Below are 226,003 nucleotides of genomic sequence, written 5' to 3' on the forward strand. Positions count from 1 at the left end.
GACGGAGACCTGTTCAACGACACCGGTGACGGTGACGACTGCGTCGAGAAGTACGTCGACGAACTCGCGACCGCGATCAGCGTCACCGAGCCCGGCGGGCATCTGAGTTACAGCAACGCGGGTTTTGCCGTTGCCGGCCGCATCGTCGAGGTCCTTCGTGAGATGACGTGGGACGAGGCGTTGGTCGAATATCTCTGGAAGCCAATCGGATTGACGCACATCATCACCAAGGCCAAGGACGCGCCGCTGTTCCGCACGGCCGTCGGCCACGTGGCCAACCCGAATCGGACGTCGCCGGACAAGGTGATTCCGACCAAGCAGTGGCTGCTTCCGCGCGGTATCGGTCCGGCCGGGATCATCACCGGATCGGTCAGCTCGCTCCTGACCTTCGGTGCTGCACACATGCGTGACGGACTCGCATTGACGGGTGAACGCATTCTGTCCGAAGAATCCGCGCGCCTGATGCGCACTCCGCAATTCGACCTGACCGCGGTCTCGAGCGTCGATCAGGCCTGGGGTCTCGGCTGGATCCTGTCCGACTGGGGCGGCGTGACGTCCGCGCAGCACGGTGGTGCGACAATCGGCCAGATCACTCGTTTTCACACCTTCCCCGAGCTCGGTCTCGCCATGGCCGTGGTGACCAACTCGCGTGGCGGCGGCGCCCTGGCCCACGACATCGAGAAGGAGATCGCCCAGGAGCTCGATCTCGTTCTGCCGGAACCGAAGTCCGAGCCGAATGCGGAAGACATCGACCTGTCGCACATTCTCGGAACCTATGAATCGACAACCGTGCGAATCGAACTCACGCGCGGCGAGGACGGCGGATTCCAGGTGCAGAACTTCGCCAAGGTCGAGATCGACGGCGAGCCGCCGGCTCCGCCCACCAAGGTCGTACCTCTGTCCGCCTCCAGGTTCTTGATCAGTAACGAGAGCGCTTCGGGTGAGATGGCTCATCTCACGATCGATGGCGAGCAATATCTGTACATGACAAGGCTTTTCAAGAAGATTTCCGACTAGTCGCGGCGATTCTCTCCGCTGAATGAAATCTCGGGCAGGTCGAAGGCGATGAGGGCCCTCGACCTGCCCGCACTACTTTTCGAGGAAAACTCATGATGAAACCTCTCGCTCCTTTTCCGGACGTGAATCACCCCGCGGCACTCGATGCTTACGGCCTTGCGCCGGTCATCGACGGTCACAACGATCTGGCCTGGACGGCTCGCGAAACTGCCGCATACTCGGTGGAGAATCTCGAGAAGGATTCCATCTTCCAAACCGACATCGACAAACTCGGTCGCGGCGGCGTCGGTGCGCAGTTCTGGTCGGTCTACACCCCGTGTGACCGGACGGAGCCAGAGGCGGTTCAGTACACACTCGAACAGATCGACTACGTGTACCGGATGATCGAGCGATATCCGGATACTTTCGAATTCGCGCGTACAGGTGACGACGTGCGTCGCATCTGGAGAGAGGGCAAGGTCGCGTCCTTGTTGGGCGCGGAGGGCGGTCACAGCATCGGCAGCTCGCTCGGTGTCCTGAGAATGATGGCGCGCCTTGGTCTTCGGTACATGACGCTGACGCACAACGACAACACCGGGTGGGCGGACTCCGCGACGGACACTCGAGTACACGGCGGGCTGACCGACTTCGGTCGCGAGATCGTGCGCGAAATGAATCGGCTCGGCGTACTCGTCGACCTGTCGCACGTCTCGGTGGAAACGATGAGAGATGCCATCGAGACGTCTTCGGCGCCGGTGATTTTCAGCCATTCGTCGTGCTCTCAGCTATGCGGTCACCCCCGTAATGTTCCCGACGACGTCATGCGACTGCTCGCGGACAACGGCGGGGTCATCATGATCGCCTTTGTACCCATGTTCCTTTCTGCCGAGTACAACGAGTGGTTCAAAGGCGGGCGAGTCGGCCCACGACCGGCGATGACAGTGGACCATCTCGCCGACCACGTCGAGCATGCCCGAGACGTCGCGGGCATCGACCACATCGGTTTGGGCAGTGACTACGATGGGTTCGACGACTTTCCGGACGGTATGCAGGACGTATCCGGTTTCGCGGTGTTGATAGACCGTCTGGCGGAACGCGGTTGGTCCGCGGAGGACTTGGCAAAGCTGATGGGCAACAACGTGTTGCGTGTGCTCGACGAGACCAGTGCGGCCTCGATGTCGAGCCTTTCCTAGCCGTATCGACGCCCGAGAAGATGAGGATGAGAATGAAGAAGATTCGTACCGTTGCACTGAAGCTGGTTGCTTCGGTGTCCGTAGTTCTGGTTGTGCTGGTATCGATAGCGCTCGTATTCAATGTCGGCTCCAGCAAAGCGAGCGTTCCGGCCGGGGAGACGGGCAACCAGTTCGTGTCCGTCGACGGAAAGAACATGAGCTACTCGATCCGCGGCAACGGCGATCAGACCATAGTGCTGTTACCCGGGTTCGGAACGTCCGCACCGATTCTCGACTTCACACCGCTTGTCAACGAGCTCGCACCCGACTACCGCGTCGTCACGATCGAGCCCTTCGGTTACGGCTACAGTGACGGAACGGACAAGGACCGCACGACTGCGAACATCGTCGAAGAGATTCATACGGCAGTACAGTCGCTGGGAATTGACGAATACATCCTCATGGGGCACTCGATCACTGGTCTCTATGCGCTGGACTACACCGCGAAGTACCGTGACGAGGTCACCGCATTCGTGGGTATCGACAGCAGTGTTCCAGGGCAGCCGAACATGGATACCAAATTCCCGATCGACGCACTCCGAGTTGGAAGGCAATTGGGCTTGGCGGAATTGCTGTCCAAGGTCGTCGGTGGTGAAGCCTCGGACGAGTACCTCGATCCCGCCGCAAAGGACGAGATGCGACAGTTGACTGCGAAGAACAACTTCAGCGATACCTATCTCAACGAGATGGATCATCTTTCCAGTAACTTCGCTGAAGCAATCGGCAAGACGTTCCCAGCCGATCTTCCGATTCTGTTGTTCGCCGTGAACAATTCAGAAGTTCAGGGCTGGACAGAGCTGCACGAGGGGCAGGCAGCCTCCGTCGATCACGGAGAGGTGATCTTGCTGGACGGAGACCACTACCTGCACCACACCAGGTCGAAGGAAATCGCCGAGAACCTCGGAAGGTTCTTGGGTGAGCTGAACTGAATCCGGGAGGACGTTAAAGTTGGAGGCGGGGCCATCGAGTCGAGATGGTCCCGCTTCTTTCTTCTCCACTGATCGTTCGGAGGCATTGTGGCGCAGACCTGGTCACGCGAAGAACTGGTGAGCGAGCTGGACTCGGCGTATTCGAAACTCGAAGCGTTACTCGACGGCGTCGCCGAGGCCGATGCGTTCGACGCCGTTGCCGTCGACGCGTGGACGGTGCACGACGTACTCGCTGTGCGTGTCTGGTGGGCAGAGGCCGTCGCAGAGTGGATAGGTGCCGGGCTGCGAGACGAGGCTCCGCAGACGCCGGCGGCGGGTTACAAGTGGACGCAAACACCCGCACTGAACCAGTCGGTTGTCGACGCGAGCATAGACATTCCGGCTCAGGAGCTTCGTGACCGCTTGGGAGCTGCTGTTGCGATATTGCGCAACTACATCGAGACCCTTGACGACGATCAACTGCTGTCGGTCGGGGTTTTCTCGTGGACCCGGACGTGGCCGGTCTCGAGGTGGATCGCCGTCAACACGATCACCCAATACGCGTCGTTGTCGAAAATGATTCGGCGAGTGCTGAAGTCGAACAATCAGCCCTGAAGTCGATGCATCCGCCATACGTCCGGTCCGTCGGGGAGCGAGGTCTGGCCGACGATCGTGAAACCGAACCGTTGGTACAGCGGTAGATTTCGTTCGGTCGACGTATCGAGCCAGCAATTCTGTTCGGTTCGATCCAGTTCCGCCAAAGCATGTTTCAGTAGCGCAGAACCCAATCCGGTTCCGCGTGAGCGCGGCGTCGTACCGATCGTTGCCAACGACCACGCGTTGTCGGGGACGGGAAGCGCAGACAGTTGTTCGTCAGCCTGAAGAACGCGCTCGAACCGATCTCCGTGCAGTTCGACGATCTTCTCGACGGTCGCTTCATCAGGCTCTGGAGCGTCCGGCGGCAGGACTGCGATGACGCCGTTGCCGGAATCGTCTATGTAGGAACGCCCGAACGGTAGTGCCAGGTGTTCGAGGTAGATCCGTTGCAGAGTCGCGACGCGTTCCACGTGGGAGTCTTCGGCGACGCACCAGTTCGTCCAGGGGTAGTCGGCAAACGCCTCGCCGAGAACCTCGGCGGCACGGTCGAGGTCGTCGATGGACAGCGGTCGAACAGAATTCTGCATAGTGCCACTTCAGCACAGTGAGGTCTTCCGTCGCCACTCGATTTCGGCGGTGTAGCAGGTGCGCGGGCCGTGGTCACGTACTTGTGAGTTCATTCAAGAAAGTTGGACGAGGCTGTCGATCCTGCGTTGACTGGTAGTGATCGGGCAATCGCCGAGCTGTCAACTCCGGGCACGTGAGATCCGGGTACGGCGATTCTCCGCGAAAGGAACAGATATGAACAGGCTCGAAAGCAAGAGTGTAGTGATCACAGGCGCCGCCAGTGGAATCGGGCGTGCAGCAGCACAACTCATGGCGGCAGAGGGCGCCAAGGTGTTGGTCGCCGACCTCGATCCTGCGCGTGCAGAGGAAGCGGCGGTGGCGATTCGCGAGACCGGTGGCAATGCACTGGGTTTCGGCGTCGATGTCATGAACGAGGACTCTCTGGCAGCGATGATCGAAAAGGCGGTCGCCGAATTCGGCGGCATCAACGTCCTGTGTAATCACGTGGGCGGTAGTAACCCGCGCAAGGATCTCGACCTGCTCCGGATGGACTTGGACGAGTGGGATCGCGTGATGTCGCTCAACGTCCGCAGCACTGTCGTCGCTTCACGACTTGCCATTCCGCACATGAACAGTGCCGGTGGAGGATCGATCGTCAACACGGCCTCGGTAGGTGGATTGATCGGGGATTCCCTGCAGTCTGCCTACGGATCCGCCAAAGCGGCAGTCATTCGTCTGACGCAGTACATCGCAGTCCAGTACGGAGCAAACGGTGTTCGGTGCAATGCCGTAGCGCCGGGCGCGATCATGACACCCGCTCTCGTGGACAACATCCCCGCTGATGTCATCGACGGCATGAAGCAGGCAAACGCCCTGCCTTACCTCGGCGAACCCGAAGACATCGCGCATGCCATGGTCTACCTGGCTTCGGACGAATCTCGCTACATGACGGGGCAGACCCTGGTGGTCGACGGCGGACTCACCAGCAAGAGTCCGCTCGCGACCGGCCGTTCGTCGATGTTGAGCTGAATCAGCTCCGCCAACCGCTGGGGCCGGCGCCCAGAACCTCGATGGATCCCTGACTGGCGTGTGAATGCTTGGTGCGGTGCGTCATTCGCCACTTTCCGTCGATCCGCGCCCATGAGTCGTGGTAGTCGCCGAGGGTGAAGAAGTTCAGGTGAGCCTTGCTCCCGGTGCCCACATGCATGTCGCTGACATAGGAGCGGCTGGTGGCGAGATCGCCGACCACCTCGACCAGCACGTTACCGATCAGATGTTGGGTGGGACCGCACTCGTCGAGGAACGAGCGGATGGACGCCACTACCTCGGCGGGTCCGCGCAGAGTTCCGGTGCCCAATTCTGCCGTAGCGTCCGGCGTCATGATCCGGTGGAGTTCATCCCACTCTCGCGCATCCATAGCTCGGGCGAACTCGAAGATGGAGCGGGTGATCTCGCGTTCGTCGAGAAGAGTGGTGATGTCGATGCTCATGCTGTGCGCCTTTCTTAACGTCGGGGGGTTAATAAAGGCGCACAGCAGATGTCAGCGGTTGAGCAGCTTGCGCATCGCTTCGGCAGCACCCTTGACCATCTTGTCTCGGGGGAAGCCACTGCGCTTCTTGGCGCCTTCGTAGTTTCCTGCAGCCACCCAGATCGGGCCGTCGGCAAGGTGTTCGAGACCTTCACGTGCAACATCTTCGGGCTCTGCGACGTTCATGCCCGGGATGTCGAAGTTCAGTCCCGCGCGAATCATAGCGGGTGTGCGAGTGACACCGAGAATGAACTCGACGACGTGAACGCCGTACGGCTGGAGTTCGAGCCACAGGCTTTCGGCGAAGATGCGCCCGAATGCCTTGGACGCCGCGTAGATGCTCTGGTGCTCGGAGCCCATGAATCCGGCCAGCGAACCGAGCAGCATGATGCCGCCGCGTCCGCGATCCTTCATCAATCCGCCGAAGTGGTGCGAGAGTTCGAGCTGCTTGTTGATGTTCAGCTCGATGACTCCGGCAAATCCCGTCAGATCTCCGGTGACGAACTCGTGGCCGTAGCTGTTGGCGCCGGCGTTGAAAATGAGGAGACCAACCTCGACGTCGTCGGTGACAGCCTTGATCTGATCGAGCGCGTCCGGAACGAGCAGATCCAATGCGAGAGTGCGTACTTCGACGCCGTTGGCGCGTGCCTTGGCCGCGGTCTCCTCGAGCGGGCCCGGCTTGCGGGCGATGAGAACGAGGTTGATGCCGATCTTGCTGAGCTCGTCGGCGAACCCTGCGCCGACACCTTCTGAACCGCCGGCGATGACTGCCCACGGGCCGTAGTACTGAGGATCGATCATTACTACCTTCTTCGAAAGATGTTGGCTTGACTAGTGAAACGGAGTCGGTACGGGTTCGCTGTCGTCGACGATCGGCTGAGGCACCGGCTCGTCGTTGAGGATCTCGAGTTCGCCCGCTGTTGCAGCGTTCACGATGGACGCGATCAAGGCGCCGCACTGCTTGCGAGGGGCACCGGGTCGTCCCTCTCGCTGCCCGAATTCACGGTCGTCGGCGATTTCGAGGCACTGGGCGCGGGCCTGGTCACTCCACTGAACGGTGGTGTGTTCCCAACTGTTCTTCTGGACCAGGACCTGAGCCTTGCACTCAGCGCACTGAAGAGGCTGCATCTTCGTCTGCCTTCTTTGCAGCGAGGTTGTCTTCGACTTCCTTCTGCCAGGCTGCGACGGGTCGCGCGGTGTCGAGTTCGAATTCGAAGCGCTCGGTCATCTCGGGAGCGATGTCCGCGACATCGACGTAGAACTGTTCGTACCAGCGACGGAGCTGGTAGACCGGGCCGTCTTCTTCGCACAGGAGCGGGTTCTCGATGCGAGTCTTGTTCTTCCAGATCTCGACGTCCTGCTCGAAGCCCTTGGCGATGAACGTGCCGAAGTTCGCGGCCATCGCGTCGGCGGCTTCACCCTGGAAGCGATCCGACTTCTTGACGATGATGCCGTACTGGAGCACGAACTTGTCAGCGCTGACCGGGTAGTGGCAGTTGATGAGCACAGAGTCGACGTTGTAGTCCTCGTACTCGTAGGTCAGGTCGTCGACCATGAAGGAGGGGCCGAAGTACGTGGCAACCGAGTTGCTGCCGACCATCTTCGGGGTGCCTGCTGCGTGGGGACGCATGTCCGAGCGAGCGACGCCGCGCATGTACTGCGTTGCGGCGTGGCCTTCGAAGACGTTCTTGAAGTACGTCGGGAAGGAGTAGTGCACGTAGAAGAAGTGCGCCATGTCGACGATGTTGTCGACGATTTCGCGGCAGTTGGTGTCGACGGTCGTGGTGTACCAGACCCAGTCGCTCCACTCGTCGCTGAGCGCGCCTTCGATGCGGGGGATAGCCACGTCGTCGGTCGGCGGGTTGCCCTCGGGGTCGTGCCAGACGAAGAGCATGCCGTCCTGGTCGAGGGTTTGCCAGGCGCGCGTCTTGGCCAGCGGGGGGACGCGGCGTGCGTACGGAATCTTCTGGCACTTGCCGTTGCCGCCCCAGCGCCAATCGTGGAACGGACAGGCAATGGCGTCGCCCTTGATGGTGCCCTGGCTCAAGTCGCCACCCATGTGACGGCAGTACGCGTCGAGGATCTTGACGTTGCCTTCACTGTCGGCGAAGACGACCAGTTTGGTGCCGAACGCCTCGATGGAGTGCGGCTGGCCGTCCTTGAAGGACTCCGTGAGTCCAATGCAGTGCCATCCACGCGCAAAGCGTGTAGGCGCGGTTCCAGCTTGGATCTCGCGAACCTCGTCGTTGTCGGACTGAGTGATCGTCACGATGAGTCCCGTCCTTTCCAGGGGCAGTGTCGACGCCCGACGCTAGGGGAGCGTGAATTGCCTCTGGGGTCTCGTCTCACTGGCCGGGACCAGCGGCGAGCGCGAGGATCCGGCGGCTGATCCCGGCCTCCGGGACTTCCGATCACCGGAACGCGTGACCGACATATCGTGACGGGGCAGCCGTTATGTCTATCTGCCGATCCGCTCCCTCACGGTTCGGTGCGAGGAGTGTCTCCCATGGTCAACAAGGTTCTGAGTTCAGTCCGTGATCTGCTTCCGAAGATCGCGGCCCGCGCTCAGAAGGTCGACGATTCGCGCAAGATCTCCGAACGGACCATCCGGGAGCTGTCCGAAGCCGGCGTCTTCTCCATGCTGGCGCCGAAAAGATACGGAGGTGCCGAGAGCGACCCGGTTCAGTTCTACGAAGTGGTCAGGGCCATCTCGGCTGCCTGCGGCTCGACCGGTTGGGTCGCGTCGGTGGTGGGGGTGCACCCGTGGCATCTTGCACTTTTCGACGACCGAGCGCAGGCCGACGTGTGGGGAGAGGATCAGACGACGCTCATTTCGTCCGCCTATGCGCCGGTCGGTCGACTGACGGCGGTGGACGGAGGCTACGAGCTATCGGGCCAGTGGGGTTTCTCCTCCGGTTGCGACCACGCGAGTTGGGCGTTGCTGGGAGCGATGGTGGTCGGCATGGATGGTCGTCCCGTCGATTTCATGACGGTGTTGGTGCCGCGCACCGATTACGAAATCCGTGACGTGTGGGATGTCGTGGGTATGCGGGGCACCGCGAGCAACGAGATCGTGGTCGAGAAGGCCTTCGTTCCCGAGCACCGATTGAAGCGCAACTACGAGACCGCACAACTGCGTGGGCCTGGCCAAGCGGTCAATCCTGGCCCGCTGTACAAACTTCCGTTCGGGAGCATCTTCACCTCGACGGTTGCCGCTCCGTGTGTGGGCATCGTCGCCGGTTGTTACGAGGGGTACCTGGACGTGATGCGTGAGCGCGTCCGTCTGAGTTTGGGTGGTGGACGGTTCAGCGAGGATCAGTTCGCTCAGGTCGCCGTCGCACGTGCGTCGTCGGAGATCGATGCTGCGATTCTGCAGATGGATCGCAATATCCGGGAGATGTACGAACTTGCTGTGGCCGGTCAGGAGCTCCCACTCTCGATGAGGCTGCGTGCGCGTCGTGATCAGGTTCGTGCGACGGAACGCTCGGTGGAAGCGATCGACATGCTTTTCAAGACGGCAGGAGGGAACTCCCTCTCTCGCGGAAACCCGATCGAGCGTGCGTGGCGTGACGTTCATGCGGGCAGCGTTCACGTTGCCAACGAACCCGAGCGCGCGTTGGCGCTCTACGGCCGGGCGGCGTTCGGACTGCCGGTGGAGGACAACCTGATCTGACGGGTTGGCGCGTCACCGGGTGGGGTATTTGCCTTTGGATGAGGGAAGTACCGGCTCTGACCATCGGCTCGATCGTCGACATGGCGGGTGTCGCGCGCGCGAAGGTGATGCCGGCCGGCCGAACCGGTGTCTTCGAGAAAGCCGGTGCGGGAGTCTCACCGAGCTGGAACGTCTTCTGTAGCGACGATCGGATTGCCTTCACCGATTCCTTTTCCGTCGTGGGTGATCTCCGGTTGCGTATCGACCGCTCCGACCTCCGTGATCTCGGCGGGGGCGTGTCGTGGGCGCCGGCGACGTTGCACGAGCAAGACGGTGCGACGGCTGCCGTGTGTACTCGGTCCGCACTCACTGCCGTCGTGGCGCGGCTTGCCGCCGACGGACTGGAAGCTCGGGTGGGTCACGAGATCGAGTTCACTCTTTTCGGTGATGCGTGCAACGGAGCGTGGTCGGCGTACGGGTTAGGTGCAGTCCTGCTCCGCGAGGACTTCCTCAAGGACCTTCTGCGCAATGCCGAACGCGCACAACTTCATATCGAGCAAGTGCATGCAGAGTACGGACCGGATCAATTCGAGATCTCCATCGCTCCGGCAACTCCTGTTCAGGCTGCCGACCTGGTGATACTGGCCCGGATCTTGATCAGCCGCACTGCCAGAGCCCACGGATTGGCGGCCTCGTTTTCACCGATACCTACGGTCGGAGGTGCAGGGAACGGTGCACACCAGCACTTTTCGTTGAACTCAGGTGGGCGGCCCGTCTTCTCCGGTGGCGGGCAGGAGTACGGGATGACCGACAAAGGATCGTCAGCTTTGGGTGGAATCCTCTCTCACCTCGCGGAATTCACGGCCATCTTTGCGTCCTCACCGCTCTCCGGGGTCAGGCTGCGACCGGACAATTGGTCGGGGGCCTACGTCTGTTGGGGGCTCGAGAACCGGGAAGCGGCACTGAGGTTCTGCGCAGAGTCACCGTCGAATCCACACGGCGCCAACGCCGAAGTGAAAATCGTCGATCCATCGGCCAACCCGTATCTGGCGACCGCTGCGATACTTGGCCTTTCGCATATCGGTATCGGCAATGCCTCGCCATTGCCGCCGGAAATTGTGGTGAACCCGTCGACTCTCACGGAGGCGGAACGTGATGAGCGCGGGGTGACCCGAGTCCCCACCGATCTGCGCGAGATAGTGCAGAAGTTCAACTCCTCCTCGGTGGCGAAGGAAATCTTCGGGGAGTCGATCATCGAAGCGATGGTGTCAGTGAAGGGAGTTGAGCGCGAGACTTTCTCCCAGATGGACGAGGCGACAACCGTCGAGCGGCTTCGATATACCTGGAGCTGAAAGGGTTGACGCGCAAGATGTCGAGTCCTATGTTTAAGCTATTCCTTAATTAAGGAGTTGCTTACATGGACGAGCGAAGTGGCCGACTCGATGCAGTGTTCAGCGCATTGGCCGACCCGACGAGGCGTGAAATGCTCTCTCGCCTCACTGATGGTTCGATGACCGTCGGTGAGTTGGCCGAGCCGTTCGAAATGAGTCGACCCGCCATCTCTCAGCATCTGAAGGTGCTCGAGCGAGCCGGTCTCATCGAACGAACCGCCACCGCGCAATGGCGCACGTGCACCCTTCGCGCAGAGGGTCTCGACGACGCCAGCGCCTGGGTCGACGAACACCGGCGAGGCTGGAACGAACGCTTCGACCTCCTCGACGAGCGTCTACGTGAGCTGAAGCAACCTCGACCGAAGAAGGAGAAGGACAATGAGTGACCAGAACGTCGATGCCACTGCAGAATTCACCATCACCCGGATCTTCGATGCGCCGCGCGACCTTGTCTGGCAGGCGTGGACCGACCCCGACGAGGCGGCGCGCTGGTGGCATCCGAAGGGTGTCAGCAGTCCTCGGGAGTACGTCACGATCGACCCCCGGGTTGGCGGAACGTACCGCTACCTGATGATCAACGACGAGAACGGAGCCGAGTACCCCACCGGCGGAACCTATCTCGAGGTCGACGAGCCGAAGAGGCTGGTCTTCACCTGGGGAAATCCGAGTGATCCAGTGGATGCCGCACCTCGGATAACGGTCACGCTCGCAGAACGGGGTGACAAGACCGAAATGACCTTCCACCTGGTAGGAATTCCGGGATTCAAGGGTGACGGGAATGCGTACGACGGATGGGAATCCGCTTTCGACGTGTTGGACGAAGTTCGCGCCGGCGACTAGTCGGGAATCGGACACCGCGACAGCGGTGCCGGTGATTGAATGGGGCTGATAGTCCATTCGTCACCGACGCAGGAGAGCCTGATGGCACCAGAAGTTGCGGTAGTTCTCGAGGGATACACCTACTTCGAATGCCCGCGCTGGCACGAGAACCGGATCTGGGTATCGGACTTCTACACCTACCAGGTGATTTCGGCCTGCGAGGACGGGACAGACATACGCGTCGAGGCGGAGGTTCCAGGGCAGCCGTCCGGGCTGGGGTGGCTTCCGGACGGCAGATTACTGGTCGTCTCCATGCGGGACCAGAAGATTCTGCGGCGAGAATCCGATGGCGAGTTGGTGGTGCACGCAGACTTGTCCGGGTACGTCAGTGCCAACGTCAACGACATGCTGGTCGACGCACAGGGACGAGCGTACGTGGGCAACTTCGGGTTCGATCTGATGAACCTGGCCCCCGTCGAGACGGCAGATCTCCTCCGCGTCGACCCGGACGGATCGGTGCACGTCGTCGCGCGAGATCTCCACTTCCCCAACGGAATGGCTCTGACGTCGACCGGAGATCTGCTCGTGGACGAAACGCTGGGAAATCGAATCAGTGCGTTTGCCGTCCAGGCCGACGGCTCTCTGGGTGAACGCCGCGACTGGGCGTCGTTCGGGCCGGTGCCTGGTGGACCCGAGATGGAGACCACCCTCGCTCAGATCGTCGTTGCGGCGGACGGGTGTTGTATCGACGGAGACGATTCGATGTGGGTGGCCGATGCCCTCGGAAGCCGTGTTCTTCATGTGGGCGCCAGCGGGGAGATAGTCGACGAAATTGCCTTCGACAGCGGTGTCTTCGCTTGCGGACTCGGCGGTTCCGACGGTCGTACCCTGTTCGTTTGTGCCGCCCCGGATTTCAATGAACACGCTCGCAAGGTGGCTACCGAAGGAAAGCTGCTGTCGATTCGCCTGGAGCCTTTGATCTGATATGGAATTGGTGACCTCGCTACCTGCCGACACTCCGCTGCGGCAGGTAGCTCAGCACGTCCGACGCATCGAGAACCTTGGTTTCGACACGGTGCACATCTCCGAAACCATTCGTGATCCGTTTGCGGTGGCGGCCCTGGCCGTCGAGCACAGCAGTACTCTCACTGTCCGGACGTCGATGGTTGTCGCGTTTGCGCGCAGTCCCATGGTGACGGCTTTGGCTGCCTGGGATCTTGCGGGTTTCTCGGGTGGGCGATTTCAACTGGGGCTTGCGACGCAGGTGCGTGGGAACATCGTCGGGCGGTACTCGATGCCGTGGACGGATCCTGTTGCGCAACTGCGTGATTACGTCAGCGCTGTACGCGAGATCTTCCGAGTTTTTCAGGAGGGCGGTGAACTCGACCATGCCGGAACGCACTACACCTTCGACCGGCTGCAGCCCTACTTCAATCCGGGGCCGCTCGATGTTCCGGCTCCGGAGATCTGGACCGGGGGAGTGAACTTGCGCATGTGCTCACTGGCGGGAGCCGTCGCCGACGGTTTTGTTTCTCACCCCACCAGCTCCCATCCGAAGGTGCTCGCGGAGAGGATCATTCCATCGTTGACGGCAGGAGGAAGGAAGCCGCGACTGATTGCCGTTCCGAAGATGATCACCGGCAAAGATCCTGCCGCGATACTTGCTCAACGAGAAGCGGTGCGCAGTGAACTTGCCTTTCTCTACTCCACTCCGGCGTACCGAGTCGCGCTGGAGGTCCTCGGATTATCCGAGGTCGGGGAAGAACTGACAGTGATGGCGCGGGCAGGTGATTGGGCTCGACTACCTGCCGTCCTCACCGACGATGTTCTCGACAGGCTGGTCACGCAATGCACCTACGCCGAACTCCCCGAGGTGCTGAGTTCGAAATACGCGAGTCTCTGCGACGGCATTGCACTGGCGGTGCCGGCGAATCCCGCCGACGACCGCGTCTTCGCAGCGATGTGTGAGGAGATTCGAGCCGCCGCAGCGTCTGCCCCGTGACGTCCAGTCGGCGCGAACTACACTCTCGACATGGGGCGCGTCTACGAAGGCATCGATGAAAAGCTCACCACGTGGTTGCAGGCTCAACCGCTGTTCGTCGTTGCCACCGCACCGTTGTCTGCTGACGGGTTGGTCAATTGCTCACCCAAAGGGGGAGTCGGATCGTTTGTGGTGCTGACATCCAACCGGGTGGCGTACCTCGACCTCACCGGCAGCGGTGTGGAAACCATCGCGCACGTGCGCGAGAACTCCCGAATAACACTGATGTTCATGGCGTTTGACGGACCACCGAAGATCGTACGACTGCACGGTCACGGACACGTTCTGCTTGCAGGGTCGGAACCGTTCAACGAGCTTGTCGGTAGGTTCCCTGAGCACCCGGGGCTGCGGTCGATCGTCGTGGTCGATCTGACGCGCATTTCGGATTCGTGCGGATACGCAGTACCGCTGATGGACTACCAATCCGATCGTGACGTGCTCGACCGCGTAGCGGAGAAGAGGGGGCCGGAGCGGCTCATCGCCTATCGCGCCGAGAAGAACGCGAAGAGTGTGGACGGGTTGCCCGGTATCGACCTGGAGTGATACAAAATCGCGTCGCCGTGCGAAAGAGTGTGGGGCAGGTGATTCTGACATTGCCTGCCCCACGTCCTCGTTGTGCTGGTTACTTCGCCATGTCCTGGGCTGCTCGGTACGAGAAGACCATGGCCGTGCCGAGCGGAACGCCAGGACCGGGGTAGAAGCGGCCGCTCAGTGACGCGCTCGTATTGCCGGCGGCGTACAGGCCGTCGATGGCGCTGCCGTCGGCACGCAGGACTCGACCGTTGACGTCGGTGACCAATCCGCCCTTGGTGCCGAGGTCACTGAGGACGATGCGGGCCGCGTAGAACGGACCGTTCTCGATCGCCGTCAGTGCCGCATTCGCGCCGCCGTTGGGTGGGCAGAAGAATGCGTCGTACGGGTCTTCGCCGCGATGGAACTCTTCGTCGACTCCCAGCTTTGCGGCATCGTTGAACTTTTCGACAGTGCTGCGCAATGCGTCGGCCGGCAGTCCGGTCTTGGCGGCGAGTTCTTCGAGAGTGTCGGCGGCGACCCAGGTTCCGGCCTCGAGGTGCTTGGCGGGCGCCGTGTTCGGGATGCAGATGGCAGGTAGTCCGCCACCCTCGCGCGAGTCGAAGATCATGAACGACGGCACTGCAGAACCGTTGTCGTCGTGCGCATCCATGGCCCGGCCGAACTGGTCGTACGGGAGAGACTCGTTGAGGTAACGCTCGCCCGCGTTGTCGACGACGAGTCCGCCGCGAACGCCGACCATGAATGCGGCGCTGCCGTCCGGCTGCTCGACGCCGGGGCAGAACCACGCCTGATCGAGCAAAGCGGTTGCGCCACCGACAGCAATTCCGGCGGAGATCGCGTCACCGGTGTTGGCGCCGAAGGGACCCATACTCCAGATCGCTTTGCCGGGGGTGCCGGCCTGCTCACGCATCTCGGCGTTGCCTTCGATGCCGCCCGCTGCCATCAGCACACCGCGGTTCGCCTTGATTCGCTGGGTTTCGCCGCCGGATTCGACCTCGGCGCCGACAACCCGACCGTCTTCCACGATCAGGGAGGTGAGGATGGATTCGGTACGAAGTTCTGCGTTACCGGTGCTCTGGACTGCGGCCAGCAGTCGGCCGATCAGTGCGCGCCCACCGATCATCGGGCCGGGAGCATGATCCTGACCGGTGCGGTCTTGGTCGAGTTCCGGACGCACCTTGCCGGCGAGGTCACCGATGTCGGCGGGATCGAGATCGAGAGGGTTGATGGAGCGTCCCGTGTCCATCCGGCCTTCGGCCTTGTAGTAGTCGGGGAACGCACGGAACTCGAATTCGATGTGCGGGTTCTGCTCGAGTAGTGCGACGACATCGGGAGCGGTCTCGACATAGGCATCCTGGCGCTCGGACTCGGCGTCGCCGAGCAATGCGCGCAGATAGGTGCGTGCGTTCTCCGTTGAGTCGGGGAGTCCCGCACGTTCCTGTACTTGGGTTCCCGGCAGCCAGATGGATGCGCCCGAGTACGCGGAAGTTCCGCCGAAGCGATCGGTTTTCTCGAGGACGATCGTCGTCAATCCTCGAGCTGCCGCGGTGTATGCGCCGGTCAGCGCGCCGCCGCCGGAGCCGACTACCAACACGTCGCACTCGGTGGTCCAGTCCTGCATCATTGCGTCCTAACTCCAAGAGGGTGGGGTGTCCACGGAATACCGCACGGGGAGAGAAGGCCATGCCAGGTCCCACTGAGCGGGCAATATGCCGAGATGGGTGGTCGAGATGAGAGAATTGGCGAGGTCGTTCGCGACCGGGACACAGAATCGATGATGGGGGCGACGTTGCCGAGAATTGCCGAGGTCAGGGACGCTGCAGAGCCCAGTTCGGACGAGCAGCGGGCGCGCCATGTGCGGATGCTGGAAGCGGCAGCCGAATTGGGGACCGAGAAGGAACTCTCACGGGTACAGATGCACGAGGTCGCCAAGCGGGCGGGCGTGGCCATCGGCACTCTTTATCGCTATTTCCCCTCGAAGACGCACCTCTTCGTCGCTGTGATGGTCGAGCAGATCGACCAGATCGGTGCCAGCTTTGTCAGGCATCAGGTTCAGTCGGACAATCCGCAGGATGCGGTGTACGAGGTATTGGTTCGCGCGACTCGCGGGTTACTGCGTCGGCCGGCTCTCTCGACTGCGATGCTGCAGTCGTCCAGTACCGCCAACGTCGCGACGGTGCCGGACGTGGGAAAGATCGATCGCGGCTTCCGGCAGATCATTCTCGATGCGGCCGGGATCGAGAACCCCACCGAGGAAGACAACACCGGGTTGCGTCTGCTGATGCAGCTGTGGTTCGGGGTCATTCAATCGTGCCTCAACGGTCGAATCTCCATCCCCGATGCGGAGTACGACATCCGCAAGGGTTGCGACCTGCTTCTGGTGAATCTCTCACGGCACTGACGTGACTTCGCCCCTCTCTGGGGTGGGTTCGTCATGTTCGCAATATTGAAATCAATTCTATTTTTGAATCCGCATCAGTTGAGAGTTGATGTCAATCCGGACATTGCCCTGACATCATTAATAGAATAAATTACAGAAAATTAGACGGTGAGCCAGCTCACCGACCGAAAACTCCACGAAGGAGCGAACATCATGGGTCATGCAGTCATCGTCGAGGCCGCTCGGACACCGATCGGCCGTCGTCGCGGCGCCCTGGCGGGACTGCACCCCGCCGAGATTCTGGGAGCAGCGCAGCTCGGCGTTCTCGAACGGGCAGGCGTCGCACCGGAAGACATCGGACAGATCATCGGCGGCTGTGTCACCCAGGCAGGTGAGCAGTCCAACAACGTCACGCGGCAGGCGTGGCTGCACGCCGGATTGCCGTACAGCACCGCGGCAACCACTATCGACTGCGCCTGTGGATCCGCCCAGCAGGCAGTGCATTTGATTTCAGGCCTGATTTCGTCTGGTCAGATCTCGGCCGGTATCGGCTGCGGCGTCGAGGCTATGAGCCGTGTGTTCCTGGGTCAGGCAAACGCACCCGGAACGGGAAACCCGTACCCGGACGACTGGACCATCGACATGGGTGACCAGTTCACCTCCGCGCAGCGAATTGCCGAGAAGCGTGGGATCACGCGCGCCGACGTCGACGCGTTCGGTCTGGAATCGCAGCGCCGCGCAGCTCAGGCTTGGGCTGAAGGACGCTTCGACCGCGAGATCGTGCCCGTCAAGGCTCCCGTGGTGGACAAGGAAGGCGTGCCTACCGGTGAGATCGCCACTGTCACTCGCGACGGGGGACTGCGTGAGACGACGGCAGAAGCGCTGGCTGGGCTCAAGCCGGTCATCGAAGGCCATATCCACACCGCCGGCAACTCGTCGCAGATCAGTGATGGCGCGGCTGCGGTACTGCTGATGAGCGAAGAGCGCGCACAGGAACTGGGATTGAAGCCCCGCGCGCGGATCGTCGCGTCCGGCATGGTCGGATCCGATCCCTTCTATCACCTGGACGGACCGATCGAGTCCACCCAGATGGTGCTCGACAAGGCCAAAATGACCTTGGACGACATCGATCTCGTCGAAATCAACGAAGCCTTTGCCTCGGTCGTGCTCTCCTGGGCGCAGGTTCACGGCGCAGACCTGTCCAAGGTCAACGTCAACGGTGGTGCGATCGCGCTCGGACATCCCGTCGGTTCCACGGGCGCGCGTCTGATCACCACTGCGCTGCACGAACTCGAGCGCTCGAACAAGTCGACGGCTCTGGTCACGATGTGCGCCGGTGGCGCTCTCTCGACCGCCACCATTATCGAACGCATCTGACCCGTACTGACACTGTCGAATTGACGAGGTAGACATGACTATTGGATTGAGTGAAGAAGATCGTGACCTCCGCGACTCCGTACGGGGCTGGGCGGCGCGTCACGCAACACCCACCGTCGTCCGTGAAGCCGTCGAGGCGAAGGTCGAAACTCGCCCCCAACTCTGGAACGGGCTTGCCGAGCAGGGGCTTCTCGGACTACACGTAGCCGAGGAATTCGGCGGCGCAGGATACGGATTGGTCGAACTCGCCATCGTCGTCGAGGAACTTGGACGCTCGATGGTTCCCGGACCATTCCTGCCGACGGTAGTGGTCAGCGCTGTTCTCAGTGATGCCGGAGAAACGGACAGACTGCCGACGCTCGTGGATGGCAGCACGCTCGGAGCTGTTGCACTGCAGCCGGGGTCGCTGAAGATCACCCGCGACGGCGACAACACCACCCTCAGCGGAACGTCCAGCCAGATTCTCGGCGGCCATGTCGCTGACCTGTTCCTCCTCGCGACGGACAGCGGATTCGTTCTGCTCGGACGTGACCGCCTCGAGGTCACGGACTTGGCCAGCTACGACGTCGTGCGTCGTAACTCCGAGGTCACCGTCGACGGTTTGGTGCTCACCGATTCCGAGATCCTCACCATCGATACCCAGCGTGTACTCGACATTGCCGCAACACTGTTCGCGGCCGAGGCATCAGGCTTGGCCGACTGGGCAGTCACGACGTCGGCCGACTACGCGAAGGTGCGTCAGCAGTTCGGTCGCCCGATCGGCCAGTTCCAGGGTGTCAAGCACAAGGCTGCACGTATGCTCGCGCTTGCCGAACAGGCACGCGTCTGCGCTTGGGACGCTGCGCGTGCGCTGACTCCCGCCAACGGCGTCGGTGCCGAGGAGGCTTCTCTCGCAGCAGCCGTCGCCGGAGCCACGGCCCTCGAGGCTGGCTTCTCCGTCACGCGTGACTGCATCCAGGTGCTCGGCGGAATCGGCTACACGTGGGAGCACGACGCGCACCTGTACCTGCGCCGCGCGCAGTCCCTGCGAATTCTGCTGGGTTCCACGGCATCCTGGCGTCGTCGCGTTGCCGAGCTGACCATTGCCGGCACCCGTCGCGTGCTCAGCATCGAGTTGCCGCCCGAGGCCGAGGCGGTCCGCGCCGACGTTCGCGCCGAGCTCGGTCCTGCGCTCGAACTCGAAGGTGCCGCGCAGAAGACGTACCTCGCGGAAAAGGGCTACACCGCACCGCACTTCACGGCTCCGTGGGGCAAGTCCGCCGACGCCGTCAGCCAGCTGGTCATCGCCGAAGAACTGCGCGCTGCGAAGATCAAGCCGCACGACATGATCATCGGCAACTGGGTCATCCCGACGCTCATCGCGCACGGCAACGAAGAGCAGCTCGCCAAGTTCGTCCCGCCGTCACTGCGCGGCGACATCGTCTGGTGTCAGCTCTTCTCCGAGCCCGGCGCAGGTTCCGACCTCGCCGCGCTGAGTACAAAGGCCACCAAGGTCGACGGTGGCTGGAAGTTGCAGGGCCAGAAGGTGTGGACGTCGATGGCACGCGACGCGCACTGGGGAATCTGCCTCGCGCGCACCGACGCCGACGCACCCAAGCACAAGGGCCTGTCCTACTTCCTCATCGACATCAAGAACAGTGGCCTCGACATTCGTCCGCTGCGCGAGATCACCGGTGAAGCACTGTTCAACGAAGTCTTCTTCGACGACGTCTTCGTTCCCGACGAGTGCCTGGTCGGCGCGCCAGGCGACGGCTGGAAGCTCGCTCGCACCACGCTGGCCAACGAGCGTGTCTCGCTGTCCAACGACTCGTCGCTCGGATCGGGTGGCGAGGCTCTTCTGAGCCTGGTCGACGGACTGCCCGGTGGCATCGACGACGAGCAGCTGACCGTGCTCGGAAAGGTGCTGTGCGATGCGCAATCCGGTGGTCTGCTCGGTCTGCGCACCACGCTGCGCTCGCTCGCCGGCGCGCAGCCGGGTGCCGAATCCTCGGTGGCGAAGCTGATCGGTGTCGAGCACATCCAGCAGGTCTGGGACGTGGCAATGGAGTGGGCCGGACCGAGTTCACTTCTGGGCGAACAGCATCGGATGTCTGCAACCCAGATGTTCTTGAACTCGCAGTGCATGTCCATCGCGGGTGGTACAACCAATGTTCAGCTCAACATCATCGGTGAGCGAATCCTGGGTCTGCCTCGCGACCCTGAACCGGGAAAGTGACCTGCACATGAGCAATCGCACCTTCGTCATCGGCGTCGGCATGACCAAGTTCGAGAAGATCGAGACCCGCGACTGGGAATACCCGGACATGGTGACCGAAGCCGTCTCGAATGCCCTGACCGATGCCGGGATCGGCTACGGCCAGATTCAGCGTGCTGCGGTCGGTTACGTGTTCAACGCGTCGACAGCAGGACAGCGAGCTCTCTACGAGACCGGTCTGACCGGCATTCCGATCTTCAACGTCAACAACAACTGCGCGACCGGCTCGACGGCGCTGATGATGGCGCGCGAGTGGGTCCAGGCCGGACAAGCCGAGTGCGCCTTGGCCGTCGGCTTCGAGAAGATGACCAAAACGGCGTTGACCGGTAACGGTGAGATGCCCAAGGTCACGACCTTGGACTCTCAGCTGAAGATCATGGTCGAGGATTACGGGTTCGCCCGATCGCCGATGACAGCTCAGCTGTTCGGTAACGCTGCCGTCGAGCACATGAAGAAGTACGGCACCACGGTCGAGCAGATCGCAGCGGTGGCGGTCAAGAATCACAAGCATTCGGTGAACAATCCGTACGCACAGTTCCGTGACGAGTACACCCTCGAACAGGTACTCGGCGACAAGATGATTCACGAGCCGCTGACACGTTCGCAGTGCTCGCCGACCTCGGACGGCGCCGGAGCCGCGATCGTCGTGAGCGAGAAGTTCGTGCGTGAGCACGGCCTCGAAGACCGGGCGATCGAAATCGTCGCACAGGCGTTGACCACTGACACCGAGGCAGCGTTCGCCGAGAAGTCGATGATCGACGTGGTCGGCGCGCCGATGACGGCAGCTGCGGCAGAGCAGGTCTTCGCGCAGGCCGGGATCACCATCGATGACGTCGACGTCATCGAACTGCACGACTGCTTCGCGATCAACGAGATCATCACCTACGAGGGCCTGGGGATGTGCGCGGTCGGAGAAGGCGGAAAGCTCGTCGAATCCGGCGCGACCACGTACGGCGGCCAGTGGGTCGTCAACCCGTCGGGTGGTTTGATCTCGAAGGGACACCCGCTGGGCGCGACGGGCTTGGCGCAGTGCGCCGAACTCACGTGGCAGCTCCGGGGGACCGCGGATGCGCGGCAGGTCGAAGGCGCTCGTATTGGCTTGCAACACAACCTCGGATTGGGCGGCGCGTGCGTCGTGACGGTCTACCGAGCCGGAACTTTGGAGAACTGATGGCTATCGATCTCGAGGTGGCGTTGGCCGCCGAACCGACTGTGCGCGAGGCGTCGTGGACCGATCGCGACGTCATGCTCTACCAATTGGGACTCGGGGCAGGGGCGAATGCTCTCGATCCCGCTGAACTGACCTGGGTGTACGAAAAGGGGCTGAAGGTACTCCCGACGTTTGCAATGGTTGCAGGCCAGGGAGTTTCGGCGGGTGTACTGCCCGCACCGTCGATGAGTATGCCGGGAATCGACATCGATCTGCGAAAGATCCTGCACGGTGGGCAGTCGCTGGCACTTCACGCGCCCATCCCGTCGACGGGTGCTGCCCGTATTTCCTCTCGGGTCGCCGATGTCTGGGACAAGGGTAAGGCAGCTGTGATCGTTCTCGAGACGGCGGCCGAGGACCTGGACGGGAATCCGTTATGGACCACCGGAATGCAGATCTGGGCGCGCGGCGAAGGTGGATTCGGCGGCAACGCCGGACCCGAAGTTGTTGCCGGGGTGCCTGATCGAGCGCCCGACAAGGTACTGACGTCGAGCACGAGTCCCTCACAGGCGCTGGTGTACCGACTCAGTGGAGACATGAACCCGCTGCACGCTGATCCCTCCTTCGCGAAGATGGCGGGCTTCGATGCACCGATTCTGCACGGCCTCGCGTCGTACGGCATCGTCTGCAAGGCCGTGGTAGACGGGATTCTCGACGGAGATCCGACGCGGGTGAAGAACTACTCGGTGCGGTTTGCCGGTTCGCTCTTCCCCGGCGAATCCATCACCACCTCGGTATGGCAGGACGGCAACACACTGACGTTGGCGGCGACGTGCCCCGAACGCGAGAACTCCCCGGTTCTCACGCACGCAACAATGGAGATCAACTGATGGACCTCGGTTCGCACCCCACAGCAGCGACACATCCGGGCGGCACGATTCTGACGTCGCCGCCGCAGGACGCCCCGGTCGACCGGGCCACGGCAGCAGCGCGTCGCGTTGTCGACGCGATGCTGCGCACCGACCGCGGAAACGCCAATCTGGACCGGGTTGCGGAGGAGCTCAACAGCATTGCCGAGCACCTCGAGCAGCACTCACCCGAGGTGGCCGAGCGCTTGATCGACATGTGGAACGGTGAGGGCGTGACTCGTCACGACCCCGTGACCGGCCCCGAGAACGCCATTGCGCCGCCGCTCGTTCTGGAAGGGCTCGCTGACGGGTCGGTGCAGGGAGTGGTCACGTTGACGCTGCCGTACCAGGGCCCTCCCGGCCATGTGCACGGCGGTGTTTCGGCGCTGCTGCTCGATCACGTTCTCGGCGTCGCGAACGCCTGGGGTGGAACTTCCGGCATGACAGCACAATTGAGCACTCGGTACCATCGCCCGACTCCGCTGTTCGAGCCCCTCACGATCAGCGGCAAATTCCTGTCCAAGGACGGCCGCAAGATTCACACCGTCGGTGAGATCAAAACTGCGGACGGCGAATTGTGTGTGTCGGTAGAGGGACTGTTCATCGACAAGACCGTGCCGCGCCCCAGGTAGGGGCTTCGCCCCCGTGCGCCTTTTTTGTAGTGGGAACTACCAAAAAGGCGCACAGGGGTTCTGACGAAGGAGGGCCCAGTGGGCAAGCTCGACGGACGTGTAGCAGTGGTCACCGGTGCCGGTATGGGCATCGGGCGTGGAGTGGCGGGCGCGTTCGCGCGTGAAGGCGCGTCGGTATTGGTTGCCGAGATCGACGAGGCAGCGGGCCTCGAAACCACCCAGTGGTTGCGGGACGAATGGGGCGCGGAGGCGGAATTCGTCCGGACCGACGTCACTGACAAAGCTCAGGTTGTTGCCATGGTCGACAAGTCCGTCGAGCGGTTCGGACGCCTCGACATCCTGGTCAACAATGCTTGGCGGACTTTCGGTTTCGCTCGGCTCGAGAAGATAACCGACGAGCAATTGCGCGGCGGTTTCGACATGGCAGTGATGGCGGCATTCTGGGCGATGCAGGCTGCCCTGCCGGAACTGGAGCGTCACGGCACGGGCCGTGTGATCAACATGTGCAGCCTCAACGGCGTGAATGCTCACATGTACTCGGTGCAGTACAACGCGGCGAAGGAAGCATTGCGAACCCTGACTCGCACTGCTGCCCGCGAGTGGGCTCCAAAGCAGGTGAACTGCAACGTCATCTGTCCCGGTGCGCAGAGTGCGGCGTACAAGCGTGTCGCCGAAGCCAATCCGGAGAACGTGGCAGTGATGGCCGCACAGAACCCGATGGGGCGGATCGGCGATCCCCTCGACGACATCGGCCCCGTTGCGGCCTTCTTGGCAAGTGACGACAGCCGTTACGTCACCGGCAACACCCTCTTCGTTGACGGTGGTGGGCACATCAACGGCGTGCAGTGGGCGCCGACCGTCGACTGATCGACGGCGACTCGGCCGGTGTATCCGGCGTCTATTTGGCCGTGAACCCGGCGTCGACCGGCAACGCGATACCTGTGACGTATCGAGCCTGATCCGAAACCAGCCAGGCTATCGCGTTGCTGACGTCGGCAGCTTCGATCAACTCGACATTCAAGAGGTTGCCCACGTCGGCTCCGCTCGATGTCGGGGAGTCCGCAAACAGCTTCGCGACCGCGTCGTTGACGACCATCGGTGTATTCGCGCCAGTCGGGTGCACGGAGTTGACACGAATATTGTGGGGAGCAAGCCAGTGCGACCACGTGCGCCCAAGCCCCACGATGGCGTGTTTACTCGCGCAGTAGCCGTCGGATCCGCCGGTGCCGTCACCTCCACGACCGACAAGTCCCAGAGTTGATCCGGTAAGGACTATTGCGCCACCTGTACCTTGTTCGATCATCGCGGGCGCTGCGGCCTGGACGGTATTCCAGACGCCGAATAGATTGACCTCCATCTGGTCGCGGAAGGCGCGAGCATCGTCGATATCCGGGGACATCATGCCGATACCGGCGTTGGCCAGGACGATGTCGACGCTGCCCAGCTCCGCAATTCCTTCGGATACCGCAGTTCGCAGTGCGGACAGATCGCGAACATCCACTTCTCGCGCGACGATACTTCGTCCCAGGTTCTCGACCGCTGCTGTTGTCTGCCGCAAATCGTCGGCGGTTCCCATCGGGTAGGCCACCGATTCGATCTGACGGCAGATGTCGAGCGCAATGATGTTCGCGCCCTCCTGCGCCAATCGCACGGCGTGGCTCCTGCCCTGACCTCGGGCGGCCCCGGTGATCAGTGCGGTTTTGCCTTCCAACTGTCCGGGCATGCGTGCTCCGTCCGTCGTGAATCATGACTACTCGGTCATGAGTACTGACCCGAGGGGACGGCGAAATTCGTCGCCGGCGACGTAGTCTGAATTCAGTTACAGCGGGAACTCGCTTCGGAAGAGAAGAGGCTCGGGATGTCCGATTGGGTGAAGAAGGTCGAAGCTGAAGCCAAAGGGCTCCTCGCCGAGGCGGAAGAAGAGCTGACCGTCCTCGAAGGTGTCGACACCATAGATCCGCTTGCCGACGACGATCCGGCACCAGAAGACGGCACCAAGCCGACGTCAGACTGACCCTGCGACACGTCGGCGCGCCTCGACACCGCTCGGTATCTCAGAACGGTGGCGGGTCGTCTCCGAAATCGATGGGTTCTCGGTGAGCCGGCGGTGATTTCCACTGCCTACATTGAACGTATTTCTCTGCTCGTTTCTGTATCCGTCGGCGCTGGCGATTGCGTTCACTCTGGATACGGGCAGCTTTGTTCTCCGCCTGGGTCCGCCGATTTCGACCGCCCTGGGGCGGTGTCGGTTCGTGCGATCCAGCCATCAATCCTGCGGGTCGCGTTCGGTAACAATGCCCGGTCGGCGACGTCAGCGACATGGTCCGATCCACGTTCGACGTGAACCGCCACCGGTCGGAATGCTTGAGGCGATGATGGTTGCGGCAGAACGCACTCATATTCGACGCGACCGTTTTACCGCCGCATTCGGGGTCGCCGTGATGGAACGGTTCATTGTGGTCCAGATCGGAATTCCAGGCCGGGACATCACAATGCAGCCATTGGCAGCTGCCCGCGATGATCCGTAACCAGGTATCGAGAACGGCGCCCGGTCGGTAGACGCGCGCCGAAGCAGGCACCGGCTCTGCGACGTCATCAGCAGGTGCTCGGACGTTTCGAATTACGGCGTCACGGGCGATATCGCGAGCATGCTCAGCGCTGATCACCCCGTACCCGTCGAGGTGGGCGGGCTCGCCGCCACCGTGCAGAGTGGAATCAGTCATCACGACGTGAACCACGGGCCGACGAACGACAACACCACCGCTACGATCCTGCGGGCAATCAGCTCGGCCACAGATGCACGGCAAGAATTGTGATCCGTTGGTCAACTCGAAGAGCGCGTCGGCTCGTCGCTGCTCGTACGTTCGAGAGTCGTTTCGGCATACCGACATTGCCAACTCGCGTAGTCGGCCGTCGAATGCCCGAGCCTGTTCTGCCGGAACGCTTCCCAAGATCTTTGCCATCCCGTCCTCGGCAGCGCTGACCCCGACGAAGCGATCGGTGAGAGCACGGCGTCGGCGTTCTCGCATACCTTCCGGGTCCACCGTCGCCACGATCCGATCGATCGCCGCTGTCAGTCGCCTTCCCGTCAAGCCCGTTCCGCCTGCTACTGGTGGGTCGAGAACCTGCTCGAGCAGTAGTCGTTCCACCTCGTCGATCAATTCGTCTTTCACGTTCGCGGTCGCGGAATCGATCAAACCAACTCGGTACAGATCCAACTCGCCACGGGCCATCGCCGCTCGAGTGCGATGCAGACGAGTCCTTAACGAGAACCCCAACCCGATCAGCTTGCCGGCAGCCGCGCGACCCATCGTCAGTGACGCACCGACTTCCGACTCCGCCAACTCGTGTGCGGTCGACGACCACGCACCACTGGCGACATGCTCCGAGCTTCGCCGCGAAAAGAACTCGGCAATCACAGCGAGCTTGCGTTCGACCAGCATCGCCTCGCATGCGTGCAGATCGGTCATGAGATCAACCAGCGCACAATCAGTTTCGGTACCGGTCAGCTGTGCTGAGATACCGAAGAGCTCTGTTGTCGGGTTGAACATGCATCCATTCTATTCGAATGTGTGTTCGATGCGAACTGAATTCTCAAATCAGTCGGAATAGTCCGAATCAGCCGAAATGCTTATTGTGCTTGCGTTTTGGATCCTGTTCATTCGAAACTCGAACGTGATTGTCGTGCCACTGTGTAAGTATCGGCATGTGGCAGACAACGCGGTGAAACTCAGTGAACAGTCGCTTGTGCTCTTCATGGACTATGGACAGTTTTACATATACGGCGACGATGACGGTTTCGGGAGGGAAACGGACCTGCTCGAACTCGCGATGGCTTCGCGCCCTGCGTACAGTGACGGCACAGTTGTGATTGTCCTGAGCCCGCACCAGAACAACTTCAACATGCATACAACGGTCGAAGTCTGGTCCTCCCGACCCACATCCGATCGCGAGAAATGGCAGCAGGTCAGTGAGTCGTTTCTGACGGTTGGTCCGCAGGGGTCAATCAGCTTTGATTCACCTCCGGGTGGGGAGTTCATCGTCTGTGATGTACCCGAGGGGTCATATCTGGTCGAGATTGCCGGCCGCGGTTTTGTAAACTACGGCTGGCCCGGATCGACGGAACCCGGAGATGTTTGGCGGGTGCGTATGTGGCCTGCAGGTGGTGACGAGGTGCGGCCATCGCTGCAGTGGGACATGCCGGGATATGGCGTTCCTGTGGACGAACCGATACCTGAACCGATTCCTCGTCCACAACGGGACATCGAGTCGAAATGGATAACGATTTACGGCGAGAACGGCGAGCCGTCCAGGGTTGTGCAAATCAGTGACCTCCGCGCCGAAGCTGCTGAACGAGAGCGGCAGGAGTGGGGAGGAGATCCGATGCCTGAACTCGAACGATTCCAGTCCGGCAAAGAACTAGCTCGTATGGACCGACCACTTGTCGAAGCGGTCGTCCGCATGAACGTCGCGACTCTTCGTCGACTCGCGTTTTGGGCCGCTGTGCAGGCGTATGAGCATGCGGGATTAGCCGACAGGGATTGGGTTCGTCCGGCCCTCAACGCTATGCATGTGGGACAACAACTTCCGGAACCCTTCGGAAATCGCACAGCGGCATTCGAGCACCTACACGAGGAGGAATTCGGTGCGGGGACCGAGAATGTGGAGTTGGAAGTCAAGATCGAGATAGTGGACCATTCGCCGCAACCGGAGTCCAATCCGTTCGATCACGGGAATATTCATGTCCCGTCCTACGCTCTCAATGCGATTTTCGACGCGATCGAATCGGACCCGTTGACCGCAGCGGTCAATGCATTGGGAACGGCAGCAGTCACGTTCGGGAAGGATATCCGCATGTTGTTCGCGAGAGCGCGAGTTGAATTCGACCTCGAAGACTGAACCCCAAGTTATTCAAGGGACCTTCGTAGTGCGGTGAGCGGATCCGAGGCATCTCGACGCCCACGCGGACCAGGCCCTTCGGGGTTGACGAAGCGGCCCTCGTCCGAGCGAGTCCACTCGCGTACGGCCCATCTCTCCTTGATCGCCCAACGGCCGTCGCGCCGCTCCATGTGGTCGATGAACCGCGCACCACTGGTGAAGTTGATCATTCCGATGTCTTCGGGCCCGCCCCAGTGTGTGGACATCGAATATGCCTCGCTGATCGCGTGGTCGCCGTGCAGTTCGACCAGGTGGTTGCCGATGTGGTGCATCGTGCCGCCGATCGCGGAGAGTTTTGTTGTGGCCCAGGCGATGTACTCGTCGATGGTGCCGTCGAATCCGGTGTGATGGTCGATCGCGTCCGGGTGGTAGGCGCTGCGGACGAGATCGAAGTCGAGGCGATCGATGCCGCGGCAGTACGTCAGAACCACCTCACGAATTGCCTGCTTGTCGATGAGATCCTGCAGTGCCTGGTCCATGTCACGCCTCCTTGATGCTGGTCATCCAGTCGAGTAATTCCGGTAGTTCTTCGGCAGCGCAATCGAATACGGCAGGCCGAAGCACCACGGCAGACGCGCCGCGGTCGGACCAGTCCAGGACCTTGTCAGCGGTTGCCGAGAGGTCGACGGACCGATTGTCGCGCCGAACCGGCGCCGCAGACACTTGCACACGTGCGGTATCCGGCTCGCGGTCGTGGGCTTCGAACGTGTTGCGCAGCAATGTGACACTGTCGGTGAACGTTCCCAGGTCGGTCGGGTTCACGGTCCAACCGTCGGCGACGCGTGCGATGCGGTCGAAGTTCCGCCGGCTTGGTCCGAAACCGAAGAGCACCGGTATTCGGGGTTGGATCGGCAGCGGGAGGCTGTGGTAGTTCTCGAAGGCGAAGTCGCGTCCCTGGAAGGTGGCCGGAGCATTGGTCCACAGTTCGCGACACGCTGCGACAGCCTCCTCCATGCGCCCGAATCGCGCGTCGAAAGGCATGTTGGTAGCGGTGTATTCGGCTTCTTGCCAACCGACGCCGAAACCCATGACGGCTCGACCTTCGGACAATGAGTCGAGAGTTGCAACCTGTTTGGCGAGCAGAGCGGCTGGGCGAACAGTGGCGATCAGAACCGATACTCCGAGGCGAGCGCGTTCGGTCACCGCGGCGATGGAGGAAAGAAGTGAAATCGGTTCGTACCAAGGGTGATCCAACGGGAACAGGAAGTTGTGTTCGGCTACCCGCTGAGCGTGTGCTTCGGCATTGAACCCGAGATGATCGCCGGTGCAGATCAGATCGATCCCGGCACGGTCAGCACGCGCGGCGAAGTCCAGAACCGGGCGAATCTTGCCGTCGAACAGGGCCTCGAGGCCCAAGATGTTGACGCCGATTTCCACAGTCGTCGTTCCTCTACAGTGCCCGCTTGACATGCGCGGACATCTCGCCCATGTTGTCCAGACAGAAGAGTCTCGAGCTGAACTGCCACGACCCGTCGACGCAGGTGAAGCGATCGAAGTAGCGCCCCGCCAGAATGGGTTGCAGGGCAAGATCTTCGGTACCTTGGATGACCGTGACGTACGAGAGTGCCGTCGCTGATTCACCGTCGACTGCGATTCGCGTGTTGGTCAGCAGATGTTTGGTTCGTGGAACCGGCGGATCACCGTACATTCGAATGAAGCCGCTGCAGGCTGCGAACACTGCGTCGGCGTCGGACGAAATGAGCGTGGTGGCAACCCCGTCCGGCCCGCACTGCCCGTAGTCGGACGAAGCGAACAATGCAGCGACTTCACGCAATCGGCCCTGATCGATCAGATGCGTGTACTCGAAGAGCAGGTCACGGATCGCCGACTCGGCGACGATCCGTGACAGCTCCGCGGTCATACGGTGATCTCGCGCCGAACCATCTTGCCGGTTGCATTGCGAGGCAGCAGATCGCTGGTGATGCGCCACTTCGACGGCACCTTGAAATAGGACAGTCGCTCGGCAGCGTAATCACGCAGCTCCGCCTCCGTTGTGGCGGCTCCGGGACGCAGGACAACCACGGCGGACACTTCCTGGCCGAGGTCGGGGTGCGGCATGCCGATGACAGCGCACTCGATCACGTCGGGGTGTTCGTCGAGCGTCTGCTCGATCTCGGTGGGGTAGACGTTCTCGCCGCCGCGCAGGATCAGGTCGGAACGGCGACCGGTGAGACGGAGACGCCCGTTCTCGATGACGCCGAAATCGCCGGTGCGGAGCCAGCGTCCGGGGGCAATTGCCGACTCGGTCGCCTCGTCGTTCTCCCAGTATCCGAGCATGACGAAGGGGCTGCGTACGCACACTTCACCTTCGATGCCGTCCGGCAGCCATTCGCCGAAGGGATCGCGAATCTCCATCGAGACGGTGATGATCGGACGCCCGAGAGTGCCTGGGAATTCTTCGAGTTCGGCGCCGACGGCGACCGCAATGGCGGTGCTGCATTCGGTGAGGCCGTAGCTGTCGACCAGAGCATTGCGTGCGAACGGCACCTGCTCCTTGAGGCGTTCTTTGAACGCGGGCGACGACGGCGCGGATGCCAGCGAGAATGCAGTCAGCGAAGAGACGTCGTACTTGGCGATGTTGCCGTGCTCGAGTAGCCGCGATGCCATCGTGGGGACAGCACCCCAGTTGGTGACACGCTCGCGTTCGACCAACCCGAGCACCTTGTCGACGTCGAATCCGCCCTCGGTCAGGATGACGGCACTGCCCGTCGCGAGACGGGGAACCACCAGATTGTGAAGGCTGGCGATGTGGAAGAGCGGGGAGGTGAGTAGATAACGCAGTGGGCTCGGCTTGGAAGCGTCGTACTCACGGCCGGTGAATGCGGCGCCGATCGCGTCGCTGTACTTGTGGTAGTCGACGACGGCCATCACGTTGCGGTGCGAATGGAGTGCGCCCTTGGGGCGGCCGCTGGTACCACTGGTGAACAAGATGACGGCGGGGTCGTCCTCGTCGATGTCGGTGCTCGGCACGTCGGAGCCTGCATATTCCGCGATGAGCGCGGGCAGATCCTCTTCCATGGTGAGGACCGTGATGTCTGCCGGCAGTTCGGGGAGGGCGGCGCCGCGCTTGGCGTCCACGACCAGAACCTTCGGACGTGAGAGCTCGATCCCGTGGGTGACCTCGCGCGGAACCCACCAACCGTTGAGACCGACTGCGATCGCGCCGAGCGCCTGCGTCGCGAAGAACGTCATGACCCATTCGGGAGTGTTGGCAGCGAGGATGCCCACACGGTCGCCCTTGCGGACTCCGTACTTGTCCCGCAGAGCAGTTGCCAGCGCGGCAACGGAATCGGCATGCTCGGTGAACGAGATTCGACGATCGCTGGTGACGAGATAGTCGCCGTCGCCCCAGGCGCGAGATGCCGAGATCAGTTCACCGATGGCGTGACCGCGGTTCTTCATCACAGGCATGACGGTGCCGAGAACCTCTTCTTCGACGATCTCGAATGGCCCACCTGGACCGGTGAGGCGTGAGACCGCCTGGTCCAGAAGCAACTGCGGATCTGCGGGGGCAGTCATGGAATGGCCTTTCGTATTGTGGCGCTTTTCACGTCACAAAATCTCACGAGAAAATCATATCTGTGGCGGCGGTTACCACTGAGCGAGACTGGGACCGTTCCGGCTCTGAGGCGTCGATACGTTCGAGTCGTATCGCAGTTGGAGTAATCGACATTCCGATATCGACTAGGACACAGGACACGATGACGAACACCGCCACCGAAGCATCTTCGAATGCAGCTCTTGCAGCTCCTCAGCGCGAGGACGTCGCGCAGATGTTGATCGACCGTCTCGGTGATCAGCACCTGGGCCTGCGGACGCGGACGCAGGACTGGAGCTGGGACGAGGTGGTGCGCGAGAGCGCAGCGCGCGGCTCGCTGGCGAAGTCGCTTCGCGCGCCCGGACCGTTTCACATCGGAGTACTTCTCGAGAACGATCCGGAGTTCCTGTTCTGGCTCGGCGGCGCGGCCCTGATCGGGGCCACGATCGTCGGCATCAATCCGACCAGGCGTGGAGCTGAACTCGAGGCTGAGGTCCGGTACGTCGACTGCCAGCTGATCGTCACCGACAAAGCAGGCTACGAGAAGCTTGCCGGCCTGGACCTCGGGCTGACCGAAGATCGTTTCGTCCTCGTCGACGACGCGTCGTACCCGGACAAGATTGCAGCACATCACGTCGAGTCGCCTCAGATCGACCTCGGTGTCGACGCGTCGACGCTGTTCTTGCTTCTCTTCACCTCGGGCACCACCGGAATGTCCAAGGCAGTGCGGTGCAGCCAGGGGCGTCTGACGCGGTTGGCCTACGCGAACTGCGCCAAGTACGACATCGACCGCGACGACGTCTGCTACTGCTGCATGCCGCTCTTCCACGGCAACGCGTTGATGGCTCTGTGGGCGCCGGCCCTTTCGCAGGGAGCTACGGTCTGCCTCGTTCGTAAGTTCACGGCCTCGGGATTCATGCCGGACGTTCGGTTCTACGGCGCAACATATTTCACCTACGTCGGTAAGGCCTTGGGGTATCTCATGGCGACGCCGGAACTGCCCGACGACATCGAGAACACCCTCACCCACGGCTTCGGGACCGAGGCGTCGCCGGGGGACAAGGCAGAGTTCATCCGTCGTTTCGGTGCACAACTTTTCGAGGGATACGGTTCGAGTGAAGGTGCCGGTTCAGTAGTGCTCGATCCGAACCAACCTGCCGGAGCGCTGGGCCGTCCCGCGAGCGAGAACATCGTCATCGTCGATCCCGATACGCGCGAAGAGCGACCCCGCGCAATTCTCGACGAGCACGGTCACGTGCTGAACCCCGACGAATCCATCGGCGAGATGGTCGACAAGGCCGGATCGAAGAAGTTCGAGGGGTACTACAAGAACGAAGACGCGATCGCCGAGAAGATTCGCCACGGTTGGTACTGGACAGGCGATCTCGGCTACGTCGACGAGGCCGGCTTCATCTACTTCGCGGGACGCAAGGGCGACTGGATCCGCGTCGACGGTGAGAACACCTCGGCTTTGATGATCGAGCACATCCTGCGTCGGCACCCCAAAGTGATTGCCACGGGTGTCTTCGCGGTACCGGATCCGCGTTCGGGTGATCAGGTCATGGCTGCGATCGAGGTCGCCGATCTCGCCGATTTCGATCCGGTCGAGTTCGCCGACTACCTTGCCGCGCAGGCGGATCTGGGTACCAAGGCAGCGCCACGATTTGTTCGCGTTTCGACCGACCTGCCCGTCACGGGCTCCAACAAGGTACTCAAACGTGAACTTCAAGCCGATCGCTGGCGGACCGACGAACCAGTGTTCCACTGGGTGGGCCGAGGCACTCCCGAATACACGTTGATGACCGAAGCTGACGTGGTGAACCTGGAGAAGGAGTTCGAGACGCACGGCCGCACGCGGTTCCTGTGAGTGAAGTTGCGCTGGTGACCGGCGCTTCCCGGGGGATCGGCCGAGAGTGCGCGCTGGCATTCGCGCGCGCCGGATTCGACGTTGCAATCACTGCTCGCACCGTTCGTGAAGGAGAGGGGCGGGCAGCCCCGCGAACGAGGCAAGGCGAGCAAGTGATTCCGGTGCCCGGCAGCCTGGAGACGACGGTTGCCGAGATCGAGTCCTTCGGTGTGCGCGCATTGGCCGTTCCGATGAACCTGCTCGATCTGGCATCCGTCCGCGGCGCCGGTGAACGGGTGCTGGCCGAGTGGGGACGTGTCGACGTGCTGGTGAACAACGCCTATGCGCAGACTGTCGGAAACATGGACCGGGTGCTCGACATCGAGATCGACGACGCTCAGGCGATGGCGATCGGGAATTATCTGCACCAACTCGCTCTGGTCCAGGTGATACTCCCGTCGATGATCAAGAGCGGCAACGGCGTAGTGGTCAATCTGGCATCGGGCTCGGCGACCATGGATCCGCCTGCGCCTCCCGGCGAGGGTGGTTGGGGTCTGTCGTACGCCGCGTCGAAGGCGTCGTTCGGACGTATTGCCGGAGCGATCAACTCCGAGTACCGAGACGCCGGAATCAAAGTGTTCAACCTGAGTCCGGGATTTGTCATCACGGAATCAGGGAAAGCCCGTGGTGGCGCGGACGCAATCGTGGACGCCGGATTTGCGGCCACACCGGCATCCGTACCCGCTGCAGCGGCGGTGTGGCTTGCAACAGATCCCGATGCGGACCGGTACCTCGGTCGCGTCGTGGATGGTCCGAAATTGATGGCGACACTGGAGGAAACGGTATGAAGCTCGGCGTGGTCGTTCCGGTCGAACTGGGTCGAAGCGGAGACCCTGATTGGATTCTGCAATTCGCCCGTGCGGCGGAGTCGCTGGGTTTCGACGAGATCTCGGCAGTGGAGCACTCGGTGGTCATCGCCGACACCGCGAGCGAGTACCCCTATTCTCCGACCGGCAAATCGCATCTTCCCGATGACTGCGACATCCCGGATCCGCTCGAACTGCTTTCGTTCGTGGCGGGTGCCACAACCACCTTGGGCTTGTCCACTGGAGTTCTGGTGCTGCCCAATCACAATCCGGTAGTGCTCGCCAAAAGATTGGCGACGCTCGATCGCCTTTCCAGTGGGCGATTGCGCATCTGCCTCGGCCTGGGGTGGATGAAGGAAGAGATCGAGGCGTGCGGCGGTGACTTCGAGCGCCGCGGCAAGGTAGCCGATGAGGCCATCGCGGTGATGCGCTCACTCTGGGCGGGCAAGGAAGCGGTCGATTTCGGCGGCGATTACTTCTCGTTCAAGGGTGCATACAGCTGGCCGAAGCCGCACCGCGAGTCGGGAGTTCCGCTCTACATCGGTGGACACAGTCTCGCGGCCGCGAGGCGAGCAGGCCGATTGGGTGACGGTTTCCAGCCGCTGGGACTGGCCGGTGAGGATCTCGACAAGGCCGTAGCAGCGATGAAAGCTGCTGCGGTGAAGGCAGATCGAGATCCTGCTGACGTCTCGCTGGTGCTCGGTGCGACACTGCCCAGGCTCGACGAAGCGAAACTCGAGTGGGCACGCGGGTTGGGAGCCGATCGAATCGTGCTGTCCGCCAGTCGTCGTGGCACGTCGCTGGAACTGATCATCGACGAAATGGCCGAATGCTCGAAGCGGCTGGGGCTGAGTAACTAGGAGTGCGGGCGTGACCGGCAGCCATCGGAGCGGCTGCCGGTAATTGCTGTCGGAACGTCGATCAGTTATTGCTTGGTCAGCAATTTGCTCCGGAGCTTTGCGATCGTGTCGGCGTCAAGTTTCAGCACGTCCTGCGAAAACTTCTCCCACCCACCGAACTGGTCGCGAATCTTGTCGAGTACTGGCTGAATCTGGCTGGGACGCTGCTCCATCAACGGTTTCAACAGATCGACATCGATTCCTTTCGAAGACAGAAACGTGTAGGTCTGTTCGTTCTTGGCTTTGTTGTAGGTGTTCGACAGGACGAAGTCGTCGACGATGGTCTTGTCAGGAACACCCAGAATGCCGAGAAGTAGAGCTGTCATCAGTCCAGTGCGGTCTTTGCCTGCCGTGCAGTGGTAAGCGACTGCGGACTCGGAATCGGCGATGGTCCGTAGGGCTTGGGAATACCCGGCCATTCCGTCAGGCTTGGACAGTTGGTCGACGGCGCCGGTGTCGCTGATCCGGACGGCTTCACCGCCCCCGAGCACCTGCTCCACGATTGCAGGGTCACCAGATTTCAGGGCACTCGTAATCGCTGTGGCAAGAGCCTGAGTGCCGGCATCCAGGACTGCCGTGTTGATCACTTTCACGTTCGCGGGAACCTTGTCTGCTCCGTCCTTTGCGATCTCGCTGTCACCTCGGAAATCGACAACGGTCCGGATGCCTGCGTTCTCGATCGTTTGTTGATCGTCAGCAGTCAGATCGCTCAAGCGGTCGCCACGAAAAACCAGGCCCCACTTGACTGATCGGCCGTCGGCTGTCTCGTATCCGCCGACATCACGCACGTTGGCTGCGCCCTGCAGCGTCACGTGGCGGGTTGACGCGATGGTGGAATTGCCGTCCTCGTCGATCACCTCGAAGTACCAGCGTGACAGTGGGTCGAGGCCGTCGACCTCAGTGGAGAAGCCGTCGACCGTGCCAATTTCCTTTCCTTCTGCGGCTGGGTTTTTCGGGTCGGTGGCGGCGAATACACGCACCTTTTCCGAGCCGCCGTGTTCCCAGACCAGTGAGTAGTGTCCGGCGGACGCTGATGTCACGTCGAGGTCGGTCGGCGTTTTCGCCGACTCGGCCTTGCTGCATGCGCCGAGTACGAGCATGAGTCCTGCCGCCGACAGCGCAAGAACTCGAGTTTTGCAAGTAGCCATGGGTCCTCCGAATCCAATTGGAAATCGGAGGCTACGCACCAGTGATCACTGTGTCGTGACCGTGTTGTGCAGAGCGGGAAAACTGCAGGCTGGAGAGCCTGTCGCCGATGATGATCAGGGATGGGCCAGCCCGTTCAGGAGCATCGCGCCGACAAAGATGGCACTGCTTGCGCGGGCGCTGCAGGACGGGTTGATCGCAATCGACGAACTCTGATCGAAGCGCGAGCGATCGGGTGCGTCGATCCGGGAGTCAGTCGAGGGCGGTGGCGTCGGTTGTCGGCGTCTTGGTGCCGGGAGTCGCTTCGATGTCGAGAACGACCTGGCTGTCGGTGGCTTCTTCGGGGAAGACGTACCGACGCATGGCCCACCAGCGGAAGGCCGTCGCCAGCAGGGTCCCGATGATCGATCCGCTGATGAAGTCCGCGAAGTTTTCCATCAACACCGACACCTCGGGTTGACGCAGATGGAACACGTACCGGGAGGTCCAGAGTGGTACCTGGTTGATGGCCAAACCGATACCCGCGACGATGAAGAACAGAGCGGCCTCGTGATGGCGCTGTCGACCACCGCGCTGCGCAAACGACCATTCGCGGTTGAGGACGTAGGACAGAACCGTCGCGATCAGGACCGCAAGGATGTTGGCCGTCACCGGGTGCTGAGGCAGAACCGTCCACTTGATGCCGAAGAACAGCACCGTGGTGACGATGAAGGCGATGCCGCCGACCACCAGGAACTTGAGCATTTCTGCGTGCGGCAGGACGCGCACGAGAACCCGCTCAGGAAGCCTATTGACCATCTTTTCGACAAACGCCATTGTTCGAGGCTAACCCTGAATACGACCGAGGGCACAAATCGTCGATGCCCGTGTCGGCAAGATCATCAGAATCCGTACCCGAGAATTGCGGGCTTCTGCGCGTTGAAAGCGAAGTCGAAATTCAGGATCTCCTGCGGATCGGACGCGTGGAGTCGGTGCGCCGCCGCGAAGGTCTTGGCCTGGTGCTCGCCCAGGTACAAGCTGCTCAGGACATCAGAGGGCATCGTGATCGCAGGCACCGCGTCAGTGGCCGTACAGGTGGCCTTGCCGCCCTTGACCTGAAGTGCGAAGGTTCCGCCGGCCTTCAGGAACGGATCTTCGACCTTGACGACTGTGTCCAGGTCAGCAGCATATTCACGAGCCTCGAGAGCCGCGGGAACGTCCATGATGCGCAGCCACAGTCGATCGGAGCGCGTCGTCGTCCGGGCAAGACGGTAGTCCGTCAGCATCAGCCGGAGAGGATCGGCAGGATGCTGGCGTGTCTCGATCCGGGTGACGAGGTCGAGGCCGCAGATCGTGCGCCACAGCGCCGCGTGCGCATCTTCGGTGATCGTCACGAACTCGTCGATCCGGGCGATGCTGTCGCGGCCCTCGCTCGTGTGCCGGTAAGCGATGTATCCGTCCGCGTGTGTCAGAAAGAACAGTCCGGAGGCGCCGTCACGATCCTCCGACGGGTCGGCGAACATGTGGTCCCAGAGTGGTTGCGGACGGACCTGCGCGCCGGGAGTCTGCAGTCGCCAGCGGTCGTAGATCTCGGGAAGAAGCGTCGAGGCAGCTTTGATGTCGACGATGGACACGCCACCGTTGTCGGGCACCTCGGGGCGGAATCGCGCGAAGCGGCGATCGAGGGTGATGCCTTCGCTGAAGGTGGCCGGGCCGTATCCGAAGCGGTTGTAGATGCCGGCCTCGCTTGCCGTCAGGGCGGCAAGCGGTGCTCCGGTCGACTCGATGTGGGCATGAAGCGCAGTGAACATCGAGCGTAGGACGCCACGACGACGGTGAGTCGGGGCGACGGATACCCAGGTGATTCCGCGCGTGGGGAGTTGGCGTCCGCCGGGCACGGTGAATTCCATGTCGATTTCGATGGCCACGCCGACGGGTAGGTCACCGTCGACGGCGAGGATGATGTCCTCGGGCTTGTAGAGCGCCTTCGTCAGTTCGCTGACCGCGGGAGACGGGTGAAAACCGAACCCCACCGAGTCGAGTAGTTGGAGAGCCGGCCAGTCACTCTCGGTAGCGGTGCGGATGGTGATCTTGTTTTCGGGGCTCACGTGTATCGACTCTGGCATAGATTGCGTGAAGACGCACATGAATATCGGGGCTGACGTTTCCGCACCGGCTCCCAGGGGTACCGCCCGACGGACCAGTCCTGCGGCACGGAGAAAACCGATACGGAGAAACACTGTGGCGATCACCGACATCAAGGAATATGCCCATCTGACCGAGGAAGACGTCGAGGCACTCGGGCGCGAGCTGGATGCCATTCGGCTCGACATCGAGGAGAAGCGCGGCGCGCACGACGCTCGATACATCCAGCGGACGATCGCGTTTCAGCGCTCTCTGATGGTGGCCGGCCGCATCGTCTTGTTCGCCAGCAAGAAGAAGCCTGCCTGGATTCTGGGGACTGCGCTCCTGGGGGTCGGCAAGATCATCGAGAACATGGAACTCGGCCACAACATCATCCACGGCCAGTGGGACTGGATGAACGATCCCGAGATTCACTCGAGCAACTGGGAGTGGGACAACACCTGCCCGTCCTCGGGATGGAAGCACTCGCACAACTTCACCCATCACAAGTTCACCAACATCGTCGGACTGGACAACGACGTGGGCTACGGAATCATGCGCGTCACGCGCGATCAAAAGTGGCACGCCGACTACCTCTTTCAACCGATCACGAATTTTGTGCTCGCGACCCTCTTCGAGTGGGGAGTGGCACTGCATCACCTCGAAACGGACAAACTCCGCAAGGGTGAGGTGAAGTGGTCCGAGAAATCGGAGATGGCCAAGGACGTCGGTAAGAAGATCGCGCGTCAGGTGGCGAAGGATTACATCCTGTTCCCCGCCCTGACCGGCCCCGCGTGGAAGACCACGTTGACGGCGAACGTCGTTGCGAACCTCATCCGAAACTACTGGAGTTACGCCGTCATCTTCTGCGGGCACTTTCCCGACGGTGCCGAGAAGTTCACGCTCGAGGAATTCGAGAACGAATCGCGCGCTCAGTGGTACCTACGACAGATGCTGGGCTCTGCCAACTTTCATGCCGGTCCCGTCATGGCCTTCATGAGCGGCAACCTCTGCTACCAGATCGAGCATCACTGCTTCCCGGATCTGCCGAGCAATCGGTACTCGGAAATCGCGGTGCCGCTGCGGGACTTGTGTGACAAGTACGACCTCCCGTACACGACCGGGCCGCTGTGGAAGCAGTACGGATTGACTCTGCGCACCATCTGGAAGTTGTCGCTACCAAACAGGTTTCTCTCGGCTTCCAAGGACGACGCTCCGGAGACGCACTCGGAGTTGAAGTTCCGCATCCGAGGCGGAATCAAGGAAGTGTTCGGCGTCGATCCGCAGACGGGTAAGCGGCGCGGACTGCGAACAGCGATCGCGATGGTCTCGAGCTGATCAGTTACCGCTTGTGCGCCATTGAACGAACCACGAGATCGCCGGTCGACTGGATTGCCTGCACCAGCACGATCAAGATCACGACTGCGACGAACAGCACCGGTGTGTTGAATCGTTGGTAGCCGTACTTGATTGCGAAGTCGCCGAGTCCACCGGCGCCGATGGCACCTGCCATGGCCGAGAAGCCGATCAGCATCACCGCCGTCAGGGTTGCTCCTGCTACCAATCCCGGAACGGATTCGGGCAGTAGCACCTTGGTGATGATGTCTTTGTCGGTGGCGCCCATGGACCGCGCTGCCTCGACGCGTCCGGAATCGACTTCACGCAAGGCGTTCTCGACGACGCGCGCAAAGAAGGGCACCGAACCGATGGTCAGCGGGACGATCGCTGCCGTGGCGCCGAGCGCTGTTCCGACGATCGCCCTCGTTGCCGGGATGAGGAGCACCAACAAGATGACGAACGGCAGCGAACGGCCGACGTTCACCACGGTGCCCAGAACCGAATTGAGGACGCGGTTGGGACGGATTCCGTCGGGCGCGCTCGCGTGCAACAGAACACCGAGAGCGATTCCGATGATCACGGTGAGCACGAACGAGACACCGACCATGTAGAGCGTGTCGAGTAGGGCTTCCCATGCTTCGCCCAGGGAATCCTGCCAGGACGTCTTGTTCATGAGAACGTCACCTTCACTCCGCGCTGCGAAAGATGTTCTTCGACAGACTTTCTTGTCTCTTCGTTGCTGACGAGTCCCGTGTGTGAGGCGAACTCCACGCGAAGGCGACCGACCTGATGGGATCCGATGTCCTCGATACCGCCGGAGATCACGGTGACGTCGACGTCGAGATCTCGTGAGAGTTGGGAAATCACGGGTGAGGTGGACAGTGAATCGACAAAGGTGAGGAGCGCCGGAATTCCGGTCGTGGACGTTCGTACCGTTCCGGTCGGCAGTAGCGCCTCTCCGAGGGGTGAGTCCGGGTCTGCGACCAGTTCGGTGAGCGTTCCCTCGTCGACGATGCGGCCCTGATCGATCAGCGCAGCGCGATGGCAGATCCGTCGAACCACGTTGAGCTCGTGGGTGATCAGAACAATGGTCACACCGAGTCGTCGATTGAGATCGGCGAGCAGGTCGAGGATCGAATCGGTTGTGTCCGAGTCGAGGGCGCTGGTGGCCTCGTCGCACAGGAGGACGTCGGGTGAAGCCGCCAAGGCTCTCGCGATGCCGACGCGTTGTTTCTGGCCGCCGGACAGTTGCGAGGGGAAGGCGTCACGTCGGTCTTCCAAGCCCACCAACTCGATCAGCTCGTCGACGCGGGCACGTCGATCTGCCCGCGAGTATCCCGCCACTTCGAGAGGGAAGGCGATGTTGGCGGCGACCGAACGGGAATGCAGCAGGTTGAAATGCTGGAACACGACACCGATCCGCTTGCGTGTGTCGCGCAGTTGCGCTGGGCTCAACGCGGTCAGATCGGTGTCGCCCAACAGAATCCGGCCACTGGTCGGGCGTTCGAGCAGGTTGAGGCAGCGCAGCAAAGTCGACTTGCCGGCGCCGCTCTTGCCGATGATGCCGAAGATTTCGCCGTCTTCGATTTTCAGGGATACGGAATCGAGTGCATGCAGAACTTGTGTGCCGCTGCGGTATTTCTTGGAGACCGATTCGATCGAGAAGACCATGACGGGTCTCGATCAGGTAGCGCTGGCCGGAATGACCGAGCCCTGATAGGTCTGCTCGATGAACGTCGCGACGTCGGCGGACGTCAATGCCTCGGCCAACTTCTGTACTCGCGCATCGTTTTCGAGCGAGGTGCGTACGGTCAGGACATTGGCGTACGGGTTGCCCTCGGCCTTCTCGAGCACCAGGGCGTCCTTGGCCGGGTTGAGGCCACCTTCGATTGCGTAGTTGCCGTTGATGATTGCGAGATCGACATTTCCGTCGTCGAGCGTGCGCGGCAGCTGCGGGGGATCGACCTGGGTGAACGTGAGTCCCTTGGGGTTGTCGATGATGTTCTTCTCGCTGATCTGCGTGATGTCGGTGCCGGGGGCGCCCAACTGCTGATCGAGCTTGATCAAACCGGCCTGCTGCAGCAGGTACAGCCCACGGGCGAAGTTCGTCACGTTGTTGGATAAAGCGACCGTTGCGCCCTGGCGCAGGTCGGCCACGTTGGTGACCTTCTTGGAATATGCACCGAGGGGCTCGACGTGGACCTTCGCCACGGCGACCAGGTCGTCGACACCCTTTTCCTTCGACCACGATTCCTGGTACGGCACGTGCTGGAAGAAGTTGGCGTCGGTGTCTCCGGCTTCGAGCACCTCGTTGGCGTCGAGATCGCCGGTGATCTCGCTGACCTCGATCTTGGTGTCACCGAGCAGGCCCTTTTCTTCGACGAACTTCAGGATCTCGGCGTGCGGAACCGAAGAAGCGACGATGCGAAGAGGTGCGTTCTCGTCGGAGGAGTTGTCGCTCGAGCACGCGGCTACGGTTCCGACTGCGACGGCGGCCACTGCGAAGGCAGCGAGGAATCTTCTGGTGCGCGAGCGTGACATGTGAATCTCCAAGACATAGCCGAACGCACGCCGAGATGGCGTGACAGTTGCTGAACGCTAGCCCGGTAAACCTCCCGTGAGGAGATACAGAATCACCGCGATTTTTTCATGTACCTATTGTCCGAGCAGGATGACCGGAACGTCCTCGGCAAAATCGACTACCAGTTCGCGACGCGAGAACAGCCAGGTGCCGTCGATCTTTTCGAAGCTGTCCTGGTAACGAATCTCGATCCGGTTGTCCCGGTGGCCCTCGCCCCGCGGATAGATGTGGTGAGCGGAGCAGTAAGCCTCACCGTGTGCGGTGGTGGGGCCGTCGAGGTCGAGGATCTGCTGCTCGACGATGTGCCGGGTCGAGTGCAGATGTGAGACGGCATCGACCACCGAACTGCTGACGACGGAGTTCCCACGTATCTCCGTCGGCGCACCCGTTCCGTTCAGTGCCGGCGGCAAGACGAATGCCACGTCGTCAGTGAAGAGAGCCGCAAGTGCAGTGGTGTTTCGGCGGTCGACGGCCTGTGCGTACCTGGCGGCCAAGTCGGTGAGAGCGACGCGATCCGAGGAGTCCATGCGCATATCTCACCCTATGTGACGCCGCTCATGTTTCGGCTTCCCGCTCATCGAGACACTCACAGCGCCCACCTGGGCATCTGGTTAGCGTCCAGGCCAAGAGTTGCCAGCCATGAATGCCATAGGAGAAACAGCGATGGATCTGAGGGAATCGCCCGAGCAGCAGGAGCTCCGCAAGGAGTTGCGCGCGTACTTCGCGGCGCTGCTGCCGGAAGAGAAGCGTCGCGCGGCCGGCGAGCAAGGTGTGGGTGGCGAGTACTTCCGCGAGATCGTGAAGTTGCTGGGCAAGGACGGTTGGCTCGGTATCGGCTGGCCCAAGGAATTCGGTGGACAGGGACGCTCCATCGAAGAGCAGTTCGTGTTCTTCGACGAGGTTCAGCGCGCAGGTCTGCCGTTTCCCTTCGTGACGGTCAATACCGTCGGACCGACGTTGATGAAGTACGGCACCGAAGAACAGAAGGAACGTTTCCTGCCCGGCATCCTGGCCGGCGACATCGTCTTCGCAATCGGGTACACCGAGCCGGAGGCCGGAACGGACTTGGCTTCGCTCAAGACCCGCGCAGTCCTCGACGGTGACGAGTGGGTCGTCGACGGCAACAAGATCTTCACCAGTGGCGCCAACACTGCCGACTACGTGTGGCTGGCCTGCCGCACCGACGCGGATGCCCCCAAGCACGAGGGAATCTCGATCCTGATCGTCCCCACCGAGGATGCAGGCTTCGAGTGGTCACCGATCAACACCGTCGGCGGCTTGATGGTGACGTCCACGTACTACTCCGGCATTCGAGTTCCGTCGAAGGACGTTGTGGGCGAGGTCAACGGCGGCTGGCAGCTCATCACGGCTCAGCTCAACCACGAGCGAATCGGCCTGGCGGCCATCGGTGGTCGCACGTACGGTCTGTGGAACCTGGTCCTGGACTGGGCCAAGGAAAACGGCGCCATCGACATCCCGTGGGTGCAACAGGACTTCGCTCGCACACACGCCAAGCTCGAGGCCATGCGACTGCTGAACTGGAAGATGACGGCAGCCGTCGCACAGGACACGCTCTCCGGAGCCGACGCCGGTGCCACCAAGACGTACGGGACCGAGACTCACGTCGACGTCTACCGCACCCTGCTCGGAATTCTCGGCTCCGCCGGTCGCATCCGCCCCGAGTCTCCGGGCGCTCTGCTTGCCGGTCAGATCGAGCAGATCTCGCGTCAGGGTGTCGTGAATACCTTCGGCGGCGGCGTCAACGAAGTTCTGCGGGACATGGTCGGCACCATCGGGCTCGGCTTGGTTCGCGAAAAGAGGATCAAGTGAGCGACATTTCGGCGCAACTCGACGCTTTTGTCGGCCAGACGCTTGTTCCCACCACCTGGGGGCCAGACGAGGTCAACATCCCCATGATCCGGCATTGGGCCGAGACCATGGGCGATACCAACCCCGTCTACCTCGACGACGAAGCTGCCCGCGCCACCGGCCGTGACGGCGTCGTCGCTCCCGCTCAGATGCTTCAGGTCTGGATCATGCGGACCTTTACCGACAAGATGGCGGGCAACGACCCGTCGCAGGTGTGGACCGATCTGATCGCCACCCTCGACGCAGCCGGCTACAGCTCTGTCGTGGCCACCGATTCCGATCAGGAGTTCTTCGCCGAACTGCGCCCAGGCGATCGCGTTAACTACACCGAGGTCATCGAGTCGATTTCGCCGGAGAAGAAGACCGGCCTCGGTGTCGGACACTTCGTCACGACGCTCAAGACCTACCGCAACGGTGACGATCAGGTTGTCGGCACCCAGCGGTGGCGGACGCTGCGGTTCAAACCTCAGGAATCTGCTGCGCCCGAAGCTCCTCGTGCACTGCGTCCGCGTCCGGCTCTCAACGCGGACAACGCTTTCTGGTTCGAAGCAGCCAAGGAGCACCGTCTGGTGATCCAGCGCTGTACGTCCTGCAAGACGCTGCGTCATCCCACCGGCCCGATGTGCGGGGAGTGCCGGTCACTCGAGTGGGACACGATCGACGCGTCGGGTCGTGGCACGGTGTACAGCTTCGTGGTCAATCACCACCCCAAGATCGACGCGTTCGACTACCCGCTCATCGTTGCGGTAATCGAACTCGAAGAGGGAACCCGATTGATCGCCAACATGGTGGGTATCGCGCCCGAAGATGTCGTGGTCGACATGCCCGTGGAACTTGACTGGATCGACGCCGACCCGGATCTGACGCTTCCCGCGTTCCGGCCGGCCGTACGCGAGGAGCACTGATGGACTTCAATTTCAGCGAAGAGCAGGAAGCAATTCGCGCACTGGCCGACGAGGTCTTCACCAGCAAGGCAACGATCGAGCGCACCAAGGAGATCGAACTCTCCGCCGAGCGCGTCGACCGTGAACTGTGGCGCGAACTCGCGAGCACCGGCCTGCTCGGTATCGCCCTGCCGGAGGAGTTCGGCGGCGGTGGCCTCGGCTTGTCCGAGCTGTACGCACTGCTCGAACAGCAGGGACGTCACGTTGCGGCCGTGCCGATCTGGGAAACGACCCTTGCAGCATTGGCTGTCAACGAATTCGGCTCTGATTCCCTTCGCGCCGAACTCCTTCCGGGAGTTGCCGACGGCAGTCGATTCCTGACCGTCGGTCTCGAAGAGTTCGGTCCGTACACGGGCGGCGACCCACTGACCACGGCTGAGCAGGACGCCGACGGCAACTGGACTCTGACGGGTGAGAAGGCAGTAGTGCCGATGACTCACGTCGCGAACCTTGCTCTCGTTTCGGCAACCGCTTCCACTGGTACGGCACTGCTGCTGGTCGACCTGAGTGCCGAGGGAGTGACGCTCGAACAGACGCAGTCCACCAGTTGGGAGATCTGTGCCAACGTCACCTTTGCCGGTGCCCCCGCGCAGCTGATCGGTGCGGCTGACGGCACCACGGTTCCGTGGCTGATCGACCGCGTTCAGCTGGCATTGGCCGCAATCCAATGGGGCGTCGGGTCGGGTGCAGTCGCGCAGGCCGTCACGTACCTGAACGGCCGCAAGCAGTTCGGCCGTCCGCTGGCGACCTTCCAGGCCGTCAATCATCAACTCGCTGACTGCTACATCGATCTCGAAGCGATGCGCGTGACACTGTGGCAGGCCGCCTGGCGCATCTCCGAGGGACTGGATCTCGGCACCTCGGTACTGGTCGCCAAGTGGTGGGCTACCGACGGCGGACAGCGCGTCGTGCATCGCACCACGCATGTTCACGGCGGCATGGGCGTCGACACCGACTACCCGGTTCACCGTCACCTGTTGTGGGGCAAGCAGATTGCTGCCACCCTCGGTGGTTCCAGCTCCGATCTGGCGCGTCTGGGTGCGCAGCTCGCATCCGGTGTGGAGGTGCTCGCATGACCGTTCTTGCCGGTCGTAGCTACGCAGACGTCGTTGTCGGAGAGGCATTGCCCGAGTTGGCGATCCCGCTGACCCGCACGTTGATCGTCGCCACGGCAATCGCCACTCGCGATTTTCAGGACGTGCACCACGATCCGAGCCTGGCCCAGGAGCGTGGCTCGAAGGATGTCTTCATGAACATCCTCACGAGCAACGGTCTTGTCGGTCGATACGTCACGGACTGGGCCGGATCTGCATCGACCCTGCGCCGCATCGCCATTCGTCTCGGGGCGCCCAACTACCCGGGTGACACCATGACGATGACCGGTGAGGTCGTGTCCAAGGAAGACGGAGTGGTCGTGGTCAAGGTGCAGGGTGCAAACAGCCTCGGCAACCATGCATCCGGCACCGTCGCAGTCGCTTTCAAGGAAGAGGAGAGGCCCTGATGGCGATCAGCCCACTCTCGGGAGCCGCCGCCATCGTCGGCATCGGATCCACCGAGTTCTCCAAGAACTCCGGCCGTACCGAACTGCAGTTGGCGTGTGAGGCCATCGTCGCGGCACTCGCTGACGCCGGTATCGATCCGTCCGAGGTCGACGGTCTGTCCACCTACACGTCGGAGACGAACGGCGAAGCGATCGTGGCTCGCAACTGTGGTCTCGGCGAGCTGAAGTTCTTCTCGCGCATTCACTACGGCGGCGGCGCTGCGTGTGCCACCGTGCAGCAGGCAGCCATGGCAGTTGCGACGGGTGTTGCCGACGTCGTGGTCTGCTACCGCGCCTTCAACGAGCGCTCCGGTGTGCGCTACGGCCTGGGCCAACACGATCGACCGATGGACAGCACGGCTGACCGCGCCGCGTATGCGTGGATGACTCCTCAGGGATTGTCGACTCCCGCTCAGTGGGTCGCCATGTTCGCCCGCCGCTACATGCACCAGTACGGTGCGACGAGTGAGGACTTCGGACGAGTTGCAGTGGTGGCGCGCAAGCATGCCGCCAACAACCCGGCTGCTTGGTTCTACGAGCGTCCGATCACGCTCGAGGACCATCAGAACTCGCGCTGGATCGCCGAGCCGCTGCACCTGCTCGACTGCTGCCAGGAAACCGACGGCGGCCAGGCATTGGTCATCGTCTCTGCCGAGCGCGCAAAGGATCTGGCCAACAAGCCCGTCGTCATCAAGGGCGCCGCTCAGGGCAGTAGCAAGGATCAGCACATGATGACCAGCTACTACCGGCCCGACATCTCCGGTATCCCGGAGATGGGCCTGGTTGCTCGTCAGCTGTACGGCCAGAGCGGCCTGACACCGGACGACATCAACGCCGCGATCCTGTACGACCACTTCACTCCGTTGGTGCTTCCCCAGCTCGAAGAACTGGGCTTCTGCAAGCCAGGCGAAGCAAAGGACTTCATCCGCGAAGGCAACCTCGAGATCGGTGGACGCCTGCCGTCCAACACTCACGGTGGTCAGGTCGGCGAGGCGTACCTGCACGGTGTCAACGGAATTGCCGAAGGTGTGCGACTGGTGCGAGGCACGTCGACCAACCAGCCCGAGGGCGTCGAAAACGTATTGGTCACAGCCGGAACAGCAGTACCCACCAGCGGTCTCGTTCTCGGCGCTGTTTGAGAGAGGAAAAGACAGTGACAACTTCGGAAGCTGCGAAGACCGCCGGCGATTGGCGTGGAGCCGATCTCGGGACCCGCACCGTGTCGTACACCGAGCGCGACGCGATCCTGTACGCACTTGCCGTGGGCGCCAAGGCGACCGAGCTGGACCTCGTCTTCGAGGATCAGCTTCGGGTACTGCCGACCTTTGCTCTGACGCTGGCGCAGTGGGCTCCCGACGCTCTGGGTTCGGCGGGCGCCTTCGACACCTCGACGGCACTGCACGGCTCGCAAGAGCTGAAAGTGCTTGCTCCGCTTCCGCGTAGCGGTGACGTGACCTTGAAGGCTTCGGTCGGCGAGGTGTGGGACAAGGGCGCAGCGGCCGTGTTCGAAGTGAAGGTGGAGTGCGAATACTTCGTCGCGACCTGGTCACTTTTTGCCCCCGGTGCCGGTGGATTCGGCGGAGAACGTGGACCCTCACGTCCGGCGGAGCCGACCGGCGAGCCTTCGTTGACCGGTGTGCTGACCACAGCGGAGAACCAGACGGCGATGTACCGGCTCCTGGGCGACAAGCACCACATCCACATCGATCCCCAGGCTGCGGCGCGGATCAACCAGCCGCGTCCGATCATGCACGGCCTGTGCACGTTGGCCGCCAGCACACTCGAGCTTGCTCGGGTCGCCGGAGTGCATCCGGCTGATCTTGTCAGTCTCGAAGGTCGATTCGCTGCGGCGATCCATCCGGGTGAGGCGCCGTCCATCGTTGCGTGGGGAACTCCCGACGACCTGGCCTTCCAGGTCACCAAGGGTGATCAGGTAGCGATTTCCGGTGCACGAGTGAGCTTCTCCGCTCGCTAGTCCCTCCAGACTCAACTGCGGGGTGCTTGACCCCTCGTCGCGCCCCGCAGTTGTTCACACGAAGAAGCAGCCCCCGAGCGAATCCGCTCAGGGGCTGCTTCGTATTTGTTTCAATCCTGGTGGGTCGCCATGTAGCGAGCCGGGTACTCACCGCCGCCGTGAACGGCGATGTCGGCGCCGTTCACGTACGAGGAGAGCGGGCTCGCCAGGAACAGGCAGGAGTTGGCGATATCGGCCGGCACGGCCATGCGCTCCATCGGAATGGTCCTGGTGACCGCAACGCCGCCGTCGGCGCCGTAGACCTCGGCGGCAGCCTCGGTACGGATCAGGCCGGTGGTGATGTGGTTGATCCGGACCTTCGGCGCCCATTCGAGGGCCAATGCCTTGGTCAGAACGAGGAGGCCTGCCTTGGCTGCGCTGTACGCCGCGGTTCCGGGCTGCGGGTCGATCGCCGAGACACTGCCGATGTTGATGATGGCACCGCCGTCGTCCTGAGTCTGCATCACTGCATTTGCGGCCTGGGCAACGTTGAAGGGTGCCAACAGGTTCAGGGCCACGATCTTCTCGACGAAGCGGGGTGACACCGTCGCAGCATCGGCATCGGGGGAGCCGCCGGCGTTGTTGACCAGGACGTCCAGACGGCCGAAGCGCTCGACGGCATCCTGGACGAGGGCTGCGGCGTCGGCGGGATCGCGGACGTCAGTGGCGCGAAAGGCTGCGCTACGGCCGTCGGCGGTGGGTAGGTTTTCGGGCTCGTTACGGCCACAGACCAGCACGTTCGCACCCGCGGCGAGGAAGGTTTCGGCGATGACGTAGCCGATGCCTTTGGTGCCGCCGGTGACGATCACCGAGCGTCCGCTGAAATCGACGGGGTTGGGCAGTGTCACGGTGGAGCCTTCCTGGTGCGGTGCCGAGCTGAATTGCCGCCCAATGTGATTGACGCGACGTGGTCGCACACCTTAGGGTCAAGCAAGTGCTTGGTTGTTTTGTAGGTCGAGTGTAGACGACAAACGGCGGCAGTCACCAGAATCGACCGGTCCCTCCCGCAAAGGGACCTCTGCGTCGACGGACATTGGAGTAGTCACATGGGCAAGCTCGAAGGCAAAGTTGCACTCATCACGGGTGCGGGTCAGGGAATCGGGCAGGGGATTGCCCTGGCCTTGGCCAAAGAGGGCGCCGTGATCGCCGTTGCCGGCCGCACCGAATCCAAGTTGCACACCACGTGCGGACTACTGGCTGACATCGGTGCGCGCGGTGAGGCGGTGGTCTGCGACGTCAGCAAGAAGGACGACATCACCGACGCCGTGGACCGTACCGTCGAACTGTTCGGCGGAATCGACATCCTGGTCAACAACGCCAACGACTGCAAGCCCGGCCCACTCTCGAGCGTGCTCGACGAAGACTTCGAGCGTTCCTTCGCGACGGGGCCGCTCGCCACCCTGCGCATGATGCAGGCGTCGTACCCCCACATGAACAGTCGTGGCGGTGGCGTCATCATCAACATGGTCACCTCGGCGGCGGTGCGCTGGGATGCCAGTAACTACGGCGCTTACGGTTCCATCAAAGAAGGCATGCGCTCGTTGACCCGCGCTGCGGCCTGTGAATGGGGCAAGGACAACATTCGCGTTCTCAATGTTGCCCCGCACGCCAAGACTCCCGCGTTGCAGTGGTGGATGGACAAGAATCCCGAAGAGGCAGCGGCATTTGTCGCAGGTATTCCGCTGGGACGCGTCGGAGACCCCGAGACCGACATCGGTCGTGCCGTCGTCTTCCTCGTCAGCGAAGACGCCGGGTACCTCACGGGTGCCACGATCCCGCTCGACGGCGGCCAGTCGCGCTGGGGCTGACCGTCATCGACCCGATCAGGTCATCACGGCGCCGCCGTCGACGGCAATCGTCTGGCCGGTGACGTTGCGAGCCTTGTCACTGAGTAAGAAGGCGACCATCTCGGCGATGTCTCCGGGCGTCTGAGCTCGACCCATCGGAACCATCTGTGCGACAAAAGAATCGAAGACGTCAGCATCGGAAACATCTGTGAGCGAGGGATCGCGTCGACGCAGTTCCTTGATGGTTCGAAGCCACATGTCGGTGAGGATCAGGCCGGGCATGACCGTATTCGAGCGAAGTCCTCGAGTCGCACCGATCCGGGCGACGCTGTGACTCATCTCGATCACGGCGGCCTTCGACGGTCCGTAGTGCGCGAGCATGTCACCGCCCAAGCGGGCACCGATCGACGCGATGTTGACGATCGCTGCCGGACCCTCGGTTCTGCTCACGAATTCGCGGCACATCAGGAAGCTGCCCTTGGTGTTCACCGCAAAGGTGTTGTCCCACTGGTCTTCGGTGATCTCGAGGAACGGAGTGAAGACGCCGATTCCGGCGCCGTTGACGAGTGCAGTCGGGCTTCCGGCCGATGCAGCCACGTCGAAGGCGTTCTTGACGTCACCTTCACGTCGAACATCGCATCGTGCCGTGTGGACTGCTACGCCAAGGCTTTCCAGGCGTGCTGCGGTGTCGGCGAGTGCGGCCTCTTCGATGTCGAGGAGAAGCAGGGTGCCGAAGTCCTCCGCAAGGCGCTCGGCAATAGCGGCGCCCAACCCGGCAGCTGCGCCGGTGACAATGGCTACGGGCGCGCTCACGGCAGGTGCGTTTCGAGCAGTGGGGCAAGCAGTTCGGCTGCGCGCGCCGCCGTGATGACTTCGCTCGGGTCCACCTTGGTCACGACTTTCGAAGCAGAATCTTCGTAGACATGCTCACCGATGAGTCGCCCCTGCTCGTCGTACGGCCAGACAAATGCCAAGGTCCGACGCACGAGATACCAACCGTCGGGGTCGATGTCCGACGACTGTTCGGGGGCTGCGGGGGTGGATCCACCCGATTCGTGCACCGCGCCGAACACCCCGTCTCCCAGAATCGATCCTGGGACGAATTGACTGAAGAGAGTCTCACCCGAGAATCCGCTGTCGGAGACCGCGAAGTCGGACTGTCCGGTCCACATGACAAGGGTGTCCGTCTCGGCGAGTGACTGGTAGAAGTTGGTGACGGCGTCCATGCCGTCCAGAACAATCGACTGCCCGTCTTCGAACAACCGGTAGACGGGTTCTTCGACGGTCATGTCGGGCGAGAGGATTTCCTTGTAACGACCGGAGACCTCGAGCAATGCGTGGCGCCGGTAGTTTCGGAGGATCTTCTGGTGCCGCGGATTGTCGATGGTTTCCAATTGCTTTTCGACGCCATCCATCATGTGGACGAATTCGTGCTCGTACTTGCTCATCACATCTCCTGGTTTCGCGGATTCGGCGGGCTGTCCGGATCTGCGACAACTGTGACCTGACGTGGCATTCGCTGTACATGTAGAACTTCGTTCGACAATTGCCGGTTTGCTTAACTCCGCTGTTCAGATACCGTGATGGTCATCACTTTGCTGGCGAACGGCGGCCTAAGACAACCGAATGGACGGTAATGAAAAAGGCGAGAAGAGGTGAAGATCTGAATCTGCGGTTGGTGTCCTCGTTGCTCGTCGTCGTGGCGGAAGGGCACTTCGGACGAGCGGCAGACCGGTTGTTCGTCACGGCGCCTGCTCTCAGTCAGCAGATTCGTCGACTCGAGGAACAGGTGGGTGTCGAGTTGGTTGATCGCAGTTCGCACCCGGTGGTGCTCACCGCCGCGGGTGAGGTGTTCGTCGCGGATGCGCGGCCCGCTCTCGAGTTCGCCGTTCGCGCGATGAACGGGCTCGACGCACTCGAGCGTCGGCGGGCCAGGCGGTTGCGGATCGGATTCATCAACGGGGCGGCCGGAAGTTTGGGACGTGCGGTGATCGATTCGTTGCATGCGGAGGTGGAGCTGGTCCAATTGGACTGGTCCCAACAGGTTTCCGCGGTGGCGAGCGCGACCGTCGACGCGGCCTTCGTGCGACCGCCACTGCCGGTGCTCGACGGTGTGGTGCTCGAACGGATAGGCGTCGAACCGCGGGTGTTGGCTCTGCCTCGAGGGCACCGACTGGCGGGTCGCGCGAGCATCGAGATTTCTGAAATAGATGGGACTGTGCAGGTTTCGAGTGACGGCGCACCACCCGAATGGGTGAAATGGTGGTCGGTGGACCCGCGCCCGAGTGGTGTACCCGTCCGGTACGGTCCCTCTGTCCGCACGATGGACGAAGCGCTCGAGGTTGTCGCCAACGGTCGGGCGGTGGTGATAACGGCAGCAACCATTGCCGAGTACTACACCCGCTCGGATATCAGTTTCGTGCGCATTTCCGACATCGAGCAGTGTTCGATCGATCTGTGTACCCGCGAGGGCGACAGCAGTCCGGCAGTGATCGAGCTACGCAAAGCTGTTTCAGCCCTCGGTACCGCCAGGTGATTGCCGTGTCCTGATGTGATGCGCATGTACTCGGATGAAATACGCATTCTTGCCGTCTTCGTTTTAGTCGGATAGACTAAAACCATGAAAACGATCAGCACGGCACTTGAAATCGTCGAGGCAGCACGAGTTTCGGCCGATGTGTTCGGGGGAGGCTCCAGCGATCTCGACACCCGTCGCGCTGCGAAGCGTCGTTTTCATCGGCTCGCCTCCGCCATTCATCCGGACCGGGCGAAGCCCGAAGATCGGGTGCGATACTCGGCCGCAACATCTCGGTTGAACGAGCTATACCGCAGTTGGACAGCGGAGTTCGAGCCGGCAGATTCTCGGCCCGTTTATGTCGGCGAGCGGGGCGAGTACACGTTGGGTGGACTGGTAGCGCGCGGCTCGGTCGCTAACCTGTACCGGTCCGATGCCGGTGTCGTACTGAAGATTCCGCGAGACCCTCGGGCGAACTCGATGATCGAGGCCGAACGGAATGTGTTGACGGACATCGAGAATTCGTGCGAAGCCGGTTGGGCAGTCTCGTACTTCCCGCGATTGATCGATCAAATCACCCATGTGGGCAGCGGCACGAGACGTCAGATCGATGTGTTGGACGATCTGACCGAAGGTTTTGTGAGTCTCGCCGACGTCCGTGAGGCGTATCCAGGTGGCCTCGATCCACGGGACTGGGCGTGGATGCACCGACGGCTACTTCGGGCTCTGGCAGCAGCGCATGCGACTGGTTGGGTGCACACGGCGATTACCGCGGAGAACGTGCTGATCGAGCCTGATCGGCACGGGGTGGTGCTGGTCGGCTGGTCCTTTGCCACCCGTACGGGCAGCCGCCCGGTGGCGACGATCGGTTCCGATCGTGATTCGTACCCACCGGAACTCGGCGAAGGAGCGTCTCCGGCCTGGGACGTCTACATGGCTCATCATTTGATGCTCCGAATGCTGGGCGAGCAGACCCACGAACGGATGAAGGTGTTTGCCGACGGCTGCATGCAGGACAACCCGAGATTGCGTCCCGACGCGGTCGACCTACTGGGTGAGTTCGACGAACTCCTCGATCTTCTCTATGGCCAGCGGACATTTCGTCCGTTCGCCGTTCCATCCACGAAAGGACAGTGATTGTCATGGGCTACGGATACTGGGACGACAACACCTATTTGGCGGGCAAGACTTTTCGTGCCGCACGCGGTGTCGACGATTTCGGTTACACCGATTCGCTTCGGTCGCGTCCGCGAAGCAGTTGGAAAGCGGACCCGACCCTCGACCCCTTCGGCGTCGACAAGCGTGAATGCCGAGACTCGGCCGGGCACCCCGATTCTCTCCCGATAGCAGTGCTTTTCGATGTCACCGGCTCGATGGGCGCTGTTCCTCGAATCATGCAGGACAAGCTCGGAAAGCTGCACGGGCTGCTGCAACGCAAGGGATACGCGGATGATCCGCAGATTCTGTTCGGTGGTATCGGCGACGCCGATTCCGATCAGGTGCCACTACAAGTCGGCCAGTTCGAGTCGGGTAACGCGATGGACGAGCAGCTTCGGACCATCTTCCTCGAGGGCAACGGTGGTGGACAGAAGTCGGAAAGCTATGAATTGGCAGCATATTTCATGGCGCGCCACACCAGTACGGATGCCTGGGAGAAGCGTGGAAGGAAAGGCTACCTCTTCATCATCGGCGACGAGCTGAACAAGCCGCGACTCTCGGCTCGTCACATCCGTTCGGTGATCGGCGACAAGGTACGTCAGGACGTATCGGTCCCGTCGATCTACCGTGAACTCGAAGAAAGATGGAATGTCTACTTCGTTCTGCCAGATCAGTCGTCGTACTTCAACGATCCGGAAATCGCGGATCACTGGAAGAAGTTGCTCGGTGAACGCTTCGTCAAACTCGACGACCCCGCTGCGGTGTGCGAACTGATCGCGCTGACGGTCGGAATCGGCGAGGACCGCATCGACCTGCGTGACGGACTGGCGGATCTCCGCGACATCGGTTCAAGAGCTGAAGCCGAGACCGTCGGCAAGGCTCTCGCTCTAATTCCAGGGCGCAGCACCGCGACGGTGGCCGGGTTGCCCCACGATCTCGGAACCGATACGGACGATGTTGATTTCGCATAGAAGGAGAGCATGATGGAGCCGTTCGAAGACCGAGATATCGTCGTCGTAGACCTCGGGTTCGGAGATGCGGGGAAGGGAGCAACCGTCGATTGGCTTTGCTCCGACCAAGCCGATTTGGGTGTGGCCGCAGTGGTCCGGTTCAACGGTGGGGCACAGGCAGCGCACAACGTGACGGTCGGCGAGCGCCACCACACGTTTTCGCAGTTCGGTTCGGGAACGCTGTCCGGCGTCCCGACGTTTCTCTCGAGATTCGTGTTGGTCGAGCCCATCGCCCTCGCCCGGGAGGCGCGTGCTCTGGAAGCGCTCGGAGTTCGAAATCCGTTCGATCTGATACGGATCGACGCGCGCGCATTGTTGACGACGCCGATTCACGTGGCCGCCAACAGGGCCCGTGAGGATGCTCGCGGCGGTAACCGACACGGCTCGTGTGGCAAGGGGATCGGTGAGACCGCGGCGTATGCGCTCGAAGTTGCGAATGCGCCTACGGTGGGAGACTGCCGGCGACCTGATTCCTTGCGTCGTAAGTTGTCGGCGTTGGCCACATTCTACGGACCGTTGATCGCGGAGAGTCGCCACGGTTTTCCGCCGATCGACGACATGGTCGACATGTACGCGGAATTCGGTGCCGTCGTGGACATCGCCGACCCGGATGCGCTGGGCGCGTTGGGTGCCCGTGGTCGTCTGGTATTCGAGGGGGCACAAGGTGTCCTTCTCGACGAGTGGCGGGGGTTTCACCCACACACCACGTGGTCGACGGTCGAGCCGTCCAACGCGCGAGCGATGATCGACGAGTTGGGCCGGGACAGTTACGTACTCGGCGTCACCCGCACGTACATGACACGACACGGAGCTGGGCCCTTCCCGACGGAGGATCCGGAGCTGGCGAAGGTGTTGCCCGAGCTGCACAACGGGACGGGTGAGTATCAAGGCGGATTCCGGACGGGCCACCTCGACGAGTTGTTGTTGCACTACGCAATCGAGGTGAGCGGTGGCGTCGACGGTTTGGCGCTTACTCATCTCGACGCGATGGATCGCGCGCGGGCTGCAGGCGTCCCGATCCACGGGGTGCACGCGTACGAAGGATTGCCGTTCGTTCCCGTCGGAGAGTGGAAGGATCTCGATCACCAGCAGGCGCTGACAGATTCCCTGAAAGCCGTAGGGGTCGTGCCGAAGGAACTTCCGGCCGACCCGGAGGATTTCGCCCGGTATCTGAGCGAGGAAATGGGTGCGCCGGTAGTGCTGACCGCGAACGGTGCCGACCGGGTCGATCGTCAGATGCGATGCCCAGTGCCTGCATGATGGACGGTGTGGACCAGTCACTTGTCTCGATCGATGTCATCGCGCTCCGGTTCGGCAATCCGGAACCCGGGATGTTGCGATTTGCCGTCACTCCGCGGCAAGCGGAGCCGTACACCGGGCAGTTGGCGCTGCCCGGTGTACTGCTGGGCGCCGGTGAGCGGTTGCAGGACGCCGCCAGGCGAGCCGTGACCACCAAGCTCGGAATTCCCGACGAGAAGATCCTCGTCAGCGGTCAATTGACCGTGTTCGACGAACCCAATCGAGACCCCCGCGGTCCGACGCTCTCGGTGACGATGTGGGCAGTGATCTCGTCGGACGAGGTGCCGGGTTCGGCCGAATGGGTGAGCTGGGACAACCCGGGGGACCTTGCGTTCGACCACAATCGGATAGTCGCCGATACCCGCCCGATCCTTGCTGACACCCTGTTGTGGCGAGATCAGGCATTCACGCGGGCACTACTGGGTCCGTTGTTTCCGGCGTCGTACGCGCTGGCCGTGGCGGAGGAGCTTTCCGGTGTGCGTCCGGACCCGGGCAACTTGAACCGGACGCTCAAAGCGTTGCCAGGGCTGGAACGTACGGACGAACGAGTCCGGGTCAGTGCCACCGGGCGACCCGCGGTGGTCTGGGCGTGGACCGAAAACAGCTGACCTACCTCAGAAGTTGCCCCGCGCGGCCTGCTCACGCTCGATCGCTTCGAACAGGGCTTTGAAGTTTCCCAGTCCGAATCCCAGTGAGCCGTGGCGTTCGATGATCTCGAAGAACACGGTGGGACGATCTCCGATCGGCTTGGTGAAGATCTGAAGAAGATAGCCGTCCTCGTCGCGGTCGACGAGGATGCCTCGCTTCTGCAATTCCTCGATCGGAACTCGAACCTCTCCGATACGCGCGCGCAATTCGGGATCCTCGTAATACGAAGCCGGAGTAGAGAGAAACTCGATTCCTTCGTCGACCAGAGCATCGACTGCTCCGAGGATGTCGTTGGTCGCAAGTGCGAGATGCTGAGCGCCGGGACCTTGGTAGAACTCGAGGTACTCGTCGATCTGTGACCGCTTCTTCGCGATGGCAGGTTCGTTGAGTGGGAACTTGACTCGGTGATTGCCGCTCGAGACGACCTTGCTCATCAGCGCGGAGTAGTCGGTGGCTATGTCGCCGCCCACGAACTCGGCCATGTTGGTGAATCCCATGACCCGGTTGTAGAAGTCGACCCACTGGTCCATCTTGCCGAGTTCGACATTGCCGACGACGTGGTCGAGGGCCTGGAAGATTCGCTTGGGCGCGCCGTCACGCTTGCGGTACGACGACGTCCGTTCGGCGTATCCGGGAAGGTAAGGGCCGGTGTAGCGGGAACGGTCGACGAGGGTGTGCCGAGTCTCGCCGTACGTCGCGATGCTGGCCAGGCGAACGGTGCCGTGCTCGTCGGTGACGTCGTGCGGTTCGCTCAACACTGTCGCGCCTTGGGTGATGGCGTGTGCGATGCACTTGTCCACGTCGGGGACGCTGAGCGCGATGTCGCGGATACCGTCGCCGTGACGGCTGTGATGTTCGATCAGCGGACTTGCCGGATCCACAGCGCCCTTGACGACAAACCGCACGGCCCCACTTTTGAGTACAAACGCGTGGTGGTCGCGGTTTCCCGTCGACGGGCCTGAATAGGCCACCAATTCCATGCCGAATGCGGACTGGAAGAAATGTGAAGTCTGCGTGGCATTTCCGACGATCCATTCGAGGCCGTCCCAACCGCTCACGGGGAAGGGATCGTGATCGCTGTCGTACTCGACCAAGCCGACCAACTGGCGCAATTGCTCCAGATCCAGGCCGGCCAGCTGTTCGTCGTCGGTGAGAGTCTGTTCGACGGTCATGATGAGTCCCCTCTGAGTGCGATGTACACAGCGCGGTGCGCGAGTTATGTTCGGCACTGCCAGTACAAACAGATAAGTCCTTGAGAGGTTGGGTAGTCAACGGAGGTAGTTGAAAGTAGACACAGCGCCGGAATGCGAAGATGGTGGCACTGTTTTGTAGGCAATTTGCATAGTTGAACGACGAGTGGAGCAGACGTGAATCTCGACGCAGTGGATCTGGCTCTGTTGGACGCGATGAACAAGCACCCGAGAGCCGGTGCGTTGGAGCTGTCGCGTCAGGTCAAGGTTGCGCGGGCGACAGTGCAGGCGAGATTGAAAAGGATGGAAGATGCGGGCGTCATCGCCGGATACGCGCCGCACGTCAATTTAGCTGCAGCGGGTTTCGGAGTACAGGCATTCGTGACTTTGCAGATCGCCCAGGGGGCGCTCGACACCGTCACAGCGGAACTCGAGGCAATCCCCGGTGTGCTCGAAGCCTTTGCCACCACCGGCTCCGGCGACGTGCTGTGCCGGATTGCCGCTGCGTCGCACGAGGATTTGCAAGCGACGCTGCTCGAACTGAATCGGTCGGGGATAGCCACCCGGTCGACCAGCGTCATGGTTCTCTCGGTTGTGGTGCCGCTCCGGTCGATGCCCCTCCTGCAGACTCTGCAGTCGGAGCAGACGACCAAGGCCCCGGCGTACCGACGAGGCGGTCAGTCTCGCTGACGACCCGGAGCCCAGAATCCCAGAACGATCGCGGATACCCACATGATCGCAGCGAGCGTGAGTGCTCCTTGATCCATGCCTTTGATGAAGGCTTCACGGGCGAATTCGGCCAACTGGGCACCCTGCGGCCCGGCTGCTTCGGCGACGTGGAGAGCGGCGGCCAGAGAACCGGATACCGGCTCCTTGGCCGGTTCGGGTAGCAAGTCGACCGCGGGCTGGACGTGATTTCCGTAGCCGGCGGCGAGGATACTTCCCGCCAGTGCAACGCCGATGGCGGAGCCGATCTCACGGGTTGCGTCGTTGACTGCTGATGCAACACCCTGTTTGGAGTCCGGTGCGTTGGAGACGATGGCAGCAGTGGCGGGGGTTGTCGACAAACCCAATCCAATAGCGGCCACTACCAAGGGAACACAGACTTCGGCATAGGTCGAACTGGCGTCCAAGCGCGTCAAGAGCGCAATTCCGGTTCCGAGGAAGGCAACCCCGGTTGCGGTGAGGGCGCGAAGGCCGATACGCGGAATCAGTAGGGGAGCAACCACGGACAGCGCCATCACCGGCACAGCGATCGGCATGAGGGCGAGTGCCGATTGCAGGGGGGAGTAGTCGAGCACCAGTTGGAGATACTGCACGATCAGGAAGAACAGGCCGAAGGTCGCCAGAAATTGCAGGGTCAGTGACGCCGCGCCGCTGCCGAATGCACGATTGGCAAACAGTCTGACGTCCAGAAGTGGATGGCGAGTGGGTAATTCGACCCAGCTGAAGACTGCCGTCATGGCAATTCCGCCGATCAGCAACGCGAGAACCACCGGATCGAGCCAACCGCGGGCGGGTGCCTCGATCATGCCCAGGACAAACAGTCCGATCGAGCCGGCGATCAGCGCTGTACCAGGTAGATCGAGTGGAGTTGCCTCCGTGTCCTTCGACGTCACGATCGTGAACGACACCACGAGGATGAGAACTGAGACGACGGCCAGGCTGACGAAAATCGAATGCCAGGACCATTTTTCGAGGAGTAGCCCGGAGACGACGAGTCCGGCGATTGCACCGGATCCTGCGACGCCGGACCAGACTCCGACGGCGCGGGCACGCTGCGCCGGCGGGAAACCTGCAGTGAGTAGAGACAGCGTCGCCGGCATGACAAACGCGGCGCCGACGCCGGAGATCACGCGGGAGACGATGATCCACGACGGTTCGTCCGCGAAGACCGGAATCGACGAGCCGGCAGCAAAAACGAGTAGTCCGAACATGAGCAGTTCTCGTCGACCGTATCGATCGCCGAGTGCGCCCGCCGGCAACAAGAGACAAGCCAGCGTGAGCGTATACCCGTCCACGATCCACGTGAGCTGGCTCTGTGTTGCACCGGTATCGCGGGCCAAGTCGGGAAGGGCCGTGTTGAGCGCGGCCATCGCTGCGACGACCAGCGCGACGGCGCAGCACGCGACCGTCAGCATCCAGATCTGCCGGATGGTCCACGTGGACTGTTCGAGCGTCGTATCGCTACTCACGAAACCTCCCGATAGAAACAAGACCATCAGTATCGTTACAAGAACAGCAGTTCCACAACCCCCAAGTGGGTATAACTGAAGTTGTGACGGTGGGAATCGACAAGCAGGGAATCGAACAGCAGGGAAACGACGAGGACCCGCGCAAACAGCGTTCCAGATCCAGGTTGCTCGACGCAGCGACCACGCTGCTGGCAGAAGGCGGCGTCGACGCCGTGACGATCGATGCCGTCACCAAGTTGGCCAACGTCGCGCGTGCGACGCTGTATCGCCATTTCGACAGCGGCACGGAGCTACTCGCCGCGGCATTTGCTCGCCTCTTACCGCCGGTGCCCGAGATGTCCGGGGAGGGTGACCTCCGCGCGCAGTTGCTCGAGTTGTTGACCAGTCAGGCCAAAGCCATCGAAAGCGCACCGATCCAGGTGACGGCGATGTGCTGGCTCGGCTTGGGGCCGGAACTGAAGGGTTATTCGAGCGTCGATGCCCTGTCCACGGACAAGCCCGAATTGCGATCGCTGCGCCAGACGGTTTTCGAGCAGTACCGACACGCGTTCGATCGGATCCTGCGCTCGCCGGACGCGATCGACGCGTTGGGGGAGTACGACTACGACGTCGCACTTGCTCAGTTGGTCGGACCGTTGGTGCTCACCAAGCTGGCCACGCTGACGCCTCTCGGGGAGGCTGCGTGTGAGCAGATCGTGGACGACTTTCTGGCTGCACGCGGAGTGTCGAGCTGAGAGCTCACGGCTCCAGATTGCGGCGTAGCACGTACTGCTCGAGCCTGTCGATGCCGCGCACTCGTCGCGGACGAAGGTGCCGCAGTTTGAAATTGGCGTCCGAGCCGAGTTGGGTGGCCAACTCGGAGTCGATCAGCACGGTGCCGGGACGAGCAGAGCTGGTGAGACGCGCGGCCTTGTTGACCACCGAACCGTAGAGATCTCCGAAGCGAACCAACGTCGGCCCCATGGCCAGGCCCACCCGAAGCTGCGGATCGTCGTGATCGGCGAGGACCGCCTGCTGGATCTGCAAAGCGATCTCGGCTGCGTGATGAGGACTCTCGGCGGCAAACATGACCTCGTCACCGACGGTCTTGACCACCCAGCCGTAGTTGCGACCGATGATTTCGGTGGACGCGGACTCGAACCGCTCGAGCAGATCGTTGAGTTCGGCGGAGTCGAGGCCGCGGGTCAGCGAGGTGTACCCGACGATGTCGGCGAAACCCACGACCAGAACACGACTCGCTACTTCTTCGCCCGGGTTTCCCACGTTGCGGCCCGTCGACGACGCGACGTGACGCTTCCATACGTACGTCTGCAGAGATTCGACAGCGGGAATGATCTCGGCGCCGAGGCGCAGAACGATCTTCCGGATCGCTTCGGGCTCGTGATCTGCCGAGTCGGCGAGCTGGTCGATGATGTGTGTGCTGATCAGCGAGACCTGCCACTCAGCCAACCTCGACATCGACTGCCCCAGTGAACGGGCGGCAGCCACCTCACTGCTCTGCGAGATGACTCCTCGATTGACCATGTCGATGATCGTCTTGAGGGCGTTGGCGTCTTGCTGGGTGAACATGACGGCGTCGGGATCCTCGTCGACGGCAAAGCCCATCGCGACCCACAAACGATCGGCACGCTCGCGTGTCACACCGGCGAATTCCGCGATCTGCGATTGCGTGAAGCAGCGCGGTCCGCCGAGGAGGGACTCCTCGATGTCGGCTTGAATCCGGCTGAGCAGATGAGCATCGACGTCGACCGGATCAGCAGTGTGAGGTTCGGCAACGTGAGATTCAGCAGGGGCGGGTTCGGTGACCTCGTCGATCCACTCTGACTCCGAACTGCTCACCGTGCTCCTTATTGCCGCAACGAATTTCTGTCCACCATCTTCCACGCGGTGCCCCGAGAACAGTACTGAATTGGCCGAACCGTCTACGGATCCTCGGGCTCAGGCGGGCGGTGAGAGTCAACACGTCGGTGGCTTGTGCAAGAGTTGCCCCGAGAAAAGCACTGTCGATACCGAAACGCACGAGATACTTCTGAAAGGACCTGCGCATGCCACCCCGTAGACGTTCCGGCGCTGCCGCATCAACGCCGGATCACCTCACTGCGGACAATCTGGCAGCGCTCGCCACGGCTGTCGCCGAAGGCAAGCGCGCCACCGTCTATCTGCGCGAGGCGACCCCCAGCTTGGGGATCGAAGCCGGTACCTCGGCGAAAGTCGTGTCGGTGGACGGCAACACCGTGATGATCCGCCCCAAAGGCGTCAACGACGAATTGCCTTTCGAGGCAGAGGAATTGCGCATAAACCGCGTCTCCGCGGCACCGGCCAAACCGGCGCCACGGCCCAAACCAGTTGTGGAGTCCGAGCCCCTGATGGAGCCACTCGTAGAGCCTGTTCGACCGAAGCCGCGTGCGCAGCCTGCACCCGCTCCGGTACCGACTGCCACTGCTGCCCCTGCCGCGACACCTCGTCCGGCCGTCAAGCGTGCGAAGAAACTGCCGGCCGGTATCAGCGTCACCATCCATGCCGGCGCGGACAACGACTGGAGCGTGACGGTCACACAGGGCGCCAAGCGTCCGGGCAAAGCAGTTCCGGTCGCACCCGATGCGGTCGAGCGAGCTGTCCGCGAGTTGGGTGAGCCCACCGCAATCGAGGCTGTCGAGTCCATCATCGTCGCTGCACGGGACATGGCTGCAGCGCGAGTCGACGAGTTGAGTCGTCAGCTCGAGGAGGCACGCAAGATGCTCGAAGCGCTCGGAGCTACCGACTAGAAACGCTGCGTAGGTCCGCACTTTCCGGGGTATGCGTTTTTTGCAGCGGGGAGATTACCGGCGGAGAGATTGTGATGTTGCAGCGAATTGTTTCGGCTCTGGCAGCGTTGGTCTTGGCACTCGGACTCGGGTTCATCGTCAGCAGCAACGCCGTTGCTGCACCCACGCCCATGGGTGGTGGTTCGGGCATCATCATCGACAATCAGCTGGTCTGTACGTTGACCACTATCGGTCACGACAACGGCGGCAGACTCGTGGGTATCACCGCAGGTCACTGCGGTGGTCCTGGATCGTTCGTGATCCCGGAAAGCAACGAGGACGCAGGCGTGGTCGGCACGTTCGTCGAGTCGAATCCGGACCTGGACTACGGGGTCATCCAGTTCGATCCGGGCAAGGTCACACCAGTTCGAACGGTGGGCGCGGCAACCATCACCTCGATCGGCGCTCCGGCCAGCTTCCCGGCTACAGCCTGCAAGGAAGGCCGTACGACGGGCACGACCTGCGGCGTCGTCTGGGGAGACCTGAGCGCCGACGCATCCACCTGGACTCAGATCTGCGTCGACCACGGTGATTCGGGAGCCCCGGTCACGGTCGGGACGACGCTGGTCGCGATGGTCAACGCCTACCTCTGGGTGCCGTGCCTGGGGCCGGAACTCGGCACCAACATGACCTCCATCGTGGACACGATCAATGCCCACGGAGGTGTCGGCGCCGGGTACCGGCCGATCTAGCGGCGGGCTGGGATCAGCCGCACACTGCTCCACCCGAGGCTGATCCCACGAGCTTGGAGTACTTGGCCAACACACCACGTGTGTAGCGAGGCGGCAACGGCTCCCAGCCCTTCTTGCGGGCTTCCAATTCGGAGTCGTCGACCAACAATTCGAGTTGTCCGGTACCCACGTCGAGCCGGATCTGATCGCCGTCGCGAACGAACGCGATGGGACCGCCGTCGACGGCCTCGGGCGCAACGTGTCCGACACACAGGCCGGTGGTGCCGCCCGAGAATCGTCCGTCCGTCAGCAACAGGACGTCCTTGCCGAGACCCGCGCCCTTGATCGCGCCCGTGATGGCCAGCATCTCGCGCATGCCGGGACCACCCTTCGGGCCTTCGTAGCGGATGACGACAACGTCACCGCCGGTGATGGTGCCGTCCTCGAGAGCATCCATCGCGGCGCGCTCGCGTTCGAAAACCCGTGCAGTGCCGACGAATACATCAGACTCGAATCCTGCCGACTTGACCACCGCGCCGCCGGGCGCGAGTGACCCCTTCAAGATCGTGATGCCTCCGGTCGGGTGAATGGGCTTGTTCATCGCCCGCAGGACCTTGCCGTCCGGATCGGGCGGGGTGATGTGCGCGAGATTCTCCGCCACGGTCTTACCGGTGACGGTCAGGCAATCTCCGTGCATGAGTCCCGCGTCGAGTAGTGCCTTCATGATCACGGGGACGCCGCCGATACGGTCGACGTCCGTCATGACGTGCTTTCCGAAAGGCTTGACGTCGGCGAGGTGCGGGACCTTCGCGCCGACGCGAGCGAAGTCGTCGAGCGTCAGCGGGACGTACGCTTCGTGCGCGATCGCGAGGAGATGGAGCACCGCATTGGTGGATCCGCCGAATGCCATGACTACTGCAATGGCGTTCTCGAACGCTTCCTTGGTGAGGATGTCCCTCGCGGTGATACCTCGACGCAGGAGTTCGACAACGGCTTTGCCGCTCTCGCGGGCGAAGCCGTCGCGGCGACGATCCGGTGCGGGCGGTGAAGCGCTGCCGGGCAGCGACATTCCCATGGCCTCGGCGGCGCTGGCCATCGTGTTTGCCGTGTACATGCCGCCGCACGCGCCTTCGCCCGGGCAGATCGCCCGTTCGATGGTGTCGACGTCGGCGCGGCTCATCAGCCCACGCGAGCAGGCGCCAACCGCCTCGAACGCGTCGATGACGGTGACTTCCCGCTCACTGCCGTCGGAAAGTTTGGCGACGCCGGGGAGGGTGGAGCCGGCGTAGAGGAACACGCTGGCGAGGTCGAGGCGGGCCGCCGCCATCATCATGCCGGGCAACGACTTGTCGCAGCCGGCGAGAAGGACCGATCCGTCGAGACGCTCGGCCTGCATGACGGTCTCGACGCTGTCCGCGATCACTTCACGGGAGACGAGGGAGAAGTGCATGCCCTCGTGCCCCATCGAAATGCCGTCGGAGACGGAGATAGTGCCGAATTCGAGAGGGAACCCGCCGGCTTCCCGTACGCCCTCCTTGACGGCCTTGGCCAGGCGATCGAGGGACAGGTTGCATGGCGTGATTTCGTTCCAGGACGAGGCGACGCCGATCTGCGACTTGACCCAGTCGTCGTCGCCCATTCCTACTGCACGCAACATGCCGCGCGCTGCGGTCTTTTCGAGTCCGTCGGTGACGTCACGACTTCTGGGCTTGATGTCGGGTTCGGTCATTTTCCAAGCATAGGCGTCAGCGGGGTGTGTTTCCGGCAGACGAGCGACTCGACTTGCCGACAAACGCCGTCCGTCGTGAATAGACTCGTCGCATCGCAGTTGGGGCTGAGTGTGCAGGTGATTGACGTACAGGGGGATTCACGTGGAGTCGGAACTGACTTCGGCTTTCGGATTTGCAGTTCTGGCCGCCTTCTTGACCGGTAGTGGTGTCTTCCTGGTCGTTCTGACGGTTCTGCACGAGATTGCCCGGTGGAAGGGCCGCTTCGTATCGGTGTGGGTGACTTTCTTTGCCGCTCTGCTGATACTGCCCATCCTGTTCGGCGCGTTGATCGCAGGCTATTCCGCGTTCTCCGAGGTCGACGGGTCCGAGGCTCTGCTTCCGCCGGCGTTCTGGATCCTGATCGCGGCCGGGGGTGCACTCGGCGGTTACATCGGAGTCAAGGTCGGTGTGGTTCGAGGCTCGGCCCTCGATTACCGGTTGTGATCGGGATCGACTCGATCAAACTTCCAGAGAAGCGCAGGCGAAGCCTGGGTGAACATCCCGAAGCTCTCTTGAACGCCCGTTCAGGTGCGGGTTCACTCCTAGCGTGCACACGAATGCCTTCGATCGAATATCCAGACGTGGCCTGCTGCAGGGATCGGCGGCCCTTGCCGGCGCAGTAGGTCTCGGTGTCGCTTCGGCGAGCCACGCCGGTGCCGAGGTTCCGGGTGGCAGCCCGGGCTTCGCGCACGGCGTGGCATCCGGTGACCCGTTGCCGGATGCGGTGATCATCTGGACCCGCATCACCCCGACGGCAGACGCGACGCCCGGTTCCGGCGTCGGGCCGGCGGTGACTCTCAACTGGCAGGTCGCGACCGATGAGGGGTTCGCGAGCGTCGTTGCGTCCGGAAGTGTTGCTGCTTCGGCGGATTCCGATCACACCGCGAAGGTCGACGTCACCGGACTCGATTCGTCGACGACGTACTGGTACCGATTCACTGCGGGTTCGGCTGTTTCTCCGGTGGGCCGCACCCGCACGGCTCCGTCGAACTCGGCAGATCTCGATCGTCTCCGCTTCGGCGTGGTGTCCTGCTCCAATTGGGAGGCGGGGTATTTCGGTGCCTATCGTCACCTGGCATTCCGCGAAGACCTCGACGCGATCATCCACCTCGGTGACTACATCTACGAGTACGGGCAGGGGGAGTACGGCGCGAGAAACGGATCCGTTCGCCTTCACGAGCCGGCCCACGAGATCATTTCGCTGGCCGACTACCGAATTCGGCACGCGCAGTACAAGACAGACCCGGATCTGGCAGCTCTGCACCTGAAGCTCCCGTTCATCACCACGTGGGACGATCACGAATCGGCCGACAACGCGTACCGGGACGGCGCCGAAAACCACACTCCCGGTGTCGAAGGTGACTGGGCAGATCGAAAGGCCAACTCGGCCAAGGCATATTTCGAGTGGATGCCCGTCCGCCCGTCGGGTAGTGGTTCGAGCGTTCAGCTGTATCGTCGGTTCCGCTTCGGGAATCTGGCCGAGATCTCGATGCTCGATCTGCGTACTTACCGCGACGAGCAACCGACCATGAAGCAGGTCGACGATCCGTCGCGCACCATTACCGGACGCGCACAGATGGATTGGTTGACCAACGGAATCGTCACCTCCCCGACGCAGTGGAAGGTCGTCGGCAATCCGGTCATGATCACGCCCTGCGTGTTCCCGCCGCTGGAACCGGCGACCACCGCGGCGTTGACCGAACTGGTGGGTGTGCCGCAGGCCGGTGTCCCGTACAACACGGATCAGTGGGACGGGTACACCGCCGACCGCACCAGGCTTTTCGACGCGATCACCTCGAACGGTGTGGACAACACCGTCTTCATCACCGGTGACATCCACACGTCGTGGGCCTGCGACCTACCGACCAACGCCGCCAACTATCCGGGTGGGCCGACCGTCGGCGCCGAGTTCGTCGTCCCGTCGGTGACGTCGCCCAATATCGACGACATGCTGAAAGTGCCACCGCGCACGGTAACCGTTGCGGCAGAAGAAGCATTCAAGGCCGTGAACCGACACGTGCGGTACGTCGAACTGGATTCGCACGGCTACGGCGTATTCGAAATCGCCCGCGAAGGTACTCAGATGGACTGGTACTACGTCGACGATCTCACCAATCCGCAGAGCAATGCGCACTACGCCGTGAGCTACCGTCTTCCGGCAGGCGCGGGCAGTAGAGTCTCACCCACCTCGGCCGCCCTCGATCAGGCCTCGTACCGACCAGGAGTCGACCAGTGAGTATCGAAGTTTCGCGTCGTAGCGTTCTGATCGGTGGAAGTGTTGTCGCCGGAACGGCATTGCTCGGAACGCCCGCTCGCGCGAGTGTTCCCACCAGCGCCGGAATCCCAGACCTGGACGTGCATGTCATAGTCGTAGACGGCATGCGGCCGGACGAGCTGCGATCGGAGCTCACCCCGACGCTGACCGGGCTTGCGGCCGGCGGTATCCACTACCCGGACGCCAGTGCCATCACGATCGCAGAGACGCTGCCGAACCACACGGCGATGATGACGGGAGTGCTGCCGGCGCGTTCGGGTGTACCCGCCAACTCCGTCTACGATCCGGCCATCGACAAGAAGCGTGACCTCGATCGGCCTTCCGACCTGCAGGCATCGACGGTTCTGGATCGGGTGCGCACCGAACTCGGATTGACCACTGCGAGTGTGCTGTCGAAGCGCTACCTGCACGGGTTGTTCGGTGACCGCGCCTCACTGGTGTGGGATCCGCAGCCGCTCGTTCCCGGTACCGAGCATGCGCCGGACAACTTCACGATCGACGCCTTGATCCGTATCGTCGGCGGGAACTCGCCGCGGCTCTCGTTCACCAACCTCGGTGACGTCGATCGGGTCGGGCACCTGGATCTGTCCGGTCCGTCCGTCCGGATCGCTCGCACGGCTGCACTTCAGAACACCGACAACCAGGTTCGCCGCTTCGTCGACTTCCTTCATGACACGGGGCGCTGGAATCGGAGCATTCTGATCGTGTTGGCCGACCACTCGATGGACTGGTCGGAGCCCGCGCGGCTCATCGGCTTGGATCGACCGCTGAACGCGGACCCGTTGCTGGCAGGCAAGATTCGAATCGCCCAGAACGGTGGCGCAGACCTGATCTACTTCGTCGGACCCGATGGCGAACGGGCGGAAGCCGTCAGCCGGATTCAGCAGATCGTGGATGGTGTGGACGGCGTCGAATCCAGCCACCTCCCCGCCGAATTCGATCTCGGCACCAATGCCGGTGACGTCGTTGCGTTTTGCGCTCAGGGCTGGCGGTTCAGTGATCCGACTCCACTGTCCAACCCGATTCCCGGCAACCACGGTCATTTCGTGACACTGCCCATCCCGTTCTTCCTCAGCGGCGGGCATCCCGCTCTCGACGGTGGACGGAAGATCGACACGCAGGCTCGCACGATCGACGTCGCACCGACGGTTGCGGCTCTGCTCGGCCTCGGTGCACCTGCCGGCGGCTGGGACGGCGTCGCTCGCACGACGGGTGTGTCGCTGAACGTCTAACGAGGATCGCGACCGGTCAGGGCAATCAGCTTGTCCTGCAACGACGCATCGTCAGGAAGATCGACGGGAGCGGAAAACAGACCGCTCTCGGCGAGCATGTCGCGCTGCCCGTCGAGGTCGGACCAGACGGCCTCGACGAGGTCTGGATCGAGTCGCTCGTCTGCTCCGACCGCTCGCGCAAGGTCCCAGGTGTGGATGGTGACGTCCGAGGTCTGCTGGCGCAGATAGGGTTCCACCTTCACCGTGCCGTACGAGAGGTGAACGTGGGCACTGAGGTCCGTCGATTTCCACGCCTTGATGGCGGCATCGGAGTACTTCTGCCATTCGGTCCACAGGTCGTCCCCGACGGGAACGATGTCCGGTGTCGCCTCGCCGACCGTCAGTCCGGCCAGGAGCGGCGGTACCCACTGCTGCTCCTCGATGACGTGGCGGACGAGGTGTTCGACGTGCCAGTCGGAGTCGGGCGTGGGTGCGTTCCAGTCCTCGACCGCAGCGAGTCGTGAACCGAATTCGCGGTGGGCGGTGAGTACGAGTTCGAGCCAATCGAATGCCATCACTCGAGGGTAACCCGATCAGCGTGACGTTAATCGGTGCGTGAGGCTTCGATTCGGTGAAGACTGTCGGGGTTGTCGCTCAGTCGAATCGAGGAGTTTTCATGACCGTCCCCACCGTCACTCTGGCCGAAGGTCTCACTGTCAGCGCCCAGGGATACGGCGCGATGTCCGTCGCCCCGGTCTACGGCCCGGTGGATCCGGCCGAGGCGCTCGCCACGCTGCACCATGCGGTGGACATCGGGATCACGTTCATCGACACCGCCAACGTGTACGGCGAGGGCTCGAGCGAGCGTGCGGTGGGAGAGCTTCTCAAAGACCGCCGGGACGAAGTGCAGTTGGCGACCAAGTTCGGTCTGGTCGGCAACATCGCCAACGGTCAGCGCGGGATCAACGGAGACCCGGCTTACGTGCCGCGGGCACTCGACGAGTCTCTGGGACGACTCGGCGTCGATCATGTCGACCTCTACTACTTGCACCGGGTCGACCCGAACGTGCCGATCGAAGACACCGTCGGCGCGATCGCGGAGCAGGTGAAGGCGGGCAAGGTCCGCAACATCGGCCTGTCCGAGGCGACCGGCGATGAACTGCGTCGTGCGTACGGGGTGCATCCGATCGCGGCGATCCAGTCGGAATGGAGCATCTGGAGTCGGGACGTCGAGAACAAGGTAGTACCCACCGCCGCGGAACTCGGAGTCGGATTCGTGCCCTTCTCACCTGTGGGCCGAGGCTTCCTGGCGGGATCGTTCGATGCGGAGACGCTCGGTGACAACGACCTGCGCCGACGCTTCCCACGCTTCTCGGACTCCGCGCTCCCTGCTAATCAGAAGGTTCTCGACGTGGTCCGCGCCGTCGGTGAGGAGCTCGGCGCGACGCCTGCACAGGTTTCCCTGGCATGGCTCGATGCCAAGGGCCGTCAGCACGGGTTGCCTTCCGTTTCGATTCCCGGCACTCGGTTCGCTGCACGAGTCACGGAAAACGCCGGAGCGTTGGACATCGTTCTGAGCGAAGACCAGATCGCTCGCCTCGACTCCCTCGCCGCGATTACCGAAGGCTTCCGTTCGGCTGATTTGAATTGGGTCTCTCAGGGCCGCGAATAATCATGTCCTGAGCCTTGCGAAAGACAGGAGTAACATACAGACCCGATGAAAAAAGTGTGGTTGGTCTGGGGTGTCGGTGTTTTTGCCTACGTGATCGCCGTGCTTCACCGCACTTCGTTCGGTGTCTCGGGTCTGTCTGCTGCTGATCGGTTCTCGATCTCGCCCAGCGTTCTGTCGAGCTTCGTCGTGCTGCAGATCGTTGTGTACGCCGGCATGCAGATTCCGGCGGGAGTCCTCCTCGACCGCTACGGTTCGCGGATCATGATCGCAGTCGGTGCGTTCATCATGATGTCCGCGCAGTTGGCTCTCGCCTTCACCGAATCGCTGCCCGTCGCGATCGGTGCACGTATTGCCGTCGGTGCCGGGGATGCACTCACCTTCATCTCGGTGTTGCGGTTGGTACCGCAGTGGTTCCCGCCCCGGCAGGTGCCGTTGGTCTCGCAGTTCACGGGCATCCTCGGTCAGCTGGGCCAGGTGATGTCTGCGCTTCCGTTCATGTTGCTGTTGTCCGGACCGGGCTGGACTTTTGCCTACGGCAGCGCTGCCGCTGTCGGACTGTTGGCGTTTGCGCTGGCGTTGAGTGTCATCCGCGACGCGCCTCCCGGTGCCGACCTGGTCGCCGTGCCGGCGGGCGCCAAGGAGATCGGGCGACAGATCAAGACGGTGTGGATGCGGCCCGGCACCCGACTCGGGTTCTTCAGCCACATGGGGACTCAGTTCTCGATCACGACGTTCGCGCTGCTGTGGGGTGTGCCGTACCTGAAATCGGCTCAAGGCCTCGACTCCACGACGGTCGGCTCGCTGCTGACGCTGTCAGTCATCTCGGCAATCGTGGCCGGCCCGATCCTCGGTATTCTCACCGGTCGCTATCCCATGCGTCGATCGTGGTTGGTTCTCACCATCATGGTGGCCAGCGCGCTCATGTGGACGATCGTGCTTTCACGAAGCGAACCGTCTCCGCTCTGGTTGTTGACGATCCTGGTGGTCGTCATCTCGGTGGGTGGGCCGGGTTCGGTGATCGGCTTCGACTACGCGCGCACATCCAATCCGAGTTCGGCGATGGGCACCGCGCAGGGCATGGTCAACATCGGGGGATTCCTCGCTTCCCTCATCGTGATTCAAGTGATGGGCGTCATCCTCGGACACATGGGCGGGTACACGTTCGACGGATTCCGTGTCGCCTGGATGGTGCAATATCCAGTTTGGATTCTCGGTATCGTCGGTGTGCTCGTCACCCGAGGCAAAGCCCGGCGAGCCCTCGCAGCAGAAGGCGTACACGTACGGCCGATTCGCGAAGTCATTCGTCGCAACAAATAACTCGATCGCATCGGGTAATTCATCCCCTGCGGGTGAGGTTCCCAAGCGTCCGAGCCACCAGGCTTGATGGATGAACGACGCAATGAACATCGGACCGGTCGAGCTCGTGGTGCTGGCATTCCCAGGTTCAACTGTGGATCCTGAAGCTGTCGCCGCGCTGCAGAACGTGGTGGAACGAGGTTTTGTCACTCTGCTCGACCTCGTGTACATCGCCAAGGACGCGGACGGACAGGTGTCGCAGATCGATGTCGACGAAGATCTCACCGACATCGGACTGGCGATTCTGTCCATCGAAGCCAAGGCATTGATCAGTGACGAGGACCTGGACGTGGTCCGTGAGTCACTCGAACCAGGAACGTCCGCCGCAGTCATCGTCTACGAGCAGACGTGGGCGCGTGAGCTCGCGTCGACGGTTCGCGGTGGCGGCGGCGACGTAGTCCTTCACGTTCAGATACCGCGCGAGGTAGTCGTCGCAGCGGTCGAAGCAGCATTTCAGTAGCGACAATTACCCAAGGAGTTCGGCATGGTTTTTCGAGGTGGACGCAGAGGGCGGCCGGGGTTGCTCGGCACGGTGGCGCGCACGGCGGTAGTGGCTGGAACCGCAAAGGCGACGTCCAACGCCATGGATCGACGGAGTCAACGAAAGGCCAGCGAGCAGCAGCAGGAATATCAGCAGGAGTACCAGCAGCAACAGCCGCCGCCACAGCAGCAGGTCGCCCCCGTGCAGTCCGTTCCCCCTTCAGGCGCGGACGATCTGGTCTCCAAGCTGCAGGAGTTGGGACAGCTTCATCAGTCCGGCGTGTTGACCGATGCCGAGTTCGCGGCGGCAAAGGCGCAGTTGCTGAGCTAGCCCTGCTGTTCTCTTCAATTGCGGCAATGCGCATTGCCGCAATTCGGCGTGAAAGGCTGACTTATGATCGACCCACGTGCGGCATCGGCCGCAATCGAAGCCGCGAACGCCCGAGTCGCCGAGACTCTACCGTTCTCCGACGACGCCGACTTCACCGAGGCGAAGCGGGGTTTCGTCGCCGCACTCGATCCGGGGCTGGTTTCCGATTCGGACGGAAAAGTCCTGTGGAACAACGATTCCTACGCGTTCCTTGACGAGGACTGCCCGCCAACGGTCAATCCGAGCTTGTGGCGTCAGTCGAAGTTGGTCGCCAAGCAGGGACTCTTTGCGGTGACGGATTCGATCTATCAGATTCGCGGACTTGATCTGTCGAACATGACGTTGATCGAGGGAGATACCGGAATCATCGTCATCGATCCACTGATCTCCCGGGAAACCGCTGCCGCTGGTCTCGCGTTGTACCGGGAACACCGTGGTGATCGACCGGTTGTCGCGGTGATCTACACGCATTCGCACATCGACCACTTCGGCGGGGTCAAAGGAGTGACCACCGACGACGACGTCGCCGCCGGGCGATGCGTGATCGTCGCACCCACCGGGCTCGTGGAGCACGCGGTCGAGGAAAACGTCTATGCGGGAACGGCAATGGCTCGACGCGCGGCCTACATGTACGGAGCGGCCTTACCCCGAGGTCCCCGAGGTAGCGTCGGAGCCGGGTTGGGGCAGACCACCTCAACCGGCACACCGACGCTCATTTCGCCGACGGTGTCGATCTCGAAGACAGGTCACACGGAGACGATCGACGGCGTTCGGATCGAATTCCAGATGACGCCCGGAACCGAGGCCCCGTCCGAGATGAACTTCTACTTCCCGGATTTGCGCGCACTGTGTATGGCGGAGAACGCAACTCATACTCTCCACAACCTGCTCACGCTTCGCGGTGCCCTGGTACGAGATCCTCACGTCTGGTCTGCGTACCTGACGGAATCGATCAATCGTTACGCCTCACGATCCGACGTTCTGTTTGCGTCCCACCACTGGCCGACGTGGGGGACCGAACGGCTCACCGAGTTCCTGTCATTGCAGCGCGACCTCTACGGGTACCTTCACGATCAGACACTTCGTCGAATCAATCAGGGGTGGACCGGTCTCGAGATCGCCGAATCGATCGAGCTGCCAACTGCATTGGCGCAAGCGTGGCACACGCACGGGTACTACGGTTCCGTCAGTCACAACGTCAAAGCCATCTACCAGCGATACATGGGTTGGTTCGACGGTAACCCTGCGCATCTGTGGGAGCATCCACCCGTCGAATCGGCCAAGCGTCACGTGGAGTTCATGGGCGGATCAGCAGAAGTGTTACGGAAAGCTCGGGAATCATACGAGCGCGGCGACTTTCGCTGGGTTGCGCAGGTGGTGAACTACGTGGTCTTCGCTGAACCGGACAACGTCGAGGCCAAGAATCTGCAGGCCGATACCTTCGAGCAACTCGGGTACGGCGCCGAGAACGGCACCTGGCGGAACTTCTACCTCACCGGTGCATACGAACTGCGCAACGGCTCAGTGGGGACGCCCACGGTTGCCGCGGCGCCCGACATCACCGCAGCGCTGTCGGTAAGTCAAGTCTTCGATGCAGTATCGCTGCGCGTGGATGGAGTGCGCGCAGCGGGCTCGCACATCGTCGTCGATTGGAACATCACTGACGAAAACATCGTTCACCGAACGGAACTCAGCAACGGAGTTCTGATCCATTTCGACGTGGAAGGTGAGTCTGCAGATGCTGGGTCTGTGGATGCGATGTTCAGTTTGAGTCGGCGCGACTTACTCGGTGTGCTGCTCGGTGGTGTGGACTTGGGTGCCGAGATTGCGAATGGAACCATCTCGGTTTCCGGCGACCCGGCGAAGCTCGCAGAACTTGCCGGATACCTCGACGAGCCGGATCCGAACTTTGCGATAGTCACTCCGACCTAGCGCTGTATCAGTCGTGAACGAGCCTGTACTTCAACAGGTCTCGAGTCGCGCACCTTTTTGAAGTTGTCCGTTTTGTCTCTGGTTCTCGAAAGTATGTTCGATTAAACTTTCGGCATGGATAGTCGGGGAGCGTGGCAGCTGGATGGTGAGGACCTCAAGAGTGAGGTTCTGGATCTGGTGCGTGTCCGGCACGAGTTGCAGTCGCGGTTGGTGTTGTTGATCGTGGAGATGTTTTCCCGTGAGGTTCTCGGTGGGAAGGGTTTTCGGGCGATCGCGCTGTGGTTGCATGGTTCGACGAATTTGGAGATCGGTGAGTGCAGTCTGCTGGTCGGGTTGGCGCGGTTGTTGATGCTCGAACCTGTTGTGGCGGATGCGTTTCATCGTGGTGACGTGGATGCGTTGAAAGCCCGTCAGGTGGCGTCGTTTTGTCAGCATCCACCCAAGAACATGACGCCGGCGGATGTGGACAAGGCCCGCGGGATCCTGCTTGGCCTGGCGTCGCAGAACATCGCTGATTGTGATGCGGTGCGGGCGGCGATCCGGCGGATCGAGAAGCAGTACGGAAAACGCGAGGACGGCGTTCCGGTGGGTGAGGATTCGGAGCGTAACGAGTTCTACGCGTCGAAGGGCTTGTACGGGCGCGTGTCGGTGAAGGGTGATCTGGATGCGGTGAACGGGGCACGGTTGATCACGTTGTTGTCGAGTCTGTCGGCTCCGACGCCGGAGAAGGACGGTGTCAAAGACACCCGCACTCCGGCACTGCGGCGGGCGGACGGGTTCTGCGAATTGTTGCGCCGGTACGAGCGGGCGGGGTTGGGTCCGATCGAAGGCGGCGTGAAACCGCACGTCACGGTCACGGCCAGCGCGAAAGACCTGACGGATATGCAGGCGCTCAAGGATTTGTTGCCGTCGACCGAAGAACTGGGTTTCGCGTGGACGGATTGGGTGGGTCCGATCAGCATCGATACTGCGCGGATGTTGGCGTGCGACTGCACCGTGACGCGGATTTTGTTGGATGAGAATGGTGTTCCGCTCGACTGTGGCAAAGAAGCAAGGACCGCGACGGTACCCCAGCGGCGGGCGTTGGCGGTTCGTGATGGTGGGTGTGCGTTTCCAGGGTGCGGGACGCCGTCGGGGTGGTGCGATGCCCATCATATTGTTCACTGGGGTGATAGTGGCCCAACGGATCTCGATAATCTGGTCTTGTTGTGTGGTCATCATCATCGGACACTGCACCACACGGAGTGGCGGGTCGAGATCGGCCCCGACCGAAAAACAGTGTTCTATCCACCGATGTCGATTGATTCGTTCCAGCGGCGCATCGGCGGGAACAGTCCGCCCACCGCGGCGTGAATCGCGACAACTGAAGACGTGAGCACCGGGGCACAACCATGCCCCGGTGCTTGCTCAATCCAGTATTTACTCAAGACAACGTGATGTCGGCAATCAGGCCGTGGTGATCGGATCCCTCGATCTCGATCCGTTCCAAGGATGTCGCCACGGCGCCTTTCGTGATGATGTGGTCGATACCGACCACCGCCGGATACCGCTTGTCGGTCGGATAGGTCGGGATCAGGCCGGAACCCAATTGGTCGGCGGCGCTGGTGTATCCGTTCGTGAGAAGATTCCGGAACTGTTTGTTCGAGTACGACGCGTTGAAGTCGCCGCTCACTATCACGTTGTCCCGTCCGGCGACTTTGTCCATGTAAGACCCAAGCCTTCGCTGCTCGTCCGCCCACACCGAAGGCGGTGAGATGTACGCCGGTGCCGGATGCACGGCGAACAATGTGACTGGCTGCGCCAAGCCGACATTCAGTTCTGCGGACAGCGTTTCGGGTGAGAATCCGTCGAGGCTACGCGGATTGGAGAGTGGAAAGCGACTGTAGATTCCTGCCCCGCCACCACCGTCGGTGTACGGGACGAGGAATTGGTGGCTCAGAACCTCGTCAAGCCCGGCGGCTTTGAGCGCGTCGGCTTCCTGGTACGTCAACTCCTGGACCGTCACCACGTCGACCTCGCGTTCGCGGACCATCGCCACAAGCGACTCCGGATCCGCTGCACCGACCATCAAGTTGGCCTGCATGATTCGAATCGATGGACCGTTCGCAGACGTCGACTCCCCAGTTCCGCCGATGTACAGCGGGCTCACAGACCATCCGAACAACCCAAGGACGAGGATCGAGGCGGCGCACACGATCCACTGACGCCCGATACCCGAGACGACGGCACCGATCAGCGGAGCAATCATCAACAAGGGCGCCACTGACGCCAGAACGATCACGATGTTGTGATCGACGTCCAACTGAGTTGCGATCAAGGCAACCAAACCAGTCACGATGCCGGCCACACCGGCCACGGCCGAAAGGCGGCGAAGAACCAGTCGACGAGGGGTCACGGCATCGGGTTGCATGACGTCCATGGAAGCAGAAGAGCGTCATAGCTCCGGGAAACTGCAGGTGGAGTCGGTGCGCCCTATTGTTTGCGCCCTATTGTTGCGGATACGGAAGGTGGCTGCTGCTGTTCTCACTGACGGAGATCGAGCGGCCGAGTTGGGGGAAGGCGCGTTGAGAGCACGCTGGCCTGTCACAGACTTTGCACCCCGCGCCGATCGGCACGATGGTCGCGGGGTCGTCCGTCTGAATTCCGTGTGAGTAGACCATGCGATCGGCGTAGCCGATGTCGCAACCGAGTCCGACGGCGAAGTTGCGCTCGGGTGCGAGGTACCCGAGTCCGCCGCTGTGGGTAGTGCGCGCCACCCAGAGGTATGTCCGGCCGTCGGGCATCTTCGCGACCTGAGTGAGGATGCGACCTGGGCTCGCGAATGCCTCGTGGATGACCCACAGCGGGCAGCTGCCTCCGACTCTGGAGAAGTGAAAGGCGGTAGCAGACTGACGCTTCGAGATGTTTCCGGCGCGATCGGTTCGGACGAAGAAGAAAGGGATGCCGCGTTGGCCGTGTCGTTGGAGAGTGGACAACCGGTGGCAGACTGTCTCGAAGCCGACCTCGAACTTGAGGCTGAGCAGGTCGATGTCGTACCGCAAGGCCTCAGCGGATTGCAGGAATTGGGTGTACGGGAGTAGCAGTGCGCCGGCAAAGTAGTGTGCGAGTCCGACGCGAGCCAGCGCTGCGGACTCGGCGCTCAATGATTCATCCTCGGCGACAAGGGAATCGATCACGTCGGCCTGCGTGAAGAAGGCCAACTGCATTGCGATCTGGAACGCGCGTTGTCCTGCCGACAGACGACGGGCGAGTGTGAGGACCGACTTGTTCGGATCGTAGTAACGCTTGGGCCCGAGCTTGTCGGGTTCGTCGGTACGGATCGTCACGGTGACGCCGTGCTGATCGCGAAGTAGTCGTGCCAGTTGCAAATCCACTGCGCCCACGGACAATCCGTTGTCCAGAAACATCTGCTCGGCAGCGTCGTCCAGAACGGCGATGTGATTCTTTCGGTCGTAGAAGAAGTCCCGAACTTCCTCGTAGGGCATCGGTACGAGTGACACATCGGACGCTGGTTCGCCGGACAACTGCGTCGAGAACTGGTCCAACTGCTCTGTCGCGGCGTGAAGGCGGCGGTGCAACATCACGAGGGTGCGTCCGACCGCCGGCATGCGGGCCACCAATTCGTCCACCTCGGCCAGAGATACGTCTCCAGATTCCGAAGTTTCGGCCAAGGCGTGATGAACGTCCGCAACCAGGCGTGCGTCGGAATCGGAGGCGAAGAATTGCACGTCGAGATCGAACTCGGCGTTGAGCTTGAGAAGGACGGGCACCGTCAGCGGTCGTTGATCGTTCTCCAGTTGATTGACATAGCTGGGGGAGAGTTCGAGTGCCTTCGCCAGTGCGGACTGTGACAGGTTTCGTTCCTCCCGCAGCCGTCGCAGCCGCGCTCCCGCGTACATCTTCTTCATCGAATCTCCTCGGTGCCGATCGCGTTCACCCTACCGAGAAGCTATTCGCAACATTCGCAACATTGCAGCATTGTCATTGCACAAATAGGCAATTGCGAGGGCCTATCCCGAGGTGAATGAGCTGCGTAGCGTGCAAATAGATACCGAAGAACGTGAGAAGAGGACCGATGAAGACGCATCTCGTACGCACTCACCGCTCTGCCGAAGAGTTCCCCAAGGAAGACCACCTCGCGTGGAAGATCGCGGAAGTTGCGACGGATTCCGTCGACGTCACCGACGCCACATCCGACATGATCGTCAACCGGATCATCGACAACGCGGCAGTTGCCGCAGCTTCCCTGGTACGCCGTCCCGTGGTGAATGCGCGGGCGCAAGCACACTCGCATCCGTATACGCCGGGCTCCACCGTGTTCGGTATCCCCGGTACGTTCTCGCCTGAATGGGCCGCCTGGGCCAACGGTGTCGCGGTTCGTGAACTCGATTTCCACGACACGTTCCTCGCCGCCGAGTACTCGCACCCCGGAGACAACATCCCGCCGATCCTCGCCGTCGCTCAGCACACCAGCCGTGACGGTCGAGACCTGATTCGTGGTCTGGCGACCGGCTACGAGATCCAGATCGACCTGGTTCGGGCTATCTGCCTGCACGAGCACAAGATCGACCACGTCGCACACCTCGGCCCCTCGGCTGCGGCAGGTATCGGAACTTTGCTGGGCCTGGGCACCGAGACGGTCTACCAGGCAATCGGCCAGGCGCTGCACCTCACGACGGCGACACGTCAGTCCCGCAAGGGCGAGATCTCCAGTTGGAAGGCGTACGCGCCTGCGCTGGCAGGCAAGGTTGCCGTAGAGGCGGTCGACCGCGCGATGCGCGGTGAGGGCGCACCGTCACCGATCTGGGAAGGCGAAGACGGCGTCATCGCCTGGTTACTCGGTGGCCCGGACAAGGAGTACCACGTTCCGCTGCCCGGTTCGGGTGAGGCGAAGCGCGCCATCCTCGACTCGTACACCAAAGAACACTCCGCGGAGTACCAGAGCCAGGCGCCGATCGACCTCGCTCGCCGAATGCGTTCTCGTGTCGGTGATCTCGACCAGATCGCGTCGATCGTCCTGCATACCAGTCACCACACCCACGTCGTCATCGGCACCGGTTCCGGCGATCCGCAGAAGTTCGACCCGACCGCCTCGCGTGAAACCCTCGACCACTCGGTGATGTACATCTTTGCCGTTGCGCTACAGGACGGTACGTGGCACCACGAACATTCCTACGCGTCCGAGCGTGCACAGCGCGCGGACACGATCGAGCTGTGGAACAAGATCTCCACGCGCGAAGATCCCGAATGGACACGCCGTTACCACTCGACGGATCCGGACGAGAAGGCTTTCGGTGCTCGCGCCGAGATCACCTTGAAGAGCGGCGAAGTCATCGTCGACGAGCTTGCGGTGGCCGATGCGCACCCGCTCGGCGCACGTCCGTTCGCTCGCGATCAGTACGTCGCGAAATTCCGCACCCTCGCCGAGGGCGTCATCGAGCCGAGCGAACAGGACCGCTTCCTCGATGCGGCTCAGCGCACCGCCGAATTGAAGGCAGGCGAACTCGATCAGCTGACCTTCACCGTTTCCGAAGACGTTCTTGCTCGGGCTCCCAAGGTCGCCAAGGGACTTTTCTGATGTCGGGCCTCATCGCAGCAGCGACGTCTGCAGCCGACAAGCGGATTGCCTTCCGGGCGGGGCTGACGTCCGGAAAGATTCAACGACTCCCGGGTGCGATCAATCCGCTGACAGCCAGACTGATTCAGGAAATCGGGTTCGAGGGTGTCTACGTTTCAGGTGGTGCGTACTCCGCCGGATTGGCGCTTCCCGACATCGGACTGACCACCTTGACCGAGGTCGCCGGCCACAGCAAGCAGATCGCGCGCGTCACGGACCTCCCGACGCTCGTCGACGCCGACACCGGTTTCGGTGAACCTATGAGCGCGGCCCGCACGGTCACGATCTTCGAGGACGACGGAATAGCCGGTCTGCACCTCGAGGACCAGATCAACCCGAAGCGCTGCGGGCACCTCGACGGCAAAGCAATTGTGCCCACCGAAGACATGGTTCGCCGTGTTCGTGCTGCAGTGTCGGCGCGTCGTGACCCGAACTTCGTCATCTGCGCGCGCACCGATGCTGCCGGAATCGACGGTATCGACGCGGCGATCGAGCGAGCAAAGGCCTATGTGGATGCCGGTGCTGATTTGATCTTCACCGAAGCTCTTGCCACCGAAGCAGACTTCGAGAAGTTCCGCGCAGCAGTCGACACTCCGCTCCTCGCCAACATGACCGAGTTCGGGAAGTCGAACCTCATTTCGGCGAAGACATTGGAAGAGATCGGTTTCAACGCCGTCATCTACCCCGTGACCACCCTTCGGCTGGCGATGTTCGCTATCGAAAAGGGTCTGCGCGAGATTTTTGCGGAGGGCACGCAAGAAGGACTGCTCGGCGAAATGCAGCATCGCAGCAGGTTGTACGAGATTCTCGAGTACGAGCGCTACAACGAATTCGACAGTGGCATTTTCAATTTCAGCTTGGAGGGGAGTAGGACATGACCGAACAGATTCCGGCGATCTACAAGGGCTTGGCCGGAGTTGTCGTCGATACGACGGCTATCTCCAAGGTAGTGCCCGAGACGAATTCGTTGACGTATCGCGGTTACGCAGTGCAGGACCTTGCCGCGAACTGCAGCTTCGAAGAAGTTGCGCACCTGCTCTGGTACGGCGAACTGCCGACTCCCGAGCAGCTCGAATTACTCTGCCTGCGTGAGCGTGCGGCCCGTCGTGCCGACCGCTCACTGCTCTCACTCCTGACCAAGATGCCGGACAACTGCCACCCCATGGATGTTGTCCGCACGGCGATCAGCTACCTCGGCGCCGAGGATCCGGCGGAGGACGACAACTCGGAGAAGGCCAATCTGGCCAAGGCGCTGCGGATGACGGCTGTGCTGCCGACCATCGTCGCAGCCGATTTCCGCCGCCGGCGCGGTCAGGATCCCATCGCGCCGCAGTCGGACCTGGGTTTCGCCGAAAACTTCTTGAACATGTGTTTCGGTGCTGTTCCGGAGTCGGCGATCGTGAAGGCCTTCGAGGTCTCGCTGATCCTGTACGCGGAGCACTCCTTCAACGCCTCGACGTTCGCCGCTCGTGTTGTGACGTCCACACTTTCGGACATCTACAGCGCAGTGACCGCTGCTATCGGCACGCTCAAGGGCCCGTTGCACGGCGGTGCAAACGAAGCTGTCATGCACGACATGCTCGAGATCGACGACCCCGACCGCGCCGAAGCCTGGATGTCGGAGAAGTTGGCTGCCAAGGAGAAGGTCATGGGCTTCGGGCACCGCGTCTACAAGAACGGTGATTCGCGTGTTCCGACCATGAAGCAGGCCCTCCTCGACGTCGCGGCAGCGACCGACGGCGAGAAGTGGGTGCAGATGTACGAGATCCTCGAGAAGACCATGGTCAGTGCCACCGGAATCAAGCCGAATCTCGATTTCCCCACGGGCCCTGCATATTTCCTCATGGGCTTCGACGTCGAGATGTTCACGCCGATCTTCGTGATGAGCCGCATCACCGGATGGACGGCGCACATCATCGAGCAGGGGCAGTCGAATGCACTGATCAGGCCGCTGAGCCAGTATTCGGGCGTGCCACAGCGCACAGTCGTGGCATGACACTTTTTGCTGTCGTGGCATGACACCCCTTTGATACTGCGTCGGCGAGGTTCGGTTCTGGCATCACCGTCTCCTGGCCTCGTCGACGCTTCTCCGTTCGCACTATCTGCAACTTTGCATCGAGAATTCGCAAAGATATTCAAGTGCAATGTGTTTCGACTTTTCTCTAGCGGAAATAACGTGAGTGTCATGACTGAAACGCACGAAGAAATCTTGATCATCCGTCGTGGCGAGACCCTCGACGTCGTGTTCAACCGGCCGGAAAAGCGCAACGCATTGACCCCGCAGATGTACGACGCCATTGCCGGAGCCTGCCGGCGCGCCGACTCCGACCGCGAGATTCGGTTACTCACTCTCCGAGGTGCTGGGGGAGAGGCGTTCTCGGCGGGCTCCGACATTGGCCACTTTCAAACCTTCTCGAGCTTTCACGACGGGCTCGACTACGAAAGCCGGTTCGTCGGCGTACTGACCGAACTCGAGAAAGTGAGGGTTCCCACCCTCGCGGTCATCGACGGTGTGTGCGCGGGAGCAGGGCTGTTGCTGTCGGCAGCGTGCGATGTGCGGATCGCGACGCAGGGGTCACGCTTCTGCCTACCGATCGCGCGCACACTCGGAAACTCGTTGTCGATCCATTCCGTGGCTTTGCTGGCGGACAGGATCGGCAGTTCGCGTCTGATGTCGTTGATCGCTCGGGCTGGGGTGATGTCGAGTGGCGAGGCTCTGCGGAGCGGCTTCCTCAGCGACTGTGCAACAGAGTCCGAGTTCGCGACCCTGACTGCCCAGGTATCTCGCGATCTACTTGCCGCCGCCCCGATGACCGTCTGGACTATTCGGGAGTCCCTGCGACGCATCAGAACCCGAGTGATTGCCGACAACGATGATCTGATGAGCATGATCTACAGCAGTGACGACTTCAAAGCCGGCGTCGACGGTTTCCTTCGCGGGGAACGACCGGTGTGGGCCGGCGTGTAGTTCGGCGGTAGAACCACAGGCTTGCGTTGGAGCGCGCTCTAACCCCTAGCGTTGCCGACCATGACAACAAAGACCTGGATCATCACTGGAGTTTCTCAGGGTTTCGGCCGTGAACTCGCACTGTCTGCACTTCGATCGGGGGACGCGGTAGTCGCTGCAGTTCGTCGTCCCGAGTCCGTTGCAGATATTGCGTCGGCGAATCCGGATCGGTTCTCGGCGGTGACGTTCGACGTCAGAGATACCGCAGCGGCTCCGGGCGTCGTCGAATATGCGCTCGAGCGTTTTGGTCGCATCGACGTGCTGGTCAACAATGCCGGTCGTGGGATGGTCGGCGCGGCGGAGATGGTGGACGATTCGACCTTGCGGGATCTCATGGAACTGCACCTGATCGGACCCGCCGCGTTGGTGCGCGCCGTCCTCCCGTCGATGCGAGTGCAGGGCAGCGGGACGATCGTGCAGATGAGCAGTCAAGGCGGCCGTATGTCGTTTCCCGGCGTCGGGGCGTACTCGGCGTCGAAGTTCGCTCTCGAAGGTTGGTCGGAGGCTCTCGCCGGTGAGGTCGCGCAGTTCGGCGTTCGGGTGATGATCGTCGAGCCCAGCCGATTCCGTACAGCATTCAACACGCCTGGCGTTCTGAGCTTCGCCGAATCATCATCGGAATACCGTGATTTGCTGGATCCCGTTCTGCGGGACATGGCGGCCGCAGACGGTGTTCAGGAGGGTGATCCGGAGAAAGCAGCAGAGATCATCACCTCGCTTGTGCACAGCGAGAATGTGCCACTTCGTCTGCCACTCGGAAAGGAAGCCGTGGAGCGTGTCTCCGCGTCGTATCGGAAGAATCTCGCCGAGGTATGCGTCTGGGCCGACCTGGCTCGCAGTGCAGACTTCGCGGATGCTGCCGGCCCTGTCCGCCCGTTCTAGGCTGAGAGTCATGGCTACGGAAGACTTGATGCGTAAGGCACTCGAGGCACTTGGGGAAGTGGACGGGCCAATGTCGATCGAGGTGATTCACCGACTCGTCGATGCAGGGGACGTTCAGGAGCCGATGTCGATCGCCGAAGTCTCGGACCTGCTGGATGTCTCGGCACATACGCTGCGCTACTACGAGAAGATCGGTCTGGTCGAGGTCGATCGTGACTCGAGCGGACATCGTGTGTACGGTCCGGAATCTGTTCGCAGGCTGGTGTTTCTGACCCGCATGCGTATTTCAGGTATGGCGATTCGCGACCTGCAGCACTACGTCGAACTGGTCGACGCCGGTGAAGGGACAGTTCCGGAGAGGCTCGACATGCTGCTCGAGCACCGGGACACCGTTCGTCGGCAGATCAAGGAGCTCACGTTGTCTTTGGCTGCGACGGAGTACAAGATTGCGACTTACGGCGGGCGGACCGGAGAGCAGGAGTAACCCCGATTACTTGCCCGGCATTCGATTCAGCCCGCTTTCCATGGATACTGCCAGTCGCTCGAGTGCGGCAAGGACCTTCCCCCGGTCCCGGCCGAGTTGGGTGAACAATTCACCGTGAGCGGCGAGTTCGCGAGGAAAGACGTCGTCGACGACAGCGTTTCCCTGGACCGTCATCGTGATCAGTGCAGATCGCCTGTCTTCGGGATTGCTTGTGCGGGAGACGAGTCCTCGCTTCTCGAGTCGCGCGAGTGCCTTGCTGACCCCGGCCCGAGACATACCGAGGCGTTCGGCGAGACGAATCGCGGTGACCGGTTCCTCGGCGTATCGCAGTGGCACAAGCAGTTCCACTTCCGACACGGTGAGATCCGCGGTTTGGTATACCGGTTCGACTGCTAGTTCGAGAAGCGCCGTAATCCGTTTGAGTTGCGCGACTACTTCCATGGGCGAGGTGTCGAGGTCGGGATTGTTTTCGGCCCAGAGGTTGCAGGTACGGGAGCGGAGTGTTGGTTCGTTCACGATTCCTCAACTTTGTTAACCGGTAAACAAATTTGCTAGATTGCCAGAATAGCCACCGTCTCGGGTGGGACGATCTGCGGACTGGGGGAGCACATGAGGTTCGACGTGGTGATTGTCGGTGGCGGTGCGGCGGGGTTGAGTGCCGCGCTTGTTCTGGCTCGGGCTCGGCGGCGAGTGATGATCGTCGATGCAGGTAACCCGCGCAATGGTGTCTCCGAGCACCTGCACGGGTACCTGACGCGGGATGGTGAGAGTCCTACGCAATTACTTGCGGCCGGCCGCAAGGAGGTTCTCGAGTACGGCAGCGAAATGACGACTGGCACCGCAATCCGAATCGAGCGCACGGATGACGGTGGATTTCTTGTGCAAACCGATGCGACCGCGCAGCTGGAGGCACGGACTGTTCTGGTGGCCACGGGGTTACGTGACGAGCTGCCGAACATCGCTGGGCTGCACGATCGGTGGGGAGTCGATGTTCTGCATTGCCCCTATTGTCACGGATACGAGGTTCGAGATTCCCCGATCGGTGTGCTCGGTGGTGACAACAGGCCGTTCACCATTCATCAGGCGTCGTTGGTGCGCCAATGGTCGGAGGATGTCGTCTTCTTTCCCAATCGCATCGAGCTGACCGGAGCTGAACGGGAGCGGCTGACTGCCAGAGGGATTCGCATTGTCGAAGGCGATGTGGCTGGCGTGTCGGTTGGCGATGGTCGATTGGACGGCGTCGAACTGGCCTCCGGTCAGGTAATTCCGCGAAGCGTAGTGTTTGTCGGCCCACGGTTTGTTCCGCGAGGCGATCTGTTGACTGACCTGGGGTGTGAAGCCGACGAAAATGGTTGGGTGGTAACTGATCCTGCAGGCAGCACAAGTGTGCCTGGAGCCTGGGCCGCGGGGAATGTGTCGGATTCTCCGGCGCAGTTGATCACCGCCGCCGCTGCCGGATCAAAGGCTGCGATTGCACTGAATCACTATCTGCTCGAGCAGGATATCGTGCGAGCGGTTGCGATCGCAGCCGAACTTCAGCCGAGTGAAACCGGAAGCAACCCTCGCGGGGTCTCTTGAGCGATCTGGTTCAGCGCAGACTCCAACGTCGGAAATTGATACTGGAAGCCGCTGTCCGCGAGCACCCCTGGTGAAACCCAGCGACTCTTCGTTACCAGTTCAGCCTCGGTGCGGATGATTCGTGCGCCGAACTCGAGCATCCAGCCCGGCGTCGGAAACCCATATTGTCGGCCAAGTTTCGCTCGTACCATCCGCATCATGTCGGTGTTGGTTACCGGATACGGGGATGCGATATTGACCGGGCCTGAGATCTCCGGATTCTCGTAGACGTGGATGATCGCGCGAATGACGTCGGCGATGTGAATCCAGCTGAACATCTGTCGGCCGTCGCCCATTCGTCCGCCGAAGCCCATTCGGGCGAGGTTGACGAACGGATTGATCGCCCCACCGCCGGCTCCGAGGACGATCGACATCCGAAGTGCCACTTTGCGAACAGGCGTTGGGGCTGAGAACAATTCGTGTTCCCACGCTCGCGCGACCGCTACGGAGAATCCCTTTCCCAGCTCTCCGTTCTTCTCGTCCATCGGTCGATCTCGTGCGTCTCGGTAGATCGTGCCGGTACTGGCATTCGCCCAGAGTGAGGGTGGCTGCGGCGTGCGGGTCAGCGCACGACCCAACAGTGCAGTCGTTTCCACTCGGGAGGAGAAGATGTCGTCGGCATTGCGCTTGTTGTAGCGGCAGCTCACGGAGCGGCCGGCGAGGTTGACGAGCAGATCCGTGCCGCTGAGTACATCGGCGACGCCGTGCTCGTCGGACCACGTGGCATCGCTCGTTCCTCCCCGGCCGATCGTCCGAACGTCGACCCCGTTGGATTCGAGCGTTCGAAGAAGGTGTTGGCCTACGTAACCCGACGCACCACAGACAACAACGGCCTTCATGGTTTTGTGTTCCCCTCTGCAGAAACGACTTTTGTCATCAGGGCGGCGACATCGCCGACCAGACCTCGTGCCACTGGCAGCCGGGCGAGTGTGAGCGCTTTCGCGATGATCGGTACCAGGCCGTCGACCAGGGAACGGGTGCGCGCTTGCCCCGGAGACGCGTCGGTAACCCAGTGCAGCGTCACGCCCAGATAGCTGAGCCACAAGAGCGTGGGGAGCTGGGTCTCCAATGACGCCGGCGTCTTCTGCTTCGACGCCGCCAGTGCTTCACGCATCAGATCGACGGCCATCGATCTCGCATCGGTCGACTCGGCCGAGAACGGGCTGGACTGTGATGTGGTGGGCAGGGCAACGTGCAGAAACGTGCTGCCGAAGCCGTGATAGGGCCCCATGACATCGAGTCCGGTGTGCAGAACAATCCTGAGATTTTCTGTCAGTGACCCACCTTCGCGAAGGAGTGGAAGCGCCCGCGCGCGGTGATCGCGTTGGATGACGAGATACAGCTCGTGAACCAGTTCGTCTTTACTGGCGAAGTAGTAGTAGGCGTTCCCGAGCGAGACCTCTGCCTCATTTGCGATCTTGCGCATGGTCGTCGCTGCGAAGCCCTCGTCGCGGAAGAGCCGCAATGCTGTTTCCACCAGCTTTTCCCTGGTCTCGATCCCGCGACTACTCATCGACACTCCTTCTTTGAACATGTTCAAGTGCAGCGTACGCCCCAAAGTTGAACACGTTCAAGACTTGATCTGTTGCGAGCGAGATAATAAGCGCGCATACTAAATCCATGATTGAGATTGTGAGCGGTTCGCCAGGTGGTCGGCGATGAACGCATGGTTGGGAGTTGTGTCCGCCGAACATGTGCGTCGCGCAGTGGATCTCGGTATCGCACAGATCGGGCACGGAAAGAGAGCCGGATTGGCACGGATGAAAGCAGGTGACGTGCTGGTCTACTATTCGCCGGTCGAGTCCATTGGTGATCGAGATCCGTTGCGCGAGTTCACAGCTCTCGGTGTGATCGAAGAGGGTGAGATCTGGCAGGCGGACGAGGGGTGCTTCAAGCCGTTTCGGCGTCGAGTGCGATACGAGCAGTTCACGCCCGTTCCACTCGGCGATGTGCGGAGTCGATTGGCGCTGACCTCGGCACCGAATTGGGGGTATCAACTCCGGCGTGGCTTGATTCCGTTGGATGACAACGACGTCGAGGTTCTGCGTTCGACGACGAGCTGACACACTGGCGCTGTGGCGAAGAAACTGGAAACCGACTTCGAGGACGCGGACGAGAGTCCCGGTCTGATGTTGTGGCGTGTCACCAATGCTTGGCAAGCCTCGATTCGCGCGGCGCTGCGACCTTTCGACCTGACCCACGTGCAGTTCGTTCTGCTCGCAGCACTGACCTGGCTGGATGCAGAGACGCCGATAACTCAACGCGGTCTTGCCGAGTACGCGCGCACCGACGCGATGATGACGTCACAGGTGATTCGGACCCTCGAATCCAAGGGGTTTGTCGAACGACGTCCACATCCGACCGATGCTCGTGCTCGCTCGCTTGCCGTCACGCCGGTGGGTGCGGCCTTGGCCGGCAGGGCGAACCGCGCGGTGGAATCTTCGGACCGGGAATTCTTCGCCGCTCTGGGGGATCGTCAGGCGGCCTTCGTCGCGATGCTCGGCGCGCTTGATCGACGGTAACAACCCTCAGTTTCGAGGAGGTTGCTCTGTAGTTCTCTGCAGCAGTGCGTATTTGGCTTCCAGTCCGTCCAGTAGGGATTCCAGCGCGAGTTCGAAACTGGCACCGTCGATTTCCGCAGCACGCTCACGCAACAGATGTGCTCGCGTGAGGTGCGGGTAACGCTCGGCGTAGATCGCAGGATCGTCCACGAATCCGCCGGAGAACGTCGCCGTCGCAGCACCCATGACCACGTACTTGACGGAAGCGCCGATCAGTGTTGCCGTGCGCTGTGGCCATCCGGCGCGCACCAGTCCGCCATGGATGGCGTTCGCGCGATCGAGGGCGATGGGCCTGACGCTCGGACCGTAGGCCAAGTAGGGAACGATATTGGGATGCTTGCCCAGGGCGGCGTGGTAGGACCGCGCCCACGTGCGTAGCGCGCCGCGCCAATCGTCGGAGTCGAAGCCGCTCACGTCGACGGACTCCATGATGACGTTCGCGACGTCGTCGAGTAACTCGTCCTTGTTGGCGTAATGGCTGTACAGCGACGGTGCCTGTACGCCGAGAACAGTGGCGAGTTTGCGCATCGAGAAGTCGGTCAAACCGTGCTCGTCCACCAGTTTCAGGGCGGTGTCCCTGATGATCGGCTTGCTCAGTAGTGGAACCCGCGGTCGCGCCATCGCCCAGAACCCTTTCGTCTGAAAGTACTGGACAACCTTACACTGTGAGTTTATTATCCAATTAACCTAACAGTGTTCGGGAACGTGGAGGATCAGATGACACGGGTGTTCGAGAACAAGTCCGATCTCCTGGGGGCGGTCGGTGAAACGCTGGGCTCGAGCGAGTGGGTCGAGGTCACCCGCGAGATGGTCCATCAATTTGCCGACGCGACCGGTGACCATCAGTGGATTCATGTCGACGACGAAAGAGCCAGGCGCGAATCACCTTTCGGTGGACCAATTGCGCACGGGTATCTGACGCTCTCACTCCTGCCGCTTCTGTCGAAGTCCGTGTATCGCATCGACGGCGCGAAGATGGTCGTCAACTACGGGTCCGACAAGGTTCGATTCCCGAGTCCGGTGCCAGTCGGGGCCAAGGTTCGAAATACCGCAGTGCTCTCCGCAATCGAAGAATTGCCGAACGGTTCACTACAGAGTCAGATCACCAACACCGTCGAGATCGAAGGCGTGGGCAAACCTGCCGTCGTTGCGCAGACCGTCGCGCGAATCTTGTTCTGAAATCCTGCAAGAAGAAAGCAGACTCCACATGAATCTCGAACTGACCACTGAGGAAGTTGCGTTCCGCGAGGAGATGCGAAAGTTCTTCACCACCGAATTCTCGCCCGAACTTCGAGCACGTGCAGCCGGATTCGGAAAGCTGACTCGTGAGGACATCGTTGCGGGTCAACAGATTCTGAACGCACACGGGTTGGCGGTTCCACACTGGCCGGTCGAATGGGGTGGCAAGGACTGGACTCCGGTTCAGCGCCACATCTATTCCGAGGAAATGCAGTTGGCGTCGGTACCCAACCCGTTGCCGTTCAACGTGAGCATGGTTGGGCCCGTTATCGCTGCCTTCGGTTCGCAGGAGCAGAAGGAGAAATTTCTCCCCGCTACGGCCAACGCCGATATCTGGTGGTGCCAGGGTTTTTCGGAACCAGAAGCCGGTTCGGATCTCGCTTCACTCAAGACGGCCGCTGTCCGTGACGGCGCGGATTACATCGTCAACGGTCAGAAGACGTGGACTACTCTCGCTCAGCACGCCGAGTGGATCTTCTGTCTGGTTCGCACAGATGCCAGTGCCCAGAAGCGGCAGGCCGGAATTTCGTTCTTGCTCATCGATCTGGCAACTCCCGGCATCACGGTTCGCCCCATCAAACTGATCGACGGCAGCGTCGAGGTCAACGAGGTGTTCTTCGACAACGTCCGCGTACCTGCGGAGAATCTTGTCGGCGAGGAGAACAAGGGCTGGGACTACGCCAAGTTCCTGCTCGGCAACGAACGCACGGGGGTCACACGGGTCGGGTTCTCCAAAACCCTTGTCGCCACGGCAAAAGAGAAGGCGCGGGAGGTTCGCGTCGGAAAAGGCACACTCCTCGATGATCCGTTGTTCGCGGCTCGGTTGGCTGAGCTGGAAAACGATTTGCTTGCGCTGGATCTGACTCAACTGCGAGTTGTGGCGAGTTCGGCAGACGGCAAGCCGAATCCGGCATCGTCGCTGCTCAAGCTCCGTGGCTCCGAATTGCAGCAGGCGGCAACGGAATTGCTGATGGATGTTGCGGGTCCGGACTCGTCGCCGGTGAACACGGCCGAGATCGACTCGCCGGAGTGGGCGCAGCAGGCGGCGCCGCGCTACCTGAACTACCGGAAGGTTTCCATCTACAGCGGATCAAGTGAGGTGCAGCGCTCCATCATTGCCTCCTCGATCCTCGGATTGTGAGCATCTGAGATGAATTTCGAACTCGACGACGAGCAGACGATGCTTCGCGACACGACGCGTGAATTGCTCAACCGCAGCTACGACGCGGAGAAGCGCAACGCCACCTCGGCCACTGACGAGGGATGGAATGCCTCGGTGTGGAAGCAGTTCGCCGAGCTCGGGCTGCTCGGCCTGCCATTCGCGGAGGCCGATGGCGGGATGGGCGCTGGGCCGGTCGAGACCATGGTGGTGATGACCGAACTGGGCCGGGCGCTTGCACCCGAGCCGTACTTGGGTGGTGTTCTGATCCCCGGTGGGTTGATTGCTTCACTCGGTTCGGCAGGTCAACGGGCGCGACTCCTGCCGGCGCTCAGCGACGGGACCACATTGTCGGCCTTCGCCCATACGGAACCTGGCACGCGCTGGCCGGTCGCCACTGTCACGACCACTGCATCGCAGGAGGGATCGGGGTGGACGATCACCGGCGTCAAGAACCCGGTCCTGCAGGGCGACAGCGCGCACGTCGTGATCGTCAGCGCCGCACTTCCAGGCGGGGGTACCGGGCTTTTTCTGGTAGATGCGGAAAGCGCGGGTGTCTCACGGAGCACATACGCAACTCACGACGGCCGTCGCGGTGCGCAGTTCACGTTCACCGATGCCGCGGCCGAACAGCTTGGTGAGGGCGGCGATGTCACGGAGGCGATCGTCGAAGCAGAGGTTCGGGCGCAGGCAGCTCTGTGCGCCGAGGCGATCGGGATCATGACCGAAGCGCTGCGACTGACGACGGATTACCTGAAGCAGCGCAAGCAGTTCGGCGTTCCGCTCGCGAAGTTCCAGACTTTGACGCATCGGGCTGCCGACATGTACGTGGCGCTCGAACTGGCGAGCAGCATGAGTCTGTACGCCACCATGGCCATCGCCGACGGAGTGATCGATCCGACCATCGCGTCGCGAGCGAAGCTGTCTGTCGGTCGCGCCGCGCATCAGATCGGTCAGGAAGCAATTCAGATGCACGGTGGTATCGGAATGACAGCCGAGTATCCGGTCGGGCACTACGTCTCGCGGCTGGTGGCCATCGAACATGCTTTGGGCGCATCGGACGATCACCTCAGGGTGCTGGCCGCCGGCGTCTCGAACTATTCGATGGTGAACGTCACCGAGTAGATCGGTGGTGAAGATAACGGGAGGTCACGCGCAGGTCGCGTGGCCTCCCTTGTCTGTGCGGGGGGCGACCCGCGGTATTCGAGGTCAAGTAAAATTCCTGTGATCAGTCCGAGAAGAGAAAGGGATCGAAGTGACCGCGCATACCGAGCAGCTCGAGTTCCAAGCAGAAACACGTCAGCTGCTGGATCTGATGGTTCATTCAATCTATACGAACAAGGACAGCTTCCTTCGTGAGTTGATCTCCAACGCTTCGGACGCGCTGGACAAGCTCCGCCTCGAGTCGTACCAGGACAAAGACCTCAACGTCGACGTCTCCGATCTGCACATCGAGATCGACATCGACAAAGCGGCGCGCACCCTCACGATCCGCGACAACGGCATCGGCATGTCGCGTGACGAGGTCGTCGACCTGATCGGCACGCTCGCCAAGTCCGGCACCGCCGAGGTACGTCGTAAGCTCAAGGAAGCCAAGGATGCAGCGGCATCGGAAGAACTGATCGGTCAGTTCGGCATCGGCTTCTACTCCACGTTCATGGTCGCGGACAAGGTCACGCTGCTGACCCGCCGTGCCGGTGAAGATCACGCGACGCGCTGGGAGTCGACCGGCGAAGGCACGTACACGCTCGAGCATGTAAACGAGGCACCGCAGGGTAGCTCCGTGACCTTGCACCTGATGCCCGAGGATTCCGAGAACGGCCTGCACGACTACACGTCGGAATGGAAGATCAAGGAACTGGTCAAGAAGTACTCCGACTTCATCGCGTGGCCCATCCGCATGGATGTCGCTCGTACGTCGACGCCGGCCGAGGGCGAGGAGCCCGAGGTCACCATCGAGACCGAGACGATCAACTCGATGAAGGCGCTGTGGACTCGCGCCAAGGACGAGGTGTCCGAGGACGAGTACAAGGAGTTCTACAAGCACGTCAGCCACGCCTGGGACGAGCCTCTCGAGGTCATCCCGATGAAGGCCGAAGGTACTTTCGAATACCAAGCGCTGCTGTTCATTCCGTCGACGGCGCCGTTCGATCTGTTCATGCGTGAGCGCAAGGCCGGCATCCACCTCTACGTCAAGCGCGTCTTCATCATGGACGACTGCGAAGAGTTGGTGCCCGATTACCTGCGCTTCGTCAAGGGCGTGGTCGACGCACAAGACCTCTCGCTCAACGTCTCTCGTGAAATTCTGCAGCAGGACCGGCAGATCGCTGCCATCCGTCGTCGTCTGACCAAGAAGGTCCTCTCGACCATCAAGGACATGAAGGCGAACGAGCCCGAGAAGTACTCGACCTTCTGGACCGAGTTCGGACGCGCGCTCAAGGAAGGCCTGATGGCCGATGCCGACAACCGCAAGACGCTGCTCGACATCTCGTCGTTTGCCTCGACCAACAGCGAAGAGGGCGTGACCACTCTCGCCGAGTACGTGGAGCGCATGAAGGACGGTCAGGAACAGATCTACTTCATGACGGGCGAATCTCGTCACCTGATCGAAAGCTCTCCGCACATGGAGGCTTTCAAGGCCAAGGGCCTCGAGGTTCTGGTTCTCACCGACCCGGTGGACGAGATGTGGGTCGACGCTGTCTCGGACTTCGACGGCAAGACCTTCCAGTCGATCGCCAAGGGCGAGGTCGACCTCGACACCGAGGACGAGAAGAAGGCGGCCGAGGCCGAGCGCGAAGAGAAGGAGAAGGAATTCGGCGAGCTGCTGACGTGGCTGACCGAAACCCTGTCCGACGACATCAAGGAAACGCGTCTCTCGACGCGCCTGACCACGTCGGCTGCCTGCATCGTCGGCGACGCGTTCAGCATGTCTCCGACGCTCGAGAAGATGTACAAGGCTTCGGGTCAGCCTGTTCCACACAGCAAGCGCATTCTCGAGCTCAACCCGGAGCATCCGCTTGTCTCGGGTCTGCGGGAGGCGCAGGCCGCCAATGACAATGCAGAGAACCTGACGGAGACGGCTCAGTTGCTCTACGGCATGGCGTTGCTTGCCGAGGGCGGTGAACTGAGCGATCCGGCGCACTTCACGCGCCTGCTGGCCGATCGTTTGGCTCGCACAGTCTGATCTCGTCTAGCTCGCTCGAACTCCCGGCACTCACCTTCATCGGTGGGTGCCGGGAGTTTTTTCTTGATCGTTTTCTAATGAGGACCGTTTCTGTCCGCAATAACTTCTAACGTAGTTCTCACAGGGCACGAACCCACGAGCGAAGGAAAACATCATGAACGCACCGATCACCACCGTCACCGGCGAGCGCGCGGATCTCCTCCAGAGCCTGCGTCGGCATCGTGAATTCCTTCTCTTCACCGTCAAGGACCTCACCGACGAGCAGGCCGCTTCGAGGCCGACCGTGAGTGAACTGTGCCTCGGCGGATTGATCAAGCATGTGGGTCAGGCGGAAAAGGGATGGGTCGACTTCATTCTGGAAGGGCCGGCCGGACTTGGTGGGGACTTCGACCCGACCCAGTGGTCGGAAGAGATGCAACAGGAACGGGCGAACGAATTCGCCATGGTCGAGGGTGAAACCTTGGCAGGCATCGTTTCCGAGTACGAGGGGATCGCGGCCAGGACCGACGAGTTGGTGGCCTCGCTGGACAGCCTCGACATCTCGCATCCACTGCCGTCGGCGCCGTGGTTCGAAGCGGGAGCTCGCTGGTCAGCGCGGCGCGCATTGCTGCACATCATCGCCGAGACGGCCCAGCATGCGGGCCACGCGGACATGCTTCGCGAAGCCATCGACGGTTCCAAGACGATGGGTTGATGGATGGATTGATCCACCGGGATGTTTACACATCACACAAATATGTAACACTAGTGTCTATGAGCACCGAAAAGTCTGCCTTGCAACCGCCGATGCAGTGGGACGCCTGGGGCGATCCGGCCAAGAAGCGTGAACTGTCGGACGCAGTCACATCATTGTTGACCGGATTTCTCGGTGTCTCCGCACCGACTCGATCGCGTCTCGCCATCGAAGACGTCCAGGTGGCTCCGTCCGCTATGGCCCAGTCGCATGTCGAAGCGCTGTCCGGGCTGGTCGGGGCCGAGTACGTCAGTACCAAGGATTCCGATCGAATCCTTCGGGCCGGTGGCAAGAGCACCCCGGATCTGCTTCGCCGTCGTAGCGTCGAGCCGCAGGACGCACCGGACGCAGTCGTCACTCCAGGGACAGACGCAGAGGTCGAGCAGGTTCTCCGATACTGCTCTGCCAACCGGATCGCAGTGGTCCCGTTCGGTGGTGGCACCAGCGTCGTCGGCGGGCTCGATCCCATTCGTGACGGGTTCGACGCAGTTCTTTCTCTCGATCTGCGCAGGTTCGATCAGCTTGTCGGGTTGGACGAGGAATCGGGCATTGCGACGTTCGGCGGCGGAACTACCGGCCCACGGGCCGAGGAGCTTCTGCGTGAGCACGGTTTCTCGGTCGGGCACTTCCCGCAGAGCTTCCTGTTCGCCACTCTGGGCGGGTTTGCCGCAACCCGGTCTTCGGGGCAGGCGTCGGCTGGATACGGGCGCTTCGAGGACATGGTCCAGGGCCTCACTGTTGTCACTCCGAGTGGTGTGATCGAGACCGGGCGTGCGCCGGCATCTGCCGCAGGCCCCGATCTGGGTGAGCTCTTTGTCGGCTCCGAGGGCACCTTCGGCGTCATCACGCACGTGCGTGTGCGGGTTCACCGTCTGCCCGAGACCACAGTGCGCGAAGGGTGGAGCTTCCCCGACTTCGCCACCGGCGCAGCCGCATTGCGTGAGCTGGTCCAGGAAGGATCGGCTCCGACAGTATTGCGGTTGTCCGACGAGGCCGAGAGTGGCGTGAATCTGGCGACCACCGACAAGATCGGCGAGAACGCCTTCACCGGTGGTTGCCTCGGCATCACTACCTACGAGGGCACCGCTTCGCACACCGCTGAACGGATGGCGGAGGCCCGCGCAATTCTCACCGCTCACGGCGGCACGTCGCTCGGTGAGGAGCCCGGAAACAGCTGGGAACACGGGCGATTCGATGCGCCGTATCTGCGTGACGCTCTGCTCGACGTCGGCGCACTGTGCGAAACCCTCGAGACGGCAACCACCTGGGGTAACCTCGCGAACCTGCGCTCCTCGGTCACCGAGGCGCTGACCAAGGCTCTCGTCGAGCAGGGGACTCAGCCGCTCGTGATGTGCCACATTTCGCACACCTACAAGACCGGTGCTTCGCTGTACTTCACCGTTGTCAGCGCGCAGACCGAGGATCCGATCGCTCAGTGGCACAAGGCGAAAACTGCCGCTGGCGATGCGATCATCGCCGCCGGTGGCACGATCACCCATCACCACGCTGTCGGCGCCGATCACCGCCCATGGATGAAGGACGAGATCGGTGAATTGGGCGCGAACATCCTTCGCGCAGTGAAGAATGCAGTGGACCCTGCCGGCATTCTCAATCCTGGAAAGCTGATTCCGTGACCGAAACCCGCAGTCAGATCGAGAAGGTTACCGTCCTGATCAATCCGATGGCGGGACATGGTCACGCGCCTGCGGCAGGACGCAAAGGTGTTGCGCGACTGCGCGCTCGGGGAGTTGCCGTCACCGAGATCATCGGAACCGACGCCGACGACGCCAAGAAATTGGCCCGTCGTGCGATCGAGGAGGGTACCGACGCGCTGGTGGTGGTCGGCGGCGACGGTGCCATCAGCATCGGACTGCAGGCTGCCGCGTTGACGGATACGCCCATTGGGCTCATCCCGGCGGGCACCGGCAACGATCACGCCCGTGAGTTCGGTATTCCCACAGGCGATCCCGAGGCAGCAGCCGATGTCATCGCAGACGGTGTCGTGCAGCAGTCAGATCTGGCGAAGATCACGCTGGCCGACGGTTCCGTCGTCTGGTCGGGAACCATCATCGCCAGCGGCTTCGACTCGCTGGTCAGTGAGCGGGCCAATCGGATGTCCTGGCCCAAGGGGCCGATGCGCTACAACCTGGCGATGCTCGCCGAGTTGGCGAAGATGAAGCCGCTGCCGTACCGGATCGAACTCGACGACGAGGTCATCACGGTGGACGCGACGCTGGTCGCTGTTGGCAACGGGCGCTCGTACGGTGGCGGCATGCTCATCACGCCAGGAGCGTCGAAGTCGGACGGGTTGCTGGATCTGACCGTCGTCGGGCACGGTTCAAGGTTGCGTCTGGTGCGCCTGTTTCCGCGGGTGTACAAGGGAACTCACGTCTCGCTCGACGCCGTGCAAACGTACCGATCCAAGAAGGTCCGGCTGGTCTCCGAAGGCATCATCGCTTACGCGGACGGTGATCGGGTGGGACCGTTGCCCATCACGATCGAGGCAGTTCCCACGGCGCTCAACATCTTGACGCACACTCGGATCTGAGTCGGTTCTGCCGGGCACTAGGTAGCGGTGGTGTCAGACTTCTCGGATGAACGAATCGACGAAGTCGGCGCACCGCCGCACTGCGTGGACGTCGGAGAAATGGCAGCTAGCCACCGACATCCCGTTGACCGCTGCGGCCTGCCTTTTCTTGGTGGCGTACGCGTACCAAGTGCTGGCGCAACCGACGGGCCTTCCACATCGTCTGACCGAATGGACGATGTGGGCTGCGTGGGTCGTTTTTGCCGTCGACTACGCAGTTCGCCTGTGGTTGGCACCTGCCCGCGGTCGCTGGTTCGTCAGGCATCTCTTGGACTTGGCGATGGTGGTGTTGCCCATGCTGCGTCCGCTGCGCCTACTTCGGTTGGTCACACTGCTTGCGATAGTTCACCGCTCGAGCGGGCAAAGCTTGCGTGGACGGGTGGTTATTTACGCCACTGGTGCCACGGCCTTGCTGATCGGTGTCGCGGCGCGGGCCATGCTCGATGCCGAGCGTCACGCGCAGGGCGCTGCCATCACGTCGTACGGAACGGCATTGTGGTGGGCGATGGAGACGGTCACGACCGTCGGTTACGGAGACATGGCGCCCGTTACCACGACCGGGCGCATGATCGCCGGAGCATTGATGATCGGCGGAATTGCGTTGCTGGGCATCGTGACTGCCACACTCGCTTCCTGGTTGGTCGAGCGCGTGGCGGAACAGGACGAGGCATCCCAGGCCGCGACGCGTAAGCAGGTGGCGGACCTGTCCGAGGAAGTCCGAGCCTTGGCCACCCGCACGCACCGAGTCGATCTCGCGTCCGTCGATACCGATTCGCTGCGTCGCGAACTGGCGTCGAGGGGAGTCGTGGCGCAGCATGCACCTTCGGACAATTGACCCGCAGTACAGCAAACAATAGAACGATGGTCTGATAATCTTGCGTGATGGTGGCGACCCACGGATTTCAGCGCGCGCGCAGGCCTGAGCAGATCGAAGCGCGTCGGTGCGCGATTCTCGATGCGGCCCGCGCGATGCTCGGGTCCAGGCCCGTCGCCGACATCAGCCTGCGTGAGCTCAGTGAGAGCGTCGGACTGGCGAAGTCGAACGTGCTTCGCTACTTCGACAGTCGCGAAGCCATCTTTCTCGAAGTGCTCGACGAGAACTGGGTTGCGTGGTTGGACGGGTTGTCCGAGTCGTTGACCCCGACCGGTGACGACTCGCCGTTCGCCACTGAAATCCATGTGGCATCGACGGTTGCGGAATCGCTTGTCGCACAGCGTTTACTGTGTGAGTTGATGAGCGTAATGGCAGGTGTCCTCGAAAGAAACATCTCCGTCGACTTCGCCCGTGACTTCAAGAAGCGGGCAACGGTCAACTCGGGAAGGTTTGCGTCGCTGATTCATTCGCAATTGCCTCACCTCTCGGAGGGCGACGCGGCTCAATTCGCCAAGGTAACCCTGGTGATTGTTGCAGGCTTGTGGCCGACTGCCGAGCCTGCCGAATCCATGGTCGTCGTACTGAACGAGATGCAGGCGCCCCCTGCTGCCGACATGTTCGCAACCGGCCTACGTGAAGGTCTGATCAATCAGCTCGTCGGGCTGTCGGCGCGAGCGGCAACCCGAACGAGCTGAGCCCGTTCAGGCGCTGTGCAGCGTCAGGACGGTGATCTCGCTCGGTGCGAACACGCGGAATGGTGGACCCCAGAACCCGGTTCCGCGGCTTGTGTACAACTGCGTGCGGTCGCCGTGACGGGTGAGCCCGTGCACCGAAGGTTGATCGAGTTTGACCAGAAAGTTGAAGGGCCAGATCTGTCCGCCGTGGGTATGACCGGCGAGCTGCAGATCCACTCCCGCGGAAGCGGACTGAGTTACCTGCTTCGGTTGATGGGCGAGCATCAGGATCGGCAAATCGGGGTCGGTGCCGGCAAGGGCCATATCGAAGTTCGCGCCGTGACCGTCGAGCTTCGATCCCAGAGCGGTGGCGTCGTCGACTCCGGCGATGACCAGGTTGTCGCCGCCCTTGGTGACGACGAGGTGCCGGTTGTGCAGGGCATCCCAGCCGATCGAGGTCATGTAGTCGAGCCACTCCTGAGCCTCGTGGAAGTACTCGTGATTCCCGGTGACGTAGACACGAGCGAGTCTGGCTTCCACCGACGCGAGTGGGGTGGCTTGGCCGAGGCGCTGCTCCACTGTTCCGTCGGCAATGTCACCGACGTGGGCCACGATGTCGGCGTCGAGTTCGTTGACTGCCGCGATCACGCGCTCGGACCACTTCTCGCGATTGATCGGCCCGAAGTGAGTGTCGGTGATCGCGACTACCCGAAGTTTGTCCATCCCCGCACCAAGGCGGGGGATGGTGACGTCGACCTGCTTGATCCGTGGCAGTCTCATGGCTTCCCGGTAGCCCCAGATCAGCAGAACGGCCGAGATGATCAGTGCGGCAACGGCGACAATTCTCGATCGAAGCGGGTCATCCACGCCGCCGACGAGCAGTCCGAGCCTCAGAACTTCGCCGAGCAGGGTCCACACGAACACGACCCAGATGATTCCGAGGAGGGCGTCGCCGATCAGGCGAACTGGATCGCGGTCGGTGTGTCCGTGGCTGAGCACCAAACTGGCAGGCAGGGCGATCAAGAGGGTGGCAAACAGAACGGTGCCGAAAACTGCCACCGCCGTCGGCCAGTCCGGCCGGATGAACAAGCTCCACCACGGGTACACGAACAACAGGGCCAAGATCGACGCGACAATCGCGGATATGGCAACGATCCGCAACGGTCTGCGGCGCGGAACTCGAGCGACGTCGGTCGCCTGGGGTGTAGTCACCCCGTCCAGAGTAAAGGTCCACTGGTCTATTAACAAGGGGACGGTGGTCCGCTATCGGGATGTCGGTGTTCTCGGATAGGTTTCCGAACATTGAAACTCGGCCAGTGATCAGGTGGGTGGCGCATGGAGAAGTACGACGTCAAGAAGGCATACAAGGATCTCTATTCGCCCGGGCGCCGCGATTTTGCCCTCGTGACCGTCCCGCGCCTCGGCTACTTCGCCGTCGACGGTCACGGTGATCCCAACACTGCCACCGAGTACTCCGAGGCGCTCGAAGCGCTGTATTCGGTGTCCTACGCGACCAAATTCGCGAGCAAGAAGGAACTGGATCGCGACTTCGTCGTGGGCCCGCTGGAAGGGTTGTGGCGGGCAGATGACCCCGAGGTGTTCGTGACGCGGGACAAGTCGTCGTGGGATTGGACGATGATGATCTCGCAACCGGAGTGGATCACGGAGACGGAACTGTCTGCGTCGATTGACGCAGTCCGGGCCAAGGCAGTGCGGGCCAAGAAGGAGATTGCCGCTCTCGACAAGGTCAGGTTTCTCGAGTTGGAGGAAGGTCTGTCCGTCCAGATTCTTCACGTCGGCTCGTACGACGACGAAGCTCCCACCCTGGACCGGCTGCACAACACGTTCATCCCGTCGAACGGCCTGAGCTTCAACGGCGATCATCATGAGATCTATCTCAGCGACGCTCGCCGTACACCGCCCGAGAAACTGAAGACGGTTCTGCGTCAGCCTGTTTCGAGGTAGCGATTACGGCTCGAGGCCGCGCAGCTTCTCGAGGTCGCGTCGCTCGCGTTTGGTCGGTCTGCCGGCGCCACGATCACGTCGCGGAATGGACGCGATCAGTTCGGGCGGTGGTGGGGGCGGCGAATTGTCCTGCAGGCAATCGGCGGCCAGCACGGCGCTGACTCGCTTCGTGATCGGCTTGACCACGACGACGATGCGCTCGATGCCGGATACACGCACCCGCACCTCGTCGCCGGCTTTCACCTGCTGAGCCGCCTTTGCCGACGTTCCATTGACCCGAACGTGTCCCGATCGGCAGGCCGTCGCCGCCTGCGAGCGTGTCTTGAACAGCCGAACCGCCCACGTCCAGCTGTCCACACGAACACTGATCGCGTCGGAGGGGAGTTGGGCTGGCACGCACTCCAGCCTACCGACGAGTGCTCACAGACCCTGCGCGCGGATGCCCGAGTAGGCGCGCGGCGCATACCGCAGTCGTAGCGGCAGCAGATGCCAGAACCGATCTGTCAATGTCAGGAAGCGGGCGAACCAGAAGTACATCCGTTCGTCGCGCGGCGTCCATTCCCATTCAAGGGTCTTGCGTGCCTTCTCCGGCATCAGTGCCTTGCCGATCCAGTTCGCCACGGCCATCGTGGGGCGAGAGCTAAGACGCCACAGCCACGTCGGAACCTTCGGAGCCGGTGCGATGTCGTGCTCGGCGATGCGCGTCGACCATTTTGTGGTGTGGGTGTTGATCAGGTGGTTGTCGAGCATGTCTTCCCAATACGTGCGGAAGCTGACGTAGTCGTCGAAAGCCGGTCGATCGGTGAGTCCGTAACAGCGCCAACAAGTTACGGCCTCACGGACAAGTTGGTCCTTCTGCTCCGCCGTGAACTTCTTGTACGCGAATCGCTCGTTGAAATCGAGTATCACCTCGAAGAACGTGACGTGTGTCCACCAGAAAGTGTCAGGAGCGAGGGCGTGGTAGCGCCCGCCGGTTTCGTCGATTCCTTTGAGATCGGTGTGGAAGTTGCGAACGAGCGTGCCTGTGCCCTCTTCGGTCCGGTCGTACACGACGCCGTAGATGGGCGGCAGTGAGCGGAACAGGCGGTCGAGCGGGTTGTCGAAAAAATTCGAATGGTCCTGCAGCGCTCCACTTACCGCGGGATGCATGTTCTGCAGCGTGCCTGCGCGTCCGAGATACAGCAGACCGCGAACGTCGCCGAAGTGTGTCCACGTCAGGGAACCGGGGCCGATCGGATCTGCTCGCAGGGCCCGGGGCGCTGGCAGTTCCCGGGGCTTCGGCCGACGAGTACCTGTGTCCGCATCGCTGCTCATCTGGTTGACCCTCCGCCTGCGTTCATGTGACAACGGTTGTTGTCAAATGGTGACTTTTGCTGCGCCGCGCGAATTTGTCAATGGATTCGGCTAGATCTGCCCGAAAACAACTCCGGCCCCTCACCTGCAACAGGTGAGGGGCCGGAAGAGTGAAGCGGTCAGACTCAGGCGTATTCGTAGAAGCCGCGACCGGTCTTCTTGCCGAGGCGACCGGCGTCGACCATGCGGCGAAGCAGCGCCGGCGGAGCGTAGTGCGGTTCTGCGAATTCCGCGTACAGGGACTCTGCCGCTGCGAGGGCAATGTCGAGACCGACGGTGTCGAGCAGCGTCAGCGGGCCCATCGGGTAGCCGCAGCCGCCCTTCATGGCCTCGTCGATGTCTTCTGCTGTGGCGTAGCCGGATTCGAGCATCCGGACAGCCTGGCACAGGTACGGGATGAGCAGAGCGTTGACGATGAAGCCCGAACGGTCGCCCGCGCGAACCGTCTTCTTGCGCAAGGTGTTCTTGGCGTAGTCGGTGACGGCGAGAACGGTCTCTTCGGACGTCGTCAGGCTGACCACGATCTCCACGAGCGGCATGACCGGCACGGGGTTGAAGAAGTGAACGCCGACAACCTGGCCGGGGCGCGAGGTGGCCTTGGCGATCTTGATGACGGGGATCGACGAGGTGTTGGTCGCCAGAATGCCTGCAGGCTTGACGATCTTGTCGAGCTTGCCGAAGATCTCGTACTTGAGAGCTTCGATCTCGGGAGCAGCTTCGATCACCAGATCGCGATCGGCGAACTCTTCCATGTCCAAGGTGACGCGGACGCGTGCGATCGCGGCGTCGGCTTCTTCCTGGGTGATCTTGCCCTTGGCGACGCCGCGGTTGATCGACTTGGCGATCCGTTCGCGAGCAGCGGCGGCAAATTCTTCTTTGGTTTCGAGCACCAGTACCGAGCTACCGGCTTTTGCACAAACTTCGGCAATGCCGGCACCCATGGTGCCGCCGCCGATTACGCCTACGAGTTCCACAATTCTCCTCAAAATTAGGGGCAAGCCCCTGTGCGCCGTTCCGGTAGTCAGAACTACCAGAAAGGCGCACAGGGGCGCGAAGTGCCTTACTTCAACAGCGCACGCGACATCACGACGCGCTGAATCTGGTTGGTGCCTTCGTAGATCTGCGTGATCTTGGCGTCGCGCATCATGCGCTCGACCGGGAAGTCGGTGGTGTAGCCGGCGCCACCGAACAGCTGCACGGCGTCGGTGGTGACCTCCATGGCAACGTCCGAAGCGAAGCACTTCGCCGCAGCGGAGATGAAGCCGAGGTTCTTCTCGCCGCGCTCGGCGCGTGCTGCGGAGGTGTAAACCATCAGACGTGCGGCTTCGACCTTCATCGCCATGTCCGCGAGCATGAACTGAACAGCCTGGAAGTCGCTGATGGACTTGCCGAACTGCTTGCGATCCTTGGTGTATGCCAGAGCCGCGTCGAGTGCGCCCTGGGCCAGGCCGACAGCCTGAGCACCGATGGTGGGACGCGTGTGGTCGAGGGTCTCGAGTGCCGTCTTGAAGCCGGTGCCCGGTTCGCCGATGATGCGGTCGCCGGGGATGCGGCAGTTCTCGAAGTACAGCTCGGCGGTGGGGGAGCCCTTGATGCCGAGCTTCTTTTCCTTCGGTCCGACGACAAAGCCCTCGTCGTCCTTGTGGACCATGAAGGAGGAGATGCCGTTTGCGCCCTTGTCGGGATCGGTGACAGCCATGACGGTGTACCAGGTGGACTTGCCGCCGTTGGTGATCCAGCACTTGGAGCCGTTGAGGATCCAGTCGTCGCCGTCAGCCTTTGCGCGGGTACGCATCGAAGCGGCGTCGGATCCGGCTTCACGCTCGGACAGTGCGTACGACGCCATTCCGCCGTTGACGAGGTCTGGGAGCACCTTGGACTTGAGCTCTTCGGAACCCTTGAGGATCAGGCCCATGGTGCCGAGCTTGTTCACAGCGGGGATCAGCGAGGAGGAGCCACAGACGCGGGCGACTTCCTCGATGACGATGCAGGTGGCGACGGAATCGGCGCCCTGGCCGTCGTAAGCCTCGGGAACGTGGATGGCGTTGAAGCCCGACGCGTTGAGAGCGGTGAGCGCTTCCTCGGGGAAACGTGCGTTCTCGTCGACGTCCTTGGCGTACGGCGCGATTTCCTTCTCGGAGAGTCCGCGGATAGCAGCCCGCAGTTCGTCGTGCTCTTCGTTCAGTGCGAAGAGATTGAAATCCGGGTTTCCTGCCATGGGAACGCTCCTTGGTGAAGGTGGCTTGAAGGCGGTCGGTGCGGCTCCGGCGTTACCAGCGAGATTCGCGGACAGACCGGTGCCCATGACCCCAGTCAAACACGGCACTGAGTGCCAGGTCAAGGGATGGGTGTGTGAAGTTTCGGTGCACGAGCAGTGTCAGCCGAGTTGTTCGTGGATTTTTCTGCTGATCTCATCAGCGGACGTGCCCGGGGGAAAGGCTACTACCAGCACGGACTTCGATTCTGGCGTGCTGGTCTTGGACCCGGGTGCCACGCCGTACGTCCGCCGAACGTCGAGCAATGCCTGACTTAGTGCGTCAGCTGTGGCGTCCTCGTCGCCTTTGATCATGCTTCGCAAGAGGTAGTTGTGGCACGCGGTGACAGCTGCGGCAAAACCGACAACCTCGAGGACAGGTTCGCGGGGCACAGCGCTGCGCAGGTAGTCGACGAAGAGGCGCTCGTAGCGGAATCCGGTGACGAGTTCGCGGTCGCGAAGAGCCGGAACATGCTGTACGACGCGGTATCGCCGCATCGACAGGTCTCGGTTCCTGCGGAAGAAATCGAAGACCAGTCCCGCGGCCTCGCACACGGACGCCCAGGGGTCGGCGGAATCGGACGCGAGGAACTCTGCGACGTGTTCGAGGAGGGACTCGTGATCGGCGAAGATCACGTCTTCCTTGGAGCGGAACTGCCGGAAGAACGTCCGACGCGACACGCCGGCGGCAGCGGCGATCTGCTCGACGGTGGTGGCTTCGTACCCGTTCTCCGAGAACAACCGGATCGCTTGAGACGCGACGTGTACCCGAAACTGTGCGGGGTCAGTTCCGGGTACATCGGAGCGCTCGGTCATGGATGCAAGTATCCAGGTTTCGTCGGCGTCAGTTGTCGGCGCGTAGCTGGAACTTGAGAACCTTGCCGGTGGGGGTGCGAGGAAGGTCGAGCGGGAAGACGATGTCGCGGGGAACCTTGTACCCGGCCAGCAAAGTGCGGGTGTGCTCGACGATGTCTTCGGCGGATGCCTGTAATCCCTTGCCCAGCACCACGAATGCCTTCGGGCGCTCGCCCCACTTCTCGTCCGGAACGCCGACGACTGCCACGTCGATCACCGCGGGGTGACTCATGATCGCCTGCTCGACCTCGACGGTGGAGATGTTCTCGCCGCCTGAGATGATGATGTCCTTCGCGCGGTCCTTGAGCTGGATGTATCCGTCGGGATGCATGACGCCGAGGTCGCCGGAATGGAACCAACCACCGGCAAATGCTTCGGCTGTCGCGGCCTCGTCGCGGTAGTACCCGAGCATCACGTTGTTGCCGCGGAGCACGATCTCACCCATGGTCTGGCCGTCGGCGGGGACGTCGTTCATCTCGGCATCGACAACGCGAGCATTTTCGGCCTGCACCATGCCGACTCCCTGACGAGAGAGAAGTGCGGCGCGCTCGGACTGCGGCTTGTCGTCCCAGGCTTCCTGGTATTCGCAGATCGTGTAGGGGCCGTATACCTCGGTGAGGCCGTAGACGTGAACGACGGTGACACCGATGTCTTCGAGTTTTCCGATGATCGTCGGTGACGGGGGAGCGCCGGCGGTGGTGATGCGCAAGGCGTCGACCTTGTGGGCCTGGTCTGCGTCGGCGATGGTGGAGCAGACGGTAGGAGCGCCGCACAGATGTGTCACGCCCAGATTGTCGATGGCGTCCCAGATCGCATCGGCGCGGACCGCGCGCAGGCAGATGTGTGTGCCCGCGGCCTGAGTGACGGCCCACGGCGTGCACCACCCGTTGCAGTGGAACATCGGCAGTGTCCACAGATACTTCGTCGCTCCGTCGAAGCCGTTGTGGAATGTCTCGCCGAGCGAGTTCAGGTACGCCCCGCGGTGGGAGTACATGACGCCCTTGGGTTTTCCGGTGGTGCCCGAGGTGTAGTTGATGGCGATGCACTGCTGCTCGTCGTCGACGCCCCAGTGCAGTGGCTGATCGGAGAGAGCTTCGCCTTCGGCAATCAGATCGGCGTACTGCCCGGTGACGATTCCGGTGGGAACGTCCGGATAGGGGACGGTGGAGTCCGGGATCTCGACGATCTCACGCAGGCTCCCCACGTTTGCCTTGGACGAGGTGACCGAACCGACGAATTCGGAGTCCACGAACAGGATCGTGGTTCCCGAGTGATCGAGAATGTATTCGAGTTCGGGACCGGCGAGGCGTGAGTTCAGGGCGATCAGGACCCCGCCGGCGAGGGGAACGGCAAAATGCGCGAACAGCATCTCGGGTACGTTCGGCGCCAGGTATGCGACGCGGTCACCGGGCTGAATGCGTTCACGCAGGACGCGGGCCAGAGCCGCGACCTCGTCACCGAACTCTCGGTACGAGTAGGTCCGGTCGCCGTGAACGACGGCGGTGCGCTCGGGGAACACCGCGGCGCTGCGCTCGAGAAAACGCAGCGGACTGAGCGGGGTGTTGTTGGCTGCAACAGCTGTCGGGACAGACACGGTTCCTCCGAAGGCGACGTGGCACGGTTGGTGTCACGATAAGTGTGATCGGCACTACAAATGGCCTGGATGCACGCTATTGCCCAGCCAAAGGTGCCGCTACCCTCTGAATTGGGTACGTGGAGGTGAGAGTGAACAGGGTACTGAGACCGAGCGACGACGACGCGTTGCGCGCCGAACTGCGTCGGCTGCACCCCAAAACCGAGTTGCCGGTTCTGTTCGGCGGCTGCGTCAGCGACCGGTCGCTGACCATCACCGGTCACGTCGGCACGCGCAGCAACATCCTGCGAAACCTGCGGATCGACGCCGAATGCGGACTCGGCGGTCGGGCGATCGCAGAACAACGACCGGGCGCGGTCCAGGACTACGCGAACTCGTCGCACATCACTCACGACTACGACTACGAAGTGGGCACCGAAGCGATCGAATCCTTGATGGCAGTCCCCATCGTCGTACGCGGGGTTACTCGCGGAGCGATCTACGGAGGACTGCGTGCCAACCTGCCGATCGGCGACGTGATCGCAGAGACGATGATGCGATCGTCGTACGCGTTGGCCCGCGAATTCGAGATTCGCGACGAAGTGGATCGTCGGGTGGCGATGCTCGATACCGCTGCGGTGGAACATGGTTCGAACCGCGATGCCCAGATATCCGAAGGGTTGACCGAGAGCGTCCTGGCGCTCGGCGAGATCGCGGCGAACCTCGAGGACATGGCTCTCAGCGCGCAGGTCCTCGCGGTCGAGGCAAAGTTGCGGTCGTTGGCGTCGCCGAAACCTTCCGCGAACACTCCAGTCGCGAACACCGTTGTCCTGTCGCCACGCGAGCGGGAGGTGATGGGGTACGTCGCTCTCGGACTGCGCAATGCCGAGATCGCCGAGAGGTTGTCCCTGAGCGTCGAAACGATCAAGACGTACATGAGGAATCTGATGGGAAAACTCGACGTCCGCAGTCGTCACGAAGCGGTCGTGGAAGCGCGGCGGCAGGGTTTGATTCTGTGAGGGCTTGATTCTCTGATCGGTCCCGCCAAGCGGAATTTCGGAACTGCGTCGCCGCTCCGGTTGATATGACGGACCTCACTATCGGCAGAGTTCGACACGAGTGATGAGGGCATCGATGCAGGATTTGTTCGACAACAACGACATGACCGGCCTGGCCGAAGCGATCAAGAGCGGCGACGTCTCCGCCAAGGAAGTCCTCGAGTTCAGTCTGGACAGGCTCGACGAGCGCAACCCGGCAGTCAACGCGGTGATCAGTGAGCGTCGAGAGGAAGCGCGCAACGAGGTATCAGGCGGCCTGCCGGACGGCCCACTGCACGGCGTCCCGTTCGTGATCAAAGACCTCGGCATGGATGTGGCAGGATTGCCGAGCACCAATGGATCTCGATTGTTCGCCGACGCTGTGGCAGAAAATGATTCGACGCTCGTCGAGCGCTACCGCCAGGCTGGTCTGGTTGTCATCGGCAAGACGAACACCCCGGAGTTCGGCAAGAACGCGAGTACCGAACCTGCGCTGTTCGGACCCACCCGTAACCCTTACGCCCTTGATCGTTCGCCCGGCGGATCTTCGGGTGGCACGGCTGTAGCTGTTGCCGTCGGGATTGTGCCAGGCGGGCATGCCAGCGACGGTGGTGGATCGATCCGTATTCCCGCATCGGCCTGCGGCCTGGTAGGCCTCAAGCCGAGCCGAGGACGTACTCCGACGGCACCGGCGCGCACGCTCTTCTCGTCGCCGATGAGTGTTCATCACGCGCTCACCCGAAGTGTCCGCGACACTGCGCTGCTTCTCGATCTGTCCGCCGGGCCGACAGTGGGCGATCCTTACGTGATCCTGGCGCCGAAGCGGCCGTACATCGAGGAAGTGGGTGCCGATCCCGGACGGTTGCGGATCGGTCTGAGTAACGCTCTTCCTGACGGCACACCGGTGGACCCGGAGTGCTCGGCCGTCGCGACCGGTGTTGCCGGCCTGCTCGAAGAACTCGGTCACGATGTCACCGAGAGTGCCCCGAACTTTCCGCTCGATGCGCTCACTGCCGGGCTTTCGGTGTTGATGGGCATTCCGATGACGATCGAGGTCGACGAACGACTCGACGCCCTGAATCGCGCGATCCGCGACGACGACCTCGAGCCGATGGCGCGGATGATCTACGACCGCGCGAAGTCCGAAAGTGCGACGAACGTTGTCAAGGCATTGCAGGAACTCGAGCGGGCCGCCCAGGTGATCGGTGCGTTCTTTGTCGATCACGACCTGTTGCTGACTCCGACGATGGCTCGGCCGGCAGCTCCGCTCGGTCTGCTCGATACGGCGAATCCTATGTCGATCTGGGAGCATTCGGCCGGGTACAGCGGCTTGACCAGTCCGTTCAACAGTTCAGGTCAGCCGGCGATTTCCTTGCCGATGGGTCATGACTCGGCCGGCGTTCCGATCGGCGTGCAGTTGGTCGGCGCGTTCGGCCGTGAAGATCTGCTGATTCAGGTTGCGTCGCAGCTCGAAACAGCCCGTCCGTGGTCCATTGCGCCGGTGTGGCCGCCGGTCCCGGCGTAGCGCGCGGTCGTCCGAGCCGGGGAGGACGTCAGGCGATGATGCGAATCGGCCACTGGCCGTTCACATCTGCCACGTCCCTCCCTTGGCTGAGAAGGTACTCGGCGAAATCGCGTTGCCGCTCGGCGTGCCAATCGGCTTGATCGACCATGAGATCGAGCCCCAGGATGTCGGGGAACCGCACGGCCAACTCGCGGGCCAACGCTGCCGCAGCTTTGGCATCGGCCTCGGCTTCGTGCGCCGACTCCAATGAAATTCCGTAGTGCTCGCACACGGCCGCAAGCGTTCGCTTGCCCTTGCGGAACGTATCCATCGCCCGATCGATCACGTACGGATCGATCACCAACCCCGGAACGAATGCAGGCTTGCCGATGCGCAGACCCTCGGCATGCATGACCGTCAGATCATAGGAGGCATTGAACGCCACGACGGCGTGATCGCGCGCCCAGGAATTGTGCAGAGCCTCGCGAATCTCTTCGTAGCCCTCGGAATAATCCTGGCCGTGTTGCGCCGCGAACTCGGTGCTGATGCCGTGAACAGCCGAGGCGCCGGCGGGGATGTCGACGCCGGGATCGAGTAGCCACGTGCGTGTTTCGACACTCGAACCGTCGATCACCGCGACGCAGGCACTGACGATACGAGCGGTCGACGGATCCCGCCCCGTGGTCTCGAGGTCGAACGCGCAGATCGGGCGATCGGACCAGCTACTCATCGGGGGCCTTTCGGTGCAGAACGTCATGTCCGAATCACTATGCACCTCCCTACTGACACAAACGACGAACAGCCACCTCCGGGGTGAAGGTGGAGGTGGCTGCTGCGTGACTGTGTGACGGACCTACAGAATCTCGGTTCCGACCGTGAAGCGATCCATGACGTCTTCACGTGGAGTCACACCGAAGCCCGGTCCCTGCGGCACAGCGATGTGGCCGTCCTCGATGACAAACGGTTCGGTGATGTCCTCCTTGTAGAAGCGATCGGAAGCCGAGATGTCGCCGGGCAGCGTGAACCCGTCCAGCGCCGCGAGGGCCGCGTTGGCGGCGCGGCCGATTCCGGTCTCGAGCATTCCGCCGCACCACACCGCAATACCGTGTGCCGAGGCGAGATCGTGGATGCGCTTGGCTTCCAGATATCCACCGACACGGCTCGGCTTGATGTTGATGACCGAAGCGGCACCGAGCGTGATGGCATCCGCCGCATCCTTGGCCGACTCGACCGACTCGTCGAGGCAGATCGGAGTCGAGAGGGACTGGGCGAGCTTGGCGTGCTGCACCAAATCGTCCTCGGCCAGCGGCTGTTCGATGAGGAGCAATGCGAATTCGTCCAGGCGGCGCAGCAACTGCGCGTCGACGAGGGTGTACGCGGCATTCGCGTCGACCTGCAGAGGAACGTCGTAGCCGAACTCCTTGCGCACCGCAGCCACGGGAGCGATGTCCCAGCCCGGCTTGATCTTCAGCTTGATTCGCACGTAACCCTGCGACAGATAGTTGCCGACGGTTTCGAGTAGCTGCGGAATGCTGTCCTGGATGCCGACGGACACTCCCGAGGGCACCCGAGTGCGAGTGGCACCGAGGTACCGAGCGAAAGACTGTCCACGAGCCCGCAATTCAGCATCGAGGATTGCCATTTCGATAGCCGACTTCGACATCTGGTGACCCACGACGTGGTGAAGTACGCTGCCGACCGTCTCGGCCGAGAGCGGCTGATCCGACTGCGACTTACGCAGCGTCGGAACGAGATACTCGCGAAGCATCGCCCGCGCACCAGCGGTGTATTCGGAGTTGTAGTACGGATCGCTGAGCGAGCCGCACTCGCCCCAGCCGACGGTCTCCACCGGACCGTTGGGGCCGTCGGTGGTGCCGCTTACTTTCAGGACGAGGGTGTTGCGCTCGAGCTGGGTGCTGAATGACGTGGTGAAGGGGGAGACGAGAGGGATGCGCAGTTCGCGCAATTCGACGGACTCAATGTGCATGGACTTGCTCTTCTCCGGTTGTCTCGCAGATTTTCGTGAACATGTAATAGCCGCTGGGGTCGAAGCCGGTCGATTGCCATTCCTTCGAGGCGATCAGTGGTTCGAGGTACTCGCGAAGCGCGTGTCGCCAGGCAAAGGCAGAGGCGCGGTCGACTGTTCTCAGATGCTCGATGTCTCTGGGTATTCCGACTGCGATATCGACGCAGTCGGGTGGGATCGGGAGCATTCGAGGCGTACCGTCTTCGGTGGGTTGAAGCACCTTGAATGTATCATTCACGGCCACAGTAGAACTCGGAGATCCATCGACGTCGAGGTCCCAACTGACGAGCATACGATCGCTGGCGTCGCCTGCGTTGATTCCGTCTGCCATCGACCCGTAGAAATCCGGGTTGTATTCGGCCGGTTCGGCTCCGAGACGCTGAATGTTGAAATAGGCATTTCGTGCGACCAGTGGATCGAAGGTCCACCGGATCGTCCTGACGCCGCGCTCGATGCACCAGTCTCGCTGATGATGCTTGAGGGCGCGGCCGATTCCCTTGCCTGCGTGTCCCGGTAGTACTCCGGCGATGTGTGAGTGCAGAACCTCGCCGAGAGGCTCGACGAAGAATCCGACGCAACCACCGATCATTTCGCCTTCGGAAAAGGCTCCCACCACGTAGTGACCACCGTGGTGAAGCGCAACCAACATCGCAGTGCCGAAATGAGCCGGTCCGGGACTGGTAGCCCAGATCTCGTCGAAAACGGCGGATAGATCGGCTATTTCGCGGGTATCGACCAGTTCTCGAAACTCAACCGCTTTGCTTTTCGACACGAGGGCCCCCTTCAGACGTGATCGAACGAATAAGGCCCGCAACCAACGCCGTCCTCGGAGCGATTGCGGACACGAGCGCATGCTCGGTCTCGGCGTGTGCACCGCCGCCGACGCCACCGAGGCCGTCGAGGGTGGGGATACCGATACCGGCAGTGAAGTTTCCGTCCGAGGCTCCGCCGACGGCGAGGCCGACGAGCGGAGTCAGATCATGCTCGAGCGCAACGCGTTCCGCCAACGCCAGCAACGGTGCGGACATCGTCGCTTCGAGAGGTGGACGGTTGACACCACCCGAGACCGTGACTACGGCTTCGGGGTGGATTGCCTGCAGGGCTCGGATATTCGCATCGACGCGCTCCTGCTCGGCGGCGCTGGTTGCGCGCACGTCCACGTCGACGAAGGCTTCTGCCGGAACGGTGTTGGTTGTGGTTCCGGCTGAAATGACAGTCGGGGTGACGGTGGTTGCCTGTGCCGGCGAGGACAAGTCGTTGATCGCGATCACGAGACGAGCCAGTTCTACTGCAGCGTTGATGCCTTTTTCCGGCTCCAGCCCGGCGTGGGCGGCGCGACCGGCAACATGGATCCGATACAGCGACACCCCCTTGCGGACAGTCTTCAGTTCGCCACCGTCACCGCCGGCCTCGAGAACCAGTACCGCGCCTGCCGCAAGTTCCTCGATGAGGGACCGCGACGTGGGTGAACCGATTTCTTCGTCACCGGTCACGAGGAGTGTGATTCCGTCGAGTGCATCGTCGCCGTGCAGCTCCCGGACGATAGCGAGGGCGTGGATTGCCTGAACGACACCAAGTTTCATGTCGAGTCCGCCCGGACCTCGGAGCGCTCCGTCGGTGACGGCTGCGGGCAGGCGTGTCAGGGTGCCGATCGGCCACACGGTGTCATGATGACCGAGCAGCATCAACCGCGTCGGTGAGCTGCCGAAACGGGTCACCAGATGGGTTCGGCCTTCCGTCACTATCGACTCCGGTGTCACGCCGAGTCGTTCGTGGACAAGATCTGACGTCCACTTCGCGCTGCGGGCAACAGCTTCGAGATCGTGTGACGGCGACTCGACTTCGATGAGCGCGATGGCGTCCTCGAGGATCTGAGGAAGTTGGCGCTCGGCCAGATCGCGGAGAATGGTCATCGGTTGTTCACTCGCGGATACGCGCGGCTTCCGACGTGTAGCAATTGTGTACTCCCGTTGTCGGAGAAAGTGATCCGGATCCAACCTGCTGATTGAGGGAGTCGGGTCCCGAACACTCCAGGGTGAACTTCGATCAGGCTGAGAGAGACGGACTCTGCGCTTTCGGCGGTGACCGAAGGGTCGATGTGATCGGTGCGGCGGGCGGTCAGGGAACCGCCGGTCCTTTCCAAGACGAAATCGGCTGCGGCATCGCGGTACAGGCCGCACAGCGCATCGAGTTCTTCAGGTGAGGACGTGACGCGGGTGTGGGGGTCACCAGGCGAGAATGCCGGTGTCACACTGACGCCGCCTATGGAACCGATTACTTCAGCCAGAAGATCGCCGGAGAGAGCGTCCATTGCTCCACCGTTGGCCATCAGGACCACGGCTAGACCGCACGACGGCACCACTCGCAAGAACGACTGCTGGCCGAGAGTTCCGCCATTGTGGCCATGAGCCAGTACACCGCCCCAATTGTGCAGCAACCACGTGGTTCCCATGATGTCCGCTGACGACACGTCACCGATCTGGCGGCGCTCCTCGAGCATCGCCAGATGAGTGGAACGCCGAAGGAGAACCGGGTCCTCGCGCATCGAGTCCTGAGCGAACAGGAGTAGATCTTCGGCCGTGCTGTTGATGAGGCCGGCGGGGCCCATCGAGCGGGGGATGAGGAACTGTGGTGTCTGCTCGAGGTCGTCGGCACCGCCGACGTGCCCGACTGCAGCGCGGTGCAGTGCCGTCTCCTCAGGCAGGGTCGTGGTTTTGGTCAGGCCGAGCGGTTCGATGATCCGCTCGCGCAGAACCGCGTCCCAACTCTTACCTCGGAGAACCTCGATGATTCGTCCGGCGATCACGAAGCCGGTGTTGCAGTACGACCAATCGGTGCCGGGGGCGAAGAGCTGCACCGTTGATTTCAGTGATGCGACGTATCGCTCGACGCAGTCGTCGCCGCGCCCGCCGTCGATGAAAACGTCACCGTCGATGCCACTGGTGTGAGTCAACAGGTGGCGAGTCGTGACCGTTTCGGTGGCTACCGCGTCGGCAACTGCGAAGTCCGGCAGGATGTTCCGGACAGGTGAGTCGAGATCCAGCAATCCTTCTTCGACGAGCTGCATGATCAGGGTGGCCGTCCAGACCTTGCTGATCGAACCCATCTGGAACAGCGTGTCGGGCGTAGCCGCGACGCCGGTGCGGGTACTGACGACACCGGACGTGACCACGGTGCGGGAGAATCCGCTGCGGGTTGTGGTCAGAATTCCCAGTGAGGCGCCGGGCACCCCGTACTTCGCACTCAGGGTGTCGAGTCGGTACTGCCAGTAGTCGGGATCGACCGTGGTCAGTGCGGGCTTGGGGGAGAGGTGCCGTTCGATCCAGTCGACGAGACGAGTGCTGTACTCCAGTCGGTGGGACGGCCGACCCGTCAACACGAAGGCATGTGACGCGTCCGGGAAAACCACCAACTCGGTCGGGGTGCCGGCCAAACGCAGTCCACCGAACCACTGTTCGGCCTGGTTGACCGGGCAACGGACGTCGCTGCCGCCGTGAAGGATCAGCGTCGGTGTCGTCACCTGGGAGACTCGCCCCAGCGGCGAAAGTTCCCGTACCCGAGATGACTGCGGGTCGAATTCGACCGTCTGCAGCAAGATGCCCTCGTCCGAGGGGCCGGCTGTGTTCGCGATGTCGCAAACGAGACCACCGGCGACTGCGACGGCAAACCGATCGGTGACGGACGTCAGGGCGCACGTCATGAATCCGCCGTAGCTGTAGCCCGTGAGTACCAGTTGCTTCGGATCGGCCATCCCCTCGGCGACAAGGGTTTCGACCGGTTCGAGCAGGTCGGCACGATCCGCCTCACCCCAGCCGTCCCGCACACCGTCGAAGAAGTCGTTTCCGTAGCCGTCACTTCCGCGCGGATTGATCATCAAGACCGTGAATCCCAGCGCGACCAGTTCCGCGTGGTATGCGTGCATCACGGTCGGCGTTCCGGTCCAGGCATTGTGTGGTCCGCCGTGGACGTCCAGAACCAGCGGACCGGCGCCCGTGACGTTCGGGTCGCGCAGGATCCAACCCTGAACACGGGTGCCGTCGCTGATGTCGAACCAACGCTCGGAGGCGACTGGAAACGCGACGGAAGTTGTCAGTTCCGTGTTCAATTCGGTGACGGTTTCGACTGCACGAGTCTCGAGGTCGATGACGGCGACCTCGCCGAAGGATGTCGCCGTTGCCAGCGCGACGACGGCTCGCCCGGACGTCAGGGCAAGGCCTGAGACCACTGTCCGCTCGCCGGTGAGAAGTGGTGAGACGGAGCCTGATCCGAAATCGACCTTGTGCAGTTCGGTGGAGCCGTGGTTGCGGATGCAGAAGACGATGTCGCCGTCGGCGGTGAAACTCGGTGCGCCACCGGGATAACCGGTCCCGCCCGGCATGACGTTTCGGTCGAGTCCGGACGTCAGGCTGCGGTCTTCCACTCGCTGGTCGCGGTGCAGGACAAGAAGTTCGTTGTTGTGAATGATCGGTGTGTGCCAACCGACGGTTACGACCGCGTCGCCGGCAGGTGTCCATGCAAGTGGTCCTGCGATGCCGCGTGCTTGCCCCAACATCCGCGGAGCGGAGGCGAGATCAGTCAGCGATACGGTCCAGGCGGAACTCGCCCGCGTCAGATCGGCGTCGCCGTCCATCGCCGCGGTGAAAGCCAGTTCGGTGCCGTCGGGACTGTACGAGGGATGCGAAGCGTCCCAATCGCCGTCCGTCAGCTGCCGTAGTGAGCCGGCGGCCAGATCGAACTCGAACAGGTGCGCCCGAACGCTGCCCCGGACACCGGATCCGTCGACCTTGTAGTTGAGGCGCTTCGCCACCAAGAGGCATGACGATCCGGCGGCAGTGCGGTCGACGGGGGCGCTGAAGGCGATCCGAGCGCCGTCGGGAGAGAACACCGGTGCCCCCGCGCCGAGCGGGAGCTGCGCCGTGGTGGTCAGCTGTGTTGCCGGACCCCCGGTGGCGTCGACCTTCCACAGTTGTGGTGTGCCCGAGGAATCCGGCCGAACGAAGACCAACAGCGTCGAAACGGGATGCCAGGCCGGCGAGGTGTCGGCAGGTCCCGCGGTGAGCTGTAGTTGCGGGGAAGCCAACCAGATCGAGTGCTCGTTGGTATCCGCAGCCGGATTCGATTCGGTACGTACGTATGCAATGCGTCCCGACGCCGATACGGCGATGCTGGTCGGTGTAACCACGGACGCGTAATCCTGGATTCTCGCCGAACGACGTTCTTCGGCACGGGCTACGGCAGCGGGGGAGTCGAGAGTGGTCGGCGTTGTCATTGGAACATCGGCTCCCCGAATGTCGGGATCGCGGACAACAGCTTTGCCGTGTACGGCTCCTTCGGCGAATCGATCACGTCGAGAACCGGCCCGTGCTCGACGATCTCGCCGCCGAGCATGACTGCGACGTGGTCACAGACGTAACGGATCACCGCCAGGTTGTGACTGACGAACAGAACCGTCAGACCAAGCTGCTTCTGCAGATCCACCAACAGATTCAGAACCGCGCCCTGCACGGACACGTCCAGAGCGGAGGTGATTTCGTCGGCAAGCAGAACTGCCGGTGCGGCTGCCAAAGCCCGCGCGAGGGCAACGCGTTGGCGCTGACCACCCGACAACGACGATGGGTATTCGTGCGCCTTCTCCACCGGCAGTTGGACGGTGGTGAGGAGTCGAGCGACCTCGGCGGCGCGGTCGCCGCGGCTGCGCCGAGCTTTGTCACGACGCTCGGTGGACCGCAGCGCCTCGGCGAGTGACTGGCCGATGGTCATTCGCGGGTCGAGGCACGAGTACGGATCTTGGAAGACCATCTGGATCCGGTGGCGCAGACGAGCCGTCGCGCCGCGGGCGTGAGCGACGTCCACACCGTCGAGAAGGATCTGGCCGGAACTGGGCTCGGCCAGGCCGACAGTTGCTCGCGCCAGTGTCGACTTTCCGGAACCCGATTCACCGACGAGACCGACCACCGATCCGGAGGGGATGTCGAGATTGATGTTCTTGACGGCGTGGAATTTTTTCGAACCGCTACCGAGGTGGACGTTGACGTCACGGAATTCGAGTCTGCTCATCGGATCTCCTCTGCAACAGCCAACAGTTCTTCCAACTCGATGTCGGCGGTGCTCTCCTCGGCGTCGAGGCTCTCCACCTGCCAGGCTTCGTCGACGGTGGCAAGCGGCTTGTCGCGATCGGTGCTCATGGTGGGGACCGCGGCGATCAGCGCGCGGGTGTACGGATGCTTTGCACGGCCGGCAATCAGATCGTCGACTGCGATGTCTTCGACGATTTCGCCGGCAAACATGACGAGGACACGGGTGCACATGCCGGTGATGACGGCCATGTCGTGCGAGATGAGAAGGATTGCGGCGCCGGTTTCTTCGCGAACCTCGTGGAGCAGCCCGAGGACCTCACGCTGAACGGTCACGTCGAGCGCAGTGGTGGGTTCGTCCGCGATGATCAGAGCGGGCTTACCCATCAGACCCATGGCGATCATCGCGCGCTGACGCATACCGCCGGAGAACTCGTGGGGGTACTGCTTCGCACGCCTGGGCGCGTCGGGGATCTTGACGGCGTTCAGTCGCTCGACTGCCGCCTTCTTCGCGTCGGCCTTGCTCATACCTTCGTGGAGCCAACCGATCTCGGCGACCTGGTATCCGACCTTGAGAGACGGATTCATGGACGACATCGGATCCTGGAACACCATCGCCATACGTGTGCCGAGTTGGCGGGCAACCTTGCGCGAAGCCGCGTCGTCCGGCCGCTTGCCGTCCTTCATCAGCACGGTGCCGTCGAACTCGATGAGCCCGGCGTCGACCACGGTGGGGTGGTCGGTCAGCTGCGCGATTGCCATGCAACTCAGTGACTTTCCGGACCCGGATTCACCGACGATGCCCACGGTTTCGCCGCGGTGAACTGTAAAACTGATGTTGTCGACGGGGCGACGCCAGTCGTCACCCGCGGGGACTGCGACGGACATGTTGCGGACGGTCAGTACCGCGTCTTCGTCGGTGGGCGCCGAATCGGCCTGGGCAGTTTTCCGGTTGATCGGCTTCCACTTCGGCAGGCGACTGCTGATCGGGCTGCGAACTCCCGCGCCGCGAGCAATGGCCTCGCCGAGCAGCGTGAAGGTCAAGCCGGCGAGCACGACGGCGATGCCGGGGGCGAGTGCGGTGGCCGGGTTGACGAAGATCTTCGACAGACCTTCGTTGAGCATCCGGCCCCAGTCGAATGCAGGCGGCTGAATGCCCAAGCCGAGGAACGAGAGTCCGGCGAAGACCACGAGGCCGCTGCCGACAGCGATGCTGGCATTGACGATGAGTGGTTCACGGATATTGGGGAGAATGTGGCGGAACAGCAGCCCCGGCTTGGTAACCCCGAGGATGCGTGCTGCGTCGATGAAGTCGCGTCCGTTGACCGACGAAGCCAGTGCGTACGTCAACCTCGCGAACGGCGAGGCCAGGGCGAGACCGATGGCGATCACCGCGCTGCCAGCACCCTGTCCGAGAACGACCAACAGGAAGATCGCGAGGAGCAGTCCGGGGAATGCGATGGCGAAGTTGAGGAATGCCACGACCATTCGTCCGACCCAGCGGGGAGCGAGCGTCGGGAGCGTACCGAGTATCAGGCCAATTGTGACACCGAGTGCGACGGCTCCGAGAGCCATGAGCACCGACAGTCTCGCGGCGGTCATCGTGCGGGCGAAGACGTCACGCCCGCCGGCGTCGGTGCCGAAGATGTGCTCGGAACTCGGTCCCTGAGAGAGTGCCTTCGGGTTGGCTGCGACAGCGGCGTCACCCCAGATCATCGGTCCGAAGATGACGAGGGCGATCAGAGCGGTCAGGAAGGTGAGGGCCAGGATTCCCAATGGGGTGCGGAACGTTCCGACGATCCAGTGTCGTCGCGGGGGCGTCTTGGGGGCCGCAGTGGGGGCCGTAGGTGAGGTGCTCAACTCAGTTCTCCCGAATTGTGGATCGTGGGTCGATGAGAGCGAGCACCACGTCGACGATGAAATTGATGAGAAGGACGATGGCGCCGTAGATCACGACCAGTGTCTGGGCGAGCGGGTAGTCCTTCTCGGTGATGGACTTGACCAGCGCCATGCCCATGCCGGGCCAGGCGAAGATGCTCTCGATGAGCACGGTGCCGGCAATCAGACCACCCAGGAGGAGTCCGGCGAGCGTCAGCGTCGACGTCATGAGGTTGGGCATTGCATGACGGAAGTAGATTCGTGCCACGGGCATTCGCTTGGCGCGCGCCGTACGGATGTAGTCCATGTCCAACACGCCGAGCGCCTCTGCACGGACGATGCGCGACATCGAGGCGATGGCACCGATCGACATGGCCGCGACCGGGAGGATGTAGCTTTCCGGTCCACCTCGGCCGGCGACGGGCAGAACAGGGAACGTGACGGCAAAGAGGTAGACCAGCGCCGTACCGAACATGAACTCGGGGATCACGGCGATGGTGCCCGACGTTGCGGTGTAACCGATCTCGACTCCGCGTCGTCGACCGTTGCGGGTCAGTGCAGCGAAGATGAGGCCGATCGGAATGCCCACTAGCAGCACCGTGACGACTGTGAGTACAGCCAGTTCGAGTGTTGCCGGTAGGCGGGACGCGATCACCTCGAAGACCGGAGTCCTCAAGGTGATCGAGTCACCGGGATTCCCGCTCAGCAACCCGCCGACGAATCGGAAGTACTGCTGCCACAAGGGAAGGTCGTAACCGAGCTGAGACCTCGTTGTCTCGACCAGTTCGACCGGTGCGTTCATTCCCAGTGCCAACCGAACCGGGTCTCCCGGAATCAGTTGGAGCATCAGGAACGCCGCAGTCACCAGCGCCCAGAGTGAAATCACGAAGGTGCCGAAACGACGCAGAAGATATGCGGGCCAGCTGTCGGACTCGAGCCACTTTGCTCGAGCCTGAGGCGCCGCTTCTGGTTTCGCGGCTTCAATAGTTTGACTCATGGGCTGTCTTTCCGGAGGGCGGGATGCTGGGGCGGGAAGATATTTCAGAGTGGGCGGACGGCCTACTGGTAGAGACGCAGCGCAGAACCGTTGAGCGACTTGCCGAATGAGAGTCCGGCCTTGTTGAAGTACACGTTCATGACGGAGTCTGCGAAGGGCACGGCCGCGATCGTCTTGGTGAGCTCCGACTCGGCGTCGGCCCAGGCGTCACAAGCGTCGCTACCGGTCAGACCGGAAGCCTTGGTGGCTGCTGCTTCGTAGGCGGGGTTGCTGACCGATCCGAAGTTCTTGCCTGCTGCGGGAACCGGCCCGGCAAAGTACGCAGTGAAGGTGCTGGGCAGCGAGGAGTTGACCTGGACCCAGGCGATGTCCCAGGCAGAGTTGTCCTTGCCGCTCAGAATGACGTCGATGATCTTGTTCGAGTCGCCCCCGGTCACCTCGACGTTTGCGCCGAGTTCGGACCACGCCGACTGAGCAAGTTCGGCCGCCGCGTTGCGCGGATCGTCGGTGCCGTCGTACACGAGGCGGAGATTGAGCGGCTTGCCATCCTTGCTTCGCTTGCCGTCAGCGCCGGCGGTCCAACCAGCGCCGTCCAGTGTTGCCTTGGCGGCAGTGAGGTCGAAGTCCGGAATGTTGCCTGCGACAGAGTCGTAAACGCAGGCGCGCGGTTCGACAGCGACGAGGCTGGTTGCCCGGACCCCGTGTCCGGCGGTGATGACCTGAGTGAGGTCGTCGAGATCGACCGCTTGGATCAGGGCCTTGCGCACTGCGGGATCGCTGGTGGGATTACTCGCGATCTGGTTGAAGTACATCTGGCCTGCCGGCAGAGGCCGACCGACGGAGTCCAGATTGGCTGCCGCGACGCGGTCCTTGTCCGGACCGGCGATCGGAGCTGCGTTGAGTTCACCCGAGAGCAGCTGATTTGCGGCGGTGCTCACGTTCGGCGACATGGCGGCGACGACCGTCTTGGGGACGCCCGGGGTGTCGGAGGTCGTGCCGTCGGGGCCCCAGTTGTAGCCCTCGCGACGCTGGAACGTGTAGTGGTCGTTGGCGGCAACTTCGGTGACTTCGAACATGCCGGTGCCGAGCGACTTCTTGTTCGACGCTGTCGGATCTTTCAATCCGGCCTCGCACAGGATCGGCAGGCGACCGACGTTGAGAAGAAGGAACGGGCTCGGCGCCGGAGTGGTCACCGTGACAGTGTGCGTTGCAGGATCGGCAGTCGCAGTGGCGCCGGTCGGCACGGAGGACCCGCGCAACTGTGAACCGTTGTCCGGGTTGGCCACGAAGTTGATGTTGTCCGCGACGGTCTGCGGTGTCAGCGTCGATCCGTCGGTACAGGTCACCCCGTCACGGATGGTGAAGGACGCCGAGGTCGGGGTCTCCTCCCACTTCTCCGCCAACCACGGTCCGACTTCACTGGTATCGGGATCCTGGTAGATCAGGTAGTCGTACGCCAAACGAGACAACTCGGCGGTCGCCGAGGCGGCCGACATGATCGGGTTGAGTGCACCCGGATCGGCCTGCAGGGCGAAACGGAAGGTCCCGTCGGTGGCCGGTTCACCGCCACTGGCGCCCGAGGACGTGCCTCCCGAGCCACAAGCAGACAACACAAGCGTGAGCCCTGCGGCTGCCGCAAGTGTTGGATAGAAGCGGTGTTTCATGGTGCCTCCGTGATGGAGCAGGGGCCCGAGCGAAAAACGTGAGGGCGCGGTTGAGTGTTGACTGCTAAATCTTGGCGCATGACGTGACGCGCATCTCTGTCGATCCTCACGAAAATCGGGTCGATTTTCGTCCGCTCCCACGAAAACCGTCAGGATCAGTGAATACCTGTCCGTATACCGACAGCGACCGGCGAAACACGACGATTTCCCCGGTCGCTACCGGCGGTCTACTGGTACAGGCGCAGGGCCGAACCGATGAAATTGCGGCCGAATGCAAGACCCGCATTGTTGAAGTAGAGAGTCGTGATCTTGTCGGCAAAAGGTACCGCCGAGTTTGCTTTGATGATCTCGGACTCAGCGTCTGCCCAAGCGGCACAAGCGTCCTCGCACGTCAGCCCGGAAGCCTTGGTGACGGCTGCGTCGTAGGCCGGGTTGGAGATCGACGCAAAGTTCATTCCCGCAGCGGGCACCGGACCGGAGAGGAAGGGGACCAGCATGCTGGGCAGCGCGACGTTGATCGGCTCCCACGCGACATCCCACGCCGTGTTGTCCTTGCCGCTGAGTGCGACATCGAGAATCTTGTTCGAGTCTCCACTGGTGAGTTCAACGGTGGCGCCCAGGTCGTTCCACGCGTTGACTGCGACGTCGGCGGCAGCATCGGTCGCGTCGCCGAACGTCTCGTAGACCATCCGAATTCGGAGCGGTGTGCCGTCCTTGCTGCGTTTACCGTCCGCGCCGACCTTCCAGCCCGCAGACTCGAGAGTTGCTGCGGCCGCACTGGTATCGAAGTCCGGTAGGTTTCCGGCGACAGAGTCGTAGATGCAGGCCCGCGGTTCGATGGACACCATCGTGGTCGATCGGGTTCCGCGGCCGGCGGTGAAGATCTCGGCGAGGTCGTCGAGATTGAGAGCCTGGACCAGCGCCTTGCGTACGGCAGGATCGCTCGTCGGATTGCCGGGACTGTGGTTGAAGAACATCTCGCCCGCTGGAGCAGGCTGCTTGACGGTATCCAAGTTCGCGGCGTTCATGCGGTCCTGATCGGGGCCGGAGACGGCAGCGGCATTCAGATCACCGGACAACACCTGGTTGGCCGCTGTGCTGTTGTTCGTGATGATGGATGCGACGACATTCTTGGGTACACCGGCAGTGTCGGAGGTAGTGCCGTCCGGTCCCCAGTTGTATCCGTCGCGCCGAACGTAGGAGTAATGATCGTTGGCGACTGCCTCGGTCATCTGGAACATGCCCGACCCGAAGGTCGTCTTGTTTGCCGCCGTCGGATCCTTCAACCCGGCCTCGCACATGATCGGTATTCGCGCCAGGTTGAGAAGCAGGAACGGAGAGGGTTCCGGAGTTGTGACCGTTACGGTCCGGGTCGCCGGGTCGGCGGTGGCAGTTGCAGTTGCCGGTGCGTACACCCCGCGGAGAGCGGATTTGTTTGCTGCGTTGGTGATGAAATTGACGTTGTCGGCGACGGTCTGGGCAGTCAGAGCGGATCCGTCGTTACAGGTGACGCCGTCGCGAATGGTGAAGGACGCGGAAGTGGTTGTCTCTTCCCATTTCTCGGCGAGCCACGGCTTGGTTACGCCGGTATCGGGATCCGGATGGAGCAGATAGTCGTAGCTCAGACGCGCCAGTTGGTGCGCCGGCGAAGCGGCGGTCATCAGCGGATTCAGAGCGCCGGGGTCGGCCACGAGAGCCAATTTGAAGGTGCCGTCCGTGACGGGTTCACCCCCACCCGAACCCGATGAGCCACCCGTTGAGCACGCGGTCAGGGCAAGAACGGTGCCAGTTGCCGCAGCCAGTAGTGCGTAGGACCGTTGTTTCATGGTGCCTCCGGAAGGTGTGGTCCCGCCCGAGTGACGCGAGGTCTGTCGGGTCAGGAGCAAAAGACGATTGCTTGAATCTTCACCCAACAAAAGAACGAGAACATCGTCCGGATTTACGAATGTTTCGTGAGACTTGGTAGATCGCTACAACATTGTCGGATGGAAGAGACGAAGCTGGAGCATCAGGCTGAATCGAGTTTCCGGATCATCGAGATCGATGCCGGCAATCCCGGCAAGCTTCTTGAGGCGGTACCGGAACGTGTTGACGTGGATGTGAACCAAGGACGCAGCAGCCGGAATGTCGCCGAACGTGTCGAGCCAGGCGCGGAGCGTGTCGACAAGGTTGATGTCGTGACTGCGGTCGTACTCACGCAGTACCGCGAGCGGACCCGATGCGGTCTCGTTCTCGTCCGCCAGGGCGTCGGAGAGGCGCAGAAGTAGGGAATTGATCTGCACGTCGTCGGCGCACGCGACGGTCCGGCCCGAAGAATTCCACGTCGACCTCAGAACGCGAAGCGCTCGGTCGGCTTCGTCGCGTGACTTCTCCAGCGTCATCACGTCGGCCACTGTCGCACCGATTCCGATGACCACCGACTTTTCCGAACGGGAACGGTCTGCAAACTCCGACGCGATCCGACGCACGTAGTCGTCGTCGGTCTGATGCCGGGTGTGTGGGATGACGGCGTAGACGGTGCCGCCGATCGCTGCCGCCACCGACAACGGAAATACTTGGTCGAGATAGGTATTGAGTGTCAGGGCCAGTTGATCGACATCGGCTTCGGCCTCCAACGATGCACCGGCGCCGCTACGGAAGCCGGCCGCAAGTACGTTTGCCTTCGAGCGGCCGTAGCCCAGTCGCTCGGCCGCTTCCTTGGCCGAAGTGCCGCCACTCAGTAACGTGATCACCTCGCCCAACCTCAGCCGTCGTGCCGAATCCGCGGCCAGCTTGGCGCGAAGTAAACTCATCGCGGCCACGCCCGCCGCCTCGACGAGCGTTTTGACCTGCAATTCGTTCGGCTCCTCGTCCAAGATCACCCAGATCGAACCGAGGATCTGCGATGCCGCATGTATTCGCATGCCGACGCGGGGCCTGATGCCCGGCCCGATACCCGGTAGAAATACCGGCAGGGTAGAGCCGTAGATCTTGTTGAAATACCCCATTGACCTGAGCCGATCGGAATAGTGCTGCGGCACTTGATGTCCGAGGACACTCTGCTTACGTGCCTCGTCGCCGAAGGCTTGATCCGCCGAGAACGCGAGGATCCGGCTCGACTGATTCTCGATGGTGACCGGGCCGTTCAATACCTGAGCGATCGAGTTGGCAAGATCGAACAGGTCGGCGTCGGCGGCCGACGTGCGGTCCCCGTTGTTGCCGGATTCGAGGATCTCGTTGATCAACGACGCGCTTTGCAGCCAGCTTGCATCCTTGACCATTCCGAGGAGTGCGACGTCGGTGTCGGCCACCGCCTTCTCGACGAGGCCGTCGAAGTCCAGGGGCTCTTTGACGATCAGCGCTACCGCACCTGCCGAGCCGTATTCTCTTACCGCCGTTGCGATATCGGCCGAACCTGCGAGACCTGCGCCGAGTACGACGGCGCCCGCACTGTCCTGGGTAGCTTCGGACCCTTCGTGCAGGGTCACGCGGCTGACAGTGCGGGCGCCGTCGACGGTGTCGCCACCGCTGAGGAACGTCATTCCCAGTCTGTCGACGATGTCGACGATCGATACTCCCGTAGGTGTGGTCACCACCACACCTTAGGGGGAGCGGGGTCGATCAGTTGTCTGGTTGCCCTGCTCAGTTGCTGGGCTGCTCCGCCACGGCCTTCTCGACGAACCGGCGGGTCTGATCGAACGCCGCGGGCACCTGGACGGAATCGGTCATGTCACTGATCTCGGACCACCGTTCGGCGACGACCTCGGGGGAGAGTGCGCCTTCGGGGATGTAGACGCCCTGCGACTCCTCCATGCGAGCGATCGCGAAGACGCCGGCGCCGGCGCTGAGGATGGTCTTCGTCGGTGCGTCATCGGAGACCATGAACAGTGCGCCGGGTGAAATCGATTCGGGTGCAAGCAGAGCGAGAGTCTTCTCGTCGAGGAGGTCTTCGGTCATGCGGGTCGCGGCGGTCGGGGCCAGCGAGTTGACGCGGATGCCCTTGCGTTCGCCCTCGATGGCGAGAACGTTCATCAGGCCGACGACGCCGGACTTCGCGGCGCCGTAGTTCGCCTGGCCGAAGTTGCCGTAAATTCCCGATGCCGACGTAGTCATGAGGATGCGTCCGTAGTTCTGTTCGACCATGTGCGGCCAGACTGCCTTGGAACAGATGACGGAACCCATCAGATGCACGTCGATGACTTTGCGGAAGTCGTCGAGCTCGGCCTTGATGAACGACTTGTCGCGCAGGATTCCGGCGTTGTTGATCAGGATGTCCACGCGGCCCCACTTGTCCACGGCCGTCGCGACCATGGCGGCAACGGCGTCGACGTCGGTGATGTCGCAGTGGTCCGCGATGGCCTCGCCGCCCAGCTCGACGATTTCCGCCACTACTTTGGCGGCTGCGGTATCAGCGCCGCCACTGCCGTTGACCGAGCCACCCATGTCGTTGACGACGACGCGTGCGCCGCGTGCGGCGAGGGCCAATGCGTGTGAACGGCCGAGTCCGCCGCCTGCGCCCGTGATGATCGCTACCTTGCCGGAAAAATCCAACGACATGGGAAAACCTCTCTGATCTGGGATACTACTCAGTATTACTATGCGATGGCGTGGAAACAGTCAAGGGCCGGCAGGCAGTGTGAATGGGAGTGGAAGTCGAATGAGTAGTGATCTTCCGGACGTGCGATCCGCGATCATCACCAGCGCCGCCGACGCCTTTGCCGAAGACGGTTACGCAGCCACGACTGTAGATTTACTGGCCGATCGAATCGGCGCCACCAAAGGTCTTGTCTACTACCACTTTCGTTCGAAGTTCGACATCTACCTGGCAATCTACGAGCGCGGGATGAGCCTGCTCCGCGCTGAGGTCGAGTCTCGGATGGGCGGGGCAGAAAGCGGCCTCGCGCGTCTCGAAGCGATGTCGCACGCCCACCTGGTCAATCTCATGACACATCTCGGGTACCACCACACGATCCACCAAGGTGTCCGGGGTCAGATGAACTCCGCGCTCAAGCCGAGGCAACAGCAAGTCCTCGTGGAACTGAATTCGCTGCGACTCGACTACGAGAATCTGTTCGTCGACGTGATGACCGAAGGTGTCGCGGATGGTTCCATTCGTGCGGGCTCACCTCGAATGGCGGCAAAAGTCCTCCTCAGCAGTCTCAACGGCATCGACCTCTGGTACCGAAGGCGTGAAGGGCAGACGTTGGCGGAGACGGAGTCGTTGGCGGACCAGATCGTCGAACTGTTGATCGGCGGATTGCGCGCTGCGAACTGACTGAAAGCTGCATTCGTCGAGCGGGTTTTCTCCGACCGGTTCGTGCTGTCCTGCGGCTTGTCGTTCGGTTTGTCGTGCTCTGACAGTCGGGGTAGCATGTTGGCGTCGTGCGCGGACTTGCGTAGGAATTCAGGGAAGAGGAGGTGTGGCTGTAATGCGTGGCCAACCTCCGAGTACCAACTGAAGCTGTAGCCGCCCGGGTTGATCCGGTATTTTGCTGCAGCTTCATCGTGTGTTCATCGGCTTCGGCTTTGCTGTGAAGCAAGCGTCGTCGTTCACTCTTCCCTCGAAAGCTGTTCAGCATGCGCGAATTTCGTCGTTCACGTTCGGTACTGCCACGTCGTTCCGCGGGGCTCGGTGACTCACATCCCGGACACTCGCGTGCCGCACGCACCGTCGTCAAGGCTGCCCCGCCCGAGGCGGTGGCGCCCGTCGAATCGACCGTCGTCAACAGCGGCGTGTACCGCGACGGCGAGCGGATAGCGTCACCGTCCACGCTGGCGGAAGCACTGTCATGCCTTCCGGATTCGCAGTCGATGGCGTGGATCGGCATGTACCGGCCCGACGACGCCCAGTTGTATGCCGCTGCACAACATTTCGACCTCCACGAACTGGCGGTCGAGGATGCGATCGTCGCGCACCAGCGCCCCAAGCTCGAGCGCTACGGTAAGACGCTGTTCGTGGTGCTGCGTGCTGCGCGGTACCGCGACGAGACCGAGCGGGTCGAATTCGGCGAGTTGCACATCTTCTGTGGTCCGAACTTCATTCTGACCGTCCGTCACAGTGAATCGCCGGATCTGTCGGCGGTGCGGACTCGCATGGAGAACGATCCTGACCTGTTGCGGTTGGGTACCGAGGCCGTTCTCTATGCCATTCTCGACGCAGTCGTCGACGGGTACGCCCCGGTGGTGGCCGGCCTGCAGAACGACATCGACGAGATCGAAACCGAAGTATTCAGTGGCGATCCCGGAGTTTCGCGTCGCATCTACGAACTGACCCGTGAGGTGATCGAATTCCAGCGGGCGACGCGTCCGCTGCTGGGAATGCTGCGTGGGTTGTCGGCAGGGTTCGACAAGTACCACACGGACGAGGAACTCCAGCGATACCTGCGCGACGTCACCGACCATGCGACGACGGTGGTGGAGCGGGCCGACGGCTTTCGTCAGTTGCTCGGAAACATCCTCACGGTGAACGCAACTCTGGTGTCGCAGAACCAGAACGAGGAGATGCGCAATCTGACGCAGGCGAGCTACGCGCAGAACGAGGAGATCAAGAAGGTCTCGGCGTGGGCGGCAATTCTCTTCGCGCCGACGCTCATCGGAACCGTGTACGGAATGAACTTCGACGACATGCCGGAGCTGCACTGGCACTTGGGCTATCCGTTTGCACTCTCGATGATGTTCCTGACCTGTGGAAGTCTCTACACGATCTTCAAGCGTCGGGGCTGGCTGTAGAAAGCGCCGGCTGTAGAAAGCGCTGTGCGCCTTGCCAACCGAGATCGGTTGTCAAGGCGCACAGGTGTTTTTCGGGAGGGCGCTCGAATCAGAGCGTTGCGACGCAGACCGTGAACTTACGTTCCGGGTGCTCGAATCCCGAGTCTGCCCCCGAACCGCATTCGTCGATCGACGTGGAGTTCTGCAGGATTTCGACGACCTCGACTACATTGGTGCCGCTGGTATCCGAGCATTCGATGCGGGCGGGCTCGTCCATTCCGCTGCCGAGGTCCATGCATCCGCCGACTACCCAGTCGACGTCGAGACAGACAGCGCCCTGCTCGTCACCCGCGAGGGTCTCGTAGTAGTACGAGTCGACATCGGAGGCACACAGATCAGAGGTGGGAACCTTGGCGACCACCTTGTAGTTGGAATCCTTGCTACCGCAGTCCGCGTTGTCGATTTCCGCGGCCGTCGTGGTGCCTCCGAGCTTGACGCAATCACCGATCGACACGTCGATGTCGACGTCGCCGCCGTCGTCCGAGCCCTCCTGGCCGGTGATCTTCGAGGTGGTCGGGGCCGCGGAGGTAGTGGTCGAATCGGCAACCGAGGAAGATGATTCCGCAATGGCTTTCGGCTCGATGTCGGAACCGCAACCGACGGTGAAGGCGGCGATTGCAGAAGTTGCGATCACCGCAGTGCAAAGTCGCCGGACGATTCCGGACATAAGGACCCCTTTGTTGATTCTTGGATAATTCTGTTGGTTCGTGGATTGTTCGGGACCTATTCCAATACATCGGTAGTCGAATTGCCAACCGGACTGTCAGTATGGGTAGGTGGAGCTACCCCTGATGCCGCCGCTTGCCCCGATGCTCGCGAAGGCTGCGGCCACTGTGCCGCCTCAGCCCGAGTCCGGTGACCCGACGTGGTCGTACGAGCCGAAATGGGACGGATTTCGAGCAATCATCTTTCGTGACGGTGACGAAGTGGTGCTCGGATCGCGAGGAGGAAAGGACCTGGCGCGGTACTTTCCCGAAGCGGTGGAAGCCGTCAAGTCTGAATTGCCCGAAAAATGTGTGGTGGACGGAGAACTGGTGGTTCCCCGTGAGATCGACGGTGTGACGCGCCTGAGTTGGGAAGCGCTCTCCGAGCGGATTCACCCCGCCGCGAGCCGCGTCGCATTGTTGTCGGAACAGACGCCAGCGCAATTTGTCGGGTTCGATTTACTGGCGCTCGGGGATCGCGACGTCTCGATCGAGGACTTCGGGGTCCGACGTGCGCTGCTCCTAGATTCCGTCGGTGGCGGTCCGAGTTGCCACGTCACGGCAGCGACGGCCGACAGCGCCGAAGCAATGGCCTGGTTCGAAACCTTCGAAGGCGCGGGCCTCGACGGGGTTGTCGCCAAGAAGCTGGCGGGACCGTACCTGCCGAACAAACGCGAGATGATCAAGGTGAAACACGCCAGGACCGCGGATGTCGTACTGCTGGGCTACCGTCCCCACAAGAGTCAGCCAGGTATCGGGTCGATGCTTCTGGGTCTGTACGACGGTTCCGAATTGAAGATGATCGGTGGCGCTTCGGCTTTCACCGCGGCGCGGCGGATCGAGTTGTTGGCCGAACTCGAACCTTTGCGCCTCGGCGACGACGTTGTAGCCGAGGGAGAGGCCAGCCGGTGGAGATCGGCCGCAGACCGCTCCTGGATTCCGCTTCGTCCTGAGCGGGTGCTCGAAGTGGCGTACGACCAGATGGAAGGGGAACGCTTTCGGCACGCCGCACGATTCCTGCGCTGGCGTCCGGACAGGGTGCCCGACGAATGCACATTCGATCAGTTGGAGGTTCCGGTGCGATACGACTTCGCGGATGTTCTTGCAGGTGGTAAGTGATGGCGAGCCCGGCAGAGGAACTGGACGTCGACGGGATCGCGGTCCGATTGTCGAGCCCGGACAAGATCTACTATCCGCAGTTGGGTGAGGACGGCGGAACCAAACGGCATCTTGTCGAGTACTACCGAACGGTGGCGCTGCAGGGTGCAGCGTTGCGGGCGCTCCAAGATCGGCCCACGCATCTTCAGCGATTCCCCGACGGCATCGAGGGCGAAGAGGTTTACCAGAAGCGGCTGCCGGCAAAACGGCCCGAGCACGTCGAATCCTGCGAGGTCACGTTCCCGTCGGGTCGCAAGGCCGACGTCCTTCGAGTGCGAAGTGCTGCGAACATCGTGTGGGCCGCCAATCTCGGGACTGTCACGTTTCATCCCTGGGCCGTGCGGTGCCCGGACACCGACCACCCGGACGAACTGCGCATCGATCTCGATCCGCAACCGGGGACCGGGTTCGACGAGGCCGTTGCCATCGCGGACGAGGTCCTTCGCCCTCTGCTCGCCGAGTTGGGATTGGAAGGATTTCCCAAGACGTCCGGTGGCCGAGGCCTTCACGTCTACATCCCGCTCGAGGCGCGCTGGGATTTTGTCGAGGTCCGTCACGCGGGTATCGCCCTTGCTCGTGAAGTCGAGCGTCGTAGTGCCGATCGCGCCACAACCGCGTGGTGGAAGGAAGAGCGGGGTGAACGGATCTTCATCGACTTCAATCAGAATGCCCGTGACCGGACGATCGCGGCGGCGTATTCCGCTCGTAAGACGCCGATCGCAACTGTGTCGACGCCGGTGACCTGGGACGAACTGCGCGACGTGCATCCAGACGACTGCACCATCGCCACGGTTCCCGGCTTGCTCGCCGATCGTGGTGATCCGATGGAAGCCATGCACGACAAGGCCTTTGCCCTCGATGTTCTGTTGGAGATGTGGGAGAAGGATCTGGCGGCAGGACTGGGCGATCTGCCGTACCCGCCGAACTATCCCAAAATGCCCGGTGAACCCAAACGTGTTCAACCGAGCAAGGACCGCGATCGGAAGAACAAAGACGGGTAGCGTCAGAGGCGGACATATCGGGTAATTCGATCAGACGTCGAATGTACGGTCACGTCGAATGCACTGTGGGGGTTGGATATGGATCGCCGGAAAATGCGAGCAGCAAGCTTAGCGGCGGGCGGTGTGATTCTTGCCGCCTTCGGATTGTCACTCGGTAGCGGAACAGCGTCAGCCGCGACGTTGGATTGTTCGGCGCGCGGGCAAGATCAGACGATCGTCGACGGGTCATCCGCATGCCGAGCGGTGGCAGATCCCTCCAGTTACGCGATTTCACACGTCGAGGGCGACGGCGTCGGCGTCGCGGATTCTCGAGACGGCGGCAGGTCGGCAGGCCTCGGCCTCTTCGGCGGCGTTGCTGCGGCGGAGTCGCGCGGTGGGTTACTTGCCGCGGTCGCGTACGGCCCGGGTTCGCTCGCACTCGGTCGCACCGACTCCTCACCCTTTGCCGTGGTGCTCAGCGGACCTGGCGGCAGAGCGGCAGTGGGTGACGCGGACGTCGGGGCGATCTGCTCAGGTGGTCCCACCCTTGTTTTCAATATCGCCACAGGTCAGGGATGTTTCAGCGACGGCACTTCGACGTGGGTCACCCCGTGAGGGCACCCCGGCCCTGAGCCTCTTGCGTGACAGTGGTCACAATGGTGTCAAGCTCCTGCCACCGATCGGGTGACCGGGCAACTTGATCAGCGGGGATCGGAGGACGCGATGACTCCCAGTGCACGACGGGGTTCACTCGCCCGGGTGGAGGTGCCTTCGCGCACCGAGCTGTACGTGGACCGGCGATTCCTTCCCTTGGCCGACCGCTTCTTCGCGATGTATCGCCAACCGCAACAAGGCGGCGGCGCGCTGGTCGTGTACCTGGGAGGCGAGAAAGTTCTCGACATCTGGGCCGGCAATGCCGATCGTGATCGGCGCTGGGACCACGACACGGTGTCGCTGTCGTTCTCGACCGGCAAAGGCGTCGCCAGCACCGTCGTTCACCGACTCGCCGAACGTGGGTTGATCGACTACGACGCCCCGGTTGCTCGGTACTGGCCTGAATTCGCGGCGGCCGGCAAGGACAAGATCACCGTCCGCGAACTGATGTCACATCGCGCGGGCCTTCACCGAGTTCGCGGCTTGATGCCGCATCCTCTCGACCTGATGGACTACGACGCGGTCGTTGCCGCCCTGGCTGCCGAGAAACCGGATCCGCGTCGGCTTCGAGGCCCCGGCTATCACGCTGTGACCTACGGCTGGTTGGTAGCCGAACTTGTGGCCAGGGTGTCCGGTCAGCCGTTCATCGACGTCGTACAAGCGGAGATAGCGAAGCCCCTCGGAGTCGACGAATTCTGGTACCGCGTACCCGAAACCGAGCGTCCACGGATCGCGAAGCTGTTCCCACATATCAACCCTGCCGGCTTGAACTGGGCCTTCGCGTCGACCGTGCTCTCACACGTCGGTCCGACTCGCGGACTCGCGGAGGCCGCGATGCCGGACGGTTTCGACGTCATGGTGCGCAACCCGGCTGTCCACGACGCCGTCATGCCGGGCTGGAACGGAGTGTTCAGCGCGCGTGCTCTCGCGAAGATGTACGGCGCCATCGCGAACGGCGGCGTGATCGACGGGAAGCGGTTCCTGAAGGAATCGACCATCGACCAGATGTCGACCATCCAGACTCGCGATCGGGATTACGTGCTGGCGGTGCGGCCCAACTGGACTCTCGGTTACCACCCGCCAATCATTGCCGCGCGGCGGCAGCCGCGGAATGCGATAGGCCACTACGGAGTCGGCGGTTCAGGCGCGTATGCGGACCTGTCCAGCGGACTCTCGCTCGGTTTCACCACCAACAGGTTGGGTAGTGCTGTGACAGCTCTCGGTGATCTTCGCCTTGCGAGGCTCGGCGCCGAGGCGCAGGAGTTGGTTCGTCGAATCTGACACGAAGGGAATGCCATGAGCAGCAACGTGTACCGGGTGACCGAGATCGTCGGCTCGTCCACCGAGAGCAGTGACGCGGCAATTCGCACCGCCATCGCCCGGGCGAACGAGACGGTGCGCAACCTCGAATGGTTCGAGGTGGTGGAAACTCGCGGTCACATCGAGAACGGCGCCGTGGCGCATTTCCAGGTCACGTTGAAGGTCGGCTTCCGGCTCGACGGCGACGAATCTTGAGTCGTCGTTCATGAGTGTTGATCTCAGGGCGGCCGTCGGGTTTATGGCGGGACATGCCAGGACTCTCGATCGGCATCGGCTGAATTTGATTCTCGGACAGGGTGACCGGGCCGCGGTTTGTGCGGCCGTGGACGGTTATCGCAACCCGGACGGTGGGTACGGCTGGGGACTCGAACCGGATCTTCGCTCGGCAACCAGCCAACCTGGCGGAGCGCTGCATGCCTTCGAAGCCTTTGCCGACATCGGAACGCCGACGCCCAGAGCGGTCGAACTGTGCGACTGGTTGCAGACCAATTCGCTGGCAGGCGGCGGTTTACCCTTCGCCTTCCCGATTGCAGACCCAGCCGGGTGTGCGCCCTTCTGGGTGGATGCAGATCCGTTGGCGCCGTCGTTGCAGATCACCAGCATCGTGTGTGCTGCAGCGGCTCGCGTTGCCGAATTCGACGAGGCCGTCGCCGAACATCCGTGGTTCGCCTCTGCCGTTCGATATTGCCTCGACGCGATCGACGGGGCGGATTCTCTGCATGCCCTCGAGCTGGCCTTTGCCTTGCAGTTTCTCGACGCGGTTCACCGGAACAGTCCCGAAGCGTCGTCGTTGGTGAGCACTCTTGGTTCGCGTATCCCGGCTGACGGCTTGGTTCACGTGGACGGGGGAGCCGAGGGCGAATTCATGCGGCCCCTCGATTTCTCACCGCTTCCCGGCGGCCCGACCCGCGCGTTGTTCGACGCATCAGTGATCGAGTCCGAACTGTCTGCGCTCGCTGCGCGACAACATGGCGACGGCGGTTGGGCGGTGGATTTCGACAGCTATTCACCCGCCGCGGCGTTGGAATGGCGAGGTCACGCCACCGTGCAGGCGGTGTGGCTGCTGAAGCGCAATGGGGTGATCTGAAAACGATTCTCGCGCCAAATTGGAACACGTTATAGTCTGGGAACCAGTTCGAGCTTCGTGTTTCAGGGATAGGGGAATGTCATGGCGTATGTGATCACGCAGCCGTGCTGCAACGACGCCTCGTGTGTTGACGTGTGTCCGGTCAATTGCATTCACCCGACACCGGACGAAGCTCCGTTCGCGACCACCGAAATGCTCTACATCGATCCCGACACCTGCATCGATTGTGGTGCGTGTGTGGACGAGTGCCCGGTCGAGGCGATCTTCCCGGACAACGAACTCGACGAGGACGACGCGCCGTACCTGCAGATGAATGCGTCGTACTTCGAGAAGCATCCGATGGGCCCGGATTGGCCCGAGCCGATCACGATGGCCAAGATCGATCCCGAACTGGGAACGCTGAAAGTGGCGATCGTCGGCTCCGGCCCCGCAGCCTGCTATGCGGCGATGGAACTGACCGGCAAGCCTCGCGTCGAGGTCGACATGTTCGATCGGCTTCCCACTCCCTACGGATTGGTGCGCGCCGGCGTGGCGCCGGATCATCCCGGAACCAAGGGGGTCACCGATCAGTTCCGCGCCGTCGTCGCGAAGAAGACTGTGCGCTGCCACTTCAACGTCGAGGTGGGCACCCACATCTCGCATTCGGAACTCTTGGACCATCACCACGCAGTGATCTACGCGGTGGGCGCTGCCGGGGATCGCAAGCTCGAGATCCCGGGCGAGGATCTGCCGGGAAGTCACGCCGCCACCGAGTTCGTCGCCTGGTACAACGGCCACCCGGGATATGCCGATCGGACTTTCGATCTGTCCGGCGAGCGAGCGGTGATCGTCGGAAACGGCAACGTCGCACTCGACGTCGCACGCATCCTGGTGACCGACCCTGACCAGCTTGCGAAGACGGACCTCGCCGAGCATGCATTGGAAGCGCTGCGGAACAGCAAGATTCGTGAGGTGGTCATTCTCGGGCGTCGTGGGCCGGCGCAGGCCGCGTACACCAATCCCGAACTGTTGGCGCTCGGACAGATGGCGAACGTGGACGTAGTCGTCGACCCGATCGAAGCCGAACTCGACGAGGCCAGTCAGGCGTTCGTGGAAAGCGATGCCGCCGAGCCGTCCGTCCTGCTCAAGGTCAAGCAGGCGCAGGAATTTGCTTCGCGTACCGCAGATCCTTCTCGCAAGCGGATCGTTCTCCGGTTCCTCACCTCTCCCGTCGAGGTCCTCGGCGACGGTGCAGTCTCACAGGTGAGGATCGTGAAAAACCAATTGGTGGCAACGCCGACCGGTCAGCTCTCCGCCCGGCCTACCGAAACCGAGGAGACGATCGACACTTCACTGGTGCTTCGGTCGGTCGGATACCGCGGCACACCGATGGCCGACTTGCCCTTCGACGACGCTCGCGGCGTGATCCCCAACGAGAACGGCAGAGTAATCGACACCGAGACCGGCACGCCGATCCCGGGTGTCTACGTCGCGGGTTGGATCAAGCGCGGACCGACTGGCGTGATCGGCACCAACAAGTACTGCTCCGCCGAGACCGTGTCGATGATCTTCGACGACTTCGCTGGTGGGCGCCTCGCCACCCCGACCGAGGATGCCGACAAGTTGCAGGTTTTGTTGGCAGACCGGTCGCCGGATCAGGTGGACTATCAAGGTTGGCAGCGGATCGACAAGGCAGAACGCGCATCCGGTGCCGCAACCGGACGGCCGCGAACCAAACTCATCTCCATCGAATCCATGTTGGCGGCTGCCCGGAGCGAGGGATAGCAACGTTTGGGCGAACATCCGAATTGCTCGATTGCCGCTTTTGTGTGTTAATGACTATGGAAATGTGCGGTTTGCTCTCTTCGGCGTGCTCGGGTGTGTAGGTGTGCTCCGAGCGGGTGCGTCCGAATGGTGCATCGGCATCGGTACCAGGCGGGTATCGATGCCGGCCGCGCACGATCCACGTGAGTACGTGGTCAGTCGAGCGAAGGTAGTGACATGGGCAGCAAACAGGGTCGTCGGACGTCACGGGTTGCCGTGGCAATCGTCGGAGCAGTGGCCGCCGGCCTCGCTCTGGCCGGACCCTCCGCGGCTGTTCCGCTCTTTCCCGGTGGACCCGACATTCCGTTGCCCGTGATCCCCGGCGTTCCGTACCTCGACCCGGCAATTCCGGTTCCGGGCATCCCGGGTACGCCGATCCAGGCGCCCATCGGCGTCCCCAACTTCTCCGCGCCGTCGCTCAATCCGTCCGCGGGTGAGACAGTCGGCATCGCGCAGCCGATCATCATTCGTTTCAACGAGGCCGTCGGCGACCGTGCCACGGCCGAGCGCGCGATTCGCGTGACCACCGATCCGCCGGTCGAGGGCAGCTTCTACTGGATCAACGACAGCCAGGTCCGTTGGAAGCCGACACAGTTCTGGCCGGCGAACATCTCCGTGACCGTCGACGCCGGTGATTCGCACTCCACGTTCAACATCGGTGACGCACTCGTCACCGTCGCGGACGACAACACCAAGCAGGTCACCGTCACCCGCAACGGTGAGGTCGTGCGCACCATGCCGACGTCGTTCGGCAAGCCGGGTCACGAAACACCGAACGGCACGTACATCGTCGGCGAGCAGTTGCGCGACATGTACATGGATTCGTCCACGTACGGCGTCCCGATCGATTCTCCCGAGGGTTACCGCACCTACGTCGAGTACGCGACACGAATTTCCTACAGTGGCATCTTCGTCCATGCCGCTCCGTGGTCGGTTGCGCAACAAGGTTTCACCAACGTCAGCCACGGCTGCCTCAATGTCAGCACCGAGGACGCCAAGTGGTTCTTCGAGAACGCAGGCAAGGGTGACCCGGTGATCGTGCAGAACACCGCAGGTGGAGTCCTCAGCGGCGCCGACGGATTGGGCGACTGGAACCGCTAGACATCGACGAGGAAGGCCCTGCGCGAGAAGTATTCGCGCAGGGCCTTTTTCGTGTCGCGTTCAGCTCGAGTGTCTTGTACGTTCACCATTCATTCGTTGCGGGCGGTCAGACTGCCTCAGTGAGATCGAGTCCGGAAAGAACGCTGCCCACATCAGGCAAGCCAGGTCTGTGGGGCAGACCATGGCGTGATTACGCGCTGTTCGCGCTCTTGGTAGGTCCCAATCTCGCGTTGCTGATCTTGTTCACCTATCGCCCGCTGGTGGACAACATCCGACTTTCGTTCTTCGACTGGAACATTGCGGACCCGAAGGCGACGTTCATCGGGCTGAGCAATTACCGCGAGTGGTTCGGACGAAGCGACACCTGGCAGATCGTCACCAACACAGTGGTATTCACATTGGTCACAGTGGTGGGTTCGATGGTCATCGGTTTGGCGTTGGCCATGCTGCTCGATCGCAAGCTCGTCGGGCGAAACCTGGTCCGGTCGGCCATCTTCGCGCCGTTCGTGATCTCCGGTGCAGCGATCGGTGTCGCGTTTCAGTTCGTCTTCGACCCCAACTTCGGCCTGATCCAGGATCTCCTGCACCGTGTCGGACTCCAATCGCCCGACTTCTATCAGGATCCCCACTGGGCGCTGTTCATGGTGACGGTGACATACATGTGGAAGAACCTCGGGTACACGTTTGTCATCTATCTCGCTGCACTGCAAGGAGTTCGGCAGGAGCTGAACGAAGCTGCCGAAATCGACGGCGCCAAGCCGTGGACCAAGTTCCGCCGGGTTCTCCTACCTCAGTTGCGCCCGACGACGTTCTTCCTCTCCATCACCGTCATGCTCAACTCGCTCCAGGTCTTCGACATCATCAACGTCATGACCCGAGGTGGTCCGCTGGGTACAGGGACGACAACGATGGTCTACCAGGTGTACAACGAGACGTTCCGAAACTTCCGGGCGGGCTACGGTGCGACGGTTGCCACCATCATGTTCCTGATCCTGCTGATCATCACCGTCTACCAGGTTCGTGCCATGGATCGGGGAGAAGAGAAATGACAGCGGTAGAGGAAAAGAAAAGCGCTGCTCCGACTTCCGTCGTTAGGCCGGGGCCGGACCGCAAGAACGTGGACCGGCGTGAGGTCGGTGTGAAGATCCTCGGCTATGCGGCAATGGTGATCGCGTTGGTCATCATCGTCCTGCCGCTCTACTGGATCGTGATGACCTCGTTCAAGGAGCGCCCGGAGATCTACACGCAGCCGGCAACGTGGTGGCCGTCGTCGCTGCATCCCGAAAACTATTCGGAAGCAACCACATCGGTCCCGTTCTGGATGTTCTTGCGGAACTCGATAGTGATCACGACGATTCTGTCGGCGGCGAAGTTCGTTCTGGGGACTCTCAGCGCCTATGGGCTTGTTTTCCTGCGCTTCCCGGGGAAGAACTTCGTCTTTCTCGGAATCATCGCCGCATTGATGGTTCCGAACCAGATCACCGTGATCTCGAATTACGCGCTCGTGGCAGAGTGGGGCTGGCGTAACACGTTCCAGGGCATCATAGTTCCGCTCGCGGGTGTAGCCTTCGGTACGTTCCTCATGCGCAACCACTTCCTCTCGATCCCTTCGGAGATCGTCGAGGCGGCGCGGATGGACGGAGCCGGCCACTGGCGGTTGCTCTGGCGCGTGGTGCTCCCCGTTTCCGGACCCACGATGGTGGCGTTCGGCATCATCACGGTGGTCAACGAATGGAACGAGTACCTGTGGCCGTTCCTCATGTCCGACGATTCCTCGGTAGCACCGCTGCCGATCGGATTGACCCAACTGCAGAACAACGACGGACTTACCAACTGGGGTCCGGTCATGGCAGGAACGGTGCTGACGATGCTACCGATCCTGGTGATTTTCCTTCTGCTGCAACGACACATGATCAAGGGCCTCACCTCCGGTGCGGTCAAGGGCTGACAGCTTTCCCGTCACATTTCTTTCTCGAGGAGCAGTAATGGCAAACATGAACAGGCGCGGATTCTTGAGCCTCGGCGGTGCAATCGCCGCCGGCGCCGCACTGACCGCGTGCGCGGGATCCGGCGGGTCGAGCGCTGATGCTGCGGGAACATCCGGTGCGTCGGGTGATTCCAACACCATCACCTTCTGGTCGAACCATCCGGGTAAGTCCACCGACGTGGAGAAGGAACTGATCAACCGCTTCCAGACCAAGTACCCGGACCTGAAGGTCAACTTGGTGGACGGCGGCAAGAACTACGAAGAGGTGGCACAGAAGTTCAACGCTGCCCTCTCCGGTGGAGATGTGCCCGATGTGGTTGTGCTGTCGGATGTCTGGTGGTTCAACTATGCACTGGCCGGGGCAATCGAGCCGCTCGACGGACTCTTCTCCGAGGTGGGGGTCGACTCGGCCGACTACGTCGATTCACTGCTCGCCGACTACCTGTTCCAGGGCAAGCACTATGCGCTTCCCTACGCGCGGTCGACGCCGTTGTTCTACTACAACAAGGCGGTCTGGTCGCAGGCAGGTCTTCCCGACCGTGGGCCGGCGACATGGCAGGAGTTCGACGAGTGGGGACCCGAGCTGCAGAAGGTCGTGGGCAACGGCAAGTTGGCACACGGGTGGGGCAACGCGAAGGATTACCTCGGCTGGACCTACGAAGGCCCAATCTGGACGTTCGGCGGCTCGTACTCCGACCAGTGGAATCTGCAGCTCGACAACGAGAAGACCATTGCCGCAGGGCAGTTCCTCTCCAGCATGATTCACGACAAGAAGTACGCCGCGGTCTCCACTGACATCGCAAACGAATTCGGTACCGGCATTCTGGCGTCGACCATCGCGTCGACGGGCGATCTGTCCGGCATCAAGAAGACTGCCAACTTCGACTTCGGCACCGCTTTCCTCCCGGCAGTGGACGGAACTCCCGGTTGCCCCACCGGCGGTGCCGGGCTTGCCATCCCGTCCAAGATCTCCGATCAGCGTAAGAAGAACGCGCTCAAGTTCATCGACTTCATCACCAATGGTGAGAACACGGCGTACTTCTCGCAGAACGTCGGCTACATGCCGGTCCGCAAGTCGGCAACCTCGGAGCCGAGCATGAAGGCGTTCCTCGACGCGAACCCCAACTCCCGTACCGCTGTGGATCAGCTCTCGCGTACGCGCTCGCAGGACTACGCACGCGTGTTCGTCCCGGGTGGGGATCAGATCATCGGCACCGGACTCGAGCAGATCGCTCTCCAGAAGGCCGACGTCGCATCGACATTCGCCGGCGTTGCCACGCAGTTGCAGCAGATCATCGACCGGCAGATCACCCCCAAGCTGCCGAAGTAGTAGGAGAGAACACTCATGGCCAACGTGCAATTCGCGGGAGTCACGCACCGCTACGAAGGAACCGATCGACCGGCAGTCGACCGTCTCGACCTCGACATCGCCGATGGTGAGTTCCTGGTACTCGTAGGACCTTCCGGTTGCGGTAAGTCCACCAGCCTGCGAATGCTCGCCGGTCTCGAGTCCGCGTCGGACGGCCGGATCGAGATCGGCGGCACGGACGTCACGCACCTCGCTCCGCGAGCACGTGACGTCGCCATGGTGTTTCAGAGTTACGCGCTGTACCCGAACATGACCGTCGAGCAGAACATGGGTTTTGCGCTCCAGAACGCGGGAGTGGGAAAGGCCGAGCGACGGGAACGGGTACTCGAGGCCGCGCGGATGCTCGAACTCGAACCCTTGCTCGGACGGAAACCGGCAAAGCTGTCGGGCGGGCAACGTCAGCGAGTTGCCATGGGTAGAGCCATCGTTCGCCATCCCAAGGTGTTCTGCATGGACGAACCACTCAGTAATCTGGACGCCAAACTGCGCGTCAGCACACGGTCGCAGATCGCCGCCCTACAGCGTCGACTCGGCACCACGACGGTCTACGTCACCCACGATCAGGTCGAAGCGATGACGATGGGGGACCGAGTGGCGGTGATGCTGGACGGTCGCTTGCAGCAGGTGGCGAAGCCGCGCGAACTCTACGACAACCCCGTCAACACCTTTGTGGCCGCCTTCATCGGATCGCCCGGCATGAACCTGATCGAAGCGCCGGTCGAGGGAACCGTCGCAGTGCTCGGTGATCTGCGGATTCCGCTGCCCACCGGGGCGTCCGAGCGGGAGCGGGTCGTCGTGGGAGTGCGCCCGGAATCGTGGGATCTGGTGGGAGCGTGGCGAAAGGGCTCGCTGGCCGTGGATGCCGATCTGCTCGAAGAGTTGGGAGCCGAATCGTTCGTCTATGCAAAGGGTGCCCCGGATTCGCAGTGGCAGAGCCGATCCGGTCGAATCGTCATTCGCGTCGACCGGAAGATGTCGGTGGCACCGGGGGAGTCGCTTCATCTGCTGCCCAAGGCCGGCGAGGTGTACTTCTTTTCCGCGGAGACCGGAGTACGTCTGTAGCGATACTGTGTGCGGCATGACCGTCGCACGTTCGCTGTTGCTGTTCGTACTCGCCGCGCTGCTCGAAATCGGGGGCGCGTGGTTGGTGTGGCAGGGAATTCGCGAGCACAAGGGATGGATCTGGGTGGGGCTCGGCGTCATCTCGCTCGGCCTCTACGGTCTGGTCGCCACCATGCAACCCGATGCGAACTTCGGGCGCATCCTCGCCGCGTACGGCGGGATCTTCGTCGCAGGTTCACTGCTGTGGGCGGTGGTGATGGACGGATTCCGCCCGGATCGTTTCGACATCGCCGGTGCGCTGATCTGTCTGGTCGGCGTCGGGGTGATCATGTACGCCCGGTAGGCCTTCGGCCCCGTGCGCGCTCAGGGAGTCCAGGGGGTCCCTAAGCGCGCACAGGGGCTTGCCCCTGCTACCAGATCTTCACACGCTTCTCCGGCTCCAAATACAGTGCGTCACCGGGCTTGACGTCGAACTCCTCGTGGAACGTGTCGAGGTTGCGGACGACGCCGTTGCACCGGAACTCCGGCGGCGAGTGCGGGTCGACGGCCAGACGGCGAAGCGCTTCGGCCTCACGGGCCTTCGTGCGCCATACCTGCGCCCACCCGAAGAACACGCGCTGCAAGCCGGTGAGTCCGTCGATGACCGGAGGTTCGGTACCTTCGGTCGCGATCTTGTACGCCGCGATCGCGATCGACAGCCCGCCGAGGTCGCCGATGTTCTCGCCGATCGTGAACTCGCCGTTGACGTGGTGGCCCGGCAGTTCCTTGGGCTCGAACTCGTTGTACTGCTCGATGAGAGCCTTTGTGCGCTTGCCGAATTCGCTGCGGTCCTCGTCGGTCCACCAGTCGACCATGTTGCCGTCGCCGTCGTACTTGGCGCCCTGATCGTCGAACCCGTGACCGATCTCGTGGCCGATGACGGCGCCGATGCCGCCGTAGTTGGCAGCGTCGTCGGCTGCCGCGTCGAAGAACGGCGGCTGGAGAATGGCTGCGGGGAACACGATTTCGTTCATGCCCGGGTTGTAGTAGGCGTTGACGGTCTGCGGCGTCATGAACCACTCGTCACGGTCGACGGGGCCGCCCAGCTTGGCCAGGTCACGGTCGTACTCGGCGGCGTATCCGCGACGGTAGTTGCCCACCAGGTCGGTTGCCGAGATCTCGAGTCCGGCGTAGTCGCGCCACTTGTCGGGGTAACCGATCTTCGGGGTGAACTTCTCGAGCTTGGCCAATGCAGCCTCACGAGTCTGCGGGCTCATCCACTCGAGGTCGGAGATGTTGCGGCGGTACGCCTCCTGCAGGTTTGCGACCAGTTCCAGCATGCGGGTCTTCGCCTCTGCGGGGAAGTGTCGATCGACGTAGAGCTTGCCGACGGCCTCGCCGAGCAGATCCTGGACCAGGCTTACCCCGCGCTTCCAGCGCTCACGGTTCTCTTCGGTCCCGGACAGTGTGGTGCCGTAGAAAGCGAAAGTCTCGTCGACCAGGGCCGAATGCAGGTAAGGGGAGCGGGCATGAAGCACCTTCCACGCCGCCCATGCCTTCCAGTCGTCCAGTGACTCCGACGCCCAGAGTGCGGTGAAGGTGTGCAGGAAATCGGGCTGGCGGACCACGATCTCGGCGAACTTCTCCGAATCGGCGCCGAGACCGGACAGCCATGCCGCCCAGTCCAAACCGGGGTTCTGTTCGGTCAGTTCCTCGAAGCCCACCAGGTTGTAACTCAGATCTGCGTCACGACGCTTGACGACGTCCCAGTGCCCGGCCGCGATCTTCTTCTCGAGTTCGAACACACGCTGGGCGTCGTACCCGACGCCGGCCAGGGTGAACATCTTGTCGATGTGCGCGACGTACTTCTCGCGGATCTCCGCGTAGTTGTCCTCGCGGTAGTACGACTCGTCGGGGAGGCTGATTCCCGACTGGCTGAAGTGGATCAGGTACCGCTCGGAGTTCTTGGCATCGGTGTCGACGTAATGCGAGATGGCACCGCCGACGCCGACGCGCTGGTGGCGTCCGATCACGGTGGCCAGCGACGACCGGTCCGGCGCATCGGCGACGGCGTCGAGCTCGTCGTCGATGGGGCCGAGGCCTGCGGCCTCCACGGCGTCGGCGTCCATGAAGCTCGAGTACAGGTCGCCGATGCGCTGTGCATCGGTACCGGCGGCCGAGTTGGACTCCGCGGCTTCGGTGATGATGGTCTGTACGTCTTCTTCGGCCTTGTCGTAGAGCGTCCGGAAGGCCCCGTCGACTGCGCGGTCTGCCGGAATCTCGTATTCGGCGAGCCATTTTCCGTTGACGTGGACGAACAGATCGTCCTGCGCCCGTGTGTCGCCGTCGAGGTGGGTGAGGTCGATGCCTGAGCGATGAGCCGTGGTCATTTCTCCATCCTTACACGATCATGACGAACTGCTCGGTGTGTGCGCGATCGCTCCACGCCGAGTTCATCTCTTGTGCTGGGCAACGTCGGTATGGCATGGCACGATCGAATACGTGACCAGCAGACCTGCCGCAGATCCGCACCTGCAGGACCTCGCGCGACTACGACGTGTGCGAGACCGTATCGACCGGGAGTACGCGCGGCCTCTGGACGTGGAGGCGCTCGCGCGGGGAGTGAACATGTCTGCGGGGCATCTCAGTCGCCAATTCCGTCAGGCATACGGAGAACCGCCGTACGCCTACCTGATGACCAGGCGAATCGAGCGAGCGATGGCGTTACTGCGGCGCGGAGACCTCAGTGTCACGGACGTCTGCTTCGAGGTCGGTTGCAGCTCTCTCGGCACTTTCAGCAGCAAGTTCACCGAATTGGTGGGGGTTCCGCCCAGTGTCTATCGGCGCGAGGCCGAGCAGTCGACAGCAGGAATGCCGTCCTGCGTGTCCAAACAAGTCACCAGACCGATCAGGAATCGAGAAGCGCAGACCGCGCAGCCGCAATTAACGTGATCGCCATGGACATCACCATTCACTCGAGTTTCCTTCCGCAGGACGACCCTGAAGCCGCCCTGAACTTCTATCGCGACACGCTCGGCTTCGAGGTTCGCAACGACGTCGGCTACGACGGGATGCGTTGGATCACGGTGGGGCCGCCCGGCCAGCCCGGCACCTCCGTCGTGCTGCATCCGCCGGCCGTCGATCCCGGAATCACCGACGAGGAGCGCCGCACCATCATCGAGATGATGGCCAAGGGCACCTACGGCGGACTTCTCCTGGCCACCAAAGATCTGGACGACACGTTCGAGCGGCTTCAGGCCGGCGACATCGACGTCGTCCAGGAACCGACCGAGCAGCCGTACGGCGTTCGCGATTGCGCCGTCCGGGACCCAGCGGGAAACCTGATCCGTATTCAAGAACTGCGCTGAGCCCGTCAACTGCGCTGAGACCGTCGGCGATCGACTGACAGATGGAGACACGATGACTGCCTTGCACACCGCAGACAGCCACGATTTGATCCGCGTGCAAGGCGCGCGGGTGAACAACCTCGAAGACATCAGTGTCGAGATCCCGAAGCGGAGGCTGACGGTATTCACCGGCGTCTCCGGTTCGGGGAAGAGTTCGCTGGTGTTCAGTACGATCGCCGCGGAATCGCAGCGGATGATCAACGAGACCTACAGCGCTTTCGTTCAAGGATTCATGCCGACGCTCGCGCGGCCGGACGTCGATGTTCTCGACGGCCTGACCACCGCGATCATCGTCGATCAGCAGCGGATGGGAGTCGACCCGCGCTCGACCGTCGGAACCGCCACCGACGCCAACGCGATGCTCCGCATCCTGTTCAGCCGTCTCGGAAAGCCTCACATCGGTTCGCCTCAGGCGTTTTCGTTCAACGTGGCCTCGATCTCCGGAGCAGGCGCGGTCACGATGGAACGCGGCGGACGTCAGACGAAAGAGCGTCGCAGCTTCAAGATCACCGGCGGCATGTGTCCGCGGTGTGAGGGACGAGGGGCGGTCAACGATTTCGATCTGACCGCGTTGTACGACGACACCAAGTCGCTCAACGAGAGTGCGATCACGGTCCCCGGCTACAGCATGGAGGGTTGGTACGGCCGGATCTACCGCGGCTGCGGTTTCTTCGATCCCGACAAGCCGATCAAGAAGTACACCAAGAAGGAACTGAACGATCTGCTCTACAAAGAGCCGACCAAGATCAAGGTCGAAGGCATCAACCTGACGTACACGGGTCTGATTCCGCAGATTCAGAAGTCGTTCCTGGCCAAAGACGTCGACGCGATGCAGCCCCACATCAGGGCTTTCGTCGAGCGGGCGATCACCTTCACCACCTGCCCCGAATGCGACGGCACGCGACTGAGTGAGGGGGCGCGGTCGTCGAAGATCAAGGGCGTCAACATCGCCGACGCCTGCTCGATGCAGATCAGCGATCTCGCGGAATGGGTCAGCGGACTGAAGGAGCCTTCGGTCGCGCCGTTGCTCACGACGCTCGGTGAAACGCTCGACTCGTTCGTGGAGATCGGACTCGGCTACCTCAGTCTCGATCGGCCGTCGGGAACCCTCTCCGGCGGTGAAGCTCAGCGCACCAAGATGATTCGTCACCTGGGTTCCTCGCTCACCGACATCACGTATGTTTTCGACGAGCCCACTACCGGCCTGCATCCGCACGACATCGCGAGGATGAACGACCTACTGCTGCGCCTGCGCGACAAGGGCAACACCGTGCTCGTGGTCGAGCACAAGCCGGAGACGATCGTGATCGCCGACCACATCGTCGACCTCGGTCCGGGTGCGGGTAGCGCCGGCGGAAACGTCTGCTTCGAGGGCACCGTCGACGGTTTGCGTGCCAGCGACACCGTCACCGGCCGTCACTTCGACGACCGGGCCGCAATCAAAGAGACCGTGCGGGAGTCCACCGGAGCAATCGAGATTCGTGGAGCGAACGCACACAACCTGCAGGACGTCGACGTCGACGTACCGCTCGGCGTCCTGGTCGTGGTCACCGGTGTGGCAGGGTCGGGCAAGAGTTCGCTGATCCACGGCTCGCTCGCGAAACGCGAAGACGTGGTGTCGGTCGATCAGAGTGCGATCCGTGGCTCGCGCCGGAGCAACCCGGCAACGTACACCGGGCTGCTCGACCCGATCCGCAAGGCATTCGCGAAGGCCAACGGCGTGAAGCCGGCGCTGTTCAGTGCCAACTCCGAGGGCGCCTGCCCGACGTGCAACGGCAACGGCGTCATCTACAGCGACCTGGCGATGATGGCCGGAGTTGCCACTCTCTGCGAGGAGTGCGAGGGCAAGCGCTTCCAAGCCGAGGTGCTCGAATACAAATTCGGTGGCAAGGACATCAACGAGGTTCTCACGATGTCAGTGGCCGAGGCCGAGGAGTTCTTCGGCGACGGCGAGGCGAAGACCCTCGCTGCGCACAAGATCCTCGTTCGACTGGTCGACGTGGGGCTCGGCTACCTCACGATCGGCCAGCCACTGACGACGCTGTCGGGCGGTGAGCGCCAGCGAATCAAGCTGGCAACTCACCTGGGCGAGAAGGGCGGCGTGTACGTCCTCGACGAGCCGACCACCGGACTGCACCTGGCCGACGTCGAGCAGTTGCTCGGCCTGCTCGATCGACTGGTCGATTCCGGTAAGTCAGTCATCGTGATCGAGCACCACCAAGCGGTGATGGCACACGCAGACTGGATCATCGACCTCGGCCCTGGTGCCGGTCACGACGGCGGTCGGATCGTCTTCGAGGGCACTCCCGAGGAGCTCGTCGCCGACGGCTCCACACTCACCGGAAAGCACCTCGCGGCATACGTCGGCAGCTGACCGGGCTCCTACCTCAGGCGTCGATACCCAGGTTGATGACGGCGAGGTAGGACCCGTCCGACTGCTTTTCGACGGTCATGAGGCCGGTGTCGTCGTAGATGCCGTCACTGGCGTTGTTCGTGTTGTTCTCACGACCGGTGTGCTCGCTGTACGGGGACTGCGAGTACACCTCGTCGAGAAGGGTCTCGTCGAAGAAGGTCTGCGACGTGAGGACCGTCTTCTTGTCGATGTGAACCTTGACGTGGATGTGGGTGGTGCGGCCCATGTACCAGCCGGGAAAGATCGTGGTGAACTGCGCGATGCCGTTTGCATCGGTGGTCTGGGCGCCGCGCAGGTAGGTGCCGTCGTCGGTGGTGGTGGCTTCGGTGTCGCCGACGCTGTACGAACCGTCGGAGGTCTCACCGGACCCTCCCATGCCGCCGCCCATTCCGCCGGGGGCGCCTGACGGTGGTTCGCCCATTCCGCCTCCGGGTGCACCTGACGGAGGTTCACCCATCCCGCCGGCCGGGGGAGTTCCGCCACCGCCGCCGCCGTTGGCGCTCAGCGAACCGGATTCGAAGCCGGAGTACACGCCGCCGGCGTCGCAGTGCCAGATCTCGACGACGGCGTTACCGACCGCGCCGATGCTGCCGTCGACGTTGCACTGGCTGTTGTCCTGCACGCGCATCGCAACCTGCAGCGTGGTGCCCGGACGGTCCTCGCGGATGTCGCCGCGAATGGAGTCGACGTCGAACCAGTAGGGACCCTGCGTCTCTTCCTTGCTCATGACACACTGCGGTGCTTTGGCCAGAAGTGCGGTGACAGCGTCGCCGGACGTGGCCGCGGCGGAAGTGCCGGAAGTGGTTGTCGTCGACGCAGCCGCAGCCGAAGTCGTCGTGGCGGTGCCACTGTTGCCGGAGCACGCTGCGATGAGCCCGCCGAGACTGATGGTTCCGCCGAGGGCGAGAGCCCGCCGACGGCTCACGCGCAGCCTGCTCGCTTCGATGTCTTTGTTCACGCCGCTGTACCTCCATTGTGTGGGCTGTTGTCTCAATGGTGGACGGGCGACCTGGTGCGGAACTGGTTATCCGCTGTGAACTTGCTGGGAGAGCATCTGAATGCTCGAAGTGGCCCGCACATAGACCTGTCCGCCGGCGTCGACGATGCGAGTTTCGATCAGCGCGAGCCTGCGCCCGGCACGAATCACGGAGGCCTCGGCGCGCAAGACCGGCCCGCCGATGTCGGGTGAGCGCAGGAAGTCGATCTTGTGGTCGAGGACGCGATAGTCCTGGTCGACGCGGGTCAGGGTCTGGGCAGACAGGCCAGTGATGGCGTCGACTGCCGAGATGAGGACACCGCCCTGAACGGCGCCCAACGGGTTGGCCATCCAGGCCACGGGTGCGAACTCACCGACGACGGAACCCGGGGTCACGTCGACGACAGCAAGATCGAGGAGACCGGCGAGTGGACCGCGTTCGAGTTTGCCGTCGCGGATTCCTTCGACGACGTCGGACCCGGACAACCCGCTCAGGTTGCTTGTCTTCTCCGGCGTCGGGACGGGCAGCGGCTCGCCCTCCACGTAGTCGTCGATTCCCACGACGGGGGGACGCGAGACCACCATGGCGCGACCGGCCATCACTGCCAGAAGGGTGCCGTTCTCGTCGCGAAGTTGCCCGGATGCGAGTCCGACGCCGTCGTCGAGATGCACGAGTGTTCCGGTGGCACCGACGTCCGCGACGTCGGGGATGTCGGCGCCCGCACTGACCGTGACCTGCGCGAGCACGGACTGATGGCCCGAGGTCAGTCCCGAGTACACCGCGCCACCCATGGCACCGTCGATCATGACTCCGATGGAACCGAGCACGGTCTTGCCACGGTGATCGTGGAATCGCTCGCCGACGGCCTGCGCGAAGGCCAGGTCCCCGGGCTCGACCGAAACGGCGCGCACACCCATCAATGTGTTGAGTGGGTCAAGCTTCTTGACGGGCGCGGCGGAGTTGTCGATGCTCATCTGTCGAGTATCTCCAGCGCGCCGAGTCCTGCCGAGACCGGGTCTCAACCACCGATACGTGAATGCATCTCCCAGACGAGGACTTCGGCCCCGGCGTCGGAGGTCAGCTGCTGGCCACCCGAATCGCTCAACCGGACAGCATCGCCTTCGTACAGTGTGCCGACGCCCTCCATCTCGGCAGTGCCCTGCGCGACGAAGACGTGCAGGAACCGTGCGCCCGGAAGATTCACGGAGGTGCCCGGCAGAATGCGTGCGACATGCATGGCGGCGTTCTTGTTGTTGATGCGAATCGCCGAATGATCCTTGTAGCGCTCCATCCCGGAGGCAACCGGGATCAGACCGCCGCGCAGCAGTTCGTCGTCGATCTCGAGCTGTTCGTAACCGGGGGTCAGTCCACCTTCGTCCGGTACCACCCACATCTGAATGAAATGCACGGGGTCGGAATGCTGTTCGCCGCCGATACGCCACGAATCGTTCTTCTCACTGTGCATGATTCCGGTACCGGCGCTCATGCGCTGGGCGAGTCCCGGATAGATGACGCCGGTGTGGCCGATGGAATCCTGGTGCACGAGCGAACCGCGAAGCACCCAGGTCACGATTTCCATGTCCTTGTGCGGATGGGTGTCGAAACCGGTTCCCGCCAGTACGGTGTCGTCGTTGTTGACGAGCAGCAATCCGTGATGAGTGTTGTCCGGATCGTAGTGCTGTCCGAACGAGAACGAATGTTTCGAATCCAGCCAGGAGACGCGGGATTTCAAGCGATCGCCGGAGCGGTGCACATCGATGTGCGGTGTCGTCCGTGGGGCCTGTGCTCGACCAGATGCCATGGCTCCTCCTTCTGTACCACCGGGATCCACCACAATCGGGATCCGCCACTACCGGCATCCACCCTACGACGAACCTGCTGTGTAGTCCGAACATTGGGCGTACTCGGTGGTGTCGTCAGTTCGTCGACGCGTGCATCTCCCACACGAGTATCTCCGCATCGCCGATTCCCTCGACTCGTTGACCGCCAGTATCCTTGAGTCGCAACGAATCTCCCGGACCGAGCAATCCGACTCCCTCGACGTCGACAGTGCCCCCGGCGATGAAGCCGTGCACGTACGGCGCATCCGGGAGAGATACCGACCCACCGGTCTCGAGGCGAGCAACATGCAGTGCCGCATGTTTGTTGTGCAAGCTGATCGCGCTGTGGTCGCGATGCGCGGGCATCCCCGACGCCAGGGTGATCAGGCCACCGCCGTCGAGTTCGGAGTTGATGTCGAGTTCCTGATAGCTCGGAGTCACTCCGGATTCGTCCGGGGGTATCCACATCTGGACGAGGTGAACGGGCTCGGTGACACGTGAGCCGTCGGCCCGGAAGCGATCGTTGCGCTCGGAGTGCAGGATTCCGGTACCGGCGCTCATTCTCTGCGCGAGTCCGCGATGGATGACCCCGGAGTGCCCAGCGGAATCCTGGTGAACCAGAGATCCGCTGAGCACCCACGTCACGATCTCGGTGTCGCGGTGCTGATGAGTGTCGAAACCGTAGTCGGCTTCGATGATGTCGTCGTTGTTCACCAACAGAAGTCCGTGCGCGTACGCGGCGTGATCGAAGTTTCCAGCGAAGGGGAAACTGTGACGCGCCGTGAGCCAGCCGTAGTTGAGATGCGCACGTTCGTCAGCTCGCTGGACGACTACCGACGACATGTCAGCTCAGCGTCTCGTGTGCCGCCGGGATGGATCCCAGGCGTCCGGCCTGGAAGTCCTCGAAGGCCTGCATGACCTCGGACTTGGTGTTCATGACGAACGGCCCGGCCATTGCGATGGGCTCACGAATCGGTTTGCCGCCGAGGATGAATACCTCGAGAGATTCGGTCCGTGAATCCTGGCGATCGGAAGCGGCGACGGTGATGGAGTCACCGCGTCCGAAGACAGCTGTCTGTCCGACACGAATGGGCCGACGCTCGGCTCCGACCGTTCCTTCGCCGGCGAGCACGTAGACGATGGCGTTGAACTCGGGGTTCCAGGGCAGAGTCAGGCTCGCACCGGGGGCAATAGTGGTGTGGGAGAGCGCGATGGGTGTGTACGTCGATCCGGGTCCGGCGTGGCCGGCGATGTCTCCGGCGATGACGCGTACCAAGGCTCCGCCGTCCGGCGAGGAAAGCAGGGCCACCTTGTTACCGGTGATGTCCTGGTACCGCGGAGATGCCATCTTGTTGTCGCGAGGCAGGTTGACCCACAGTTGGACGCCGTGGAAAAGGCCGCCGCTGAGGACGAGGTGCTCCGGCGGAGTTTCGATGTGGAGGATGCCGCCACCCGCGGTCATCCACTGGGTGTCGCCGCCGCCGATAATGCCACCGCCACCGTTGGAGTCCTGGTGCTCCATGATGCCGTCGATCATGTAGGTCACGGTTTCGAAGCCGCGGTGCGGGTGCCACGGTGTGCCTTTGGGTTCGCCGGGTGCGTAGTTGACCTCGCCCATCTGGTCCATGTGGATGAAGGGATCGAGGGCGGAGAGGTCGATGCCGGCGAAGGCGCGGTGAACGGGAAAGCCTTCACCTTCGTATCCGACCGGTGCGGTGGTGATGCTCTTGACGGGGCGGTCGACTGCTGACTCTGCCGGCTCGTCGAGACGGGGCAGGGCCAAGATGTTCTCGACTGTCACAGCAGGCATGTCGTACTCCTTGTATCCGTGAAGCTGATGTCAGGTAGTTGATTGTTCAACTATCTCATTCGGAGTCAACAAAGTCGAGCCCCGGGTATTCCCGGGGCCCGACTGGTGTTCGGATCAGCCTGTCGTCTGGATCAGCGCAACATGCTGCCTAGGGTCTTTGCAGCTGCCATGACCTCGGCGCCCAGCGCTGCTTGGTCCTCGGAGTCGAAGACGGAAATTCCGAGGCTGGAGATGGCGTCGCGGCGTCTGCCGGGAATCACTGCCGATATCCCCAGGACGGACGGGATGACTTCGCCGACGGTCACTGCGTAGCCGCGTGCGCGTGCAGCCGTCACTTCCTCTCGTTCCCCACTCGTCGGCGGGAGTGAGGCAAGGATGGAAAGCCCGGCGGAGCCGCGGTCGATCGGATCAACCTGCCCTGGGTGGAACGCGACGTGGACTTTGGCGCTGCGCGGTTCGACCACCATCAGGGCGCGCACTTCGGTGTCGCTCTCGCGGACCACCAGGTGTGCGGTCGCCTCGGTGGCCTCGGCGAGTTCTTGAAGAATCGGGCGAGCGAGGGTGCGCAAATCTTGTTCCACCGGTTCGGCGAGGGTGACCAGCCCGGCGCCGAGAGTGACGCGCTTGAAGGAGTCCTTGCGGCACAGGTGATGAGCCTCGAGTGTGCGGATCAATCGATGTGCGACGGTTCGGTGGACTCCCACGCCGTCGGCGATGTCGGTGACCGACAAGCCGTGCGGATAGGACGTCAGGAGTTCCAGGATCTCGAGTCCGTGGTGCAGCGTTTTCGACATGCTCGAGTCCACTTGAACTGCACTTTTGCGCGGTCGGTGTTCCTCGCTCAGCTCTGACATCAAATCCCTTTCTTGACGTTTGTGAGGTATGCCACCTACGCTTTGAACATATCGCACAGTGTGTGCGATTATCGCACACTTTACGAAGCTGCACAACCTTCGGGTGGATGCAGCGCAGCGTGTTCGGAGAGAACCTTCATGAGCAACTACCGCGTCGTGGCAACGGAGGACGTTGTCGCAATCCATCAGCTGTACGGCTACCAGAGTCATTGCATAGACTCTGGGCGCCAGCAGGATTGGGCGCAGACATTCACCGAAGGCGGTGAGTTTCATTCCCCCAGTTATCCGGAACCCGTGGTCGGTTTCGACGACCTTGCGGCTTTTGCTGCTCGCTTCTACGCTGCGGCGGAAGCTGCCGACGAGGTGCATCGTCACGTTCTGACCAATGTCGTCGTCGAGGCGGTGGACGAGAGTGCTCTGGCAGTGCGCGGGTACCTGCAGATCTTTGCCACCGCTCGCGGCGGCGAGTCGCGACTGGTGCGGATGACGACTGTCGCTGATCGTGTGGTTCGGGTCGGTGAGGAGTGGAAGATCGCCCGCCGCACCGTCTCCCGTGACGACGCGCCCCGAGCGTCCGAACATGCGTGAAGTACCGAAATGTTTCTTGCACAACAATATTCAGTAGGAGAAGTTCATCATGACCGAAAGCTCTGACCAGACGAACCCGGGCCGCACCGTAGTGACGCAGATGTCGGCGGTATACCCGGAGTTGGCAGGCAAGGTCGCAGTGGTGACCGGTGCGGCCCAGGGAATGGGTGCGACGTTCGCCGAAGGACTGGCAACACGTGGCGTACATGTCGTCGGCGCCGACATCAACGAAGAGCAGATGCTCGCCACGGCCACGCGAATCAACACGGACCTGGAGTCGAATGCACTGGCGGACAAGCCGGGTCGCGTCGTCGGAGCTCGGGTCGACGTCACCAAGCCCGACGAGCATGAATTGCTTGCGCAGTTGGCGTTGAAGGAGTTCGGCCGGGTCGATTTCTGGATCAACAATGCGGGTATCTTCCCGTTTGCGCTGGCCGAGGAGATCACCCCGGAGCAGATCGGCGCAACGCTGAGTGTCAATGTCGAAGGAGTGCTCTACGGTGCTCAGGCGGCGGCACGTCACCTCGGTCCCGGCGGCGCCATCGTCAACATGTCTTCGGTGTCTGCGCTGCGTGTGCGGAAGGGGAGAGGCGCATACTGCACGTCGAAAGCTGCCGTTGCGCACCTCACGGAGTCTCTCGCAGTGGAGTTCGGCGACAAGGGTATTCGGGTCAACTCCATTGCACCCGGCTACATCGACACGGCGATGACGAAGTGGGTTCAGGAAGATCCGATCGCGCTCGCGAACGCACTCGACGCGGTACCGCTGCATCGTCTGGGCTCGCCCGAAGAGGTCTTCGGCCCGCTGCTGTTCCTGCTCTCGGACAGCGCGCGCTACGTCACCGGGCACAGCATTGCGGTGGACGGTGGTTCGCGGCATGTCTGAGTCCACGACATATCCCGGCGTCGTTCTCGTTACCGGCGGTGCTGCCGGGATGGGAGCGCATCACGCGCACACTCTCGCCGCGCGCGGTTCGCATGTCTGCATTGCCGATGTTTCGGATTCATCCGGCGTGGTCGACGACATCGTCGCCGCAGGCGGATCGGCATCCGCTCATATTCTCGACGTCACCGATGCCGAGGCCTGGGACCGGGTTGTCGACGAAATTCGCACCACCCGTGGGGAACTCGGCGGACTGGTCAACAATGCCGGTATCTCGCGTCGGCTCGAATTCATGGACACCCCGAACGACATCTGGGAGCTGACCATGAAGATCAACCTCTTCGGCCCGTTCTACGGTATGAAGGCGGTGGCGCCGCTGATGCGCGAGAGTGGTGGCGGATCGATCGTCAACATCTCGTCCATCGCCGGTCAGATCGGATACTTCTCTCCGGCTTACTCGTCGAGCAAGTGGGGTCTGACCGGTCTGTCGAAGTCGGCCGCAGGCAACTTCGCGCAGTGGGGGATTCGCGTCAACTCGGTGCACCCGGGACTGGTCGGTACGGCGCTGCTCGGCGGCGCGAACGACTTCGTCGCCGCGTCACTGAAGTCGGTTCCCTTCGGACGCATGGGAACTCTCGACGAGATCACCGAAGCAGTGCTTTTCCTGCTCTCGAACAGTTCCACCTACACCACCGGTACGGAACTCACTGTCGACGGCGGGTTGGTGTCGAACGGTCTTTACCACCGCATCATCGCGGAGACTGGAGAACTTTCATGACCGAGCACTGGGACGTCGTTGTCATCGGTGGCGGCGGAGCAGGTCTCGCCGCTGCGGTGTCGGCAGCTGAAGAAGGCGCATCCGTTCTGCTGTTCGAATCCGAAACCGAACTCGGTGGATCCACCGCGCTGTCGGCCGGCATCTTCACGGCCGCCGGAACGAGCGTGCAGGCCGGCCTCGGCGTCGACGACTCGGCAGAGAAGTTCTTCCAGCACTACATGGACCTCAACCAGTGGATGCTCTCACCCGGATTGATTCGTGCGTTCTGCGAAAACGCCGGTCCGACACTGGAATGGCTCATCGGACTCGGCGTCGAGATTCCCGCGACGATCTCGGGTAACGCTCACCAGCCGGGACTCGCCCAAGCCGGCGTCGAGGACGTCTGGCGCGGCCACGTGCCCAAGGACCAGGGATACGGACTGATTCAGGTGCTGGACAAGGCTCGTCGTAAGCACGGGATCGAGGTCATCTTCGGAACACGGGTGCAGAAGCTGATCGAGGAAGACAGTCGGGTTGTCGGCGTTGTCGCCGACGACATCGAGGTGCCTGCGGGCGCCGTCGTTGTTGCCTCCGGTGGATTCGCGCAAGATCCGGGTTTGGTGGAACGCCACTTCCCGCACGCGAACAAGGCCGGAGAGGCCTTGTTCGTCGTCGCAGCCGAGGGGAGCCGCGGAGACCATCTTCGTTTTGCCGAAGACCTCGGTGCTTCCCTGGCGGGCGACGGCTGGGGTCTGATGCTGCCCACCGTCTACTTCCAGCGATTCCACCACTGGCAGGCCGGCTTTCCGCCGAAGTCGCGGATCTACGTCAACCAGGACGGCCGTCGTTTCATGGACGAGGACAGCTCGTACGCGGTCTCGACCGGCATCATCGACCATCAGGGTGGATACGGTTGGATGATCTTCGACGAGAACGCTCGCGTGAATCTGGCTCCAGGATATGCGGATTGGAATCCCGAACGCATCGAGGAAGAAGTTGCCGCCGGTGGCACGATTCGTGCGGACACGATCGAAGACCTCGCAGTGGCTACGGGTGTTCCGGTTGCGACGTTGGCGCAAACCCTGCGTCGATGGAACGACCAACTGCCCAGCGGTCACGACGACGACTTCCTCCGCCATCGCACGTTGCGGAACAAGGGTGCCGTCGGCAATCCGGATCCTATTGCGACAGCTCCGTTCTATGCCGCGAAAATCCTTCCGGCAGAGCTCGTCTGTACGCATGCGGGAATGGAGATCAACACCGATGCGGCCGTGCTCGGCAGCACCGGAGTACCTATCGAGGGTCTGTACGCCGCAGGTGAGGCCGGCGCCGGAATCCTCGGACTGAGATACGTGGGCGGCGGCAATGCGGTTGCCAACGCTTTGACCATGGGCCGCGTAGCGGGACGTAATGCGGCGAATTACACCAGGACCAGCGCTGAGAGCGCACCGGTCCATTCCATCGCGCACTCCTGACGTCCGACGTCTGCGCGGCACCGAATCCAGTCAGTATCCAATCCAGGCAGGGAACAACATGTCAGAGAATGAGACCATGGCGAGAGCCGAATCCACCGAGGGCAGCAGCGTGGCAACCGAACGACAGTCGACGACGAAGGTAATTCGCGCGGCCATCGTCGGTACCGTCGTCGAGTACTACGACTTCGGTATCTACGGATACATGGCCACGACGATCGCCGCGCTGTTCTTCGTTTCCCATGACCCGAACGCAGCACTGCTCGGTACCTTTGCAGCATTCGCCGTGGCCTTCTTCCTACGCGTGCCCGGCGGAATCTTCTTCGGCCACATCGGCGACAAGTACGGCCGAAAGAATGCTCTCTCCTGGACCATCCTTCTGATGGTTCTCGCGACAGCCGGAATGGGCCTGCTGCCGACTTACGCCACGTTGGGTGTGTGGGCGACGTCCATCCTGGTTCTGGCTCGTTGTCTGCAGGGCTTCGCGGCCGGCGGCGAACTCGGCGGCGCCAACGCGTTCGTCTCCGAGTCCGCTCCCAAACGGTGGCGGGCGACGCAGACCTCGATGGTCAATACCGGCACCTACCTGGGTTCGCTGGCAGCTTCGCTCATGGCCCTCGGCCTGACGTCGGTGTTCTCGCAAGAGCAGATCCTCGAATGGGCTTGGCGTATCCCGTTCCTGCTCAGCCTGCTGATCGGTGGCATCGGTATCTGGATCCGCAGCCAGATGGAAGACACTCCTCAGTTCGAAGAACTGCAGGACAAGGGTGAGACCAAGAAGCTTCCCATCCGTGAGTTGCTCAGCACCTCCGGTGGCAGCGTCGTCAAGATCATCCTGCTGGGCGCACTCATCACCGGCGGTTACTACATCGCCTCGGTGTATGCCGCGACGTACCTGCAGACCACCGGCGGTCATTCGTCGCGCGTTGCTTTCCTTTCCACCTCTCTTGCACTGGTTCTCGGCGTCATCACGTTGCCGATCTCGGGATACATGGCAGACAAGTACGGGCGTCGGCCGGTGCTGTTCGCCGGTAGTGCCGCCGCAGTGGTTCTCGGAATCCCGATGTTCATGATGATGGCCGGTTCTGGCATCTGGCAGGCGGTTGTCGGTCAGTCAGTGCTCTTCATCTGCGTTTCCGTTGTCAACGGTGCTTCGTACGTGACCTATGTCGAAATGCTGAAAGCATCTGTGCGGTACAGCGGTCTGGCATTGGGTAACAACGTCACCAACATGTTCCTCGGTGGCACCGCGCCTTTCATCGCCACCTATCTCATCAGCTTGACCGGTAACTCTCTCGCTCCGGCTGGATACTTCGTCTTCTGTGCGGTGATCACCCTCGTCACGGTCTTCTTCATCAAGGAGACCAAGGGTGTTGAACTGCAGGTTGATTGATCATCGGGTAGAACAGGAGCCTGACCGTGTCCCTCGCTGACAAGCAAGAAATCACCGAAGTTCTGTATCGCTACGCTCGCGCCGTCGATCGGAAGGATTTCGACAGCGTGGCCCTCTGCTACTTCGACGACGCGATAGACAACCATGGTGGTTACATCGGAACCGTCGACGGGCTGATCGAAGACATGAAGCTCAGACACAAGACGATCGACTCGTCGATTCACTGCATTTCCAACATACTGATCGACGTCAACGGCGATGTCGCTCAGTGCGAGTCGTACTGTTTGTGCTTTCTGCGGCAAGAGCGTTCCGGTACGGATACGGTGCAGACGCTTGCGACGATCAAATGCCGTTACGTCGACAGGTTCGAAAGGCGCCACGGTGAATGGCGAATCGCCGATCGGATTGTCGTGTTCGACGAATCCCGTGAAGACGTGATCGAGAACATCCTGTCCACGGACTGGGTGACGCAACGTCGATCCTTCGACGATCCGGTGTACACCAGGACGCCTTGACCAGTAGTGCAGACGAAGGCCTTCACACACATCGTGTGTGAAGGCCTTTCGCCTGTTCACTTCTCGTGTCAGCTCACTGCGTCCGGTGCGGCGACCTCGGTCAAACGGCCGTCCGAGAGCCTGAGCCAGCGTTCGACTTTGACCTCGGCCAGGAATCTCTCGTCGTGGCTGACCACCACGAACGCCCCCTGATATGCATTCAGGGCACTTTCGAGTTGAGCAACGCTCACCAAGTCGAGGTTGTTGGTCGGCTCGTCGAGAAGAAGCAGCTGCGGGGCCGGATCGGCGAAGAGAACGCACGCCAATGTAGCCCGCAGTCGTTCACCGCCCGAGAGTGCAGCGACGGGAAGATGAGCACCCGCACCCCGAAAGAGGAAGCGCGCCAGGATGTTCATGCGTTCCGGTGCCGGTAGGTCTGGAGCAGACAAGGCAAAGTTCTCTGCGACGGTGCGTGCGGGGTCGAGTAGGTCGAGCCTCTGCGACAGGTATGCCACTCGACCGTCGGCTCGCGTGATCTCACCGGAAGTCGGCGCCACATCCCCGTTGACGATGCGTAGCAACGTCGACTTTCCGACGCCGTTCGGCCCGGTCAACGCGATACGCTCCGGTCCTCGAATGGCCAGGTCGATTCCGGAGTCGGCGAAGATCGCATGATCACCGAACGCGAATTGCATTCGCTCACCGAGGAACACCGTCCGGCCGGCGGGTACATGTGTGCCAGGCAATTCGAGTGAAATCGTCTGGTCGTCTCGAAGAGCGCGGCCCGCTTTGTCGAGTCGGTCCTTCGCCGCGTCGACCCGGGCGAGGTGTGTCTCGTTGGCCTTGCCTGCCGACTCCTGAGCATTGCGCTTCATGGTCCCCGCAAAGATCTTGGGCAAGCCCGCGTTCCCGAGATTGCGGGCAGCGTTACTTGCGCGTCGCGAAGCACGTTCTCGGGCCTGCTGCAGTTCGCGCTTCTCGCGCTTGACCTCTTGCTCGGCGTTGCGGATGTTCTTCTCCGCCACTTCGCGAGCCGAGCGTGCCGCGGCTTCGTAGTCGGTGAAATTGCCACCGTAGAAGCTGATCTCGCCGCTGTGAAGTTCGGCGATGCGGTCCATGCGGTCGAGTAGTCCTCGATCGTGACTGACCACCAACAGACAACCACTCCAGTCGTCGAGAACGTCGTAAAGCCTGCGGCGCGCGTCCAGGTCGAGGTTGTTGGTGGGTTCGTCGAGGAGAAGGACATCGGGGCGTCGCAGGAGTTGCGCCGCCAGTCCGAGCGAGACGACCTGCCCGCCGCTCAGAGTGTCGAGGCGACGATCGAACGTCATGTCGGCCAAACCGAGTCGACCGAGTTGGGCTCGCGTTCGTTCCTCGATATCCCAGTCGGACCCGATTGTCGTGAAGTGTTCTTCTCGTGTGTCCCCGGATTCGACTGCGTCCAACGCAGCGAGCGTCGGGGCGATGCCCAAAACCTCGGCAATGGTCAGATCGCCCGTCAGTGGCAGGTCCTGCGGAAGGTATCCGAGAACGCCGTCGACGGACACACTGCCGGCGCGCGGCCGCAACTGGCCGGCGATCAATCTGAGCAGAGTGCTTTTCCCGACGCCGTTCTGGGCCACCAGCCCGGTTCGGCCGCCGGGCACGGTGAATGACAATTCGTCGAAGACCGGAGTGTCGTCCGGCCAGGCAAAAGACAGATTCGAGCAAACGATGTAGGTATCGGACATGAATAGACCTCAGGTGTTGTGCGGGCGCGGCAACGCTGCTCCGCGAAGAGTCGGGTAAGTGAACGACAACATGGCCACGACGGCAGCGCTCCGAGGCGTCTGCCGGTGGCCGTCATGCCCGGTTTTATCCGGAGATGTCGAGTTCACCAACCATGTCTGATCCTTTTTGGTCTGTATCGTTTCATCCGACGATAACAGGAGCCGGTATCTACATACGAGCAATACCGGCGCAGAGAAGTTCGACCAGTCGTCGATACACCCGATCCGGGTCGGTGCCGGCCGGTTGTCCCTCTACCGATTCGAGGATGCAGAAGCCGTGCAGCGCACTGCGAAGAGACCACGCCGCCTGCTCCGAATCATCCGGGCTCAGACCGTATCCCGCGATCACCTTGTTGATGACGTCGACCACCTCGCCGACGGCGGAGACCAGATCGGGATGCGGAGCAGTGGGGTAGCGGTCGGTGATGGCGTAGAGCCCGGGGTGTACTCGGACGAACGCACGCCATGCGTCCGCGAGCGCCATGACGGCGTCGTCGCGCGAGAGACCGACCGCGGCGGCACGCAGTTGTTCGGCGAGAAGGCTGCGTGCGAGGAGGCTGAGTTGATGGTGGACGTCGTCGACCCCGTCGACGTGTTTGTACAGCGCTGACTGCCGGACGTCGAGGGTCTCGGCGAGTTGACTCAGTACCAGAGCGTCGGCGCCTTTGCTGTCGACCAGATCGGCTGCGGCAGCGATCACGCGTTCACGGGTAACCGGAGTTCTCATGCACGCATCTTCCCTGTATGACAGGCTTCGCGTCGGTGATACATTATCACCATGAGTGATGAAGTATCGCCACGCGAGCTGTCCGGCGATCAACTACGCCGTCGTGACCTGCGCGTAGTCGTCACCGGTGCATGCATCCTCGGGTTGACCTCGGTGCTCTACGAACTCTCAGGAGTGTCTCCGTCGACGGGTGCATTCTTTCGGTGTCTCTATGCGCTCATCCCTCTCGGCATGCTCGTGCTCGTTCAGCGTCGTCGGTCACCCCGGCCTTCGATCTCGGCGCCCTGGATCGTGAAGTCTCTACTTGCCGGCGCGTTCCTCGGAATCGATCTGGTGCTCTGGCACGAGTCGATTCATTCGATCGGGGCAGGTCTTTCGACTGTGATCCTGAATTTGCAGGTGCTGTTCGTCGCAATCCTCGGCTACGTTGTCCTGCGCCAACGGATCGGCCGGGAACTGGTCGCCAGCCTTCCGTTGCTCTTTGTCGGAGTTGCTCTGGTAGCCGGGACGAGCACAACGCTCACCGGGTCGAATCCTGCTGTCGGAGTGTCGTTTGCCGTGATCGCCGCAGGCGCGTACGCGGTCTACATCTTCCTCATGGGTCTGGCTACTCGGGCGGCGGGCAGAACGGCGTTGCCGATGTTCGTCTCGACGGGAGCCACTGCCCTCACGGCAGGTGCATACGGCCTCGTGAGTGGAACTTTGGATCTGACCCCTTCGCTCGTAGCTCAAGGCTGGCTTGTGCTGCTCGCGTTGGTATCTCAGGTGATCGGGTGGCTGCTGGTAGCCAGCGCCAGTCAGCGTCTGCCTGCAAGTGCAGTCGCCGCCAGCCTCGTGTTGCAATCGGCGTCAGCACTGTTGTTCGGCGCAGTGCTGCTTGCACAGACCCCAACTCTCGTCCAACTTGCGGGTGCCGGAATGATTTTGGCCGGAGTGGTTGTGGCGACGCGGATACCCGCGAAGAAATCCTCGACGACTGTTGTCGGAAAACGAATGGAGACAAGCGTATGACCACGGCGGCTGACCACATCTACATCAACGGCGACATCAGGGCCATGGACGGTGCGGTCGGCGATAACGCCACCGCTGTGGCAGTCAAGGACGGCAGATTTGTCGCCCTCGGAACTGACGCCGAGATCTCGGCGCTGACCGATTCCGAAACCTCCGTTGTCGATCTCGCCGGAGCGGTGGTTGTGCCGGGGTTCATCGAGACGCACCTTCATCCGATGATGTGGGGTTTGATGCTCAGTGGGGTCGACGCAACGACGAATACGTGCCCGACCATCGAGAAGTTGATCACGGCGTTGGCCGCGCGGGCCGCGATCACACCACTTGGCGAGCCCATCGAAGCGTGGGGCTTCGACGACAGCCTCGTGGCGGAAGATCGAGGCCTGACCGCGGTTGATCTGGACAAGGCTTCCACCGATCATCCGATTCTGGTGCGGCACTTGTCTGCTCACGGAATCTATGTCAACTCGGTCGCACTGGAGAAGGCCGGGATCGATGCCACCACGGTCGATCCGGAGGGTGGTGTCATCGTTCGAGACAGCGACGGTGTACCCACCGGTGAACTGTGCGAGGTTCCGGCAATGTCTCTGGTGCACGGACTTGTTCCGGATATGAACCCGGATGCGTCCAAGATCGCGATGCTGCGGGCGCAGGAAGTCATGGCGTCGGTGGGCGTGACGAGTTTCCACGACATGTACGTCACGGCCGAGGTGTACGAGGCGTACCGGCAACTCGACGCCGATGGTGACTTGAGGCTGCGTGCGCGCCTCTATCTCGGCCACGGGGTTCACGATCAGTTGGGTGAACTCGCCGATCCGACCGAGCGAGTTCGTGTGGGCGGCGTCAAACTCATTTCGGACGGGTCGATTCAGTTGCACACCGCTGCGCTGACCGCGCCGTACCACGATCTGGGCGGATGCCACTGCGGCGGAATGGCAATCCCGGCAGGTGCGCTCGGGGCACTCGTCGAGGAACATCACGCTGTCGGCCGACACGTTGCGATTCATACCAACGGTGATCAGGCCATCGATTTTGCATTGGACGCAATTGCAGCGGCACGGACGGCGCACCCGGACATCGAAGTTTCGCATCGACTCGAGCACGTTCAGACGTTGCGGGAAGATCAGATCGCGCGGATGGTCGAACTCGGGGTGGTGGCGTCGATCTTCGTGAACCACGTCTACTACTGGGGTGACCGGCACCGCGATCGTTTTCTCGGACCGGGTCGCGGCGAGCGGATCAGCCCCGTGGCGTCGGTCGTGGCGGCGGGGCTTGCCTACGCGCTGCATTGCGACTGCCCTGTCACTCCAGTGAACCCGCTCTTCACGATGAACACCGCCGTACATCGTGTGACGCGAGAAGGTCACGTTCTGGGTGCGGAGCAACGGGTTTCCGCGTCCGAGGCGCTGGCCGGCTACACAAGCGCAGCCGCTCGTCTCACCGGTGAGTCATCGGACAAAGGTCGGATAGCGGTGGGACTTTTGGCGGATTTTGTTGTGCTCGACGGAGATCCGCTGCGCAGCGATTCGACAGACTTGAATGAACTGTCGGTCCTGCGCACGGTTGTCGGAGGTGAGACCGTCTTCGGGGCGTAGATGCTCGTCGTTTTACCTTGGGATTGGGTGCCGGTAGTCAACTCCTTACCGGCTTCGCAACTGTAGATGCACGTGGGCCGGGGAGCGAATTTGCTTCCTGGCCCACAGCTTTGGATGCAGCACGGGCAGTCGCGATTCGATGGTCGGACAAAGTTATTGGTGGAGTGCTGGTTTCGGAGCGCGCGAGAGTTTGTCCTGGCCGGACGATCCGGCGGGGCGCAGCGATCGATGGCGCCCGTGTCCGTGGCGCTAGTGGACGAAATGCGGGGGTCTCGAAACGGCTCGATCTTTCTGTTTGCTCGAGGGTCGCTGTTCTCGGCGAGTTCGTTCGTGGATTCCCGGACATACCAAGAGCATCTAGAACTTGTTCTTGTTTGGATAGGAACGAATCGCCCGTTCGATCGCAGAACGCTTTTTGGTAAATAGTTGCGATGCGCAGCTAACTATTTCTAACGGTACTGGTCAGGGTGCAGAATTAGCCCTTGAGGGATGTTGAAATTCCTTCTGAACGTTTGACCAGTAAAACCGCCACAAAAGCTGATACGTGTGATAAAAATTGATCCGAAGCGGAGCGGTTGCTATGTATGAGCGAGGGCATGCACAGCGTCACGGTTCGGCTCGCAAGCTTTCTGCAACATGTTTGGCACCGATGGCGGATGTACCTCGTTCCGCCATCTCTTCACCCAATGCCCGGCAACGGGACAGACGAAATGAGTCTTCACATGCCTCGATTTTTCCCGGTCGGGGACGGACGAGAATCCCGTCTCCCCCGGCGCGCCACTGCTGTGTTGGCGGCTCTGCCGGCTGCACTGCTCCTCGCGACCTCGGGTGCGCTGCTTGCACCTGGTAGCGCCGCGGCCGCCCCGGGCGACGACATCACTGACCAGTGCCTGGAGATGTCCCAGAACGGTGGACCCTGGGTGAAGCCGGCGGCCTTCGATCCCAGTGGAACCGACTACATCCCGATCCCCGGTGACGAGGGCACGCAGTTGGCCTTCAACGTTCGTAATGTCTGCGACCTTCCTGCCACGCTCACTCTTTTCAGTGAGAGCTGGTCCGTCTCGGGCGGCGGCACTGCGACAGTGCGGGGCAAGCTCGACGGCCAGGTCGGCCAGCAGTTCGTGATCGGGCCGAATGCGAATTCGTCGACGCGGATCGAGCTGGTGAAAACGCCTCTCGCACAGAACGCCAACGTGATGGCTGGTTTCATGATTGGCATCCCTGCCGGCGAAGTTTTGCAGGGATACGAGATCAACCCCGGCTGGGGTCTCGTCCTGGTGGAGGGCGAGCCCGTCGTTGTTGCTCCCAGTGCGCCGACCGGTTTGACTCTGGGTTCGGCCGAAGTAGAGGCGGGCACACCCGTCAAGGTCTCCGGCAAGGCAGAGCCGAACAGTACCGTCACCGTGACCGGAGGCGGCGCCACCTGCACCGCCACCGCGGATACGAGTGGGAACTTCAGCTGCAACCTGACGATCACCACGCCCGGCAGTCATCCGATCACCGCCACGGCGACAAATGCGGGTGGGACCAGCCCCGCCTCCACGGCGGTCACGGTCAAGGTCACGGCGAAAACCACCGATCCAGGTGGCAGCAGCAGCGGTTCGCTCGGAAGTAGCACCGGTTCGCTCGGAAGTCTCGACCTGTTCGGCAGCCTCGGCGGATAACCACTCCGGCCCAACCGGCCACTTAGACCTCGCGATGCACGGGGCGATCTCGACCATCTCCGCGCATCGCCAACCTTCTCGGTCACCGAATTCAATTCGGCGGCTTCATTTCCCATGCCCCTTCCTGGGGCTGTTTCACCGGAGTGCACATCCGCACGGCCCGGGCTCAACCAAGCGCGTCGGATGTCCCGCCGCGAACTGCACAGGAGGAATACCAGATGAACAAGACCACAAAGGGTGCGATCGCCGCAGGTGCGGCTGCTGTTCTGCTCGCAGGTGGTGCCGGAACCATGGCTGCGTGGAACGCGTCGACCGGCGCTGGCGGAAGCCAGACCGTCAATGCCGGCTCGATGACGATCAGCGAAGCGGCCGGCTCCGGCGTATGGAAGCTCGGCGCGAACACGTTCAACCCGGCCAGCGACAAAATTGTCCCCGGTGACGTACTCACCTACACCGCCACGTACAACTACACCCTCGTCGGCACAAACCTGAAGGCGACGCTGACACCTACCGTCGGCGGAATCTCCGGGGCTCTCGCGAGCAAGCTGGAGGTCGCGACTGCCGGTGGTCAGAACGCGAGCGTCTCCGCGGGCACTGGCACGCGCGATATCACCACGACGATCACGTTCAAGCCGGACACCACCAACACGGACGGCGCTGGCCAGGCAGCCACGCTGTCGGGAGCCTCGGTCACCCTCGAGCAGACGCTCACCCCGTAGTTAATCCGTAACCAGAAGAAGGTCACGTGAAGACCCAATACAAATGGGCGATCGCAGCGTCGTCGGTTCTGCTCATCGGGTTCGTCTCGGTGCAGCAGACCGGCGCGCTGTGGCGCGATACCGCAGAATCGACCGGCGGCACTATCCAGGCAGGCATGCTCGATATCTCTGCCGGCGGAGAAGGGGTCAAGCAGTTCAACCTCGATGGGTTCAAGTTGGACAACAAGGGCCCGGGCGACAGCATTCAGATGCCACTGCCGGTGATCAACTCCGGCAACGTGCAGATGAACTACGTGCTTTCCGATGTTGTACTCAACGGCGCGACCCCACCGCCGCTGAGCCTGCGCGTGGCCAAGGTAGCCAACGAGGCGGCCTGCACCGCCACTGGCGACGTGGGCACTGAGCTCTACAACGGTGCCATGGACGGCGCGGCCTTTTCCGAACAGCTGGTTCCGGCCGGGCAGATGCAGGTGTTGTGCCTGCGGGCCACGCTGGGCCAGGGCGCGGCAGCGAGCCAGCAGTCCAACGCGACGTTCACTTTCGACGCAAGCTCAGTGAGCCAGTCATGACCGTCACCGCGAGAAGCCGGCGTGCAGGCGAACGTGCCGAGTATCGACCCCGGCACAGCGCACACGTGGAAACATCTGAGCGGCAACATGATCCCGAACAAGGCGGAGACGACAAGACCACCCTATGGTGGTGGACTCGCACCATCGTCTCGTGGGTACTGCTGCTGCTGATGGTCGGCATTCTCGCGGTGATGGTCGTTATCCCTCGACTCACCGGCTCCACCGCGTACACGGTTCTCACCGGTTCGATGGAACCGACCATGCCCCCTGGCACGCTCATCGTGGTCAAGCCGACCCCCAACGAGGATCTGACCACCGGGGACGTGATCACGTTCCAGCCCGTCTCCGGCGATCCAGCGGTGGTCACCCACCGCATCGAAGGCATCTATTACACGGGGGAAGGGGAGCGTCGCATCCACACTCGCGGCGACAACAACCCCGTCGCCGACTCGTGGTCGCTGGTGCCCGAGCAGATCCGTGGTCGGGTCATCTACTCGGTGCCGTATCTGGGCCGGGTGAACTCGGTGATCAACGGGCAATCGCGTTCGATTCTCACCACAGGCGTAGCTGCGGGCCTGGCTGTATATGCCGTGTGGATGGTCGTCAGTGGCATCCGCGACAAGCGGGGCAAGGCCGGTGACGACGAAAGTGGCACAGACCCGACTCTTTCCGGCCCTGAACTCGGCGCGCCGGTATTGCCCGCCGATCCATCGGCACCAACCTCCGAATCGAAATAGGACAGCAGAATGTCTACAGAACAGAAATCGGGCGGCGACGCGCGTCTCGGGGCGCGGATGCGAAGCCGTCTGGGCGAGACCGGTTGGATACGGACCCGGGCCGTGCTCTCACTGGGCATGGTCCTGGGCCTCGGAGCGGTCGGCACGATGGCGGCGTGGTCCGACAGCGCTACTGCGACCACCGGCATGTTCAGCACTTCGTCGGTCCAGCTGAAAGTCGACAACCAGCGGCCCGCACACCAATTCACCGAACTCAAGCGCAACAGCATGCTGCCAGGCCAGAGTGAGGCTGGGGCATTGACGGTTCAGAACACCGGAACTGCCAACTTCCAGTGGGCGGTATCGGCAACGGCCACGGGTTCGTCCGCGCTGATCGGGAAGCTCAAGGTTTCCCTACATCAGACCGGCGCCAACGACGGCAGTACCTGTTCAGGACCGATCATCGGGACGCAGCAAGCGTTCTCCGGGAACCCGACACTCGTCTCTGGCCGATCACTCGCTGCCGGTGTTTCGGAGCAGGTGTGCATCAAGGTGACCGTCGATTCGACCGCGGGTCAGACGGAGCAGTTCAAGATCGCCGATCTGGGCTTCAACTTCACCGCAACGGGGCAGTGATCATCGCGATGGACAGCACCGATGAGGAGGTGAGCGTGGGACGCAGTCGTGGCAAGGAAATTGCCTTGAATGTGGCTGCGGTCGCCGGGCTCATCTGCATAATCGCCACTCTCGCGTCCCTGATATTCGGGATCAAACCACTGGTGTTTCGCTCGGGTTCGATGGAACCTGCAATTTCCACCGGTGCGCTGGCGCTGGCGAAGACCGTGCCTGCAACTGAATTGGCTGTCGGCGACGTGATCAGCGTCGACAACGACCAAGGCGTGCGCATCACCCACCGCGTGGTCGAACTCGAATCGGCAGGAGCGGACACCGTGCTCGCCACGCTCAAGGGCGATGCCAACAATGTGGCTGATCGACTGCCCTACACCATCACCGAGGCCGACCGAGTGTTCATCAGCGTCGGCGGGCTCGGCTATGTCGTTGCTTGGCTTTCCAGCCCGCTCGCAACCTTCCTTGGCGGCGGATTGGTAGGCGCGGTGCTGGTCATCGCATTTGGACGAACTAAAGACCGGCGTCTGGAGAATGCCCGCGCCGCCACTACAAATGACGCCCGCGTCGATGCTGACGAAACCTGCGGGGAGCTTCAGGAGGCTCATAATGATTGAAATGCGACGGGCTAGCACCCGCATGAAGTCGCTGCGGTCGTTGATCGCTGTCGGCGGCGCTGCTGCAATGGCTTTCGGTCTGGCTCAGGCCACTGGGACGTTGGCAAATCCAACTGACGTGGTCAATTCGACTGGCGCACAGGTGGCGACGGGCAACTTCTATCCGACGCCGTTGACCTCGACTGTGAACTGCTCGACGTCGGGAGGAGCAGACCTATTGGGACGTAGAGCAAACCTGAGCTGGCCCGCGGTTCCAGGTGTCACGGGGTACAAGGTGGTTTTCGTGAGGAAATCCGATCCGAGCTACATCGTTCGAACGGATAATCTGTCGGCGAGCCAAACGTCCATCAGTGGAATTACCCATGGCAGTCGCAATGTGATGTGGGCGCGGGTGTACACCGTGAACGGGCCGGCAATCTCATCTGGTTTCATGTCGTCTGTCGAGATAACCCATAAGGACCTCGTAAGTAACAGGACCGAATGCGAGGGTAATCGTGGTCCGCAATTGGCTAACCAGGCCTGGGAAAATACCAACACCTGGAATCCGGCGACACCGGCACCCAACGGGGCGAACCCTCTGAGCAGGATGCAGGCCGAAGCGATGGTGCCGAACGAGCCTGATGCGTTGGAGACGACCACCACCCAAGCTCCGTCCACGAGCGAGACCGCCAATCCGACAACGTCTACCGAGCCGACCAGCACCACCGAGGCCACGACCACGACGGCACCGAGCACGACAACTCCGGCACCGACCACCCCGGAAACCACGTCGCCGGAGACCACTCCCTCGGCTGATCCGAAGCCGGTTCTGACGGACACAGTCGAGAGTGGCGGCCTCACCGGCGGCTGGACTGCGGGTGGTAACAGGGTTGCAGTGGTCGACGCCGACGGCAACGAACTCGCAAGTGGCCGTGTGGAATCGGGTTCCACTCTGCATTGGTACAACGGCCAGTTGTGGATTGTCGGGGCAACCGAGGTCTACCGCATCATGGAGTCACCGCAGGACGGCACATGGAAGTTCTACAAGGACAGCGGGCAGAACATGCCTGACTTCGGGTAGCGGCCAATCACTCGACGTCTGGACTGTGCCCCCGAGTTTCCGGACCCGGGGGCACAGTCGTAGCTGCGCATGTTCCGACGGTGTCGGGCAATCAGGTAACCGGCTGGTCGCCCGCTGGAGAGGTTTCGGCCGCCCGTGAACTGGATAAACCAACTGCAGACGGCAACGACGTGTAGAGATGCCTGAAGCGTTCGCAGTGGATTGGCACTTATTCGGGGCTCGAGTTATCTTACTGCAAAGTAAGTGTTTGGTGTCGGAGTCGATTGGGGCTATGCCGACCTGAGTACAGGGATCGATATGCGGATGAACCTGGGGGCAGGTGTTCGGCGACGTCGTTGGGCGCGCGACGTATTCGCAGCCGCGACGGCATGTGCGCTGGCGATGTCCGCGTTGCTCTCGGTACAGATTTCAGCGTCGGCGTCCGAGCTGGACGAGTACGTGAATTTGCCTTTGGTGAATCGGAATGCCGAACACGGTCCGGGCGGTGTCCATCCCGCGTTGCCGACTGATCTCGGCACCTTGCAAGCCCTTGTGGAAGAAGCCCGCGCCAGTGGTCGCAGTCCGGAATCCTATGCGGCCTTGCTGTTTCAGTATCGATTGGTCGCTGCCACGGAAGCCGCCGGAATCGATCTCTCATCGTGGAATCCGCGCGCCGGAGTGTCGGCTAATCGCACGAACCTGGTGAAGTCGTACCGCTACTACGAGGATCTGCAACTCGGTCACCCGGAATTGCAGTGGGCGGGCATGGGCGGACAGGTTGGTGCGGACTTCGGCGGGGGACTGATCGACTTCGAACTGATGGCGGACATGTACTCGTTTCCGAATCTGCAATATGTTGCCAATTCGATAGTTTCTCAGGTCACGGATCAGGTTGGCGTGCAAGCGCTGAACCAATTGCCGGCAGGGCTGCGCGCACTCGCCGCGGTGGGCAGGAACGTCACGGCGGACGACTTGGATTATGTGCTGGGGATGATCCTGGTGATGCAGAAGAACATCTTCTCGGATCTGATGCCGATGCATCAGGCATACGTGGATGAAGGACTTCCCGCGCTGGAGGAAATGCAGAGTGCCGGATTGTTCGGTCAGGATGTCATGGACGCCTGGCGTGATGTAGCCTCCGGCGATTCGAATCGGATTGCACGTGGGAACGTAGCACTGCTCCAACGTGAGCAAGGGATGGTCATCCGCGACCAGTGGGATACCGTGCGCGCCTACAAAGGTGATGTGGGAGAGGCGATCACTTACGCATCGACTGTCGCCGGTTCACCTTCGGTCGCCGGCGTCGTACCGCCTCGCTCGTTTCGGTCTCTCGAGTTCGCGACGACACTGGCGGACGGACGCACCGCGACAGTGACACTGCCCCTCCCGGATTGGAACTGGTCGGTGTACGAGGACCGGTGGGACTACATCACCTCGCAGCTCTTGCCGAAGTACCGAGCGATGGTCGAAGAAGATTGGCCACGGCTCGTAGCCACATTGAGTGTTCCCTACGAAATTCAATTGGAGAGTCACCGCCCGATGATGAGCCTCCCACAAACTCTCGAATCGGCCCTCTCCAGTTTGAAAGTGACGGTTCAGTGATGTCGGGTGCCAGATTTCGAAGGTTTGCCCCGCTGGTAGCGCTGACCGTTGCGCTGGTTCTGCCTGCGACTGCTGGGGCCGAGGCCCCAGGCAGTGGTGTTCCAGACGATGCGCAAGCTCCGGCATCCCAGGAGTTTCGGACCGATACTCCCACTCTGGGAGAGATTTTCAACGGGTTCACGGTCGGTGCGCTCAGGTCGGGGGAGTTCGCATCGGAAGAGGAGATCTTCACTGCGCTCACCGCCGATGATCCGTTTTACGACGAGCCGGTGTTGACCGGCGTCGAGCGTCCCGGTGACCTCCTGAAGTCGAAGAAGGTGGATGTACTGTTCACGGGATACAAACCGGGACAGCTCGACGCCTACAAGATCATGTACGTCACAACTGGAATCGACGGTTCGACGCCGGTGGTGAGCACCGGGATCATGATGATCCCGATCGACGGAACACCGGCATCGGAGAAGAAAGTCATCAGCTACCAGGAGGCCAACGACAGCGTCGGCGGCTACTGTCATCCGAGTTCGCACTGGACGGGCGGTGATCCGCTGGACGGCGCCTCCTGGTCGGCCTTGGGTCCGCTGGCGCTGATGTTCGGAAAAGGTTATGCCGTAGTAATTTCCGACGTCGGGAACAACGGAGACCGTGATCCCCACGGGGTCTTCGCGGGTAAGTTCGCCGGGCACGCCCAGTTGGATGCAGTGCGCGCAGCATTTCAGGTGCAGGATTCCGAGCTGAATCCGGATGCGGAGATTGCGTTGTTCGGAATCGCTGGTGGTGGAGTCGGTTCGGCATTCGCCGCCGAATCCGCGCAGTCCTACGCACCGGAACTCGACATCGTCTCGACAGTCCTCGAGGGAATGGTGATCAAGCCCCGAACATTCATGGAGACAACAGATTCCTCGGTCGGGGCCGGCTTCGGATTGGCGACGCTCCTCGGCCTCGAGCCCTGGTACCCCGAGATGAAGTTGAACGACAAGCTCAATCCGGTGGGCCGAGCGATTGCCGACGTGTACCGGGATGAGTGTCAGATGCCGGCGTACTTCACGCTTCCGTTCGTACCGCTGGCGAGCCTTTTCGAGCCGGGGATCGATCCGATCACAGAACCCAGTTTCCAGCGCGCGTACGACGACAACGTACTGGGCCACGGTGCTCCGGCGTCGAAGGTATTGATAACTTCGTGCGCAAAGGACGACTCCCCGATGTCACTTGTACCGGCAGCTGATGCGCGAGAACTGGCGGACACGTACAGGAGTGGAGGGACCGACGTGAGCTACCAGCCCACCGACTGCAGTATGGACCGCGCATTCACGAATCCATACGGTTGGGGAACTGATCTGTTCGGAATGCAGACGATCGACTGGATAGCCCACAATTTCGACAACTGAGTGAAACTATCCGGTGACAGCGAGACGCAAACTCTGATGGCGGCGTACGAACATGCTGGGGACCCAACGGGGTGGGGATTCGGAATCGATTGTGAAGTGCGCACTGTTTTCGAGAAGGACTGCGATCGCGATCTTTGCTTCCAGACGAGCCAGCGCGGCCCCGACACAGAAATGTGCTCCTTTGCCGAAGGCGAAATGTGCTCGGGGATTGACTCTGTCGAGGTTCATCACCTGTGGTTCGACGAACGACTCGGGGTCGCGGTTCGCCGAACCCCACAGCAGTATGAGATGACTGCCGGCGGGCAGTGTCATGCCACCGAGTGTCGTGTCCGCGTTGACATGTCGGTGATGTCCGCGAAAGGGTGACTCGAGCCTGAGCGTTTCTTCCAGGAACGCGCCCACGAGTAGAGGGTCCTCGCGCAGCTGCGTCTGAATCTCAGGGCGCTCGGCGAGCAACCGTGCAGAGTTGGCGATCAGTCCGGCGGTCGATTCGCCACCCGCACCGACGAGTTGCACCAACATCAGCACGGCCACGTCTTCGCTGAGTTCGCCTGCGTCACAGCAACGGACGAGGTCTCCGAGTAGATCATCCACCGGGTGAGCCCGTGCGTCACGAAACTTGCTGTAGAGGTACCCGGTGAGTTCGGCCGCCGAGGTGACGACGCCTGTCAAACGCTCCGACGTCACGATGCCGCTGAGAAGTTCGGTGCTGTCGTACGACCACGCCAGCAATTGGGGGACGTCGTGTGCCGGCAGGCCGATCAGCGTGGCAACCATCTGCAGCGGCAGCGTGTCCGCTACCGACGTGACCCATTCGATCCGTCGACCGTCGAAGCCGTTGTCCCACAACTGCTGCGTGTACTCGGTCATCACCGGCTCGAGTGCTCGTATACGTTTGGCGACCAGTGTCGGCAAGACAAGTTTGCGCTGGTGTTGATGGTCGGGCTCGTCGGCAGTCGCGAGAACGTGAACAGCTTGGCCGCCGCCGTTCATGTCGAATGTCATTGCCGAACCGTCCGGTGTACGAACCAGCACGCCGGTGAGGTTGTTGGAGAAGTCGTCGGTACGGGAAACGGCTTCGGTGACCAATTCCCACGTGGACACCAGATAGAAGTCGGTATCAGGAATGCGGTACACGGGGTGCTCGCGCCGGAGTACGTCGTATAGCGGGTACGGGTCGTCGATGTTCGACGGCAGGAAAGGGTTGATGTCGAGCGTCGATGGTGTCACGAAGGGAAGATGTCACGGCCGTCGAGGAGAAGTCAACAGGTGGAAAATGCCTCTGAACTGGCATTTTGAGAAAATCTCACGCACTTCAACCCCCTCGTACTTCTCCCAGGTCAGAGGCTCGCGGCCTTCCGTAGCCTTGAGATTTCTGATTGAATCTGTCTCAGAGTGAGACGAGGTGACGGAGAGTGACCGGTGCAAACGAGCGCCGCGCCGCCGACTGGTTGGCCGGCGGTAACCGCCGTGAACTCGCAACCGAGCGCATCTTCGCGGCTGCGGCAGAGCTGATTCGAGAACAGGGATTCGATCGGTTCAACGCCGACGACGTCGCTGCCCGCGCAGGCTGTTCGAGGGCAACGCTCTACCGCTACGTAGGTGGCAAGTCCGCGATCCGCGAGGGGTTGTTGTCACGAGGTGCGGCATCCGTGGCGAGCCAGGTCGCAACTGCCGTCGAATCACTGCACGGCGACGAGCGCATCGTGGAGTCGATCCTCGTCGCCGTCGACGCGATCAGATCCGACGCTGCCATGAGCCACGGCCTTGCGGCAGCGCGGGCCAACGGAATCGACGAGTATCTCGTGTCCTCGCCGTTGCTCCCGCGTACTGCACTGGAACTTGCAGGATTGGATCCTGAAGGTCAAGAGTCGCAGTGGGTGGTTCGGATCGTGTTGATGCTGTTGGCGTGGCCTCTTGCAGACAGGGCCGCCGAACGAGGGATGGTCGAGTCGTTCATCTACTCCTGAGCGGGATTCCGTGTTCGTGAACGGTGCATCGGATCGTCGCTGCTGTAGACGGTTCGGTTCATTGCTTCATTCCTCGGCTCGGTACTCTGAGCGTGTCCGCTGCCGCGAAGGAGAGAGTCACGATGGTCGTACGCAGGCCCCGCGACCGTAAGCAGCAGATTCTTGCGGCTGCAGGTGAGCTTTTCCGTGAGCACGGTTATCACAACGTGTCTGTCGCTCAGGTGGCTGCTGCAGTTGGAATCACGGCACCTGCGCTCTATCGGCACTTCAAGAACAAGCCGGATCTCCTCTACGCCGCGGTCAACGCAGGCATCGAATCGCTCTACGATCGGGTCGCAGGTGCCGAGGATCTGAAAACACTGATCACCGAACTTGCGGCATCGGTGTCCAAACGTCGGGGTCTGTCGCTCCTGTGGCAGCGAGAGGCACGCTATCTGCCTGACGAGCAACGTGAGGAAATGCGTTCGACCCTCAAGAGTGCAGCTTCGCGCGATGCAGCGCTGATCCGAATTGAGCGTCCCGACCTCGACGAGGAAGACAGCTATCTGCTCGCCTGGGCTGTCATCGCAGTCTTCAACAGTGTGTCTTCGCATCGAGTGTCCTTGCCGAGGCGTCAGATGGAACTGCTGCTTGTCGAGTTGGCAGACCGCGCTGCATACGCGGAACTGGGTCGCTCAGAAGTGAAAGTCGTGGCGGCAACGGGTCACCTGCCCGTTGTGATACCCAGACGTGAACTCTTGTTGACCGAAGCAATTCGGCTGTTCGACGAGCGTGGATATCAAGCAGTCAATACCGAGGACATCGGTGAGGCTGCAGGAACGACAGGCCCGAATGTGTACAACCACTTCGATGCCAAGATCGACCTGCTGATCTCCGCGGTCTCGAGGGGCGGCGAGCGTCGCCGGCTCGGCGTTGCACAGGCTCTCGGCGCCGCAACCGGCCCGGAGGACGCGCTGTCCGGATTGCTTGCCGCACATATCGATTTCGCGATCAACGAGCGTCATTTGATCGGGTTGTTGATCAGCGAACTCGACCAATTACCGGACAAGTTCCGCCGCACGTGTGAACAGAATCAACGTGAGTACGTCGCGCTATGGGTCAAGATGCTCGAAGAAGTCCGTCCGGGCCTCGAGTCCGCCACCGCCAGGATCACCGTCAATGCCACTTTGACAGTTGTGGAGAACGCCGTCCGAATCGGCCGGCTTCGCCGTCGCGACGACCTGTCGGACAGACTCTTCGAGATCGGCTGCGCCCTGCTGCTGGGCGCATGAAAAATTCGGGTAAGCGCCACGGGCGGCGGATCGACTCACGAAACTGATCGGAGACGTCATGCGTTTCGACGCAACAGAACTGACGATCGAGGAGCTTGCTCTTCAGGCTGAAGTGCGGGAGTACCTCGACAAGCGACTCACCCCCGGTACCTACTCGCTCGGACTCGGGATGGCCGGGGCGGTGGATCCGGTGTTCTCGCGAGATCTGGGTCGACGTGGGTGGCTCGGCATGTCGCTGCCGAAGGAATACGGCGGGGGCGGACGGTCAGCAGTGGATCGATTGGTCGTCGTCGAAGAACTTCTCGCGCGGGGAGCGCCGGTCGGCTATCACTGGATCGGAGACAGACAGTCGGGTCCGAGCATCGCCGCCAACGGCACGGAAGAACAGAAGCGGTACTTCCTTCCCGGTATCGCGAGCGGTGAGTTCTCGTTCTCGATCGGGATGAGTGAGCCCGACTCGGGTTCGGACCTGGCATCGGTGCGCACTCGCGCCGAACGTGTCGATGGTGGCTGGAAAGTCAACGGCACCAAGATCTGGACCACCGGCGCCTTCCATGCCACACACATACTCGCCCTGCTTCGAACCTCGGCAGACAAGCACAACGGTCTCACTCAGCTGATCGTCGATCGCGACAGCGAGGGTCTGACCGTCTCACCCATTCCGTTCATCGACGGTAGTGAGGACTTCTGCGAGGTGTCGTTCCAGGATGTTTTCGTGCCGGATTCGCGTCGCCTCGGAGACGTCGGAGCGGGCTGGGGACAAAACACCGGTGAACTCGCACTCGAGCGAGGTGGCGTCGACCGTTGGATGTCGCTGATGCCGGTCCTCGAGAACTTCGCGGCCAACCAAGCAGCGCAATGCGGTCCAGCTGCCCTCGCCGATCTGGGCTCGATTACCGCACGCTGCTGGGCTTTTCGCGGGATGTCGCTGTCCATCGCACGGATGGTCGACGCCGGTCGCTCGCCGGTCACGGAGGCCGCGCTGATCAAGGAGATGGCAACACGCTTCGAACAGGACTGTGTTGCGACCGTCGCGCGGCACCTCGGCCGGGCTCCGGACCTTGCATCCGACGATCCGTACGAGTCGCTGCTCGCCCGGGCCGTGCTGGTGGCGCCGTCGTGGTCGATTCGCGGCGGTACCAACGAAATTCTCCGCACCGTGATCATGAAAGGGTTGGACCGATGAATTCGGGGTCACAGATCAACGCGTACACATTCGACGCCGACCTCGAATCGATGGTCGAGCAATTTTTCGCCGAGAAGTCCGGCACCGAGGTGGTAGCGCAGGCGGAGATCGGCGGTCTGCCCGCCGGATTATGGAGCGCGGCAGTCGAACTAGGGTTACCTCTGGTCGGTCTTCCCGAATCGGTTGGTGGTTCCGGTGGCTCGCTCCTCGACGCCGTGACTGTCCAGCGCGCGGCGGCGAGGCACGCTGCGCCGCTGCCGCTCGCCGAGACGTACCTCGCGGGCAGGCTGGCAACAGCGGGCGGGTTACCCGTGCCCTCCGGAATCGCAACGGTCGCCCCGGGTTCGCCGCGCGACGATGTGCGCCGGACCAACGACGGTGTTCTCTCGGGAACCTTTCACGACGTGCCGTGGGGTAGCGCTGCATCAGTGCTGGCAGCAGTTCTCGGTGATCGCGTCGTACTCCTTGACATCTCCGACGCCGAGATCGGTGGCGGGACGGATCTTGCGGGGCAACCGCGTGAGAGCCTGACGTTCTCCGAAGCGCGGACCATTGACGGCGACAACCCGGTCGATGCCCGGATTCTCAGCAAGCTCGGCGCGTTCTTGCGCTCGGTGCAGATGTCGGGAGCGATGGAGTCGGCGTCGACGTTGACCCGGCGCTATGTGTCCGACCGGGTGCAATTCGGTAGGCCCGTCGCGCAGTTTCAAGCAGTCCAGCAGCATATCGTGACGCTTGCTCAGATGGCTTCGATGTCCACGCTGGCCGTCGATCGCACTGCACATGCACTCATCAGAGGCGACGCCGACTTCGAAGTGAGCGCAACCAAATTGGTGGTTTCGCAGAATGCGCTCGTGAGCGTCCGCGCCGCCCACCAGGCACACGATGCAATCGGCATGACCCGCGAATACCGATTGCAAGAACTGACGCGTCGACTGCACGCCTGGCGATCGGAGTTCGGCGACGAAATCGCGAGTGCGACGCAACTAGGAGAGGCCGTAGCGGCGTCGCCGTCACTGCACCGCTTGATCACCGACCCAGAACCGACATTGAAGCTGTAATCCTGACCGTCGTAAAGGATTACGTTGCGTTGCAACGAAGATCGCGCTTCAGCACCTTGCCTGCTGCCGACAGCGGCAATGCATCGACGAATTGGAAAGTGCGCGGAGATTTGTATCCGGCTATCAGCGTTTTCACGTGAGCGCGCAGTTCGTCGGCGTCGGCGTCGAAACCATGCCGAAGGACGACCACGGCATGGACACGCTCGCCCCACTGGGCATCGGGCAGACCGATCACGGAACAGGCCGCGACGGATTCGTGTTGTTCCAGAGCGTTTTCGACCTCGGTGGAGTAGACGTTCTCGCCACCGGTGACGATCATGTCCTTGATGCGATCGACGATGAACAGGTAACCGCGGGCGTCGAGGTACCCCGCGTCGCCGGTATGCATCCACCCGCTGCGGAGCACTTCAGCGGTCTCCTTCGGTTTGTTCCAGTATCCGAGCATGACGTGGCTGCCGAACGTGACGATTTCGCCCACCTCGCCGGGTGGGAGTTCCGAGCCGGCCGGGTCGACGATTTTCACCTCGCAATGAGGGAGTGCGCGACCAGCGCTGCGGAGGAGGTCACCACCTTCGAGGTGATCGGCTGGACTCAGCATGCTGATGTGCGCGGTTTCAGTCATCCCGTAGCCCTGAGCGAAGGAACTGTTGGGGAACATTTGCATGACCTGTCCGAGAAGCGTCGGAGATATGGGCGAGGCGCCGTATCTCAGGATCCTGACGCTGGACAGATCGTAGGTGGTTGCGTCTTCGCCCGTTTCGTTTTTGTGGGCGACCAACATCTGGAGCATTGTCGGCACCAGACCCACGGTTGTCGGGCGATAGCGGTCCACGGCCTCGAGGAACGTCCGTGGGCTGAAGTTCGGTACGAAGACCTGAGTTCCACCCATCAGCGACTGAGCCAACCATCCGACGATCCCGGCAATGTGAAACAGAGGGTTCACCGCGAGGTTCGTTCCGTTGCTGATTGCCACGCCGCCTGCCGCGAGAGTGCCCAGCGCCGAGGTCATCAGCGCTTGATGGCTGATCATCACGCCCTTCGGCACTCCGGTGGTCCCGCCGGTGTAGAGGAGTAGTGCAAGCGTGTCGCCGCCGACGCGCAGATCGTCGACCGGAATCGCCTCCGCGATCACCTGTTCGTAGTCGAGCATTCCGTCCGGAACTCGGTCGTTGCCGCAGTAGACGACAGTGGTCAGGCCTGGACACGCCTCGCGAAGGGTAGATCCGACGGAAGCAAAATTCTCGTCCACGAGTAATACCGTCGACCCTGAATCTTCCAGGGCGTATGTGATTTCCGCCGTGCTCCAGCGAGAATTGACCGGACTGGCCACTGCTCCGAACCACCAGCAGGCCAGGAGCGCCTCGTGGTAGTAGTCGGAGTTCGATGCCAAGATCGCGACTCTGTCACCGGTGCGCAGGCCTAACGTCTGCAGCCCGCCCGCGAGCCTCTTGATCCGGTCGACCGATTCGCGAGACGTGCGCACTCGGCCATCGGAGATCGTCATCACCGCTTCGGGCGACGCTCGTAGGGATCGGTGAACGAATTGAGTCAGCTGCATGCGATTCCTCCTGCGAGTGTGCGGCGAGTGCTCTGACTCGGATCAGTTCCGGCACTGATGCTATTGGCCTGACAATTGCCCTCACTCACCGCCTGAAATCATGCCCCACTCCGGTGCAATCTAGACGATTGTCCAGTTAACTCTGACGATTCCATCCTGCCGTGGGGTGATTTCTGCGAGAGTGTCGAACATGCGAGCAATCCTGGTAGCCGGTATGAGTGCGTTCGTGGCGGTCGTCTCGGCGCCCTCTGCCGGCGCCGAAACGACTACGAACCAAGTGCGCTCGTTTTCCGAGACCACGTCAGTCGGGGTCCACAATTCCTACGAGAAGGCGACGTTTTCGTACTTCGCCGACGCTTTGGATTCCGGGGCGTCGTTGCTCGAGCTGGACTTGTGGACCAACGGAGGCGGTCCGGACTGGCGTGTGTCGCACATGAATCCGGTGGCGAGCGACAGCAACTGCGTCGGCGCTCAGGACGCATCCGGGTTGCGAAGCGGTCTACGAGATCAGGGATTCCGTGGATGCCTGGCAGATATGCGGGCGTGGCACGAGGCCAATCCCGAGCATCCGCCGGTGATGATCAAGTTGGAAATCAAGGACGGGTTCACTGCCGGGTACGGACGTGGGCCCGCGGATCTCGACGCCCTGATTCTCGGGACTCTCGGAGACGCGGTTTTCACGCCGGCCGATCTGATGGGGGAGTCCTACTCCACCCCGGATGCCGCCGTCACCGAGCGTGGATGGCCGAGCAATTCCGAAATGACCGGGAAATTTCTGTTCGAGCTGATACCGGGAACGATCGAGGAGGGAAACCCTCTCGATACGGAGTGGACGGACCGGCAGTATGCGACGCACCTGCGAGATCTGTCCTCCGCCGGGCTCGTCGAACTCGGCGCCGCCTTTCCCGCTGTTCACCGTGCATCACCGGGAGACCCACGTCTCGACCGCTATACCGACCCGGGGATCCGTCCGTGGTTCGTGATCTTCGACGGTGACGCTCTCGACTACACCGCCGGAGTCGTGGATCCGAGTTGGTACCACGATCGCGGCTACCTGCTCGTCATGACCGACGCGCACAAGGTCGCTCCGCAGATCGACGGAACCCATGCCACCGAAACCGAGGCGAGCGAGCGTCTCGACCTGTTGGCCGGGCAGCACGCAAGTTACATCACCGCGGACTGGTCGAGGTTGCCGAACGTAGTGTCCACCGTGGTGCCGCGTCGGTGATTTTCGAATGGCCGGATCGTGAAGAGCGAGATCTGACGGGCGGCAATTCTCAGGAACAGGGTGCAGGATGGGTTCATGCGCACTGTCACGTGGAATCCCGAAGTCTACGGCCGCTATTCGGGTGAGCGGTCACGCCCGTTCGTGGACCTGGTGTCACGGGTGGCCACCGAAGACCCGACGCGGGTAGCCGACCTCGGCTGCGGATCAGGCACCCTGACCGCGATGCTCGGGGAAAGATGGCCGGACGCCTCGGTATCCGGATTCGACTCGTCTCCCGAAATGGTCGCGCAGGCCCCTACAGACCTACCGGGAAACGTCACCGTCGAGTTGGGGGACATCATGTCCTTCGACGCCACCGGTTACGACGTGGTCGTCAGTAACGCTGCATTGCAGTGGGTTCCGAGCCATCGCGAGCTGATCGACCAGTGGGCGGACACCCTGGAATCCGGATCGTGGCTGGCGTGGCAGGTGCCGGGTAACTTCGATGCTCCGTCCCATGCGCTCATGCGAGATCTCGCGGAATCAGCGGAATGGAGTGAGCGACTGGGTGGCGTCCTACGCGGCCCGGAAGGCGTCGACAGTCCAGTTCAGTACGCGCAGCGTCTCCAAGAACACGGATTCGACGTCGACGCCTGGGAGACGACGTACGTACACGTGCTGGCAGGTGCCGACCCGGTGCTCGGATGGGTACGGGGGACGGGGTTACGACCCGTGCTCGACGTTCTCGGCGAAGCTGACGCTCCGGAGTTCGAGCGTCAGTATTCCGATCTGCTGAGGGAGGCCTACCCCGCAACAGCCGCCGGAACGCTCTTTCCGTTCCGGCGGGTGTTCTGCGTCGGACGCAAACGGTAACTACTCGGCTGGGTTGCGGTCAGCCGATCACTGCGCCGTGACAAAGCCTTCCGAGACCAGCCAGTCGCGGGCCACGTCCGCCGGCTCCTTGCCGTCGACGTCGACCTGCCGGTTGAGCTCGGTCATCACCTCGTTGGTCAGTCGCTCCGAGATCGGTGCCATGACTTCTGCTACCTGCGGATGTGCTTCCGCGAAGTCCTTTTTCATCACCAGTGCCGGATTGTATTTCGGGAAGAACTGGAGATCGTCGTCGAGCAGAACGAGATCAAGTGCGATGATGCGACCGTCGGTGGTGAACACCTCGCCGAACTTGCACTGATCGCCATCGGCTGTCGCCTGGTAGATGATGCCGGTCTGCAGGATCTGGCGTTGGGCACGAGAGGCGTCGAAACCGTATTTCGCTGCCAGGCCGGGATATCCGTCCTGGCGGACGTTGAACTCGGTCTCGACGCACGTCACCGCAGCTCCGGGATCGGATTCGACCAACTTCGCGTAGTCGGAAACGGTCTTGACACCGGTCTTCTCAGCGGTCTCCTTGCTCATCGCCAATGCATACGTATTGTTCATCGGCGCCGGATCGGTCCACACCATGTCGTTCGCAGCAAGGTCCGCATCGCGGACGGCCTCGAACTGCGCCTGCGAATCGGGAAGCGGTGTCTCGTTGCCGAGGTAGTTGATCCAGCCGGTTCCGGTGTATTCGTACGCAAGATCGATCTGGCCGTTCAACTGTGCGTCACGGGTGCTGTTCGAGCCCTGGATGTTCGTGAGATCTCGAACATCCGCGCCCGCAGCGGCCATCGCGAATTCGATGACGTACCCGAGCACGATCTGCTCGGTGAAGTCCTTGGAGCCGACGGTCATCTTCACACCCTCGAGCTCCGGAACCGGCTCGATGCTGCCGGGGCCGACGGCCAGGGGCAGTGCGCCACCGGACTCGAGACCACACGAAGCGACAAGTGTGAGGCCGATCGTGGCAACCGCGAGTTTCCAGCCCCACGTTCTGGTGATCGAAGTCTTGGTCATCGCAATCCCTTGGGCCCGAGATAAGTTTCGGCGAGCGCGCCGAGCCAGTCGATCAGCAAGGCCAGCGACACCGCCAGTACGGCACCGACAACGAGGGTGACGTTGTCGCGGAGCTTGTATCCGGTGTCGATCAGAATGCCGAGTCCGCCGGCACTGACCAGGAAGCACAGCGTCGCGGTACCGACGGCCAGAACGAGCGAAGTACGCAGTCCTGCAAGGATGTACGGGACGGCCATCGGGAACTCGAGTTGACGTAGGACCGTGAGCGAAGACATTCCCTGCCCGCGCCCCGCATCGATCAAGGTCTTGTCCACTTGCTGGTAGCCGAGGATGGTGTTGCGCAGCACCGGAAGCAACGAATAGAACGCAATGGGAAACACGCCGATCCAGAAGCCGGTCGTTCTTGTCGCGAGATAGAACAGCACGAGCAGGCCGATGGCAGGCGCTGCGGCTCCGATGTTGGCTATTCCCACGAAGAACGGTGCCAGGCGGGTGAATTTCGGCCTGGTCAGCAGGGTTCCGAGTGGAACCGCGATGGCGACGACGATGATGACCACGGCGGCGGTGATCAGTACGTGCTGCCAGGTCAGAGTGACGATGTTGTCGAGGTTGATGCTCGCCTTCTGCGTCGCGTTGAGATCTCGGCTGAATGCCCAGATCAACACGCCCGCAACCAGGATCAGGACGATGACCGGCTGCACATACAGTCGCATCCGTTCCGCACGGCGCGTGGCGGCGTTCTCGGCCGCACCCAGATCGGGGGCGTCCGGTTCCATCTCAGGCGCGGAGACGCGCTCCTCTGTCGTGGCAGTCATGTTCAACCCTCGACGTTCTCGGTGTCTGGCTCTTCGTCGTGGTCGTGCGCATGCTCCTCGCGCATTTCGGAGAGATGGCTGACCAGTGTGTCGATGGTGATGAGACCGACGTACTCGCCACGCCGTCCGGTGACCACGGTGGACGCATTGCTCTCTGCGAGAAGAGCTTCCAACGCATCCTGCAGGGTGGACTGGATGGACACGGCTTCGCCGATCTCGTTACCGACACCTCGAAGAGTCGACGCATGGGCGAGGTGGCCGGGCGAGACCCAGCGAAGCGGCCGTCCGCGCTGATCGAGAATCAGGGCCCACTTCCACTTACGCGCTGCGAGTGCGGTTCTCAAATCATCGACCGAATCGGTTTCGCGGGCGGTGAGGCACTGCTTGAGTTTGATCTGGCGCACGCGTGTCAGGGTCAGCTGCTTGAGCGAGGCGTCCGCCCCGACAAATCCGGCGACCATGTCGTTTGCGGGATTGGCGAGAATCGCTTCCGGAGTGTCGTACTGCATGATGCTGGATTGATTGCCCAGCACGGCAATACGGTCACCGAGTTTGACTGCCTCGTTGAAATCGTGCGTGACGAAGACGATGGTCTTACCCAACTCCGACTGCAGACGCATCAGTTCGTCCTGGAGCAGGCCGCGGGTGATCGGATCGACGGCACCGAAAGGTTCGTCCATCAACAGCACCGGAGGATCGGCAGCCAGCGCCCGCGCCACGCCCACACGCTGTTGCTGCCCACCGGACAATTGGCGAGGGTAGCGGTCGCGATAGGTATCGGGATCGAGGCCTACGAGGTCGAGCATCTCGTCGGTGCGCGCTGCGATACGTTTCTTGTCCCAACCGATCAGACCCGGGACAGTCGCGACGTTCTTCGCAATCGTGAAGTGCGGGAACAAGCCTGCCTGCTGGATCGAGTACCCGATGCCACGGCGGAGCTTGTCCGGGTCGATCGACAGCGCGTCCTTGCCGTCGATGGTGATCTTGCCGGAGGTAGGTTCGATCAGGCGGTTGATCATGCGCATCGTCGTCGTCTTGCCGCAACCCGAAGGTCCGACGAAGACCACGATTTCACCGGCCGGAACAGTCAGCGAAACATTGTCCACCGCTGCAGCTTTCTGGCCCGGGTACCGCTTGGTGACGGACTCCAGGACGATCTCGACCCCGGATACCTTCTGATCTGTGGATACGTCAGACGGAATGGTTTCAGTCATTGCAGCCCCTTCGAAGTAGTGAGACGACCGATGACGACGTAGATTCCGTCGAGAATCAGAGCGAGAATGACGATCAGTACGGTGCCGACCAGCGCTTGCGGAACAGCATTCGGGCTACCGACACGCGAGAGTCCGGAGAAGATCAGGTTTCCCAGACCAGGACCTTTGGCGTACGCCGCGATGGCGAGGATGCCCATGAGCATCTGTGTACTGACCCGCATGCCGGTGAGGATCGACGGCCACGCGATCGGTAGCTCGATTCGACTCAGTACGTGCATGCGATTCATTCCGACACCGCGGGCTGCGTCCGTGATCGCCGGGTTGACTGCATCCAGACCGATGATCGTGTTCCGAATGATCGGGAGCAGGGCATACAAGATCAACGCGGTGATCGTGGGAGCGACGCCGAGACCGAGAATCGGAATGAGCAGTCCGAGGAGGGCGAATGAAGGAACCGTCAGGATCGTGCTGGCCAACGCCGTAGCGATGGAGGATCCCGCCGGGCTCCGGTAGACGAGAATGCCGATGATCACGGCGGCGATCGTCGCGATGATCACGGACTGGATAACTGCTGAAACATGAAGGTACGAGTCGGTCAACAACTGTTGTCGTCGTGCAACGACAAAATCCCATAGCGCGCCCATATTTCCGAACCCACTTTCTTCGGACTTCTGCTCGCTCGAACGTCTTCCCTCGACACCGACCGGCGCACAAGGGCTTTCCCCACAGCCTCCGTAGGCCGAGGGGTTTCCCTCGACTGTCGTCCAAAAACTGAGATACTGCAACTAATTCCGATTGCAGCGTGTCGGATGTTGTTCTGGACGTGAGATTTTGCGAGACGCGGGTATGTACCCACTGCGAGCAGAGTTGAAACGCGCTGGAGATGGCAAAGCGGGAGAGTTCCGCAGAACTCTCCCGCATTGCTTGATTTGTCCGAATTGGCCTCAGGCCCAGCTGAGCACATCCTCATCGGAGAGGCGCGGCAGACGATCGAACCAGGGGTTCTCACCGGGATGGCCGATGTTCACCACGAGGATCGTCTTGAAACGTCCGTCTGCGAAGAATTCGCCGTCGATGCCGTCGGCGTCGAACCCGGCCATCGGGCCGGCGACCAGACCCTGTGCGCGAATCGCGAGGATCACATAGCCGGCCTGAAGTGCGGCATTGAACCGACTCGTCGAACTGGCGGCAGCCTCGTCGGATTCGAAGTAGTCCTTCATCTCCGGGCGAATGGGGAACAGGTTGGGGATGTGCTTGTAGAACTCGGTGTCCACCGCCAGAACGGCAACTGCAGGAGCGGCCTCGGTCTTGGCTTTGTTGCCGTCTGCCATGTGCTCGACGAGGCGTGCTTTGCCTTCCTCGGTACGGACGAACAGCACACGTAGCGGATTGGTGTTGGCCGCGGTCGGTGCCCACTTCGCGAGCTCCCAGATCGCAGTCAGTTCGTCGTCGGTCACAGGTTCGTTCGAGAAGGAGTTGGCGGTGCGAGCCGCAGTGAAGAGGAGTTCGCGGCCGGCTTCGTCGAGTTGCTGGGCGGTGAATGGCGTGGCTGCGTCGAGAGACATCGGGGGTTTCCGTTCCGTGGTAGCTCGACCGAGCATCACCCGGTAAAGCTAGTTGCTAGTAAAAAAATAGTGCCTACGGATACGTTAGCACTGTGGCTAGGATGGTGGGGTGGCAAGCAAGAGCGAAGCGGGACACGAGCCCCGCGCATGTGACGGGGCTCTGGCCCGCGCGTTCGGCTTCCTGGGCAAACGGTGGAACGGCGTCATTCTCGGCACGCTGCTGAACGGGCCGGCGGGATTCTCCGAACTCAAGCGCGCGGTGGGCGGGATCAGTGATTCGGTGCTCTCGGAACGCCTGACGGAGTTGGCAGGGGCAGGCCTGGTGACGAGGAGCGTCGATGCAGGTCCGCCCATCGCCGTGGAGTACGAACTCACAGCGTCGGGGCAGGCGCTGCTCCCCGCTCTCAGTGAACTGACAACGTGGGCCGCCGAAAATCTGCCACCCGAGAGTTGCTCGAACTGAGCGCTCGCTAGGACGCCGGCGCCGCGACCGCGTGGGTCGCGCTTCTGTGGGACGAAATCTCGTAGGAAGCGACGAAACATCTACGCAACGTAGATGCAACGTAGCCAAAACTAGTGTTCTGGATCACACAGTGTTCGTGTGGTCGAGAGGCCTTTGGTCACGAATCTGTGGGCAGAACGGGTCCTGGTTCGCTACCGGTGGTGGATGAGGACAAGGTTCCGCGGGTTGAGCACACAGCTCGCGGAACCGCCCCACCACACGCCCCGACGAGGGCACCGGCCGACAGGAGTTCAGGTGTCCGTAGTTGCGGAAGTCTCGGCGATCGATTTCGCGGAGACCGAATTCGATTGGGCGCAGCGATCGACGCTGATTCGTGAAGTCGACCCACTCGTTCCGGGGCCACCATCCTTGGCGATGTGTCTGAGCGAGCCGACGCGCGGACTGGTCGACATCGCTTCACTGCTTCTCGCGGCTCCTTGGTTGCTTCGATCGCCGCGTGGGGACGGGCATCCGGTCCTCGTTCTCCCCGGATTGCTGACTTCGGACGTTTCGACTCTCGCCTTGAGGACATACCTCAGCTTTCTCGGATACCGGGTTCACGGTTGGAATCTGGGTCTGAACACCGGTCCGACGGCGACGGTGGTCGACGGACTGCCTGCCGCATTGGCCGAGGTAGCAGATCGATACGAGCAGAAGGTGTCGGTAATTGGCTGGAGTCTGGGCGGTATCTACGCTCGAAAGCTGGCGAGGGACCTGCCGGATTCGGTGCGTCAGGTAGTGACACTGGGAAGTCCTTTCGGTCTCACCAGTCTGGAGCAGACGAGAGTCGGATCTCTCTACGCTCGTTTGTCCGGCAATCACGCGATACTGCCTCCGGTCGACGGCATCGAATCCGAACAGGGATCGCCTATTTCCGTTCCCGCCACGTCGGTCTACTCCAGGCACGACGGTATCGTTCCATGGCAAGCGTGCTGTGAAACCTCGGCAGGCCTGTCGGAAAGCATTGCGGTGCAAGGCAGTCACATGGGGTTGACCCACAACCCGTCGGCGTTGTGGACCGTTGCCGATCGTCTGGCGCAGGACGTCGACAACTGGCAACCTTTTGCGGCTCCGAAACGGCTTCGACGCATGTTTCCCTGCTGAGGTGCGAGGCTGAGGTCCGAGGCCGGGGTGTGGGGGAGAACCCTGAGTCCGACGCGGGGACGGACTCGTACCTGAGGACACACCGCGTCGGAAAAGATGGGTCCATGGCCTGATGCGCACAGGTGGATCGGCAGCGGATAGTGGAGGTCGACGCGGATGAACCGCGAGTTCCGTTGAAAGGAAACAACACATGACCTCCCCGATGAATACCCGCAAGCTCACCCGCGCCCGCTCGGGAGCAATGTTCGGTGGGGTGTGCGCCGGAATCGCTCGGTACTTCGGTTGGAAGTCGTCGACTGTCCGCTTGCTGTTCGTACTCTCGTGCCTGCTGCCCGGCCCGCAGTTTCTGATCTACATCGTGATGTGGATTTTCATTCCTCGTGAGCAGATCTGACCGAACCGCTCAACGGCGGCGGTCTTTCAGGCATTGCTTGGCCTCGTGCAATTCCTCCGAACTCAGTGGAGGAAGGGGCAGTGCGTCACGGTGCAAGCCCTCCGTGCGTAGGCCGTCGAGCATTACCGAGAGGTATCGACGCCACACGGTCGGGTTGACGGGCTGAGCAAATTCGGTGACTGCGCCCACCATGAAGATGAGGCCGAACAGGTCCGTCGGTACGGCGTCGGTGCGCAGCATCCCGGCCTCCTGGGCCCGGTAGAAGATCCTCTCGACCGACGGTTCGATGATGGATCGTTGGCATGCGACTTGCTCGCATCCCTCGTCGGTTCCGTTCAGGACGTCTTTGAGTCCGCGGTTGACCGACATACGGCTGCAGGCGAATTCGGCAAAGGTGACAAGTCCGTCCCACGGATCCGGATTGGCAAGTGACGCGTCCGCGGCCGCTGCCATGTCGGCGAAGTTCTGCTGGAAGACTCCGTCGATCAATTCTTCTTTGCTGGCGAACCGCCGATAGACCGTTCCGACGCCGACCCCCGCGCGCCGGGCGACGTCGTCGAGTGTGACGTCGATCCCTTCTTCGGCGAACAATTCACGTGCGGCGTCGATGATCAACTGCCGATTACGTGCAGCATCGGCGCGAAGGGGGCGCTCCATTGCGGTACTCATGTCCCCACTCTACCCGCCAAGTGGAGACAGCCTCTCCGTTTTCGTGTAGCGTTTTTGCTAACCGGAGAAGTCATCTCCGCATAGGTTGGGCGAGGGACTATGTCAGACATTGCTGAACGGACTGAATTCGAGCAGTCCTCAGCGCCTTCAGGGGACAACCACGCAAAGCGGTGGCTGGTTCTCGCGGTTCTGGGAATTGCGCAGCTGATGGTGGTCTTGGATGCCACCATCGTCAACATCGCGCTGCCTGCTGCGCAGCGCTCACTGGAGTTCGGTGATTCGGACCGCCAGTGGATCATCACGGCATACGCATTGGCGTTCGGCAGTTTGCTGCTACTCGGCGGTCGATTGAGCGACTTGTTCGGGCGCAGGCGAACTTTCATCGTCGGCCTGATCGGCTTCGCAGTCGCTTCCGCCATCGGTGGCGCAGCCGTCAACTTCGAAATGCTTGTTGCCGCTCGTGCCGGCCAAGGCGTATTCGGTGCGCTCCTTGCCCCGGCAGCCCTGTCGCTGCTGTCCGTGACATTCACGGATCCAGGTGAGCGTGCCAAGGCGTTCGGTATCTTCGGTGCCGTTGCCGGCGGTGGTGGCGCCATCGGACTGCTGCTCGGCGGCGCACTCACCGAGTGGGTCGACTGGCGCTGGTGCCTCTTCGTAAATCTCTTCTTCGCGGCGATCGCCCTGGTCGGAGCAGTCCTGTTGCTCGCGCCGCACACCAGTGACTCGCGACCCAAACTCGACATCCCCGGAACGATCCTGGTGTCGATCAGCTTGTTCAGCATCGTCTTCGGATTCTCGAAGGCCGAGTCGGACGGGTGGAGTGCAACTCCCACTATCTCGTGGCTCGTTGCCGGCGTCGTGTTCATGGCGGCGTTCATCTACTGGCAGACCAAGTCCGAGCACCCACTTCTTCCGCTGCGGGTGGTCCTCGACCGAATCCGGGCTGGCTCGTACCTGGCGATCTTCCTTTCCGGCGCAGGCATGTTCGCAGTCTTCCTGTTCCTGACGTACTACATGCAGCTGATCCTCGGGTACAGCCCGATCATGACCGGCCTCGCATTCATGCCGATGGTGTTCGGAATCGTGACAGCGGCAACGCTTTCGACAGCGGTTTTGCTGCCGCGCGTCGGTCCGCGAGTGCTGATCGTGAGCGGAATGGTCATCGCGGCGATCGGAATGACGCTGCTGGCCCAGATTTCCGTGGACAGCACCTATGCAGTACACATTCTGCCGGGGCTCGTCGTCACCGGACTCGGCATGGGCAGCATTTTCGCCCCGTCGATGCAGGGAGCAACTTCAGGCGTGCATCACGAAGATGCCGGCGTCGCATCTGCCACGGTCAACACGATGCAGCAGGTGGGCGGCTCGATCGGAACTGCACTGCTCAGCACGATTGCCGCCTCGGCTTCCACCAACTACCTGGTGGGCCGCGAGATGAATCCGCTGACTCAGGCGCAGGCCGCCGTCGAGAGTTACACCACGACGTTCTATTGGGCCGCAGGCATATTCGCGGTCGGTGCGGTCTTGACCGGACTGGTTCTTCGGAGTGGACTGCTTCCGGATTCGCCGGAAGGTGAACCGGTAATCGCCCACTGACAGCAAATTTCGGGGTCGACGCCGCAATGGCGTCGACCCCGAAATCGACTCAGCAGTTCTTCCCGGGCGTTGCCTGAAACCGATGAAGGACGTGATCGAGTTGCTCGGAGGACAGCGCCGGCACGGGCAGTTCCCGATGGTCGGTGCGGGACGCGCAGAGTCCGTCGATCATGAACCCGAGTGCGCGGCGGTAAGCCTGAGGGGCCTCGTCGCCACCGAACTTCTGGGCCATCTTGACGACCTGCATGAGAAGCGGAATGTCGTTGACTTCGAAGTCGCTGCGCAGGGTGCCCTGTTCCTTGGCTCGATTGACAAGTACCGCGGTGTGTCGAGCGATCCCGGCGCGCGCGCGAGCGAAGGTGTCGGACGTGAAGCGTCCGTCCATCAGGAGATCGCCGAATCCGCGGTTGTCTGCCATGCGCAGAGAGATCACGTCGAGAAAGTAGACAAGACCTTCCCAGGCGTCGGGCATCTCTCGGGCGGTGGCGGCGATCGTTTCGATCTCGGAACACCGCGTGTCGAACAGTGCCTGGATCAGTTCGTCCTTGCTGGCGAACCGGCGATAGACGGTGCCGACGCCGACGCCGGCGTGCTTCGCGACGTCCGCCAGCGTGGCGTCGAGTCCTTGGGCAGCGAACACCTCGCGAGCGGAGTTGAGGATGCGCTCGAGGTTGGCCTTGGCGTCGGACCGAAGGCGCGGCTGTGAGCAGTCGGCCGAGGTCCCCGCATGAGAAGCGTCGGGGTGTGTTGTCGGCATCCTCACAGTCTACGGCACTAAGCGGAATGATCGATTCCGTTAGTGCTATATTACTAAGCGGAACGTGTGGTTCCGATTGTCCGTATGAGAGAAGCCGATATGAGCACGTCTGACATCTGGGTCGGGAGCAATCCGATCTCGATGGTGGGTACGCGGAGTGCAGGTTTCGCGGCAACGAGGCTTCGCGCCCTTGCCGGCGACGGCGCCTTTGCTCAGCTCGTTCGTTTTGCCCTCGTCGGCGGAGCCAGCAACATCTTGTACTTTGCCGCTTTTCTGGCGCTGCGCGGTGACGGAGCGCTGGTCGCCAACGCAGTTGGTGCGGTCTTGAGCACCATTCTGGCCAATGAGCTGCATCGCCGGCTCACCTTCCACGCCGCGGATCGCGTCAACTGGTTCACCGCGCAGTGGGAAGGCGGTGGACTCGCACTGGTCGGGTTGATCGCCAGTTCTGCCGCCATCAGTGCGCTCGGCTTCCTTCTCCCAGGCGCCGACGGGCTTCTTCAAGCCGGGCTTGTGATCGCCGTGAGCGGAATTGTCGGTGGCCTGCGATTCGTCGCCCTTCGCGGTTGGGTGTTCTGAGCGGTTCTCGAATTCGGATCGGACTCGGCTCGTAGGGAACACTGAGACCCATGAGCCTTTCGATAGCCGACTCCGGCATCCGTCTGGCTGTGCTCTGCATCGTCATGGCACTTGTCGCCACGCTCGTCTACCGATTCACCTATCTCGGTAGCGTTCGGGTGGTCCCCGGTGCCCTCGCTCGTGGCGCTCTTCAGCTGGCTGCGATTTCGTTGATCCTTGCCGCCGCCTTGGCCCACATCTGGTCGGCGCTCCTCGTGCTCGCCGGCATGTTCGTTGCGGCGTCTTTCACCGCGGCACGACGCTCGAACGCGGGGACGTCCGGAGTTTGGCTGACCATCGCGTTGGCGTCGGGAATCGGTGTGGTTCTGCCACTGATGCTGCTGTCCGGAGTGGTTCCGCTGCAAGGCGTCGCTCTGGTGCCGATCGGCGGCATTGTTCTGGGTGGCGCGATGACTGCAACATCGATGGCAGCCAAACGCGGACTCGACGCCGTCGACGACCGATACGGGGAAGTGGAAGCAGCACTGAGCCTTGGATTTTCCCAACGAGATGCGCGGTGGGAGGTAGCCCGCACCGCTGCCTCCGATGCTCTGCTGCCTGGAGTCGACCAGACGCGCACCGTCGGCCTCGTGACATTGCCCGGAGCCTTTGTCGGTGTGTTGCTCGCGACGGGATCGGCCGTTCAGGCCGGTGCTGTGCAAATTCTTGTATTGGCAGGGTTGTTGTTGGCACAAACCTGCTCGGTGGCCGTGGCGTTGGAACTCGTCGCCCGCGGTTTCGTCTTTCGAGGTCAAGCTGTCAGGCCTGCGCGAGTTCGTTGATCTTGTCGCTGCGAAGGACGCGCTCGGGAAGATTGTTTGCCGCGAGGGTGATCATTGCCCTACCGATGCTTCACTGGTCACGCCGCTAGGCCATACCCTGCGCAAGAGTGGGTAAAGAGGCACGGAGATTTGATACGACCGTGTCGATTCGTGAATCGTCCATGTATTCGACCAGCACTCTGTTGCCGACCATCACAATGGAACGGACTGGAGATCATCCGGCCGGAATGGCCAACTGAACGCTTGACCTGCAATTATGAGTCCATTTTGATCCGACTCGCGACTAAAGTCCCTACAAACCGGCTGGACGGTTGGCTGAAAATAGTTTTATGGACGAAGGAGTTGATGAAATACACGTTCTCGGATCGGAGTCCGCCGGTCGAATGGTAGAGGCGTCGGCGATCATCGTTCTCGGTGCGCTCTGTGCAGTAGTCGCAGGTTCGGGTGTGTTCTTTGTCGTCGGATCGATTGGTGGCTTCGCCCGATTGCTCTACCTGGTTGTTCGTGGTCCGCTCAACTCTTGCTCGGTACCGGTGTCGAATGTCGAGCTGGCGCCTTCGAGAACGTCATGTGGTCGTTGATGCTCCCGAACGTCGAGTGAAGACGATCAAGGATGTAGTTCTGACGCATGTTCCACGGTGACTTCGATCCCTGCTTCGGGAACTGTTCCACAGCACGCATGACGTACCCCGACGCCAGGTCCAGGATCGGCCGCTGGTCCATCTCTTCGCTCGCGTGCGGCACGCACTTCGAATAGCCGCGCTTGTCCATCTCCGTCAGCAGTCGGCAGACGTACATCGACGTGAGATCTGCTCGCAGAGTCCACGAGGCGTTGGTGTAGCCGACGCACATCGCGAAGTTCGGTACGTCGCTGATCATCATGCCCTTGTAGACGTAACGATCACCGAGGGTGACGGGTTCGCCGTCCACTTCGATCGACATCCCGCCGCACGCTTCCATCTTCAATCCTGTTGCAGTGACGATGATGTCAGCTTCGAGTTCGCGACCTGACGCGAGACGAATTCCGGTCTCGGTGAAAGTGTCGATGCGATCGGTCTCGATCGAGGCCTTGCCGGATCGGAGGGCTTTGAACAAATCGCCGTCCGGTACGACGCACAAGCGTTGATCCCAGGGATCGTAGGTGGGTGTGAAGTGAGGATCGAGTGGGATCTCTTCCGGGAGTTGGCGACTGATCGCGAGGTTCAGCAACCGCTTTGCACGCGCTGGACTGCGCCGGCACAGTTGATAGAAACTCAGGTTCACTACGATGCTCTTCCATCGAGCGATGCTGTGCGCGAGTTGATTCGGCAATACTGCGCGGATGGTGTCCGATACCTTGTCGCTGGACGGCAGAGCCAGAATGTATGTCGGTGATCGCTGGAGCATGGTGACATGGCTCGCGTCGCGCGACATCGTGGGGACCAAAGTGACTGCGGTGGCGCCGCTTCCGATCACAACGATCTTCTTGTCGGAGTAATCGAGATCCTCGGGCCAGAACTGCGGGTGCACTACGTCGCCGCTGAATGATTCACGTCCAGGGAAGTCGGGGGTGTATCCGCCTTCGTAGCTGTAGTAACCGCTGCAGAGATAGAGGAAGTTGCAGGTCAGGGTTTCATCTTCGTCACCGGTCGTGACAGTGACCGTCCACGTCGAGTCAGCTGACGACCATGATGCGGCCGTCACCTTCCGGTTGTACCGAATCTTCTTGTCGATCCCGTTCTCTCGCGCGGTGTCGCGCACGTACCGGAGGATCGAATCACCGTCGGCGATTGCTTTGGCATCTGTCCACGGCCGAAACGGGTAGCCGAGCGTGAACATGTCGGAATCCGATCGGATGCCAGGGTATTTGAAGAGGTCCCAGGTTCCGCCACTGTTCGCACGGGCCTCGAGGATTGCGTACGACTTGCCGGGAAGCTCGGTCTGGAGTCGATACGCAGCACCGATGCCGGACAAGCCGGCGCCGACGATCAGGACATCGAGGTGTTCGGTGCTCATCAGTTCGGACTCCGTATCGATCGTGTGGGGCCACCGGGCAGACTAAGTGTTCGATCTCCACACTACTGAACGATGCTCAGTAAGGCGAGGATGACCATGTGATCGTCGGCGGTCGGATAGCCGCACACAGTGGTTTACCTGCGGCGTCGGTGAGGCCGAGGTCTCCGTGGAGCATGCCGGAAGCGTCGGCCTCCTCGGCGATGTGCTCGGGGATCGCGTCGAGCATCAGCTTTGCGCGCCGAAACATCTCGAACGTCTGGTCATCGGATACCGTCACCCAGGACAGGTAGATGAAGCGTCCGCGAGGTGGACCCTGGATGTATGGACCGAGTAAGTCCCAGGCACCGGACTTTCGCTCCAGACTCGCTGTCAGTTCCCATCGCACTGTCTCGGTATCTCCCGGTACGAGGTCGAGGATTTCGTGTGGCTTGCCTCGGCGCTGAACGCCGACGTGGATGTTGCTGCGCTCTTCGAAGGTTGCGGTTTCGGAACACTCACGTCCGGGCAGGCTGTGACCGGTGATGATGATCTGCATATCGACATCATGCTCTGCATAGGTCGGGAGGGGTTGGCGTGGTGAGTCGTTCGGGTAGAACCTCTGTTGCGGCCGTGGTGGCGAGCATTCTGTTGTCGGGTCTCGGGTGGGGGTCAGGTGTTGCAGTGGCGACGGCGGACGAACCGGAAGTCGCGGGCGCGCTGGAGTCCTATGGCGAACTCTCGGCCGCAGTGTTTCCGGTCGGCGCCGGTGAGACGCAGCGGGTCGTCTATCGAACTCTGCGTACCGCTGACAGATGGGGAGAGTCGTCAGGGTCCGTGTTTCTGCCGGAAGGCGCCCCACCGGCGGGCGGTTGGCCCGTCATCTCCTATGCCCACGGAACTTTGGGCAGTGCGGATCAGTGTGCACCCTCGTCGACCGGATTCGGTCCGGGCGAGATCGAACCGATCGAACGCTGGTTGGAGCAGGGGTACGCGGTGGTCGCTACCGACTACTCGGGAGTTGGTACCGACGGGGTGCTGGCCTATCTCGACGGACATGCCGCCGGGGCGAATGCCGTCGACATCGTGCGGGCCGCGCACGAGTTGTACGGCAATGTGCTGAGTCCGCGGTGGATGGTCGCGGGTTTGTCCGAAGGTGGTCATGCGGCGTACTTCGCGGGACACGAGGCCACCACTCGTGCACCGGAATTGGATTTCCGCGGCTCGGTCGTTGTTGCCGGCCCCACACACATGGAAGGGCTGTTTCCGTTGGGCGGACCGCTGTTTCCCGACTTCGGCATCACCGGGCTGGTGGGATACGCGCTGTACGTTCTGGCCGGGATCGACGATCAACGACCCGAAGAGAACATTCGCGAGGTTCTCTCGCCGCAGGGGATCGAGTGGATGGAAAAGGCTCGGACACTGTGCGCCGGAGATCTCGGCCGCCACATTCGCGCCGAACGAATCCAATTGAGCTCGTTGTTTTCTCGGTCGGTATGGACGCCACGCTTCCACGATCTGTTTCGCGAGATGATGCAGGTGCCGGTCGACGGCTACGACCGTCCACTGCGCGTGGTGCAGAGCGTGTCGGACACAACGGTTCCTGTCGCCCTTACCTGGGCGCAACTGGTCGACATGCGTTCGCGGGGAACGCAGTTCGAGTATCAAGAACTCGCCGGAATCAGCCACGGTCAAACGACGGTCGCTTCGATGGACCAGACCATGGAGTTCGTCGATCGATTGATGAGGTGATGTCCTGGTGGTGTGGTTGTCCAGGGTGGCTGTTCAGCGCATACGCCGCGGACCGTAATCGTGGCCACCGTTGGCGAACCACACGATTGCCGCAATCGCGTACAGGATGCAGACCAGGAGTAGTAGGCCGCCTGCGATCCACAGCGAGATCTGACCGAGCCGTTTCACTCGATCGGACGCATACCGCGACCCGGCCATATCGCCGTCAGCCCACAGCGGATACACGTTGAAGGCGTGCGTGAAAGCGGAGAAGGAAAGCGGCCAGAAGAACAGCAGCGAGACCACTGCCCAGCCCGCATTGACGGGTGGTCGAATCGGGTGCTGAGGAACGGATTGCTGGACAGTGGGTTGATCCGGGGTGGTCATGGGGGGCTCCTGACATGAGGTGGCCCTTTCGACGCTACTGCGATGGAGCTGAAGAATCACTGAGTGTGCGCGATCAGCCGTAATGCCAGTCGCGATCCATCCGTCGGAAGTACGGAAAGAGTGTGGCCTCCTCGAAATCGAGGTGCGACTGCATATGATCCGCCAATTCGGAGATTGCGGCGTGTGCCCGATTGACCGTGGAGGATTCGGTGCTCAGCGCGAGCGACGCACGCTTGGCTTCCGACACGATCTCCCCGACAAGCTTGTGTTCTGCCTGCAGTCGTTCGACCGCAGGGGCCAACTCGGGAAAGTTCCTGGTCATTACCGGGAACATTCGTTGATCTTCGATGGTGTGGTGCAGAGTCAGCGTGTTGCAGTAGAAGTCGCAGTTGACCCGTAGTTGCCAGACGAAATCCGCGATCGTCAGATTGTCGATCATCTCGGGTATCCGAGTCAGATCGGCGGTTTCGTCCGAAAACAGTTGCAGGGCATTCTCGAGTACCTCGATATCGGCTCGCAGAGGTTCGTGAACCTGACGTAGCTGTTCGATCATCCTCAGACCGGCAACTGTTGCCGTGTTGTGCGAATGAGGGGTGTTCACGTCAGCGCAACTCGATCCCGCTCCGCGAGCATCCTCGCTACCGGCAGGACGTCCTTTGCTGCCATCTCGATACGCTCGAATACCTCGGGGTTGAGGATAGTCGTTCCGTCGAAATCACCTGAGCTGAGATAGATCCCGACCGGAGCGGTCAGCGCTTGGAAGAAAGCGAACAGTGGACGCAGGGCATGGTCCAACACGAGAGCGTGGCGGTCGCTGCCACCTGTCGCAGCAAGAATCACCGGAGTGTTGGCAAGCGCGTACTGGTCCACGAGATCGAAGAAATGCTTGAACATTCCCGTGTACGAGCCTCGGAACACCGGTGACGCCGCGATGACGATATCGGCGGACTCGACTGCTGCCAGCGCTTCGGCGGTCACTGAGTCGACGTGATCGCGATCCAGAGCAGATGCAAGACCTGGAATCAGATCCACGATTTCGAAAACTCGTGTGTCGATCTGCTCGAAGTCTCCCAAGGTTTCGACGATCAGGTCGACGAGGGCGCGAGTCTTGGAGGGTTTTTGAAGGTTGCCGACAACGGCAACAATTTTGAGCGGTGTGCTCATCGAAACTCCTATTTTTGGGACGACTTCAGTGATTCGATTTCCTTACGCACAACGGGGGCTACTTCGGTGCCGAGGATCTCGATCGCACGCAGCATGTCCTTCTGTGGCACGTTGCCGAACCCCATCTGGATCATGATGCGGTCATGATGGAACAGTTCGTACTGCGCCATCGTCTTGTCGATGATTTCCTGCGGGCCGCCGAGGAAGAACGCACCCGCGGTGGTTGCCTGCGCTTCATATGCCCTGCGCGGCATGGGAACTCCGTTTCCGCGCTGATGATGATTCTGCATCCACCCGGCCTGGAAGTACGGGTACGACGTGTCGAGTGCTGTTTGCTTCGAGGTATCGACAAATCCTGGCGAAGCAATCGAGACAGCCAGTTTCTTCGGATCGTGTCCGAACTCCGCTGCAGCCCTGCGGTATAGATCGACGAACGGTTCGAACTGTTGGTAACTTCCACCGATGATGGCCAGTGAGAGGGGCAGGCCCAGTTTCGCGGCACGGACGACAGAGGCCGGAGTACCTCCGACTGCGATCCACACCGGAATCTGACGGTCCGGGCGGGGCGTCACGTCACCGTCGATCAGTGGTGGGCGAAGTTGTCCTTCCCAGTTGATCGGGTTCTCGTCGCGCAGTTTCAGTAGTAGATCAAGCTTTTCGGCGAAGAGTTCGTTGTACTGGGACAAGTCGTACCCGAAGAGCGGAAATGACTCCGTGTACGAACCTCGGCCGGCAATGATCTCGGCACGGCCTTCGGAAAGCAGGTCGACTGTCGCGAACTGTTGGAACACACGGACGGGATCGTCGGAACTGAGTACAGTTACGGCGCTGGACAGCTTGATGTTGTCGGTAGCTTGAGCCATTGCCGCGAGCACAACTGCCGGGGCTGAGACTGCGAAGTCGGTGCGATGGTGCTCGCCGACGCCGAAGACATCGAGTCCAACCTGATCGGCAACGGTTGCCTGCTCCACCAAATGGCGAAGGTGGACACCGGGATTCATCATCGCGCCGGTAGTGGGATCTGGGGTGAGTTCACCGAAATGGTAGACGCCCAATTCGAAAGCCATGTTGTTTCTCGCTATCTGTTCGTGGGGGTGATGGAAAGCTGTCCTACGTGCGCATCGCATGCGCCGCCTTGATTGGTGTGATGTGTGGCAAGTCGGGAGGAGAAGCGTTCGAGTACCGGAAGCTCCTCGGTTTCAATGAGATCGGAGAAATATTCGGCGATCCCTCGCGTGTGTATGGCGGACGCTTTTCGAAGCGTCTTCTTGCCTGCAGGCGTCATCGATACCGTCACGACGCGTCGATCGTTGTCCGGTCTAACGCGCTCCACTAATCCGGCCTCGACCAATCGATCGACGACGCGCGTCACGCCACTGGTGGTGACCAGGACCAGTTCGGCCAGATCGCCCATTCGGATCGTGTTTCCCGGAGCTTGGTGCAGTCGGAGCAGAACGTCGTACTGGCCAAGGGTGAGTCCGGTGGTGGTTCGAAGGTCCGCCTCCATCTTGCCGAGGATGACGCTGTGGGAGACGACGAGGTCGCGCCACACACGACCACGTACGTGTTCATCAGTTGTCATCGGTGACGCCCTCCATTTATTTGCGACCGCAAGTATTGCTTACTCAAATAATACGCGTGCGACCGTCGAACTATTCCCTGCTCTTATTTGCGCTGGTAGTGAGGTATTGACTCGAACGCATGTTCGAGTATGATTTGGGGAGGGGATCGGGGGATTCAATGAGTGTCTTGTTGTCGGATGTGGTGTCTGGTTCTGCGGTGGGGTTACGCGGACGTCTGTGGCAGTTGTCTGCTGCTGAGTTGCGCGCTGCTGCTGTCGAGGCGAGTGCGGAGATTCTGCGCCTCGAAGCTGTGCGTGTGGCTGTGGTGGACGAGTTGTCGTTGCGCCCGGATGATCAGGTGATTGCCAGCCGCGGTGTGGAGTCCTGGTTGGCGGCTAACACGATGCTGCAGGTTCGGGACGGGAAGAAGATCGCCGCGTTGGGTGCGGCGTTGCGGCCGTTTCCGGCGGTGGCTGCTCGGTTCGATGGCGGGGATTGCTCGTTCGATCATGCCGTGTTGATCGTGGCGTTCTGTGAGTCACCACCGAAGGGCATGCCGGAGGAAGCGCTCCCTCGCTGTATCGATTTGTTGTTGGCTGCCGCGTCCGGAGTGGAAGCGACAACCACGAAAGTGCGGAACGTGATCGCGACGTTAGAGCGCATTTTCGAATCGGATGAGATTCCGCCCGCCGAGGATGTGGATCGGAATGAGTTGCGGATCGCGTCGACGTTGAACGGTCGGGTGGTGGTGCGTGGTGATTTCGACGCCCTCACCGGAGAAATGCTGCTGTCGGCCCTGTCGAATTTGACGATGCCCACCCCGGCACCGGATGGAACCCCGGATTCTCGGTCGGCAGCGAAGCGGACCGCGGACGGGTTCACCGAACTGATCCGCCGCTATCTCGACTGCGCCAAGACCGGAACCGACGGCGGTCAGCGGCCGCACGTGAACGTGCACATCAACGCCCGCGATCTGGCGGAGCATCGGGACTGCGCCGCCACACCAACTGATGGTGGTGGAGTGGCTGTGTCTGATCTTGATGTCGGGCACATGCCGTGGCTGGGGCCGCTCTCGGTCTCGCAGACCAGACTCCTTGGGTGCGATTGTTTCCTGTCCACGGTGCTGCTCGATGATCACGGCGCGCCCTTGGATGCGCAACCAGGAAAGAGGCTGGTCACCGCCGAACAACGGACTGCGTTGATTGCCCGCGACAGAGGCTGCGCGTTCCCGGGCTGCACATGCGTGCCCGCCTGGACCGATGCGCACCATATCCGGCACTGGGCGAACGGCGGGCCGACGGTGATGAACAACCTGGTCCTGCTGTGCCGTTCACATCACCGACTGATGCACCGGAAATCAGGGTTCGTCGGCAAATGGGAAATCCGAATCGGCGCCGACAACAAACCCTGTTTCATCCCGCCGCCCTCGATCGACCCCGGACAGCAACCCAGGCCGGCGAACACCACCTTCAAAACCTGAGAGGTCAAACCTCTTTGGCGACAACAGAACACGGACCGAGCACCGCATCGAAGGGATCCTCCGATGCGGTGCCAACCGGCCGTGGAGGAGTCGAATCAGTGCTTCGAGCGCTTGTGGCGGTACATCTCCGCATCGGCCGTATCCCAAGTCTCGGAAAGGCTTTGGGTCATGGAAAAGTCGGCTCGACCGATCGAACAACAGACGTCGGCATTCCGGAACGCCTTCTCCAAACACTCGAGCAGGTAGTCGACGGCGCGCGGCTGTGTATCGGGCAGAGCGATTCCGAACTCGTCTCCGCCCAACCGTGAAACCACCGCACCAGGGTGCGCGCACGCTGCCAAGATCTTGCCGGCCCTTTGAACGTATTCGTCGCCCGCGGCGTGGCCGAGTTCGTCGTTGATGGTCTTCATGCCGTCCAGATCGACGATGATGATAGCTCCCGGATCGGCGAATTGGCGGTACCGAGTTTGCTCGGCCTCGAGGATGCGATTCCACCCGCGCCGATTGAGAAGACCTGTCAACGGGTCGGTCTCGGCATCGAGTTGCGCAGTTTCGGCCAGTCGGACTGACTGCGCGCGCTGATAGTCGACATCGAGAATGGTTCCGAGAAGTCGGCACAGGAGATTGAGGAGGGCCAGGTTGTCCTCGAGTGCGGAGTCGCCCGCACTCGGGTCGGCGCCACACAGAGTGCCGAAGAGACTGCCGTCGTTGTGGAGGATTGGGATGCTGAGGTATGCGCCAATGCCTTCCCACCTGCCATCACGGGACAGTGCGCGCACGAGCGCGCGATTCGATGAGACTGGCGGCGCATTTCCGAGTACCACCCCGCTGCACATGGTGTTTGGCCAAGCCCGGGTCTCGCCGACTTCGATGTGAAGTGGGTTGGGTGAGACGGTGAGAAAGATTTGATTGGACCCGTCGAACCGCGTGATCGACCACAGTGCCAGCGGAAGATATTCGTCGAGGTAGGACACGACCGAGCGACTTGCGTCGTCGAAATTCGTCAGAGGTGGCAAGAGTGGCAACATCGGGATGGTGCGCGTCTGGCCGTGCGGCATTTTGACCTCCTGATCGACCCTAGGATTCTGTCGATGTTCAGGCTCTTGGTCCCGCGTGCGACATATCTTCCACGAACAGTCTGCCTCGAGAATCCTCGCGATTGCTGAAAGTGTGCTGTGATTCTTCCGACCGCGGGGCCGTTGATTCTTTGGTGGCCAGCTAATCTTCCGGTATGGAGCTGGCGCGTGGAGCGAACACAGTCGTTGAGGGAACTTCGCTGAAGGTGGCGGTGAACGGTAGCGCCCCGGGCACGGTAGACCTGATGGTGTTCCAGCTCGACGAACGGAACAAAGTACGGGACGACGCAGATTTTGTCTTCTTCAATCAGCCGGTCTCACCCGAAGGCGCGGTGCGCTTGGAGTCCGGCGGCGTCATCGAAATCGACATTGCGAGGTTGCCCGCTGACATCCATCAGCTGAGTGTTGCCGTGGCACTTGATGCGGCGGCAAACGGAACCCTGTCTGCTGTCGGGGGCCTTGGTGTCGTGGTGGAGCAGGTTGGTTCCACCGCCATCGTGGCTCAGGCTTTGGGGTTGACGAGTGAGAGGGCAGCGGTTCTCGTCGAGATCTATCGCCGCGGCGCGGGCTGGAAGCTGCGAAACGTGTCAGCTGGCTGGGACAGCGGATTGGCGGACCTGGTAACAGCATTCGGAGTGTCGGTCGACGAGGAACCGCCGGCTCGACCCGCCGGCTCTGCTGAAACGACAGACGGCATTCGGACCGTGCCCGACGAAGCCAAACTCTCCATGGTGAAGCGGGAGAAGCTGGACCTCCGAAAGCGCGAAGTGGCCAAGGTCCTGCTGACGAAGGGTGGCAACGGAATTCGGGCACGGGTGGTCCTGGTGATCGACAAAACCGGAAGTATGGCCAAGCAGTACCGCACCAGAGTGGTGCATCGTGTTGTCGAACGCATGATTCCCGTTGCGATCCAACTCGATGACGACGGCAAGCTGGAGCCGTACTTGTATGCAGTCAGCTTCGTCAAACTCCCCGAGATCTCTGTCCATGACGCGGAAGAGTGGTCGGATACCTACCTGCACTTGCGCGGCTCGCACGGCGGATTCAACTACGACAAGATCGGCGCCGCAAATCGTGAAGTGCCGATCATGACTGAGATTCTTTCCGGCCTGACACGTGGTTCGGCGCCGACGCTCGTCCTGTTCTTCACCGACGGTGGCTTCAGCGAGCGCAAGGAAATCACGAAATTGATGCGCGAAGCGTCTGGGCTCCCGGCCTTTTGGCAGTTCGTCGGAATCGGCAAGGCCAACTACGGAGTGCTGGAGAAGCTCGACGACCTCGACGGCAGGGTGGTCGACAATGCCGGATTCTTCGCGCTGGACGACATCGACACCGTCGACGACGCCCAGTTGTACACCCGTTTGCTGAGTGAATTCCCGGATTGGCACAAGGCAGCTGTAGCCGCGGGCATCACAACGCCGTGATTTAGCTGGTCGAAACCAACTGCAGTGCATTCTCTTTCAAGAATTCGTCGATGTGCGCCCAGGTGGAGTCTCTCGCGGTGGGGCCGGCAACGAGCCCGAGGTGACTTCCCGGCGCCTTCTCGAACCGGACCGACGGCGCTCCGGTGAGGACCGACGTGATCGCTTCCACCGAAGCGATGGGTGCAATCACGTCAGTGGTGCCGCCGACCGCGAGAACGGGAACGCTCAGAGCTGACAGTTTGATCTCGCGTCCGGCAAGCGTGACGGCGTCGTTGTAGAGATTGTTGCCGAGCATGAGTTGTTCGCAGATCTGCTGAAAAGCCTTGCCAGGGTATCCAGGCATGGCTGCCATGAACTTGTCTATCGATTCCATGCGAGCCAGTGTCTCGGTGTTGTGGAGGTTGCGCATGATGAACCATGGCTTGAGAACTTCGCGCTGCAACGCCGTCACCTTGTAACTCGCCTGAACGAGTGGAGCAGGTAGTCCGCCGACAAGATTGGTCGCGGACGTGAGTGGGGTGTCGCCCGTGTATTTGCCGATCAGCCTCAAGGGGCTGATAGCGGGAATCTTCGTGTAATCGATTGGCGTTCCGATTGCCGTGATCGATGCGATCGGCAGGTCGGAGTGAGCGGAGCCCGTGAGCAGAGACATGGTCCCGCCGAGGCTCCACCCGATCAGCGAAACCGGTGCGCCGTCATGTAGGTCCGAGATCGTACGGATCGCTTCCGGGATGATGTCGTCGACCCAGGCCTCGAAACCCATCCCGCGGTCGGAGTACCGCATGGTCCCGTAGTCGAGGAGGTAGGGCGTGTTCGCCCCATCCAGTAGGTGCGCGGCGAGGCTTTGGCCCGCACGAAGGTCGTAACAGTCGGCTGAAACCGCGAGGGGCGGTACGAGGAGAACCGGATTACCTCTTGGCCTCCACAATGCGCCGAAGCGATACAGATCGCGGTGTGGACCTTCGCTGATCAGTACGGACGGGGTGCGTTCGGTCTTCTCGACACCGTCGCCGAACGAGAGTCCCCATGCATTGCGTGCTGCGGTGTCCAGCGTCGGACGCCACGTCGCGATCAAACCACTGATATCGAGCACTGGTTCCCCTCGGAGTCGAATCGGCGGACGGCCGAGTCAGCCGCGCTCGGTGTATGTTACCTGCCTTCACATACATCGATCTCGGGGGTGTAAAAACCCAGCTCGGCAACGGAGCCACCGTGCCGAGCTGGGCTGATCGGGGTGATATGGCAGTGATCGGGTGGGGACGATCAGGCGGGGACGATCAAGCCGGTCGAGGCTGTGGCCGTCGCGTATCGCTGTGCAACGTCTTCCCAGTTGATGACGTTCCAGTAGGCCTTCACGTAGTCGGCCTTGACGTTCTTGTACTGCAGGTAGAAAGCGTGCTCCCACATGTCGAGCATGAGCAACGGAACGATACCGATGCTGATGTTGCCTTGCTGGTCGGTGAGCTGCTCGATGACCAGGCGCTGCCCGACCGTGTCGTAGGCCAGTACCGCCCAGCCGGACCCCTGCAAAGTGGTTGCTACAGCGGAGAAGTGGTTGACGAATGCGTCGAAGGTGCCGAAGTGCTCGTCGATTGCGGCTGCCAACTCGCCCTCTGGCCGCTCACCGCCGTTGGGGGAGAGGTTCTTCCAGAAGATGGAGTGATTGGTGTGGCCGCCGAGGTGGAAGGCGAGGTTCTTGCTGAGCAGCGGCGCCTTCGCGGTGATCGTGCCGTCTTCGCGCGCAGCAGCCAACTGCTCGATTGCGCTGTTGGCGCCCGCCACGTACGTGGCGTGGTGCTTGCTGTGGTGCAGTTCCATGATCTCGCCGGAGATGTGCGGTTCGAGAGCGGCGTAGTCGTAATCCAGTTCGGGGAGAACGTATTCAGTCATGTGACATGCCTTCCTTTGAGGAAATGTTGTGAGTCGAGAGATTTCGATAGGTTCGATTGTGATAGACGAGCGGCGCTGACATGTGCTGCGGATCGATGACGTCGACGACGCGTGCAGTGACGATCACTGCGGCGCCACATGTAGTGGCATTCAAGGGAACCGCACGCAGGGCGTGGCCTGTCCCATGTAGGAACGGTTCACCCGTCGAGAGAAACGACCAGGGCATATCGTCTCCGAAGCGCACAGCGCCGCGGGTTGCGAACGTGGAAGCCAGTCGTTCGTTCGCCGAATTTGCCAGGTGAACAACAAAACTGCGGGCGGAAGCGATGACGCTCGCAGAGCCTCGCAACGACTGCAGTGAAAACGCCAGAACTGCAGGATCGGCGCTGATCGAGATCACCGACGATGACGTGATGCCGGCCGGGCCGTCATCGCCCGTTGCGGTGATGATCGAGACGCCGGCGGGATGGTTCCGGAACGCCTCGACGAAGGAGTTTCGGATGGACGGCTCCGCATCAACAGAGTCGTCCGAAACAGATTGGGTGCCAACCAGTTTTGTGGTCACTCCTCGCCCCTCTTCTGTCTCGGGTTTTGCTGCCGTTGCACTGTCTTGTGCAATACCGACGTTAAAACCTCGAGTGCAGTTGAGGTCAAGATGCTGTGGCGGACCTCACCGTCCGAGCTTGGCTGCCAGACGTTCCATGTATCCGACAACCTCGTCGGGGCTCTTGTCCGGAGTGCCGAACATTGCTTCGGTGACACCGATGTCTGCCCAGTGGGCGAGCTTCTCCGAATCGGGTTTGCCTGCCAGGACGGTTATTTCAGGCTCGCCGACTCTACCTGCTTCGGCCCAGATCTTTCGGAGCAGTTCCACGTTTCCGTCGATCTCCTGCTCGATGGGTGTGGTGATCCACCCGTCGGCAGACTTTGCGATCCACTTGAAAGTCTTCTCGTTGCCGCCGCCGCCCAAGAGGATGGGAGGACGGGGCTTCTGAACTGGTTTGGGCCACGCCCAGCTGGGTCCGTACTTCACGAATTGGCCGTCGTACGACGCTTCTTCCTTCGACCACAGTTCGCCCATGGCTTCGAGATACTCGCGGAGTGCGGTCCGGCGTTTGTTGGGCGGTACGCCGTGGTCGGCGAGTTCCTCTGCATTCCAGCCGAATCCGACGCCGAAGACCACGCGTCCGCCGGAAAGATGGTCCAGCGATGCGATGGTTTTCGCGAGAGTGATCGGATCGTGTTCGAGGGGGAGGGCCACGGAGGTGCCCAATCGGATGGTGTTCGTGACCGACGCGGCGGTGCCGAGGGCAACCCAGGGGTCGAGTGTGCGCATGTAACGGTCGTCGGGCAATTCGGCCGACTGGGTTCCGGGGTGATCGGAATCCCTCGAGACGGGGATGTGAGTGTGCTCCGGAACGTAAAAGGCGTCGAATCCATTCGCCTCCGCAGCCTTTGCTGCATCGGCAGGGCGGATGCCGCGATCACTGGTGAACAGGCTGAGTCCGTAGCGCACTGGTTCTCCTTCGATGGTCCGTCGAAAAACTGTAACCTGTTGCATCTTCGTTCGGATAGGTTTCCAGCCCAGTAAATCGATTGCCGACGTGACCGGGGACGTGGTGAACTCGGGCGGACTTTGTTGTGGGTCGAGAAGTGGATGCAGTAGAGGTGGATGCAGTAGTGATGGATGCAGCGGAGATGAATCGGTTGTCGTGGAATGCGGCGACCGTCGCTCACAACAGTCACAAAGGAGACCAGGCACAGTTCTTTCGCAACGGCGGGTCGACCTTGTATCCGGAAGAACTGGCGCTGCTCGGCGAGATCGACGGCTCCTCGATTCTTCATCTGCAGTGCAATTCCGGTCAGGATTCGTTGAGTTTGGCCGCTCTCGGTGCCGCGGTGACCGGCGTCGACATCGCGGATTCCGCGATCGACTTCGCCCGAACCTTGTCCGCGGAATCCGGAATTGCCGCCGATTTCGAGCGTGCCGATGTATCTGCGTGGCTCCGCGCTGCTGCCGCTGGCCAGAGAAAGTTCGACCGAGTCTTTTCTTCGTACGGAACGGTGATCTGGTTACCCGATCTCGACGAGTGGGCCGAGGGGATTGCCGGTGTTCTCGCGCCGAACGGTCGATTCGTTCTGGTGGAGTTTCATCCGTTTGCCATGTGTTTCGACGAGAAGTGGTCGCTGACATACCCGTACGGAGGCGGGACTCCCGTGACCGAACCCCGTGGCGTGGGCGACTACGTGGCAGATTCGGCCGATCTCGTCTTGCCAGGCGCTGAGGGAAAAGGAGTCGAGAACTTCGAAAATCCTTTCCCCTCATGTGAATTCAACTGGTCCATTTCCGAGGTGCTAGGAACTTTGCGGCGCGCCGGATTGACGCTCGAGTCTTTCGACGAGTACCCGTACGCCAACGGTTGGCAAGGATTCGAGGAGATGGCTGAACTCGGCGGCAAGCGTTGGGGAGTCCCGGCCGGACGACCCGAGATCCCGCTCATGTATTCGCTGTCGGTTCGCTTGGCCGACTGACGCCTATTTCCCCCGCATTTGCGGGTAATTGCAGACACAGGTAGTAATTACCCCCATGCCCTCGACGCCACTGACACGACGCATCGCCGTCGACCTGTGCCGTCTTGGTGCCAACTGCTGTTGCTGTTGATTCCTTCCGACTCTCCTGAGTGAGAATGGCGCCGCTCTGTGCGCCTTCGCCCCTGCATATGCGCCCGTTGCTGCATGTGTGCCGGAATTTTCCGTACGTCGAGGAAGAACAGCGATGTCGACTCCTGTCGAAGCAATAGAACCAACATCAGTCACGGAACCGAACCGTGAGCCGCGTCGGCCGTGGACTTCGAGTGCGACCACTGTCGGACTGCCGGTGCTTTCCGTGATCGCATTCTTGGCCCTGTGGCAGGTCGCTGCCGCGAGCGGCACCTGGAGTGAGACCTTCGTGCCGTTCCCGAGCACGGTCTGGCATGCCTTCGTCAACACGATGACCACGCACGACGGAGTGCGCGGCTACCAGGGCTACCTGCTCTGGGAGCACCTCTACATGACGCTGCGACGGGTGCTGGTCGGTGTGATCATCGGCGTCGGATTGGGCGTGATCCTCGGTTTGGCCATGGGATCGGTGACATGGCTGCGGAGCCTGCTCGAACCGTGGTTGACGTTCCTGCGCGCACTGCCGCCCCTGGCGTATTTCTTCCTGCTGGTGATCTGGCTGGGAATCGACGAGGCGCCGAAGATTACATTGCTGGCGCTCGCTGCTCTTCCGCCGGCAGCGGTGGCCACCACAGCTGCTGTGGTCGCGGCGCCGGTCGGACTGGTCGAAGCGGCCAGGGCCCTGGGAGCCTCACGGGCGCAAGTGATCCGGGACGTCGTCGTCCCGTCGGCCTTACCGGAAACTTTCACGGGCATTCGGCTGTCGGTAGGTATGGCGTACTCGTCGGTGGTCGCGGCCGAACTGTTCAACGGCATCCCCGGAATTGGCGGAATGGTCAAGGATGCAAGCAATTACAACAACACACCGGTCGTGCTGGTGGGGATCTTTGTCATCGGATTCTCCGGCCTGATCATCGACGGACTGCTGCGGGCTGCAGAGCGCCGCGCCGTTCCCTGGAGGGGAAAAGTATGACTGACAATCAGAAACACGCCAGCAGCAATCTGAAGCGCAGCAGTAATTCGACGCCCAATGAAGGAAGGGCTGCCCGGACGGCGTTCACGGTGCTGATCGGCGTCCTTGCCCTTGTTCTCGGTGCGTGCTCGGTGGATCATTCGGGCCAGGATTCGTCCAAGGAAACGATCCGTATCGCTTACCAGTCGTTCCCGAGCGGCGACTTGATAGTCAAGAACAATCGCTGGCTCGAAGACGCACTGCCCGAGTACAACGTGAAGTGGACGAAGTTCGATTCGGGAGCCGACATCAACACCGCCTTCATCGCCGGTGAAATCGATTTCGGCGCAATCGGTTCGAGCCCGGTTGCTCGTGGCCTCTCGGCACCGCTGAACATTCCGTATCAGGTCGCGTTTGTTCTGGACGTGGCCGGCGACAACGAAGCCCTGGTGGCGCGCAACGCAACCGGAATCAAGACCGTCGCAGATCTGCGCGGCAAGAAAGTGGCCACGGCATTCGCCTCGACCGCGCACTACAGTCTGCTGGCAGCGCTGAACCAGGCCGGACTCAGTGCCGACGACGTCCAATTGGTGGATCTCCAGCCGCAAGCATCCCTCGCAGCCTGGCAGCGCGGTGACATCGATGCCGTCTACACCTGGCTGCCCACGCTCGACGAACTCCGTAAGGACGGAACACAGTTGATCGCCAGCCGTGAGCTCGCGACAGCAGGAAAGCCGACACTCGATCTTGGTGTGGTGTCGACTGCGTTTGCCAAGGATCACCCCGAGATCGTCGACACCTGGCGCCAGGTTCAGGCCCGCGCGCTCACGACGATCGCCACTGATCCGAACGCGGCAGCGGAAGCTGTTGCCGCACAATTAGGCGCCTCGAAGGACGACGCGGCAGCGCAGTTGAAACAGGGTGTGTTCCTCACTCCGGAGCAGATCTCCTCGCCGGAATGGTTGGGCACCGAGGGCGCTCCCGGGAATCTGGCAGTGAACCTGCAGAGTGCAGCGCAATTCCTGGCCGAGCAGAAGCAGATCGACAGTGTGCCTGATCTGGCGGTCTTTCAGAATGCTCTCTATGTGAAGGGGCTTCCCGATGTCCTTGACCAGTAGCGTGACCGCACAGCAGGCCTCGGGAGGATTCGCTGCCGACCGCCCGGGCGCGATCCGAATCGACACCGTCTCGCACAGGTACGGCCACGGTCGAGAGTCCGTCACGGCACTCGGGCCCGTATCGATCGACGTCACACCTGGTGAGTTTCTGGTTCTCGTCGGAGCGTCGGGTTGCGGCAAGAGCACATTGCTGCGGCTGATCGCGGGTTTCGAAAGTCCTTCCAGTGGAACGGTTCAGGTCTCCGGATCCGACCCGATTCCCGGGTCGAGTGCGGGAGTGGTGTTTCAGCAGCCACGGCTCTTTCCGTGGAAATCGGTGGGCGGCAACATCGATCTGGCACTCAAATACGCCGGCGTTGCGAAGAGCGAACGCGGGCAAAGGCGTGACGAGCTTCTCGACCGCGTCGGTCTGGTCGGCACTGCGGACCGGCGTATCTGGGAAATCTCCGGCGGGCAGCAGCAGCGGGTGGCAATTGCTCGTGCCTTGGCGGCCGAAACGTCGTTGCTCCTGTTGGACGAACCCTTTGCCGCGCTGGACGCCCTCACTCGCGAGCGTCTGCAGGAGGACCTGCGCAGTGTCAGTGCCGAATCGGGGCGAACAAGTGTCTTCGTCACTCACAGTGCCGACGAGGCGGCCTTTCTCGGCTCCCGCGTCGTAGTTCTGACAAGCCGACCGGGCAAGGTCGCGCTCGACCTGAAAATCGATCTGCCACGAACCGGCGTCGATCCCGACGATCTCCGAGGCTCACCCGAATACGCGGCATTCCGAGCCGAAGTCGGCCATGCGGTCAAGGTTGCAGCTGCAGCGTAGGTACCCTGCGCGTCGACTACCAGGTGGCCGCGTCGATAATAGGAAGGAGAACGTGCAGGACACGACGAACAAGGAGTGGTCATGGCAACTGAGGTGGAGTCCGGTGACCTCGTGCAGGCAGCCGGCCATGCGGGTCCGTGGACGGTAGTCGAAGTTCGCCAGGGGATGGCGCTGCTCGAACACAGTGACGGGCACAGGTTGTCGCGTCGAACGACGACGTTGACCGTCGTCCGCAAGGGCTCGGGCAAGAAGGCAACGGCCGTCGAAGACGGGAACGACGAAAACGGATCGCCAACTCTGTTCGACTGAAACCGCAGCTCGACTGAAACCGCAGCTCGACTGAAACCGCAGCTCGACTGATCTTCCGTCAGTTCGAGACGGCGTCAGCTGGAGAAAATGTCGTCTACGCGTTTGTCGAAGTATTCGGCGATTCGGAACGCCAGTGACAGACGCGGGTCGAAGTGTCCCTTCTCGATCGAGATGACGGTCTGGCGTGTGATGCCGAGCGCGTCGGCGCACGCTTGCTGTGACAATCCGGCTGCCGTACGAAGTTCTTGAAGGTTGTTGCGCATCAGATCTTGTCAGATCTCGATTGTGGGGTGCGGTCCCTCGACACTGCCCAGTACCGGATTCCGAAGTCGGCCAGCCCGAGGGCTGTAAACATTACGAGCGGCAGTTCGGGAGCGCCGAAGACATTGTGCGCGATCAGCGCGATCCCCATGGCAGTGATCAAGTCGGTGAACGCGCCGAAGCCGGCCTTGCGACTCCATTCTGTTTCGACGGTGTCCTCGGGGTAGGCGGGGGCCTTGTCGTTCTCCGATGAAAAAAGGGCCCACGCCGACCCGATACAAGCCGGTGCCATGACGATTGCGAAGACGATGAAGGCCAACGTCTTCCGATCATCGGCGGTCAATGCTGCGAAAAAGCTGAAGGCTAGCGTTGCTGCGACGCCGATACCGATGATCAGGCTCCACCGTGCCGTGGTGCTCATGAAGCCTCCCAGGTGTAAGAGTTCTTTGACATGCCTGAGCGTAGGTCTACGTGCGCTGGATGTCAAAGAACTCTTACATCGCGCTGAGGGTCAAGCGACCCCGAAAGGCGCTGCGTATGAAAACTTCCCCGTCTGATCGGGGCGGTGCGTGGTGAGGGTCCTGATCTGAAAGTGCTCGCCCCACTCGGCTTCCGGAGACTCGATCCCGGCGTCCGTGCTGGTGACGAACCCGAACTGCGGGTAGTACTCGGTGCTGCCCAGGAGGGCGAGCAGTGGCACGTCCAGAGCGTCGGACGCACCGATCACCGCGTGCATCAGCGCCGAACCGACGCCGCTGCGTTGGTTGTCCGGTGTGACTGCCAACGGGCCGAGGCCAACCGCCTCAACGGGACCGACCCATCCGCGTGTTCCGATCACGAAACCAACGATCTCATCACCGGCGACGGCGACAAGGGACAACTTCGGTAAGTAGTCGTTCGAGGCGAAGAGCTGACGTGTCAGTTCGATCTCGTAGGGAGACTCGCCGGGCGGCGCTTGGTCGGCAAACGCCGCCCCGAGCAGTGAATAGATTGCGTCACGGTCGGAAGAAGTTTCGCGGCGGATGTACATGGCCACGAAACTACCCGCTTCATCTCCGATCGTGCTCCTCGTTTTCGGCCTGACGTGCCACTCGCTTTTCGTAGTCCGCACGCCCGTTCGGATCTACCGATGTCAGCGCGCGGCGATCGTCGATCACCCGGCGTCCGATGTTTATCATCCATTCGGGTACTACAGCGTCGATGAGGTCCCAGCCCGCAAGGTAACGCGGAACAGTAGTTTCGGCTCGCCGGTGCGCGACCGTGTCGACGACAGCTTTGGCCACGACCTCGGGTTCAACCGTCGGCATGCCCTTTCCGAGTGGCACACCGGAGGAGAGCCCGGTGCGCACCGCGCTGGGCAGGATGGCGCTGACGCTGACGCCGGAATCTGCGAATTCGACACGAGCAGAGGCGGAAAGGCCCACCGCACCGAACTTGCTTGCGTTGTACACGGCCATTCCTGGCACCGGTAGCTTGCCTGCCATGGATGCGATGTTGACGACGTGGCCGCGTCGCCGATCCACCATGCCGGGAAGCACGGTGCGCATCCCGTGAATCGGGCCCCAGACATTGACGTCGAGGGTTACTCGACTGGTGGCGTCGGACTCGTCGAGGAAGCTGCCGAGCGGCATCACGCCCGCATTGTTGACCAGAATGTCGATGTGACCGAATTCGCCGATCACTGTGGAGACGAACACATCCCAGGATTCGCGTGAGGTGACGTCCAGAGCGTACCCGCGGGCCCGTGCGCCGATGGATGCGGCGGTGTCGACGGCCGTCTCCTCGTCGAGGTCGCCGACGCAGACGAGTGCGCCGCGAGCTGCGAACAACTCCGCTGTGGCCCGGCCGATTCCGCGGCCACCTCCGGAGATGACGACGACTGCTCCGTCGAGATCGATCGGCGGGTAGGTGGTGCCGAAAAGGCTCATGTGGTGTACTCCGGTTCGGGGGTGGTGGTGGGCTCAGCGGGGGTGTCGTCTGACGCAGGGTTGTCGGACAGCGTGTGGTTGTAGGCGTATGGATCGAAGGCCCGTAGCCGTCGACGCATGGCTCCTGACGACCACGGCCAGTTGAAGCTGTTGCGGCCGTTGACGTCGAAGAAATAGCTTTCGCAACCACCGGCGTTGTAGACCGTGGTACCCAATGCCTCCTGAACTTGAGAGTTGAAGGCTGCCTGTACTTCCGGGCGCACGTCGATGGTTTTCCAGCCGTGCCGACGAGCGTGGCCGATCGCCTGTGCCACATAGTTCAGTTGGGCTTCCAGAATCATGAAGGCCGACGTGTGTCCGGTGCCGAGGCTCGGGCCCAGCAGAATGAACGCGTTGGGGAATCCGCTGACGGCGGAACCGAAGTACGCCCGCGGGCTTCCCTGCCAATGATCGTCGAGTGATCGACCTTCTCCGTCGAATACCTTTGATGCAATGGGCATGTCGAGGATGTGGAAGCCCGTTCCGAAGATGATGGCGTCCACTTCCGATTCCACTCCGTCGGCTCCGATCACGGTGTTGCCGTGGATCTCTTCGACTGCGTTGGCATGGACGGTCACGTTGGGTCTGCCGAGGGCCGGGTAGTACGAGTTCGACATGAGTAGTCGCTTGCAACCGAGGGTGTAGTCGGGAGTCAGCGCCTTGCGTAGCTTCGGATCGCGCACCTGCAAGCGCAATTGGGCCGACCCGAGTTTCTGCACGATACGCAGGATCCACGGATTGCGGAACCCCAATCCAAGCGCTTCCATGATTCCGTATTCGATGCTGCGTAGAGCCTTGTGCGCTCCCGGTACGAATCGCATGACGGACCTTTCGATCCGCGGTACGTAGTGATCGGGCTTGGGAAGGACCCATTGAGCGGTGCGTTGGTAAAGGTGAAGGGCGGACACGTCGGAGACGATGCGCGGCACGAATTGGACTGCGGAAGCGCCGGTACCTACGACGGCGACGCGCTTTCCGGTCAAGTCGTAGTCGTGATTCCACTGCGAGGAATGAAACACCTCGCCCTCGAACGTTTCCAGCCCGGGAATCGTGGGCGTCAAGGGTTCGTTCCACGGGCCGGCGGCGGCTATCACGAAACGAGCAGTGAGTTCACCGCTGGAAGTTGTGATCTTCCAGAGTGATTGCGATGCGTCCCACTGTGCGGAGAGCATTTCGACCCCGAAGCGAACGTGCTTGTCGACGCCGTGGCGGACGGCCGTGTCCTCGATGTACTCGCGGATCTCCGGCTGCTCCGCGAACAGTCGGGTCCAATCCGGATTGGCGGCAAAGGAATACGAGTACAGGCCGGACGGAACGTCGCAGGCACAACCGGGATAGGTGTTGGCGCGCCAGGTGCCGCCGAGGGAGTCAGCTTTCTCGAGCAGGACAAAATTGTCGATCCCGAGGCGCTGCAGGTGAATTGCGGCACCGATCCCGGAGATCCCGCCACCGATGATCACGACCTCGAAGTGGTCAGTTCTGTTGTTCACTGAGTCTGCGCTTTCACTGGTGGGACGGGGTGGAGTGGAACGGGCGCGCATCGAGTTCGCGTTTCACGCTCGCACGTGTTGTACGTAGGGATGATTCGAACGTGGCGAGCCGCCGTCGGCCGTCCATGAAGTTGGCGCCCATGACGGCGAGATCGTCGTCGGTGGCGTCTATGCGCAAGACCCTGGTTCCCGCAGCGCGGACCAGTTCGATTTCCCGGTCGAGGCCCTTGGACATGGAGTTCCGCAGGGCGCCGCGTTCGATGCGGGCAGCACCGCGCGCCGGCTTCAGTGTTCGAGATGCCATGGGCGCCAGTACAACCAGCTCGTCGAGTTCGAGGGGGAGCAGGAGGTCTACCGATGCCGTGGATGCCGCGCCGCCGTCGATGTACCTGACGCCGTCGATGGTGACAGGTGGGAACCAGCCGGGAATCGCCCAAGACGCTCGAAGCGCTTCACCGACTGTCGCTTTCGGAGCCCCCTGTGCCCCGAACGCGACCCGTCGCCCGGTTCTGTAGTCCATGGATACCATGTACGCGCACGGATGTGGGAGCCACGAATCGCCAGGGGCAAGAGATTCGGCGAGCGTGGTGAGCCAGGACGGGTCGCCGCCACCACGCGGTGCGATACCGCTCATCCGGCTCAGAACGGGAAGATCTCGACGCGTCACCAGTCGTGGATTGCCGATCCCCAAACTCGGTAGTGGCGGGATTTTTCCGGGTGCCGATGCTGTGTGGGCGAGGAGTTCGGGACGTGCGGCGGGTTCTCCGAGTTGCATGGCTACCAGCTCGTCGACGCCGACTCCGCTGCCGAGCATTGTCACGAACTCGGCTCCGGCGGACGTGCCGATGATGGCGGTGGCTTCGCGGGGATCCCAGTCGAGGGCGTCCCGAACCGAGGCGAGGGCAGCAACGGTCCAGGCGAAGCCGAGGGTGCCGCCGCATCCGATTGCCAAGCCGCGTCTAGGCGCGCTGTGTCGTCCGGGCCCGGGCGCGGTGGTGCCGGTCACTTCTGAAGTCATATTTCGGAGACTATCAGTATCTGAATAACGTGGGTACCCCAAATTTGGGTTTCGGGAGTGCGCCTGCGGTGCGCTTCCGGTATTCGGCTACCGTTGGAATCTCGATACTCAGAACCGCGAGGAGGTTCCGATGGCGCGATTGACCAGGCAGGAAGCGCAGGCGATGACCCGCGAGACCTTGTTGGCGACGGCCGTCGAACATTTTCTCGATCGCGGGTACGCCGCCGCGTCGCTCGATCAGATCGCCGAGGATGCCGGCTATTCCAAAGGTGCGGTGTACTCGAACTTCAAGAACAAGGACGAGTTGTGCGCCGAAGTGCTCGGCCGAATCAGGTTGACCAAGGTCGGCGAGATCACCTCGCAGCTCGGAGCCAATTCGACGCTCGACGACGCGGTGGCCGAGTTCGCGCGATGGGCCGAGCGAACCATCGGGGACAAGAGATGGACGTTGCTCGAAGTCGAGTTCTCGGTGCGATCGCGGCACAGCGAAGAGATCCGCGAAAAGATCGCGACGGGTGCCGATCAGGTGCGCGGACTGATTGCCGGAGTGGTGCAACATCTTGCCGAGTCCAACGGCGTGACGCCGGCACTGGACCCGAACGCCGCGGCACTGCGCATACTCAGCGTCGGAATCGGTTTGGGGCTACAGCGTGCGATCAGCCCTGAGCTGCCGGTTGATCCGCTGGTGGATACGTTGCGGGAGATTTTGCTGGGTGGGTGAGTAGAACGCGGAGCATTCCGCCGATCTCGGCGACGGCGGTGCGCGAACCGACGCTCGGTCCCAGAACGTTGACGAAGCCGTGGATGAACCCGCGATAGCGTCGATCGGTCACGTGAACACCGTTGTCGCGCAATCGAGCTGCGTAGGCTTCGCCTTCGTCCCGGAGTGGATCGAATCCCGCCGTGATCACGATGGCCGGCGGCAGTCCGGTCGCGTCGGGGGCGCGTAGCGGCGACACCATCGGATCGAGTCGATCGGCATTGCTGCCGAGGAAGCTGGACTCGTAGAAGTTCATGTTGGCCTCGGTCAGGAAGAAACCTTCACCGAACGTCGTTCGCGAGGGGGCCTTCTCGTGAAAGTCGGTCGCGGGGTAGATCAACAGCTGCGCCGCCGGTGGGGTCTTGCCGTCGTCGCGGGCACGCAGCGCGACCGTTGCGGAAAGATGCCCGCCCGCGCTGTCGCCCCCGACAGCGATGCGCGTCGGGTCTGCGCAGAACTCGTCGGCGCGGTCGACGATATCGAGGTAGGCGGCATAGGCATCGTGTACCGGTGTGGGGAAAGCGAATTCGGGTGAGAGCCGGTAGTCGACCGAGATGACCCGTGCGCCGGAGGTTTCGGCCAACAGGCGGCACGGGGCATCGTGGGATTCGATGCTGCCCTGTACCCACCCGCCGCCGTGGAAGTAGACGAGCAGAGCGCCGGTGTCGGCTGTCGGGACGTAGAGCCGGGCGCGAAGCGGGCCGTCGGCACCCGAAACGGAGATCTCCTCGGTGTGGACGGGCGTGGGCCTGCCGCCCATCATGATCGCGGTTCGGGTGAGATTGGCGCGAGCAGCGGCGAGCGACTGGGGATCGGTTGAATGCGAGGGGAGTGGCCGCGTCTTCGCGAGCGTGAGCAGAAGGTGTGCGTCGGCGTCGAGCGTGTTGCCCTCGATGACGACGGGTGGTCCGGTGATTCGACGTTTCACCGCGCTGGGCAGTGCGAATGCGGCTGCCACCAAGGATGCTTCGGCGCGATCTCGAATGCTGCGGCTGCTGGCCTGCTTCACGGATTCCGACACGTGGCGCAGACTACCAAGCATGACTACTGCGGCACTGTCGATCACGCAGATCGAGAACACACATCTGGTTCGGTGCGGTCACGCCAATTGGGTCCTGGTCGAAGAGGGGTCCGATCTGACCTTGATCGACGGCGGATATCCGGCCAACGGCACCGACGTCGAACGCTCGATCGAACAGATCGGTCACCAGCTCGGGGATGTTCGGGCAATTCTCGTCACTCACGCGCACATCGATCACATCGGTGGGATCGCGGACATCGTGACTCGGCTCGAGGTTCCGGTCCTGATGGATCCGTTGGAAGTCCCTCATGCGAAGAGGGAGTATCTGCAACAGTTGTCGCCGGCCGGAGTTCCGTTGCTGTTGTGGCGGCGAGGTGCTCCGAAATGGCTTCGCGACGTGATCGGAGTCGGCGCGTTGAAAGGTGCGGAACTGCCTCGGGCACAGTCCTTTGCGTCCGGTGGTGCGCTGGACGTTCCCGGTCGGATCGTGCCGATTCCCACTCATGGGCATACCGACGGCCACAGCGCTTACCTTGTTCCCGACGCAGGAGTGATCGCGTCGGGTGACGCTCTGGTGACCGGACACGCGACGTCGAGCGTCGCCGGACCACAATTTCTGGTGTGCCCCTTCAATCATGACCGTGAAGCGACCGACCAGGCGTTGGACAATATCGCCGCTGCACCTGCCGGCGTGCTGTTTCCCGGACACGGTCCGGTTTACGAGGGCAGCATGACTGCCGCGGTCGAACAGGCCCGAGCGGGTCGGACAAGGATGCGTCCATGACTACTGTCGAAACGGTCGACGAAGGTGCGGTGCACGGTTTCCTTCATCGACCTGCTTCTGTGTCCTTCGCGTCGCCCGTCGCCACGCTTGCACTGACTCACGGCGCAGGAAGTAACTGCGACACCGTGCTGTTGCGTGCTGTTGCCGACGGCTTTGCTGCGGCAGGAGTGCAAGTTCTGCGCTTCGATCTCGCGTTTCGGGTGCGTCGAGCTTCGGGGCCTCCGCATCCGTCGCGTGCTGCGGAGGATCGCGCGGGCATTGCCGAGGTGATTGCTGCTGTTCGCAAGGACTACTCGGTGCCCGGACCCGTTCTGCTCGGCGGACATTCGTACGGCGGTCGGCAGGCGTCGATGCTTGCGGCGGAGAACCCGGGACTTGTCGACGGCCTGGTCCTTCTCTCCTATCCACTGCATCCACCGAAGAAGCCCGAGAAGCTCAGAACCGAACACCTGCCCGAACTGAACACACCGACCGTTGTCGTCCACGGTTCGAAGGACGAGTTCGCGACAACGGAGGAGATGCGGGCAGCACTCGCCTTGATTCCCGCCGCGACGCGTCTGGTGGAGTTCGAAGGAGCTCGACACGACTTGTCCGTGGTGAAATTTCCGGTGGTGGAGGAGACAATCGCGGCCGCATCGGCGGTGTTTGCGTTCTGAACGCCGAGCGGGCGGTTGCCCGTGTCGGTGGTTCCTGGTGAGATCGAACCATGAGTGCCCAGCCGTATCAGCCCAGTGCCCTGTCCGACGTCACGGTGAGCGTCGACGGTGACGACACAGTCGTCAGCTTTCCTCGGGTGCTGCCGTATTCCGTCGAGAAGGTGTGGGAGGCGATCACCGACCCGGAGATGTTGGCGCAATGGACGCCGTACACCGCCGATCGGAACCTGAGCCGTACCGGTGACGCGGTGATCACCATGCTCACCGAGGACGGCGCCCCCGAAATGTCGCTGCCGGTCACCGTTCACGTCGTGGAGACCACTCGGCGGCTCGAACACGAGTGGGGCCCGGACGAATTGGTGTGGGACCTGACCCCGATCGAAGGCGGTACCCGCGTCGTGCTGACGCAGAGGTCGCGCGCCGAGGGGATGGCGTCGGCGCTCGCTGCGGGGTGGCATCTGTGCTTCGACGTACTCGATGCCCTTCTGGCAGGCGAGCCCTTCGGGCCGATCGTGGGTGAACGGGCGCGCGAGTACGGCTGGGACGCACTCAACTCCGGTTACGCGCGACAGTTGGGCATCGACGAATCTCAGGTCTGGTAGCTGCTCAGAGTTTGCGACTGGCAGGCTTTCTGGTGGAGGCTCGCGCGATCAGTTCGACGGGAAGCTTCACGGATTCGACGCTCTTGCCGGAGATCAGTGCGAGTAGGTGCTCGAGCCCGGTCGCACCGATCTTTCGGGCGGGGGACCTGACCGTCGTCAGGGGCACCGGGAGTTGGGAGACAACCGGAATGTCGTTGTAGCCGACCAACGCAAGATCGTCGGGAACGCTCAACCCGAGATCACGGGCCACACCGAGTACGCCGATCGCGATGGTGTCGCTCACCGTGAAAACGGCGTCAGGGCGCGTGTTCCCGCTGAGCAGTGTGGCCGCCGCATCGACACCCCCTTGAACTTCGAACTCGGACGCCACTATTCGGTTCGGCGGCAGTTCCAGACCGGCTTCGGCCAGGGCATCGCGGAAACCCGCGACGCGTTCCCGCGACGTGCTGGCGTGGTCCGGCCCCGCGATCACTCCGAGATCGCGATAGCCGCAGTCCAGTAGATGCTTCCCGGCGAGGTAGCCGCCGAGGCGGTCGTCGCCGCTGACAAAGGGAAGGCTTCGGTTGACGGATGACGTCGCCGAGTCGATGTGCCGGTTCAGCAGCAGGATCGGCAGTGAGCGCAGGGGGAGCGAGTCGACGAAATCGGTACCCGGCAGGTGGATGCTGCTCAGCATGAGACCGTCGACCTGTCGGCTCACCAGGAACTCGACCGCTTTGCGTTGCGCTTCCAGATCGTCGGGCGGGCTGGAGAGCAAGACGGAGTACCCGGCTGCGGTGGCGGCTTCCTCGATGCCTTGGAACATGGTGGCCACTACAACGTCTGTCAGTCTCGGCATCACGACGCCGATGGTGGTGGTCTTGCGGGTACGCAGGCTGGCTGCCCACAGGTTCGGTTGGTAACCGAGTTCCTCGGCAACCTGACGAACCCGGAGTGCGGAGTCGGACCAGCCGTCGGCGGGCTCGGGCTGACGGAGGACCCGCGACGCCGTCGAGATGTGGACCCCGGCCTGGTCGGCGATTTCGCGCAACGTCGGCGGACGGCCGTTGCTGCGGTTCGACGGATCGGGCGTCATCTGCGTCGTGGCTCCTGGTGTGCGTCGGTCCTGAGTTGATTCGGTGTCGGTCGGCAGTTCGGGGATTGACGGGTGCGCAACCGGGCTCTACTCTAGGCGATGCAAACGATTGCGCAATCGTTCTCGCAAAGGATTGCGCCCGAGAACACTGGAGGCCCCGTGACCACTCCGCAGTCCCTGTCCGAGCTTTTTGCCATCGACACCCTGCTGGACGCCGAGGAGATCGCGATCCGCGACACGGTCCGCAAGATGGTCGACGATCGCATTCGCCCGCACGTAGGTGAATGGTTCGAAGCGGCAGCACTGCCGGCTCGTGAGCTGGCCAAGGATCTGGGCGCGCTCGGCGTACTGGGCATGCACCTCGAGGGCTACGGCTGTGCCGGGATGAGCGCCACGGCGTACGGGTTGGCCTGCCAGGAACTCGAAGCTGTCGATTCGGGCATTCGCAGCCTCGTCTCGGTCCAGGGCTCGCTCGCCATGTTCGCGATCCACCACAACGGAAGTGAAGAGCAGAAGGAAGAATGGCTCCCGCGAATGGCGGCGGGTGAAGCCATCGGCTGCTTCGGTCTCACGGAACCCGATTTCGGATCCAACCCCGGCGGTATGCGAACCAACGCCAAGCGCGACGGCGACGACTGGATCCTCAACGGCACCAAGATGTGGATCACCAACGGCTCCATCGCGGACGTCGCCGTGGTCTGGGCTCGAACCGACGACGGCGTGCGCGGATTTGTCGTTCCCACCGACACTCCGGGATTCTCCGCCCCCGAGATCAAGAACAAGATGTCGCTGCGGGCGTCGGTCACCTCGGAACTGGTGCTCGAGGACGTGCGTCTGCCTGCCTCGGCGATGCTGCCCAAGGCTCGCGGACTGTCCGGCCCGCTCGGCTGCCTCAACGAGGCACGCTTCGGCATCATCTTCGGGGCAATGGGTGCAGCACGTGACTGCCTCGAGACTGCGATCTCATATGCACGTGATCGCAAGGTCTTCGACAAGTCGCTCGCCGCGTATCAGATCACCCAGGCCAAGATCGCCGACATGGCAGTCGAATTGGGCAAGGGGCAGTTGCTCGCCATCCACCTCGGGCGCCTCAAGGACGCCGGGACGGTTCGCCCCGAGCAGGTCAGCACCGGCAAGCTCAACAATGTCCGCGAGGCCATCAAGATCGCCCGTGAATGCCGAACCATTCTGGGCGCCAACGGTATCACGCTCGAGTACCCCGTGATCCGGCACGCCAACAACCTCGAATCCGTTCTCACCTACGAGGGCACGTCCGAGGTTCACCAGCTCGTGATCGGCCGCGCTCTCACCGGTGAAGAAGCTTTCCGGTGACGGCAGACGCTGTCGGAGCGCTCGACGGGTTGGTGATCGCTGATTTCGGCCGCGTCCTCGCCGGTCCGTACGCCACGATGATTCTCGCCGACCTGGGTGCCGAGGTCGTCAAGATCGAGCGGCCGGGTGTCGGGGACGACACTCGCAGCTGGGGCCCACCGTGGGTGGGGGACGAGTCGAGCTACTTTCTGTCGGTGAACCGCAACAAGAAGTCGGTCACTCTGGACCTGCGCGAGCGCGAGGATCTGGAGAGTGCACGCGAGCTGGTTCGCAATGCGGACGTCGTGGTGCAGAACTTCCTGCCGGGAACGATGGACCGTCTGGGGCTGGGCTACGACGCTGTCCGAGAAATGAATCCGCGTGCGGTCTACTGCTCGATCAGCGGCTTCGGTGGCAACAACTCTCTGCCGGGATACGACCTGTTGATTCAGGCGGTCGGCGGATTGATGAGTATCACCGGACCCGATCCCAAGACTCCCACCAAGGTCGGTGTCGCGGTGGTCGACGTCATCACCGGCCTGCATGCCAGCGTGGGAATCCTTGCAGCGCTGCGCCATCGCGATCGCACAGGCGAAGGGCAGCACGTCGAGGTCAATCTGTTGTCCTCGTTGCTGTCCGCACTGGCCAACCAGTCGTCCGGCTACGTGGCCGCGGGCGTGGTGCCGCAGGCAATGGGCAACCGGCATCCGAGCATCGCACCATACGAGGTATTCGACACCGCGGACCGTCCGCTGGTCCTCGCGGTCGGCAATGATCGGCAATTCAGTTCGTTGACAGAGGTTCTCGGAGTTTCCGAACTTGCCGCTGATGCGCGTTTCGCGTCCAACAGCGACAGGGTTGCGCATCGAGAAGAACTGTTCGACGCCGTCACTGCTGCATTGGCCAAGGGCTCTGCGGACTCGTGGTTCGAGGCACTGACCGAGCGAGGTGTTCCGTGTGGGCCTCTCAACGACATCGCCGACGCGATAGCGCTGGCGGAACGGCTGAATCTCGATCCGGTGGTGTCCATCGACGACCCGCGTCGCGATGCACCGACTCGGCAGGTAGCCAATCCGATTCGGATGAGCGGCACGCCGGCAACCTATCGGTCGGCCCCGCCGCGGTTGGGGGAGGACAGCGTTCCCACTCCGTCCGGAGTCAGTTGACTCAAGCGAATCGGCCACCGGAATACCGGTGGCCGATCTGCGTGTGTGGCCGACTCAGCTGACCTTCAAGACCAGCTTTCCGGTGTTCGCTCCGGCGAAGAGAAGATTGAGGCTGTCGCCGAACGCGTCGATACCGCCGTCGACGACGTGCTCGCGAGCAGTCAATTCGCCACTCTTGATCCACTTTCCGATCTGCTCTTGTGCTTCTGCGTAGCGATCGAGGTAGTCGAAGACCACGAAGCCGGCCATCGTGGCGCGGTTGACGAGAAGTGACAGGTAGTGAGCAGGGCCTGGCTGAGGTTCGGTGGCGTTGTAGCCCGCGATGGCGCCGCAGATGACCACCCGAGCGCCGAGGCGCAGACGGGAGAGAGCGGCGTCGAGAATTTCTCCGCCGACGTTGTCGAAGTACACGTCGATTCCGTCGGGAGCGTTGGACTTGAGCGCCTTGTATACGGATTCGTTCTTGTAGTCGATGGCGACATCGAAGCCGAGGTCCTCGGTGAGCCACGCGCACTTCTCCGGACCGCCGGCGATGCCGATGACCTTGCATCCGTGAAGCTTTGCGATCTGGCCGACCAGACTGCCGACCGCACCCGCGGCACCGGACACGACGACGGTGTCACCGTCTTTCAGCTTTCCGACGTCGAGCAATCCGAAATACGCAGTGACGCCGGGGAATCCGAGAGCGCCGAGCCAGGTCGGTAGGGGAGCGATCGATTCGTCGACCCGAGTGACGTCTGTACCGTCGGAAACGCCGTACTCGGAAGCGCCGAAGGATCCGGCCACGATGTCCCCGACCTGGTAATCGGGGTGCTGTGATTCGGTGATGCGTCCGACGCCGTGGGCGCGCATGACGGAACCGAGCTTGACCGGCGGAACGTACGACTTGACGTCGTTGAGCCAACCGCGCATAGCGGGATCGAGGGAGAGGTATTCGACCTTGACGACAAACTCGCCCGGTCCGGCGGACGGGATCTCGGCATCGACGTATTCCCAGGTGGAAGCGTCGGGAAGTCCTGTCGGGCGGGCGGCGAGGCGTACTTGGCGGTTGGTCATCTCTCCCCTTCGGCGAAACGAATTGAACTTGAGGCCGGATTCAATATAGGTGATGGATCACGAACTGGGAAGAGTTGGATGAACCGATTGACGACTATGTATGTTCGATCGATGAGCAATGTGGTCGAAGACGCGCCTGGTTGGTTCACTCGGGCGTTGGCAGCGCCGGTCGAGACGGGGTCGGTGGAGGTCGAGGGTGCCTCGGTGCACTTTCGGGCTTGGGGGCCGGCGGGGCCGGGAATCGTGCTGATTCACGGCGGCGCCGCCCACAGTCGCTGGTGGGATCACATTGCGCCGCAGTTCGCCGAGGGGTGCCGCGTCGTCGCTCTCGACTTGACGGGCCACGGCGACAGTGACACTCGCGACGCCTACGCGATGTCCCAGTGGGCTCGCGAGGTGCTGGCGGCGGCCGAGGCAGGGGGAATCGACGGCAAGCCGATTCTGGTGGGGCACAGTATGGGTGGGATTGTTTCTTTCGTGGCCTCGCATCTGCATGGCGAACTGTTGGACGGGGTTGTCATCATCGATTCTCCGCTCAAGGCGCGTACGCC

At 62.0% G+C, this 226,003-nt stretch carries 226 protein-coding genes (2 of these 226 only partly in view); 134 read left to right on the forward strand and 92 right to left on the reverse strand.

Features of this window, described 5'->3' with window-relative positions; translation table 11 throughout:
• From ACN50D_RS07120 to ACN50D_RS07135, 4 genes are all read left to right on the forward strand, one after another.
• On the forward strand, window positions 1-1,017 hold the 3' portion of the coding sequence (locus ACN50D_RS07120; RefSeq protein WP_307850428.1) for a serine hydrolase domain-containing protein. The gene continues 378 nt to the left of window position 1, outside the view; only the last 1,017 of its 1,395 coding nucleotides appear in the window; its start codon lies off the left edge, out of view; the stop codon is at window positions 1,015-1,017.
• A gap of 92 nt (window positions 1,018-1,109) precedes the next feature.
• Window positions 1,110-2,189, forward strand: a complete 1,080-nt coding sequence (locus ACN50D_RS07125) for a dipeptidase (RefSeq protein WP_211920912.1) — start codon at window positions 1,110-1,112, stop codon at window positions 2,187-2,189.
• 32 nt (window positions 2,190-2,221) lie between these two features.
• On the forward strand, window positions 2,222-3,157 hold the full coding sequence (locus ACN50D_RS07130; RefSeq protein ID WP_007732711.1) for an alpha/beta fold hydrolase: 936 nt from the start codon (window positions 2,222-2,224) through the stop codon (window positions 3,155-3,157).
• Window positions 3,158-3,244: 87 nt separating this feature from the next.
• Window positions 3,245-3,751: a ClbS/DfsB family four-helix bundle protein gene (locus ACN50D_RS07135; RefSeq protein ID WP_050656853.1), complete on the forward strand. Its 507-nt coding sequence runs from the start codon at window positions 3,245-3,247 to the stop codon at window positions 3,749-3,751.
• Here ACN50D_RS07135 and ACN50D_RS07140 read toward each other — a convergent pair.
• Entirely contained in the window at window positions 3,742-4,320 is a 579-nt protein-coding gene (locus ACN50D_RS07140) for a GNAT family N-acetyltransferase (protein WP_030536976.1), read from the reverse strand. The two genes, ACN50D_RS07135 and ACN50D_RS07140, sit on opposite strands and share 10 nt — an antisense overlap.
• A gap of 214 nt (window positions 4,321-4,534) precedes the next feature.
• Here ACN50D_RS07140 and ACN50D_RS07145 point away from each other — a divergent pair, with 214 nt between their 5' ends.
• Complete coding sequence (locus ACN50D_RS07145; protein WP_192712209.1) at window positions 4,535-5,329, forward strand: SDR family NAD(P)-dependent oxidoreductase; 795 nt, start codon at window positions 4,535-4,537, stop codon at window positions 5,327-5,329.
• Window position 5,330: 1 nt separating this feature from the next.
• Here ACN50D_RS07145 and ACN50D_RS07150 read toward each other — a convergent pair whose 3' ends face one another.
• From ACN50D_RS07150 to ACN50D_RS07165, 4 genes are read right to left on the reverse strand one after another with little or no spacing between them, the layout of a single operon-like run.
• Window positions 5,331-5,789 carry a nuclear transport factor 2 family protein gene (locus tag ACN50D_RS07150; RefSeq protein ID WP_003940631.1) on the reverse strand — a complete coding sequence of 153 codons (459 nt, stop codon included), beginning with the start codon at window positions 5,787-5,789 and terminating at the stop codon, window positions 5,331-5,333.
• Window positions 5,790-5,840: 51 nt separating this feature from the next.
• Window positions 5,841-6,629: an SDR family NAD(P)-dependent oxidoreductase gene (locus ACN50D_RS07155; protein ID WP_020909164.1), complete on the reverse strand. Its 789-nt coding sequence runs from the start codon at window positions 6,627-6,629 to the stop codon at window positions 5,841-5,843.
• A 30-nt stretch (window positions 6,630-6,659) separates the two neighbouring features.
• Window positions 6,660-6,956, reverse strand: coding sequence for a hypothetical protein (locus tag ACN50D_RS07160; protein ID WP_003940353.1), 297 nt, complete (start codon window positions 6,954-6,956; stop codon window positions 6,660-6,662).
• Complete coding sequence (locus tag ACN50D_RS07165) at window positions 6,934-8,097, reverse strand: Rieske 2Fe-2S domain-containing protein (RefSeq protein WP_003940257.1); 1,164 nt, start codon at window positions 8,095-8,097, stop codon at window positions 6,934-6,936. Before ACN50D_RS07165 ends, ACN50D_RS07160 begins: the two co-directional genes overlap by 23 nt.
• 237 nt (window positions 8,098-8,334) lie before the next feature.
• Between ACN50D_RS07165 and hsaA the strand changes: the two genes are divergently transcribed.
• The 7 genes from hsaA (at window position 8,335) to ACN50D_RS07200 (ending at window position 14,274) form a co-directional block, all read left to right on the forward strand.
• Window positions 8,335-9,501, forward strand: a complete 1,167-nt coding sequence (hsaA, locus tag ACN50D_RS07170; protein ID WP_003940567.1) for a 3-hydroxy-9,10-secoandrosta-1,3,5(10)-triene-9,17-dione monooxygenase oxygenase subunit — start codon at window positions 8,335-8,337, stop codon at window positions 9,499-9,501.
• A 38-nt stretch (window positions 9,502-9,539) separates the two neighbouring features.
• Window positions 9,540-10,832 (forward strand): glutamine synthetase family protein, encoded by a 1,293-nt coding sequence (locus ACN50D_RS07175; RefSeq protein WP_007732696.1) that lies wholly within the window; start codon window positions 9,540-9,542, stop codon window positions 10,830-10,832.
• A gap of 65 nt (window positions 10,833-10,897) precedes the next feature.
• On the forward strand, window positions 10,898-11,257 hold the full coding sequence (locus ACN50D_RS07180) for an ArsR/SmtB family transcription factor (protein WP_007732695.1): 360 nt from the start codon (window positions 10,898-10,900) through the stop codon (window positions 11,255-11,257).
• Window positions 11,250-11,711 (forward strand): SRPBCC family protein, encoded by a 462-nt coding sequence (locus ACN50D_RS07185; protein WP_007732694.1) that lies wholly within the window; start codon window positions 11,250-11,252, stop codon window positions 11,709-11,711. The genes ACN50D_RS07180 and ACN50D_RS07185 overlap by 8 nt, the downstream gene beginning before the upstream one ends.
• Before the next feature lie 81 nt (window positions 11,712-11,792).
• Window positions 11,793-12,674, forward strand: a complete 882-nt coding sequence (locus ACN50D_RS07190; RefSeq protein WP_007732692.1) for an SMP-30/gluconolactonase/LRE family protein — start codon at window positions 11,793-11,795, stop codon at window positions 12,672-12,674.
• Between the two features lies 1 nt (window position 12,675).
• Entirely contained in the window at window positions 12,676-13,692 is a 1,017-nt protein-coding gene (locus ACN50D_RS07195) for a TIGR03617 family F420-dependent LLM class oxidoreductase (RefSeq protein WP_007732690.1), read from the forward strand.
• A 30-nt stretch (window positions 13,693-13,722) separates the two neighbouring features.
• Window positions 13,723-14,274, forward strand: coding sequence for a pyridoxamine 5'-phosphate oxidase family protein (locus ACN50D_RS07200; RefSeq protein ID WP_007732686.1), 552 nt, complete (start codon window positions 13,723-13,725; stop codon window positions 14,272-14,274).
• 79 nt (window positions 14,275-14,353) lie between these two features.
• Here ACN50D_RS07200 and ACN50D_RS07205 read toward each other — a convergent pair whose 3' ends face one another.
• The gene (locus ACN50D_RS07205) at window positions 14,354-15,886 is read right to left on the reverse strand and encodes an FAD-dependent oxidoreductase (protein WP_037128865.1); all 1,533 of its coding nucleotides are present in this window, start codon (window positions 15,884-15,886) and stop codon (window positions 14,354-14,356) included.
• Window positions 15,887-16,039: 153 nt separating this feature from the next.
• On the opposite strand from ACN50D_RS07205, the gene ACN50D_RS07210 reads away from it, so the two are divergent.
• The 7 genes from ACN50D_RS07210 (at window position 16,040) to ACN50D_RS07240 (ending at window position 23,833) form a co-directional block, all read left to right on the forward strand.
• Complete coding sequence (locus ACN50D_RS07210) at window positions 16,040-16,666, forward strand: TetR family transcriptional regulator (protein ID WP_030536987.1); 627 nt, start codon at window positions 16,040-16,042, stop codon at window positions 16,664-16,666.
• Between the two features lie 192 nt (window positions 16,667-16,858).
• Window positions 16,859-18,022: a steroid 3-ketoacyl-CoA thiolase gene (locus ACN50D_RS07215; RefSeq protein WP_007732681.1), complete on the forward strand. Its 1,164-nt coding sequence runs from the start codon at window positions 16,859-16,861 to the stop codon at window positions 18,020-18,022.
• Window positions 18,023-18,056: 34 nt separating this feature from the next.
• Window positions 18,057-20,237 carry an acyl-CoA dehydrogenase gene (locus tag ACN50D_RS07220; protein ID WP_211920910.1) on the forward strand — a complete coding sequence of 727 codons (2,181 nt, stop codon included), beginning with the start codon at window positions 18,057-18,059 and terminating at the stop codon, window positions 20,235-20,237.
• 7 nt (window positions 20,238-20,244) lie between these two features.
• Window positions 20,245-21,447: a lipid-transfer protein gene (locus ACN50D_RS07225; protein WP_003940027.1), complete on the forward strand. Its 1,203-nt coding sequence runs from the start codon at window positions 20,245-20,247 to the stop codon at window positions 21,445-21,447.
• Complete coding sequence (locus ACN50D_RS07230) at window positions 21,447-22,316, forward strand: MaoC/PaaZ C-terminal domain-containing protein (RefSeq protein ID WP_030536989.1); 870 nt, start codon at window positions 21,447-21,449, stop codon at window positions 22,314-22,316. The genes ACN50D_RS07225 and ACN50D_RS07230 overlap by 1 nt, the downstream gene beginning before the upstream one ends.
• On the forward strand, window positions 22,316-22,966 hold the full coding sequence (locus ACN50D_RS07235) for a PaaI family thioesterase (protein ID WP_003940283.1): 651 nt from the start codon (window positions 22,316-22,318) through the stop codon (window positions 22,964-22,966). The genes ACN50D_RS07230 and ACN50D_RS07235 overlap by 1 nt, the downstream gene beginning before the upstream one ends.
• Window positions 22,967-23,044: 78 nt before the next feature.
• Window positions 23,045-23,833 (forward strand): SDR family NAD(P)-dependent oxidoreductase, encoded by a 789-nt coding sequence (locus ACN50D_RS07240; protein WP_211920908.1) that lies wholly within the window; start codon window positions 23,045-23,047, stop codon window positions 23,831-23,833.
• 31 nt (window positions 23,834-23,864) lie between these two features.
• Here ACN50D_RS07240 and ACN50D_RS07245 read toward each other — a convergent pair whose 3' ends face one another.
• Window positions 23,865-24,689 carry a mycofactocin-coupled SDR family oxidoreductase gene (locus ACN50D_RS07245; protein WP_003940537.1) on the reverse strand — a complete coding sequence of 275 codons (825 nt, stop codon included), beginning with the start codon at window positions 24,687-24,689 and terminating at the stop codon, window positions 23,865-23,867.
• Between the two features lie 135 nt (window positions 24,690-24,824).
• Between ACN50D_RS07245 and ACN50D_RS07250 the strand changes: the two genes are divergently transcribed.
• Window positions 24,825-24,980: a hypothetical protein gene (locus ACN50D_RS07250; protein WP_003940615.1), complete on the forward strand. Its 156-nt coding sequence runs from the start codon at window positions 24,825-24,827 to the stop codon at window positions 24,978-24,980.
• 40 nt (window positions 24,981-25,020) lie between these two features.
• Here ACN50D_RS07250 and ACN50D_RS07255 read toward each other — a convergent pair whose 3' ends face one another.
• A complete protein-coding gene (locus ACN50D_RS07255) occupies window positions 25,021-26,517 on the reverse strand; it encodes a DUF222 domain-containing protein (protein WP_211920907.1) in 1,497 nt (498 codons plus the stop codon).
• Between the two features lie 832 nt (window positions 26,518-27,349).
• Here ACN50D_RS07255 and ACN50D_RS07260 point away from each other — a divergent pair.
• Window positions 27,350-27,865: a hypothetical protein gene (locus ACN50D_RS07260; RefSeq protein WP_249342800.1), complete on the forward strand. Its 516-nt coding sequence runs from the start codon at window positions 27,350-27,352 to the stop codon at window positions 27,863-27,865.
• Window positions 27,866-27,873: 8 nt separating this feature from the next.
• Here ACN50D_RS07260 and ACN50D_RS07265 read toward each other — a convergent pair whose 3' ends face one another.
• Genes ACN50D_RS07265 through ACN50D_RS07280 form a run of 4 tightly spaced genes read right to left on the reverse strand, consistent with a single transcriptional unit; the run spans window position 27,874 to window position 31,423 of the window.
• Entirely contained in the window at window positions 27,874-28,383 is a 510-nt protein-coding gene (locus ACN50D_RS07265) for a nuclear transport factor 2 family protein (RefSeq protein WP_042924821.1), read from the reverse strand.
• A 1-nt stretch (window position 28,384) separates the two neighbouring features.
• Window positions 28,385-29,281 carry a TIGR03619 family F420-dependent LLM class oxidoreductase gene (locus ACN50D_RS07270; protein ID WP_211920903.1) on the reverse strand — a complete coding sequence of 299 codons (897 nt, stop codon included), beginning with the start codon at window positions 29,279-29,281 and terminating at the stop codon, window positions 28,385-28,387.
• A gap of 13 nt (window positions 29,282-29,294) precedes the next feature.
• On the reverse strand, window positions 29,295-29,765 hold the full coding sequence (locus tag ACN50D_RS07275) for a nuclear transport factor 2 family protein (RefSeq protein ID WP_211920901.1): 471 nt from the start codon (window positions 29,763-29,765) through the stop codon (window positions 29,295-29,297).
• A complete protein-coding gene (locus ACN50D_RS07280) occupies window positions 29,762-31,423 on the reverse strand; it encodes a class I adenylate-forming enzyme family protein (protein ID WP_007732670.1) in 1,662 nt (553 codons plus the stop codon). The genes ACN50D_RS07275 and ACN50D_RS07280 overlap by 4 nt, the downstream gene beginning before the upstream one ends.
• A gap of 254 nt (window positions 31,424-31,677) precedes the next feature.
• On the opposite strand from ACN50D_RS07280, the gene ACN50D_RS07285 reads away from it, so the two are divergent.
• Genes ACN50D_RS07285 through ACN50D_RS07295 form a run of 3 tightly spaced genes read left to right on the forward strand, consistent with a single transcriptional unit; the run spans window position 31,678 to window position 35,014 of the window.
• Window positions 31,678-33,309, forward strand: coding sequence for an AMP-binding protein (locus ACN50D_RS07285; RefSeq protein ID WP_030536993.1), 1,632 nt, complete (start codon window positions 31,678-31,680; stop codon window positions 33,307-33,309).
• Window positions 33,306-34,136, forward strand: coding sequence for an SDR family NAD(P)-dependent oxidoreductase (locus tag ACN50D_RS07290; RefSeq protein ID WP_007732668.1), 831 nt, complete (start codon window positions 33,306-33,308; stop codon window positions 34,134-34,136). Before ACN50D_RS07285 ends, ACN50D_RS07290 begins: the two co-directional genes overlap by 4 nt.
• Entirely contained in the window at window positions 34,133-35,014 is an 882-nt protein-coding gene (locus ACN50D_RS07295; protein WP_007732667.1) for an LLM class F420-dependent oxidoreductase, read from the forward strand. Before ACN50D_RS07290 ends, ACN50D_RS07295 begins: the two co-directional genes overlap by 4 nt.
• Window positions 35,015-35,079: 65 nt before the next feature.
• Here ACN50D_RS07295 and ACN50D_RS07300 read toward each other — a convergent pair whose 3' ends face one another.
• A complete protein-coding gene (locus ACN50D_RS07300; protein WP_211920898.1) occupies window positions 35,080-36,201 on the reverse strand; it encodes a tyrosine-protein phosphatase in 1,122 nt (373 codons plus the stop codon).
• A gap of 55 nt (window positions 36,202-36,256) precedes the next feature.
• On the opposite strand from ACN50D_RS07300, the gene ACN50D_RS07305 reads away from it, so the two are divergent.
• Complete coding sequence (locus tag ACN50D_RS07305; protein ID WP_232329917.1) at window positions 36,257-36,415, forward strand: hypothetical protein; 159 nt, start codon at window positions 36,257-36,259, stop codon at window positions 36,413-36,415.
• Between the two features lie 36 nt (window positions 36,416-36,451).
• On the opposite strand, the gene ACN50D_RS07310 is transcribed toward ACN50D_RS07305, so the two are convergent.
• Together ACN50D_RS07310 and ACN50D_RS07315 are read right to left on the reverse strand one after the other, a co-directional pair.
• Complete coding sequence (locus tag ACN50D_RS07310; RefSeq protein ID WP_003939753.1) at window positions 36,452-37,015, reverse strand: GtrA family protein; 564 nt, start codon at window positions 37,013-37,015, stop codon at window positions 36,452-36,454.
• A gap of 65 nt (window positions 37,016-37,080) precedes the next feature.
• On the reverse strand, window positions 37,081-38,286 hold the full coding sequence (locus ACN50D_RS07315; protein WP_030536997.1) for an enhanced intracellular survival protein Eis: 1,206 nt from the start codon (window positions 38,284-38,286) through the stop codon (window positions 37,081-37,083).
• A gap of 133 nt (window positions 38,287-38,419) precedes the next feature.
• Here ACN50D_RS07315 and ACN50D_RS07320 point away from each other — a divergent pair, with 133 nt between their 5' ends.
• Window positions 38,420-39,640, forward strand: coding sequence for a fatty acid desaturase family protein (locus tag ACN50D_RS07320; RefSeq protein WP_211920896.1), 1,221 nt, complete (start codon window positions 38,420-38,422; stop codon window positions 39,638-39,640).
• 4 nt (window positions 39,641-39,644) lie between these two features.
• Here ACN50D_RS07320 and ACN50D_RS07325 read toward each other — a convergent pair whose 3' ends face one another.
• The 4 genes from ACN50D_RS07325 to ACN50D_RS07340 all read right to left on the reverse strand — a co-directional run bounded on the left by ACN50D_RS07325 (window position 39,645) and on the right by ACN50D_RS07340 (window position 42,754).
• Window positions 39,645-40,313, reverse strand: a complete 669-nt coding sequence (locus ACN50D_RS07325; RefSeq protein WP_042448389.1) for a methionine ABC transporter permease — start codon at window positions 40,311-40,313, stop codon at window positions 39,645-39,647.
• Window positions 40,310-41,311 carry a methionine ABC transporter ATP-binding protein gene (locus ACN50D_RS07330; RefSeq protein WP_211920894.1) on the reverse strand — a complete coding sequence of 334 codons (1,002 nt, stop codon included), beginning with the start codon at window positions 41,309-41,311 and terminating at the stop codon, window positions 40,310-40,312. The genes ACN50D_RS07325 and ACN50D_RS07330 overlap by 4 nt, the downstream gene beginning before the upstream one ends.
• Window positions 41,312-41,323: 12 nt before the next feature.
• Window positions 41,324-42,181, reverse strand: coding sequence for a MetQ/NlpA family ABC transporter substrate-binding protein (locus ACN50D_RS07335; protein ID WP_003940478.1), 858 nt, complete (start codon window positions 42,179-42,181; stop codon window positions 41,324-41,326).
• Between the two features lie 114 nt (window positions 42,182-42,295).
• Window positions 42,296-42,754 (reverse strand): nuclear transport factor 2 family protein, encoded by a 459-nt coding sequence (locus ACN50D_RS07340; protein ID WP_030537000.1) that lies wholly within the window; start codon window positions 42,752-42,754, stop codon window positions 42,296-42,298.
• 130 nt (window positions 42,755-42,884) lie between these two features.
• Between ACN50D_RS07340 and ACN50D_RS07345 the strand changes: the two genes are divergently transcribed.
• The 6 genes from ACN50D_RS07345 to ACN50D_RS07370 are packed head-to-tail and all read left to right on the forward strand — an operon-like array spanning window position 42,885 to window position 48,549.
• Window positions 42,885-44,051 (forward strand): acyl-CoA dehydrogenase family protein, encoded by a 1,167-nt coding sequence (locus tag ACN50D_RS07345; RefSeq protein ID WP_211920892.1) that lies wholly within the window; start codon window positions 42,885-42,887, stop codon window positions 44,049-44,051.
• Window positions 44,048-44,995 (forward strand): bifunctional MaoC family dehydratase N-terminal/OB-fold nucleic acid binding domain-containing protein, encoded by a 948-nt coding sequence (locus ACN50D_RS07350; RefSeq protein ID WP_042924809.1) that lies wholly within the window; start codon window positions 44,048-44,050, stop codon window positions 44,993-44,995. Before ACN50D_RS07345 ends, ACN50D_RS07350 begins: the two co-directional genes overlap by 4 nt.
• Window positions 44,995-46,110, forward strand: coding sequence for an acyl-CoA dehydrogenase family protein (locus tag ACN50D_RS07355; RefSeq protein WP_030537002.1), 1,116 nt, complete (start codon window positions 44,995-44,997; stop codon window positions 46,108-46,110). Before ACN50D_RS07350 ends, ACN50D_RS07355 begins: the two co-directional genes overlap by 1 nt.
• Window positions 46,107-46,535, forward strand: a complete 429-nt coding sequence (locus tag ACN50D_RS07360) for a MaoC family dehydratase (protein ID WP_003940399.1) — start codon at window positions 46,107-46,109, stop codon at window positions 46,533-46,535. Before ACN50D_RS07355 ends, ACN50D_RS07360 begins: the two co-directional genes overlap by 4 nt.
• The gene (locus ACN50D_RS07365) at window positions 46,535-47,713 is read left to right on the forward strand and encodes a lipid-transfer protein (protein WP_003940050.1); all 1,179 of its coding nucleotides are present in this window, start codon (window positions 46,535-46,537) and stop codon (window positions 47,711-47,713) included. The genes ACN50D_RS07360 and ACN50D_RS07365 overlap by 1 nt, the downstream gene beginning before the upstream one ends.
• Before the next feature lie 14 nt (window positions 47,714-47,727).
• Window positions 47,728-48,549 (forward strand): MaoC/PaaZ C-terminal domain-containing protein, encoded by an 822-nt coding sequence (locus tag ACN50D_RS07370; RefSeq protein WP_007732645.1) that lies wholly within the window; start codon window positions 47,728-47,730, stop codon window positions 48,547-48,549.
• Between the two features lie 110 nt (window positions 48,550-48,659).
• On the opposite strand, the gene ACN50D_RS07375 is transcribed toward ACN50D_RS07370, so the two are convergent.
• Entirely contained in the window at window positions 48,660-49,436 is a 777-nt protein-coding gene (locus ACN50D_RS07375) for an SDR family oxidoreductase (RefSeq protein ID WP_054187449.1), read from the reverse strand.
• 198 nt (window positions 49,437-49,634) lie between these two features.
• Here ACN50D_RS07375 and ACN50D_RS07380 point away from each other — a divergent pair, with 198 nt between their 5' ends.
• Entirely contained in the window at window positions 49,635-50,396 is a 762-nt protein-coding gene (locus tag ACN50D_RS07380; RefSeq protein ID WP_058226566.1) for an SDR family NAD(P)-dependent oxidoreductase, read from the forward strand.
• Between the two features lie 15 nt (window positions 50,397-50,411).
• On the opposite strand, the gene ACN50D_RS07385 is transcribed toward ACN50D_RS07380, so the two are convergent.
• Together ACN50D_RS07385 and ACN50D_RS07390 are read right to left on the reverse strand one after the other, a co-directional pair.
• Entirely contained in the window at window positions 50,412-51,188 is a 777-nt protein-coding gene (locus tag ACN50D_RS07385) for an SDR family NAD(P)-dependent oxidoreductase (protein ID WP_007732641.1), read from the reverse strand.
• The gene (locus ACN50D_RS07390; protein WP_007732640.1) at window positions 51,185-51,823 is read right to left on the reverse strand and encodes a hypothetical protein; all 639 of its coding nucleotides are present in this window, start codon (window positions 51,821-51,823) and stop codon (window positions 51,185-51,187) included. The genes ACN50D_RS07385 and ACN50D_RS07390 overlap by 4 nt, the downstream gene beginning before the upstream one ends.
• Window positions 51,824-52,011: 188 nt before the next feature.
• Between ACN50D_RS07390 and ACN50D_RS07395 the strand changes: the two genes are divergently transcribed.
• The 5 genes from ACN50D_RS07395 (at window position 52,012) to ACN50D_RS07415 (ending at window position 56,965) form a co-directional block, all read left to right on the forward strand.
• Window positions 52,012-52,911 (forward strand): LysR family transcriptional regulator, encoded by a 900-nt coding sequence (locus tag ACN50D_RS07395; protein WP_054187448.1) that lies wholly within the window; start codon window positions 52,012-52,014, stop codon window positions 52,909-52,911.
• An 84-nt stretch (window positions 52,912-52,995) separates the two neighbouring features.
• Window positions 52,996-54,027 (forward strand): hypothetical protein, encoded by a 1,032-nt coding sequence (locus tag ACN50D_RS07400; RefSeq protein WP_211920890.1) that lies wholly within the window; start codon window positions 52,996-52,998, stop codon window positions 54,025-54,027.
• Window positions 54,028-54,032: 5 nt separating this feature from the next.
• A complete protein-coding gene (locus tag ACN50D_RS07405; protein ID WP_136470823.1) occupies window positions 54,033-55,019 on the forward strand; it encodes a hypothetical protein in 987 nt (328 codons plus the stop codon).
• Window positions 55,020-55,028: 9 nt separating this feature from the next.
• Window positions 55,029-56,318, forward strand: coding sequence for an adenylosuccinate synthetase (locus ACN50D_RS07410; RefSeq protein WP_047270739.1), 1,290 nt, complete (start codon window positions 55,029-55,031; stop codon window positions 56,316-56,318).
• Window positions 56,315-56,965, forward strand: coding sequence for an NUDIX hydrolase (locus ACN50D_RS07415; protein WP_211921070.1), 651 nt, complete (start codon window positions 56,315-56,317; stop codon window positions 56,963-56,965). Before ACN50D_RS07410 ends, ACN50D_RS07415 begins: the two co-directional genes overlap by 4 nt.
• Before the next feature lie 6 nt (window positions 56,966-56,971).
• Here the strand turns inward: ACN50D_RS07415 and hppD are convergent, their stop codons facing one another.
• A complete protein-coding gene (hppD, locus tag ACN50D_RS07420; RefSeq protein WP_211920888.1) occupies window positions 56,972-58,177 on the reverse strand; it encodes a 4-hydroxyphenylpyruvate dioxygenase in 1,206 nt (401 codons plus the stop codon).
• Between the two features lie 195 nt (window positions 58,178-58,372).
• Here hppD and ACN50D_RS07425 point away from each other — a divergent pair, with 195 nt between their 5' ends.
• The gene (locus ACN50D_RS07425) at window positions 58,373-58,885 is read left to right on the forward strand and encodes an Lrp/AsnC family transcriptional regulator (protein WP_051649709.1); all 513 of its coding nucleotides are present in this window, start codon (window positions 58,373-58,375) and stop codon (window positions 58,883-58,885) included.
• Here ACN50D_RS07425 and ACN50D_RS07430 read toward each other — a convergent pair.
• Window positions 58,873-60,417 (reverse strand): MFS transporter, encoded by a 1,545-nt coding sequence (locus tag ACN50D_RS07430; RefSeq protein ID WP_211920886.1) that lies wholly within the window; start codon window positions 60,415-60,417, stop codon window positions 58,873-58,875. The two genes, ACN50D_RS07425 and ACN50D_RS07430, sit on opposite strands and share 13 nt — an antisense overlap.
• A gap of 56 nt (window positions 60,418-60,473) precedes the next feature.
• On the opposite strand from ACN50D_RS07430, the gene ACN50D_RS07435 reads away from it, so the two are divergent.
• Window positions 60,474-61,124 carry a TetR/AcrR family transcriptional regulator gene (locus ACN50D_RS07435; protein WP_030537009.1) on the forward strand — a complete coding sequence of 217 codons (651 nt, stop codon included), beginning with the start codon at window positions 60,474-60,476 and terminating at the stop codon, window positions 61,122-61,124.
• 4 nt (window positions 61,125-61,128) lie between these two features.
• Here the strand turns inward: ACN50D_RS07435 and ACN50D_RS07440 are convergent, their stop codons facing one another.
• On the reverse strand, window positions 61,129-62,229 hold the full coding sequence (locus tag ACN50D_RS07440; protein WP_007732623.1) for an adenylate/guanylate cyclase domain-containing protein: 1,101 nt from the start codon (window positions 62,227-62,229) through the stop codon (window positions 61,129-61,131).
• A gap of 206 nt (window positions 62,230-62,435) precedes the next feature.
• On the opposite strand from ACN50D_RS07440, the gene ACN50D_RS07445 reads away from it, so the two are divergent.
• A complete protein-coding gene (locus ACN50D_RS07445; RefSeq protein ID WP_030537011.1) occupies window positions 62,436-63,155 on the forward strand; it encodes a DUF6319 family protein in 720 nt (239 codons plus the stop codon).
• 74 nt (window positions 63,156-63,229) lie between these two features.
• Entirely contained in the window at window positions 63,230-63,886 is a 657-nt protein-coding gene (locus tag ACN50D_RS07450) for a S1 family peptidase (protein ID WP_007732621.1), read from the forward strand.
• Window positions 63,887-63,899: 13 nt separating this feature from the next.
• Here ACN50D_RS07450 and ilvD read toward each other — a convergent pair whose 3' ends face one another.
• Window positions 63,900-65,594 (reverse strand): dihydroxy-acid dehydratase, encoded by a 1,695-nt coding sequence (ilvD, locus tag ACN50D_RS07455; protein WP_003940201.1) that lies wholly within the window; start codon window positions 65,592-65,594, stop codon window positions 63,900-63,902.
• Window positions 65,595-65,736: 142 nt separating this feature from the next.
• Here ilvD and ACN50D_RS07460 point away from each other — a divergent pair, with 142 nt between their 5' ends.
• The 3 genes from ACN50D_RS07460 (at window position 65,737) to ACN50D_RS07470 (ending at window position 69,141) form a co-directional block, all read left to right on the forward strand.
• Window positions 65,737-66,078: a hypothetical protein gene (locus ACN50D_RS07460; protein ID WP_003940142.1), complete on the forward strand. Its 342-nt coding sequence runs from the start codon at window positions 65,737-65,739 to the stop codon at window positions 66,076-66,078.
• Between the two features lie 103 nt (window positions 66,079-66,181).
• Entirely contained in the window at window positions 66,182-67,870 is a 1,689-nt protein-coding gene (locus ACN50D_RS07465; RefSeq protein ID WP_003939836.1) for an alkaline phosphatase D family protein, read from the forward strand.
• The gene (locus ACN50D_RS07470) at window positions 67,867-69,141 is read left to right on the forward strand and encodes an alkaline phosphatase family protein (protein ID WP_054187442.1); all 1,275 of its coding nucleotides are present in this window, start codon (window positions 67,867-67,869) and stop codon (window positions 69,139-69,141) included. Before ACN50D_RS07465 ends, ACN50D_RS07470 begins: the two co-directional genes overlap by 4 nt.
• Here ACN50D_RS07470 and ACN50D_RS07475 read toward each other — a convergent pair.
• Complete coding sequence (locus tag ACN50D_RS07475; protein WP_020970773.1) at window positions 69,138-69,695, reverse strand: TIGR03086 family metal-binding protein; 558 nt, start codon at window positions 69,693-69,695, stop codon at window positions 69,138-69,140. The genes ACN50D_RS07470 and ACN50D_RS07475 overlap by 4 nt on opposite strands.
• Before the next feature lie 101 nt (window positions 69,696-69,796).
• Between ACN50D_RS07475 and ACN50D_RS07480 the strand changes: the two genes are divergently transcribed.
• From ACN50D_RS07480 to ACN50D_RS07505, 6 genes are all read left to right on the forward strand, one after another.
• A complete protein-coding gene (locus ACN50D_RS07480) occupies window positions 69,797-70,792 on the forward strand; it encodes an aldo/keto reductase (protein WP_050656831.1) in 996 nt (331 codons plus the stop codon).
• A 45-nt stretch (window positions 70,793-70,837) separates the two neighbouring features.
• On the forward strand, window positions 70,838-72,109 hold the full coding sequence (locus ACN50D_RS07485; protein ID WP_003940393.1) for an MFS transporter: 1,272 nt from the start codon (window positions 70,838-70,840) through the stop codon (window positions 72,107-72,109).
• A gap of 70 nt (window positions 72,110-72,179) precedes the next feature.
• A complete protein-coding gene (locus tag ACN50D_RS07490; RefSeq protein ID WP_007732604.1) occupies window positions 72,180-72,608 on the forward strand; it encodes a DUF6325 family protein in 429 nt (142 codons plus the stop codon).
• Window positions 72,609-72,632: 24 nt separating this feature from the next.
• Window positions 72,633-72,959 carry an SHOCT domain-containing protein gene (locus tag ACN50D_RS07495; protein WP_003939954.1) on the forward strand — a complete coding sequence of 109 codons (327 nt, stop codon included), beginning with the start codon at window positions 72,633-72,635 and terminating at the stop codon, window positions 72,957-72,959.
• A gap of 63 nt (window positions 72,960-73,022) precedes the next feature.
• Window positions 73,023-74,930 (forward strand): alkyl/aryl-sulfatase, encoded by a 1,908-nt coding sequence (locus ACN50D_RS07500; protein WP_118606646.1) that lies wholly within the window; start codon window positions 73,023-73,025, stop codon window positions 74,928-74,930.
• A 114-nt stretch (window positions 74,931-75,044) separates the two neighbouring features.
• Window positions 75,045-76,283: an HNH endonuclease signature motif containing protein gene (locus tag ACN50D_RS07505; RefSeq protein ID WP_118606643.1), complete on the forward strand. Its 1,239-nt coding sequence runs from the start codon at window positions 75,045-75,047 to the stop codon at window positions 76,281-76,283.
• Between the two features lie 70 nt (window positions 76,284-76,353).
• Here the strand turns inward: ACN50D_RS07505 and ACN50D_RS07510 are convergent, their stop codons facing one another.
• Window positions 76,354-77,349, reverse strand: coding sequence for an endonuclease/exonuclease/phosphatase family protein (locus ACN50D_RS07510; protein WP_050656987.1), 996 nt, complete (start codon window positions 77,347-77,349; stop codon window positions 76,354-76,356).
• A gap of 67 nt (window positions 77,350-77,416) precedes the next feature.
• On the reverse strand, window positions 77,417-78,838 hold the full coding sequence (locus ACN50D_RS07515) for a short-chain fatty acyl-CoA regulator family protein (protein ID WP_003939891.1): 1,422 nt from the start codon (window positions 78,836-78,838) through the stop codon (window positions 77,417-77,419).
• Window positions 78,839-79,005: 167 nt separating this feature from the next.
• On the opposite strand from ACN50D_RS07515, the gene prpD reads away from it, so the two are divergent.
• The 6 genes from prpD (at window position 79,006) to ACN50D_RS07545 (ending at window position 84,920) form a co-directional block, all read left to right on the forward strand.
• Window positions 79,006-80,508, forward strand: coding sequence for a 2-methylcitrate dehydratase PrpD (gene prpD, locus ACN50D_RS07520; protein ID WP_063315793.1), 1,503 nt, complete (start codon window positions 79,006-79,008; stop codon window positions 80,506-80,508).
• The gene (gene prpB, locus ACN50D_RS07525) at window positions 80,508-81,425 is read left to right on the forward strand and encodes a methylisocitrate lyase (RefSeq protein ID WP_042448311.1); all 918 of its coding nucleotides are present in this window, start codon (window positions 80,508-80,510) and stop codon (window positions 81,423-81,425) included. Before prpD ends, prpB begins: the two co-directional genes overlap by 1 nt.
• On the forward strand, window positions 81,422-82,543 hold the full coding sequence (locus ACN50D_RS07530) for a bifunctional 2-methylcitrate synthase/citrate synthase (protein ID WP_116057879.1): 1,122 nt from the start codon (window positions 81,422-81,424) through the stop codon (window positions 82,541-82,543). The genes prpB and ACN50D_RS07530 overlap by 4 nt, the downstream gene beginning before the upstream one ends.
• Window positions 82,544-82,732: 189 nt before the next feature.
• On the forward strand, window positions 82,733-83,515 hold the full coding sequence (locus tag ACN50D_RS07535; protein WP_047269778.1) for an enoyl-CoA hydratase: 783 nt from the start codon (window positions 82,733-82,735) through the stop codon (window positions 83,513-83,515).
• 60 nt (window positions 83,516-83,575) lie between these two features.
• The gene (locus tag ACN50D_RS07540; RefSeq protein ID WP_042925046.1) at window positions 83,576-84,436 is read left to right on the forward strand and encodes an SDR family NAD(P)-dependent oxidoreductase; all 861 of its coding nucleotides are present in this window, start codon (window positions 83,576-83,578) and stop codon (window positions 84,434-84,436) included.
• A gap of 10 nt (window positions 84,437-84,446) precedes the next feature.
• Entirely contained in the window at window positions 84,447-84,920 is a 474-nt protein-coding gene (locus tag ACN50D_RS07545; RefSeq protein ID WP_030538051.1) for a MerR family transcriptional regulator, read from the forward strand.
• A gap of 6 nt (window positions 84,921-84,926) precedes the next feature.
• Here the strand turns inward: ACN50D_RS07545 and ACN50D_RS07550 are convergent, their stop codons facing one another.
• On the reverse strand, window positions 84,927-85,436 hold the full coding sequence (locus tag ACN50D_RS07550) for a MarR family winged helix-turn-helix transcriptional regulator (RefSeq protein WP_118606639.1): 510 nt from the start codon (window positions 85,434-85,436) through the stop codon (window positions 84,927-84,929).
• Between the two features lie 93 nt (window positions 85,437-85,529).
• Between ACN50D_RS07550 and ACN50D_RS07555 the strand changes: the two genes are divergently transcribed.
• Complete coding sequence (locus ACN50D_RS07555; RefSeq protein WP_211920884.1) at window positions 85,530-86,498, forward strand: NAD(P)/FAD-dependent oxidoreductase; 969 nt, start codon at window positions 85,530-85,532, stop codon at window positions 86,496-86,498.
• On the opposite strand, the gene ACN50D_RS07560 is transcribed toward ACN50D_RS07555, so the two are convergent.
• Both ACN50D_RS07560 and ACN50D_RS07565 read right to left on the reverse strand, forming a co-directional pair.
• Entirely contained in the window at window positions 86,456-87,376 is a 921-nt protein-coding gene (locus ACN50D_RS07560; protein ID WP_075834380.1) for a TIGR01777 family oxidoreductase, read from the reverse strand. The two genes, ACN50D_RS07555 and ACN50D_RS07560, sit on opposite strands and share 43 nt — an antisense overlap.
• Window positions 87,373-88,050 carry a TetR family transcriptional regulator gene (locus tag ACN50D_RS07565; protein ID WP_037128845.1) on the reverse strand — a complete coding sequence of 226 codons (678 nt, stop codon included), beginning with the start codon at window positions 88,048-88,050 and terminating at the stop codon, window positions 87,373-87,375. The genes ACN50D_RS07560 and ACN50D_RS07565 overlap by 4 nt, the downstream gene beginning before the upstream one ends.
• A gap of 145 nt (window positions 88,051-88,195) precedes the next feature.
• Between ACN50D_RS07565 and ACN50D_RS07570 the strand changes: the two genes are divergently transcribed.
• Window positions 88,196-88,600, forward strand: coding sequence for an EVE domain-containing protein (locus ACN50D_RS07570; protein WP_050656414.1), 405 nt, complete (start codon window positions 88,196-88,198; stop codon window positions 88,598-88,600).
• Between the two features lie 12 nt (window positions 88,601-88,612).
• Window positions 88,613-89,059, forward strand: coding sequence for a MarR family winged helix-turn-helix transcriptional regulator (locus ACN50D_RS07575; RefSeq protein ID WP_003940281.1), 447 nt, complete (start codon window positions 88,613-88,615; stop codon window positions 89,057-89,059).
• 6 nt (window positions 89,060-89,065) lie between these two features.
• On the opposite strand, the gene ACN50D_RS07580 is transcribed toward ACN50D_RS07575, so the two are convergent.
• The gene (locus ACN50D_RS07580; RefSeq protein ID WP_007731342.1) at window positions 89,066-89,719 is read right to left on the reverse strand and encodes a TetR/AcrR family transcriptional regulator; all 654 of its coding nucleotides are present in this window, start codon (window positions 89,717-89,719) and stop codon (window positions 89,066-89,068) included.
• 96 nt (window positions 89,720-89,815) lie between these two features.
• Here ACN50D_RS07580 and ACN50D_RS07585 point away from each other — a divergent pair, with 96 nt between their 5' ends.
• The 9 genes from ACN50D_RS07585 (at window position 89,816) to ACN50D_RS07625 (ending at window position 99,569) form a co-directional block, all read left to right on the forward strand.
• Window positions 89,816-90,277: a MaoC family dehydratase gene (locus ACN50D_RS07585; protein WP_047271233.1), complete on the forward strand. Its 462-nt coding sequence runs from the start codon at window positions 89,816-89,818 to the stop codon at window positions 90,275-90,277.
• Window positions 90,278-90,305: 28 nt separating this feature from the next.
• Window positions 90,306-91,478 (forward strand): acyl-CoA dehydrogenase family protein, encoded by a 1,173-nt coding sequence (locus ACN50D_RS07590; RefSeq protein ID WP_211920882.1) that lies wholly within the window; start codon window positions 90,306-90,308, stop codon window positions 91,476-91,478.
• A 9-nt stretch (window positions 91,479-91,487) separates the two neighbouring features.
• The gene (locus ACN50D_RS07595) at window positions 91,488-92,621 is read left to right on the forward strand and encodes an acyl-CoA dehydrogenase family protein (protein ID WP_211920880.1); all 1,134 of its coding nucleotides are present in this window, start codon (window positions 91,488-91,490) and stop codon (window positions 92,619-92,621) included.
• A gap of 130 nt (window positions 92,622-92,751) precedes the next feature.
• Window positions 92,752-94,680 carry a molecular chaperone HtpG gene (htpG, locus tag ACN50D_RS07600; protein WP_211920878.1) on the forward strand — a complete coding sequence of 643 codons (1,929 nt, stop codon included), beginning with the start codon at window positions 92,752-92,754 and terminating at the stop codon, window positions 94,678-94,680.
• Window positions 94,681-94,834: 154 nt separating this feature from the next.
• The gene (locus ACN50D_RS07605) at window positions 94,835-95,374 is read left to right on the forward strand and encodes a DinB family protein (protein WP_030535159.1); all 540 of its coding nucleotides are present in this window, start codon (window positions 94,835-94,837) and stop codon (window positions 95,372-95,374) included.
• Between the two features lie 92 nt (window positions 95,375-95,466).
• Complete coding sequence (locus ACN50D_RS07610; protein ID WP_042452763.1) at window positions 95,467-97,047, forward strand: FAD-binding oxidoreductase; 1,581 nt, start codon at window positions 95,467-95,469, stop codon at window positions 97,045-97,047.
• Window positions 97,044-97,961 carry a diacylglycerol kinase gene (locus ACN50D_RS07615; RefSeq protein WP_007731349.1) on the forward strand — a complete coding sequence of 306 codons (918 nt, stop codon included), beginning with the start codon at window positions 97,044-97,046 and terminating at the stop codon, window positions 97,959-97,961. Before ACN50D_RS07610 ends, ACN50D_RS07615 begins: the two co-directional genes overlap by 4 nt.
• Before the next feature lie 46 nt (window positions 97,962-98,007).
• Window positions 98,008-98,835 carry a potassium channel family protein gene (locus ACN50D_RS07620; RefSeq protein ID WP_211920876.1) on the forward strand — a complete coding sequence of 276 codons (828 nt, stop codon included), beginning with the start codon at window positions 98,008-98,010 and terminating at the stop codon, window positions 98,833-98,835.
• A 47-nt stretch (window positions 98,836-98,882) separates the two neighbouring features.
• Window positions 98,883-99,569: a TetR/AcrR family transcriptional regulator gene (locus tag ACN50D_RS07625; protein WP_007731351.1), complete on the forward strand. Its 687-nt coding sequence runs from the start codon at window positions 98,883-98,885 to the stop codon at window positions 99,567-99,569.
• 6 nt (window positions 99,570-99,575) lie between these two features.
• Here the strand turns inward: ACN50D_RS07625 and ACN50D_RS07630 are convergent, their stop codons facing one another.
• On the reverse strand, window positions 99,576-100,760 hold the full coding sequence (locus tag ACN50D_RS07630; protein ID WP_007731352.1) for a metallophosphoesterase: 1,185 nt from the start codon (window positions 100,758-100,760) through the stop codon (window positions 99,576-99,578).
• 123 nt (window positions 100,761-100,883) lie between these two features.
• Here ACN50D_RS07630 and ACN50D_RS07635 point away from each other — a divergent pair, with 123 nt between their 5' ends.
• Entirely contained in the window at window positions 100,884-101,513 is a 630-nt protein-coding gene (locus tag ACN50D_RS07635; RefSeq protein WP_211920874.1) for a GyrI-like domain-containing protein, read from the forward strand.
• A 3-nt stretch (window positions 101,514-101,516) separates the two neighbouring features.
• Here ACN50D_RS07635 and ACN50D_RS07640 read toward each other — a convergent pair whose 3' ends face one another.
• The 6 genes from ACN50D_RS07640 to ACN50D_RS07665 all read right to left on the reverse strand — a co-directional run bounded on the left by ACN50D_RS07640 (window position 101,517) and on the right by ACN50D_RS07665 (window position 107,569).
• A complete protein-coding gene (locus ACN50D_RS07640) occupies window positions 101,517-101,909 on the reverse strand; it encodes an RNA-binding S4 domain-containing protein (protein WP_029256216.1) in 393 nt (130 codons plus the stop codon).
• A 24-nt stretch (window positions 101,910-101,933) separates the two neighbouring features.
• Complete coding sequence (locus tag ACN50D_RS07645; RefSeq protein ID WP_211920872.1) at window positions 101,934-102,827, reverse strand: oxygenase MpaB family protein; 894 nt, start codon at window positions 102,825-102,827, stop codon at window positions 101,934-101,936.
• 164 nt (window positions 102,828-102,991) lie between these two features.
• Complete coding sequence (locus ACN50D_RS07650) at window positions 102,992-103,840, reverse strand: 3-hydroxybutyryl-CoA dehydrogenase (RefSeq protein ID WP_003940434.1); 849 nt, start codon at window positions 103,838-103,840, stop codon at window positions 102,992-102,994.
• Window positions 103,841-103,926: 86 nt separating this feature from the next.
• A complete protein-coding gene (locus ACN50D_RS07655; RefSeq protein WP_003939784.1) occupies window positions 103,927-105,084 on the reverse strand; it encodes an acyl-CoA dehydrogenase in 1,158 nt (385 codons plus the stop codon).
• 159 nt (window positions 105,085-105,243) lie between these two features.
• Window positions 105,244-105,936: a TetR family transcriptional regulator gene (locus ACN50D_RS07660; RefSeq protein WP_003939674.1), complete on the reverse strand. Its 693-nt coding sequence runs from the start codon at window positions 105,934-105,936 to the stop codon at window positions 105,244-105,246.
• Between the two features lie 28 nt (window positions 105,937-105,964).
• Window positions 105,965-107,569 carry an acyl--CoA ligase family protein gene (locus ACN50D_RS07665; protein WP_030535166.1) on the reverse strand — a complete coding sequence of 535 codons (1,605 nt, stop codon included), beginning with the start codon at window positions 107,567-107,569 and terminating at the stop codon, window positions 105,965-105,967.
• 131 nt (window positions 107,570-107,700) lie between these two features.
• Between ACN50D_RS07665 and ACN50D_RS07670 the strand changes: the two genes are divergently transcribed.
• Together ACN50D_RS07670 and ACN50D_RS07675 are read left to right on the forward strand one after the other, a co-directional pair.
• Window positions 107,701-108,567, forward strand: a complete 867-nt coding sequence (locus ACN50D_RS07670) for a helix-turn-helix transcriptional regulator (RefSeq protein ID WP_058037699.1) — start codon at window positions 107,701-107,703, stop codon at window positions 108,565-108,567.
• Between the two features lie 115 nt (window positions 108,568-108,682).
• A complete protein-coding gene (locus ACN50D_RS07675) occupies window positions 108,683-110,110 on the forward strand; it encodes an amidase (RefSeq protein WP_116057885.1) in 1,428 nt (475 codons plus the stop codon).
• A 28-nt stretch (window positions 110,111-110,138) separates the two neighbouring features.
• Here ACN50D_RS07675 and ACN50D_RS07680 read toward each other — a convergent pair whose 3' ends face one another.
• The 12 genes from ACN50D_RS07680 to ACN50D_RS07735 form a co-directional block, all read right to left on the reverse strand.
• The gene (locus ACN50D_RS07680; RefSeq protein ID WP_003940028.1) at window positions 110,139-110,819 is read right to left on the reverse strand and encodes a 3'-5' exonuclease; all 681 of its coding nucleotides are present in this window, start codon (window positions 110,817-110,819) and stop codon (window positions 110,139-110,141) included.
• Between the two features lie 123 nt (window positions 110,820-110,942).
• A complete protein-coding gene (menC, locus tag ACN50D_RS07685; RefSeq protein ID WP_030535169.1) occupies window positions 110,943-112,076 on the reverse strand; it encodes an o-succinylbenzoate synthase in 1,134 nt (377 codons plus the stop codon).
• The gene (locus ACN50D_RS07690) at window positions 112,066-112,887 is read right to left on the reverse strand and encodes a GNAT family N-acetyltransferase (protein WP_007731362.1); all 822 of its coding nucleotides are present in this window, start codon (window positions 112,885-112,887) and stop codon (window positions 112,066-112,068) included. Before ACN50D_RS07690 ends, menC begins: the two co-directional genes overlap by 11 nt.
• A complete protein-coding gene (locus ACN50D_RS07695; RefSeq protein ID WP_054187730.1) occupies window positions 112,865-114,028 on the reverse strand; it encodes a M20/M25/M40 family metallo-hydrolase in 1,164 nt (387 codons plus the stop codon). Before ACN50D_RS07695 ends, ACN50D_RS07690 begins: the two co-directional genes overlap by 23 nt.
• Window positions 114,025-117,384, reverse strand: a complete 3,360-nt coding sequence (locus ACN50D_RS07700) for an alpha/beta fold hydrolase (protein ID WP_211920870.1) — start codon at window positions 117,382-117,384, stop codon at window positions 114,025-114,027. Before ACN50D_RS07700 ends, ACN50D_RS07695 begins: the two co-directional genes overlap by 4 nt.
• Window positions 117,381-118,172, reverse strand: coding sequence for an ABC transporter ATP-binding protein (locus ACN50D_RS07705; protein WP_003940215.1), 792 nt, complete (start codon window positions 118,170-118,172; stop codon window positions 117,381-117,383). Before ACN50D_RS07705 ends, ACN50D_RS07700 begins: the two co-directional genes overlap by 4 nt.
• Window positions 118,169-120,049: a dipeptide/oligopeptide/nickel ABC transporter permease/ATP-binding protein gene (locus tag ACN50D_RS07710; RefSeq protein WP_225320135.1), complete on the reverse strand. Its 1,881-nt coding sequence runs from the start codon at window positions 120,047-120,049 to the stop codon at window positions 118,169-118,171. Before ACN50D_RS07710 ends, ACN50D_RS07705 begins: the two co-directional genes overlap by 4 nt.
• 1 nt (window position 120,050) lies before the next feature.
• Complete coding sequence (locus tag ACN50D_RS07715) at window positions 120,051-121,064, reverse strand: ABC transporter permease (protein ID WP_003940249.1); 1,014 nt, start codon at window positions 121,062-121,064, stop codon at window positions 120,051-120,053.
• Window positions 121,065-121,126: 62 nt separating this feature from the next.
• A complete protein-coding gene (locus tag ACN50D_RS07720; protein WP_211920868.1) occupies window positions 121,127-122,728 on the reverse strand; it encodes an ABC transporter substrate-binding protein in 1,602 nt (533 codons plus the stop codon).
• A gap of 227 nt (window positions 122,729-122,955) precedes the next feature.
• Window positions 122,956-124,554 (reverse strand): ABC transporter substrate-binding protein, encoded by a 1,599-nt coding sequence (locus tag ACN50D_RS07725; RefSeq protein ID WP_211920866.1) that lies wholly within the window; start codon window positions 124,552-124,554, stop codon window positions 122,956-122,958.
• Window positions 124,555-124,698: 144 nt separating this feature from the next.
• Entirely contained in the window at window positions 124,699-126,300 is a 1,602-nt protein-coding gene (locus tag ACN50D_RS07730; RefSeq protein WP_211920864.1) for a PucR family transcriptional regulator, read from the reverse strand.
• Window positions 126,301-126,349: 49 nt separating this feature from the next.
• Entirely contained in the window at window positions 126,350-127,264 is a 915-nt protein-coding gene (locus ACN50D_RS07735; protein ID WP_007731375.1) for an SDR family NAD(P)-dependent oxidoreductase, read from the reverse strand.
• A 100-nt stretch (window positions 127,265-127,364) separates the two neighbouring features.
• Here ACN50D_RS07735 and ACN50D_RS07740 point away from each other — a divergent pair, with 100 nt between their 5' ends.
• The gene (locus ACN50D_RS07740; protein ID WP_007731377.1) at window positions 127,365-127,982 is read left to right on the forward strand and encodes a TetR/AcrR family transcriptional regulator; all 618 of its coding nucleotides are present in this window, start codon (window positions 127,365-127,367) and stop codon (window positions 127,980-127,982) included.
• Window positions 127,983-128,284: 302 nt separating this feature from the next.
• A complete protein-coding gene (locus ACN50D_RS07745; protein ID WP_007731382.1) occupies window positions 128,285-129,436 on the forward strand; it encodes a magnesium and cobalt transport protein CorA in 1,152 nt (383 codons plus the stop codon).
• A gap of 88 nt (window positions 129,437-129,524) precedes the next feature.
• Here the strand turns inward: ACN50D_RS07745 and lppU are convergent, their stop codons facing one another.
• On the reverse strand, window positions 129,525-130,142 hold the full coding sequence (gene lppU, locus ACN50D_RS07750) for an LppU family putative lipoprotein (protein ID WP_007731384.1): 618 nt from the start codon (window positions 130,140-130,142) through the stop codon (window positions 129,525-129,527).
• A gap of 109 nt (window positions 130,143-130,251) precedes the next feature.
• Between lppU and ACN50D_RS07755 the strand changes: the two genes are divergently transcribed.
• The 13 genes from ACN50D_RS07755 to ACN50D_RS07815 all read left to right on the forward strand — a co-directional run bounded on the left by ACN50D_RS07755 (window position 130,252) and on the right by ACN50D_RS07815 (window position 143,043).
• The gene (locus ACN50D_RS07755; RefSeq protein ID WP_211920862.1) at window positions 130,252-131,298 is read left to right on the forward strand and encodes an ATP-dependent DNA ligase; all 1,047 of its coding nucleotides are present in this window, start codon (window positions 130,252-130,254) and stop codon (window positions 131,296-131,298) included.
• A complete protein-coding gene (gene ligD / locus ACN50D_RS07760) occupies window positions 131,298-132,338 on the forward strand; it encodes a non-homologous end-joining DNA ligase (protein WP_003940248.1) in 1,041 nt (346 codons plus the stop codon). Before ACN50D_RS07755 ends, ligD begins: the two co-directional genes overlap by 1 nt.
• 78 nt (window positions 132,339-132,416) lie before the next feature.
• On the forward strand, window positions 132,417-132,932 hold the full coding sequence (locus ACN50D_RS07765) for a DUF6764 family protein (RefSeq protein WP_039973227.1): 516 nt from the start codon (window positions 132,417-132,419) through the stop codon (window positions 132,930-132,932).
• A 108-nt stretch (window positions 132,933-133,040) separates the two neighbouring features.
• Window positions 133,041-134,252, forward strand: a complete 1,212-nt coding sequence (locus tag ACN50D_RS07770; protein ID WP_003940004.1) for a serine hydrolase domain-containing protein — start codon at window positions 133,041-133,043, stop codon at window positions 134,250-134,252.
• Window positions 134,253-134,267: 15 nt separating this feature from the next.
• Window positions 134,268-134,486 (forward strand): dodecin, encoded by a 219-nt coding sequence (locus tag ACN50D_RS07775; RefSeq protein WP_003939815.1) that lies wholly within the window; start codon window positions 134,268-134,270, stop codon window positions 134,484-134,486.
• 10 nt (window positions 134,487-134,496) lie between these two features.
• Window positions 134,497-135,378, forward strand: a complete 882-nt coding sequence (locus ACN50D_RS07780) for a hypothetical protein (RefSeq protein ID WP_211920860.1) — start codon at window positions 134,497-134,499, stop codon at window positions 135,376-135,378.
• Between the two features lie 81 nt (window positions 135,379-135,459).
• Entirely contained in the window at window positions 135,460-137,142 is a 1,683-nt protein-coding gene (locus ACN50D_RS07785; protein ID WP_211920858.1) for an FAD-dependent oxidoreductase, read from the forward strand.
• A gap of 216 nt (window positions 137,143-137,358) precedes the next feature.
• Window positions 137,359-138,282: a L,D-transpeptidase gene (locus tag ACN50D_RS07790; protein WP_007731397.1), complete on the forward strand. Its 924-nt coding sequence runs from the start codon at window positions 137,359-137,361 to the stop codon at window positions 138,280-138,282.
• A 74-nt stretch (window positions 138,283-138,356) separates the two neighbouring features.
• The gene (locus tag ACN50D_RS07795; protein WP_003940557.1) at window positions 138,357-139,331 is read left to right on the forward strand and encodes a carbohydrate ABC transporter permease; all 975 of its coding nucleotides are present in this window, start codon (window positions 138,357-138,359) and stop codon (window positions 139,329-139,331) included.
• Window positions 139,328-140,230, forward strand: coding sequence for a carbohydrate ABC transporter permease (locus tag ACN50D_RS07800; RefSeq protein ID WP_003939837.1), 903 nt, complete (start codon window positions 139,328-139,330; stop codon window positions 140,228-140,230). Before ACN50D_RS07795 ends, ACN50D_RS07800 begins: the two co-directional genes overlap by 4 nt.
• A 37-nt stretch (window positions 140,231-140,267) precedes the next feature.
• Complete coding sequence (locus ACN50D_RS07805; protein WP_003940485.1) at window positions 140,268-141,599, forward strand: ABC transporter substrate-binding protein; 1,332 nt, start codon at window positions 140,268-140,270, stop codon at window positions 141,597-141,599.
• Window positions 141,600-141,614: 15 nt separating this feature from the next.
• On the forward strand, window positions 141,615-142,700 hold the full coding sequence (locus ACN50D_RS07810) for an ABC transporter ATP-binding protein (protein WP_054187729.1): 1,086 nt from the start codon (window positions 141,615-141,617) through the stop codon (window positions 142,698-142,700).
• Window positions 142,701-142,716: 16 nt separating this feature from the next.
• Entirely contained in the window at window positions 142,717-143,043 is a 327-nt protein-coding gene (locus tag ACN50D_RS07815; protein ID WP_003940244.1) for a YnfA family protein, read from the forward strand.
• A 67-nt stretch (window positions 143,044-143,110) separates the two neighbouring features.
• On the opposite strand, the gene ACN50D_RS07820 is transcribed toward ACN50D_RS07815, so the two are convergent.
• A complete protein-coding gene (locus ACN50D_RS07820; protein ID WP_058037706.1) occupies window positions 143,111-145,069 on the reverse strand; it encodes a M13 family metallopeptidase in 1,959 nt (652 codons plus the stop codon).
• 112 nt (window positions 145,070-145,181) lie between these two features.
• Between ACN50D_RS07820 and ACN50D_RS07825 the strand changes: the two genes are divergently transcribed.
• From ACN50D_RS07825 to ACN50D_RS07835, 3 genes are read left to right on the forward strand one after another with little or no spacing between them, the layout of a single operon-like run.
• On the forward strand, window positions 145,182-145,631 hold the full coding sequence (locus ACN50D_RS07825) for a helix-turn-helix transcriptional regulator (RefSeq protein WP_030535180.1): 450 nt from the start codon (window positions 145,182-145,184) through the stop codon (window positions 145,629-145,631).
• A gap of 5 nt (window positions 145,632-145,636) precedes the next feature.
• Window positions 145,637-146,047, forward strand: coding sequence for a VOC family protein (locus tag ACN50D_RS07830; protein WP_211920856.1), 411 nt, complete (start codon window positions 145,637-145,639; stop codon window positions 146,045-146,047).
• Between the two features lie 52 nt (window positions 146,048-146,099).
• Complete coding sequence (locus ACN50D_RS07835) at window positions 146,100-148,460, forward strand: ATP-binding cassette domain-containing protein (protein WP_063315807.1); 2,361 nt, start codon at window positions 146,100-146,102, stop codon at window positions 148,458-148,460.
• 13 nt (window positions 148,461-148,473) lie between these two features.
• Here the strand turns inward: ACN50D_RS07835 and ACN50D_RS07840 are convergent, their stop codons facing one another.
• From ACN50D_RS07840 to ACN50D_RS07865, 6 genes are all read right to left on the reverse strand, one after another.
• Complete coding sequence (locus ACN50D_RS07840; protein ID WP_063315808.1) at window positions 148,474-149,457, reverse strand: intradiol ring-cleavage dioxygenase; 984 nt, start codon at window positions 149,455-149,457, stop codon at window positions 148,474-148,476.
• Between the two features lie 66 nt (window positions 149,458-149,523).
• Entirely contained in the window at window positions 149,524-150,450 is a 927-nt protein-coding gene (locus ACN50D_RS07845; protein ID WP_054827906.1) for a PaaI family thioesterase, read from the reverse strand.
• Window positions 150,451-150,494: 44 nt separating this feature from the next.
• The gene (locus ACN50D_RS07850; protein ID WP_003940511.1) at window positions 150,495-151,277 is read right to left on the reverse strand and encodes a pirin family protein; all 783 of its coding nucleotides are present in this window, start codon (window positions 151,275-151,277) and stop codon (window positions 150,495-150,497) included.
• Window positions 151,278-151,392: 115 nt separating this feature from the next.
• A complete protein-coding gene (locus ACN50D_RS07855; protein ID WP_003939960.1) occupies window positions 151,393-152,139 on the reverse strand; it encodes a pirin family protein in 747 nt (248 codons plus the stop codon).
• A gap of 1 nt (window position 152,140) precedes the next feature.
• Window positions 152,141-153,106 carry a pirin family protein gene (locus tag ACN50D_RS07860; protein WP_211920854.1) on the reverse strand — a complete coding sequence of 322 codons (966 nt, stop codon included), beginning with the start codon at window positions 153,104-153,106 and terminating at the stop codon, window positions 152,141-152,143.
• A 131-nt stretch (window positions 153,107-153,237) separates the two neighbouring features.
• Window positions 153,238-153,960, reverse strand: a complete 723-nt coding sequence (locus tag ACN50D_RS07865) for an IclR family transcriptional regulator (RefSeq protein ID WP_003939719.1) — start codon at window positions 153,958-153,960, stop codon at window positions 153,238-153,240.
• Window positions 153,961-154,098: 138 nt separating this feature from the next.
• Here ACN50D_RS07865 and ACN50D_RS07870 point away from each other — a divergent pair, with 138 nt between their 5' ends.
• The 6 genes from ACN50D_RS07870 (at window position 154,099) to ACN50D_RS07895 (ending at window position 159,568) form a co-directional block, all read left to right on the forward strand.
• Window positions 154,099-154,548, forward strand: a complete 450-nt coding sequence (locus ACN50D_RS07870; RefSeq protein WP_003940054.1) for a nuclear transport factor 2 family protein — start codon at window positions 154,099-154,101, stop codon at window positions 154,546-154,548.
• Between the two features lie 49 nt (window positions 154,549-154,597).
• Window positions 154,598-155,434 carry an SDR family NAD(P)-dependent oxidoreductase gene (locus ACN50D_RS07875; protein WP_003939904.1) on the forward strand — a complete coding sequence of 279 codons (837 nt, stop codon included), beginning with the start codon at window positions 154,598-154,600 and terminating at the stop codon, window positions 155,432-155,434.
• On the forward strand, window positions 155,427-156,209 hold the full coding sequence (locus ACN50D_RS07880) for an SDR family NAD(P)-dependent oxidoreductase (protein WP_047271227.1): 783 nt from the start codon (window positions 155,427-155,429) through the stop codon (window positions 156,207-156,209). The genes ACN50D_RS07875 and ACN50D_RS07880 overlap by 8 nt, the downstream gene beginning before the upstream one ends.
• Window positions 156,206-157,663, forward strand: coding sequence for an FAD-dependent oxidoreductase (locus ACN50D_RS07885; RefSeq protein ID WP_211920852.1), 1,458 nt, complete (start codon window positions 156,206-156,208; stop codon window positions 157,661-157,663). Before ACN50D_RS07880 ends, ACN50D_RS07885 begins: the two co-directional genes overlap by 4 nt.
• A 76-nt stretch (window positions 157,664-157,739) precedes the next feature.
• Window positions 157,740-159,053, forward strand: a complete 1,314-nt coding sequence (locus ACN50D_RS07890) for an MFS transporter (RefSeq protein WP_007731424.1) — start codon at window positions 157,740-157,742, stop codon at window positions 159,051-159,053.
• A 26-nt stretch (window positions 159,054-159,079) separates the two neighbouring features.
• Window positions 159,080-159,568: a nuclear transport factor 2 family protein gene (locus tag ACN50D_RS07895; RefSeq protein WP_030535188.1), complete on the forward strand. Its 489-nt coding sequence runs from the start codon at window positions 159,080-159,082 to the stop codon at window positions 159,566-159,568.
• Between the two features lie 68 nt (window positions 159,569-159,636).
• Here the strand turns inward: ACN50D_RS07895 and ACN50D_RS07900 are convergent, their stop codons facing one another.
• Together ACN50D_RS07900 and ACN50D_RS07905 are read right to left on the reverse strand one after the other, a co-directional pair.
• Window positions 159,637-161,277, reverse strand: coding sequence for an ABC-F family ATP-binding cassette domain-containing protein (locus ACN50D_RS07900; RefSeq protein ID WP_211920850.1), 1,641 nt, complete (start codon window positions 161,275-161,277; stop codon window positions 159,637-159,639).
• Window positions 161,278-161,485: 208 nt separating this feature from the next.
• The gene (locus tag ACN50D_RS07905; RefSeq protein ID WP_021332048.1) at window positions 161,486-162,043 is read right to left on the reverse strand and encodes a TetR/AcrR family transcriptional regulator; all 558 of its coding nucleotides are present in this window, start codon (window positions 162,041-162,043) and stop codon (window positions 161,486-161,488) included.
• A gap of 51 nt (window positions 162,044-162,094) precedes the next feature.
• On the opposite strand from ACN50D_RS07905, the gene ACN50D_RS07910 reads away from it, so the two are divergent.
• The 11 genes from ACN50D_RS07910 to ACN50D_RS07960 all read left to right on the forward strand — a co-directional run bounded on the left by ACN50D_RS07910 (window position 162,095) and on the right by ACN50D_RS07960 (window position 173,584).
• The gene (locus ACN50D_RS07910) at window positions 162,095-163,054 is read left to right on the forward strand and encodes a DMT family transporter (RefSeq protein WP_042452737.1); all 960 of its coding nucleotides are present in this window, start codon (window positions 162,095-162,097) and stop codon (window positions 163,052-163,054) included.
• Window positions 163,051-164,646, forward strand: a complete 1,596-nt coding sequence (locus ACN50D_RS07915) for an amidohydrolase (protein ID WP_211920849.1) — start codon at window positions 163,051-163,053, stop codon at window positions 164,644-164,646. Before ACN50D_RS07910 ends, ACN50D_RS07915 begins: the two co-directional genes overlap by 4 nt.
• 722 nt (window positions 164,647-165,368) lie before the next feature.
• The gene (locus ACN50D_RS07920; protein ID WP_082893093.1) at window positions 165,369-166,310 is read left to right on the forward strand and encodes an Ig-like domain-containing protein; all 942 of its coding nucleotides are present in this window, start codon (window positions 165,369-165,371) and stop codon (window positions 166,308-166,310) included.
• A 218-nt stretch (window positions 166,311-166,528) separates the two neighbouring features.
• Window positions 166,529-167,029, forward strand: a complete 501-nt coding sequence (locus ACN50D_RS07925) for an alternate-type signal peptide domain-containing protein (RefSeq protein WP_003939763.1) — start codon at window positions 166,529-166,531, stop codon at window positions 167,027-167,029.
• 26 nt (window positions 167,030-167,055) lie between these two features.
• Entirely contained in the window at window positions 167,056-167,598 is a 543-nt protein-coding gene (locus ACN50D_RS07930; protein ID WP_019745195.1) for a hypothetical protein, read from the forward strand.
• Window positions 167,599-167,663: 65 nt separating this feature from the next.
• Entirely contained in the window at window positions 167,664-168,335 is a 672-nt protein-coding gene (locus ACN50D_RS07935; protein ID WP_223304718.1) for a signal peptidase I, read from the forward strand.
• Between the two features lie 9 nt (window positions 168,336-168,344).
• Window positions 168,345-168,950, forward strand: a complete 606-nt coding sequence (locus ACN50D_RS07940) for a SipW-dependent-type signal peptide-containing protein (protein ID WP_021332053.1) — start codon at window positions 168,345-168,347, stop codon at window positions 168,948-168,950.
• Window positions 168,951-168,958: 8 nt separating this feature from the next.
• Window positions 168,959-169,558, forward strand: coding sequence for a signal peptidase I (locus ACN50D_RS07945; protein WP_042453547.1), 600 nt, complete (start codon window positions 168,959-168,961; stop codon window positions 169,556-169,558).
• Window position 169,559: 1 nt separating this feature from the next.
• Entirely contained in the window at window positions 169,560-170,618 is a 1,059-nt protein-coding gene (locus tag ACN50D_RS07950) for a hypothetical protein (RefSeq protein ID WP_228401300.1), read from the forward strand.
• A gap of 297 nt (window positions 170,619-170,915) precedes the next feature.
• On the forward strand, window positions 170,916-172,199 hold the full coding sequence (locus ACN50D_RS07955) for a hypothetical protein (protein WP_162114524.1): 1,284 nt from the start codon (window positions 170,916-170,918) through the stop codon (window positions 172,197-172,199).
• Window positions 172,199-173,584: a lipase family protein gene (locus ACN50D_RS07960; protein WP_249342798.1), complete on the forward strand. Its 1,386-nt coding sequence runs from the start codon at window positions 172,199-172,201 to the stop codon at window positions 173,582-173,584. The genes ACN50D_RS07955 and ACN50D_RS07960 overlap by 1 nt, the downstream gene beginning before the upstream one ends.
• Before the next feature lie 6 nt (window positions 173,585-173,590).
• On the opposite strand, the gene ACN50D_RS07965 is transcribed toward ACN50D_RS07960, so the two are convergent.
• Complete coding sequence (locus ACN50D_RS07965) at window positions 173,591-174,814, reverse strand: cytochrome P450 (RefSeq protein WP_064113486.1); 1,224 nt, start codon at window positions 174,812-174,814, stop codon at window positions 173,591-173,593.
• A gap of 185 nt (window positions 174,815-174,999) precedes the next feature.
• Between ACN50D_RS07965 and ACN50D_RS07970 the strand changes: the two genes are divergently transcribed.
• The 4 genes from ACN50D_RS07970 to ACN50D_RS07985 all read left to right on the forward strand — a co-directional run bounded on the left by ACN50D_RS07970 (window position 175,000) and on the right by ACN50D_RS07985 (window position 179,072).
• Window positions 175,000-175,554: a TetR/AcrR family transcriptional regulator gene (locus ACN50D_RS07970; RefSeq protein ID WP_007731448.1), complete on the forward strand. Its 555-nt coding sequence runs from the start codon at window positions 175,000-175,002 to the stop codon at window positions 175,552-175,554.
• 122 nt (window positions 175,555-175,676) lie between these two features.
• The gene (locus ACN50D_RS07975) at window positions 175,677-176,825 is read left to right on the forward strand and encodes a TetR/AcrR family transcriptional regulator (RefSeq protein ID WP_178377370.1); all 1,149 of its coding nucleotides are present in this window, start codon (window positions 175,677-175,679) and stop codon (window positions 176,823-176,825) included.
• Between the two features lie 58 nt (window positions 176,826-176,883).
• Window positions 176,884-178,011 (forward strand): acyl-CoA dehydrogenase family protein, encoded by a 1,128-nt coding sequence (locus ACN50D_RS07980; RefSeq protein ID WP_042922335.1) that lies wholly within the window; start codon window positions 176,884-176,886, stop codon window positions 178,009-178,011.
• The gene (locus tag ACN50D_RS07985; RefSeq protein WP_211920846.1) at window positions 178,008-179,072 is read left to right on the forward strand and encodes an acyl-CoA dehydrogenase family protein; all 1,065 of its coding nucleotides are present in this window, start codon (window positions 178,008-178,010) and stop codon (window positions 179,070-179,072) included. The genes ACN50D_RS07980 and ACN50D_RS07985 overlap by 4 nt, the downstream gene beginning before the upstream one ends.
• A 19-nt stretch (window positions 179,073-179,091) precedes the next feature.
• Here the strand turns inward: ACN50D_RS07985 and ACN50D_RS07990 are convergent, their stop codons facing one another.
• A complete protein-coding gene (locus ACN50D_RS07990; protein WP_064113488.1) occupies window positions 179,092-180,630 on the reverse strand; it encodes an acyl-CoA synthetase in 1,539 nt (512 codons plus the stop codon).
• Window positions 180,631-180,820: 190 nt separating this feature from the next.
• Between ACN50D_RS07990 and ACN50D_RS07995 the strand changes: the two genes are divergently transcribed.
• Window positions 180,821-181,858 (forward strand): phosphatidylinositol-specific phospholipase C domain-containing protein, encoded by a 1,038-nt coding sequence (locus tag ACN50D_RS07995; protein ID WP_211920844.1) that lies wholly within the window; start codon window positions 180,821-180,823, stop codon window positions 181,856-181,858.
• Between the two features lie 75 nt (window positions 181,859-181,933).
• Entirely contained in the window at window positions 181,934-182,710 is a 777-nt protein-coding gene (locus ACN50D_RS08000) for a trans-aconitate 2-methyltransferase (protein ID WP_030535206.1), read from the forward strand.
• Between the two features lie 27 nt (window positions 182,711-182,737).
• Here the strand turns inward: ACN50D_RS08000 and ACN50D_RS08005 are convergent, their stop codons facing one another.
• The 5 genes from ACN50D_RS08005 to ACN50D_RS08025 form a co-directional block, all read right to left on the reverse strand.
• Window positions 182,738-183,733, reverse strand: coding sequence for a glycine betaine ABC transporter substrate-binding protein (locus ACN50D_RS08005; protein ID WP_003939988.1), 996 nt, complete (start codon window positions 183,731-183,733; stop codon window positions 182,738-182,740).
• Complete coding sequence (locus tag ACN50D_RS08010; RefSeq protein WP_003939758.1) at window positions 183,730-184,548, reverse strand: ABC transporter permease; 819 nt, start codon at window positions 184,546-184,548, stop codon at window positions 183,730-183,732. The genes ACN50D_RS08005 and ACN50D_RS08010 overlap by 4 nt, the downstream gene beginning before the upstream one ends.
• Before the next feature lie 2 nt (window positions 184,549-184,550).
• Window positions 184,551-185,762 (reverse strand): ATP-binding cassette domain-containing protein, encoded by a 1,212-nt coding sequence (locus tag ACN50D_RS08015; RefSeq protein ID WP_007731456.1) that lies wholly within the window; start codon window positions 185,760-185,762, stop codon window positions 184,551-184,553.
• Window positions 185,759-186,406 (reverse strand): ABC transporter permease, encoded by a 648-nt coding sequence (locus tag ACN50D_RS08020; RefSeq protein WP_054187726.1) that lies wholly within the window; start codon window positions 186,404-186,406, stop codon window positions 185,759-185,761. The genes ACN50D_RS08015 and ACN50D_RS08020 overlap by 4 nt, the downstream gene beginning before the upstream one ends.
• 300 nt (window positions 186,407-186,706) lie before the next feature.
• Window positions 186,707-187,327, reverse strand: coding sequence for a malonic semialdehyde reductase (locus ACN50D_RS08025; protein WP_063315823.1), 621 nt, complete (start codon window positions 187,325-187,327; stop codon window positions 186,707-186,709).
• 109 nt (window positions 187,328-187,436) lie between these two features.
• Between ACN50D_RS08025 and ACN50D_RS08030 the strand changes: the two genes are divergently transcribed.
• From ACN50D_RS08030 to ACN50D_RS08040, 3 genes are all read left to right on the forward strand, one after another.
• Entirely contained in the window at window positions 187,437-187,790 is a 354-nt protein-coding gene (locus tag ACN50D_RS08030; RefSeq protein ID WP_007731459.1) for a winged helix-turn-helix transcriptional regulator, read from the forward strand.
• A gap of 294 nt (window positions 187,791-188,084) precedes the next feature.
• Window positions 188,085-188,933, forward strand: coding sequence for an alpha/beta fold hydrolase (locus ACN50D_RS08035; RefSeq protein ID WP_020970664.1), 849 nt, complete (start codon window positions 188,085-188,087; stop codon window positions 188,931-188,933).
• A 190-nt stretch (window positions 188,934-189,123) separates the two neighbouring features.
• Entirely contained in the window at window positions 189,124-189,327 is a 204-nt protein-coding gene (locus tag ACN50D_RS08040) for a PspC domain-containing protein (protein WP_003939828.1), read from the forward strand.
• Window positions 189,328-189,336: 9 nt separating this feature from the next.
• On the opposite strand, the gene ACN50D_RS08045 is transcribed toward ACN50D_RS08040, so the two are convergent.
• Complete coding sequence (locus tag ACN50D_RS08045; protein WP_080712681.1) at window positions 189,337-189,996, reverse strand: TetR/AcrR family transcriptional regulator; 660 nt, start codon at window positions 189,994-189,996, stop codon at window positions 189,337-189,339.
• Between the two features lie 99 nt (window positions 189,997-190,095).
• On the opposite strand from ACN50D_RS08045, the gene ACN50D_RS08050 reads away from it, so the two are divergent.
• A complete protein-coding gene (locus tag ACN50D_RS08050) occupies window positions 190,096-191,592 on the forward strand; it encodes an MFS transporter (RefSeq protein WP_003940566.1) in 1,497 nt (498 codons plus the stop codon).
• Between the two features lie 49 nt (window positions 191,593-191,641).
• Here the strand turns inward: ACN50D_RS08050 and ACN50D_RS08055 are convergent, their stop codons facing one another.
• A complete protein-coding gene (locus ACN50D_RS08055; RefSeq protein ID WP_007731468.1) occupies window positions 191,642-192,349 on the reverse strand; it encodes a TetR/AcrR family transcriptional regulator in 708 nt (235 codons plus the stop codon).
• A 141-nt stretch (window positions 192,350-192,490) separates the two neighbouring features.
• Between ACN50D_RS08055 and ACN50D_RS08060 the strand changes: the two genes are divergently transcribed.
• Together ACN50D_RS08060 and ACN50D_RS08065 are read left to right on the forward strand one after the other, a co-directional pair.
• Window positions 192,491-192,928, forward strand: a complete 438-nt coding sequence (locus tag ACN50D_RS08060) for a GtrA family protein (RefSeq protein ID WP_020908979.1) — start codon at window positions 192,491-192,493, stop codon at window positions 192,926-192,928.
• A 50-nt stretch (window positions 192,929-192,978) separates the two neighbouring features.
• The gene (locus ACN50D_RS08065) at window positions 192,979-193,749 is read left to right on the forward strand and encodes an ABC transporter permease (protein ID WP_007731470.1); all 771 of its coding nucleotides are present in this window, start codon (window positions 192,979-192,981) and stop codon (window positions 193,747-193,749) included.
• A 513-nt stretch (window positions 193,750-194,262) separates the two neighbouring features.
• Here ACN50D_RS08065 and ACN50D_RS08070 read toward each other — a convergent pair.
• Together ACN50D_RS08070 and ACN50D_RS08075 are read right to left on the reverse strand one after the other, a co-directional pair.
• Window positions 194,263-195,744 carry a flavin-containing monooxygenase gene (locus ACN50D_RS08070; RefSeq protein ID WP_047271111.1) on the reverse strand — a complete coding sequence of 494 codons (1,482 nt, stop codon included), beginning with the start codon at window positions 195,742-195,744 and terminating at the stop codon, window positions 194,263-194,265.
• Window positions 195,745-195,820: 76 nt separating this feature from the next.
• Window positions 195,821-196,279: a DUF5990 family protein gene (locus ACN50D_RS08075; protein WP_042452701.1), complete on the reverse strand. Its 459-nt coding sequence runs from the start codon at window positions 196,277-196,279 to the stop codon at window positions 195,821-195,823.
• Between the two features lie 38 nt (window positions 196,280-196,317).
• Between ACN50D_RS08075 and ACN50D_RS08080 the strand changes: the two genes are divergently transcribed.
• Entirely contained in the window at window positions 196,318-197,472 is a 1,155-nt protein-coding gene (locus tag ACN50D_RS08080; RefSeq protein WP_047271110.1) for an alpha/beta hydrolase, read from the forward strand.
• Window positions 197,473-197,505: 33 nt separating this feature from the next.
• Here ACN50D_RS08080 and ACN50D_RS08085 read toward each other — a convergent pair whose 3' ends face one another.
• The 5 genes from ACN50D_RS08085 to ACN50D_RS08105 all read right to left on the reverse strand — a co-directional run bounded on the left by ACN50D_RS08085 (window position 197,506) and on the right by ACN50D_RS08105 (window position 200,584).
• Window positions 197,506-197,838: a CD225/dispanin family protein gene (locus ACN50D_RS08085; protein ID WP_047271108.1), complete on the reverse strand. Its 333-nt coding sequence runs from the start codon at window positions 197,836-197,838 to the stop codon at window positions 197,506-197,508.
• A gap of 73 nt (window positions 197,839-197,911) precedes the next feature.
• Window positions 197,912-198,439 (reverse strand): hemerythrin domain-containing protein, encoded by a 528-nt coding sequence (locus tag ACN50D_RS08090; RefSeq protein ID WP_030535215.1) that lies wholly within the window; start codon window positions 198,437-198,439, stop codon window positions 197,912-197,914.
• Window positions 198,436-199,002 carry an FMN reductase gene (msuE, locus tag ACN50D_RS08095; RefSeq protein ID WP_019745144.1) on the reverse strand — a complete coding sequence of 189 codons (567 nt, stop codon included), beginning with the start codon at window positions 199,000-199,002 and terminating at the stop codon, window positions 198,436-198,438. Before msuE ends, ACN50D_RS08090 begins: the two co-directional genes overlap by 4 nt.
• 8 nt (window positions 199,003-199,010) lie before the next feature.
• Entirely contained in the window at window positions 199,011-200,069 is a 1,059-nt protein-coding gene (locus tag ACN50D_RS08100) for an LLM class flavin-dependent oxidoreductase (RefSeq protein WP_054781093.1), read from the reverse strand.
• A gap of 11 nt (window positions 200,070-200,080) precedes the next feature.
• Window positions 200,081-200,584, reverse strand: coding sequence for a MarR family winged helix-turn-helix transcriptional regulator (locus tag ACN50D_RS08105; protein WP_064443762.1), 504 nt, complete (start codon window positions 200,582-200,584; stop codon window positions 200,081-200,083).
• Between the two features lie 158 nt (window positions 200,585-200,742).
• On the opposite strand from ACN50D_RS08105, the gene ACN50D_RS08110 reads away from it, so the two are divergent.
• The gene (locus ACN50D_RS08110) at window positions 200,743-202,044 is read left to right on the forward strand and encodes an HNH endonuclease signature motif containing protein (RefSeq protein WP_211920843.1); all 1,302 of its coding nucleotides are present in this window, start codon (window positions 200,743-200,745) and stop codon (window positions 202,042-202,044) included.
• Window positions 202,045-202,139: 95 nt separating this feature from the next.
• Here ACN50D_RS08110 and ACN50D_RS08115 read toward each other — a convergent pair whose 3' ends face one another.
• Window positions 202,140-203,102, reverse strand: coding sequence for a sensor domain-containing diguanylate cyclase (locus tag ACN50D_RS08115; RefSeq protein WP_064443764.1), 963 nt, complete (start codon window positions 203,100-203,102; stop codon window positions 202,140-202,142).
• A 173-nt stretch (window positions 203,103-203,275) separates the two neighbouring features.
• Between ACN50D_RS08115 and ACN50D_RS08120 the strand changes: the two genes are divergently transcribed.
• On the forward strand, window positions 203,276-204,544 hold the full coding sequence (locus tag ACN50D_RS08120; RefSeq protein ID WP_050654800.1) for a vWA domain-containing protein: 1,269 nt from the start codon (window positions 203,276-203,278) through the stop codon (window positions 204,542-204,544).
• A 1-nt stretch (window position 204,545) separates the two neighbouring features.
• On the opposite strand, the gene ACN50D_RS08125 is transcribed toward ACN50D_RS08120, so the two are convergent.
• The 4 genes from ACN50D_RS08125 to ACN50D_RS08140 all read right to left on the reverse strand — a co-directional run bounded on the left by ACN50D_RS08125 (window position 204,546) and on the right by ACN50D_RS08140 (window position 207,950).
• On the reverse strand, window positions 204,546-205,637 hold the full coding sequence (locus ACN50D_RS08125; RefSeq protein WP_064443765.1) for an alpha/beta fold hydrolase: 1,092 nt from the start codon (window positions 205,635-205,637) through the stop codon (window positions 204,546-204,548).
• A gap of 170 nt (window positions 205,638-205,807) precedes the next feature.
• Entirely contained in the window at window positions 205,808-206,434 is a 627-nt protein-coding gene (locus ACN50D_RS08130; RefSeq protein WP_003940303.1) for a superoxide dismutase, read from the reverse strand.
• Window positions 206,427-206,999, reverse strand: a complete 573-nt coding sequence (locus ACN50D_RS08135; protein ID WP_042451450.1) for a flavin reductase family protein — start codon at window positions 206,997-206,999, stop codon at window positions 206,427-206,429. The genes ACN50D_RS08130 and ACN50D_RS08135 overlap by 8 nt, the downstream gene beginning before the upstream one ends.
• Window positions 207,000-207,104: 105 nt before the next feature.
• Window positions 207,105-207,950, reverse strand: coding sequence for an LLM class F420-dependent oxidoreductase (locus ACN50D_RS08140; RefSeq protein ID WP_064443766.1), 846 nt, complete (start codon window positions 207,948-207,950; stop codon window positions 207,105-207,107).
• A 137-nt stretch (window positions 207,951-208,087) separates the two neighbouring features.
• Between ACN50D_RS08140 and ACN50D_RS08145 the strand changes: the two genes are divergently transcribed.
• The 5 genes from ACN50D_RS08145 to ACN50D_RS08165 all read left to right on the forward strand — a co-directional run bounded on the left by ACN50D_RS08145 (window position 208,088) and on the right by ACN50D_RS08165 (window position 212,285).
• Window positions 208,088-208,966: a class I SAM-dependent methyltransferase gene (locus ACN50D_RS08145; protein ID WP_307850425.1), complete on the forward strand. Its 879-nt coding sequence runs from the start codon at window positions 208,088-208,090 to the stop codon at window positions 208,964-208,966.
• A 244-nt stretch (window positions 208,967-209,210) separates the two neighbouring features.
• Window positions 209,211-210,068: an ABC transporter permease gene (locus ACN50D_RS08150; RefSeq protein WP_211920841.1), complete on the forward strand. Its 858-nt coding sequence runs from the start codon at window positions 209,211-209,213 to the stop codon at window positions 210,066-210,068.
• Window positions 210,065-211,165, forward strand: a complete 1,101-nt coding sequence (locus ACN50D_RS08155) for an aliphatic sulfonate ABC transporter substrate-binding protein (protein ID WP_042451442.1) — start codon at window positions 210,065-210,067, stop codon at window positions 211,163-211,165. Before ACN50D_RS08150 ends, ACN50D_RS08155 begins: the two co-directional genes overlap by 4 nt.
• The gene (locus ACN50D_RS08160) at window positions 211,149-211,976 is read left to right on the forward strand and encodes an ABC transporter ATP-binding protein (protein WP_192712231.1); all 828 of its coding nucleotides are present in this window, start codon (window positions 211,149-211,151) and stop codon (window positions 211,974-211,976) included. The genes ACN50D_RS08155 and ACN50D_RS08160 overlap by 17 nt, the downstream gene beginning before the upstream one ends.
• 81 nt (window positions 211,977-212,057) lie before the next feature.
• Entirely contained in the window at window positions 212,058-212,285 is a 228-nt protein-coding gene (locus tag ACN50D_RS08165) for a hypothetical protein (protein WP_007733785.1), read from the forward strand.
• Between the two features lie 74 nt (window positions 212,286-212,359).
• On the opposite strand, the gene ACN50D_RS08170 is transcribed toward ACN50D_RS08165, so the two are convergent.
• From ACN50D_RS08170 to ACN50D_RS08195, 6 genes are all read right to left on the reverse strand, one after another.
• Complete coding sequence (locus ACN50D_RS08170; protein ID WP_003940277.1) at window positions 212,360-212,548, reverse strand: helix-turn-helix transcriptional regulator; 189 nt, start codon at window positions 212,546-212,548, stop codon at window positions 212,360-212,362.
• Complete coding sequence (locus tag ACN50D_RS08175) at window positions 212,548-212,967, reverse strand: hypothetical protein (RefSeq protein WP_192712232.1); 420 nt, start codon at window positions 212,965-212,967, stop codon at window positions 212,548-212,550. Before ACN50D_RS08175 ends, ACN50D_RS08170 begins: the two co-directional genes overlap by 1 nt.
• 90 nt (window positions 212,968-213,057) lie before the next feature.
• Window positions 213,058-213,576, reverse strand: a complete 519-nt coding sequence (locus ACN50D_RS08180; RefSeq protein WP_003940356.1) for a GNAT family N-acetyltransferase — start codon at window positions 213,574-213,576, stop codon at window positions 213,058-213,060.
• 19 nt (window positions 213,577-213,595) lie between these two features.
• Window positions 213,596-214,474, reverse strand: coding sequence for an SDR family oxidoreductase (locus ACN50D_RS08185; RefSeq protein WP_007733788.1), 879 nt, complete (start codon window positions 214,472-214,474; stop codon window positions 213,596-213,598).
• On the reverse strand, window positions 214,471-216,003 hold the full coding sequence (locus ACN50D_RS08190; protein ID WP_211920840.1) for a flavin-containing monooxygenase: 1,533 nt from the start codon (window positions 216,001-216,003) through the stop codon (window positions 214,471-214,473). Before ACN50D_RS08190 ends, ACN50D_RS08185 begins: the two co-directional genes overlap by 4 nt.
• Before the next feature lie 13 nt (window positions 216,004-216,016).
• Window positions 216,017-217,021, reverse strand: a complete 1,005-nt coding sequence (locus tag ACN50D_RS08195; RefSeq protein ID WP_054831204.1) for a patatin-like phospholipase family protein — start codon at window positions 217,019-217,021, stop codon at window positions 216,017-216,019.
• Window positions 217,022-217,151: 130 nt separating this feature from the next.
• On the opposite strand from ACN50D_RS08195, the gene ACN50D_RS08200 reads away from it, so the two are divergent.
• The gene (locus tag ACN50D_RS08200) at window positions 217,152-217,742 is read left to right on the forward strand and encodes a TetR/AcrR family transcriptional regulator (RefSeq protein WP_030535226.1); all 591 of its coding nucleotides are present in this window, start codon (window positions 217,152-217,154) and stop codon (window positions 217,740-217,742) included.
• Here the strand turns inward: ACN50D_RS08200 and ACN50D_RS08205 are convergent.
• Window positions 217,678-218,802 carry an alpha/beta hydrolase gene (locus ACN50D_RS08205; protein ID WP_228232235.1) on the reverse strand — a complete coding sequence of 375 codons (1,125 nt, stop codon included), beginning with the start codon at window positions 218,800-218,802 and terminating at the stop codon, window positions 217,678-217,680. The two genes, ACN50D_RS08200 and ACN50D_RS08205, sit on opposite strands and share 65 nt — an antisense overlap.
• Before the next feature lie 19 nt (window positions 218,803-218,821).
• On the opposite strand from ACN50D_RS08205, the gene ACN50D_RS08210 reads away from it, so the two are divergent.
• Genes ACN50D_RS08210 through ACN50D_RS08220 form a run of 3 tightly spaced genes read left to right on the forward strand, consistent with a single transcriptional unit; the run spans window position 218,822 to window position 220,844 of the window.
• Complete coding sequence (locus ACN50D_RS08210) at window positions 218,822-219,586, forward strand: MBL fold metallo-hydrolase (protein ID WP_003940355.1); 765 nt, start codon at window positions 218,822-218,824, stop codon at window positions 219,584-219,586.
• Window positions 219,583-220,242, forward strand: a complete 660-nt coding sequence (locus tag ACN50D_RS08215) for an alpha/beta fold hydrolase (protein ID WP_007733800.1) — start codon at window positions 219,583-219,585, stop codon at window positions 220,240-220,242. Before ACN50D_RS08210 ends, ACN50D_RS08215 begins: the two co-directional genes overlap by 4 nt.
• Window positions 220,243-220,292: 50 nt before the next feature.
• Complete coding sequence (locus tag ACN50D_RS08220; RefSeq protein ID WP_003940599.1) at window positions 220,293-220,844, forward strand: SRPBCC family protein; 552 nt, start codon at window positions 220,293-220,295, stop codon at window positions 220,842-220,844.
• 4 nt (window positions 220,845-220,848) lie between these two features.
• On the opposite strand, the gene ACN50D_RS08225 is transcribed toward ACN50D_RS08220, so the two are convergent.
• Window positions 220,849-221,919, reverse strand: coding sequence for a LacI family DNA-binding transcriptional regulator (locus ACN50D_RS08225; protein ID WP_063315837.1), 1,071 nt, complete (start codon window positions 221,917-221,919; stop codon window positions 220,849-220,851).
• Window positions 221,920-222,078: 159 nt separating this feature from the next.
• On the opposite strand from ACN50D_RS08225, the gene ACN50D_RS08230 reads away from it, so the two are divergent.
• Both ACN50D_RS08230 and ACN50D_RS08235 read left to right on the forward strand, forming a co-directional pair.
• On the forward strand, window positions 222,079-223,251 hold the full coding sequence (locus ACN50D_RS08230; protein ID WP_058037898.1) for an acyl-CoA dehydrogenase family protein: 1,173 nt from the start codon (window positions 222,079-222,081) through the stop codon (window positions 223,249-223,251).
• Entirely contained in the window at window positions 223,248-224,396 is a 1,149-nt protein-coding gene (locus tag ACN50D_RS08235; protein ID WP_003939934.1) for a CaiB/BaiF CoA transferase family protein, read from the forward strand. Before ACN50D_RS08230 ends, ACN50D_RS08235 begins: the two co-directional genes overlap by 4 nt.
• 54 nt (window positions 224,397-224,450) lie before the next feature.
• On the opposite strand, the gene ACN50D_RS08240 is transcribed toward ACN50D_RS08235, so the two are convergent.
• Window positions 224,451-225,452, reverse strand: coding sequence for an NADP-dependent oxidoreductase (locus ACN50D_RS08240; protein ID WP_003939765.1), 1,002 nt, complete (start codon window positions 225,450-225,452; stop codon window positions 224,451-224,453).
• Window positions 225,453-225,563: 111 nt separating this feature from the next.
• Here ACN50D_RS08240 and ACN50D_RS08245 point away from each other — a divergent pair, with 111 nt between their 5' ends.
• Window positions 225,564-226,003: the beginning of an alpha/beta fold hydrolase gene (locus ACN50D_RS08245; RefSeq protein WP_083197583.1), read on the forward strand. Its footprint extends 484 nt past the window's final position; the window shows 440 of its 924 coding nt (coding positions 1-440); its start codon is at window positions 225,564-225,566; its stop codon lies beyond the right edge, outside the window.

The sequence above is a fragment of the Rhodococcus sp. SB1D genome (assembly GCF_048573875.1).
Lineage (GTDB): Bacteria > Actinomycetota > Actinomycetes > Mycobacteriales > Mycobacteriaceae > Rhodococcus_F > Rhodococcus_F qingshengii.

Bases quoted from the DNA above. Each gene is read 5' to 3' on its own strand.
- hppD (WP_211920888.1), bottom strand. From the start codon at position 58,177: ATGACCGTCGAACAGACTCTCACCGACGACGAACAGCTGGCCGGCCTG.
- ACN50D_RS07380 (WP_058226566.1), top strand. From the start codon at position 49,635: ATGGGCAAGCTCGAAGGCAAAGTTGCACTCATCACGGGTGCGGGTCAG.
- ACN50D_RS07235 (WP_003940283.1), top strand. From the start codon at position 22,316: ATGGACCTCGGTTCGCACCCCACAGCAGCGACACATCCGGGCGGCACG.
- ACN50D_RS08150 (WP_211920841.1), top strand. From the start codon at position 209,211: ATGTCGACTCCTGTCGAAGCAATAGAACCAACATCAGTCACGGAACCG.
- ACN50D_RS07785 (WP_211920858.1), top strand. From the start codon at position 135,460: ATGGCGTATGTGATCACGCAGCCGTGCTGCAACGACGCCTCGTGTGTT.
- ACN50D_RS07865 (WP_003939719.1), bottom strand. From the start codon at position 153,960: ATGTCAGAGCTGAGCGAGGAACACCGACCGCGCAAAAGTGCAGTTCAA.
- ACN50D_RS07220 (WP_211920910.1), top strand. From the start codon at position 18,057: ATGACTATTGGATTGAGTGAAGAAGATCGTGACCTCCGCGACTCCGTA.
- ACN50D_RS07545 (WP_030538051.1), top strand. From the start codon at position 84,447: ATGGCTACGGAAGACTTGATGCGTAAGGCACTCGAGGCACTTGGGGAA.
- ACN50D_RS07295 (WP_007732667.1), top strand. From the start codon at position 34,133: ATGAAGCTCGGCGTGGTCGTTCCGGTCGAACTGGGTCGAAGCGGAGAC.
- ACN50D_RS07180 (WP_007732695.1), top strand. From the start codon at position 10,898: ATGGACGAGCGAAGTGGCCGACTCGATGCAGTGTTCAGCGCATTGGCC.
- ACN50D_RS07475 (WP_020970773.1), bottom strand. From the start codon at position 69,695: ATGGCATTCGATTGGCTCGAACTCGTACTCACCGCCCACCGCGAATTC.
- ACN50D_RS07480 (WP_050656831.1), top strand. From the start codon at position 69,797: ATGACCGTCCCCACCGTCACTCTGGCCGAAGGTCTCACTGTCAGCGCC.
- ACN50D_RS07505 (WP_118606643.1), top strand. From the start codon at position 75,045: ATGGATAGTCGGGGAGCGTGGCAGCTGGATGGTGAGGACCTCAAGAGT.
- ACN50D_RS07975 (WP_178377370.1), top strand. From the start codon at position 175,677: ATGGTCGTACGCAGGCCCCGCGACCGTAAGCAGCAGATTCTTGCGGCT.
- ACN50D_RS07130 (WP_007732711.1), top strand. From the start codon at position 2,222: ATGAAGAAGATTCGTACCGTTGCACTGAAGCTGGTTGCTTCGGTGTCC.
- ACN50D_RS07605 (WP_030535159.1), top strand. From the start codon at position 94,835: ATGAACGCACCGATCACCACCGTCACCGGCGAGCGCGCGGATCTCCTC.
- ACN50D_RS08170 (WP_003940277.1), bottom strand. From the start codon at position 212,548: ATGCGCAACAACCTTCAAGAACTTCGTACGGCAGCCGGATTGTCACAG.
- ACN50D_RS07140 (WP_030536976.1), bottom strand. From the start codon at position 4,320: ATGCAGAATTCTGTTCGACCGCTGTCCATCGACGACCTCGACCGTGCC.
- ACN50D_RS08185 (WP_007733788.1), bottom strand. From the start codon at position 214,474: ATGAGCCTTTTCGGCACCACCTACCCGCCGATCGATCTCGACGGAGCA.
- ACN50D_RS07645 (WP_211920872.1), bottom strand. From the start codon at position 102,827: ATGAGCAGCGATGCGGACACAGGTACTCGTCGGCCGAAGCCCCGGGAA.
- ACN50D_RS07625 (WP_007731351.1), top strand. From the start codon at position 98,883: ATGGTGGCGACCCACGGATTTCAGCGCGCGCGCAGGCCTGAGCAGATC.
- ACN50D_RS07950 (WP_228401300.1), top strand. From the start codon at position 169,560: ATGCGACGGGCTAGCACCCGCATGAAGTCGCTGCGGTCGTTGATCGCT.
- ACN50D_RS08155 (WP_042451442.1), top strand. From the start codon at position 210,065: ATGACTGACAATCAGAAACACGCCAGCAGCAATCTGAAGCGCAGCAGT.
- ACN50D_RS07160 (WP_003940353.1), bottom strand. From the start codon at position 6,956: ATGCAGCCTCTTCAGTGCGCTGAGTGCAAGGCTCAGGTCCTGGTCCAG.
- ACN50D_RS07410 (WP_047270739.1), top strand. From the start codon at position 55,029: ATGATGGAGCCGTTCGAAGACCGAGATATCGTCGTCGTAGACCTCGGG.
- ACN50D_RS07900 (WP_211920850.1), bottom strand. From the start codon at position 161,277: ATGTCCGATACCTACATCGTTTGCTCGAATCTGTCTTTTGCCTGGCCG.
- menC (WP_030535169.1), bottom strand. From the start codon at position 112,076: ATGCACATTGAGTCCGTCGAATTGCGCGAACTGCGCATCCCTCTCGTC.
- ACN50D_RS08025 (WP_063315823.1), bottom strand. From the start codon at position 187,327: ATGTCTCTCGACGCAGCCACGCCATTCACCGCCCAGCAACTCGACGAA.
- ACN50D_RS08220 (WP_003940599.1), top strand. From the start codon at position 220,293: ATGAGTGCCCAGCCGTATCAGCCCAGTGCCCTGTCCGACGTCACGGTG.
- ACN50D_RS07920 (WP_082893093.1), top strand. From the start codon at position 165,369: ATGCCTCGATTTTTCCCGGTCGGGGACGGACGAGAATCCCGTCTCCCC.
- ACN50D_RS08215 (WP_007733800.1), top strand. From the start codon at position 219,583: ATGACTACTGTCGAAACGGTCGACGAAGGTGCGGTGCACGGTTTCCTT.
- ACN50D_RS07775 (WP_003939815.1), top strand. From the start codon at position 134,268: ATGAGCAGCAACGTGTACCGGGTGACCGAGATCGTCGGCTCGTCCACC.
- ACN50D_RS08225 (WP_063315837.1), bottom strand. From the start codon at position 221,919: ATGACGCCCGATCCGTCGAACCGCAGCAACGGCCGTCCGCCGACGTTG.
- ACN50D_RS07810 (WP_054187729.1), top strand. From the start codon at position 141,615: ATGGCCAACGTGCAATTCGCGGGAGTCACGCACCGCTACGAAGGAACC.
- ACN50D_RS08020 (WP_054187726.1), bottom strand. From the start codon at position 186,406: ATGGGCGCGCTATGGGATTTTGTCGTTGCACGACGACAACAGTTGTTG.
- ACN50D_RS07680 (WP_003940028.1), bottom strand. From the start codon at position 110,819: ATGAGTAGCTGGTCCGATCGCCCGATCTGCGCGTTCGACCTCGAGACC.
- ACN50D_RS07855 (WP_003939960.1), bottom strand. From the start codon at position 152,139: ATGTCGTCGGTAGTCGTCCAGCGAGCTGACGAACGTGCGCATCTCAAC.
- ACN50D_RS07405 (WP_136470823.1), top strand. From the start codon at position 54,033: ATGGGCTACGGATACTGGGACGACAACACCTATTTGGCGGGCAAGACT.
- ACN50D_RS07735 (WP_007731375.1), bottom strand. From the start codon at position 127,264: ATGTCGTTGGATTTTTCCGGCAAGGTAGCGATCATCACGGGCGCAGGC.
- ACN50D_RS08085 (WP_047271108.1), bottom strand. From the start codon at position 197,838: ATGACCACCCCGGATCAACCCACTGTCCAGCAATCCGTTCCTCAGCAC.
- prpD (WP_063315793.1), top strand. From the start codon at position 79,006: ATGAAGACGCATCTCGTACGCACTCACCGCTCTGCCGAAGAGTTCCCC.
- ACN50D_RS08000 (WP_030535206.1), top strand. From the start codon at position 181,934: ATGCGCACTGTCACGTGGAATCCCGAAGTCTACGGCCGCTATTCGGGT.
- ACN50D_RS07885 (WP_211920852.1), top strand. From the start codon at position 156,206: ATGACCGAGCACTGGGACGTCGTTGTCATCGGTGGCGGCGGAGCAGGT.
- ACN50D_RS07230 (WP_030536989.1), top strand. From the start codon at position 21,447: ATGGCTATCGATCTCGAGGTGGCGTTGGCCGCCGAACCGACTGTGCGC.
- ACN50D_RS07830 (WP_211920856.1), top strand. From the start codon at position 145,637: ATGGACATCACCATTCACTCGAGTTTCCTTCCGCAGGACGACCCTGAA.
- ACN50D_RS07310 (WP_003939753.1), bottom strand. From the start codon at position 37,015: ATGGCGTTTGTCGAAAAGATGGTCAATAGGCTTCCTGAGCGGGTTCTC.
- ACN50D_RS07835 (WP_063315807.1), top strand. From the start codon at position 146,100: ATGACTGCCTTGCACACCGCAGACAGCCACGATTTGATCCGCGTGCAA.
- ACN50D_RS07960 (WP_249342798.1), top strand. From the start codon at position 172,199: ATGTCGGGTGCCAGATTTCGAAGGTTTGCCCCGCTGGTAGCGCTGACC.
- ACN50D_RS07485 (WP_003940393.1), top strand. From the start codon at position 70,838: ATGAAAAAAGTGTGGTTGGTCTGGGGTGTCGGTGTTTTTGCCTACGTG.
- ACN50D_RS07225 (WP_003940027.1), top strand. From the start codon at position 20,245: ATGAGCAATCGCACCTTCGTCATCGGCGTCGGCATGACCAAGTTCGAG.
- ACN50D_RS07260 (WP_249342800.1), top strand. From the start codon at position 27,350: ATGCCTGAACTCGAACGATTCCAGTCCGGCAAAGAACTAGCTCGTATG.
- ACN50D_RS07910 (WP_042452737.1), top strand. From the start codon at position 162,095: ATGAGTGATGAAGTATCGCCACGCGAGCTGTCCGGCGATCAACTACGC.
- ACN50D_RS07400 (WP_211920890.1), top strand. From the start codon at position 52,996: ATGAAAACGATCAGCACGGCACTTGAAATCGTCGAGGCAGCACGAGTT.
- ACN50D_RS07980 (WP_042922335.1), top strand. From the start codon at position 176,884: ATGCGTTTCGACGCAACAGAACTGACGATCGAGGAGCTTGCTCTTCAG.
- ACN50D_RS07535 (WP_047269778.1), top strand. From the start codon at position 82,733: ATGACTGAAACGCACGAAGAAATCTTGATCATCCGTCGTGGCGAGACC.
- ACN50D_RS08100 (WP_054781093.1), bottom strand. From the start codon at position 200,069: ATGGCTTTCGAATTGGGCGTCTACCATTTCGGTGAACTCACCCCAGAT.
- ACN50D_RS08175 (WP_192712232.1), bottom strand. From the start codon at position 212,967: ATGAGCACCACGGCACGGTGGAGCCTGATCATCGGTATCGGCGTCGCA.
- ACN50D_RS08195 (WP_054831204.1), bottom strand. From the start codon at position 217,021: ATGACTTCAGAAGTGACCGGCACCACCGCGCCCGGGCCCGGACGACAC.
- ACN50D_RS07860 (WP_211920854.1), bottom strand. From the start codon at position 153,106: ATGCCTGCTGTGACAGTCGAGAACATCTTGGCCCTGCCCCGTCTCGAC.
- ACN50D_RS07880 (WP_047271227.1), top strand. From the start codon at position 155,427: ATGTCTGAGTCCACGACATATCCCGGCGTCGTTCTCGTTACCGGCGGT.
- ACN50D_RS07770 (WP_003940004.1), top strand. From the start codon at position 133,041: ATGACTCCCAGTGCACGACGGGGTTCACTCGCCCGGGTGGAGGTGCCT.
- ACN50D_RS07745 (WP_007731382.1), top strand. From the start codon at position 128,285: ATGCGCGAATTTCGTCGTTCACGTTCGGTACTGCCACGTCGTTCCGCG.
- ACN50D_RS07560 (WP_075834380.1), bottom strand. From the start codon at position 87,376: ATGAAGGCCGTTGTTGTCTGTGGTGCGTCGGGTTACGTAGGCCAACAC.
- ACN50D_RS08210 (WP_003940355.1), top strand. From the start codon at position 218,822: ATGACTACTGCGGCACTGTCGATCACGCAGATCGAGAACACACATCTG.
- ACN50D_RS07390 (WP_007732640.1), bottom strand. From the start codon at position 51,823: ATGAGCAAGTACGAGCACGAATTCGTCCACATGATGGATGGCGTCGAA.
- ACN50D_RS07940 (WP_021332053.1), top strand. From the start codon at position 168,345: ATGTCTACAGAACAGAAATCGGGCGGCGACGCGCGTCTCGGGGCGCGG.
- ACN50D_RS07800 (WP_003939837.1), top strand. From the start codon at position 139,328: ATGACAGCGGTAGAGGAAAAGAAAAGCGCTGCTCCGACTTCCGTCGTT.
- ACN50D_RS08045 (WP_080712681.1), bottom strand. From the start codon at position 189,996: ATGAGTACCGCAATGGAGCGCCCCCTTCGCGCCGATGCTGCACGTAAT.
- ACN50D_RS07515 (WP_003939891.1), bottom strand. From the start codon at position 78,838: ATGAAGAAGATGTACGCGGGAGCGCGGCTGCGACGGCTGCGGGAGGAA.
- ACN50D_RS07200 (WP_007732686.1), top strand. From the start codon at position 13,723: ATGGGGCGCGTCTACGAAGGCATCGATGAAAAGCTCACCACGTGGTTG.
- prpB (WP_042448311.1), top strand. From the start codon at position 80,508: ATGTCGGGCCTCATCGCAGCAGCGACGTCTGCAGCCGACAAGCGGATT.
- ACN50D_RS07555 (WP_211920884.1), top strand. From the start codon at position 85,530: ATGAGGTTCGACGTGGTGATTGTCGGTGGCGGTGCGGCGGGGTTGAGT.
- ACN50D_RS08110 (WP_211920843.1), top strand. From the start codon at position 200,743: ATGAGTGTCTTGTTGTCGGATGTGGTGTCTGGTTCTGCGGTGGGGTTA.
- ACN50D_RS07325 (WP_042448389.1), bottom strand. From the start codon at position 40,313: ATGAACAAGACGTCCTGGCAGGATTCCCTGGGCGAAGCATGGGAAGCC.
- msuE (WP_019745144.1), bottom strand. From the start codon at position 199,002: ATGAGCACACCGCTCAAAATTGTTGCCGTTGTCGGCAACCTTCAAAAA.
- ACN50D_RS07915 (WP_211920849.1), top strand. From the start codon at position 163,051: ATGACCACGGCGGCTGACCACATCTACATCAACGGCGACATCAGGGCC.
- ACN50D_RS07255 (WP_211920907.1), bottom strand. From the start codon at position 26,517: ATGTTCAACCCGACAACAGAGCTCTTCGGTATCTCAGCACAGCTGACC.
- ACN50D_RS07675 (WP_116057885.1), top strand. From the start codon at position 108,683: ATGCAGGATTTGTTCGACAACAACGACATGACCGGCCTGGCCGAAGCG.
- ACN50D_RS07500 (WP_118606646.1), top strand. From the start codon at position 73,023: ATGATCGACCCACGTGCGGCATCGGCCGCAATCGAAGCCGCGAACGCC.
- ACN50D_RS07205 (WP_037128865.1), bottom strand. From the start codon at position 15,886: ATGCAGGACTGGACCACCGAGTGCGACGTGTTGGTAGTCGGCTCCGGC.
- ACN50D_RS08130 (WP_003940303.1), bottom strand. From the start codon at position 206,434: ATGACTGAATACGTTCTCCCCGAACTGGATTACGACTACGCCGCTCTC.
- ACN50D_RS07185 (WP_007732694.1), top strand. From the start codon at position 11,250: ATGAGTGACCAGAACGTCGATGCCACTGCAGAATTCACCATCACCCGG.
- ACN50D_RS07790 (WP_007731397.1), top strand. From the start codon at position 137,359: ATGGGCAGCAAACAGGGTCGTCGGACGTCACGGGTTGCCGTGGCAATC.
- ligD (WP_003940248.1), top strand. From the start codon at position 131,298: ATGGCGAGCCCGGCAGAGGAACTGGACGTCGACGGGATCGCGGTCCGA.
- ACN50D_RS07945 (WP_042453547.1), top strand. From the start codon at position 168,959: ATGGACAGCACCGATGAGGAGGTGAGCGTGGGACGCAGTCGTGGCAAG.
- ACN50D_RS07905 (WP_021332048.1), bottom strand. From the start codon at position 162,043: ATGAGAACTCCGGTTACCCGTGAACGCGTGATCGCTGCCGCAGCCGAT.
- ACN50D_RS07330 (WP_211920894.1), bottom strand. From the start codon at position 41,311: ATGGTCTTCTCGATCGAATCGGTCTCCAAGAAATACCGCAGCGGCACA.
- ACN50D_RS07195 (WP_007732690.1), top strand. From the start codon at position 12,676: ATGGAATTGGTGACCTCGCTACCTGCCGACACTCCGCTGCGGCAGGTA.
- ACN50D_RS08160 (WP_192712231.1), top strand. From the start codon at position 211,149: ATGTCCTTGACCAGTAGCGTGACCGCACAGCAGGCCTCGGGAGGATTC.
- ACN50D_RS07620 (WP_211920876.1), top strand. From the start codon at position 98,008: ATGAACGAATCGACGAAGTCGGCGCACCGCCGCACTGCGTGGACGTCG.
- ACN50D_RS08060 (WP_020908979.1), top strand. From the start codon at position 192,491: ATGGTGGGTACGCGGAGTGCAGGTTTCGCGGCAACGAGGCTTCGCGCC.
- ACN50D_RS07155 (WP_020909164.1), bottom strand. From the start codon at position 6,629: ATGATCGATCCTCAGTACTACGGCCCGTGGGCAGTCATCGCCGGCGGT.
- ACN50D_RS07210 (WP_030536987.1), top strand. From the start codon at position 16,040: ATGATGGGGGCGACGTTGCCGAGAATTGCCGAGGTCAGGGACGCTGCA.
- ACN50D_RS07345 (WP_211920892.1), top strand. From the start codon at position 42,885: ATGGATCTGAGGGAATCGCCCGAGCAGCAGGAGCTCCGCAAGGAGTTG.
- ACN50D_RS07355 (WP_030537002.1), top strand. From the start codon at position 44,995: ATGGACTTCAATTTCAGCGAAGAGCAGGAAGCAATTCGCGCACTGGCC.
- ACN50D_RS07815 (WP_003940244.1), top strand. From the start codon at position 142,717: ATGACCGTCGCACGTTCGCTGTTGCTGTTCGTACTCGCCGCGCTGCTC.
- ACN50D_RS07695 (WP_054187730.1), bottom strand. From the start codon at position 114,028: ATGACCATTCTCCGCGATCTGGCCGAGCGCCAACTTCCTCAGATCCTC.
- ACN50D_RS08065 (WP_007731470.1), top strand. From the start codon at position 192,979: ATGAGCCTTTCGATAGCCGACTCCGGCATCCGTCTGGCTGTGCTCTGC.
- ACN50D_RS07125 (WP_211920912.1), top strand. From the start codon at position 1,110: ATGATGAAACCTCTCGCTCCTTTTCCGGACGTGAATCACCCCGCGGCA.
- ACN50D_RS07845 (WP_054827906.1), bottom strand. From the start codon at position 150,450: ATGAGCATCGACAACTCCGCCGCGCCCGTCAAGAAGCTTGACCCACTC.
- ACN50D_RS07875 (WP_003939904.1), top strand. From the start codon at position 154,598: ATGACCGAAAGCTCTGACCAGACGAACCCGGGCCGCACCGTAGTGACG.
- ACN50D_RS08240 (WP_003939765.1), bottom strand. From the start codon at position 225,452: ATGACCAACCGCCAAGTACGCCTCGCCGCCCGCCCGACAGGACTTCCC.
- ACN50D_RS07925 (WP_003939763.1), top strand. From the start codon at position 166,529: ATGAACAAGACCACAAAGGGTGCGATCGCCGCAGGTGCGGCTGCTGTT.
- ACN50D_RS07335 (WP_003940478.1), bottom strand. From the start codon at position 42,181: ATGTCACGCTCGCGCACCAGAAGATTCCTCGCTGCCTTCGCAGTGGCC.
- ACN50D_RS07495 (WP_003939954.1), top strand. From the start codon at position 72,633: ATGGTTTTTCGAGGTGGACGCAGAGGGCGGCCGGGGTTGCTCGGCACG.
- ACN50D_RS07540 (WP_042925046.1), top strand. From the start codon at position 83,576: ATGACAACAAAGACCTGGATCATCACTGGAGTTTCTCAGGGTTTCGGC.
- ACN50D_RS07585 (WP_047271233.1), top strand. From the start codon at position 89,816: ATGACACGGGTGTTCGAGAACAAGTCCGATCTCCTGGGGGCGGTCGGT.
- ACN50D_RS07985 (WP_211920846.1), top strand. From the start codon at position 178,008: ATGAATTCGGGGTCACAGATCAACGCGTACACATTCGACGCCGACCTC.
- ACN50D_RS07700 (WP_211920870.1), bottom strand. From the start codon at position 117,384: ATGACAACGCCGACCACTCTCGACTCCCCCGCTGCCGTAGCCCGTGCC.
- ACN50D_RS08075 (WP_042452701.1), bottom strand. From the start codon at position 196,279: ATGCAGATCATCATCACCGGTCACAGCCTGCCCGGACGTGAGTGTTCC.
- ACN50D_RS07870 (WP_003940054.1), top strand. From the start codon at position 154,099: ATGAGCAACTACCGCGTCGTGGCAACGGAGGACGTTGTCGCAATCCAT.
- ACN50D_RS08165 (WP_007733785.1), top strand. From the start codon at position 212,058: ATGGCAACTGAGGTGGAGTCCGGTGACCTCGTGCAGGCAGCCGGCCAT.
- ACN50D_RS07145 (WP_192712209.1), top strand. From the start codon at position 4,535: ATGAACAGGCTCGAAAGCAAGAGTGTAGTGATCACAGGCGCCGCCAGT.
- ACN50D_RS07565 (WP_037128845.1), bottom strand. From the start codon at position 88,050: ATGAGTAGTCGCGGGATCGAGACCAGGGAAAAGCTGGTGGAAACAGCA.
- ACN50D_RS08105 (WP_064443762.1), bottom strand. From the start codon at position 200,584: ATGACAACTGATGAACACGTACGTGGTCGTGTGTGGCGCGACCTCGTC.
- ACN50D_RS07300 (WP_211920898.1), bottom strand. From the start codon at position 36,201: ATGGCTACTTGCAAAACTCGAGTTCTTGCGCTGTCGGCGGCAGGACTC.
- ACN50D_RS07430 (WP_211920886.1), bottom strand. From the start codon at position 60,417: ATGGTCTTGTTTCTATCGGGAGGTTTCGTGAGTAGCGATACGACGCTC.
- ACN50D_RS07850 (WP_003940511.1), bottom strand. From the start codon at position 151,277: ATGGCATCTGGTCGAGCACAGGCCCCACGGACGACACCGCACATCGAT.
- ACN50D_RS07245 (WP_003940537.1), bottom strand. From the start codon at position 24,689: ATGCCCGGACAGTTGGAAGGCAAAACCGCACTGATCACCGGGGCCGCC.
- ACN50D_RS07580 (WP_007731342.1), bottom strand. From the start codon at position 89,719: ATGGCGCGACCGCGGGTTCCACTACTGAGCAAGCCGATCATCAGGGAC.
- ACN50D_RS07215 (WP_007732681.1), top strand. From the start codon at position 16,859: ATGGGTCATGCAGTCATCGTCGAGGCCGCTCGGACACCGATCGGCCGT.
- ACN50D_RS07610 (WP_042452763.1), top strand. From the start codon at position 95,467: ATGCAGTGGGACGCCTGGGGCGATCCGGCCAAGAAGCGTGAACTGTCG.
- ACN50D_RS08120 (WP_050654800.1), top strand. From the start codon at position 203,276: ATGGAGCTGGCGCGTGGAGCGAACACAGTCGTTGAGGGAACTTCGCTG.
- ACN50D_RS07595 (WP_211920880.1), top strand. From the start codon at position 91,488: ATGAATTTCGAACTCGACGACGAGCAGACGATGCTTCGCGACACGACG.
- lppU (WP_007731384.1), bottom strand. From the start codon at position 130,142: ATGTCCGGAATCGTCCGGCGACTTTGCACTGCGGTGATCGCAACTTCT.
- ACN50D_RS07490 (WP_007732604.1), top strand. From the start codon at position 72,180: ATGAACGACGCAATGAACATCGGACCGGTCGAGCTCGTGGTGCTGGCA.
- ACN50D_RS07780 (WP_211920860.1), top strand. From the start codon at position 134,497: ATGAGTGTTGATCTCAGGGCGGCCGTCGGGTTTATGGCGGGACATGCC.
- ACN50D_RS07340 (WP_030537000.1), bottom strand. From the start codon at position 42,754: ATGCGCATGGACTCCTCGGATCGCGTCGCTCTCACCGACTTGGCCGCC.
- ACN50D_RS07250 (WP_003940615.1), top strand. From the start codon at position 24,825: ATGTCCGATTGGGTGAAGAAGGTCGAAGCTGAAGCCAAAGGGCTCCTC.
- ACN50D_RS08015 (WP_007731456.1), bottom strand. From the start codon at position 185,762: ATGACTGAAACCATTCCGTCTGACGTATCCACAGATCAGAAGGTATCC.
- ACN50D_RS07635 (WP_211920874.1), top strand. From the start codon at position 100,884: ATGGAGAAGTACGACGTCAAGAAGGCATACAAGGATCTCTATTCGCCC.
- ACN50D_RS08010 (WP_003939758.1), bottom strand. From the start codon at position 184,548: ATGACTGCCACGACAGAGGAGCGCGTCTCCGCGCCTGAGATGGAACCG.
- ACN50D_RS07175 (WP_007732696.1), top strand. From the start codon at position 9,540: ATGAGGGAAGTACCGGCTCTGACCATCGGCTCGATCGTCGACATGGCG.
- ACN50D_RS07285 (WP_030536993.1), top strand. From the start codon at position 31,678: ATGTTGATCGACCGTCTCGGTGATCAGCACCTGGGCCTGCGGACGCGG.
- hsaA (WP_003940567.1), top strand. From the start codon at position 8,335: ATGGTCAACAAGGTTCTGAGTTCAGTCCGTGATCTGCTTCCGAAGATC.
- ACN50D_RS07395 (WP_054187448.1), top strand. From the start codon at position 52,012: ATGAAAAAGGCGAGAAGAGGTGAAGATCTGAATCTGCGGTTGGTGTCC.
- ACN50D_RS07445 (WP_030537011.1), top strand. From the start codon at position 62,436: ATGCCACCCCGTAGACGTTCCGGCGCTGCCGCATCAACGCCGGATCAC.
- ACN50D_RS07740 (WP_007731377.1), top strand. From the start codon at position 127,365: ATGAGTAGTGATCTTCCGGACGTGCGATCCGCGATCATCACCAGCGCC.
- ACN50D_RS07190 (WP_007732692.1), top strand. From the start codon at position 11,793: ATGGCACCAGAAGTTGCGGTAGTTCTCGAGGGATACACCTACTTCGAA.
- ACN50D_RS07990 (WP_064113488.1), bottom strand. From the start codon at position 180,630: ATGCAGCTGACTCAATTCGTTCACCGATCCCTACGAGCGTCGCCCGAA.
- ACN50D_RS07450 (WP_007732621.1), top strand. From the start codon at position 63,230: ATGTTGCAGCGAATTGTTTCGGCTCTGGCAGCGTTGGTCTTGGCACTC.
- ACN50D_RS07820 (WP_058037706.1), bottom strand. From the start codon at position 145,069: ATGACCACGGCTCATCGCTCAGGCATCGACCTCACCCACCTCGACGGC.
- ACN50D_RS08050 (WP_003940566.1), top strand. From the start codon at position 190,096: ATGTCAGACATTGCTGAACGGACTGAATTCGAGCAGTCCTCAGCGCCT.
- ACN50D_RS07275 (WP_211920901.1), bottom strand. From the start codon at position 29,765: ATGACCGCGGAGCTGTCACGGATCGTCGCCGAGTCGGCGATCCGTGAC.
- ACN50D_RS07725 (WP_211920866.1), bottom strand. From the start codon at position 124,554: ATGAAACAACGGTCCTACGCACTACTGGCTGCGGCAACTGGCACCGTT.
- ACN50D_RS07890 (WP_007731424.1), top strand. From the start codon at position 157,740: ATGGCGAGAGCCGAATCCACCGAGGGCAGCAGCGTGGCAACCGAACGA.
- ACN50D_RS07590 (WP_211920882.1), top strand. From the start codon at position 90,306: ATGAATCTCGAACTGACCACTGAGGAAGTTGCGTTCCGCGAGGAGATG.
- ACN50D_RS07530 (WP_116057879.1), top strand. From the start codon at position 81,422: ATGACCGAACAGATTCCGGCGATCTACAAGGGCTTGGCCGGAGTTGTC.
- ACN50D_RS07955 (WP_162114524.1), top strand. From the start codon at position 170,916: ATGCGGATGAACCTGGGGGCAGGTGTTCGGCGACGTCGTTGGGCGCGC.
- ACN50D_RS07705 (WP_003940215.1), bottom strand. From the start codon at position 118,172: ATGAGCAGACTCGAATTCCGTGACGTCAACGTCCACCTCGGTAGCGGT.
- ACN50D_RS07415 (WP_211921070.1), top strand. From the start codon at position 56,315: ATGATGGACGGTGTGGACCAGTCACTTGTCTCGATCGATGTCATCGCG.
- ACN50D_RS07510 (WP_050656987.1), bottom strand. From the start codon at position 77,349: ATGGACGTCATGCAACCCGATGCCGTGACCCCTCGTCGACTGGTTCTT.
- ACN50D_RS07360 (WP_003940399.1), top strand. From the start codon at position 46,107: ATGACCGTTCTTGCCGGTCGTAGCTACGCAGACGTCGTTGTCGGAGAG.
- ACN50D_RS07265 (WP_042924821.1), bottom strand. From the start codon at position 28,383: ATGGACCAGGCACTGCAGGATCTCATCGACAAGCAGGCAATTCGTGAG.
- ACN50D_RS08040 (WP_003939828.1), top strand. From the start codon at position 189,124: ATGACCTCCCCGATGAATACCCGCAAGCTCACCCGCGCCCGCTCGGGA.
- ACN50D_RS07655 (WP_003939784.1), bottom strand. From the start codon at position 105,084: ATGGCAGGAAACCCGGATTTCAATCTCTTCGCACTGAACGAAGAGCAC.
- ACN50D_RS08005 (WP_003939988.1), bottom strand. From the start codon at position 183,733: ATGACCAAGACTTCGATCACCAGAACGTGGGGCTGGAAACTCGCGGTT.
- ACN50D_RS08115 (WP_064443764.1), bottom strand. From the start codon at position 203,102: ATGCCGCACGGCCAGACGCGCACCATCCCGATGTTGCCACTCTTGCCA.
- ACN50D_RS07280 (WP_007732670.1), bottom strand. From the start codon at position 31,423: ATGACTGCCCCCGCAGATCCGCAGTTGCTTCTGGACCAGGCGGTCTCA.
- ACN50D_RS07995 (WP_211920844.1), top strand. From the start codon at position 180,821: ATGCGAGCAATCCTGGTAGCCGGTATGAGTGCGTTCGTGGCGGTCGTC.
- ACN50D_RS07570 (WP_050656414.1), top strand. From the start codon at position 88,196: ATGAACGCATGGTTGGGAGTTGTGTCCGCCGAACATGTGCGTCGCGCA.
- ACN50D_RS07150 (WP_003940631.1), bottom strand. From the start codon at position 5,789: ATGAGCATCGACATCACCACTCTTCTCGACGAACGCGAGATCACCCGC.
- ACN50D_RS07715 (WP_003940249.1), bottom strand. From the start codon at position 121,064: ATGAGTCAAACTATTGAAGCCGCGAAACCAGAAGCGGCGCCTCAGGCT.
- ACN50D_RS08200 (WP_030535226.1), top strand. From the start codon at position 217,152: ATGGCGCGATTGACCAGGCAGGAAGCGCAGGCGATGACCCGCGAGACC.
- ACN50D_RS08180 (WP_003940356.1), bottom strand. From the start codon at position 213,576: ATGTACATCCGCCGCGAAACTTCTTCCGACCGTGACGCAATCTATTCA.
- ACN50D_RS08055 (WP_007731468.1), bottom strand. From the start codon at position 192,349: ATGCCGACAACACACCCCGACGCTTCTCATGCGGGGACCTCGGCCGAC.
- ACN50D_RS07720 (WP_211920868.1), bottom strand. From the start codon at position 122,728: ATGAAACACCGCTTCTATCCAACACTTGCGGCAGCCGCAGGGCTCACG.
- ACN50D_RS07805 (WP_003940485.1), top strand. From the start codon at position 140,268: ATGGCAAACATGAACAGGCGCGGATTCTTGAGCCTCGGCGGTGCAATC.
- ilvD (WP_003940201.1), bottom strand. From the start codon at position 65,594: ATGACCGAACCCGACATCAAGCCCAGAAGTCGTGACGTCACCGACGGA.
- ACN50D_RS08070 (WP_047271111.1), bottom strand. From the start codon at position 195,744: ATGAGCACCGAACACCTCGATGTCCTGATCGTCGGCGCCGGCTTGTCC.
- ACN50D_RS07365 (WP_003940050.1), top strand. From the start codon at position 46,535: ATGGCGATCAGCCCACTCTCGGGAGCCGCCGCCATCGTCGGCATCGGA.
- ACN50D_RS07765 (WP_039973227.1), top strand. From the start codon at position 132,417: ATGGATCGCCGGAAAATGCGAGCAGCAAGCTTAGCGGCGGGCGGTGTG.
- ACN50D_RS07660 (WP_003939674.1), bottom strand. From the start codon at position 105,936: ATGACCGAGCGCTCCGATGTACCCGGAACTGACCCCGCACAGTTTCGG.